The 230,686-nt window shown below is 39.3% G+C and carries 170 protein-coding genes, 8 tRNA genes, 3 rRNA genes and 3 pseudogenes (2 of these 184 cut by a window edge); 153 read left to right on the top strand and 31 right to left on the bottom strand.

Annotated elements, in window-relative coordinates; all coding sequences use genetic code 11:
• The 5 genes from AC3B6D_RS05260 to AC3B6D_RS05280 all read left to right on the top strand — a co-directional run.
• A protein-coding gene (locus AC3B6D_RS05260; RefSeq protein WP_489775092.1) for an ATP-binding cassette domain-containing protein crosses the window boundary here: on the top strand, positions 1–248 show its end. The gene continues 448 nt to the left of window position 1, outside the view; only the last 248 of its 696 coding nucleotides appear in the window; the start codon falls outside the window, past its left edge; it ends in the stop codon at positions 246–248.
• A gap of 168 nt (positions 249–416) precedes the next feature.
• Positions 417–1,172: a MurR/RpiR family transcriptional regulator gene (locus AC3B6D_RS05265; RefSeq protein ID WP_489756709.1), complete on the top strand. Its 756-nt coding sequence runs from the start codon at positions 417–419 to the stop codon at positions 1,170–1,172.
• A gap of 154 nt (positions 1,173–1,326) precedes the next feature.
• Positions 1,327–2,931: a maltose/glucose-specific PTS transporter subunit IIBC gene (malX, locus tag AC3B6D_RS05270; RefSeq protein ID WP_489756708.1), complete on the top strand. Its 1,605-nt coding sequence runs from the start codon at positions 1,327–1,329 to the stop codon at positions 2,929–2,931.
• A complete protein-coding gene (locus tag AC3B6D_RS05275) occupies positions 2,921–4,105 on the top strand; it encodes a MalY/PatB family protein (RefSeq protein ID WP_489775093.1) in 1,185 nt (394 codons plus the stop codon). Before malX ends, AC3B6D_RS05275 begins: the two co-directional genes overlap by 11 nt.
• 1 nt (position 4,106) lies before the next feature.
• Positions 4,107–4,583, top strand: coding sequence for a PTS sugar transporter subunit IIA (locus AC3B6D_RS05280; RefSeq protein ID WP_489775094.1), 477 nt, complete (start codon positions 4,107–4,109; stop codon positions 4,581–4,583).
• Between the two features lie 71 nt (positions 4,584–4,654).
• Here the strand turns inward: AC3B6D_RS05280 and AC3B6D_RS05285 are convergent, their stop codons facing one another.
• The 5 genes from AC3B6D_RS05285 to AC3B6D_RS05305 form a co-directional block, all read right to left on the bottom strand.
• Complete coding sequence (locus tag AC3B6D_RS05285) at positions 4,655–4,981, bottom strand: hypothetical protein (RefSeq protein ID WP_489756705.1); 327 nt, start codon at positions 4,979–4,981, stop codon at positions 4,655–4,657.
• Between the two features lie 61 nt (positions 4,982–5,042).
• Positions 5,043–6,218 (bottom strand): MFS transporter, encoded by a 1,176-nt coding sequence (locus AC3B6D_RS05290; protein ID WP_489775095.1) that lies wholly within the window; start codon positions 6,216–6,218, stop codon positions 5,043–5,045.
• Positions 6,219–6,452: 234 nt separating this feature from the next.
• Entirely contained in the window at positions 6,453–7,337 is an 885-nt protein-coding gene (locus tag AC3B6D_RS05295) for a PfkB family carbohydrate kinase (RefSeq protein WP_489775096.1), read from the bottom strand.
• Positions 7,327–8,694, bottom strand: a complete 1,368-nt coding sequence (locus tag AC3B6D_RS05300) for a purine-cytosine permease family protein (RefSeq protein WP_489775097.1) — start codon at positions 8,692–8,694, stop codon at positions 7,327–7,329. The genes AC3B6D_RS05295 and AC3B6D_RS05300 overlap by 11 nt, the downstream gene beginning before the upstream one ends.
• 10 nt (positions 8,695–8,704) lie before the next feature.
• On the bottom strand, positions 8,705–9,703 hold the full coding sequence (locus tag AC3B6D_RS05305) for an ADP-ribosylglycohydrolase family protein (protein ID WP_489769471.1): 999 nt from the start codon (positions 9,701–9,703) through the stop codon (positions 8,705–8,707).
• A 247-nt stretch (positions 9,704–9,950) separates the two neighbouring features.
• Here AC3B6D_RS05305 and AC3B6D_RS05310 point away from each other — a divergent pair, with 247 nt between their 5' ends.
• Entirely contained in the window at positions 9,951–11,135 is a 1,185-nt protein-coding gene (locus AC3B6D_RS05310; RefSeq protein WP_489756701.1) for a MalY/PatB family protein, read from the top strand.
• Between the two features lie 34 nt (positions 11,136–11,169).
• Here the strand turns inward: AC3B6D_RS05310 and AC3B6D_RS05315 are convergent, their stop codons facing one another.
• The gene (locus AC3B6D_RS05315; protein WP_489756700.1) at positions 11,170–11,601 is read right to left on the bottom strand and encodes a Fur family transcriptional regulator; all 432 of its coding nucleotides are present in this window, start codon (positions 11,599–11,601) and stop codon (positions 11,170–11,172) included.
• 219 nt (positions 11,602–11,820) lie between these two features.
• Positions 11,821–15,279 (bottom strand): hypothetical protein, encoded by a 3,459-nt coding sequence (locus tag AC3B6D_RS05320; RefSeq protein WP_489775098.1) that lies wholly within the window; start codon positions 15,277–15,279, stop codon positions 11,821–11,823.
• A 316-nt stretch (positions 15,280–15,595) separates the two neighbouring features.
• Here AC3B6D_RS05320 and AC3B6D_RS05325 point away from each other — a divergent pair, with 316 nt between their 5' ends.
• The 3 genes from AC3B6D_RS05325 to AC3B6D_RS05335 are packed head-to-tail and all read left to right on the top strand — an operon-like array spanning position 15,596 to position 17,916.
• The gene (locus tag AC3B6D_RS05325; protein ID WP_489775099.1) at positions 15,596–16,498 is read left to right on the top strand and encodes a metal ABC transporter solute-binding protein, Zn/Mn family; all 903 of its coding nucleotides are present in this window, start codon (positions 15,596–15,598) and stop codon (positions 16,496–16,498) included.
• The gene (locus AC3B6D_RS05330) at positions 16,491–17,120 is read left to right on the top strand and encodes a metal ABC transporter ATP-binding protein (RefSeq protein WP_489775100.1); all 630 of its coding nucleotides are present in this window, start codon (positions 16,491–16,493) and stop codon (positions 17,118–17,120) included. The genes AC3B6D_RS05325 and AC3B6D_RS05330 overlap by 8 nt, the downstream gene beginning before the upstream one ends.
• Before the next feature lies 1 nt (position 17,121).
• Complete coding sequence (locus AC3B6D_RS05335) at positions 17,122–17,916, top strand: metal ABC transporter permease (RefSeq protein ID WP_489756697.1); 795 nt, start codon at positions 17,122–17,124, stop codon at positions 17,914–17,916.
• A 107-nt stretch (positions 17,917–18,023) separates the two neighbouring features.
• Here AC3B6D_RS05335 and AC3B6D_RS05340 read toward each other — a convergent pair whose 3' ends face one another.
• A complete protein-coding gene (locus AC3B6D_RS05340) occupies positions 18,024–19,310 on the bottom strand; it encodes an APC family permease (protein ID WP_489769475.1) in 1,287 nt (428 codons plus the stop codon).
• Between the two features lie 234 nt (positions 19,311–19,544).
• On the opposite strand from AC3B6D_RS05340, the gene AC3B6D_RS05345 reads away from it, so the two are divergent.
• Positions 19,545–21,020 (top strand): phage tail tip lysozyme, encoded by a 1,476-nt coding sequence (locus tag AC3B6D_RS05345; protein WP_489769476.1) that lies wholly within the window; start codon positions 19,545–19,547, stop codon positions 21,018–21,020.
• 269 nt (positions 21,021–21,289) lie between these two features.
• Here the strand turns inward: AC3B6D_RS05345 and AC3B6D_RS05350 are convergent, their stop codons facing one another.
• Complete coding sequence (locus AC3B6D_RS05350) at positions 21,290–22,279, bottom strand: D-2-hydroxyacid dehydrogenase (protein ID WP_489756694.1); 990 nt, start codon at positions 22,277–22,279, stop codon at positions 21,290–21,292.
• Positions 22,279–23,460, bottom strand: coding sequence for an aminotransferase class I/II-fold pyridoxal phosphate-dependent enzyme (locus AC3B6D_RS05355; protein WP_489775101.1), 1,182 nt, complete (start codon positions 23,458–23,460; stop codon positions 22,279–22,281). Before AC3B6D_RS05355 ends, AC3B6D_RS05350 begins: the two co-directional genes overlap by 1 nt.
• A 585-nt stretch (positions 23,461–24,045) precedes the next feature.
• On the opposite strand from AC3B6D_RS05355, the gene AC3B6D_RS05360 reads away from it, so the two are divergent.
• Positions 24,046–25,443 (top strand): amino acid permease, encoded by a 1,398-nt coding sequence (locus AC3B6D_RS05360; protein WP_489756692.1) that lies wholly within the window; start codon positions 24,046–24,048, stop codon positions 25,441–25,443.
• Positions 25,444–25,582: 139 nt separating this feature from the next.
• Here AC3B6D_RS05360 and AC3B6D_RS05365 read toward each other — a convergent pair whose 3' ends face one another.
• Positions 25,583–26,497, bottom strand: coding sequence for a magnesium transporter CorA family protein (locus tag AC3B6D_RS05365; protein ID WP_489756691.1), 915 nt, complete (start codon positions 26,495–26,497; stop codon positions 25,583–25,585).
• Positions 26,498–26,704: 207 nt separating this feature from the next.
• On the opposite strand from AC3B6D_RS05365, the gene AC3B6D_RS05370 reads away from it, so the two are divergent.
• Both AC3B6D_RS05370 and AC3B6D_RS05375 read left to right on the top strand, forming a co-directional pair.
• Positions 26,705–27,076 (top strand): cupredoxin domain-containing protein, encoded by a 372-nt coding sequence (locus tag AC3B6D_RS05370; RefSeq protein ID WP_489775102.1) that lies wholly within the window; start codon positions 26,705–26,707, stop codon positions 27,074–27,076.
• Positions 27,077–27,096: 20 nt separating this feature from the next.
• Positions 27,097–29,019, top strand: coding sequence for a copper-translocating P-type ATPase (locus AC3B6D_RS05375; RefSeq protein ID WP_489775312.1), 1,923 nt, complete (start codon positions 27,097–27,099; stop codon positions 29,017–29,019).
• Here AC3B6D_RS05375 and AC3B6D_RS05380 read toward each other — a convergent pair.
• Positions 29,016–31,571, bottom strand: coding sequence for a hypothetical protein (locus AC3B6D_RS05380; protein WP_489775103.1), 2,556 nt, complete (start codon positions 31,569–31,571; stop codon positions 29,016–29,018). The two genes, AC3B6D_RS05375 and AC3B6D_RS05380, sit on opposite strands and share 4 nt — an antisense overlap.
• A gap of 291 nt (positions 31,572–31,862) precedes the next feature.
• Here AC3B6D_RS05380 and AC3B6D_RS05385 point away from each other — a divergent pair, with 291 nt between their 5' ends.
• Together AC3B6D_RS05385 and AC3B6D_RS05390 are read left to right on the top strand one after the other, a co-directional pair.
• Positions 31,863–32,237 (top strand): winged helix-turn-helix transcriptional regulator, encoded by a 375-nt coding sequence (locus tag AC3B6D_RS05385; RefSeq protein ID WP_489756688.1) that lies wholly within the window; start codon positions 31,863–31,865, stop codon positions 32,235–32,237.
• A gap of 85 nt (positions 32,238–32,322) precedes the next feature.
• Positions 32,323–33,501, top strand: a complete 1,179-nt coding sequence (locus AC3B6D_RS05390; protein WP_489775104.1) for an NADH-dependent flavin oxidoreductase — start codon at positions 32,323–32,325, stop codon at positions 33,499–33,501.
• Between the two features lie 109 nt (positions 33,502–33,610).
• Here AC3B6D_RS05390 and AC3B6D_RS05395 read toward each other — a convergent pair whose 3' ends face one another.
• Positions 33,611–34,483 carry a hypothetical protein gene (locus tag AC3B6D_RS05395; protein ID WP_489756686.1) on the bottom strand — a complete coding sequence of 291 codons (873 nt, stop codon included), beginning with the start codon at positions 34,481–34,483 and terminating at the stop codon, positions 33,611–33,613.
• A gap of 341 nt (positions 34,484–34,824) precedes the next feature.
• On the opposite strand from AC3B6D_RS05395, the gene AC3B6D_RS05400 reads away from it, so the two are divergent.
• The 30 genes and pseudogenes from AC3B6D_RS05400 to AC3B6D_RS05545 all read left to right on the top strand — a co-directional run.
• The gene (locus AC3B6D_RS05400) at positions 34,825–35,550 is read left to right on the top strand and encodes a MucBP domain-containing protein (RefSeq protein WP_489775105.1); all 726 of its coding nucleotides are present in this window, start codon (positions 34,825–34,827) and stop codon (positions 35,548–35,550) included.
• Entirely contained in the window at positions 35,550–37,229 is a 1,680-nt protein-coding gene (locus tag AC3B6D_RS05405; protein WP_489775106.1) for a hypothetical protein, read from the top strand. Before AC3B6D_RS05400 ends, AC3B6D_RS05405 begins: the two co-directional genes overlap by 1 nt.
• A gap of 300 nt (positions 37,230–37,529) precedes the next feature.
• A complete protein-coding gene (locus AC3B6D_RS05410; RefSeq protein WP_489756683.1) occupies positions 37,530–37,748 on the top strand; it encodes a DUF1659 domain-containing protein in 219 nt (72 codons plus the stop codon).
• 11 nt (positions 37,749–37,759) lie between these two features.
• Positions 37,760–37,972, top strand: a complete 213-nt coding sequence (locus tag AC3B6D_RS05415; protein WP_489775107.1) for a DUF2922 domain-containing protein — start codon at positions 37,760–37,762, stop codon at positions 37,970–37,972.
• Positions 37,973–38,122: 150 nt separating this feature from the next.
• Positions 38,123–38,830, top strand: coding sequence for an MgtC/SapB family protein (locus AC3B6D_RS05420; protein WP_489756681.1), 708 nt, complete (start codon positions 38,123–38,125; stop codon positions 38,828–38,830).
• A gap of 181 nt (positions 38,831–39,011) precedes the next feature.
• Positions 39,012–39,545 carry a TetR/AcrR family transcriptional regulator gene (locus AC3B6D_RS05425; protein WP_489756680.1) on the top strand — a complete coding sequence of 178 codons (534 nt, stop codon included), beginning with the start codon at positions 39,012–39,014 and terminating at the stop codon, positions 39,543–39,545.
• A 264-nt stretch (positions 39,546–39,809) separates the two neighbouring features.
• Complete coding sequence (locus tag AC3B6D_RS05430; protein WP_489775108.1) at positions 39,810–52,367, top strand: DUF1542 domain-containing protein; 12,558 nt, start codon at positions 39,810–39,812, stop codon at positions 52,365–52,367.
• Positions 52,368–52,559: 192 nt separating this feature from the next.
• Positions 52,560–54,425, top strand: a complete 1,866-nt coding sequence (locus AC3B6D_RS05435; protein ID WP_489775109.1) for a mucin-binding protein — start codon at positions 52,560–52,562, stop codon at positions 54,423–54,425.
• 246 nt (positions 54,426–54,671) lie between these two features.
• Positions 54,672–65,345 carry a DUF1542 domain-containing protein gene (locus tag AC3B6D_RS05440; protein WP_489775110.1) on the top strand — a complete coding sequence of 3,558 codons (10,674 nt, stop codon included), beginning with the start codon at positions 54,672–54,674 and terminating at the stop codon, positions 65,343–65,345.
• Between the two features lie 211 nt (positions 65,346–65,556).
• Complete coding sequence (locus AC3B6D_RS05445; RefSeq protein WP_489775111.1) at positions 65,557–66,093, top strand: TetR-like C-terminal domain-containing protein; 537 nt, start codon at positions 65,557–65,559, stop codon at positions 66,091–66,093.
• A 269-nt stretch (positions 66,094–66,362) separates the two neighbouring features.
• On the top strand, positions 66,363–68,783 hold the full coding sequence (locus tag AC3B6D_RS05450; RefSeq protein WP_489775112.1) for a DUF1542 domain-containing protein: 2,421 nt from the start codon (positions 66,363–66,365) through the stop codon (positions 68,781–68,783).
• 423 nt (positions 68,784–69,206) lie between these two features.
• Entirely contained in the window at positions 69,207–70,736 is a 1,530-nt protein-coding gene (locus AC3B6D_RS05455) for an SLAP domain-containing protein (protein WP_489775113.1), read from the top strand.
• Positions 70,737–70,934: 198 nt separating this feature from the next.
• Complete coding sequence (locus tag AC3B6D_RS05460; protein WP_489775114.1) at positions 70,935–72,011, top strand: glucosaminidase domain-containing protein; 1,077 nt, start codon at positions 70,935–70,937, stop codon at positions 72,009–72,011.
• A 639-nt stretch (positions 72,012–72,650) separates the two neighbouring features.
• Positions 72,651–72,998 carry a hypothetical protein gene (locus tag AC3B6D_RS05465; RefSeq protein ID WP_489775115.1) on the top strand — a complete coding sequence of 116 codons (348 nt, stop codon included), beginning with the start codon at positions 72,651–72,653 and terminating at the stop codon, positions 72,996–72,998.
• 54 nt (positions 72,999–73,052) lie between these two features.
• Entirely contained in the window at positions 73,053–73,397 is a 345-nt protein-coding gene (locus AC3B6D_RS05470) for a hypothetical protein (RefSeq protein ID WP_489769495.1), read from the top strand.
• A gap of 113 nt (positions 73,398–73,510) precedes the next feature.
• Positions 73,511–73,855: a hypothetical protein gene (locus tag AC3B6D_RS05475; RefSeq protein WP_489775116.1), complete on the top strand. Its 345-nt coding sequence runs from the start codon at positions 73,511–73,513 to the stop codon at positions 73,853–73,855.
• A 54-nt stretch (positions 73,856–73,909) separates the two neighbouring features.
• On the top strand, positions 73,910–74,254 hold the full coding sequence (locus tag AC3B6D_RS05480) for a hypothetical protein (RefSeq protein ID WP_489775117.1): 345 nt from the start codon (positions 73,910–73,912) through the stop codon (positions 74,252–74,254).
• Positions 74,255–74,291: 37 nt separating this feature from the next.
• Entirely contained in the window at positions 74,292–74,639 is a 348-nt protein-coding gene (locus AC3B6D_RS05485) for a hypothetical protein (RefSeq protein ID WP_489775118.1), read from the top strand.
• Positions 74,640–75,003: 364 nt separating this feature from the next.
• Entirely contained in the window at positions 75,004–75,198 is a 195-nt protein-coding gene (locus AC3B6D_RS05490; RefSeq protein ID WP_489769853.1) for a DUF1492 domain-containing protein, read from the top strand.
• Between the two features lie 113 nt (positions 75,199–75,311).
• Positions 75,312–75,761, top strand: a complete 450-nt coding sequence (locus AC3B6D_RS05495; protein ID WP_489769499.1) for an ArpU family phage packaging/lysis transcriptional regulator — start codon at positions 75,312–75,314, stop codon at positions 75,759–75,761.
• A 983-nt stretch (positions 75,762–76,744) separates the two neighbouring features.
• Positions 76,745–77,020 (top strand): annotated as a pseudogene (locus tag AC3B6D_RS05500) (hypothetical protein); the annotation flags it as partial.
• 28 nt (positions 77,021–77,048) lie between these two features.
• Positions 77,049–78,323, top strand: a complete 1,275-nt coding sequence (locus AC3B6D_RS05505; protein ID WP_489775119.1) for an NlpC/P60 family protein — start codon at positions 77,049–77,051, stop codon at positions 78,321–78,323.
• 118 nt (positions 78,324–78,441) lie between these two features.
• Positions 78,442–78,783, top strand: coding sequence for a hypothetical protein (locus AC3B6D_RS05510; RefSeq protein WP_489769501.1), 342 nt, complete (start codon positions 78,442–78,444; stop codon positions 78,781–78,783).
• A 2-nt stretch (positions 78,784–78,785) separates the two neighbouring features.
• A complete protein-coding gene (locus AC3B6D_RS05515; protein WP_489769502.1) occupies positions 78,786–79,898 on the top strand; it encodes a GH25 family lysozyme in 1,113 nt (370 codons plus the stop codon).
• A 230-nt stretch (positions 79,899–80,128) separates the two neighbouring features.
• On the top strand, positions 80,129–81,049 hold the full coding sequence (locus AC3B6D_RS05520; RefSeq protein ID WP_489775120.1) for a peptidoglycan recognition protein family protein: 921 nt from the start codon (positions 80,129–80,131) through the stop codon (positions 81,047–81,049).
• A 170-nt stretch (positions 81,050–81,219) separates the two neighbouring features.
• A complete protein-coding gene (locus AC3B6D_RS05525; protein ID WP_489775121.1) occupies positions 81,220–82,014 on the top strand; it encodes a hypothetical protein in 795 nt (264 codons plus the stop codon).
• A 173-nt stretch (positions 82,015–82,187) separates the two neighbouring features.
• Positions 82,188–82,667 (top strand): sigma-70 RNA polymerase sigma factor region 4 domain-containing protein, encoded by a 480-nt coding sequence (locus AC3B6D_RS05530; RefSeq protein WP_489775122.1) that lies wholly within the window; start codon positions 82,188–82,190, stop codon positions 82,665–82,667.
• Positions 82,668–83,129: 462 nt separating this feature from the next.
• Positions 83,130–85,769 (top strand): hypothetical protein, encoded by a 2,640-nt coding sequence (locus tag AC3B6D_RS05535; protein ID WP_489775123.1) that lies wholly within the window; start codon positions 83,130–83,132, stop codon positions 85,767–85,769.
• Between the two features lie 536 nt (positions 85,770–86,305).
• On the top strand, positions 86,306–89,071 hold the full coding sequence (locus tag AC3B6D_RS05540; RefSeq protein WP_489775124.1) for a hypothetical protein: 2,766 nt from the start codon (positions 86,306–86,308) through the stop codon (positions 89,069–89,071).
• A 400-nt stretch (positions 89,072–89,471) separates the two neighbouring features.
• Positions 89,472–89,930, top strand: a pseudogene (locus tag AC3B6D_RS05545) (transposase); the annotation flags it as partial.
• Between the two features lie 234 nt (positions 89,931–90,164).
• On the opposite strand, the gene AC3B6D_RS05550 reads toward AC3B6D_RS05545, so the two are convergent.
• On the bottom strand, positions 90,165–91,535 hold the full coding sequence (locus AC3B6D_RS05550; RefSeq protein ID WP_489769279.1) for an IS3 family transposase: 1,371 nt from the start codon (positions 91,533–91,535) through the stop codon (positions 90,165–90,167).
• Between the two features lie 345 nt (positions 91,536–91,880).
• On the opposite strand from AC3B6D_RS05550, the gene AC3B6D_RS05555 reads away from it, so the two are divergent.
• The 19 genes from AC3B6D_RS05555 (at position 91,881) to AC3B6D_RS05645 (ending at position 109,940) form a co-directional block, all read left to right on the top strand.
• A complete protein-coding gene (locus AC3B6D_RS05555) occupies positions 91,881–93,359 on the top strand; it encodes a hypothetical protein (RefSeq protein WP_489775125.1) in 1,479 nt (492 codons plus the stop codon).
• Between the two features lie 12 nt (positions 93,360–93,371).
• Positions 93,372–94,382 (top strand): AI-2E family transporter, encoded by a 1,011-nt coding sequence (locus AC3B6D_RS05560; RefSeq protein WP_489775126.1) that lies wholly within the window; start codon positions 93,372–93,374, stop codon positions 94,380–94,382.
• A gap of 72 nt (positions 94,383–94,454) precedes the next feature.
• Positions 94,455–96,134: a hypothetical protein gene (locus tag AC3B6D_RS05565; protein ID WP_489775127.1), complete on the top strand. Its 1,680-nt coding sequence runs from the start codon at positions 94,455–94,457 to the stop codon at positions 96,132–96,134.
• 168 nt (positions 96,135–96,302) lie between these two features.
• Positions 96,303–97,289, top strand: a complete 987-nt coding sequence (locus tag AC3B6D_RS05570) for an acyltransferase family protein (RefSeq protein ID WP_489775128.1) — start codon at positions 96,303–96,305, stop codon at positions 97,287–97,289.
• 67 nt (positions 97,290–97,356) lie between these two features.
• Entirely contained in the window at positions 97,357–98,046 is a 690-nt protein-coding gene (locus tag AC3B6D_RS05575) for a 2,3-diphosphoglycerate-dependent phosphoglycerate mutase (protein WP_489758111.1), read from the top strand.
• 127 nt (positions 98,047–98,173) lie between these two features.
• A complete protein-coding gene (locus AC3B6D_RS05580; protein ID WP_489775129.1) occupies positions 98,174–98,755 on the top strand; it encodes a hypothetical protein in 582 nt (193 codons plus the stop codon).
• Positions 98,756–98,759: 4 nt separating this feature from the next.
• Positions 98,760–99,020, top strand: coding sequence for a hypothetical protein (locus AC3B6D_RS05585; protein ID WP_489775130.1), 261 nt, complete (start codon positions 98,760–98,762; stop codon positions 99,018–99,020).
• Positions 99,017–99,448 (top strand): hypothetical protein, encoded by a 432-nt coding sequence (locus AC3B6D_RS05590; RefSeq protein WP_489775131.1) that lies wholly within the window; start codon positions 99,017–99,019, stop codon positions 99,446–99,448. Before AC3B6D_RS05585 ends, AC3B6D_RS05590 begins: the two co-directional genes overlap by 4 nt.
• A 250-nt stretch (positions 99,449–99,698) precedes the next feature.
• A complete protein-coding gene (efp, locus tag AC3B6D_RS05595; protein ID WP_489758115.1) occupies positions 99,699–100,262 on the top strand; it encodes an elongation factor P in 564 nt (187 codons plus the stop codon).
• Positions 100,249–101,067 carry a PfkB family carbohydrate kinase gene (locus tag AC3B6D_RS05600; RefSeq protein WP_489775132.1) on the top strand — a complete coding sequence of 273 codons (819 nt, stop codon included), beginning with the start codon at positions 100,249–100,251 and terminating at the stop codon, positions 101,065–101,067. The genes efp and AC3B6D_RS05600 overlap by 14 nt, the downstream gene beginning before the upstream one ends.
• A complete protein-coding gene (locus AC3B6D_RS05605; RefSeq protein ID WP_489775133.1) occupies positions 101,064–101,615 on the top strand; it encodes an ECF transporter S component in 552 nt (183 codons plus the stop codon). The genes AC3B6D_RS05600 and AC3B6D_RS05605 overlap by 4 nt, the downstream gene beginning before the upstream one ends.
• A gap of 4 nt (positions 101,616–101,619) precedes the next feature.
• Positions 101,620–102,309 (top strand): DUF6198 family protein, encoded by a 690-nt coding sequence (locus AC3B6D_RS05610; RefSeq protein ID WP_489758118.1) that lies wholly within the window; start codon positions 101,620–101,622, stop codon positions 102,307–102,309.
• Between the two features lie 238 nt (positions 102,310–102,547).
• Positions 102,548–103,090 carry a citrate lyase holo-[acyl-carrier protein] synthase gene (gene citX / locus AC3B6D_RS05615; protein ID WP_489769513.1) on the top strand — a complete coding sequence of 181 codons (543 nt, stop codon included), beginning with the start codon at positions 102,548–102,550 and terminating at the stop codon, positions 103,088–103,090.
• 217 nt (positions 103,091–103,307) lie between these two features.
• Positions 103,308–104,096, top strand: coding sequence for an alpha/beta fold hydrolase (locus AC3B6D_RS05620; protein ID WP_489775134.1), 789 nt, complete (start codon positions 103,308–103,310; stop codon positions 104,094–104,096).
• A gap of 140 nt (positions 104,097–104,236) precedes the next feature.
• Entirely contained in the window at positions 104,237–105,418 is a 1,182-nt protein-coding gene (locus AC3B6D_RS05625) for an aminotransferase class I/II-fold pyridoxal phosphate-dependent enzyme (RefSeq protein ID WP_489775135.1), read from the top strand.
• Positions 105,418–106,875, top strand: a complete 1,458-nt coding sequence (locus AC3B6D_RS05630; RefSeq protein ID WP_489775136.1) for a hypothetical protein — start codon at positions 105,418–105,420, stop codon at positions 106,873–106,875. Before AC3B6D_RS05625 ends, AC3B6D_RS05630 begins: the two co-directional genes overlap by 1 nt.
• A complete protein-coding gene (locus AC3B6D_RS05635; RefSeq protein ID WP_489769516.1) occupies positions 106,872–107,855 on the top strand; it encodes a glycosyltransferase family 2 protein in 984 nt (327 codons plus the stop codon). The genes AC3B6D_RS05630 and AC3B6D_RS05635 overlap by 4 nt, the downstream gene beginning before the upstream one ends.
• 64 nt (positions 107,856–107,919) lie before the next feature.
• On the top strand, positions 107,920–109,182 hold the full coding sequence (tyrS, locus tag AC3B6D_RS05640; RefSeq protein WP_489758124.1) for a tyrosine--tRNA ligase: 1,263 nt from the start codon (positions 107,920–107,922) through the stop codon (positions 109,180–109,182).
• A 23-nt stretch (positions 109,183–109,205) separates the two neighbouring features.
• Positions 109,206–109,940: a DUF975 family protein gene (locus tag AC3B6D_RS05645; protein WP_489758125.1), complete on the top strand. Its 735-nt coding sequence runs from the start codon at positions 109,206–109,208 to the stop codon at positions 109,938–109,940.
• A gap of 114 nt (positions 109,941–110,054) precedes the next feature.
• Here the strand turns inward: AC3B6D_RS05645 and AC3B6D_RS05650 are convergent, their stop codons facing one another.
• Entirely contained in the window at positions 110,055–110,714 is a 660-nt protein-coding gene (locus AC3B6D_RS05650; protein ID WP_489758126.1) for a metal-dependent transcriptional regulator, read from the bottom strand.
• Between the two features lie 96 nt (positions 110,715–110,810).
• Between AC3B6D_RS05650 and AC3B6D_RS05655 the strand changes: the two genes are divergently transcribed.
• The 3 genes from AC3B6D_RS05655 (at position 110,811) to AC3B6D_RS05665 (ending at position 113,458) form a co-directional block, all read left to right on the top strand.
• Positions 110,811–111,326: an HdeD family acid-resistance protein gene (locus tag AC3B6D_RS05655; protein WP_489769517.1), complete on the top strand. Its 516-nt coding sequence runs from the start codon at positions 110,811–110,813 to the stop codon at positions 111,324–111,326.
• A 119-nt stretch (positions 111,327–111,445) separates the two neighbouring features.
• Complete coding sequence (locus tag AC3B6D_RS05660; protein ID WP_489775137.1) at positions 111,446–113,296, top strand: cation:proton antiporter domain-containing protein; 1,851 nt, start codon at positions 111,446–111,448, stop codon at positions 113,294–113,296.
• Positions 113,297–113,385: 89 nt separating this feature from the next.
• Positions 113,386–113,458 (top strand) — tRNA-Thr (locus tag AC3B6D_RS05665).
• A 161-nt stretch (positions 113,459–113,619) separates the two neighbouring features.
• On the opposite strand, the gene AC3B6D_RS05670 is transcribed toward AC3B6D_RS05665, so the two are convergent.
• The gene (locus tag AC3B6D_RS05670; RefSeq protein ID WP_489775138.1) at positions 113,620–114,321 is read right to left on the bottom strand and encodes a hypothetical protein; all 702 of its coding nucleotides are present in this window, start codon (positions 114,319–114,321) and stop codon (positions 113,620–113,622) included.
• Between the two features lie 171 nt (positions 114,322–114,492).
• On the opposite strand from AC3B6D_RS05670, the gene AC3B6D_RS05675 reads away from it, so the two are divergent.
• Together AC3B6D_RS05675 and guaA are read left to right on the top strand one after the other, a co-directional pair.
• The gene (locus tag AC3B6D_RS05675) at positions 114,493–115,164 is read left to right on the top strand and encodes a hypothetical protein (protein WP_489769520.1); all 672 of its coding nucleotides are present in this window, start codon (positions 114,493–114,495) and stop codon (positions 115,162–115,164) included.
• Between the two features lie 19 nt (positions 115,165–115,183).
• On the top strand, positions 115,184–116,731 hold the full coding sequence (gene guaA, locus AC3B6D_RS05680; protein WP_489775139.1) for a glutamine-hydrolyzing GMP synthase: 1,548 nt from the start codon (positions 115,184–115,186) through the stop codon (positions 116,729–116,731).
• A 70-nt stretch (positions 116,732–116,801) separates the two neighbouring features.
• Here guaA and AC3B6D_RS05685 read toward each other — a convergent pair whose 3' ends face one another.
• Positions 116,802–117,350 (bottom strand): TetR/AcrR family transcriptional regulator, encoded by a 549-nt coding sequence (locus tag AC3B6D_RS05685; protein ID WP_489775140.1) that lies wholly within the window; start codon positions 117,348–117,350, stop codon positions 116,802–116,804.
• Positions 117,351–117,454: 104 nt separating this feature from the next.
• Between AC3B6D_RS05685 and AC3B6D_RS05690 the strand changes: the two genes are divergently transcribed.
• From AC3B6D_RS05690 to AC3B6D_RS05755, 14 genes and pseudogenes are all read left to right on the top strand, one after another.
• The gene (locus tag AC3B6D_RS05690) at positions 117,455–118,102 is read left to right on the top strand and encodes an HXXEE domain-containing protein (RefSeq protein ID WP_489758133.1); all 648 of its coding nucleotides are present in this window, start codon (positions 117,455–117,457) and stop codon (positions 118,100–118,102) included.
• 5 nt (positions 118,103–118,107) lie between these two features.
• Entirely contained in the window at positions 118,108–118,761 is a 654-nt protein-coding gene (locus AC3B6D_RS05695; protein ID WP_489769524.1) for an HXXEE domain-containing protein, read from the top strand.
• A gap of 95 nt (positions 118,762–118,856) precedes the next feature.
• A complete protein-coding gene (locus AC3B6D_RS05700) occupies positions 118,857–119,210 on the top strand; it encodes an iron-sulfur cluster biosynthesis family protein (RefSeq protein ID WP_489758135.1) in 354 nt (117 codons plus the stop codon).
• Between the two features lie 230 nt (positions 119,211–119,440).
• Entirely contained in the window at positions 119,441–120,373 is a 933-nt protein-coding gene (locus AC3B6D_RS05705; protein ID WP_489775141.1) for an NlpC/P60 family protein, read from the top strand.
• Between the two features lie 258 nt (positions 120,374–120,631).
• Positions 120,632–122,137, top strand: coding sequence for an ABC transporter substrate-binding protein/permease (locus AC3B6D_RS05710; RefSeq protein WP_489758137.1), 1,506 nt, complete (start codon positions 120,632–120,634; stop codon positions 122,135–122,137).
• Positions 122,124–122,882, top strand: a complete 759-nt coding sequence (locus AC3B6D_RS05715; RefSeq protein WP_489758138.1) for an amino acid ABC transporter ATP-binding protein — start codon at positions 122,124–122,126, stop codon at positions 122,880–122,882. The genes AC3B6D_RS05710 and AC3B6D_RS05715 overlap by 14 nt, the downstream gene beginning before the upstream one ends.
• 10 nt (positions 122,883–122,892) lie before the next feature.
• On the top strand, positions 122,893–124,035 hold the full coding sequence (locus AC3B6D_RS05720) for an ArgE/DapE family deacylase (RefSeq protein ID WP_489758139.1): 1,143 nt from the start codon (positions 122,893–122,895) through the stop codon (positions 124,033–124,035).
• Positions 124,036–124,440: 405 nt separating this feature from the next.
• Positions 124,441–125,562 (top strand): 5-methyltetrahydropteroyltriglutamate--homocysteine S-methyltransferase, encoded by a 1,122-nt coding sequence (locus AC3B6D_RS05725; RefSeq protein WP_489775142.1) that lies wholly within the window; start codon positions 124,441–124,443, stop codon positions 125,560–125,562.
• Positions 125,563–125,618: 56 nt separating this feature from the next.
• Complete coding sequence (locus AC3B6D_RS05730) at positions 125,619–125,918, top strand: glycine cleavage system H family protein (protein ID WP_489758141.1); 300 nt, start codon at positions 125,619–125,621, stop codon at positions 125,916–125,918.
• A 138-nt stretch (positions 125,919–126,056) separates the two neighbouring features.
• Positions 126,057–127,418, top strand: coding sequence for a threonine/serine exporter family protein (locus AC3B6D_RS05735; protein ID WP_489758142.1), 1,362 nt, complete (start codon positions 126,057–126,059; stop codon positions 127,416–127,418).
• A 278-nt stretch (positions 127,419–127,696) separates the two neighbouring features.
• Positions 127,697–127,981, top strand: a pseudogene (locus AC3B6D_RS05740) (transporter substrate-binding domain-containing protein); the annotation flags it as partial.
• 423 nt (positions 127,982–128,404) lie between these two features.
• Positions 128,405–129,841, top strand: a complete 1,437-nt coding sequence (locus AC3B6D_RS05745; RefSeq protein ID WP_489775313.1) for an amino acid ABC transporter substrate-binding protein/permease — start codon at positions 128,405–128,407, stop codon at positions 129,839–129,841.
• Positions 129,838–130,575, top strand: coding sequence for an amino acid ABC transporter ATP-binding protein (locus tag AC3B6D_RS05750; protein ID WP_489758143.1), 738 nt, complete (start codon positions 129,838–129,840; stop codon positions 130,573–130,575). The genes AC3B6D_RS05745 and AC3B6D_RS05750 overlap by 4 nt, the downstream gene beginning before the upstream one ends.
• A gap of 174 nt (positions 130,576–130,749) precedes the next feature.
• On the top strand, positions 130,750–140,199 hold the full coding sequence (locus tag AC3B6D_RS05755) for a mucin-binding protein (protein WP_489775143.1): 9,450 nt from the start codon (positions 130,750–130,752) through the stop codon (positions 140,197–140,199).
• 106 nt (positions 140,200–140,305) lie between these two features.
• Here the strand turns inward: AC3B6D_RS05755 and AC3B6D_RS05760 are convergent, their stop codons facing one another.
• Entirely contained in the window at positions 140,306–141,481 is a 1,176-nt protein-coding gene (locus AC3B6D_RS05760) for a hypothetical protein (protein ID WP_489769529.1), read from the bottom strand.
• Positions 141,482–141,656: 175 nt separating this feature from the next.
• Here AC3B6D_RS05760 and AC3B6D_RS05765 point away from each other — a divergent pair, with 175 nt between their 5' ends.
• Complete coding sequence (locus AC3B6D_RS05765; protein ID WP_489775144.1) at positions 141,657–142,859, top strand: metal-dependent hydrolase family protein; 1,203 nt, start codon at positions 141,657–141,659, stop codon at positions 142,857–142,859.
• A 115-nt stretch (positions 142,860–142,974) separates the two neighbouring features.
• Here AC3B6D_RS05765 and AC3B6D_RS05770 read toward each other — a convergent pair whose 3' ends face one another.
• The gene (locus AC3B6D_RS05770) at positions 142,975–144,381 is read right to left on the bottom strand and encodes a basic amino acid/polyamine antiporter (protein ID WP_489775145.1); all 1,407 of its coding nucleotides are present in this window, start codon (positions 144,379–144,381) and stop codon (positions 142,975–142,977) included.
• Between the two features lie 306 nt (positions 144,382–144,687).
• Here AC3B6D_RS05770 and AC3B6D_RS05775 point away from each other — a divergent pair, with 306 nt between their 5' ends.
• The 3 genes from AC3B6D_RS05775 to AC3B6D_RS05785 all read left to right on the top strand — a co-directional run bounded on the left by AC3B6D_RS05775 (position 144,688) and on the right by AC3B6D_RS05785 (position 148,048).
• Positions 144,688–146,067 carry a cytosine permease gene (locus tag AC3B6D_RS05775; RefSeq protein ID WP_489769855.1) on the top strand — a complete coding sequence of 460 codons (1,380 nt, stop codon included), beginning with the start codon at positions 144,688–144,690 and terminating at the stop codon, positions 146,065–146,067.
• 168 nt (positions 146,068–146,235) lie between these two features.
• Entirely contained in the window at positions 146,236–146,667 is a 432-nt protein-coding gene (locus AC3B6D_RS05780; protein WP_489758148.1) for a MarR family winged helix-turn-helix transcriptional regulator, read from the top strand.
• Positions 146,657–148,048, top strand: a complete 1,392-nt coding sequence (locus AC3B6D_RS05785; protein WP_489769532.1) for a DHA2 family efflux MFS transporter permease subunit — start codon at positions 146,657–146,659, stop codon at positions 148,046–148,048. The genes AC3B6D_RS05780 and AC3B6D_RS05785 overlap by 11 nt, the downstream gene beginning before the upstream one ends.
• Before the next feature lie 210 nt (positions 148,049–148,258).
• Here AC3B6D_RS05785 and AC3B6D_RS05790 read toward each other — a convergent pair whose 3' ends face one another.
• The 3 genes from AC3B6D_RS05790 to asnB all read right to left on the bottom strand — a co-directional run bounded on the left by AC3B6D_RS05790 (position 148,259) and on the right by asnB (position 151,172).
• Positions 148,259–148,417 carry a hypothetical protein gene (locus AC3B6D_RS05790; RefSeq protein WP_489758150.1) on the bottom strand — a complete coding sequence of 53 codons (159 nt, stop codon included), beginning with the start codon at positions 148,415–148,417 and terminating at the stop codon, positions 148,259–148,261.
• 213 nt (positions 148,418–148,630) lie between these two features.
• Positions 148,631–148,795, bottom strand: coding sequence for a hypothetical protein (locus AC3B6D_RS05795; protein WP_489775146.1), 165 nt, complete (start codon positions 148,793–148,795; stop codon positions 148,631–148,633).
• A gap of 418 nt (positions 148,796–149,213) precedes the next feature.
• Positions 149,214–151,172 carry an asparagine synthase (glutamine-hydrolyzing) gene (gene asnB, locus AC3B6D_RS05800; RefSeq protein ID WP_489775147.1) on the bottom strand — a complete coding sequence of 653 codons (1,959 nt, stop codon included), beginning with the start codon at positions 151,170–151,172 and terminating at the stop codon, positions 149,214–149,216.
• Positions 151,173–151,801: 629 nt separating this feature from the next.
• Here asnB and AC3B6D_RS05805 point away from each other — a divergent pair.
• The 4 genes from AC3B6D_RS05805 to AC3B6D_RS05820 all read left to right on the top strand — a co-directional run bounded on the left by AC3B6D_RS05805 (position 151,802) and on the right by AC3B6D_RS05820 (position 155,449).
• Positions 151,802–153,847 carry a bacterial Ig-like domain-containing protein gene (locus AC3B6D_RS05805; protein ID WP_489775148.1) on the top strand — a complete coding sequence of 682 codons (2,046 nt, stop codon included), beginning with the start codon at positions 151,802–151,804 and terminating at the stop codon, positions 153,845–153,847.
• Between the two features lie 153 nt (positions 153,848–154,000).
• Positions 154,001–154,555: a TetR/AcrR family transcriptional regulator gene (locus AC3B6D_RS05810; RefSeq protein WP_489758154.1), complete on the top strand. Its 555-nt coding sequence runs from the start codon at positions 154,001–154,003 to the stop codon at positions 154,553–154,555.
• A gap of 238 nt (positions 154,556–154,793) precedes the next feature.
• On the top strand, positions 154,794–154,976 hold the full coding sequence (locus AC3B6D_RS05815; RefSeq protein ID WP_489758155.1) for a type II toxin-antitoxin system HicA family toxin: 183 nt from the start codon (positions 154,794–154,796) through the stop codon (positions 154,974–154,976).
• A gap of 32 nt (positions 154,977–155,008) precedes the next feature.
• Positions 155,009–155,449: a type II toxin-antitoxin system HicB family antitoxin gene (locus AC3B6D_RS05820; protein ID WP_489758156.1), complete on the top strand. Its 441-nt coding sequence runs from the start codon at positions 155,009–155,011 to the stop codon at positions 155,447–155,449.
• A 422-nt stretch (positions 155,450–155,871) separates the two neighbouring features.
• Here the strand turns inward: AC3B6D_RS05820 and AC3B6D_RS05825 are convergent, their stop codons facing one another.
• Positions 155,872–156,342 carry a nucleoside 2-deoxyribosyltransferase gene (locus tag AC3B6D_RS05825; protein ID WP_489758157.1) on the bottom strand — a complete coding sequence of 157 codons (471 nt, stop codon included), beginning with the start codon at positions 156,340–156,342 and terminating at the stop codon, positions 155,872–155,874.
• A 103-nt stretch (positions 156,343–156,445) separates the two neighbouring features.
• On the opposite strand from AC3B6D_RS05825, the gene AC3B6D_RS05830 reads away from it, so the two are divergent.
• The 5 genes from AC3B6D_RS05830 (at position 156,446) to glpO (ending at position 161,650) form a co-directional block, all read left to right on the top strand.
• A complete protein-coding gene (locus tag AC3B6D_RS05830) occupies positions 156,446–157,303 on the top strand; it encodes an RluA family pseudouridine synthase (RefSeq protein ID WP_489775149.1) in 858 nt (285 codons plus the stop codon).
• Positions 157,304–157,372: 69 nt separating this feature from the next.
• Positions 157,373–158,728, top strand: a complete 1,356-nt coding sequence (locus AC3B6D_RS05835; protein ID WP_489758159.1) for a PTS sugar transporter subunit IIC — start codon at positions 157,373–157,375, stop codon at positions 158,726–158,728.
• Positions 158,729–158,733: 5 nt separating this feature from the next.
• On the top strand, positions 158,734–158,907 hold the full coding sequence (locus AC3B6D_RS05840; RefSeq protein WP_489758160.1) for a hypothetical protein: 174 nt from the start codon (positions 158,734–158,736) through the stop codon (positions 158,905–158,907).
• A gap of 213 nt (positions 158,908–159,120) precedes the next feature.
• Positions 159,121–159,546, top strand: coding sequence for a DUF3284 domain-containing protein (locus AC3B6D_RS05845; protein ID WP_489758161.1), 426 nt, complete (start codon positions 159,121–159,123; stop codon positions 159,544–159,546).
• Between the two features lie 247 nt (positions 159,547–159,793).
• The gene (gene glpO / locus AC3B6D_RS05850; RefSeq protein WP_489758162.1) at positions 159,794–161,650 is read left to right on the top strand and encodes a type 1 glycerol-3-phosphate oxidase; all 1,857 of its coding nucleotides are present in this window, start codon (positions 159,794–159,796) and stop codon (positions 161,648–161,650) included.
• Between the two features lie 253 nt (positions 161,651–161,903).
• On the opposite strand, the gene AC3B6D_RS05855 is transcribed toward glpO, so the two are convergent.
• Together AC3B6D_RS05855 and AC3B6D_RS05860 are read right to left on the bottom strand one after the other, a co-directional pair.
• Positions 161,904–163,583 (bottom strand): hypothetical protein, encoded by a 1,680-nt coding sequence (locus tag AC3B6D_RS05855; RefSeq protein ID WP_489775150.1) that lies wholly within the window; start codon positions 163,581–163,583, stop codon positions 161,904–161,906.
• Positions 163,584–163,811: 228 nt separating this feature from the next.
• Positions 163,812–164,918 (bottom strand): SLC13 family permease, encoded by a 1,107-nt coding sequence (locus tag AC3B6D_RS05860; protein WP_489758164.1) that lies wholly within the window; start codon positions 164,916–164,918, stop codon positions 163,812–163,814.
• A 359-nt stretch (positions 164,919–165,277) separates the two neighbouring features.
• Between AC3B6D_RS05860 and alsS the strand changes: the two genes are divergently transcribed.
• The 4 genes from alsS (at position 165,278) to htpX (ending at position 169,412) form a co-directional block, all read left to right on the top strand.
• A complete protein-coding gene (alsS, locus tag AC3B6D_RS05865; RefSeq protein WP_489775151.1) occupies positions 165,278–166,951 on the top strand; it encodes an acetolactate synthase AlsS in 1,674 nt (557 codons plus the stop codon).
• A 184-nt stretch (positions 166,952–167,135) separates the two neighbouring features.
• Positions 167,136–167,846, top strand: coding sequence for an acetolactate decarboxylase (budA, locus tag AC3B6D_RS05870; RefSeq protein WP_489775152.1), 711 nt, complete (start codon positions 167,136–167,138; stop codon positions 167,844–167,846).
• Positions 167,847–167,934: 88 nt separating this feature from the next.
• Entirely contained in the window at positions 167,935–168,486 is a 552-nt protein-coding gene (locus AC3B6D_RS05875; protein ID WP_489758167.1) for a LemA family protein, read from the top strand.
• Between the two features lie 11 nt (positions 168,487–168,497).
• Complete coding sequence (htpX, locus tag AC3B6D_RS05880) at positions 168,498–169,412, top strand: zinc metalloprotease HtpX (RefSeq protein WP_489775153.1); 915 nt, start codon at positions 168,498–168,500, stop codon at positions 169,410–169,412.
• 143 nt (positions 169,413–169,555) lie between these two features.
• Here htpX and AC3B6D_RS05885 read toward each other — a convergent pair whose 3' ends face one another.
• Entirely contained in the window at positions 169,556–170,188 is a 633-nt protein-coding gene (locus AC3B6D_RS05885) for an HAD family hydrolase (protein WP_489758169.1), read from the bottom strand.
• Between the two features lie 85 nt (positions 170,189–170,273).
• Here AC3B6D_RS05885 and AC3B6D_RS05890 point away from each other — a divergent pair, with 85 nt between their 5' ends.
• The 4 genes from AC3B6D_RS05890 (at position 170,274) to AC3B6D_RS05905 (ending at position 175,589) form a co-directional block, all read left to right on the top strand.
• Complete coding sequence (locus tag AC3B6D_RS05890; protein WP_489769545.1) at positions 170,274–171,224, top strand: SGNH/GDSL hydrolase family protein; 951 nt, start codon at positions 170,274–170,276, stop codon at positions 171,222–171,224.
• Positions 171,225–171,383: 159 nt separating this feature from the next.
• Positions 171,384–173,039: a putative polysaccharide biosynthesis protein gene (locus AC3B6D_RS05895; RefSeq protein WP_489775154.1), complete on the top strand. Its 1,656-nt coding sequence runs from the start codon at positions 171,384–171,386 to the stop codon at positions 173,037–173,039.
• Between the two features lie 12 nt (positions 173,040–173,051).
• Positions 173,052–173,846, top strand: a complete 795-nt coding sequence (locus AC3B6D_RS05900) for a hypothetical protein (RefSeq protein ID WP_489775155.1) — start codon at positions 173,052–173,054, stop codon at positions 173,844–173,846.
• A 405-nt stretch (positions 173,847–174,251) separates the two neighbouring features.
• Positions 174,252–175,589, top strand: coding sequence for an NCS2 family permease (locus tag AC3B6D_RS05905; RefSeq protein WP_489758173.1), 1,338 nt, complete (start codon positions 174,252–174,254; stop codon positions 175,587–175,589).
• Between the two features lie 292 nt (positions 175,590–175,881).
• Here AC3B6D_RS05905 and AC3B6D_RS05910 read toward each other — a convergent pair whose 3' ends face one another.
• Both AC3B6D_RS05910 and AC3B6D_RS05915 read right to left on the bottom strand, forming a co-directional pair.
• The gene (locus AC3B6D_RS05910) at positions 175,882–176,826 is read right to left on the bottom strand and encodes a 2-dehydropantoate 2-reductase (protein WP_489758174.1); all 945 of its coding nucleotides are present in this window, start codon (positions 176,824–176,826) and stop codon (positions 175,882–175,884) included.
• Between the two features lie 605 nt (positions 176,827–177,431).
• Positions 177,432–177,794: a hypothetical protein gene (locus AC3B6D_RS05915; protein ID WP_489758175.1), complete on the bottom strand. Its 363-nt coding sequence runs from the start codon at positions 177,792–177,794 to the stop codon at positions 177,432–177,434.
• A gap of 74 nt (positions 177,795–177,868) precedes the next feature.
• Here AC3B6D_RS05915 and AC3B6D_RS05920 point away from each other — a divergent pair, with 74 nt between their 5' ends.
• On the top strand, positions 177,869–179,047 hold the full coding sequence (locus AC3B6D_RS05920) for an MFS transporter (protein ID WP_489775156.1): 1,179 nt from the start codon (positions 177,869–177,871) through the stop codon (positions 179,045–179,047).
• 157 nt (positions 179,048–179,204) lie between these two features.
• Here AC3B6D_RS05920 and tpx read toward each other — a convergent pair whose 3' ends face one another.
• Positions 179,205–179,699 carry a thiol peroxidase gene (tpx, locus tag AC3B6D_RS05925; RefSeq protein WP_489775157.1) on the bottom strand — a complete coding sequence of 165 codons (495 nt, stop codon included), beginning with the start codon at positions 179,697–179,699 and terminating at the stop codon, positions 179,205–179,207.
• 119 nt (positions 179,700–179,818) lie between these two features.
• Here tpx and AC3B6D_RS05930 point away from each other — a divergent pair, with 119 nt between their 5' ends.
• The 23 genes from AC3B6D_RS05930 (at position 179,819) to AC3B6D_RS06040 (ending at position 204,210) form a co-directional block, all read left to right on the top strand.
• Positions 179,819–181,306 carry a glycosyltransferase gene (locus AC3B6D_RS05930; RefSeq protein WP_489769551.1) on the top strand — a complete coding sequence of 496 codons (1,488 nt, stop codon included), beginning with the start codon at positions 179,819–179,821 and terminating at the stop codon, positions 181,304–181,306.
• 102 nt (positions 181,307–181,408) lie between these two features.
• Complete coding sequence (locus AC3B6D_RS05935; RefSeq protein WP_489769552.1) at positions 181,409–181,903, top strand: hypothetical protein; 495 nt, start codon at positions 181,409–181,411, stop codon at positions 181,901–181,903.
• A 104-nt stretch (positions 181,904–182,007) separates the two neighbouring features.
• Entirely contained in the window at positions 182,008–182,757 is a 750-nt protein-coding gene (locus AC3B6D_RS05940; protein WP_489769553.1) for a WxL domain-containing protein, read from the top strand.
• 188 nt (positions 182,758–182,945) lie between these two features.
• Positions 182,946–183,983, top strand: coding sequence for a DUF3324 domain-containing protein (locus tag AC3B6D_RS05945; protein WP_489769554.1), 1,038 nt, complete (start codon positions 182,946–182,948; stop codon positions 183,981–183,983).
• A 93-nt stretch (positions 183,984–184,076) separates the two neighbouring features.
• Positions 184,077–185,147: a WxL protein peptidoglycan domain-containing protein gene (locus AC3B6D_RS05950; RefSeq protein ID WP_489758182.1), complete on the top strand. Its 1,071-nt coding sequence runs from the start codon at positions 184,077–184,079 to the stop codon at positions 185,145–185,147.
• A 29-nt stretch (positions 185,148–185,176) separates the two neighbouring features.
• Positions 185,177–186,217 carry a DUF916 domain-containing protein gene (locus AC3B6D_RS05955; RefSeq protein WP_489775158.1) on the top strand — a complete coding sequence of 347 codons (1,041 nt, stop codon included), beginning with the start codon at positions 185,177–185,179 and terminating at the stop codon, positions 186,215–186,217.
• 35 nt (positions 186,218–186,252) lie between these two features.
• On the top strand, positions 186,253–187,104 hold the full coding sequence (locus tag AC3B6D_RS05960) for a hypothetical protein (protein WP_489758184.1): 852 nt from the start codon (positions 186,253–186,255) through the stop codon (positions 187,102–187,104).
• A gap of 52 nt (positions 187,105–187,156) precedes the next feature.
• Positions 187,157–188,137: a WxL protein peptidoglycan domain-containing protein gene (locus tag AC3B6D_RS05965; RefSeq protein ID WP_489758185.1), complete on the top strand. Its 981-nt coding sequence runs from the start codon at positions 187,157–187,159 to the stop codon at positions 188,135–188,137.
• Positions 188,138–188,158: 21 nt separating this feature from the next.
• Positions 188,159–189,025, top strand: a complete 867-nt coding sequence (locus AC3B6D_RS05970) for a hypothetical protein (protein WP_489775159.1) — start codon at positions 188,159–188,161, stop codon at positions 189,023–189,025.
• Complete coding sequence (locus AC3B6D_RS05975; protein ID WP_489775160.1) at positions 189,022–190,053, top strand: WxL protein host-binding domain-containing protein; 1,032 nt, start codon at positions 189,022–189,024, stop codon at positions 190,051–190,053. The genes AC3B6D_RS05970 and AC3B6D_RS05975 overlap by 4 nt, the downstream gene beginning before the upstream one ends.
• A 203-nt stretch (positions 190,054–190,256) precedes the next feature.
• A complete protein-coding gene (locus AC3B6D_RS05980) occupies positions 190,257–192,332 on the top strand; it encodes a BspA family leucine-rich repeat surface protein (RefSeq protein ID WP_489775161.1) in 2,076 nt (691 codons plus the stop codon).
• A 182-nt stretch (positions 192,333–192,514) separates the two neighbouring features.
• Positions 192,515–193,285: a WxL domain-containing protein gene (locus AC3B6D_RS05985; RefSeq protein ID WP_489775162.1), complete on the top strand. Its 771-nt coding sequence runs from the start codon at positions 192,515–192,517 to the stop codon at positions 193,283–193,285.
• A 39-nt stretch (positions 193,286–193,324) separates the two neighbouring features.
• Positions 193,325–194,359: a DUF3324 domain-containing protein gene (locus tag AC3B6D_RS05990; protein WP_489775163.1), complete on the top strand. Its 1,035-nt coding sequence runs from the start codon at positions 193,325–193,327 to the stop codon at positions 194,357–194,359.
• 16 nt (positions 194,360–194,375) lie between these two features.
• Positions 194,376–195,155 (top strand): WxL domain-containing protein, encoded by a 780-nt coding sequence (locus tag AC3B6D_RS05995; protein ID WP_489775164.1) that lies wholly within the window; start codon positions 194,376–194,378, stop codon positions 195,153–195,155.
• A gap of 259 nt (positions 195,156–195,414) precedes the next feature.
• Entirely contained in the window at positions 195,415–197,007 is a 1,593-nt protein-coding gene (locus AC3B6D_RS06000; protein ID WP_489758192.1) for a helix-turn-helix domain-containing protein, read from the top strand.
• Between the two features lie 270 nt (positions 197,008–197,277).
• On the top strand, positions 197,278–198,555 hold the full coding sequence (gene serS, locus AC3B6D_RS06005) for a serine--tRNA ligase (protein ID WP_489775165.1): 1,278 nt from the start codon (positions 197,278–197,280) through the stop codon (positions 198,553–198,555).
• A 420-nt stretch (positions 198,556–198,975) separates the two neighbouring features.
• Positions 198,976–200,542, top strand: a 16S ribosomal RNA gene (locus AC3B6D_RS06010).
• Between the two features lie 97 nt (positions 200,543–200,639).
• Positions 200,640–200,713, top strand: a tRNA-Ile gene (locus AC3B6D_RS06015).
• A gap of 12 nt (positions 200,714–200,725) precedes the next feature.
• Positions 200,726–200,798, top strand: a tRNA-Ala gene (locus tag AC3B6D_RS06020).
• Positions 200,799–200,900: 102 nt separating this feature from the next.
• Positions 200,901–203,817, top strand: a 23S ribosomal RNA gene (locus tag AC3B6D_RS06025).
• Positions 203,818–203,890: 73 nt separating this feature from the next.
• Positions 203,891–204,007 (top strand): 5S ribosomal RNA (gene rrf / locus AC3B6D_RS06030).
• The 16S, 23S and 5S rRNA genes sit together here with 4 tRNA genes alongside, the layout of an rRNA operon.
• A gap of 9 nt (positions 204,008–204,016) precedes the next feature.
• Positions 204,017–204,089: transfer RNA gene (locus AC3B6D_RS06035), tRNA-Asn, on the top strand.
• Between the two features lie 48 nt (positions 204,090–204,137).
• Positions 204,138–204,210 (top strand) — tRNA-Thr (locus tag AC3B6D_RS06040).
• Between the two features lie 72 nt (positions 204,211–204,282).
• Here AC3B6D_RS06040 and AC3B6D_RS06045 read toward each other — a convergent pair.
• The gene (locus AC3B6D_RS06045; protein ID WP_489775166.1) at positions 204,283–204,720 is read right to left on the bottom strand and encodes a GNAT family N-acetyltransferase; all 438 of its coding nucleotides are present in this window, start codon (positions 204,718–204,720) and stop codon (positions 204,283–204,285) included.
• Between the two features lie 169 nt (positions 204,721–204,889).
• Here AC3B6D_RS06045 and AC3B6D_RS06050 point away from each other — a divergent pair, with 169 nt between their 5' ends.
• From AC3B6D_RS06050 to AC3B6D_RS06075, 6 genes are all read left to right on the top strand, one after another.
• The gene (locus AC3B6D_RS06050) at positions 204,890–205,522 is read left to right on the top strand and encodes a DNA-3-methyladenine glycosylase (RefSeq protein ID WP_489758195.1); all 633 of its coding nucleotides are present in this window, start codon (positions 204,890–204,892) and stop codon (positions 205,520–205,522) included.
• A 79-nt stretch (positions 205,523–205,601) separates the two neighbouring features.
• Entirely contained in the window at positions 205,602–207,062 is a 1,461-nt protein-coding gene (locus AC3B6D_RS06055; RefSeq protein ID WP_489775167.1) for a peptide MFS transporter, read from the top strand.
• A 166-nt stretch (positions 207,063–207,228) separates the two neighbouring features.
• A tRNA-Tyr gene (locus AC3B6D_RS06060) sits at positions 207,229–207,311 on the top strand.
• Positions 207,312–207,316: 5 nt separating this feature from the next.
• A tRNA-Gln gene (locus AC3B6D_RS06065) sits at positions 207,317–207,388 on the top strand.
• 61 nt (positions 207,389–207,449) lie between these two features.
• Entirely contained in the window at positions 207,450–208,151 is a 702-nt protein-coding gene (locus AC3B6D_RS06070; RefSeq protein ID WP_489758197.1) for a GntR family transcriptional regulator, read from the top strand.
• Positions 208,152–208,170: 19 nt separating this feature from the next.
• The gene (locus AC3B6D_RS06075; protein WP_489769568.1) at positions 208,171–209,598 is read left to right on the top strand and encodes an O-antigen ligase family protein; all 1,428 of its coding nucleotides are present in this window, start codon (positions 208,171–208,173) and stop codon (positions 209,596–209,598) included.
• A gap of 169 nt (positions 209,599–209,767) precedes the next feature.
• Here the strand turns inward: AC3B6D_RS06075 and AC3B6D_RS06080 are convergent, their stop codons facing one another.
• The gene (locus tag AC3B6D_RS06080) at positions 209,768–210,481 is read right to left on the bottom strand and encodes a WecB/TagA/CpsF family glycosyltransferase (RefSeq protein WP_489775168.1); all 714 of its coding nucleotides are present in this window, start codon (positions 210,479–210,481) and stop codon (positions 209,768–209,770) included.
• Between the two features lie 79 nt (positions 210,482–210,560).
• Here AC3B6D_RS06080 and AC3B6D_RS06085 point away from each other — a divergent pair, with 79 nt between their 5' ends.
• The 19 genes from AC3B6D_RS06085 to AC3B6D_RS06175 form a co-directional block, all read left to right on the top strand.
• Positions 210,561–211,634, top strand: coding sequence for a glycosyltransferase family 4 protein (locus tag AC3B6D_RS06085; protein ID WP_489775169.1), 1,074 nt, complete (start codon positions 210,561–210,563; stop codon positions 211,632–211,634).
• Between the two features lie 27 nt (positions 211,635–211,661).
• Positions 211,662–212,480, top strand: coding sequence for an NAD(+) synthase (gene nadE, locus AC3B6D_RS06090; protein ID WP_489775170.1), 819 nt, complete (start codon positions 211,662–211,664; stop codon positions 212,478–212,480).
• Positions 212,481–212,492: 12 nt separating this feature from the next.
• Positions 212,493–212,921, top strand: coding sequence for a hypothetical protein (locus tag AC3B6D_RS06095; RefSeq protein ID WP_489775171.1), 429 nt, complete (start codon positions 212,493–212,495; stop codon positions 212,919–212,921).
• A gap of 146 nt (positions 212,922–213,067) precedes the next feature.
• Positions 213,068–213,153: transfer RNA gene (locus AC3B6D_RS06100), tRNA-Leu, on the top strand.
• A gap of 407 nt (positions 213,154–213,560) precedes the next feature.
• A complete protein-coding gene (locus tag AC3B6D_RS06105) occupies positions 213,561–213,761 on the top strand; it encodes a cold-shock protein (RefSeq protein ID WP_489756232.1) in 201 nt (66 codons plus the stop codon).
• Positions 213,762–213,852: 91 nt separating this feature from the next.
• On the top strand, positions 213,853–214,494 hold the full coding sequence (locus tag AC3B6D_RS06110; protein ID WP_489775172.1) for a glycoside hydrolase family 73 protein: 642 nt from the start codon (positions 213,853–213,855) through the stop codon (positions 214,492–214,494).
• Between the two features lie 65 nt (positions 214,495–214,559).
• Positions 214,560–215,135 (top strand): xanthine phosphoribosyltransferase, encoded by a 576-nt coding sequence (locus AC3B6D_RS06115; RefSeq protein ID WP_489775173.1) that lies wholly within the window; start codon positions 214,560–214,562, stop codon positions 215,133–215,135.
• Between the two features lie 13 nt (positions 215,136–215,148).
• Positions 215,149–216,264 carry an ATP-grasp domain-containing protein gene (locus AC3B6D_RS06120; protein WP_489758205.1) on the top strand — a complete coding sequence of 372 codons (1,116 nt, stop codon included), beginning with the start codon at positions 215,149–215,151 and terminating at the stop codon, positions 216,262–216,264.
• Positions 216,265–216,306: 42 nt separating this feature from the next.
• On the top strand, positions 216,307–217,605 hold the full coding sequence (purB, locus tag AC3B6D_RS06125; RefSeq protein WP_489775174.1) for an adenylosuccinate lyase: 1,299 nt from the start codon (positions 216,307–216,309) through the stop codon (positions 217,603–217,605).
• A gap of 335 nt (positions 217,606–217,940) precedes the next feature.
• Entirely contained in the window at positions 217,941–220,187 is a 2,247-nt protein-coding gene (pcrA, locus tag AC3B6D_RS06130) for a DNA helicase PcrA (RefSeq protein WP_489758207.1), read from the top strand.
• A 1-nt stretch (position 220,188) separates the two neighbouring features.
• A complete protein-coding gene (ligA, locus tag AC3B6D_RS06135; RefSeq protein WP_489758208.1) occupies positions 220,189–222,189 on the top strand; it encodes an NAD-dependent DNA ligase LigA in 2,001 nt (666 codons plus the stop codon).
• Between the two features lie 2 nt (positions 222,190–222,191).
• On the top strand, positions 222,192–223,340 hold the full coding sequence (locus tag AC3B6D_RS06140; protein WP_489769577.1) for a CamS family sex pheromone protein: 1,149 nt from the start codon (positions 222,192–222,194) through the stop codon (positions 223,338–223,340).
• A 49-nt stretch (positions 223,341–223,389) separates the two neighbouring features.
• Entirely contained in the window at positions 223,390–223,686 is a 297-nt protein-coding gene (gatC, locus tag AC3B6D_RS06145) for an Asp-tRNA(Asn)/Glu-tRNA(Gln) amidotransferase subunit GatC (RefSeq protein WP_489758210.1), read from the top strand.
• 1 nt (position 223,687) lies between these two features.
• Entirely contained in the window at positions 223,688–225,130 is a 1,443-nt protein-coding gene (gene gatA / locus AC3B6D_RS06150; RefSeq protein WP_489758211.1) for an Asp-tRNA(Asn)/Glu-tRNA(Gln) amidotransferase subunit GatA, read from the top strand.
• On the top strand, positions 225,130–226,560 hold the full coding sequence (gatB, locus tag AC3B6D_RS06155; protein ID WP_489758212.1) for an Asp-tRNA(Asn)/Glu-tRNA(Gln) amidotransferase subunit GatB: 1,431 nt from the start codon (positions 225,130–225,132) through the stop codon (positions 226,558–226,560). Before gatA ends, gatB begins: the two co-directional genes overlap by 1 nt.
• An 11-nt stretch (positions 226,561–226,571) precedes the next feature.
• Positions 226,572–227,561, top strand: coding sequence for a diacylglycerol kinase family lipid kinase (locus tag AC3B6D_RS06160; protein ID WP_489758213.1), 990 nt, complete (start codon positions 226,572–226,574; stop codon positions 227,559–227,561).
• A gap of 97 nt (positions 227,562–227,658) precedes the next feature.
• The gene (gene rlmD / locus AC3B6D_RS06165; protein ID WP_489758214.1) at positions 227,659–229,017 is read left to right on the top strand and encodes a 23S rRNA (uracil(1939)-C(5))-methyltransferase RlmD; all 1,359 of its coding nucleotides are present in this window, start codon (positions 227,659–227,661) and stop codon (positions 229,015–229,017) included.
• Positions 229,018–229,058: 41 nt separating this feature from the next.
• Positions 229,059–229,700 carry an SAP domain-containing protein gene (locus tag AC3B6D_RS06170; RefSeq protein ID WP_489775175.1) on the top strand — a complete coding sequence of 214 codons (642 nt, stop codon included), beginning with the start codon at positions 229,059–229,061 and terminating at the stop codon, positions 229,698–229,700.
• A gap of 384 nt (positions 229,701–230,084) precedes the next feature.
• Positions 230,085–230,686: the beginning of an adenine deaminase C-terminal domain-containing protein gene (locus tag AC3B6D_RS06175; RefSeq protein WP_489775176.1), read on the top strand. 1,084 nt of this gene lie beyond the right edge of the window; only the first 602 of its 1,686 coding nucleotides appear in the window; the start codon lies at positions 230,085–230,087; its stop codon lies off the right edge, out of view.

Below are 230,686 nucleotides of genomic sequence, written 5' to 3' on the forward strand. Positions count from 1 at the left end.
CTACAAGCGGCGTGGATCCAGTAGCTAATAGACAAATCAACGATCAACTTTTAACTTTAGCTCAAGATCCTCAGAAATTAGTAATTGTTACTACGCATGATTTGCAACACTTGGTAGAAGCTGATTGTTATATTCATCTGCTGAGTCATCAAAAAATTCGAACTTTTAATAGCTTTGAAGAGTTTATAGCCGTCGCACAAAACTCTGATCCTGAAGAAGCTTTTGCTGTCTTAACAGGTAATGAGTAGTAATTAATTAATTTTCGTATCATTGTTAAGTCTTCATCATAGTTAGGAACTTACTGATTATGATGAAGACTTTTTTAGTGATAAAATAATTGATTTTGCTGCAGTTAAAGCTCAAAATCTTTATAATAAACAAGTGAATTTTTTTACAATGGCCAAAAGGAGACGGCGATGACATTATTTTTTAAAAATATTGAACGACAAAGTGCAACTTTAAGTACCGCAGAACGGCAAGTGTTTGATTATTTGAAACGCGCAGCACCTGAATTTTTAAAGCAGGATATTGCCCAAATTGCGCGGCAAACTTATGTGTCGACAGCAACAGTTAGTCGGACGATCAAAAAATTAGGTTATCAAAATTTAACGGAATTTAAGTTTTATTTGCGTAAAGCGTTGGAAGGCGAGCAAGCAGAGCAAATCACCAAAAGGGATTTTTTAAAGCATTCGGGTGCAATTCCTCTGATTGGGCGCGAAGACTTAGATTTATTACAGTTAAAGCGGGTGACGCAATTAATTAATCAAGCGCACCATATTGAATTTTTAGGATTGGGACCGTCTTATACGGTGGCAGTGGATGGTGCGCGGCGCTTAATGTTTGCAGGTAAAAATTCTTCGAGTCGTTCCGAATGGGATGAGATTGATCGGGTGGTCTCCACGATTGATCCCAGTGATTTGGTATTTTTGATCTCTTGTTCCGGAGAAACCGCGGTGATGGGGCGTTGTGCGGGAATTTTACAGCAACGGTTGGTTAATACGGTTGGCATTATTGGCAATGTTCAGAGTTCTTTGGCGGGGAAAGTCACTGAAGCTTTTGAGCTGCCAGTTCCGAACATTTATTATCAAGATTTGGATTTGTCGACGCGCATTCCACTTTTACGGTTAGTGGAGTTAATTATTGACGAGTATATTTACCAATATTGTTTGTAGTTACCAGTTTTACTAGGTCGTTCGTTTTTTATTGTTAAAATTGTAACCATTTACAAAAAGTGTAAATTCCGACATTATCCTTGAAAGGGCTATTTTCGCCAGTAAATTTGTTTTATTCTGTAATCGTATTCAAAAAAAGAGAAGGAGTAACGAGATGTCGGAACAAGAAGAACCAAAGAAAAAAGTTACTGCTTGGGAGTTTTTCCAAGGTTTAGGTAAAACTTTCATGTTACCAGTTTCGTTATTGGCATTTATGGGCTTGTTATTAGGAATTGGGAGTGCCTTTTCCAGCCCGAGTATGCTTAAATTATTACCATTTTTAAAGATCACACCAATTCACTTGATCTTTCAGTTTATGTCGACAATTGGTGGTTTTGCCTTTACTTATTTACCAATTATGTTTGCGATGGCGATTCCTTTAGGTTTAGCCCGTGAAGAAAAAGGCATCGCTGCTTTTGCAGGATTTGTGGGCTATTTTGTGATGAATATGTCCATTAACTTTTATTTAAAAGTTACCCATCAACTAGTTCCCGTCAGCAAAATGCAAGCTGCTGGTCAATCGAACACCTTTGGGATTCAAACTATTGAAATGGGTGTTTTAGGTGGAATTATTGTCGGTTTAATTGTGTATGTTATTCATATTCATTTTTATCAAACGCAGTTACCAGATTCGTTTGCATTCTTTAGTGGCACGCGTTTTGTACCGATTATGACAGCCTTGGTTATGGCCTTAGTGGGCTTAGTAATTCCTATGATTTGGCCGATCTTTTCAACAGCTATTAACAGCTTAGGCTGGCTGATTCAAAAAGCCGGTGTCTTTGGACCATTTATCTACGGTACTTGTTTACGGTTATTGATTCCACTAGGTTTGCATCATATTTTGTTAGCGATGATTCGTTTTACGCAAGCTGGTGGGACCGCAGTGGTGGCCGGTCATCACGTTGTCGGAGCGTTAAATATCTTTTATCAGGAATTGCAACACGGCTTGCCGATTAGCCACCATGCGACCGCCTTCTTATCGCAAGGTTATATGCCTACGATGATGTTTGCTTTACCAGCAGTCGCATTAGCGATTTATAAAACGTCCTTCCCTGAAAATCGGAAGAAAGTTAAAGGCTTGTTGATTTCGGGAGTGATTGCTTCGTTTGTAACGGGAATTACGGAACCAATTGAGTTCTTATTCTTATTTATTTCACCAGCTTTGTATATTTTCCATAGTATTATGTCTGGTTTAGGTTATATGGTGATGGCCTTATTAAATGTTGGGATTGGCAATACTGATGGTGGTATTTTAGATTGGTTGATCTTTGGTGTCTTGCAAGGACCCGCTACTCGTTGGTGGATTGTCCCAATTGTCGGAGTGGTTTGGTTTGCCATTTACTACTTTGTTTTCAAATGGGCCATTGAAAAGTATAACTTAAAGACTCCTGGTCGTGAAAAGCACGCTAGTGCAACAGATACAGAGGATTCAGGTGAGCAATTCGATGTGCCACAAATTTTGGCAGGTGTTGGTGGTGCCGCTAATATTGTGAACGTCGATAACTGCGTGACCCGCTTACGTTTGATTGTTCAGGATACGGATTTAGTGAATGAAGAACAATTGAAAGCAGCTGGCGCGTTAGGAGTTATGATTTTAGATAAACAAAATGTGCAAGTGATTATTGGCACCCAAATTGCCACAGTGCGTAAACAATTTGACGCGGTATTAAAAGAGCAATCAATCGGTAAAGGAGAAACTACACAAGCTGATGGAGTATAACTTTGATGAAATTATTGATCGTCATGATGAAAAATGTCGCAAGTGGGATCGGACGATTATTGAACACGAATTTGGTCCTATTCCGGACGATTTTATTCCCATGTGGATTGCTGATATGGACTTTCGTTCCCCCCAAGGAATTTTAGATGCTTTCATGAAAGCTAGTCAGCGGGGAACCTTTGGTTATACGTACACGTATCCGGAATTTTATCAAACCGTAGTACAATGGCAACAACAGCAACACCAAGTCTTTGTCGATCCAGCCTGGATTACGTTAGGCTATGGTAGTGTGGCGACGATGTATAATTTAGTGCAACAATTTTGTGACGCCCAACATGGTGTGATGACTTTGACACCCACTTACGGTCCTTTTGGCCGCTGCGCTCGCGATAATCACGTGCCGGTTGGAATGAGTCCGTTAATTTTAAAAAATAATCGCTATGAAATTGCTTGGGATGACTTAGAGCACCAATTACAGGTTCAACAACCACATTTATTATTTTTCTGTAATCCGCATAATCCTTCCGGACGGATCTGGTCGCCACAAGAAATTGAACGCGTGGCCCAACTGTGCTTGGATCATCAAGTAATTATGGTTAGCGATGAAGTTCATAGTGAACACATTTTAAATAATGGTCACCACACTTCAGCGTTGAGTTTGCCGGATAAGTATTTACAAAATTTAATCTTTTTGACTTCACCAAATAAAGTCTTTAATCTCGGTGGCTTAAAAACATCATATTCAATTATTCTTAATCCACAATTACGTGCACATTTGCGCGCTAACTATCAAAAAAATTCGATTACGTCACCGAATATTTTCGGAATTACAGCTATTGTTGCCGGTTATCAAACGGGGAACGATTGGCGGCGCGCGATGGTCGATTATGTTTCACAGAATTATGAATTAGCCCAACAAATGTTAACAGATCAGCGGCTACAATTGATTCCTATGGAATCATCATATCTCTTGTGGGTCAAAGTTAGCGATTTGGGAATTAGTGGTGCAGAGTTTACGCAAGAGTTGGCTACGCAACAAGGCGTTATCTTAGAAGCGGGGACGGACTTTGTCGGTGACGGTCAAGACTTTACACGGATTAATTTAGCAATGCCGCGCTCTCAAATCAAAACGGCTTTATCGCGGATTAAGCAATTTATCGACGGGAGGTTTTAAGATGTTTGGCTTGAAAAAGAAAAAAAGAGTAGCAGATGAAATAGTCGCACCGGCCAATGGGCAATTAATTACTTTAGCTGCTTTGAAGGACGGAGTCTTCTCAAGTGGCATGATGGGGCAAGGTTATGCAGTGATTCCTAGCGACGGTCAAGTAGTCGCGCCCGTTAATGGTACCATTGTATCCATTTTTCCTACGAAGCACGCGATTACTCTAAAGGATCAGCAAGATCATGAAGTCTTATTACATTTAGGGATTGATACGGTCGAATTAAATGGTGCCCCTTTTGAGATTAAGGTGCAAGCCGGCCAAATTGTGACAGCAGGCACAACTTTAGCACAGATGGATTTGGCCATGATTCAACAGCAGCAGAAAAATCCGAGTGTCATTGTTATCTTTACTAATTTAAAAGAAGAACAACTTCAATTGAATGACTTGCAAACAGTCAATGCAGGAGCTGTCGTGGCAACTTTGGAATAATTCTCATTAAAAAAAACTGTCAGTGAACACTTTTTACGGCGTTCACTGACAGTTTTTTATTTAAGCTATGTTTAACGTTCTGGTTCCTTGATTTTAGCTTTTTCTTCACGATACCAATTTTCCCACAATTGTGGTGTATTGAGTTGTTCCATCTCTAGTCCAGCATTCTTTAACAAGTCTTCCAACAAGGCGTTGATAATATCTGAATGTTGTTTGATTAAAACTGGAACAATATCTTTCATTCGAAAGCTGCGATCATGAGCAATAAAAGCATTTAATTCAGTGACATGATGATCGACATCATATTGAGAAATAACCTCTAAATCATCATCCTGAAAGTGATGTACGTAAAATTGTAAAAATGCAGCAACCGCTTTTTCACTATATGGCTGTGCCAAATATCTCATCCTCCTCTAATTACATACTTTAATCATGACACGAAAACTCTTGATTGTAAAATTAATTTTTTAACCGTTGTTGAAAAAAGGTGCGTAGAAAAATAATGACGCCCATTACTAACGCGATGATAATTTGTAATTGGTAAGTTCCGGTTAGTAAGTTGGGACTAAATTTAGGAACTAAATTGTTGAAAAATAAAGCGGATCCGGAAAATCCAAGACTGGTAATCGCGGAAAAACAGCCCATGACTAGGGGATAATGTTTGGCGGTGGCTAAGCCAGAGAGTAGATAAGGAACTGTCATTAAGGTAAGGGCACTGCCACTCCCAATTAAAAAGGTGGCAATGGCAATGCTAGTGGTGGTGTGCAGTCTTAGTAATAAAAAACCGCCGAGGGCGACTAGAAAGAAATTGGCCACTAAAAGATATTGTTTAAATAATTGGCGCACCCAACGAATAACAAGGCCCATCACAATAGCAGCCAAGCCATCCAACATCATAATCCGGCCCGTTAAAGCGGGTGTTCCCAAATGGAAATGTTGAATATAAACAGCATTTTTATTATAGAGCACGGCTTCTAACGCAATCATGACGCTGGCCACAATCAAATAATAGACAATTGAGCCAAACTTAGTTTGAGTAACTTGAGTGTTTTCGTCGGTGTCTGCTTTTTGATCTGGACGTTTATTAGGTACGACAAAACTAATAATAATTAAAGCAATTGCTGCTAAAAAGAAAAGATAGTAAGCGTGTAGCCAATTGTGACTCGCTAACAGCCCACTAAAGAAGACCATCACCATTGATGAACCATTTTCTAAGGCCACAACGCTGCCGAGCATGGTGGCGAGTTGCTCACCTTGGAAGGTATAAGCTTGTAAACTAGGTAAGATGGTCGTGATCCCGCCGGTTCCTAGTCCTGCTAAAAAGCCCCAAAGCAATAATTGATTGACTGATTGATGAAAAAGAAGTGGTAATAAGCCGCCCAACGTTAAAATGCTAACACTAATTAAAGCAATTTGTTTAAAAGTCCAGTGGTCTAACAATTTACCAAAGACTAAAGCGGAAATCACAGCAGCGGCATCACCAATCGTGGCGATGGACTCTACAGCCGTACTATTGGCATGTGGAAAAGCTTGTCCAATGGCCGCAATAGCGGGCGAGGTTGATGATGATAGGCGCGCAATAATTGCTAGAATGACAATGCCGAGTAGCAGTTTTCTGGTTTTGTGATTGAACATAGAATAATAACCCTCAATATTTAAACATTTTTCATTAATTTTATAATATAAATTTGTGTTTGACTAGTTTCATGAGTTGCAGTTAGTATTCGGTTTTGCTCGTGGTTGGTTATAATTGCGCTCGCAAAACAAAAGCTTGCGTCTAACTACAATTAGACTTTCAAGTTAAAAAGCAAACTTCAAAGTCTAATCTAGGTTAGTACTCAGCTTTTATTCAGTTTTGCTCGCAGCTGGTTAATAAAAATTACTGTTTAGTTTTTGAACAATAGTGCCTGCAACTTGGTTAGCTTGTTGTAAAGTATCAGGCCACGATTTTTGCTGCATTAAACCAGCTAAGAGACCGCCACAATGAGCATCACCAGCGCCGCTGGTATTTTGGATAGTTTTAATTTTTGGAGCAGGAACGCTTTGATAAGTTTGACCATCGTAAATGACGCACCCACGGGCGCCTAACGTTACGATAACGGGCTGTTGGGTGACAGCAAAAACAGTCGCTAATTGTTGCTGGAGATCGGTGGTTTGGGGCGCCAAGGTCTGTAATTCAACTTGATTAGCGTGAACCATAGTTGGTAATTGCCAGAGTTTTTGTAAAGTAACTTGTTCAATGGTGCCAATGCGTGGCGAGGTATCAAATAAAATTGGTGTGTGCGGGGCATGGGTCTGTAATTGGTGCAAAATTAGCTGGGCACAAGATGAATTTTCTAACTCATAGCCACTGAGATAGATATATTGGTAACTGGCCCAATCACAAGCCTGAAACCAATCTGCTTGCCATTGTAATTCAATCCCGGCGAAAGTTAAAAAGCTCCGTTCTCCATTAGGTTCAACTAAACATAAATCCCAGCCGTTGTCTTGGTGACCTTGCGCTAACAAAGGCTCGATGTGCCATTGCTGAAATTGCTGTTGAATAATTTGGGCAAATGGTCCTTGACCAAGCGGCACGAGTAAATCGCTGGCAATTTGTTGCTGTTGTAAAGCACTGTAAACATTGAGTGCACATCCCCCGACCGTGGTCTGAGGCGAACTAGCGCCGATATCGCTGCCGGAAGTCGGTAAACTAGATACTTGGGTCAGCAAATCCACTAAGGCAGCGCCGATAACTAAGACTTTAGGCTGCATTTTGTTTTCCTCCATGGTTGAAGATCTGTTCAATGGCGATTAAGATTAAGGCCACTAAGGCGGCCACAAAGACACCTAAGCTATTATTTTTAAAAATACCGTAAGCAAAGGGTCCCTGCCAAACAGCATTATTAGTAAATAACAATCCGCTTACAGTAGCAATTAACCACGTTAGAATATTAAACCAGCGATATTTGGGAGCAGTTTGAGTTTGAATCAACTTGAGGTCATAGCCGTGTTGGCGTTTAAACAAAAAGTCACTTAAAAAGACGGCCAACCAAGTTACTAAACAAATACCTAAGAAATTTAAGAAAAGTTCGAAGTTACTTAAGAAGCCAGCAGAAAAGAATAAAACATAAATAGCAATTCCAAAAACGAGCAAACTATGAACAATTAAGGAACTCGATTGTTTGAGATTAATGCCAAAGGTTTGCAGATTAATCCGTGCGGAGCGAAAAGAAACCATACACTGGGGCACTAAACCGCCAGCGGCAATCAAGAAGTATAAGACACCCATCCAAGTTGGTAAGACGCTGTACATTACTTGGTAAGGGTCGCTACTATTAGCCAAAGTTGGGGCACTGGTGCTTAAGAAAATCCCGCCAATCATTAACACAAACAATGGCAAAGCACCGCCAAGGGTCGTCGACCAAAAAGTTTTATGCAAATTGGTTTGCGGTTGGACGTAAGCGCCCCAATCAGCAGCAGCCATAGACCAAGAAATGCCCGAACCCGCAGCAATGATGCTGACTGCAGGCAACCAACCTTTGATCCAAGAACCATGATGCATAGACCAGGCAGTTTGCCAATTGGTTTTTAATAAGAAGAAAATAAAAATTACAAAGGTTAAAATTCCAAAAATCCAACTTAGCCACGTTTGAATTTTGGCTAATAGGTCTTCTTTTAAAAAGCCGGATAAGACAATTAAACTGGTGAAAATCAACAGACAAATCAAAATGGTGACGGGATTTTTGGGTAAGTGCAAAGTCTGCAACATGGCAACGAATAATAAAGTTCCGGTAATAATATTAACGGCGAGCCAACCGACCATGTTAATCCACGCTACGATATTAGGAATTTTATTGCCATTAATACCAAACGGTGCGCGGCTCAGTTTAAAAGTCGTGATACCATTTTTTTGCCCAATCATGGCGATAAAACCCGGGAAAATAAAGGACAAAGAACCAATTAAAGCGGCTAAGACGGCTTGAAACATTGACAAATGGTAACTAACAATAATGGCACCATAAACGAATCCCATAATACCAATGTTAGCGGCAAACCAATTATAAAATAAAGCTAGTGGTTTCAAGGTACGTTCTTTTTTTGGAATAATAATTTGTTCTTGTTTAGTCATGATTTACTCCTTATTGGCGAAACTGGTTAATTGCTTGTGCAATGCTCTGCAAATTATGCTGGGGATTTTGTTGATCAATCAGTTGAAGCCAGTTAGGAGGAATTGCCTCAACTCCTTGATAAGCGCCACAAATGGCGGTGGCCATGGCACCAATGGTATCGGTGTCGCCCCCTAAATTAGTGCAGAAGAGTGCACACTTTTGAACATCACGCCAATAATAAGCAATGGCAAACGCTGTGGGTACACTTTCCGAGAGCATTGTGCCGGTCCCCAGCACTTCATAGATTGCTTGGCGAAATTGCTGTGGTTGTTGCCGAAATTTTTGGGCCCAGTGTATGGCTAATTTAACACGCTGGTTGATGTTTGCCGCCCAAGTCGGAGCTCCTTGCTGAAACCCTAGAGCGCTAGTTTGCAACGCAAAATCAACAATTTGTTCCCAATCAGTGTAGACCATGGCCGCACTGACGGCACCAGCAATTAAGCACGCACCACTATAAGCAACATCACTCGAATGGGTAACCTGAGTAACTTGCACAACCAGTTGCACCAAATCATTTTGCTGATCAGGGGTAAATAAAGTACCAATCGGCGCAATTCGCATGGCGGCACCGTTGGTCAAAGCGGTGGCGGTCACAGAAGCTGTAGGTTGATGATGTAGCGCTAAAGTTAAGGCAGCTTTACTACTAGGTCCGAGAATATTATTTTCCCAAGCATTAACATCTTTTGCCCAGGCTAAAAGATGTTGGACTAAATTGTCCGTCTCGGGTTGCCAATTAGTTTGAATCAAAGATTCTAAAATAACTAAGGCTTGGTTAGTGTCATCGGTGTATTGCCCGCGTTGAAAATATTTGGCAATGTCGTTGTTGGCAGGACCGGCAACAAAATCACTAATTCCATTAGGGAAAGTGGCCTGGATTTGTTGTTGCGTCCAGAGTTCAGTGGGCATGCCTAGCGCATCACCGATCGCTTGACCATATAAAGTTCCTAAAATTTTATTATTGGAACGCAATGTTTTCTCCTTTATTGTTAAAAAATAACTAGCAACGTTAATCATTTTTAATGATAGTTTAAAATCGAACAAAAATAAATAGCCATTCAAGCGGACACTTGATTGACTAGGATGAAAAATAGCTATTAAAAATAAAATAATGTAATAATTATTGATGAATGTTGACTTAAGCAATTCATTTTTTTAAAATGGTCTAATCTTTGTAGTAAAATTAATCATATAATGTTGAGAAAAAGGAGTAATTAATATGAACTTTGACCAAGTTAATCAACGTAAAAATACGTATAGTATTAAGTGGGACGGTGCAAAAGATGTCTACGATAATCCCGATGTAATTCCCATGTGGATTGCAGATATGGACTTTCAATCACCCAAGGCCGTGGTTGAAGCAATTCAAAAACAAGCCGCGCAAGGAATTTATGGTTACAATGTGGAACCAAACATGACGGATATTCCCCAGGTAATTGCGCAGTGGTTGCAACAACAAAACAATTGGCAGATTGATCCAGATAATTTAGGCTATAGTGCTGGCGTAGTCAATGGATTGTCGCTGGCCATTCGCGGTTTAACTAACGAAGGTGATGCGATTATTACGCAAACGCCGTTGTACGGTCACTTTAAAATTGCAGTGGAGGAGAGCAAACGCCGATTAATCACTAATCCTTTGAAAAAGACTATGCAGGGTTATCAAATTGACTGGGCGGATTTTGAAGATAAGATCAAAGCTAACCAGGTCAAAATGGCGATTTTATGTAATCCGCATAATCCAACCGGGCGGGTCTGGACAACGGCGGAATTGAAAAATTTTGTCCAAATTTGTCAGAAGTACCACGTGATTATTTTATCTGATGATATTCATAGTGATTTGATTTTACCCGGCAATCATTATGCGCCATTGGCTACAGTTTGTCCTGAATATCAAGATCACATTATTACTTTTAAGTCACCTTCCAAAACGTTTAACTTGGCAGGTTTACAATTTGCCTATTACTACACTACAAATGAAGCTTATCAAACAGCAATGCAACAAGTAGCAGCGTATGCTTCGAATCCGGATTTACCGACAGCGTTTGCTTTGCCCGCTTTAAAAGCTGCTTATACGAACGGTCAAGACTGGTTGAGTGAGTTATTGCGTTATTTAGCAGCCAATTTACAGTTTTTGACGACGCAAATTGAAGAACAAACGCCAGCTAAGGTAACGCGCAGTCAAGCCACTTATTTATCTTGGATTGATGTCAGTTATTTAAAGGTTTCTGAACAAGAATTACAACAAGCTTTAGATCAAGGTGGCGTTGGTGTCCAAACGAACAGTGAGTTTGGTTTAACTGACGCTGATGGGCTGTTTATTCGCTTGAATTTTGCTACTTCCAGAGCCACGTTAGAACAAGGTGTGCAACGCCTGATCAAAGTTCTGCAAGCTTTGGCCAAATAGTTGCGGTTAATTAGTTAGTAATCTGAGTGCAGTACTAAAGTTTTTGGTGCTGACACTTTTCACAAATGCCCAAGACTTCCACATGAAAGGAGTCAATTTGGGCATTTTTTAGTTGCTGTAAAGCTACTTCAAAATCGGGTAAGGGAATTTCATAAGCGCGACCACAAATTTGGCAAATGAAGTGGCTATGTTCCTTGGTAGTGAAGTCACACTGGAATTTCACGCGCAAGCCATTGGTGAACATTTTAGTTTCAACGATCGCCAAGTTTTGCATTTCTTTGACATTACGATAAATGGTTTCATGACTCATTTTTGGAAAAGTTGCTCGTAAGTGTTGATCTAATTGGGCTAAGGAAATGTAGTAATTGCTGTGTTGAACTAAATATTCTAATAAGCTGCGGCGCTGCTTGGTGAGTTTGAGATGATTGTCTTGTAGAATTTGAAAAGCTAGTTGTAATGGTTCCATTGAATTACTCCTAGATAATAATTATGTTGCTCAAAATTATGTAGTGGCTTTCTCAAACGCTTTAATTATAGCATACAGCTAATAGTGAATGGTTTGTTCAAGTTGGCAATAAAAACAGCAGTTGATACCTAACGAGGTAGATAACTAAAGGCAGAGTGGCACTTTAGAAAAGCACATTGCTAGGATTGAACTGCTGAATGAATTTGGTCGCAAATTGGTTTACAAAGAATTGGTTAAAGACCAGGTGATCTTGCCACTGTAGGTGCCAGGATTAGTACCTTTGACTGCATTGAGTTGCCATCTTCCTTCATTAACTAGACTAGTTAAATCAGTTAAATGATCATAATAGCCATGTAAGTCACTATTAGATCCTGAGCTTGGTCCAATGGTTGTGACAGTAGTGCCGCTATTAAGCACGGGTGAATATTGATAGAACAAGATAGAATTTTGGTCGGAATTAATACTGGAGTTATCAGTACTATTTATGAGCCGATTAGCACCAGTATTGTCGTAAGCGACTCGCAATGCGATGCCATTATCAGTACTCTTTTGAAAATAACTGTTCACCAATAACTTACCACTAGTGGATTTATTGGGCATCAATTTGCCAGAAGTTAATACTGTGCCAAAATCCAGGTTTAAAGGAACCTTAGTGAAATAGGCAAAATTTTGGCGTGTAACGGTCACCGTTTGCGGATCAGATGGAATTTGATGTCCGGATGCTAAAGTGCCGGAAACATCTGCCGTATGTTGAACGGATTGGTAACTACTACTGTGCGTACCATCAGGAGAGTTACCAGAGATACCAGTAATTGTTAGGCGCAAGTGATCGCCAGCTTTAAACGGTTCACCATTGCGTTTAGTCACGGTGACTTTGGTGGGCCAATTCGCCGTTGTATGATCAGTTTGAAAAGTTGTTTTTAAATTATCGGAATTGCCGTCAACATCTGCCAACGCATAATTATCAAATGTTAAACCCGAACTACACCTAGTAGTAAAAGTTAATGTCGAAACAGTATCGGTACTATCTGACGAAATTGCATAATCCATATAAAAATCAATTTGATCACCAGGAATGTAATAATTAGGTGGTAAAGTTCGATTAAGTTTTTGGGCAGTTCGGTCTAAAGCGCTGTGTGTTAAAGTTGCAGAAAATTTACTATTAATAACTGGAATGGTCAAAGCTGTTCCTTGACAAGTTGAGCTAGGCTGTTGATCAACTTTTTGATCGATAATGGTTGTCTGAGGGCTCATAGTCAGTGTTTTACCATTAGCGGAATCATTGATTGTTCCTGTAAAAGTGACGGTTGCTATTTGATTATACGCTATCTTCAAAGCATCATTGGCCCCGAATTTCACACTATTAGTAGCAGGATTGTAACTTACTGCTTTAGTTCTGCCATCAGGATTAGTTAGTTGAAAACTTCCTGAAGTCACATCAATACCAGTGGGAACAATATTGGTGATATTGGTTACCTGATATTCACTACCATTACCACTATTACCGAGAGTAACGGTAAATTTTAATTGATTTTGCGTATAATTGTTGCCATCATTTATGGTTTGATTCACCCAGGTTTCTTGTAAAAAGGGTTTTGAAGGAAAATCTTGGGCTACTGTTAAGTTAATTGCTGAACCATAACAATAACTGCTGGGATTATCATCAACTTGCTGTTCGACAATTAACATATTAGGCGTAGTAGACAGTGTTTGCCCATCAGTGGAATTAGCAATTTTGCCAGTGAAAGTTAGTGTGGCAGTTTGATTATACTTCAGATCAATGGCATCACTACTATTTAATACAATACCGCGATTGGCAGCATTGTAACTCACGGTTTTCTTACTGCCGTTAGGCGTGGTTAGTTGGAAACTTCCTGAGTCTACATCAATTCCTGTGGGAACAATATTAGCGATATTGGTAGTTTTGTATTCACTATTGCTCCCTTTATTACCGAGAGTAACGGTAAAGTTAATTTGGTTCTGCGGATAATTTTTGCCATCAGTGCGTGTTTGATTGCTCCAAAGTTCTTGTAAAGATGGAGTTGAATAAATACTTCTCGCAACGGGAATGGTAATTGCATCTGTGGAGAAGTTGTGACTGGTATGGTCACTTAATTGTTGTTCCATATAGTTAGCTTGCGGAGTGGTGGTTAAAGTTGTTCCATTAGCTGAATTAGCAATGGTACCCGTGAATGTTAGCGTCGCAGTTTGATTGTCTTTTAAGTCAATTGCATCAGCAGTGCTTAATACAACGCCATGATTGGCAGCATTATAACTAACAGCTTTGCTACTGCCATTAACACTGAGACGTAAAGAAGATGAATCAACGTTAATACCGGTGGGGACTAAATTAGTTAAATTAGTCGTTTTATATTCACTGTTTTGCCCATCATTACCCAATTGCACGGTAAATTTGATTTGATCATTCGGATTATTTTTACCGGTACTGCGTGTTTGATTACTCCAACTTTCCTTTAGCCAAGGCTTCGAGTAGGAGCTAGCATTAATACCCAGTTCGACAGCGTAGTGCTTAGTTTGACCCACAGGTAGGTTGGATTGATTAGGCCACAGCAAAGCATAGGCCGAATCGGGATATAAGTACTTAGTAGTATAGCTGATCGGAAGCAAGTTGACGCCAGCACCATAATGAGCTGTTTCTTGTCCAGTTGCGTTAGCAAAAGTAGACCCCTTAAAAAGGCGAGTATTAACAGGAGCACCTGTTTCATAATCATTTTTAGAACTAGTTCCAGAGGCATTCACCGTTAAATAATCTTGAAAGTATTCTGCGATCCAACGATTGGGACCATCTTTAATATCAGTGTTGATATTTAAACGATGATAGGGAGATTTGATATACATACCACGATTATTACCTAAGGCATAAATGGGTACGTGATCATTATCATAAGCATTATTATTATTTGAAGAGCTTTCTAATTCGGTATCTTCTTCGTTAGCAACCGTATAACTTTGGGGAGCTGTTGAAATATTTTTGACGTAAAATTCTTGTGCGACGTTACCATTAGAATAACGCGATGGCCGTAAAACTTCTTCAACCTCTAAATTATTGGAATTCAAATAACCCATGATTTTAACAGCTTGGACAGTACCTTGCGCATTTTTGGAAATAAAATAAGTAGCATTTTTCATTGCATAAATAGATCCAGATGGACAATACGAAGAGTTACTATCTAGGACGGTATAGTCTAAACTTGAGCTTGGTCCTATGTCACCACTACCATAGAAGGCTTGAATTTTGCTAGAACCATCTTGTAAAAAAATATTAGCTTCGCGATAATAAGCATTTAGGTTATAAAAGCTCGTATCACTCCAATCACCAAAGGTAAAGCCCATGTTGACGGATTTTCCTTGACTAATAATGGGTGTTGTTTGACCAAGATATCGGTTTTTGTAAGAAGTCAGCCAAGATAAACCATCATTAATGTCGGTAGCTTGGGGGGTATTATCTTGAGTACTTACCTGAATAGCTGGTGCTTGAAAGGCTTGAGCGTTCGGCAAAGTAACCGGTCCTACTATTTTCGTTAAGGATTGAGGACCACTAGTTGGATTGACTTGCGCCTTGACGATAGTTATTTGGATGTTACTTACTACTTCGCCAAAAAGTAGCAGCACAATTATTTTAAATACTTTTAAAAGAAAGTTTTTGCGAATATTCATGATTGGCAGCACCCTTTTACTAATTAAAAACGATTTTTAACAAAATGATATTTAATTATTTTTGGTAACATTATTTTAAATAACTAAAAACTTATTTTAAAATTAGGGCAAAATTTCACAAGGGTATTTTAACATCTTTCTCAGAAAATACCAATTTAAATTTAGTTAGATTCATTGAGGTCTGATTTGTTACATAATTAGGAAGAAGTTAGAGCTTAGTGATTGGTTAGACGACTAAAATAAAGTATGATACAATCTAAAAAGTAATTATTACTATTTAGCTAATACTAATTTATGTAGTGGAGGAATTACTTTGATGAAGGTTCAACAGCGGCGATGGTTGTGGCTGATTTTAGTTTTGACTTTGTTCATCGTTACTGGTTGTCAAAAGCCAGATTCACAGCCGCAAGCGACACAGCAAAAACTGCAGATTGTTACTTCTACGCCGACTTATGCTCAGTTAGCTCGACAAATTGCTGGTTCCCATGCCAAGGTTCAATCGTTAATTACTAATCCCAATGCTGATCCGCACGATTTTGAACCGACAACGCAGGATGCTAAAACTGCCAGTCAAGCAAACATTGCCGTGTATAATGGCTTAGGCTATGACAGTTGGATGGATAAATTATTGGTAGATAACCAGCAAGTGCAAGCCATTAATGTGGGGCAAGTGATGCACAAGTCGCTCGGAGCTAATCCGCACATTTGGTATGACCCGCAGGCTTTAGCACAAACGTCCGTGGTATTAACCAAAAAGTTGAGTCACCAATTACCACAATATCGGCATAATTTTGAGCGCAATCAAACCCGCTATTTAAAAACCTTAGCACCTCTACAAACCCAGTTACACCAAATTAAAGCACAACGCACTAAAAAGTTAGTGGCGGTCAGTGAACCCGTCTTTAATTACTCGTTACACCAAATGGGATATCAAGTAGCTAATAAACAGTTTGCTAAAGCCATTGAAGAAGGTTCTGATCCGACTCCTCAAGCTGTGCAAGAGTTACAGCGGTTAATTACCGAACACAAAATTGCTTTTTTTGTTGTTAATCAACAAACAACCAATACGGTGGTTGATAATTTAGTTCAATTAGCGCAGAAACATCATGTTCCGATTGTCAAAGTAACTGAAACTCAGCCAGCGCATTTAACTTACCAAGAGTGGATGCAGCGGCAATATCGTCAAGTTCAAAAAATTGAGGCGCAAGCACATGAATAAAGTTTTGATTCAAGCAGATCAACTAAGTGTTCAGTTTGAACAAAAAATTGTTTTTCAAAATCTATCTTTTGCGATTACGCAAGGAGATTTTTTTTGTATTACTGGTCCGAATGGTTCGGGCAAAACCACCTTATTACGCGTGATTTTAAAACAATTATTGCCAACTAAAGGACAGTTAATTGAACGTATTAGTTTAAACCAAATTGGTTATGTTCCGCAATTTCGTAATTTGGATGAAGATTACCCTTTAGCAGCTAAGGATTTTGTTACCCTAAAGCTCAGTCATTCTTTGCGTCCGTGGTTGACGACTCAAGAAAAGAGCCAAGTGCAGACTGCTTTAACACGGGTGCATTTACTGAAAAAGCAAACATTACGGATGGGGCAAATGTCCGGTGGTGAGAAGCAACGCGCTTATTTAGCTCAAGCAATTGTGGATCAACCGCAATTACTAATTCTGGATGAACCCACGGCGAGTTTAGATCAACAAGCTAAGTTTGAAGTAATGGATGTAGTTGAAGAGTTGAATCACCAAGGCACGACCGTTATCTTTATTACTCATGATCCGGAATTACTACAGCATTACGGTCAAGCTAAACGCTTAGAATTACAAGGACGTGATTAGAATGTTTCAGTATGAATTTATGCAAAATGCGTTTATCGTCGCCACCATCATTTCATTATTATGTGGGATTATTGGCGTTTTTGTGACTGCCAAAAAATTATCTTTCTTAACGCACACGATGTCTGAAATTGGTTTTTCGGGGGCTAGTTTTGGCTTATGGCTCAATTGGAGTCCTTTAAATGGCATGCTCTGTTTTACAGTTTTGAGTGCACTGATTGCGGGTTGCTTTAATAAAACCAAGGCCTTGAAGGGCACCATTATTAGTTTGATTTCCGCTTTTTTTATGGGTCTAGGAGTTTTGTTTTTGTCGATTTCCAAAGCCAGCTCTTCTTATGCCACCAATATTTTATTTGGTAGTATTGTGGGCATCAGTACGCACGATGTACACCAAATTTTACTCATTGCCATTATCGAATGTGTTGTTTTATTGTTGATTTATCGACGGTTAAAATTTGATGCCTTTGATCCAGTCGGGGCTCAAAATAGTGTGCGACTGAGTTGGTTAATTAATTTAGTTTTTTTGGTGATGATGTCGTTAACGATTAGTATTGTGTCGCAAATTGTCGGCTCACTGTTAGTCTTTGCATTATTAACTTTGCCAGCAGCAACGGCGCAATTCTTTGGCAAGTCGGTACACAGTTTAATCATGATAAGCATTGTTTTAGCCTTAATGGGAACGTGGTTGGGTTTAATGCTCGGTTATTGGACCAATTTACCGGTGACCTTTTTTATTACTACTATTGAAACCATCTTGTATCTGGGCGCCGCTTTGTATCATAAAGTAGTGCGTAATTAAATTGAACGGTCAAGAAAGAGGTAGGGACAATAAAATTAATGTTCAGGGTGAACATTAGTTAATTAAACGATTTGTGTCCCAGCCGCTTTCTTTTTTTATGGTTAAAATTATGATTTAGTTCGTACTTGCCAATGACGGTAAATTTTCATGCCGACATAAAGGGGAACGCCTAAGAGTAATGCACCTAAGCCTAACAATAGTTGGTGATGAGGGACTCGCGTTAGTAACCAGCAACTAACGCCAATAGCCAGTAAGGGAATAAAGGGTCCACCTTTTAATTTAAACTGTTGAGCGGTTAAGGTTTTGGTTTTAGCAAAAACTAAAACGGCCAGACAAGTTGGCAGATATTGAGCAAAACGCGAAACGGCACTAATTTGTGCCAACAAGTTGAAGGATCCTTGCCAAGTAATGATTAAAGTCAAGGCAGTGCCAATTATGATGGCCAACACTGGCGCTTGGTGATGGTTGCGCCAATTTAACCAATGTGGCAGGCTACCATCAGCTGCTAAAGCAACGGCCGCGCGCGGTGTGACAAAACTCGAAGTGATTAGAACCCCGAGCATAGACAGCAGAGTCCCACTAGCCATTACGGCTTGTCCCCACGAACCGGTAACTTGGTGTGCAGCTTGTTGTAGCGGTACGGCAACTTGGGATAATTGAGCTCCCAAAATGCCCGTAGCCACGATTTGAATGAGTAAATAAATACTAGTAACGCAACCGATCACGACGATAATAGCCCGCGGTAAATTCTTTTGGACGTGCTGCATCTCTCCAGCAGCTAAGACCATACTTTCAAAGCCGGTACAGGCATAAAACATGGTCACTGCTGCTGGCGCAAAATTTTGCATGAGCTTTTGTGAAGCGGGCCATTGAGTGTGCAAATTAGTCCCGTGGATAAAAAAGCTACCCACGACAATAAAAAGGATTAAGGGGATTAATTTAGCTAATGAACTACAATTAATCAACATTTTGGAAACTTTCACACCGCCAATGTTTAATAAAGCTAAAGTGATAATCAGGAGGGTAACAATAATCTTTGGGTGCAAAATAGTGGGAAAGATTGCTTGAAGTTCGGTGGCTAAAGCAGCACCCATAGTTGCTTGAGCAATAATGCAAATGGCCCAAGTCATAAAGCCGACTTCAAACCCCACAAAATTGCCAAAGGCACTTTTGGCATACAAATAAGCGCCGCCATCTTCATGAAAGTAAGTCGCCGCTTGGGCGAAACAAAGGGCAAGACTGATGACTAAAAAGGCGTCAAAAATAATGACTAAAAAGCTACCATTGCCGACCAAATGAGCGATTTGTTGTGGCAGTAGAAAAATTCCAGAACCAATGATGCCATTAACGCCAAGTAAAACAATACTGAAAAATCCTAATTTGTGTTGTTGCATGGGGCCACATTCCTCTCAATTATTATTGTCATAAGTTGAGTATAACGAAGTGCATTAGTTTCAGTTAGGATTTTGATTGGTCAAAATAAGTTTAAAACTTGGATTGATGAAATGATTGCTAGTTAGATAATTAATTATTTGTTTTAACTGCACAGCAATTTCTGCTGTTTTGTATTAAAATAAATCTAGAGCTTTCATTATTTTGTAGGAATTTAATTGAAGGAACTTAATTTAATGAAGAAAAAAAATTCATCGCATTTTTCTAAGCGTCATTTTCAAACTTCCATTTTACCTAAATTAACTCCTGAACAAGCAGCGGCTGCCAACGATCACCCTGATACCAGTTCTACTTCTGACAATGCCTCAGAATTGGTAACAGCTCAGAGTATTTACCGCATGTCCAGTTTGGTTTATAGTGCTGATTATCAGCCCTTTCAAATTAAAACTGCACGGACAGTGCGGCAAGAATTATTAGCTAAGGATTGGAGTGAACAGGCGATTGCGGGAGTATTAGGCAATATGTCTGTTGTCAGCCAGTTGCAAGTTAATCTGCAAAATCAAGGTTATGGTTTGTTGCAGTGGACCAAATTAGCGGAACTAGCGGGTTGGTGTCAGCACCAGCACTTGGATTATCAAACGGTTGTAGGGCAGTGTGCCTTTTTAAATTACGAATTACAAATCAGTCAACATTTTCAACCATCAACCATTTATGAAATGACGGGGGTGCAATATATTCAAAGTACTGCCAAACCAGAAGTTTTAGCGGAGGTTTTTGCAAAGAGCTATCGGGGAGTGGCGCCTACTTTGCAACTGCAACGTGGGACACAAGCTCAGTATTGGTATCATTATTTACAACAACCTCAAAACGAAACAGCAGCTGTTCCACGTAATTATACGGTCAATCAAGTTACTCCGATTCGCTTGCAACCTGATGAAGATGGCATGATTGTAGGTGAGTACGCGGCTGGTGAAACAATTAATTATGTTAATACGGAACAAATTGCCGGCCAAACTTGGCTGGTTTATTACAATCCCCGGGGGCAAAAGTGTTATGTATTAATCCCCAGTCAAGCAGCAGCTAATCAAACACCAGTGCAACATGAACCACCACGTCACGCCTATACTTTATTAAAGAAGACGATTGTCTACGATCAGCCCGAAATTACGGCCAAAAAAATTGGAACGCTAGCGGCAGGCAAAGTCATTCATTATGAAAAACAACTCACGAATAGTGCGGGTGATTGGTTAGCTTATCGTTCCGCGTCAAAAGATTTGCGTTACTTATTAATTGCATCGAAACGCATCATTAATACTAGCGGCGAATACCATATTTTAAAAGCGATCCCAGTTTATGATCAACCCAATTCGCAGGCGGATACGATTGGTCAATTGCCGGAACATACGCTGATTAAATATCAACGCAAATTTTATCAAAATGATCATTGGTGGTTAGAATATCGCAGTGCTTCGGGGAATCTCTGCTATTTATTATTACCTGAACCAACGGCAGATACGAATGTTTTGCAAACCTATGTGGTGCAGACTTTATCGAGTATTCATCTAACGCCGAGTTTGCAAAGCAAGATTTTAGGTCATTATAATCCTGGCGAAACGGTGCATTATTTTAAAACCGTCAGTGCTGAAGGCTATACGTGGCTAGTGATTAATGCGGCTGATGGTAGTTGGAATTATGTGCCCAAATTAAATTAAATCTACTATATTAATAGAAGCTGAGACAAAAATTAGTAGATTGTTGACAAAAAATAATTATTAAGTTTAGAAGGACAGGAAGAAAAATCTACAATATCTCTAGCATTTTTTGCGGGGACTGTTGCGAAGTCACTTTCATTTTGCTGGATGTGACTTTTTTTGTACAATAAAAAGGATTAATGAGCAGATAGAAATTTTAAAAAAGGTTCGTCCAAATTTGGATGAACCTTTTTTATGTGACTCAAACTATATCTAATAGGATTGCCTTATCACTTGATGAGGTGTTCACATGTGCCAGTACTAATGAGCTGTAAAGTATCGTCTAGGCTAATATCCACCATGTTTTGGACCGCTACATTAGTGTAAAAACCCACGTGAGGGGTGATAATGACATTATCCATGGCCTGCAAGATTTCTAATTGTTTGCTTGGTAATGGTTTGTTACGTAAATCAAAGTTAAAGAATTTTTCTTCACCAGAAACAGCATCCAAAGCAGCACCTGCTAAGCGCTTTTCTTGTAGAGCAGCAATCAAAGCATCGTTGTCAACGACTGGTCCACGGCATTCATTGATTAAATAGGCCGTCGGTTTCATTAATTTGAGCTCGGGAGCATCAATCAAGTCCTCGGAGGTGGGGTTTAAGTCCACATGTAAGCATAATACATCGGCTTCTTGCAGTACTTCTGTTTTCGTTTTGAAAGTTAAAATCGAATCCAACTCATGATTAGGTTTGGTATCATAAGCAATCACCTGAGCGCCCAGCAAATTAAATAATTTTGCGGACGTGCCACCAATCCGACCGGCACCAATAATTCCGATGGTTAAAGTGTGAATCTCTGTTCCTTGTAGACCGGCCCAGCGGTAATCTTGTTGAGCAACTCGTTGATCAACCAACTCTTGCTTCCGAATTAAACGTAAAGTATGGGCGAGCGTTAGCTCAGCGACGGAGCGGGGCGAATAAGCAGGAACGTTGCTGACTTGAAGGCCATTTTGTTTAGCTAATGCTAAATCAATGACATCAACGCCAGCGGTGCGGGTAGTGATTTGCTGAAGGCCCGCGGCCTTCAAAGCGGGATAAACACTGGATTCAATGGGACTGCGTTGTTGAATAACTAAACCATCATAATCTTTCACTAAGTCAATCGTCTCCGGATGGAGTTCTTGATCAGACATTGTCACTTGGACTTCTGGATGGCGTTCTTGCCAATTGTTAATTGCCTTTTTTTCATCGTCACGAACACTCAATAATAAAATTTTCATTAGTTTTCTCCTTTAGCTTGTCGTTGTTGTTGTACATAGTTAGTTAAGTTTTGCATACCCGCTTTGATGGTGTCTAAGCTTGTTGCATAGCTGAAGCGTAAGTAATGTTCACCACCAGGACCAAAATAAGAGCCGGGTACCGCAGCTACGAGTCCATTTTGAGCCAGATCATAAGCAAAGGCTTCATCGTCTTGATTAAGATCGGGCGCAATCTTGGTAAAGACATAAAATGCTCCATTCGGTTGTGCGCAAGTGAAACCTAATTGTTGTAAGTGCTCAATTAAGTAGTCCCGGCGTTTTTGATACTCAACCTTCATAGCTAAAGCGTCATCCAAACCGTTAGACAAGGCTTCGTAAGCGGCATCTTGTGTGACGGTAGCAGTCGTCGTAATTGTGAACTGATGGATCTTGCTCAATTCATCAGTGATTTTTTGCGGCGCAGCCATGATGCCAATCCGCCAGCCGGTCATGGCATGGGACTTCGAAACCCCCGTAATTAAGATCGCTTGCTGTGGCAATTCATTGACGATCGAAGCGTGCTCGTGATCATAATTTAGTTCGCTGTAAATCTCATCAGACAAGACAAAAATTGGTTGATCTTTCAGAACTTCCGCTAAAGCGTGTAGTTCTTCTTGGCTATAAGTTACACCGGAAGGGTTCGCCGGTGAATTTAAGACGAGCATGCGCACGTTGTGATTTTGTGCTAAAGTTTGGCGTAATAAATCCGGAGTTAACTTAAAGCCAGTTGCAGCAGTATTAACGAGGACTGGTTGTCCGCCAGCAATGGTGACATCGGCAATGTAGAGCGGAAAAGTCGGTGTGGGAATGATCACTTGTTCGCCAGGATTTAGTACAGAAACAATAGCTGTATAAATGGCTTCGGTAGCTCCTTCGGTAATAATAATTTCACCCGGTTCAAAGTGTTGTTGGTATTTAGTAGCTAAGAAGTTAACCGCAGCTTGTTGTAGTTCCTTGGTACCGTTAGACGGGGCATAGTGGCTACGATTAGCGTTGATACTGTCAATGGCCGCTTGCTTAATATGTTCCGGAGTATCAAAATCCGGTTCACCTACCGTAAAATTAGTGATGTTGGGAATTTTTTGTGCAAAGGTGGAAAAAGCTAAAATAGCAGATGGTTTCACCTGGGCCAAATTGTGATTTAAATAGTCTGTCATGTCCATTAGGATTCATTCCTCTCTTAATAATGCCAAATAAAAAGCCTAGCAGTTGTTATCTCACTGCTAGACTCAAAAAATTTCAATTTAATTTTGATATCGGCCTAGCAGTTTCAATTTTACCTGCAAGGCCTGATGGGCTAATCTCAAATAAGCCTTCATTTCTCGCGGGTGCGAACAGTTCAGTGTTTGCACTCGCCAGTATTGGAGATTGCAAACACTACCTAAAGAAACGAAAGTTATAATACCAAGTATTCAACTGTTGATAAGTAAATGACTTCATGGTCAAAACTCCTAACTGTTGGAATAAACTTAATTTAATATATTTTGAACAAACTGTCAAGACTTGCTCTCATTTTATTTTAATTTAAAATAAGCACTAGTAATTTTTAGAATCATAAATTTAGCACCACGCAATTTCAAAATAGTTAATTTTAAAAACTGGTATAATGGGTGCTTAGGTCTGTCGACTAATTAAGCTTTTATTTTGGTGCCTATCAAATTTAGCCGCCAAGCAAAAATGAAATTTGACAGACCAGACAATTTAATTTATTCTAAAAATTAATTTTTGATTAAAGGGAAATGGTGAAAATGTCAATTTGGAAAAAAATGACCCAAAAAGCAGATGTACAGCAATATCTCGAGTCTGATCAACAATTCCAAAAAACCATGACGGCTAAAGATTTAATGGCGTTAGGAATTGGGGCGGTAATTGGCACGGGCATCTTTATTATGCCGGGGACAGTTGCCGCAACGCTGAGCGGTCCGGGAGTAATTTTGAGTTTTTTATTGGCCGCGATTGTTTGTGCGACCGCCGCGATGTGCTATGCGGAGTTTGCTTCATCACTGCCAGTGGCTGGTAGTGCTTATTCATATGGCAATATTGTCTTTGGCCAATTTATCGGTTGGGTAATTGGCTGGGCGTTAATTTTGGAATACATGTTAGCAGTTGCGACGGTTTCAGTTGGTTTTTCAGCGTACTTCAATTCCTTCTTGAGTGGTTTTAATATTCATTTGCCGAAAGCCATTTCGGGTGCTTATAATCCGAGTCAAGGAACTTATTTCAATTTAGTAGCCATGATTGTGGTTGTCCTCATTGCTTTGATGTTATCGCACGGAATGCAAACGTCCATGAAGATTAACGATTGGATGGTGGTTATCAAAATTGCCATTATTATTCTGTTTGTTGTTGTGGGTTGTTTTTATGTTAAGCCTAAGAACTGGACACCATTTTTACCATTTGGCACTAACGGTGTCTTGGCGGGAGCTTCCACTGTCTTCTTTGCTTATCTAGGTTTTGATGCAGTCTCGTCCTCAGCACCAGAAGTGAAAAATCCGCAGCGTAATTTGCCGATTGGGATTATCGGGACTTTGATTGTGGCCACAATTTTATACATGGCCGTCTCGACCGTTCTAACAGGAATGTTACCTTACACCAAGTTAAATGTGGCGGATCCTGTGGCTTTTGCTTTACAATTTTTCCACTTGAACGGGGTAGCTGGCATTATCTCCATTGGCGCGATGGCTGGTATGTTTACGATGATGGTGACCATGATTTATAGTAGCTCCCGGTTAGTTTACGCTATCGGGCGCGATGGTTTATTGCCACGCTTTTTAGGTGATGTGAACGAACATCATTTACCCAATCATAGTTTACTAGTAGTCACGATTATTATTGCGGTAATGGGTGGCGTGGTTGATTTGAACCATTTAGCTGAGTTAGTGAACATTGGAACCTTAATTGCCTTCTCCTTTGTTTCCATTGGTATTATTCCGTTAAGAAAACGCAAGGATATTCATAATGATGGCTTTAAGGTACCTTTGTATCCTATTTTGCCTATTATTTCGTTATTACTGTGCCTGTACTTGATGACCAAACTAAAACTAATTACTTGGATTGCTTCTCTAATCTGGTTTGCGATTGGCGTGATCATTTATTTAGGCTATGGCATTCGTCATGGCACAACAGGCGATAATTTGGACAATTAAAAAATTTTAGTTGAGAGTTACCTATTCACTCAAGAGCAAGATAAAAAAAGGAAATGTTCGTAAATTTGTTCAAAATTTACCAGAACATTTCCTTTTTGCTTGTTATGAAGGGCTTTTAGCCAGCAATTGTGCGCACAGCTTATAATTTTTTGTGTTGTTTTAATAACAGTAACAATAAGAGTGACAACAAGATGATAATGCCAATGATTAGTAACCAAGCACTATGTAATTTGGCAAAAGGTAATTCAACGTTCATCCCGTAAAAGCCGGTAACTACCGTAGGGATCGTTAAGGTCAGTGACCAGACGGTTAATAGTTTCATGGTGCTGTTCAGGTTGTTGTTGGCAATGACATTAAAAGTGCTCGAGATTTGTTCGACAACGCCCAATTCGGTTTCCACCATTTGTTGCACCTGTTGACCTTCAACTAAGGCATCAATTAAAGCGGCATTGACGGCTTTGGTTTCATTGATGTGCTTGACAAATTGGGTCTGAGGCAAGCGTTTAATCACACTGACGTCTAAGGAAATGCCACTATAGAATAAACTTAAGGTTTGTTGCAAGAAAGATAACGCGATTAAGTCACTGTTTTTAATCTTTTGGCGTAAGGTATGTGCCAATTGATTTCTTTTTTGGGTAATTTTATGAATGATCGGCACGAAGCTATCCATCAACTTTAAAATAATATTTAAAATTAATTGTTGGGGTTCTAATTGGGGTCGGTTATTAACAACTTGCTGAATTACCTGATCGAAATAAATACTATTGTCTGGATTAAAAGTAAACAAATTTTCGCGGAATAATAACAAACCAACCGGTTGAGTCGTGTATTGTAAATCTTTGGCTTCTAACAATTTGGGAATTTGGATAATAATTAATTGCGTATGATATAACGGATCATAGTCGTAATTGGGATTTTCATCTAAGTCGGTGACGTAATTAATAATATCCGGTTTGATTTGGTAAAATTCTTGGAGTTGCTTACGGTCATCCAGTGTTAAATTTTTGGTAACAATAATATTTAAATTATCAGTCATCGGCGTTGCTTTAATCATATAATTAACCTCGCATGCTTTGATCTGAGTATCCAACTCATTTTAGCACTAAACGAAAGTTTAATTAAGCCGGAGTATGAATTGTCAGTGAGAAGTGGGGGGAAAATAATAGGATTGAACAATGAGCAAATGACTAGTTTTAAAAATTTACAATTGTAGTTTTTAGTGCTATATTACATTTGTAAATTAAAGTTGGAGGTGCAAGTTATGCTACAAGTAATCATTACAATCATCGTCGTAGGTTTAATTGGTTTAATTAGTTGGTGGTTCTTTGCGCAAAGAACCACGTCTAAAGAAACGGCACAAATTAAGGGACAGACCCAGGTTGCTAAAATTAAGGTCGACGGCGGCTTCCAACCCGAAGTAGTCACTTTGCAAAAAGATTTACCAGCACAGCTGGAATTTGTTCGTAAAGATCCGTCCAGCTGTTTAGAAGAAGTGATTTTTAGTGATTGGGGTATTAAGCAACATTTACCGCAAAATCAAACGGTGACGATTCCCATTAATACTGATCAAGCTGGGGAATTTGAGTACTCCTGTGGGATGCAAATGTTTCACGGCAAGATTGTGGTGAAATAAACTGGGGTGAAAAGATGAAGTTGAATCTAAGACAACGCTTTGTGATAGCCGTAGTTTTTTCAATTCCGTTGTTAATTTTGATGCTTCTCATGCTGGGACACATTATGATTGACAGAGCTGACTGGCTTAGCTTTGGTTGCACGACCATTATTTTATTATTTGCGGCGGGGCCTTTTTACCGAAGTGCTTGGGCGGCATTGAAGTTGCACCATGCCAATATGGATACGTTGGTTGCCATCGGGACAGCGACAGCTTATTTATATAGTGTCTATGCGCTTTTAACGAAGCACGCGGTCTTTTTTGAGAGCGCGGCTTTTATCGTGGTCTTTATTTTGTTAGGCCAAGTCTTAGAAGAGCATATGAAACAAAAAGCCGCTAGTGCTGTGGATCAGTTACTCGACTTGCAAGCACCGACAGCTTTGTTACAGCAAAATGGTCACTGGCAAGAAGTGCCGCTAGCCACCTTACAAGTGGGGGACGTGGTTTTAGTTAAGCCGGGAGCCAAGGTCCCTTTAGATGGTCAAATCATTCAAGGAACTTCAACTATAGATGAATCTTTGGTTACGGGTGAAAGTTTACCGATTACTAAAACTGTCGGTGATCAAGTGATTGGGGCCACGATTAATGGCAATAATAGTCTAGAAGTACAAATCCAAAAAGTGGGAGAGCAAACTTTTTTAGCCCAAATTATTGCTTTAGTGAAACAAGCGCAAACTAGCCGGGCACCGATTCAAAAATTAACGGATCGAATTTCCAATGTCTTTGTCCCTGTCGTCTTAATTGTTGCGTTATTGACGTTTTGGGTTTGGAGTGTTGGACTAAAAGCTAGTGTCACGCAAGCTTTAACTTATGCGGTGAGCGTGATTATCGTTGCTTGTCCTTGTGCGTTAGGTTTGGCGACGCCAACGGCATTAATGGTCGGTACTGGTTTAGGCGCTAAAGTGGGTATTTTAATTAAAAACGGTACTGTTTTGGAAGCTGTCAATCGGGTGCAGACCTTAGTTTTTGACAAAACGGGGACGATCACAGAAGGACGGCCCCGTGTCGTTGACGTTTTAGGCAATAACAAGCAAGTATTGCAGTTAGCGGCGGCTTTAGAGAAGCAGTCAGACCATCCACTAGCGCAAGCTATTGTTACCAAAGCCCATCAAGCGCAAATAGCACCCTTAGAAGCGACGGCTATTAAGACATTACCAGGCTTAGGATTGCAGGGTGATGTACAAGATCAAACGGTGTTAGTCGGCAGTGGAGCCTTATTTACTCAAGCCCAAAATCCGTGGTCACAAGAGATCAATCACTTAAAACAAGAAGCCAAAACTTTGGTGTTAGTCGGCACTTCCCAGCAAGTTCAGGGCGTGATTGCGCTACAAGATCCACCAAAAGCCAATGCCCAAGCAGTCTTTCACTGGTTGAAACAACATCATTACCAAACTGTAATGCTGACAGGAGATAATTCCAGTGTTGCCCAAGCTGTTGGTCAGCAAGTAGGAGTGCAAAAAGTGATTGCACAAGTGTTGCCCAAACAAAAAGCGCAAACTATTGCCCAGTTACAAAAGCACAACGCGGTAGCGTTTATTGGTGATGGTATTAATGATGCTCCGGCTTTAACCCAAGCAGATGTAGGGATTGCCATGGGCTCGGGAACGGACGTTGCGATTGCGGCTGGAGGGATTGTGTTATTAAAAAATGACTTGCAAGACGTGGTACGCGCTTTAGTGTTGAGTCAAAAAATCTTTCGGCGGATTAAGGCTAATTTATTTTGGGCCTTTATTTATAATTTGTTAGGCATTCCGATTGCGGCTGGTTGTTTTAGTTTTTGGGGGCTGAGTTTAAGTCCTGTCTTGGCTGGCTTGGCTATGGCTTTAAGCTCGCTATCAGTTGTCACCAGTTCAGTATTGTTAAATTATACGTCTTTAAAATTGCACTTCACTCCTGAGTCTTAATAGAGGCTATTATTAATAGTATATTGAATCGTCGCTTGATAATGGCCACCTGTTAAAGTAGCGGGAACATATTGCAAGGTAAAACCAGCTTGAGAATCAGCCGTTAAATCCCAAGTGAATTTTTGATTGTGAATAGTTTGCTTGCGGGGATTTAACTCGTATTGTTGATCTGTTGTTAAGCTGTGGTGATTGAGCTGCAATTGTAAGGATTGGGACGAAGGTGTAAAGGCAGTAGCAGTAATGAGCACATTCCAATTTTGACCTTGAATCGAACTGGCGTGTAAATCTGTGACACTCACGTTTTGCTGCGGGTGTTGATTAGGCTTTAATTGCTTGGTTAATAAACTACTGTCAGCGATGATCGGACCAAAAGTTAAATCAGCGGGAATCTGGGTCAAGTATAATAAGTTGCCAACTTGGGGAATATAAGTGGCAGCTTGTTTTGTATGTTGGGGATTGTCACTTTGGTATTGGGCAATGAGTTCGTTAGAATGATACGTTTGCTCACTAGCAAGGTGCAACCATTTCCCGGTTTTACCTTGCAGGCTGCCCGCCTGGTCATCTTGCGGTAATGCAGCTAAGTTAGTTTGTGCGTTAGGTAAAAAGTTGTTGTCTGCTCCTAAAGTCAAACTGGCTAAACCTGTATCATTCGCGAAAAAGTCCACTGTAGTCGCTGCCGGATTCATCTTTAAAGTTGCTAAATTTAAGAGTGTGAGCTGGGGATTATTGGTCAAAAAGTCATCAAAATTAGTCACTTGGATCGCTTGCTGAAAGTTACTAGGCAAAGTTAAAGTATCCAGGCCTGTTTGCGCGAACATCCCTGCCATATTCGTGGCTTGAGTGAAATTTAAATGATCTAGGCCGTTGATTTGTTCCAAATGACGGTCGCCACTAAAAAATTGAGAAAAATTGGTAGCTTGACTAGTATTCAGATCACTAGGCAAAGTAACTGCGGTTAATTGGGGCATCTGGGCTAAAAATTGTTGGGTATTATTTAAAGTGACATTTTGCCCGAAATGAACTTGTGTCACATTATAACTTTGCGGACTCCAAGGTGGCATTCCCGCGTATTGGCCCACAGCATTATCGCGAATATAGAGAGTTTGATCTTTGATATACCACCAATTATTAGGACTCAGAACTTGTGCGGTGGCTTGTGGGGTAGCAGTTGCGTTTTGATTCAGCAACACTTGAGCAGTATTAGGTACACCATAGTAAGTGTTTTGATCAGTGCCGACGCTACTGGGAAAATCATCGAGAGCTTGCTTAGGATCAAGTTGCCCGTAAATTTTGAGTACATACTTGTTATCGTAAAAATAATTGGCTTGGCTGGGGTCGGTGAGATTTTGTAAAGCTGTGGGATCAGCGGTGGCCATAATTTGATTATGAGGACCAAAAGTTAAGTGAAATAGTTTGCCAGCTCCGGAAACGACGTGATCATTTTGGTCCACCACGCGAGTATTTTGTTGATCGATGATTAAATGGGAGTTTAATTGATCTTGAATTTGGAAACTGTTATAAGCTTTGGCGACCGTAGTCGCATTGGGAATATTTTGTTGCACACGATAAAGTGCATTGTTGGGCGCACTAAAGTCACTTGCAGTGAGCCCAGTTTTGGTGGGTTTGGGTGGCGCATAAGAAAATAAATTTTGATTAGTATAATCAATCCCGACTGAAGCCCGTTCTTCATTACCTGTGGGATCAGCAAAACTGTAAGTGAAACTGGTACTGGGGGTGGCGCGGTAGCGCAAAGTTAACGGATTATCCATTTTGCCCGCTTTTTCCTGACTCATGAATTGATAGGCTTGCCCAGCTAGATGGCGGTAGCCGAAAGTGGAGTTAGCCGGATAATAAAGTTGGTCTTGCTGATTATCTAAGGCATCACTATCAATATTTAAAACTTTAGCTTTATTAATGCCTAAAAAGTTCCAATAGCCTTGAACGTTGACCAACTGATTGGTGCCAGTTTTATAAAAACGGATTTGATTAGTAGCTGACCAACCGATTCCGCGGGCTCTGAGATGAACATTCAAAAAATCATTGGCGGCAATTCCAATTGCGCCATAACGTTCGCTGCTAGTACCCGGCAAGTTAAAAGTTGAATGAATTTTCAAATCTAAAGCTTGACCTTGAAAAGTTCCAACGTGACTAAAGGTAGTCGTGGCGCCAATTTTAGTGGCCTGATTTTGAGCAGTTAATTTCAAATATGGCTTGCCATTCATTTGAGGATCATTGAATACTTCAGAAATTTGGGCATCAGTATCGGAATCGGCGGTAAAATCAGTTTGTGTTTGTTGGGTAAAGGTGGGACGAAAAGTATAAGTATCATCAGCAATAGGCGCACTGGTTGGTGAAACTTCGTGTGCGTTGTTGAGCTTAGCTAACGGTTGAAAGTCTGGCGGGAGTTGTGTTAAATCATTATCCGAAAAATCAACTTGATTAGGATCTTCTTCACCAATGCTATCGGCTAAAATGGTGTTGGGATGACTGATGAGACAAAAGCAGGTACTAATAAATTCTAGCCAAAATAACCAATGTTTGAAACGTCGCATAAGAAGATCTCCTTTATCCAAAGCCGTCTGCCAGTTAAACAAGACTGACCGCTAACAAGCCAGCGTCATCGCGGCCAACAGCAATCACTAATAGTTCAAACCTTGATCTCCTTTTCAGACCTTATGCTAGTACAATTAAAACGATAAATATAATTTTTAGCTCAAAAAATAATTAAAAAAGATAGTTATTTGCTATTGTATAGCTAAAATCCAGCATTTTAGACATTTTATTAAAAATAGTTATTATAATTTTGAGATGCATCTTGAAAATTATAGAAAGGAATCGTCAAGATGAAAAAAAGTTACAATTTAGCAGTAGAAGCGACGATTGATGTGATTGGTGGTAAATGGAAACCCGTTATTTTATGTCATTTGGGCATGGGACCACTACGAACGGGTGAACTACGGCGGAAAATTCCGCAAATTTCACAACGAATATTGACGAAACAATTGCGAGAGTTGGAAGCAGATCAGATAATTGAACGCTGTTCTTATGATCAAGTACCCCCTAAGGTGAAGTATTGTTTAACTGCTGAAGGCAAAAGTTTGCGGACCATTTTGTTGGCGATGTCAGATTGGGGAGAAAAGCTAATTCAACGGCAAATTCAGGCAGGACAAGAGATTGAATTACTGCATCCAGAGCCGACCGGGTTTGAAAAAATGTAAAAAATGATAGGAACAAAAAAGTGCCTACTTGTTTTAACTAAAACTGCTTGCATAATGAGAGATGTGAATATGTAGGAGGTTAATGATGACAGAACATTTATTTTTACAACCAATGGACTTGAAGCCTGGGGTAACGATTCAAAATCGCATTGTCATGGCGCCAATGACAACGAAATCTAGTTTTTATGATGGTTCCGTGTCGAATGATGAAATTGAATATTACCGGCAACGTTCAGGAGCAGGAATGGTCATTACCGCAGTTGCAAATGTTAATGACTTGGGTAAAGGTTTTGAAGGTGAATTATCGGTCGCTGATGATCGCTTCATCCCTGGTTTACAACAACTAGCAAGTGCCATTAAAGCCAAAGGTTCGAAAGCAATTTTGCAGATTTTTAGTGCTGGGCGGATGACTAATAGTAAGATTTTGCGGGGTCAACAACCAGTCAGTGCTAGTGCCATCGCTGCCACGCGCAGTGATTCGCAAGTGCCACGGGCTTTAAGTGAAGCAGAAATTGATACGGTGATTAAAGACTTTGGTGCGGCTACACGGCGCGCCATTCAAGCAGGCTTTGATGGTGTGGAATTACACGGTGCGAATACTTATCTACTACAACAATTCTTTTCACCACATTCTAATCGGCGTCAAGATCATTGGGGTGGTTCGTTAGCTAAGCGTATGAATTTTCCTCTAGCAGTGATCCAAGAAGTTCGGCAAGTAATTGAACGTTATGGTAATGAGCAATTTATTTTGGGTTATCGCATTTCGCCGGAAGAAATTGAAAAACCTGGTATTCAAATTGCTGATACATTGCAGTTGATTGATCAACTGGCCCAACAACCAATTGATTATATTCATACTTCGATGGGTAATTATCAACGAACGTCTTTAAATGATACTGCGGATTTAGAGCCATTGAACCAAAAGATTTTGCAGGTGCTTAATGGGCGCAAGCCGTTAATTGAAGTGGGATCGATTGCGACACCGCAAGATGCTGATCAAGCTTTAGCGAGTGGCGCGAGTTTTGCGGCGCTCGGTCGAGAATTAATTCGGGAACCATTATGGCTAGATAAAGTGCAGTTAGGTGAAGAACAGAATATTCGCTATCAACTAGACCCAGCAGAAATGGATGAACTCAAGATTCCGCGCGGTTTGCAACGCTCCTTGTTAACAGAATTTTTACAGGTGATTGATTTTACTGATCAAACGGCGGCTAATGATTATTTACATCATCCAGCTCCGATGGAAGGTTTAGGACGTAAATAAATTAAAGACTAAAAAAGAGATTGGAATAACCAACCGCAGATTTGTCATGAGACAAACTTGCATTTTGGTAATTGCAATCTCTTTTATTTTGACATACGTTTAATTCCATTTAGGAATCAATATCTTTCGGTGTGACTTTACTCCGACCATCCGCGGCAGCTTTTTGAATAGCACGGATAATATCACTATCGCTAGCCGCTTTTTCTTGAATGCCTTGGGAACTTAATTCTTGACGAGCTTTTTGAATATCAGCTGCGGTGATTTGTTTACCGTTAGCTGTTTTATTTTTAACGATATCAGTTTCGCCGGGAGCTGCACTATTATTAGCCTGTTGGTTATTAGCGTTAGAAGAATTGGCATGACTAGCTGAATTGGTATTCTGATTGTTGTTTGTGGTTGTTGCGCCAGTCTTTTGTTGCAGTTTTTGTGAGCTATTTAATAAAATTTCAACAGTTTGCTTATACAGATCACTATAATACTTTTGGTGAAATTCGTTGGTTTTTAACAATTTAACTGCTTGTTGGTAGGCATCATTAAATTGATTGTGATCATTAGCTTGCTCGATTTGTTCGAGTTGTTGATTAAAACTTTGGCGCTTGGCTTGCACATGCTTAATCTTGGTCAATTGCTTTTGAGCGATGGTGTGCAATTTTTGTGAGCCAGCGTCAATTTGTTTGGCCTTGGTTAAGGCGTTTTTGGCGTCTGCAAAATGATAATTAGTTTGGTAGCTTTGGGCCAGCTTGAGATAATGAGCTTGGCGTTGCTTGGTATTAGCTTGTTTATCACCTTTTTTGACAGCACCGGCGGCCTGATAGTAGGCATCAGCTGCAGCGTAATTGTGCTGTTGAACGGCGTGATCAGCTTTAGTCATCAAATTGTGATAGGCTGGCTGACTATTGGTGCTATTATCTTTGGTTTGACAGCCAGTTAAGGTTAAAATACTAGCGCTTAGAATTAAAGCCGACGTTAAATATTTTTTCATGATATGAACCTCCGATAAGCACATTATACCATGTTTTAGTAGACGGCTGAAAAACTAGCTAAGGTTGAAAATTAGCAGTGATGTTGGCGGCAGTCGAGAATCCAATTTTTTGATTATGGGAAAAATTTTCAGATTTCCCACATAATCTTGCACGCAAATAAATTGTGCTTGGTATAATAAAGAGACTAAGGTTAAAAATTCAAAGGATTGGGACACTAAAAAAAGCAAATATTCGTTTCAATTGACGGAAAAGCCTTTTTGTCTCAGTTTCAGTTAGCTGGGGATGGTGTCGTGACTTTGAGCTTTTGCCATAGTGAAAAACTGTAATGGAGGACCAATTAATGACACAAGGTCAAGCAGTCGTGAAGTATTTAGATTTAAAACGTCAAGAATTATTGCCGGCCAAAACTTTGCAAGGTGAAGTCGGAACGGTGATTGAATATGAAATCCCGCAAATTGAAGGCTATTTGTACTTTTCCAAATTAGAGTTAGATGTTGAAGCGGATCAACAACCAGTCTTTATTGCCGATCAAGTGCAAGAAATTGAACTACGCTATCAAACAGTGGAACAGTTTCAAGAGATGGTTCATGTTTCGAAATTACGCACCCGTAAAATGAGCAATAAATTGGAAGTGTTGGGCGAGCTAGGTGATAGTGTCCCGGTGGTCGATGAAAATAACCATCCGTTATTAGGCACCACGGCTTGGTCGAAGATGTATCTAAATTATTTGCGCCAAAAGCAAGTTGGCGATACCACTTTGTATAACATTGGCAGTGACCAATGGTTGCGAGCTAGTGATGTAGAGTTGCGTCCAGAAATTGAAGAAGACTATGGTCCCAGTGAACAGCAAATTAACGCCACTGCCACGGTAAATATTCCAGATAATATGCAAGTGACGTTATGGCAAATTGATGAAAATCAGTCGGTGGCTAATCATTTGCCAGAGCAATTATTGGATAATGGCACGGAGTTGCAAATTGATCGGCAAATCCAAATAGGCCAAGATTTGTTCTATCATATTGTTGATAGCGCCTGGATTAAAGCCAATCGGGTTGTCTTAAAATAATGAATACAACCGTAACGATAACTACCACTAAAAGTAAAGGGTTCATCAACTGGTGGATCGGTTTACTATATCTAGTTTTAGGGCTAGTTTTTAGTTATATTTATTTTCGGTACCGCAAATTTATTTGGGGCGACGATTTTAGTTTTCATATGGCACGCTTGAGTGAATTGTTACAAGTGAAGCTCACGCAATTTCCCTACCTAGCGACTCATACTTTTGGGCAAACCGGTAATTTGGTGAATCTATTTTACCCAGCGCAGTTATTGTATCCGCTAGTGATTTTGATTAAATTAACCCATCATCCGGTCTTGGCGCTTTATGTATACGTGGGACTCTGTAATTTATTGAGCTTAATTTTGTGTGATTTTGCGGCTTATAAGGTCACTAAAAAACGCTTAGTTAGCGTCAGTTTTGCCATTTTGTATACTTTTTCTTTTTACCGCATGCAAGTGTTGTATACGCGCTTTGACTTGGGCGAATTTTTGGCAACGATGTTTGTGCCCCTCGCTTTTGCCAGCTTTTATTGTATCGCTTGGCAACAAGGTGGCAAGAAAGCTCTAATTTTGGCAATGGTGGGTTTAATATTTAGCCATGTCTTGACCACGTTGTTAGTCATCGTGAGTTTGGTTGTTTGGTATGTCGGACTAGTAATCCGGCGTACGCTTGGTTGGGCACAAACCAAAACTTATCTCAAGGCGACGCTATGGACTTTGGGGCTAAGCGTTTGGTATTGGGGACCATTTATCCAGCATTATTTAATGACCCCCAGTGGTTTAAAAGCCACGCAAGTAGCTCCTGCCCAAATGAAGGCTTATTCTTGGGAAACGCAAAAAGTGGCCTTATGGCATAATTTAACCTTTCCGGCTCATACCGCGGGTCCTGTTATTTTCGGCCTGAGTTTGCTACTACTGCTGTATCTAATTGTGCGTTGGCGCCAATTATCCCGCGCTTGGAAAGTGATTTTTGCATTAAGCTTAGTGAGCTTTTGGCTAACGACGCCGAGCTTTCCTTGGTTCTTATTTAAAAATTCGGTGATTAATACGTTGCAATTTCCTTTTCGCTTGAATTTATTTTATACTCTCGGCATTACTTGGTGTACCGCACAAGCATGTGGACAAATCACGGCCCGTAACGGGCGCTTAGTGATGACTGCGTTGGTGTTGCTACTCAGTTGTGGTGCCACTTTAAATTCTATGCAAAAAGTAGTTAATTACCGTTTTAATTGGGATAAAATTAATTTAACGGATGCTAATTTTGCTCAGTACGCTGACAATCCAATTCCGAATGATTATTATCCTAAATCCGCACAAAGGGTCATTAAGATGTTACCTTGGGGGCAAGGATACGTGAATGATCAGAAAAAGTTATTTCACCCAGTTGGTGGGTTAAATCAATTAACGTATCATTTTCAAACGAAACCGAAAACTGCACAAGTACAATTACCGCTAATTTATTATGGACCATTGTATCAAGTGCGACTTAACCAGCATTTGGTGCCTGCGTATGGTTCAACACACGGATTATTGACAGTCCAGACCACTAGACGCACTAATCAAGTGACAGTAACTTATCAACCAACTAAAGTTGACCGGTGGAGCTTTAAAGTCTCATGTTTAGTATTATTGATTTTTGTAATGGTTAATTGTATTCATATTGATGTGACAAGAGATCGCCAGTAACGACAGCTGCGCGAGAAAGCTAGCTAATCCACTATTATAATGGTGGAATCAAACAATAATTTTCATCAATAAAAAAAGTCTACTTATTGAAGTAGGCTTTTTTATTGATGAAAATTTCGAGTTAGAAACCAAAATTATGAAGCTATAAGATAACTACCTTTTACATTATAGAATAAATTTTACAAAAAGGAAATTCTTTTGACTAATTTGGTTCCGTTTTTATTTGGTGAAACGTTATTAATAGTGTAGCAAGTAATTACCGGCCGGTAACCACTGCTATTAATAGGGAGGAGAATTAATATGGCAGAACAACGTAATTGGCAAGATAGTAGTCTCGTTTTTAACTTAAGTAATGGTGATCAACAATTCAAACAAAATTTAACGAATGTGATTGCTGATCCGAGTGATGACCAAATCGCAACCGTCGGTCGGGCGTTAGCGGCCTTAAATCCAGGGGCAAGTTTAATTGATGCCGCTTTAACAGTCCATTCGCAATTAATTTTTGATCAGGCAAATTAGGAGGTTAGCAGATGAAAGCATTAAAAATGAATTTCACTACCCAAGAAGGTAAGATTGTTTCTTTGACTTTGAAGAATGTGGCCCAAGATTTGACTTCACAAGTTGTGTTAAGTCAAATGCAACAGATTGCCCAAGCACAGTTATGTCAAAAAGATGGTGTGGATCTTTACCATCAACCGGCGACGGCTGAATATGTCGAAACAATCGAAACACCGTTGTTTTAAATCAATAAGTTTAAACTGAACGCTTTGCAAAAGAAAAAATTTGCAAAGCGTTTTTTTATGTAATCGATAATAAATATTTTAAATTCACAGTTAAAATGAGTATAATTAAAAGCATTGTACCTAAATTTTATAGAAGAAAGGAAGAATCGTATGGATTTACATTTACCTTTAACCGAAATCATCTTGCGGTTACTGCTAGCAGTGCTTTGTGCGGGGTTAATTGGTTATAATCGCCAGCAAAAAAATCATTCCGCTGGTGTGCGAACGCATATTTTAGTTTGTGTTGGGGCTTGTATAATTGCAATGATGCAAAAAGAGATTGGGTTTAATGCTTTGAACATGGCAGCTAGATATCCGCATTATGCGGGCGTGTTACGCGCTGATGATGCGCGTTTGATTGCGCAGGTAGTTAGTGGGGTTGGTTTTTTAGGTGCTGGGACAATTTTGGTGCATCATCATACAGTACGTGGTTTAACCACTGCAGCTAGTTTGTGGACGGTTGCTGGTTTAGGCTTGGCAATTGGAATGGGGAATTATGATATTGCCATTGCGGGCACGATTGTGGTCTTTATTGTGTTAGGCTTTTTAAAACGTGTTTTGCATATTACACCCGTTAAGAAAATTATGATACAGTATCATCACAAGAAAGAAACCAAAGAGTTTATTCAGGAGTATTTTAATCAGCATAATATTACGGTGCGTGATGTTAATTTTAACGTGCAACAAGCAGATGCTGACGAGCACATTTACACTAATGTATATGAGATTGAAATTCCTAGTAAAATGAATTATTCTGATATCATTGAAGATATTTCAATGAATTCTAATGTAATGTCAATCAAAACAATTAGTGTTTAACAAGTAATAGGAAATTTTGCAAAAAGGTAGTTGAAAAATCAGGAATCTAAGAACAATTTAGCTAATAGTAGTGTTTAGCTAGATACTTGGTGGATTCGACAACTGGATGAAAGTAGTTACTAGTCCAGTTGAATGCTGAATGGGAAGCAATCTGTTGGCAATTAAGGGGATTATAGAGTAAATGAGGACACAAGATCGGCGTGTGGAATATACAAAAAAAGCAATTGAAACGTCGTTAATTGAACTATTACAACATAGTGATTTAATGACAATTACTGTGAAGAAGTTATGTGAAAAAGCGGGCATCAATCGTTCAACTTTTTACATATATTATCGCAATACTAGCGAAGTGTTGGAAGCAATGGAACAAGAGATGATTGCGATCATTGATAACTTTATTCAAACGCAATTAGTGGATAATCATAATCAACCGTTAACAATGTATGACTATTACGTGCGCTTTTTTAATTATATCAAGCGTTACCCGAAGCGCAGTTTGATCTTGATCAATTCTAGCGTTTCAGAAAAATTTGAAAGGGATTTAGCACGCTTGGCGAACCAGATTAGTAGCTTGCAGGGCAATGAGTTAAGCAATTTTCAAGTGACTTATATCATCTTTGGCACATTAGCGGCGGTGAAGATGTGGTTTAAAGAAGATATGCAAACGCCAGTGGAGCAATTAAGTAAAGAATTAGCGCAATTAGGTCATGATTAGTTAGCTGAATGAACGTTTCTTATTTAAATAAAAAATAAATTAAAATTAATTAACAAGATATGTGTTTGTTGCATTTGTCACAATTTTTTGAGTTGGATTTTGAATTTAATTGTGCTAATGTAAAAAGCGCGTATCTTTTTTTGTTTATTTGCCGATAAACAAATGGAATTTTCCAATCGTTAAACAATGAAAAGTCAGTTTTAACGTAATTTATTTTTGTCAATTGTTTGAAATAGTTTTTGCTTAATTGGGGAGAACGTACTAATGAATAAGAAACGAATTTTAGCAACTATGGGTGTGACTTTATTTTCGTCCACTTTGTGGTTGGCTACGAATAAAACAAGCGTGCAAGCTGATGAAACTGCCACGCCAGATAGCGTTAATCAATTAACGCCTACGACGGATAATCAAAATACTGCTGATACTACTGCAACAACAAGTGATTTAGCAGCTGGCAAAATTGCGGCCAAAAATGCAATTAATTTAAGTGTGCAGACGGCAACTAGCCAGATTAACAATTTAACCATTGATGCTACGCAAAAAGCCAACTTGTTACAACAGTTGCAGGGAATCAACGACCAATTTGCCGCTCAAGTGGAACAAGCCCAAACCACCACTGAGCTCACACAAGTTCAAGCTACGGCGCAAGCTCAAGTGCAAACGACTGTGCAACAAGCAACGAGTTTGACCACAACTAATACGACGTCAGATGCTAATAATACATCTACAACAAATACAAATGTGACTACTACGTCCACAACTGACTCTGCGTCTGCACCAGCAACGACTAATACTACGGATACCACTTCAACTACTAATACTGATCAAACGTCAACCAGTGTAGCGAATGTTTCCGGAACGCCAGCAGCGGATGCCGGTCAAAATACATCAGTCACGTCTAGTAATCCAACTGCAGTTACGCCTGCGACGAGTGCGTCCGATTCTACGACAAATACAAAACCGCACATTGCAAATTATTTAGCCGGACCAACGTCTGATCCTGCCTTACAACCGGACGACACCGGAACGGTTTATGTCAGCACGGCACACCAGTTCTTAGTTGCGATGAACTCTTTTAATTCGGGTGGAGATCGGTTAACTAATAGTGATAATATTTCAACCATTGTTTTGTTAAACGATATAACGATTTCTGCGGCTGATAAGTTAAATGGTACTATTCAAGTTGAAGATAATCGCAATGTGACAATTAAATCGCAAGATGGCAAGCGGTTCTTTTTAGATTTACGAGGAAATTATATTAATACCAGTGGTAATATCACATTCCAAAACATTGATACTTATGGCAGTAATTACTTTGGCGTAACTAGTCCTAGTGGTTCTGCTATCGTTACCTTTGATAATATGACATATACCGGGGCCCAGATGATTCATACTAATGGTGCAGAAGATATCCACATTAAAGGAACAGTTGTTTCCACGTCAGTCGCTTCTTATGAGGCACCAGATGGTAGTGGGACTTTAGTTCAAGCTTCAGATTCTAGCTCGGTTTCTCAACAGGTTATGGAAGTTAATGGTAATGGGAAAATCGAATTTGAAGCGGGGTCCCATTTCACAGGTAAAACTCTTCGAGAAGATGTTCTTGTTATGACTGGTGCCGGAAGTATTGTCTTGGATGAAGGAGCAGTAGTTGATCTGGAACCGCATAGTTCGGGAAATTCTGGTACGGAAAAGGGTGGTTATCCGAGTGCAATTAAAATTACCAACTCAGGGACTGTCACAGTAAACAAAAATGCAGTTTTGAACATTAAAGTAGCAGGAACCGATGACTCAGATTTGACACAAGCTATTCGCTTAGAGAGTGGTTCGATTATGAATGTCTTGGCAGGAGCTAAGGTAAATATTATAACCAATAGTTATATTGTTAATAACTCTGGTCTGGTACAAATTGGTGGTAATTTAAATATCGGTAAGGGAGCCGACTTTGAAATTGTCGGCCAAGATATGAAGGACTTCAATGGCCCTATTTTGAATATCACTAACGGTACTATTAACTTAACTGGTGGGACATTTAAAGCTCAAGTTGACGGTACGGGGGCGACGACGCTGTTAAATATTGCGGGTGCCCATGTGAATATTGATAACCCCCAAGACTTTGTCTTAGATGCCACTACAAATAGTAATGCCCATTTAATTAGTGACGGGCAATTTGCTTTAAATGATGTGAAATATATTAGTGCTGATGGTACAGTTTCTGGTCCGCTAGATAAGTTAAACATGAATATCAGTAGCGATACAGTTGGTACGATTAACGATCCTGCAGATGCCAGTGCAGCGAGTGATATCGTCGGTGAGAATTATGCCTCCGAACAACCAGTAGTGAGTGATCTAAGTGGTAAGGATTTAACTGGCTCTAGAATCGAATTTGTGTCGGCAGGACCGTTTGTGGACGTTGACCAAGCAACGATTGATCCAGATAAGACGGTTGTATCAGGTCATACCAATAACACCAATGCATATATTTATGTGGTAGTGAAACATAGTAATGGCACAACGACGCCATTACCGGGGACACTTGACACATCGGATAAGTATTGGCGTGATAGTGCACCTAAGTATGTGGCGCAAAGTGATGCGCAAGGTAATTTCTCCTTTGCCATCCCGGCTAATACATTACAACCAGGTGATCATTTAGAGCTGTCAGCTAATAAGGATTTTGTTGATAGTATTGAACCTTTAGACTTTGATCCAGAGGCCGCCGCCGCCGCGGCCGCTGCTTTACAAAGTACCAAAGATACGGCTATTCAAGCACTGCAAGCCGCCCAAACAGCAGCTAATGACCAAATCGCTAAAGCTAACTTAACTGATGCCCAAAGACAAACTGCTCAACAAGCCGTTGCTGACGCTTATACAACGGCAGCAAAAAATGTTAATTTGGCTACGTCTGCTGATGCGATTAACACTGCTCAAACTAACGGGGTAACAGCCATTAATGCGGCGGCGCAAACCGCCATTGCAACGGGTGCTTTAGATAACGCAAAGTCTGCTGCCCAAAAGATCTTGGATGATGAATTGACGAAAGTTAATAGTCAGATTAATGGTTTTAAGAATTTAACAGATACGCAAAAAACTACTTTAAAAGCCCAAGCCCAACAAGCACATGACACAGCTGTTGCTCAAGTAACAGCTTCTACAAATACAACTGATATAACTAATGCGCAAACAGCTGGTGTGACCGCAATTGATGCCGTGGCTAAGACGGCGCAAGATGATGACACTACCGCTTTGACGAAGGCTAAATCGGATGCCATTACGGCGTTAAAGACTGCGCAAACGGCAGCACATAATCAATTGAGCAAGTCGAAATTAACAGCTGAGCAAAGAGTAGCGGCCATGACTCAAGTCGATAATTTATATACAGCTGCTGAAAAGAAAATTAATGCTGCTACTGATAGCCAGGCAGCCACGACTGCTGAAAAAACTGGTCAAACACAGATGAATCAAGCAGCCATGGACGCAATTAATACTGGTGTGTTGGCTAACGATAAATTAGCTGCTACTCAAGCTTTAGATACTGAGTTGGCAACGGTTAATGATCAAATTGACGGTTTGAAAAACCTGACAACCACTCAAGTCACTGCATTAAAAGCGCAAGTACAAAAAGCTCACGATGACGCTGTAACGAATGTGAACGCCGCTGCTGATCACGCCTCAGTTTCTCTAGCGCAAAAAACAGGGATTACTAATATTGATGCAGTTTTAGATACTGCTAATAATAGTGATGCTTTGAATGCGGCGCAAACAGCCGCTTTAGCAGCTTTAACTCAAGCACAGACGACAGCCAATACCAAAATTGATGGTTCAAGTTTGAGTGCTGCCCAAAAGAAAGCCGCTAAACAAAAGGTACAGACAGCATTTGATTCAGCCAAGACGCAAGTCAATGCTGCGACTGACCCAACTGCTGTACAAACGGCCCAAAAGAATGGTCAAAGTGCTATTGCCAATGCAGCAGATACTGCGATTACTGCGGGTGAATTAGCCAATGCGCAAGCTAGCGCTAAAAAAGCTTTGGACGCTGAATTATCGCAAGTCGATGGTCAGATTGATCAATTACAGAACTTAACGGATACACAAAAAGCTGCTGCTAAAGCCCAAGCGCAAACAGCTCGTGATGCTGCTGTTACGGCCGTTAATAAGTCCACAACGGTAGCTGATGTCACAACTGCTCAAAAAACGGGAATTAGTAAGATTGACGCCGCTTTAACAACGGCTCAGACTGATGACACTAAGGCTTTGAGTCAAAGTCAAACTGCTGCCTTAACTGCTTTAACTACGGCACAAAATGACGCTAATGCCAAGATTGAAGCTTCTAGCTTAAGTGATGAGCAAAAAAAAGCTGCCAAACAACAAGTGCAAGCTGCTTATGATGCAGCAGTAACACAAGTTAATGGTGCTAAGAATCCGACTGATTTAGCAGCAGCACAAACTGCTGGCCAGACAGCCATTACGAACGCCGGTGCTGACGCTATTGCGGCAGGTGAATTAGTGAACGCGCAAACAGCAGCTCAACAAAAATTAGCTGCTGAATTATCTCGGGTAAATGATCAAATTGATCAATTGCAGAACTTAACGGATACACAAAAAGCTGCTGCTAAAGCCCAAGCACAAACAGCGTATGATGCTGCAATCACAGCTGTGAATCAGGCCACAACGGTAGCTGATGTTACTAGTGCCCAAACTGCGGGTATTACGAAGATTGACGCTGCTTTAACAACGGCTCAAACTGATGATAATAAGGCTTTGGGGCAAAGCCAAACTAATGCCTTAACTACTTTAACGACGGCGCAAAACGACGCTAATGCTAAGATTGAGGCTTCTAGCTTAAGTGATGAGCAAAAACAAGCTGCCAAACAACAAGTGCAAGCTGCTTACAACTCGGCTGCAGCACAAGTTAATTTAGCAACGAATCCAACTGATTTAGCAACGGCACAAAGTGCGGGTACAGCTTCGATTACGCAAGCTGGTGAGGATGCTATTGCAGCAGGTGAATTAGCCAATGCGCAAACAGCAGCTCAACAAAAATTAGACGCTGAATTATCACAGGTTAATGATCAGATTGATCAATTACAAAACCTTTCAGCTGATCAAAAGCAGGCTGCTAAGTCTCAAGCAAAAGCGGATCATGATGCTGCGATTAAGGACGTGAATGCAGCAACAACTATTGCTGGCGTAACCAGTGCACAAAATACCGGGATCACTAAGATTGACGCTGCTTTAGAGACAGCTAAGAGTGATGATGCTAGCGTCTTGGATCAAAGCCAAACTAATGCCTTAACTGCCTTAGCTACGGCACAAAACGATGCCAACGCCAAAATTGAGGCTTCCAGTTTAACGGCCGAGCAAAAGACGGCGGCTAAGCAACAAGTCCAGGATGCTTATGATGCAGCAGCACAACAAGTTAAAGCAGCAAAAAATCCCGCAGATTTACAAGCAGCACAAACTGCTGGCACGACGGCGATTACGCAATCCGGTGCTGATGCTATTACCGCGGGTGAATTAGTGAACGCGCAAACGGCAGCTCAACAAAAATTAGCTGCTGAATTATCGCAAGTCAATGATCAAATTGATCAATTACAAAACTTAACCACTGATCAAAAAGACGCCGCTAAAACACAAGCACAAAAGGCCTACGATGCTGCGATTAAAGACGTAAATGCAGCAACAACCATTGCTGACGTAACCAGTGCACAAGATACCGGGATCACTAAGATTGACGCTGCTTTAGAGACAGCTAAGAGTGATGATGCTAGTGCCTTGGGTCAAAGCCAAACTGCGGCCTTGACTGCCTTAGCTACGGCGCAAAATGATGCCAACGCTAAAATTGAGGCTTCTAGTTTAACGACTGAGCAAAAGACGGCGGCTAAGCAAAAAGTCCAGGACGCTTATGATGCAGCAGCACAACAAATTAAAGCAGCGACAAATCCCGCAGATTTACAAGCGGCACAAACTGCTGGCACGACGGCGATTACGCGATCCGGTGCTGATGCTATTACCGCGGGTGAATTAGCGAACGCGCAAACAGCAGCTAAAACGGCTTTGGATTCTGAATTAGATAAAGTTAAAGGTAAAATTGATCAATTACAGAACTTGACCGCTGATCAAAAGGCCGACGCTGAGAATCAAGCACAAACAGCGCATGATAATGCTGTAACGGCAGTTAACACGGCGACAACGGTAGCTGATGTCACTAGTGCACAGAATACGGGGATTGCCAATATTGATGCTACCTTAACAACGGCCCAGACTGATGACAATAATGTCTTGAGTCAAAATCAAACTACCGCTTTAAATGCTTTAGTTACGGCACAAAACGATGCCAACGCTAAGATTGTTGATTCTAGCTTAAGTGATGAGCAAAAGACGGCCGCTAAGCAAAAAGTTCAGGACGCTTATGATGCAGCCGTAGCCCAAGTTAATAGTGCTAATAACCCAACTGCTTTGGATCAAGCACAAACTGATGGTAAGAATGCGATTACCCAAGCTGGCGATAATGCCATTACCGCTGGTGAATTAGCGAATGCGCAAGCGACAGCTCAACAAGAATTAGCTGCTGAATTATCTCAGGTCAAGGATCAGATTGACCAATTACAGAACTTAACAGCTGACCAAAAAGCTGACGCCAAAGCGCAAGCGCAAAAATCCTATAATGATGCGGTTGAGACGGTTAATGCGGCGACAACGGTGGCTGACGTAACAGCTGCCCAAGAGACAGGCAAAACGAATATTGATGCTGCCTTGAAGACCGCCAATGATTCTGATGCAACAACACTCCAAAATAGTAAGAATGATGTTTTGGCTGCTTTGGTTGCTGCTCAACAATCTGCTAATGATGAAATTGCTGCTTCCAGCTTAACAGACGAGCAAAAGACTGCTGCTAAGCAACAAGTTCAAGCAGCTTATAATGCAGCCGTAGCCCAAGTTAATACTGCTACTAATCCAGCCGAGTTAGACCAGGCACAAACTGATGGTAAAAATGCGATTATACAAGCTGGCGCTGCTGCGATTGCCGCTAGTGAATTGATCAATGCTCAGGATGCTGCTAAAACTGCTTTAGACACAGATTTAGCCGATGTCATGAGCCAAATTGATCAATTACAGAACTTGACGGCTGATCAAAAGGCCGACGCTGAGAACCAAGCACAAACGGCGCATGATAATGCTGTAACGGCAGTTAACACGGCGACAACAGTAGCTGATGTCACTAATGCTCAAAAGACGGGAATTGAAAATATTAATGCAGCACTGAATATGGCTAATAATGATGACGCCAGTGATCTTCAAAACAGTCAAAACTCTGCCACTGCTGCTTTAACAACTGCGCAAACTGCGGCTAATAGTCAAATTGATAATTCTACTTTAACAGATGAACAAAAAGCAGCTGCCAAGCAAAAAGTGCAAATTGCTTATAATGTAGCAGTAGATAATGTTAAAGCAGCTACCAGTCCAACTGAGTTAACTTCTGCGCAAAACAACGGCGTTAATGACATCAATACGGCTGCTAATAATGCGATTACTGCTGGTGAATTAGCCAATGCAAAGTCTGCAGCTCACAGCACTTTAGATGCCGAATTACAGAGGGTTAACGATCAAATTGCTCAATTGCAGAACTTAACCACTGATCAAAAAGCCGACGCTAAAGCGCAGGCACAAAAAGCCCATGATGATGCGATGACGGCGGTTAGTGCGGCGACAACGGTAGCTGATGTGACAACTGCACGAGATGCGGGTAAAACGAACATTGATAAAGCTTTGGATACTGCTAGTGCTTCTGATGCTGCAGTCCTTCAAAGTAGTAAGAGTGATGTTGTAGATACCTTGGCTGCTGCGCAAAACGATGCTAATGCCAAAATTGAGGCTTCTAGCTTAAGCGATGAGCAAAAACAAGCTGCTAAACAACAAGTGCAAGCTGCTTATAATGCTGCGGTAGAAAAAGTTAATAGCGCTACTAACCCAACTGATTTGGACCAAGCGCAAACTGACGGTCAGGCTGCGATTACACAAGCGGGTGCTGATGCTATTGCGATGGGTGAATTAGTAAACGCGCAAACAGCAGCTCAACAAAAATTAGCTGCTGAATTATCTCGAGTAAATGATCAAATTGATCAATTGCAGAACTTAACGGATACGCAAAAAGTGGCTGCTAAAGCCCAAGCAAAAACAGCGTATGATGCTGCAATCACAGCTGTGAATCAGGCCACAACGGTAGCTGATGTTACTAGTGCCCAAACTGCGGGCATTACCAAGATTGACGCTGCTTTAACGACAGCTAAGAGTGATGACAATAAGGCTTTGAGTCAAAGTCAAACTAACGCCCTAACAGCTTTAACGACGGCGCAAAACGACGCTAATACCAAGATTGATGCTTCTAGTTTAACGGCTGAGCAAAAGACGGTTGCTAAGCAACAAGTCAAGGATGCTTATGATACAGCAGCACAACAAGTTAAAGCAGCGACGAATCCCGTAGATTTACAAGCAGCACAAGCTGCTGGCACGGCGGCGATTACGCAAGCCGGTGATGCTGCCATTACCGCGGGTGAATTGGAGAATGCCCAAGCAGCAGCCAAGGATACTTTGGATTCTGAATTAGATAAAGTTAATAATGAAATTGATCAACTTAAGAATTTAACGGATACGCAAAAAGCTACTGCTAAGAATCAAGCACGGCAAGCCCATGATAATGCGATTAAGGCCGTGAAGGCGGCAACAACCATTGCTGACGTAACCAGTGCACAAAATACCGGGATTACCAAGATTGACACTGCTTTAGAGACAGCTAAAAGTGATGATGTTAGCGCCTTGGGTCAAAGTCAAACTAATGCCTTAACTGCTTTAACGACGGCACAAAACGATGCTAATACCAAGATTGATGCTTCTAGTTTAACGGCTGAGCAAAAGACGGCGGCTAAACAACAAGTGCAAGCTGCGTATAATAAAGCAGCACAACAAGTTAAGTCGGCGACGAATCCCGCAGATTTACAAGTAGCACAAAGTACTGGCCAAGCAGCGATTACGCAAGCCGGTGCTGATGCCATTGCTGTGGGTGAATTAGCGAATGCGCAGTCTGCGGCTAAGGATGCTTTAGACAATGAATTGGATAAAGTTAATAATGAAATTGATCAACTCAAGAATTTAACGGATACGCAAAAAGCTACTGCTAAAGCGCAAGCGCAACAATCTTATAATGATGCCGTTACAGCAGTTAACACTGCGACAACAGTAGCTGATGTCACCAGTGCACAAGAGACAGGTAAGACAAACATCGACAAAGCCTTAACGACTGCTCAAACTGATGACAACAATGCTTTAGGTCAAAGTAAAACAGCTGCCTTAACAGCATTAAGTGATGCGCAAACAGCTGCTAATGATAAGATTGATGCCTCTAGCTTAAGTGATGAGCAAAAGCAAGCTGCTAAGCAAAAAGTTAAAGTTGCTTATGATGCAGCAGCAGCCCAAGTTAATAGTGCTACTAATCCAACTGATATGAACAAAGCACAGACTGATGGCAAAAATGCGATTATGCAAGCCGGAGATGCTGCCATTACCGCGGGTGAATTAGCGAATGCGCAAACAGCAGCTAAAGCGGCCTTAGATTCTGAACTAGATAAGGTTAAAGGTAAAATTGATCAATTACAGAATCTAACAGCTGACCAAAAAGCCGTGGCTAAATCTCAAGCGCAAAAGGCCCACGATGCTGCGCTCAACGCGGTTAATAGTTCAACCACAGTAGCTGATGTTACTAGTGCACAAACTACGGGTGTTACTAAGATTGCTGCTGCTTTAACAACGGCTCAGAGTGATGACGCTAGCGCCTTGGGTCAAAGCCAAACTAATGCCTTAACTGCATTAAGTGATGCACAAAAAGCTGCTAATGATAAGATTGCTGCTTCCAGATTGACAGATGAGCAAAAGCAAGATGCTAAACAAAAAGTTCAGGACGCTTATGATGCAGCAGCAGCTCAAGTTAATAGTGCTACTAATCCAACTGATATGAACAAAGCACAGACTGATGGCAAAAATTCGATTACTCAAGCCGGTGTTGATGCCATTGCCGCGGGTGAATTAGCGAATGCACAATCTGCAGCCAAAAGTGCTTTAGATTCTGAATTTGATAAAGTTAACGGACAAATTAATCAATTACAGAACTTAACAGCTGATCAAAAGTCTGCTGCTAAAGCGCAAGCACAAAAGGCCCATGATGATGCGATGACGGCAGTTAACGCGGCAACGAGTGTGGGCGATGTGACAAACGCTCAAAATACAGGTAAGACGAACATTGACAAAGTCTTGGATACTGCCAATACTTCTGATGCTACTGCACTCCAAAATAGTAAGACCGGCGTTTTAGCTGCTTTGTCTGCTGCACAAAAAGCTGCTAATAATAAGATTGCTGCTTCCAGCTTAAGTGATGCGCAAAAGCAAGCTGCTAAGCAAAAAGTACAAGCTGCTTATGATGCGGCAGCGGCCCAAGTAAATGCAGCTACTAATCCAGCTGATATGCAGACTGCGCAAACTGACGGTCAGACTGCGATTACCCAAGCCGGTGATAATGCCATTGCCGCTGGTGAATTAGCCAATGCCCAAGCAGCAGCTCGGTCTACTTTAGACACTGAATTGACCAAGGTTACAAATGAAATTGATGATCTCAAGAATTTAACGGATCAACAAAAGAGTGACTTGAAGAACCAAGTACAACAAGCACATTCTGCTGCAATAGCGACAGTTAATGCGGCAAAGACGGTTGCTGATGTGACAAGTGCTCAAAAAAATGGTATGGATCAGATGGATGCAGTCTTTGACACTGCAGAAGGTTCTGATGCCTATGCTTTAAGTCAAGCTCAAGCAGCCGCAGTGACAGCATTAACCAATGCGCAAATGGCGGCCAATGCTAAAATTGCTGCTTCCAGCTTAACAGCCGAGCAAAAAGCCACAGCAAAACAACAAGTGCAAGCTGCTGTTGAGCAAGCAAAAACCAAAGTTAATGACACACATAATCCAACTGATTTGCAGGCCGCCCAAGCTGATGGTACGAAGCAAATTGCTACAACTGCTGATACTGCCATTGCTGCTTTTGAATTGACTAATGCCCAAACTGTTGCCCAACAAGCTTTAGCTGATCAGCTAGCTCAAGTTAATGCGGCCATTGATCAATTATCCAACTTGACGGCTAAGCAAAAAGCAGACTTCAAGAGTCAAGCTCAACAAGCGCATGATGCTGCAATTTCAGCAGTAAATGCGGCTCAAACACCAGCGGCTGTAACGACAGCGCAAACTGACGGTGTAAAACAATTGACGGCGGTTGTGACTAGCGCCCAACAGGCTGACGCTGACGCGTTAGCAACTGCCAAGTTAAATGCTCAACACGATTTGCAAGCTTCGTTGAATGCGGCTAATCAGGCTATTAATGCTATGAACTTAGCACCTAAGCAAAAGACTGCTTTAATACAGCAAGCTCAACAAGCTTATGATCAAGCACTGACGGCAATTAATCAGGCTACACAAACTACTGCCGCAACAACGGCGCAAACTGTAGGCTCTAAAGCGCTCAATGATTTGGTAGCAGCCAATACTAATCACAACTTAGCGCAAGCGCAAACTGATGCCATTGCAGCGTTACAAAATGCTTTGGCTAACGCTAATCAGTTAATCAATGCTATGACAGTAACCGATGATAAAAAGCAAGCTTTACTGGCCAATGCCCAAAGTGCGTTTGATCAAGCCAAATCGCAAGTCAAGCAAGCTCAGTCTTCAGAAGCTGTGCATATCGCTAGTGATCAAGGTATTCAAGCAATTCATGTGGTGACCGTTCAAAATGTTGCTAGTGATGTCAATCAAGCCAAGGCCGATGCCAACCAAGCTTTAGATCAGGCTTTAGCAACGGCTAATAAGCAAATTGATGATTTGCATATTTCTCAAGCTAAGAAGGATCAGTTAAAACAACAGTTAGCTGATAACCATGCTGCAGCGCAACAAGAAGTGAATGATAGTACTACGAATACGGGTGCGGCCTTGAATGGAATTGCTGGTATTGAAAACTTTAATTCTTTATTACGGGATATGGTATTAGATAATCAACCACCAATCATTACGTTGCCAAGCACAGATGATTCGGATGCAGATAAACAACCAACTACGACACCAACGGATACTGCTATTTCGGGGGTAGTGACGGTTAAACCAAACGTTAGTGCGGGCTTTGTGACTTTGTATGATCAAAATGGTCAAGCTATTGATCGTGTAGTCGGAGCAAAGACTAGTTGGAAGACCAATAATCGTACTATGATTAATGGTGAACTTTACTATCACGTGGCACCAAACGAATATCTGAAGGCGAGTGACGTGAACTTTAATACGGCTAAGCAAGCAACGGTAGTTGATGGAGTCTTGACCGTACGCTCAGACTTAGCACAAAAGACCGTTCCTGTCTATGATGCACAAGGACAAATCATTGCTAACCGCAGTTTGACTGCTGGTACTCAGTGGTTGACTAATGGTGCTCAAGAAATGATTAATGGTCAGGCTTATTACCAAGTTGCACCAAATGAATACTTGGCAGCTTCTGATATTAATTGGACACCACAAGCTATGGTTATTAATAAAAAAGTGGGCACATTAGCAGTGAATAATTCTAATGTTGCAGTTTATGTTTATGATGCGGCCAAAAGCTTAATGGTTAAATCGACCACTCAAACCTTAGCGAATACTAATGCATGGCGTTACGATTACCAATTAATTGTTAATGGTCATGTTTATTACCGAGTTGCCGCTAACGAATGGGTTGAACAACAAAATGTTTTAAGTGACTAGAACCAAAGAAAAGCAATTCTTCTAATGTGAAGAATTGCTTTTTTATATGCTTTAAAATGTAATTTTTAATTCATCGGTGTTTAATATGTTTGATTTTTATATTACATTATTTTAAATATTATACTTGATTTTTTAATTAATAGCCTTAATATTTAATTATAATTTAAAAAATATGCAAAGAGGAATCTACGAATGAACTCGAAGAAAAAAATAACAACAGCTGGGGTCTTTTTGGGATTAGTCTGTGGTTTGTTATTGACGCAGCAAAGAATCTATGCCGATACGAATGCCACTGCGGAAACCACAGTTCAAGAAGTTCCAACAAATTCCACTACTAATGTAAATCTTGTGGCAACAACGCCAGACGCGACCACTGAGGTGGCTGCCAATACTTCAGATAGTAATGTACTTTCAGATAGTGCGGCTAATAATAGTTTGCAGCCAAGTGATATTAACTATGCTAATAACAGTCCTGCTTTACAAGCTGATAGTGCAGCTACTGATTCAACTAGTGAACAGGAGGAGTCTACTGCTCCAGCTACTTCTGGCAGTAATTCTATTTCAGATAATTCCCCATCAAATAGTGAGTTAATTACTAGTGGCACTTGGGGAACCAGTAATTGGGATTTTGTTCATCAGGGCGATGATTATACTTTAACTTTTCATGCTGGACAGATAGAAAATCAGGGAGGAGGAATTAATGAATTATTGGATGCATATAATAATTTAGTAACAAAAATAAATTTTGATCAGGGCGTATCAGTAAATAACTCTTTATCATCTTTTTTTGCTGATTTGACTAATCTACAGGAAATTAATGGCTTAAATTATTTAGATACATCCAATGTGACTGATATGAGTTATATGTTTATTGAAGATAGAAGTCTTAAAAAACTGGATCTTAGTACTTTTAATACTGATAAAGTTGATAATATGATAGGAATGTTTTATGATGACAATTCTTTACGAAGTCTCAATTTCAGCAGTTTTAAAATGAATAATTTAGACAATTATAAATTTGAGCATATGTTTGGCTTGGATAATAATCTTTCTCATTTAGTATTGGGAAGTAACTTGCGTTTTTTTAATAATTCTGATATTGATAGAGGTGCACTTAGTAACACTAATTTACCAGATGTTCCTATGCAAGGAACACCAGTAGCAGGTACCAATTTGGTTGTTCAATCACCATATTGGATAGCAACTAGTGGGTCAGATCAAGGCACAAAATACACTTCTCGTGAATTGATGAATATGCCAGGACGGGATCAAGTTACTACTTATGATTGGGATACTGAAAATCCAGTTCCAAGAGATGTTGAAGCTAAGGCAGTAACACGTACTATTAATCTTCATCAACCAGATGGTTTGATTCAAACGCAGACGCAAACAGGCATGATTCAACGGATTGTTACTAAGCATGATGATGGCACCACAACTTATGGTGATTGGTCTAAAGTTCAATGGTCAGAATATGATGTTCCAGAAATTGCGGGTTATCAAGCAACTATCACACAAGTGCCAGCAACTGACATTACAGCTGATTCAACGGATCAAACTGTGGATATTTATTACACACCAGCTAAACAAACTGTTACAATTCAATATGTTTTAGCTGGTCAAGTAGTTGGTACTCAAAAATTAACTGGTTATCTTGGTGATGTATTGAATATCAATTATCATGCCCCTGCTGGTTACGATATTATTGATTTTCCGCAAGCAACAGTAACAGTTGATGCGTCTGGAGATCAAGTGTTGCAAGTTGCAGTCGCTAAACAAACGCAAATGCAAACGAAGACGGTGGTGCGGACTATCAATATTCATTATCCCAGTGGCATTATCAAGACACAAAACCAAGTAGTTGTTCTCAATCGCAGTGTTGATCTTGATGTAAATACTGGACAGACAGTTTACGGTGATTGGAATACCGGCAAATGGGCTGCAGTTACTGTTCCTACAATTAACGGTTATCAAGCCAATCAGTCTAAGGTTGATGCGCAGGATGTTGTAGCTACTGATGCTAATCAAATTGTGGATATTTACTACCTAAAAAACTAATTAATTTAAATTAAAAATATTTAAAAAACGACAATTACTCCAACAATTGTCGTTTTTTTGTTGCTATAAAGTTATATATCAATAAAAATAATGCGAATAATTGGCTATTTTTATATAAAAGTGGTTAAATTTAAGTATTAAATTAGTTAATATTCTTATTTTAACGATAATTTTTGCGATTTTTGGCAACTAATAAAAAGCAATTAGCTGACAATTATTACTTAATCTGAATTGAGGGGACTCATAATGAAGAAAAAGAAATTACTTATGACCTTAGGGGTGACACTATTTTCATCAACCTTATGGTTGAACGTTAATAAGACTAACGCCGCAGCTGACAATGTTGATGATACTAATGCCGCTAGTCAAGCAAATGTCCAAGCAACACCAAAGACCTCTACGTCTACCACGAATCAAACAACTGATTTAGCAGCGGGTAAAGTAGCGGCCAATAGTGCTTTGCAACTGAATGTTCAAACGGCCAAGAATCAAATTACTGATTTGCAATTAGCAGCAGAGCAAACAGCTCCCTTGCAACAAAAATTACAGGAGATTAGTACGCAATTTGCTACTCAAATTGACCAAGCACAAACTAGTGCTGACTTAACTAATATCCAAACGACGGCGAAAGCCCAAATTCAAACCGTTGTACAACAAGCTAATAGCTTACAAACTAAAACTGTCGATAATCAGGCTGAAGCAAACAATACAACAACTACTCCATCACCAACTCAAGATGACACCAATACTGCTCAAACTACGACAGCAAGTGCTACTGACGCGACCCCGACTACTGCTAACGACGAATCAAGTAGTAATACGGACACGTCAACCAATACAGGAACCAATGAGCAACCAGATGAAACTGCAGCTACTAATAGTGAACCACAAGTTAATCCTGCTGCAGTGGCAGCAACGGACACCACAACGAAGCCACAAATTAGTAATTTTGATGACACAGTTGCACATGTCACGAATCAAGTAGAGTTAGCTGCTGCCGCCGCTAATGCCAATGTTAATACGATTATCTTGGACAATGATATGACGTTAACTGGTAATACCGATATGCTTATAGCTGATCGGGATGTCACAATTGAGTCAGCTGGAACTAATCGCTATTATTTGGATATGCGCAATATGCGCTTTAATACAGCCTTTAGTAACAGCACCAATACAATTACTTTTAAAAATATTGATTTTTATGGTACCACTTATTGGGGAATCGTTAACGCTCATGGTCATCAGACGATTGTTTTAGATAATATTTCTTATACTGGCGCGCAAATGATTTACGCTAATACAGGTCAAACCGTACTAATCCAAGATACTGTTAAGGCTACATCAGTTCCTAATTATGAGGCACCTGATGGATCAGGCACAGTAACTGGTAGTCAAATGCAACAGATTATTGAAATTAATGGTGGTGGCACTGTTACCTTTGCAGAAGGCTCCAACTTCACAGGAACTACTTATAAAGATGATGTTATTGATATTCAAGGTGCTGGTACTGTCAATATTCAAAAGAATGCGACTGTTACTTTGAACCCACATAGTCATGGCAATAATGCTTCTAATTCGGGTTTAACTTTAGCAGGTATCTACATTAAAAATTCTGGTACTATTACAGCTGATGATGGTTCTATTTTAAATGTTAATGTCGCGGGTGATGCCGCTAACGATACTGCCCAGGCAATTAATATTGGTACAGGTTCAGCTATTAATCTTAATTCAGGATCTATTGTTAATATTAATGGCGATAGTACAGTTAGAACAGCTTTAGTAACTGTCGGTGGTAGTTTAGGTCTCGATGAGGGCTCTAGTTTTAATATTAACGGCCAAAATATGGGCACTTTTAATGGTTCAATCGTTAATTTGAATAATGGATCTATCAATTTAACTGGTGGAACTTTCAAGGTGGCAGTTGATGGTACTGGTGCCATGACCTTATTGAATATTTCTGGTGCCAAGGTCAATATTGATAACCCGAAAGACTTTGTCTTAGATGCCAGCAATAACGCCAATGCTAAATTGATTAACAATAGTACCTTAACATTAAATGATGTGAAGTTTGTTCATGGCACAGAAACTTCCGGTCCATTAGATAAGTTATCTTTAAAAGTTAATAACAATACTATTGGCACAATTAATGCACCTAGTGATGCTAGTGCGACGAGTGATATTGTGGGTAAAACTTCTGACGCTGAACAACAAGTTGTTGGTTGGTTAAGTGATCAAAGTTTGACAGGTAAGAAGTTAGAGTTTATTTCCGCTGGTCCGTTTATTGATGTGGACAATGTAGCTATTGATACTGATAAGACACACGTTACAGGTCATGTTAGTTCGAAGACTGCTGGTGCTGATCTCAGCAACACTTATGTCTACGTGACTGTGAACCACGGTAGTACGCAGACGCCAATGACAGGTACTGTCGCTGCTGATTATTGGCGCGATACTACTCCTAAATATATGGCGAAGACTGATGCTGCTGGTAACTTTAGTTTTGATATCCCCGCTGATACATTACAACCTGGTGATACTTTAACCTTCAGTGCCAATAAAGATTTTGTTGACGGTTTGACACCATTGAATGTGGATCCTGAAGTGGCCGCTGCTTTACAAACCAGTCGTGATACGGCCTATGACGCCATTGATGCCGCCGCCACGGCTGCCAAAACAGCGATTGAAAGTAATTCGAGCTTAACACCGGAGCAAATTGCTGCTGCCAAAACAGCGGTTGATGATGCTGCAACGGCAGCTAAAAGCAATATTGCCTCTGCTACGACCACCGATGGCATTACCACTGCTCAAACAGACGGTGAATTAGCAATTAGTAAAGTCAAAGCGCAAGCACAATTAGATAACGCCCAAGCAAGCGCCTTGAAGCAATTAAGTGACGCTGGCCTAACGGGAACAGACTTAACTACTGCACAAAATGCCATTAGTCAAGCTTACCAAACGGCTACTGATCATTTAACGAATGCTAATGACCAAGCTGGTGTCGATGCCGTTATTAATAACGATTTACCAAAAATTACCGCTGCGGCCACAACGTCTGTGAACGATCATCAATTACAACAAGCCAAAACTGCTGCTGATGCCGCGATTGATTCCGCCGCCAGTGCCGCAAAAACAGCGATTGAAAGTAATTCCAGCTTAACATCGGAGCAAATTACTGCTGCAAAAACGGCGGTTGACGATGCTGCAGCCAATGCTAAAACCAATATTGCCTCTGCTACAACCACCGATGGCATTAACGCTGCCCAAACAGCCGGTGAATTGGCAATTAGTAAAGCTAAAGCGCAAGCACAATTAGATAACACCCAGGCCAGCGCCTTGAAGCAATTAAATGATGCTGGGCTAACGGGGACAGACTTAGATAATGCAACAGCTGCAATTAGTCAAGCTTACCAAACAGCAAATACGAATTTAACGAATGCTAATGATCAAGCCGGTGTTGATGATGTCATTAGTACTGATTTACCAAAAATTACCGCTGCGGCCACATCTGCTGTGAATGATCATCAATTACAACAAGCTAAAGATGAAGCTAATGCGGCCATTGATGCTGCCGCTAATGCTGCTCAGACGGCAATTGATAATGATACGAGTTTGACATCAGCTCAACGTAATACGGCTAAGAATCAAATTACGACTGCTGCCAATCAAGCTAAGAATAATGTTAATACTGCTACAACTACAACCGCTGTTAATTCTGCGCAAATCGCTGGTAAGTTAGCAATCAATAAACTAGAAGCCCAGGCGCAATTAGATAATGCTCAAGCTAGTGCTTTGCAGCAATTAAGTGACGCTGGCATTACTGAAGATCCAGAATTAAGTACTGCGAAAGCTTCCATCAGTCAAGCGTATCAAACAGCTACTGACAATTTGACGGCAGCAACTAAACAAAGTGCGGTTAATCAAGTAATTAGTACTGATTTGCCCAAAATTACGCAAGCTGCTACGGCTGCTGTCAGTGCGCACCAGTTACAACAAGCTAAGGATAATGCCGATGCCGCGATTGATGCCGCCGCTACGGCTGCCAAAACGGCAATTGAAAGTAATTCGAGCTTAACACCAGAACAAATTACTGCTGCCAAAAACGCGGTTGACAATGCTGCAACCAGTGCTAAATCAAACATTGATTCTGCTACCACCAACGATGATGTTACAACGGCGCAAACTGCTGGTGAATTAGCTATTAATAAATTACAAGATCAAGCCCAATTAGATAACGCAAAAGCTAATGTGGAAGCCCAATTGACGAGTGCTGGCATTACAGGAACTGCTTTGACAACAGCACAACAAGATTTGACAGCTGCTTATAATGAAGCTTCAGCTAATTTAACGGCAGCTAAGACAAAAACAGCTGCTGATCAGGAAACGTCCGCGGGCGTCAAAGCCATCAACCAAGTTTTAGCTACTGCCCAATTAGCTGCTGCTAAAACCAATGCGCAACAAGCGTTAGCTAATAAGTTACAATCGGTCACCACGGCTATTAATGGCTTGACTAATTTAACAAGTGCACAAAAGAAAACCTATCAAGATCAAGCTAAAGCTGCTTATGATCAGGCCTTTGCCCAAATTAGCAAGGAAACTGATCCAGCTCAAATAGCAACTGAACAAACAACTGGCGAAGAGCAAATTGCAGCCGCTTTGACCACGGCGCAAACAGAAAATAAAGCCGCATTAACGACTGCTCAAACTAGTGCCAAACAAGCTTTAGACCAAGAACAAGCAGCTGCTTTAGCTAAAATTGACCAATTAAATTGGAACACACCAGCACAAAAAACGGCGGCTGAACAACAAGTCAACCAAGCCCATGATGCTGCCGTAACGGCTGTTGATAATGCAACCACCACCGCAGCTGTCACGACTCAACAACAAACGGGTATTGACCAAATGCAACAAGCAGCGACGGATGCCCAGAATTTGGTTAATGATCAAGCCAACGCCATTGCTGTTTTACAAGAAACTAAGACGCAGGCTTTAGCTAAGTTAGACCAATTGAATTTAACACCGGATCAAAAAACTGCTGCTACGACTGCTGTGAATACTGCCTTTGACCAAGCGGTGGCTAATGTCAAAGCAGCTGGTAATGTGCAAAGCATTGCCCAAGCGCAAGCAGATGGAGTGACGCAGATTAATAATGCGGTTGCCGATGCCAATAGTACAGCGACGGCCTTGCAGCAAGCTAAAGATTTGGCTAAGGAGCAATTAGAGTCTGCTAAAGATACCGCTGAAAAGCAGGTTAATGCGCATGCTAATTTGACGGATGCACAAAAACAAGATTATATCCAGCAAATTGAATCAGCCTTTAAAGAAGCTAATGATAATTTGGCTAGCCAAACGGCGATTAGTGCGGTGCAAAATGTTGCTAATGCTGGTATTAAGCAAATCAATGATGTCGTGACGACGGCTGCTGACCAAAACGATTTACAAAAAGCACAAGCTGATGCACAAACGCAATTAACGACTGCTAAGCAAAAAGCCGATGCCCAGATTGATGGGAATACGAAATTGACGGCTGCGCAAAAAGCGGCGGCACACCAACAAGTCACATCTGCTTATAAGGCGGCGCAAGCTAATATTGACGATCAAACAACGATTGCTGATGTCAATACTGCCCGCGATGACGGCATTACGGCCATGAACGCTGCCGTAATTGCTGCCAATACAGATGCTGAAAACCTCAAACAATCACGTTTAGATGCGATTCAAGCGTTGGCAGCTGCTCAGGTCAAGGCCGACGATGATATTGATAATAGTTCCTTAACAGCGGCTCAAAAACAAGCTGCTCATCAACAAGTCGCAGCTGACTACACCAGTGGGGTAGCGGCCATTAATGCTGCGAGTGATATTACTGGCGTGACAACGGCACAAAGTACTTGGGTGCAACAAATTCAACAAGATGTTGTGGATGCTAATAATGCGGCTCAAGACTTGGAGAATAAGCAACATGACGCAATTGCCGAATTAGCAACAGCCAAAGACCAAGCAGATCAAGCCATTGATGATAGTTCATTAAGCGATGCCCAAAAGACTGCCGCTCATCAAGCTGTCGCTACCGCTTATCAAGATGGAGTAACCGCAATTAACGGTGCCACATCAACGACGGAAGTGGATCATGTTAAAACGCCAGCTTTAGACCAAATCAATGCAGCACTAACTAATGCCCAACAAGCTGCGGCAGATTTATTAGATGATAAAAGTGCTGCTAAGCATGCTTTGATGACTGCACAAAATCAAGCTTATCAAGCAATTAATGATTCTGATTTAACGCCAGCTCAAAAGCAAGCCGCTAAAGCTGAGGTGGACGATAAATATGACAATGCAATTAATAATGTTGATCAAGCGGCTACGCCGACAGCTGTTCAAACTGCTCAAGGTGATGGTGTCACTGCGATTGACCAAGCAGTCACGGATGCTAAGAAGGCTGCGGCTGATTTAGCAACAGCGAAGACGGACGCCATCAAAGCCTTAGATGATGAACAAACTAAGCAGAATACGGCTATTGACGATGATACTAATTTAAATGCTGACCAAAAAGCGGCGGCGAAACAAGCAGTTAAACAAGCCCATGATCAAGCTGTAGCGCAAGTTGATGCGGCTAGCGATACTGCGGGAGTTACCAGCGCACAATCTGCCGGCATTAGTGCAATTGATCAAGCCTACACGGATGCACAAACTGCGGCCGCTGATTTAGCAAATGCGAAAGCTACTGCCTTATCCGCGTTAGATACGGCGCAAGCGGATGCTAATAATCAAATTGATGCGGATGACAATTTAAATGCTGATCAAAAAGCTGCTGCTAAAGCTAATGTCCAAGTCGCTTATGACGCTGGTAAGCAAGCCATTCAGACCGCAACTACGACGTCTGATATTACAGATGCTAAAGACGGTGCGACATTACAAATTGAGCAAGCCGTGACTGATGCCCAAGGTAAGGCGGATGCTTTACAACAAGCGAAAAATCAGGCCTTATTGGTTATTGCGCAAACACAGGCTGATCAATATAACAAGATTGACCAAGCTGATTGGACACCTGCACAAAAGCAAGCTGCTAGAGCAGCCGTTAAACAAGCTTACGATCAAGGTGTCAGTGGTATTAATGCCGTGAGTGATGTCAATGATGTGCCGCAGACGCAACAAGCTGCCCAAACGGCCATTATTAATGCTTATACGCAAGCTCAACAAGCCGTTAAAGATTTAGCAGCTGCTAAGACTTCGGCCCAACAAGCTTTACAAACGGCCAAAGATAATGCAGATAATGAAATTAATAATTCTAATTTAACTGACGCTCAGAAGCAAGCTGCTTTGGCGGCGGTTGACCAAGCCTTTAAGCAAAGTCAAGCTGAGGTAGAGGACGCTACCACGACGAAGGCAGTTGATACAGCACAAACTGATGGTGTGACCGCTATTGCTGGGGCTGTCATTGCCGCTAATACGAGTGCTAGTGAATTAGCAGCCGATAAAACAGCGGCTTTAGCTGAGTTACAACAGACCTTAGACCAAACGAATTCAGCAATTGCAGCTGATTCTAATCTAGATGACGCTCAAAAAGCTGCCGCTACTCAAGCTGCCCAAGCTGCTTATAATGACGCTATAAGCAATGTACAAAATGCTAATTCTGCCACAGCCGTGATTAATGCCAAGAATATAGGTAAGCAAGCTATTCAAGCAGCTTTAAGCGATGCGCAAACTGCTGCTCAAGCTTTACAAACTGCTAAAAATGATGCTTTACAGGACTTAGATAATGCTCAGCAAGCTGCTGATGCTGCTATTGATGCTGATCCTAGTTTAGATACTGATGCTAAAAAGCAGGCGGCAAAAGCTCAAGTTGCTGCTGCTTATAATCAAGCAGTCACTGCTGTTACCGCCGCTAGTGATGTAGACGGGGTTAATACGCAAAAGACTGCGGGTGTGGCTGCGATTAATCAAGCACAAAGTGATGCACAAGCATTGCAAGCTGCCAAGGATACGGCTTTAGCCGCTTTAGCAGATGAGCGTGATACTGCCCAACAAGCGATTATTGCTGCTAATTTGGATCCGGACGCTGCCGCTGCTGCGCAACAAGCAATTACTGCTGCTTATGGACATGCGGTTGACCAAGTTAATAATGCACAAGATGTGGCGAGTGTTGATACGCAAAAAAATGCCGGAATAACTGCGATTGATCAAGCGGTGACGGATGCGCAAACTGCTGCACAAGCACTACAAACGGCAAAAGACTCAGCTTTAGCTGTTTTACAAACGGCTAAAGAAAATGCGGACAGTCAAGTAGCCAGTTTAGATGCCAGTCAACAAGCTGCTGCTAAAAAAGCTATTCAAGCGGCGTATGATCAGGCCGTTGGCAAGGTTAAGGCTGCTACGACTCCGGCTGATGTCACAACCCAACAAGCTGCGGGCGTAGCTGCGATTAACCAAGCTGTAACAGATGTACAAAATACAGCTCAAGCTTTACAAACGGCAAAAGACTCAGCTTTAGCTGCTTTACAAACGGCCAAGGAGAATGCTGATAGTCAGGTTGCTAGTTTAGATGCCAGTCAACAATCTGCTGCTAAAAAAGCCATTCAAGCGGCGTATGATCAGGCTGTTGGCAAAGTCAAGACTGCTACGACTGCAGCTGATGTCACAACCCAACAGGATGCGGGTGTGGTTGCAATTAATCAAGCTGTAACGGATGCGCAAGATACATCTCAAGCCTTACAAGCTGCTAAAGATACAGCATTAGCGGCTTTGGCAGATGAACGTGATACCGCCCAACAAGCGATTATTGACGCCCATTTGGATCCTGCAGCTGCAACTGTGGCCCAACAAGCCATTCTTTCGGCTTATGGCCATGCTGTAGATAAGATCAGTGCTGCCAATGATGCAGCGGAGATTACTACGCAAAGAGATTCCGGCATTGCTGCCATTGATCAAGCCGTTACAGATGCCCAAAATGCCGCTCAAGAGTTACAATCTGCAAAAGACTCAGCCCTCGCAGCATTACAAACGGCCAAGGAGAATGCTGATAGTCAGGTTGCTAGTTTAGATGCTAGTCAACAAGCGGCAGCTAAACAAGCCATTCAAGCGGCGTATGATCAGGCCGTTGGTAAGGTCAAGGCCACTACAACTCCTGCTGATGTAACAACCCAACAAGATGTGGGCGTAGCAGCAATTAACCAAGCTGTAACTGCGGCTCAAGATAAAGATTTGGCTCAGGCAAAAGCAACCGCCTTAGCAACTCTACAAGCGGCAAAAACAACTGCTGAAAATGCTATTAATAGCATGAACTTATCGGCTACTCAAAAGCAGTCTTTGCGGCAACAAGTGCAAACGGCATATGATACTGCTGCTGCTAATATTACGCAGGCTAATACAATTACTGCTGCTCAACAAGCAGCACAAACTGGGGTAGCAGCGATTGAAGCGGTGATTGATCAAGCAAATGCTGGCATTGATCTAACTAATGCTCAGCAAAATGCTTTAACAGCTTTACAAAATGCACAAGCTAGTGCATTACAATTAATTGAAAACATGACGTTACCAACTGCTGATAAAACTGGTCTTGAACAACAAGTTCAAGATCAATATGCTCAAGCTGCTGCTAATGTTGCACAGGCTAAGACGCCACAATTAGCACAACAAGCTAGCTCTACGGGTGTCACAGCGATTGCAGCAATCGTGCAACAAGCAACGAATGCACAATTAGCACAAGCCAAAACGGATGCAGATGCAGCGTTAACCAGTGCTAGACAACAAGCAGAACAAGATATCCATGCAATGGCCCTAACGCAAGAACAAAAGACTGAGTTGTTAAATCAATTAGAACAAAAGTTTGAAGCTGCAAAGGCCCAGATTGAGAATGCTACGACGCCGGATACAGCTAATGCTGCGGCATTGGCAGGTATCACAGAGATTAATGGAGTCGAAGACGCTGCTATTAATCAAGAGACTGCAGATAAAGCCCAAGCAAGTGCAATGGCAGCCTTGGATCAGGCTCATGAACAGATTTTGCAGGATATTGCAGCAGCAAGTATTTCACCAACAGATAAAGCTACTTTGACAGCGAAGGCTGATGATATTTACTCTGCTGCTCAACAACAAATTATCACGGCACATGATAGTAATAACTTAAGTGCTATCCTAGCAGCACAAAATAATGGTGTAGCTAGACTCAAAGCCTTGCATGATGAACTGGAAAATATGCCAGTCTGGCAGCCAACAGTACCAACTATTCCGACTATTAGTTCTGAACCTACAAAGCCAACACAACCAACAATGGAGCGGCAAAAAGGTGTGGTCACAGTGAAACCTAATGTTACTAATGGTTATGTTGTTTTGTATGATCAAGATGGCAACCAGATTGATAGTCAAGTATTGGGTGCGAATACTGCTTGGAAGATTGATTATAAGCGTATAATTAACGGTCAAACTTATTATCGTGTTGGTGCTGATGAATATGTCAAAGCTAGTGATGTTGATTTGACTCCAGAGCAAGCTGGCAATAACCAAATTGTAGATGGCGTTGTAACAACTAATAAAGCCCAAGTGCCAGTCTATAATGCCCAAGGGCAGGTGATTGCCGAACGGACTTTAGGTCATAATACGCAATGGTTGACGAATAATCAGCAAACAATTAATGGTCAAACTTATTATCAAGTGGCTCCGAATGAATTTGTCTCAGTCAACGATGTTACTTGGACACCACAGGCGATGATTCTGAATCGCAAAGTGGGTGCCTTAGTCATTAATCAAACCAGCGCGCCCGTTTATCATTATGATCCGGCTCGCAGTTTGATGGTGAAGTCCAATAGTCGCACAGTTACCAACCAAAACCCTTGGCGCTATGATCGTCAATTAATCGTTAACGGCCATACTTATTATCGGGTGGCTGCTGATGAATGGGTAGAAGCTGACAAAGTACTTTTGAATTAATTTGAATCTTTAAAATGAAAATAACTCCTGATAGTTTAAGCTGTCAGGAGTTATTTAATTAGAATGAAAATTAAGCTTTTAATCAAATGAAAACATAAAATGAGGTTTCAGAAAAGCTAAAAAAGATTTCATACACTTTTAGACTATTTGTTGGATAAGTTGTATGATAGATCGTAGTATGATCAATAAATAACAATTAAGGAGACATATTATGGCAAAAGAGAATCGGCGCGTCCAACGGACGAAAACTCAGATTCAACACACACTGATTAATTTGATGCAAAAAAATGACTTAGATGATATTACAGTGACGCAACTATGTGATCAGGTTCCGATTAATCGGTCGACGTTTTATGCGCATTATAATTCAACGTATGATGTGTTGTTAGAAGTTGAAGATCACGTCATGCATGCCTTCATAGAATATTTGTTTCAACAAAAGCAGTTATCAATGGCCGAATATCAGTCACAGATGGATCAATTGTATTTAAAAATTCTGACGTTTGTGCAACAAAATAAAGAAGCAATGAAAGTGATGTTTACTTATCCAATTAATGATAAGTTTCATACCGATTTACTGAACTTGTCTCAGGAGAATAATACCTATACGGGGAATGTTTACCAGCAGATTTATACAATCGCTGGGGGCTTAGCCATGGTGCAACTGTGGCTCAAGAATGACTTAGATATTACCCCCGAAGAATTGAGCCAATTGATGATCGAAATGGGACCGTTTGATCATCATTGATTCATTTGGTTAATCATATTAATAATATTAGAAATTTTAAACTTATTTTTGTAATTTAAATTAGAAATATGCAAGAAAATGAATCTTATTATAAATAATTCAAAAGATATTTCTTGTGAAATGATATCGATTATTAACATAATATTTTTCGGTTTTAGAAAATTTACTAAAATAAGCGGTTGCTAAAAATTAATTAGTGGTTATAATTAAATTTGAAACTAATTATTTTATGATGTGTTTAAATTTAAATTGTGAAGGGGTAATTTAACATGAATAAAAATATGTTAAAGCATTCTAGTGTAGTTATTGCTGCTTTATTAGCAGTTGCTCCAGTTGCTACACAAGCAACAAGTATTTTTGCTGATACTAATGCTAGTGACACAGCATCTACAACAACAGGAACTAATGCTAACGGAACTTCGACAGCAACAGGCGCTGATAGTAATGCAACGGCTACAGATACTGCAGCTAGTGATGTAACAACTATTAACAAATTTGTAAGTGATTTTTCTACAGATACGACTACTATTACTACCCAACAAGCAGCTGCTATGGGTCTTAATGAAACATTCTTAGATAGAAGTGGTGCTTTAGGAGTAGCTAATGGTCAAGAGGGCTTAGTTGATCAAGCTGGAACACTAAGTGGAATGTCTCAACGTTTTTATAACGGTGCGACTGTGGACGCAACAAATGTTTGGAAGATTGCTGATAAGTATAGTAAAAAGGTAACAGTTGAATTTAATAACGATTCAGCTAATACTTATGAAGTTACGAATGCTAATTTATCAAAGATGACTAATACCGTAAACGGCATTTTAGCAATTGGTGGTGATGTAGTAGAAAAGATCGCTATTTATCCTAACGATAATCCTAGCGCAACTGTTAATACTATTACTTTAAAACTACATGTTACCGGTGCTCGCGATAATGCTAGTGGTAAATTAGAACAAATCTACAATCAAGCAGACGGTGCAATCAATCGTTTGAATGTTTCCGATAAAATGAAGTCCGCTGCTCATAATGCTGCTAAGGTTGCTTATAACCAATCTTTAAATGATTTGAAGAAGGCTAGAACAGCTGATAACATTACTGATATTAAGAATACTTTACAATCCAACTTAGATAGTATTGATACTCAATCACAAACAGCCGACGACTTTAATAGTTCAAAAGAAATGTCTAAGTCTGAATTAAAAGCTGTCGCTGATGAAACAGATAAAACTATTGATGGTTTACAGGTTTCGGATAGTTTGAAGTCTGCTGCTCATGCTACAGTTAAAGATGCCTACAATATCGGAGTAAAAGATATTGATAAATCTGAAACACAAGCTCAAGTAGATCAAGCTGAAGAAACTGCTATTAATAATATTAAATCTATTGTTTCTCAAACAACAGGTTTAAGTGATGCAAGAGATCAAGCTAAGACTGACTTAAAAGCTGTTGCTGACGAAACAGATAAGGCAATTGATGGCCTACAAGTTTCTGACAGTTATAAGTCTGCTGCCCATAATGCAGTTAAAAAAGCTTATGAAATTGGTGTAAATGACTTTGATCGGGCATCTACTGTTGACCAAGTAAATCAATTTGAAGCAACTGCTATTAGTAACATCAAAGGTATTGTAGATCAAACTAATACTCAAGGTGCTAATAGTCTTTTAAATGATGCTAAAGATCAAGCTAAGACAGAAGCTCAGCAAATTCTTGACAACACTAACAAAGAAATTAACGCTTCTAACTTATCAGATAAGATGAAGAGTGCAGCTTTAAAGACAGCTAAAGAAGCATATCAAATGAGCCTTAACAACATTGATAAAGCTAAGACTTTAGATGATGTTACAAATGCTGAAACTAATTTAATTTCTAATTTAAAGGGTGTTATTAGTCAAGCTTCTTCATTGGAAGATGCTCAAAAGATGGCTAAGACTGAATTGAAAGCTGTTGCCGATGGAACAGATAAATCAATTGATGGTTTGAATGTTTCTGATGCTTTGAAGTCTGCTGCTCATAATGTAGTTAAGAAGGCTTATGAAATTGGTTTAAACGATGTTGATCGTGCAACATCAATTGACCAAGTAAATCAGTTTGAAGCTACTGCTATTGGTAATATCAAGGGTATTGTGGACCAAACTGTTGCTCAAGGTGGCAATAATACAACACCAGCAACACCAGGTAACACTACACCTTCAGCACCTATTGATAGTTCAGCAACAACATCTGAAACAACAAATACTAACGAAAGCACGACAGTTGCTAAGCATGGTGTTGTAACAATTACTAAAGCTGGAGCTGCACAGGTTTATGATAAAGCTGGTAATGCTGTAAGTGCTCGCTTATTGCCAAATAATAGTGCATGGAAGACAAATGCATTAATTACCTTAGCTGACGGACGTCAAATGTATAAAGTTGCTGCTAACGAATATGTTTTAGCAAGTGATGTTAACTTTGAAGCTGCCGGAACTATTACAACAACTAAAGAAAAAGGTGTATTTAACACTGCTACTGATGGTGTTGCCACTGTTCTCTTTAACTTAACAAATGGTAAGTTTGTTTCTAATCCAGCACGTGTAATTCCAAGTGGTACTTCATGGAGTTACGACAAGAAGGCTGTTGTTGGCAATACAACTTATTACAAGGTATCACCAACAGAATGGATTTCTTCTGCATCTAAAGGTACAGCAATTCCTAGATAATAGATTGTGAGATTAGTTAATTAGTTTAACTTGCTTTTAATAAAAGCTTGAGATAATTTTTTGTTAGAAATTGTCTTGAGCTTTTTTTTTGCTTTCCCATTCAAATAAGGCTTTTACAGTGATTTCATTTTTAGACTTATTAAATTGAGATGAGTACGCTTCTTAAATATGTTATTTGTGTAACAAAATATTTACGAATTGATAATATTATGTGTAGATGAAAGAATATCGCTTGCAAAACCCCATAAATGAGTTAAAATAGCATTGTTGGTAAAGATAGATATTGATCATAGATAATTGATAAAATGGTACATCGACGACTACCAATTACTATCATTTAGTGTACATTTTAACAGTTGTTTATTTTATGTTATAATATCAGTATCTTCTATAAATATAATAGTTCGAGGAGGAATACCAATTATGAAGAAAACTTCATTAATGGGCGCTAGTGTTGTAGCAGCTGCTTTGTTAGCTGTTGCTCCAGTTGCTGCCCCAGCAATTAGTTCCGTTTCTGGTACACAAGTTGTTAAAGCTGATGCTACATCAGATGCAACTGCTGCTGCAAACAAGGTTTTTGCAGGAATCCAAAATACAAGTGCTAACTACGATTTGAGCAGTTCTAACACAGATACTACTTCAAATGCTACAGCATTCAAGAATGTTAAGACAGCTTTGTCTACTGCTTATGGTGATACAACTGTTTCTAAGATCATGGATGCTAACAACAAAGCTGAAGGATTTTTACAATATTTCCAATCTGCTACTCCTAATGGTTCAACTTTGACCAATGGTATTGCAGATAACGTAGTTAAGGTTACTTTTAAGTCAGGTGACTTAACATTAAATTCTCAAAATGAGTTGAATAATAAAGTTGCTGAAATTGAAAGCAAGGGTGGTTCATTAACTGCTACTTATGCTATTCAAGATGCTAAGAATACTTCAACAATTGCTTCTAAGACATTCACAATGAATGTTAAAGCTGCTGCTGGTGATGCTAGTCAAGTAACTGCATTATACTTGACAACACCTGCTTCTCTTGATGCTAAATTTGGCGAATCACTTTCTGACTTTAGTTACAGTGACTCTGCTAAAGTAGCTGCTAAAGACCAAAACGGTGCAGCAGTTGCTGCATTTGCTAATGGTGCTAATGTGAAAGCTTCTGTTCAATACAAGGTTAACAACGCCGATGGCACAACAACTGCTTGGACAGATGCAGATACAACTGCTGCTGGCAGTCACTTCGCTAAAGATGGCAAAGATGCCAACGGTAATAAAGTAACTTATAGTTATCGTCAATTAGCTACAGTATCTCTTCCTACAGGAATGACACCATCAACAGTTTATGCTAACGGTGCTAATGTTACTAAAGCAGATACAACAGTTTACACTTTAACAACTCCTATTAATGTTAATGGCTCAGCTGCTGAAGATACAACAGGAACAACTCTTGAAAAAGTTAAGGGTGTTGCTGTAGTTAACTCTGATGTAACTTATGCTCAATTGGTTGACAGACAGGGTAATGCCATTGCTGCTCGTGTACTTCCTGCTAACACAAGCTGGGCAGTTGATGGTAAGTTAACTAAATTAGCTAATAATAAAGTATATTACAAAGTATCTCCTAAGGAATATGTTGCAGCTACTGATGTAACATTTACACCTGCTGGTTCAGATACTGACAATTCTTCAACATCTAATTCTGATAACACTTCATCAGCTATTACAACAACTAAAGAAAAGGGTGTATTTAACACTGCTACTGATGGTGTTGCCACTGTTCTCTTTAACTTAACAAATGGTAAATTTGTTTCTAATCCAGCACGTTTAATTCCAAGTGGTACTTCATGGAGTTATGATAAGAAAGCCGTTGTTGGTGGTACAACTTATTATAAAGTTTCACCTACAGAATGGATTTCTTCTGCATCTAAAGGTACAGCAGTTCCTGCTAAATAATTGAATTAATTTCAATTTTGAAAGTCTCTCTGATTGAGAGGCTTTTTTTGTACAATAAATGAATGTTGATCTCAAAACAACTCTCTATGAAGCGGCCATTAAATATATGTTTTATTTTAGTTACAAATCATCTAATGACTTGCAATCACTTAGTGAAAACTTTAATATCAAAGTGTAATCAATTCTGGAGGGATTTTCTTGAAGAAAACATTCATTACTTCAACTTTAACAGCTGCTTTGTTAACTACTTCCGTTTTACCAAGTGTAGCTAATTTAACGCAAGCAGCTGACAATAACTCATCAACTATTAGTGATGAGCAGGTTAGTTCAAAACAACAAGTAACTAATAATTCACAAGTTACTGATCAAACGGCTGCACAGGCAACGCAAGCAACACAAGATAGCGGTCATGCAATTTCGACACAAAATAGTGATCCAACGGTTAGTCCAGTGTCACCAGCAGCAACCCCGGCTATTAGCCCTAAGATGGTCACTGAAGGGACTTTTGCGACAACTAGTACTCAGCAAGCCTTTATTCAACAAATCGCTCCTTACGCTCAACAAGCTGCTAATTCGCGCAATTTGTATCCATCAGTCATGATGGCTCAAGCTATTTTGGAAAGTGGTTGGGGAACATCAGCTTTGTCCCAAGCCCCCAATTACAATTTATTTGGCATTAAGGGGAGTTATAATGGTGCCTCAGTGGATATGCCGACTTTAGAGTGGATTAACGGTCAGTATGTTTCAGTTGATGCCTATTTCCGTAAATATCCTAGTTATTTGGAATCTTTTAATGATAATGGGGATAAATTACGTTATGGCGTCAGTTGGGATAGCTCCTATTACAGTGGTACTTGGCGTGAGAATACAACTAGCTATCGCGATGCAACAGCTTGGTTGCAAGGACGTTATGCAACGGATCCAACTTATGCTAGCAAGTTAAATGACATTATTGATACGTATAATTTGACGCAATATGATAATACAGCTGCTGCTGATGCCACAGTACCAAGTGGTAGTTCTACAACGACTGACAATACTAGTGATAACTTGCAGCCAGGTCAAGTTCAGACTTTTCGTCACGTAGTACGGACAACGAACGTTGTGTCGTATGCTTGGTTATATGATGAAAATGGTACTAGAATAGAAGCACGGGTTTTGCCTAAGAATACCGATTGGAAAGCTGATAAAGTTAAAAATATTAATGGTTATCGGTATTATCGAGTAGCTGGTGATGAATGGGTTTTAGCTAATGATGTAACTATAATGCAGTAATTTTGTCTTTTAATTTATTTGTTTATATTTATGTATAATTAATGCTTGTAAAAAGGATCTCTGAATTTATTATAATTTCGGAGATCCTTTTTATGTAAGCAAATTTAAAAAAGGATTTTTCCATATTATCCAATCAAGTCTAATCAAGTAGTAGTAACAGTATGACTATATGGAAATTACTACGGTTTTGAATATCAAAATATACAAAATTATTCGAGAGATATTAGTTCAATATTGAAAGATTCTTGATTGTGTTATCTGACATAAAGGATTAACTTTTTTGAATAATGATAATCAAATTTCAACCAAACTGATATTTTTATTTTGGTTTTTTAATTGTTATTTATACCTGAAATATCAGTTATGAAATTGTAGGATCTTAAGCTTATGATTTGAACGTCAAAAAAATGGAATTATATTAATTGACAAATTAAACTAGCTATAATTTATTTTTTCTATTAACCATAAATATTTTCTTTTATTTTTTGATTTAAAATTATTAAACTATAAATTTTTACTAAAAACAAAAACGTTAAGAGATAAAAACATAGCGTTTGATTGGATTTTATTAATTTTTTAATTTTTGGTGTTATAATTTAATCGGTTTCAAAATAAAGGTATTATAAGGAGGAAAAAGTAATGACCTGGAAATCAAAGATAGTAGTGCTAGCTGCAAGTTTAACAATGGCTGCCCCGGTAATAAGTACAGGACTGACTAATGTTAGTGCGGATACAGTCAATGATAACTCTGCACAGATTAGTACTCGTAATATTGTTATTAGTCCAACCCAAGGTGTAGTTACCGTATCTGCATCAAAAGGACGTCTGTTTACGGATAATTTTGAGCTGGTAGCTGAGCGTTATGTAACATACCAATCAGCTTGGAAAACTGATAAAATTGCATACGATTCAGCAACAGGGAAAGAATATTTTCGGATTGCACCGAATGAATGGTTAGTTTCCGACGATGTAGTATTTTCATACTAATTTAGTTATTGACGGTTGGAATATTTCTTTTAAGTTAGAAGGTATTAAAAAATCATGAATCTTAAATCAAATTTAATGATGTTGGCAACAAGTGTATTGATGTTGGCTCCAGTTATTAGTACTAGTTTGACTAGTGTTAGTGCGGACACGGTTAATGATAATTCTGAACAGGTTAGTCCCCGCAATGTTGTTATTAGTCCCACTAAAGGTGTAGTAACTGTTACTGCAGAAAATGGTCGTCTCTATACTGATGATTTTAAACAGATTACATTGCGTTATATTAAGTATCAATCATCATGGAAGACAGATAAAATTGCCTATGATTCAGTCACAGGAAAAGAGTATTTTCGGATTGCTCCCAATATGTGGGTAATTTCTGATGATGTAGTATTTTCTTAATATTTTTATACTATTTTCAGATGAAAAGGCTTTCTGCTATACTTGCAGCTTTGCAGTTAATATTTAGCATTGATATTTTTTAAGTAAAATTAAATTTATGGAGGATGAATATTATGAAAATAAAGTCAGGTTTAATGATGTTAATGACTAGTACTATGATGTTAGCACCTGTTATTAGTACAGGTTTAACTAGTGTGAGTGCTGATACGGTTAATGATAATTCCACGCAAGTTAGTACCCGCAATGTGAATCTTAGTCCTACTAATGGTGTAGTTACCATTACGGCACAATGGGGTAGAATTTACGATGATAATTTACAAGTGGAACCTGGTAGGGTTTTAAAATATCAATCTGCATGGAAGACAGACAAAATTGCTTATGATTCAGCAACAGGAGAAGAATATTTTCGGATTGCTCCTAATATGTGGGTAATTTCCGATGACGTAGTATTTTCTTAATAATTTAGTTGTTATATTTACTAATTTGATTGATAGAGTTAGGGGCTAAAAATTATGAAGTTAAAATCAAATTTAACTATATTGGCAACAAGTATGTTGATGTTAGCACCTGCTATCAGTACTAGTTTAACTAGTGTTAATGCAGCTACTGTTAGCAGCACTTCAGGACAAATTAGCACCCGTAATATGGTTATTAGTCCAACCAAAGGTACGGTAACCATAACTGCAGCAAATGGTCGAGTTTACAATGATAGTTTTGCTCTTGTCCAAGGGTTAACCTTCAAATATCAATCATCTTGGAAAACCGATAAAATTGCCTATGATACGGTTACTGGTAACGAATACTTTCGCGTAGCACCTAATAAATGGGTTAATTCTTATGACGTTGTTTTTTCATAATAATTGGTAAAGTTTTATTTGTAAGGAGGAGCTTATAATGAGATTCAAGTCAAGTTTGATTATGTTAGTAACTAGTGCAGCCATGCTTGCCCCTGTTGTGACGACTGGATTAACTGCTGTTTCAGCAGACACGGTTGCCCCCGATGTAACACAAGTTAGCACTCGAAATATCACGATTAGCCCAACTAAGGGCGTGGTTACTGTAACTTCTAACTTTGCTCATTTTTATAAGGATAATCTAGAAATGGTGCCTGATTGTGGTGTCTATTATCAATCATCTTGGAAAACTGATAAAATCGCTTATAACTCATCCACGGGTGAAGAATTCTTTCGAATTGCTCCTAATAAGTGGTTGTCCGCTTCTGATGTAGTATTCTCTTATTAATTAAAAACTGTAATGTAATTTTGTGATCACAATTTACTTATTAGCTTTAAAGACCTCTTACATAAAAGGGGTCTTTTTTATTCAATTTAATTACTTTAATTACTAATATAAACAGCTTGGTGGTTTTTGTAAGAAAGGTATGAATATAACTATGGTAAATAATAATTCTTTAAATCAGAATTTAACATCAATTAATGTTAATAACTTGTTAATTCAATATCAGACTAAAAGAGCTGCTGTGATTAGGTATAATCTGATTTACTCTTATCTGATTGATGCATCTCGTTCGCAAAAATTATCAGAATACTTGATGTTAAAATATTTTATCAATCAATGCTTTTGCAATATATGTGAAGAGATAATTATGCAAAGAATTTCTAATCAACAACATTCCCAAATACTTCAATATACCTATTTAAAACCCTTAAAGAATGATAGGGCTATCATGACAAAACTTAATTATAGTAATTCTAGTTACTATCGTCACAGAAAGTTAGCCCTATGTGATTTTGCGGAATTTTGGCCCAATCGCTTTGATTCGTTAAAAGTATATGATTAAACATTGATAATAGTTGGGATATTTTTGACACATTAAAGGAACACTCTTGGGATAATATCCATTGCATAATAGTATTGTTGAAAGTTTTGAAAGACATTACAAGGAGGTTAACAATGAGAAGAAGAAGAGAGTCACAATTACTTAATATTGAACAAACAGCTATTAATGCAGATAATATTTTAAGTCAATATCAACATAAGAAGGATTTACTTCAAAGATGGAACTTTGGTATTCAATCGCCTAGTTTTGAAACCGTTACCCAAAATGATCATTCTAAGAATCATGTAGAAGATCGATTAGTGTCACATATTGATGAAAAAACTTTTTGTGGTTGGTGTGAACAGATTATTAACGAGATGATTAATGACAAGCAGCATGCACAAATTTTAAAGTACACTTATTTAACTCCGCTAGATAGTGACCAGGAAATAATGGAGCGTCTACACTATGAACGTTCTAGTTATTATCGTCATCGTAAGTTAGCTTTGTGTGACTTTGCCGAATTTTGGCCACCTGTTGTTCAAGAATTAGTAGTTTACAATGAACAAGTGAAACAAATTTAAGATAAGTTTGAAACACCTATGATATTTAAATCATTGCATAATGATAGCGTAGAAAAGATAGCTAGTTAAAGCACTTCTAATGAAGTGCTTTTTTTGTACCCAGAAAGGGGGTGATTGTTATGGATTAATTATATATTTAAATAATTTGGATGTAGAAAGGAGTTTTATAAATGGATAATTCAGGAATTGTGACTGTCTTAGAAAGTAAAGCCAAAGTTTATTCAGCTGTTGCTGGTAGTTTAACTGGCCAAACATTAGCTTTCAATACGCAATGGAAATACAATCTTACTTCTACTGACAGTCAAGGTAAGAATTGGTTTCATGTTGGTGGCAGTCAATGGGTTTGCGAGACAGAAGTTGGCGTGAAAATTCAAAGCGCCGTTCATACTAGCGGAACTTTAAAATCTAATGGTGCTTTTGTGCGGGTTTCACCGAATGGTTCTGGTGCAGGCTTTAATTTAACTGCTCAAGAGTCATATCGATATGATACCAAGGTAATCGATGCTTGGGGCTACACTTGGTATCATGTTGGTTTTGCTAATTGGGTTGCCGGATTGGATGTCAATTTAAACATTTCGGGGGTTGTAACGGTTACGGAAAGCAAGGCCAAAGTCTATTCGTCTGTTAACGGCAGTGCTACTGGTCAAACTTTAAGTTTTAATACGCAATGGAAGTATAATTTGGTGGCTATTGATGGTCAAGGACGTAATTGGTATCACGTTGGTGGTAGTCAATGGGTCTGTGAAACAGAGGTTGGCAATCAGTTACAAAGTTTAACTCATGTTAGTGGAACTTTGTCCTCCAATGGCGCCGTTGTTTATCATGCGCCTCAGGGTTCGGGAGCTGGTTTTAACCTAACAGCAGGAGAATCTTATAAATACGATACTAAGGCCATTGATGTTAATGGTAATGCTTGGTATCACGTGGGATTTGCTAATTGGGTGTCAGCTAACGATGTCATCTTGGCTAGTTCCAAACCAGGTAATGGAGCGCGTGTGAAAGTTACTTTCTATGATCCAGCAGTTTTGGGATCTTCGATGGGATATGGTGGTGTTGCGGCCAACTTAAATGTTTATCCTAAAGGAACTAATTTGAAGATTGTTTTGGATCAACCAGTTAATGGACAAACAGTACTTTATCGCCAGGTGAATGATACTGGAACTTTTGTTAATCAAAATCCAAATCAAATTGATATTGCTTTGCCTAATTCGCAAATTCCAGCTTATGGCGTCACTTATGCAACGATTTATGTTCTTTAAGTTTATAAAATAATGGAGGAAAGATATTATGGATAGTTCAGGAATTGTAACAGTTTTAGAAAGCAAGGCTCAAGTGTATGCTACTGTTAATGGTAGTAAAACAGGACAAACTCTAGCGTTTGATACGCAATGGAAATATAATAATACTTCTACAGATGACCAAAGTCGCAACTGGTTTCATGTTGGTGGTGGCCAATGGGTTTGTGAAACAGAAGTTGGCGTGAAAATTCAGAGTGCTACACACACGAAAGGAGTACTAAGTTCTAGTGGAGCCTTTGTTCGGATATCTCCTAATGGTTCGGGAGCTGGTTTTAATTTAGGAGCCAATGAACCTTACTCTTATGATACTAAAGTGGTTGACGCTTGGGGGTATACTTGGTATCACGTCGGTTACGCTAATTGGGTTGCCGGCTTGGATATTACCTTAAAAACTTCAGGAGTTGTTACTGTGCTAGAGAGTAAAGCACAAGTCTATGCTACTGTTAATGGGAGTTTAACTGGTCAAACCTTAGCCTTTAATACGCAATGGAAATATAATTCTACCGCCGTGGATAAGCAAGGACGTAATTGGTATCATGTTGGCGGTGGCCAATGGGTTTGTGAAACAGAAGTGGGCGATCAAATCCAAAGTGCTACTCATGTAAAAGGAACCTTAAACTCAAATGGAGCTTTAGTTCGTTTTGCTCCGAATGGTTCTAGTTCAGGACATAATTTGACTGCGGGTTTAACTTATAAATATGATACGAGAGTTGTTGATAACTGGAATTATAGTTGGTACCATGTAGGATACGCTAATTGGGTTGCCGGTTTAGATGTAACGGTGAGTGGTTCTGGTAGTGAGATTGTCAATATTGCTGAAAGCATGTTAGGTTACTTCACTTATAGTCAAGTTCACGGAGTATCATATATTGGCTCGGTTGCTAATCCTAATCGTTATGGTCAAACCGATTGTTCCGGTTTTGTTTGGTTAGTTCTTAAAAAAGCTGGCTGCAGTGTTCCGGACAATATGCAATGGTACACAGGATCTATGGAAAGTGATGCTCGTTATAATCACAATTGGTTAAAGCAGGTCTCAACTAGTGAAGCTCAACCAGGTGATATTATTATTATGAATTCTGGTTCGGGAGCAGGTAACAACGGACATACTGCGATCTTAACTAGCAACTGGAATGGCAATGCCACTTCGATTATTGAAATGGGGGGTAACCCTAATGCCAATGGTGTCAATACTTGGACGGTGGGTAATGCATTTTATAGTTTATTAAATGCTGGAGCATCGCAAGTATTGGCTCGACCTATCTAAATTAGGTAAATCAAGTGACTAGAATTAAATTAGGAGAAAAAGTGATTAAAGAAATAGAATTGCATTTCTATTTGTTTGATCGCTTTTTTTGTTTTAGGAGTTAAAGGAGATGATCTGAATGAGTCTGTGGTCTTGGATTGAAATAATTATCGCCTTATTACCAATTCCAGCAGCCTATTTGGGATGTAAAAAAGCACTAAAATCTATGCATGATAATTCACGTGTCTCTAAAATGGATGCGCGCGTCACCCATACAGAACAAGCTATTCAAGCAATTCTGCATGATTCTTTGTATAAACGATGTACTTTTTTTATTAGTAAAGGTTCAATTTCCTTAACGGAGTTGGATAATATTGAGCACTTGTATAAAGGTTATGCAAGTGTCGGCGGCGATGGAACTGGTAAAACTCTCTACAATAAAGTGCTAGCTTTAAAAATTTTAGATGATGATAAGGAGTGATGATGTTGAAAAAAGTTTATGTGAATTTGTTTTGGGGAGTAGTTATGGAACTACTCTTTTTTACTATGTCAGTTCAAGCTGCTAATACCGATATGGTAGATGTCTCTAATCATAATGGCGATATGACTTATGCTAATTTTGTAGATATGCGCGACCATTATGGCGTTAAATCAGTGGTCACCAAAATTAGTGAGGGAACTGACTATCAAGACCCTACGGCAGCTAATAATATTAAAACTGCCCAGCAAGCAGGTCTATATATTAATGGTTATCATTTTGCCCGCTATCAAACGGTTCAACAAGCTAAAAACGAGGCAGACTATGCTTGTCAAACCGCTAAGGCTGATGGCTTACCTGTTGGGGCTGTTTTGGTAGCAGATGTTGAAGCTTCTGAACAACAAGCACTGAGCTATTCGCAAAATCAAGCCAATAATGAAGCGTTTGAGAATGTTGTTCAGCAATATGGTTATCGTCCGAATATCTATACGATGGCTAGTTGGGTAGGGGTCAAATTTCCCGTATCTAAAGGGTGGATCGCTCAATATCCTGCTAATCCTTGGAACTTAACTTCTTATAGTAATCATCATGCTTGGCAATTTGCGTCAGATATGTCGTTTACTGGTAGTTATGGGCAGTTTGATGTATCTAATTTATATGATGATTTTTACACTGCTGGACAAAAGACTGTTAATACTATTAATAATGTTGTTACCACTCAAACCACGGATAAGAATGCTGCAACTATGTTTCACGGTGATAGTTCTGCTTTTGATACGACGCCGTTATTAAATAATACTAGTTGGGCAGCTTCTAAGATAATACCTGATAACAATAATCGTCCGATGTTTTTAGTCGGCGGTGATAGTTATCTACCACAAAGAAATACTAATCTTAAAGGCTTACTGACGATTAATTATTTAAACGGTTATGGTCCCAATGCTGTCGATAGTACTGGTAAGGAAATTGCCAATTCAAATTTAACTTTTAAAGGGGGAACACAATGGAAAACGAATGATAAACTGTATAATATTGCTGGGGTTGGCTATTGTTATAAAGTGGCAGCAAATGAATATGTCGCAGCGAAGTATCAAGTTGGATCTGGATTTAAAGGATAATTAATTGAAAATAAAGGGCTTAATGTTCCATTAATTATTTTCCTCCGAGTACGAATCAATATTAATGGTATGATGGTTTAGTTCAATGTCAAAATCTAACATCTATATCTCAATGACTATTATCGAGATTATAAGTCTTTTGCGTTTATGTTACACAAATGTTAAAGATATTGTTCTGAAATTTATTTATTGTTAAAATGATTACAAGATTAAAAATGGAGGAAATAAAAATGCTGAAACGAAATTTAAAAATAATTATTTCGTTGATGTTTGGTTTAGTTATTGGCTTTGGCTTCACCAGTCAAAACACAAAAGCTGAAACTGTTAATGAATACATTCAGCGCAATAATATTCAACCAAGTAACATTCAACAGGTCAATGGGACTTTTGACCAAATGTTTGGTTATGAAAATGGTGTTGGTAAGCCTGAAGGGGTTGTTATCCACGAAACAGCTACTAAAAATGCTACTGCTTGGGATGAAGTGACCTACTTCAACCGCGAATGGCAAACCGCCCAAACTTATGTACATGCGTTTGCGGATGCTAACCACATTTTACAAATTCATAATACTGACTATGGGGTTTGGGGAGCTGGTTATTGGGCGAACCAACGCTTTATCCAAATTGAATTATGTGAAGAAAACACTTATGATGGTTTTGCTCGTTCAGTGAATAATCAAGCTTACTTTACTGCTTATATGTTGAAGAAATATGGCTTGAAGCCGTCATTGGCTGATCATACTGGTAGTGGTACGATCTGGTCACATAATGCGGTTAATCAGTATCACCCTTCTGCTGGTGGGCATACTGACCCAATTGGTTGGTTTAGTCAATGGGGTTACTCCATGGATCAATTCTATCAATTGGTTCAAAGCCAATATGATAAGTTGAACGATACTGCCAATAATGCTGCTGCTGGCAACAGTAAAGATGGTATTATTCAAGTAAATTCTGATCAAACTTATTCCAATTTGTATACACGCAATTCTGATGGAACTTTTACTAAGAGTGATGCACGGGTAATTCCTGCTAATACAAAGTGGGTTTACAACAAGTCTGCTGTTGATAAGGGGATTACGTACTACAAAGTTGACCCAACCGAATGGGCTATTAGTACTCAAACAACAATTTTACGTTATTCCACACACTAAAAAGAACTATCATAATTATTTAAAGACTATTAGTGATTTTTTTCTAATAGTCTTTTTTTGTGATCTTTTTTACCAAAAAGAGTAGTCTTTTTAAGTGATTCGCGTTAAATTGTTATTGTTGCAACCGTTAACACACGGCTGCTCCAATCATAAGGAAGAGGTATTGGGATATGAAAGATTACGATTTAACCAAAGTACCAGTGATGAATAAAGAGGTGTTAAAAGCAGCGATTGCGCACCAACAATTACCCATTCGCCAAGAATTTCAATTAACGGCACAAACCATTGCTTTGTTTGATTTACAAGGTCAAGCAGCATATCCAACCGTCATTTTTGACCGACAATTGGGCTATTTTGGGCTTCGCCAAACGACTCGTCAAATTTGGAATAACTATTTTCACCAACATATCTTCGATTTGTATCATACCCGTCGCTTGATTCAATATCATGGGCACTCACGATTATTGGCGCTGTCCTTAGGTTCATTGGTGTATTTTCCATTAGGGGCGATTGGTCATGGCAACAGTGACTGGATTGGTTTGCACGGGCAGATTGATTGTGCACAAGACCTTCAACACCAACAAGCAACTTTTTATGATGAGTCCGGACAACAATTACAATTTACTTATAGCCGCCGGCATGATTTGTGGACGGCAATTCATCAAGCTGGCTTTTACGCGCAATATAATGTGCGGGCATTTGAACTGGCAGCTCAAGAGTTAGGCTTGGAACTTAAACCGATCGTTTGGAGTAGCTTATTGAAGCAGGTGATTAACTGTCACTGCTCCTTACATCGCCAATTACCAACCACATACTTAGAAGTCAAAGACTTTTTACAAAGTTTTCAAACCTGGTCTTTAACTCACTTATTAAAAGATCCCGACTTGGATTTAAATGAGCAATTGCAGCAAGAGCAACTGCGGTTTTGGCAAAGTAATTTACATGCGGCGCACTATTTATGGTAGTAATTGCGCCCGCGGTTGCAGATTAGTTGCGCGCAACCAGTGGTAATTAATTCAAAAAAGGTGTATTCAATCCTTTGGTAGTCGTGTTTAACGCGTGTTTTATGGGAAGTTCAGGCTTGTTATCTTAAAGCTACACAAGCGCTTGTGCAAACTTAAGATGGGAGTTTGAACTAGTGAAACATTCGTTACAGCAAGGTTTTGATTTAGCCTTAACTAATCAACGCTTAATTGGTGGCGCCTTGAAACAAGCTGGGGTTTGGCGCAATAATCTGAATTATGAAGATTATTTTCAGGATGCCTTAGTACTGTATGCCACGACGTGGGTCCAATTTGAGCAATCAGCTGGTCAATTTGCACCGTATATTTTTCAAAAGATTGTCTGGCGCACGCAAGATCAATTGCGCCAAAGTCACCGCCAGCAACATGAGTCGGTGGAAGAACTCTTTTATTTACCAGATCAGACGACCACGGCACTTAGCGACTGGCAGGTAGTGTTACACCAAAAGGCTCGGCAATTAGCACCATTAGAACGGCAAGTCTTGCAAGCCTGTATTCTAGAAGTACCACTAACGCAATTGGCGAAACAAGTTCATAAAAGTTCGCGGTATTTACGTAAAATTCGCGCCCAAGTTCGTCAGAAATTAATATCATAAAGTGATCGATTGAAAAAACACAACTAAAGTTTAAAGACGTTTGAATAACTTTAATTGTGTTTTTTTAATATTTTTCTAATAATTATCCTGCTTAGAATAACATAAATATTATTAAGGATTTTAAGATTAAATGAATTATGGTTTACTGCCAATATATACTCAGTTTGTTTGCCTTAATATCAAATAAAGTGATTTTTTAAAGGGGAAAGTTTCATTGACTTGGTGAATTAATGAGCACTAAAATGGAGTATCAATTGTTACGTAGTAGTTGATGCACAAACAGTTTATTGAACTTTTTTACAAAATAATTAATTATTTTTTGATTAAATGCTATAGCTAAATAAATTCTTTGATATCAAAGACACTGATAATTTGTATTATTTTTCAAGTAAATCTTTACTGGAAAAATTGTTTAATTTTGCATCGAGAACCATGAGAGATGCAGTGAGAATAGGTGTAGTGATGTTAAAAAGGCAAAAAGTTTTCCAAATTTTCATGGGTTTGGTAACTGTTAGTTTAGTGAGCGTTATTTTATTTAATCAGCAAAGTTGTAATCCCACAGTGGTGGCCGCGCAAATTTCGTCATTGTTGCCTTGGACTAGCAAGCAACTCGGCAAAGCGCCAACTACCAGTTTAACTGCAACAGAGCCTTGGATGCGGATGAGTGAACCTGTATATAACTCGCAGGTTTATCAACCAGCAAACTTTCGCTTAACTGGTACGAGTACTTGGAATCCGCAGTCGAAAAGCTGTGATGTGGCGTTAAAGTGGGATGATTTGACAGCACCAGCGGCACCATATCAGCTTAATGGTGGCTATAAAGTTTATTCTTCATCAGCGAGTAATGCGAGCTGGTTGATGGAACCAATCAATTATGGCAAGCACCTCAAAGTTTTGAATGTGTATCCGGATAAAGGAAATTTTTTGAAAAAATGGCTTGCTGGCTATGATAAAGATCCCTCTGACGGTTCGAGTTTGTTAGATATCACTGAAGTGCCACTGACGACTTTTAATAAAAATCCCGATTATTATTTATATCAAAATCATCAAAATGGTGCCTATCAATATGATTCCCTCTTTTTTGGCTCCAAAGATAGCAATGGGAATCAAGATATTAGTGATGTGGCGGGCCAAGCTGTGACCAAGTTCGGGAATACGGGTCGCGCAGTGATTATTGGTCATGATGTTGTCGCAGGCAATCATTCGCTAGCACAACATGCTAACTTCAACAAATATTTAGCCGATAAATTAGGAATTCAAGTCGTGGCAGTGCCCGATGGGCAAGTGCAACCGCGGGTAGGCTCGACCAAAGTTAAATTTGTGAACGCTGGTTTTTTAACTGAGTATCCTAATGAATTACCTACGGATCAAGATTATACGATTTCCAAATCGCATACTTTTGGGCAGTACTATCTCTATGGCGGGCAAGCCCAACGCTGGATGCAATTTGATCAACCTTATTCAGATGCTGAAAATAGTCATTTCTTTGCCTTAAACGCTGCCAGTAATCCTTATGAATTAAGCAGTGGTCAAACACCAGCGGCAAGCGATTTAGGCGATAACAATCATTACTTAATTACCAAAAATAATTATGCGATGATTCAGACCGGTCACACTTTAGGAGCTTGTACCCCTGATGAAGCGCGGATTATCGTGAATACCATTTATTATGTTTCGTCCTTAACGACGACGAATACCGCTAATATTAAAACCGCCAAAGATACAACAGCGCCCAATGAACCCGACGTGAGCCTGGCTAATACTAATCCTGGTAATCCGAACTGCCTCAATATTACTTTAGATAAGCATGTGGCTGCTGGAATGAGTTATAACGCGCAAGACGGCGATAATGGTAATCTCTATAATTTTAAAATTACGGCTAATGTTGCCGGGAGGAATGAAGAACTAGATTCGGATGCCATTCATCAAAAGGTTGAAAGTGGTGTTTGGGGTTATCTCTACCAAATTGATAATCAGCCTACCGCCACTTTGACGCCCAATCATGATAGCTATGGGAATGTTACTTTAACCGACATTGACCGCAGTGATGGGAGTGGTGAACACCTGACACCAGATATTAATAATTTAAAAGTTAGTTTTACCGCCCAACGTTCACTCGGCCATTCGCAATTTTTGCATGTTGCTACCGTCGATCGGGCGGGCAATGTTTCCACAACTAAAACGGTGAATCTGAATAGTTATAATTTGCCGTATCAAGGCACCTTAACGACAACAGGGCAAGTGGATGGACAGGCTGCTTCAACGACACCAACTTTTCGTCCTGGCGCGACTGTCCAGTTGAAGAGTGATTACCAGATGCAAAATCAAGCTTATAGTTATCAAGATTTACAAGCACCCATCCACTTCAGTGATCATTTACCAGTCGGCTTAACGTATGTGCCTAACAGCTTACAGGTAACACTGCGAACAACTAGTGGACAAAGTTATACTTTGACGCCACAGCAATTACAGGCTAATCAGCCACTGGACTTTAGTTTGTCGAGTCCAGATGGAATGGCTATTTTTCCACCGGGGAGTTTAATTGAAGTAACTTTTCAAGCTGCAACGTCAGCGCAAGATAATTTAGTCCAAATCATGAATCATGCCGAAGTGACGGGCAAGAGTAGTGATCAACTATCCCAAAAGGCCACTAGTGATCTAACGATGACGCGGGCTGGTGTGTTAGAAATTACGAGTGTGCCCCAAGAGATTGCCTTTGGGACTGTGAAGAGCGCACCAGTCAACAATGATAATACTAAAACGATTGGTGATCTGAAAGTGCGGCATTTTAGTTCGACTACTGCTGCTAGTCAGCACTTCAATGTGCAAGTGGCGTTTAATCAGCAATTACGTAATTCATTGCTCACGCCGGTAACGGGGTGGAATTTACAGTTGGATACGGACAATGGTTGGCAATCGGTCACTTCTGCGACAAACTTGGGTCAACAAACGCAGTTTAGTGGTAATGTGCAAGGGGGCATCGTCGATTTTGTTAAGCAAATTGGAGTCGGTAAATGGCGGTTAACCATTCCCCGGACACATCCGAAGAGTGATGATTATCAAGGAACCATCACTTGGAGCGTGGTCAATGGAATCAATTAAGTGAACGACATTTTAGCAAAGGCTGGAACAAAATAATTAGAGGTTGAGGTAAAAAGGATTGTTCGTCAATTTCAACGGACATTTTCTTTTGATAGTGCCTTAAACCTCGTTATTGTTCCAACCTTTTTCATTTGCAATTTACATAGTTTTTAAAAACTAAGATCTGACAAGAGGCACTAAGAATCTATTTGGTGAAAGAAAGTAAATTCACGCACGAGAATATGTGGATTCTAAATGATAATTAAATTAAATTTGCTTCGATATCAAAAAAAGTTATTTTTTTCAATCAACGTTTGCGTAGTAATTGGATTTTTATTGACTTTAATGATTGTTTTGCATTAAAATTATTACGTAAATAATTCACGTGTTTTTAATTAAAATTAGGCTTTATTTATTAAATAAATGCTATTTTGAAAATAATTTTCGGAAAATATTTTTAATTATTGTAAAAAATAATCTTGCTGGAATCGAATGTGAGTTCAGAGTTGGTTGGTTTTAGTTGCTAAATGTCAGTTGCGATGAAAAAAGGTGTAATGATGTTTAAATTACAAAAGCTAATTCAAAAAACAATCATAGTGGTGGCGATCGGATTTTTAGGCATTAATGTTGGGGTAGAACCAGTTAGTGCCCAACCAGTTCAAGTTGCAGTTGCCGCTAAAAAGCAAACAGGCACTGATTTAAAATCTATGATTGACCAAGTGCAAAATTTGGGACAACCAGTTGCTCAGTCCACTCCAACAACGCAACAATCGCCTACCAAAGCGATTCGCGTGGCTCAAACACCCGCCAAAACTACTTCTAATTTAGGGGATGCAGCAGTTCCCGAGCCAGTCTATAACTCTACGAAGTATGTTACTCCTGGTGCTCATCCTCGTTTTAGTTTAACTGGACATAGTACTTGGAATTCACAATCGAAAAGTTGTGATGTTACTTTGAATTGGGATGATTTAAGCAATTCTTCAGAATATACGTTAAATAGCGGTTATAAGGTGAATTCGGCATTAATAGGTGCGAAGACTTGGACTATTGAGCCCATTAATTATGGGCGCCGTTTGAAAGTCTTGAACGTTTATCCTGATGACGGTAAACATAACGGACGTTTTTTGAAAAGTTGGTTGACCGGTTATGATAAAAATCCCGATCCTGCTTCAGATCATGAAAGTATGTTAAATGTAACGGAAGTGTCGTTGCCTAACTTTAACAGTAATCCTGATTATTATTTGTATACTAATCATAGTTCGGGTGCGTTCCAATATGATGCCATTTATTTTGGCTCACGAGATAGTAATCTACACCAAGATATTAGTACTACTGCTAGTCAGGCGGTGGCTAAGTTTGGTAATGCTGGTCGGGCGGTCATTATTGGTCATGATGTCGTGGCGGGTAATCACTCAATTGGTCAACATACCAACTTTAACCAATATTTAGCCGATAAATTAGGGATTAAAGTTGTTCAAGTGGCCGATGGGCAAGTGCAACCACGCGTGGGTTCACAACAAGTAAAATTTGTTCATACCGGTTTTTTGACCGAGTACCCTAATGAATTACCAATTGATCGCGATTATACGATTTCTAATTCTCATACTTTTGGCCAATATTATATGTATAGTGGTCAAGCAGAGCGCTGGATGCAATTTGATCAGCCGTATTCTGATGCGGAAAATAGTCATCCGTTTGCGATTAATAGTGCTAATAATTTGTACGAATTAGCAGTGGGACAAGCTCCGGCTAAAACTGACTTGGGTGATAATAATCATTATTTAATTACCAAAAATAACTATGCCATGATTCAAACTGGCCATACTACAGGAGCTTGTACACCGGACGAAGCGAAGATTATTGTCAATACGATTTACTACGTTTCATCTTTGTCAATGACTAATTCAGCGACGATTAAAACTGCTCAAGACAAGGCCGCACCGAACACGCCTACTATCTATGCTACTAAACCAACTGATCCAGACAAAATCCATATTACGCTAGATAAGCATGTAAATGACAATAATTCTTATGCTACTCAAGATGGTGACAATGGGTCGGTCTATTGTTTTAAAATTCAAGCCAATGTTTCTCAATTTTCAGATAGTGAAATTGAATCGAATGGGATTGACCAAAAAGTTGAAAGTGGTGTCTGGGGTTATCTATACAAAATTGATGATCAAGCTTCGGAAACACTCACGCCGCGGCGTGATGCTTATGGTAATGTGACTTTGACAAATGTGGACCGGCCGGACGGAAGTGGTGAACATCTGGTACCAAATATCAATAATTTGAATGTTGGTTTTGACGCTCAACGCTCACTAGGACATTCAAAATTTTTGCATGCTGCCACCGTTGATCGGGCAGGCAATGTTTCCACAACTAAAACGGTGAATCTGAATAGTTATAATGCGCCGTATCAAGGACAATTAACGCAAGCAACTCAAGGAGCAGAACAAACAAGCTATAATACTACAACGACTTTTCAACCAGGTGATCGAATCAATTTTAAAATGGATTATCAAATGGATGATAAGTCATACGCCTGTCAAAACTTGAAGTCACCGATTACTTTTAGTGATCATTTGCCGAAAGGTTTAACTTACTCTTCGGGCAGTCTCAAAATCAGTTTGACTACTCCTAGCGGTACCAAATATAATTTGACGCCCAGTGTTGCTGACGCAACGCAGCCCTTAGATTTTAGTATGAACAGCCCTTCTGGAACGATTTTTCCGCCGGGCAGTTCAATTGAAATTACATTTCAAGCGCAAACTTCCGCACAGGATAATTTTATTAATTTCGTCAATCACAGTGAATTAAGTGGCACTAGTAGTGATGGTACTAAGCAATCATCCGAAGCTAATGTAACTTTGACACGGACGGGCGTGCTGACGATTAAGGAAGTACCGTCGGAAATCAAGTTTGATAAAATTCGTATCCCCAAAGATAGTGGGACAAATGCTTCGACTGTGGGGAATTTAAAAATTCAACATTTTAGTCCTGACAGTACTAATGCGGCCACAGGTTCGCAGAATTTTAACGTTCAAGTTTCGTTTAATCAAGCTTTAGTCGGTAAAAACAAAAAAACTACTAAAAATTGGAGCTTAGATTTGAAAACAGATCAAGACTGGCTGCCAGTGGAGACTGGAACGAAGTTGGGCCAAAAGACTGAATTTACCGGTAATACTACGACGGATGGCATTGTTGATTTAACTAACAAAGTCGGGAAGGGCCAGTGGAAATTGACAGTTCCTAAGGTTCGCCCTCAAAATAGTGATTACAGTGGTACTATCACTTGGACAGCAGTAAATGGACTGAGTTAAGTTTTAGAAAATATTGGCGTAAAAAAATCAGTATTCAATTAGGAGCTAGATTTTTAAAATTCTGGTTCGAGTCATAATAGCATTGTTTTTAGTTTTCACCATAGTAATTGTTTGTTGGTTCAAAATAGTTCACCAAATTAATTTAAGAGATACAATAAAGTGGCTAGATCCTTGTAAATCAAGGATTTAGCCACTTTTGATGGTATACTTAATAAGTAAAGTTAAATGCTAAGGCAGTGGCTATTCCGAAAGGGAGTGGTGCTTATGGTGTAAAAACTGTAAACCCAGATCCTAAAGAAAGGAATAGCAAATTGTTTCATTTGAACGTCCACGATCTTTGCCAAATAATCAATACGATTATTGATGTGGCAAGTTTCGTTTGGATGGTCAAACAAAGCACAAAAAAGCTGAAATTATCCAGAAGATGAGTCAATTAGCGCAAACATTACCTGAATTTGAGATTTTATGTAGTATTCCTGGAATTAATGAATTAAGTGCTAATTTAATAATCGCCGAATTAGGAGATATTAGACGTTTTAAATCACCTAATAAAATCAATGCCTATATTGGCATTGACCTACGGCATTATGAATCAGGCAAATATTTAGCAGATGAACACATTAGTAAACGAGGAAATAGTTATGCCCGCAAGATTCTATATCGAACGATTATGAATATTGTTTCGGCGGGAACATATCCGTCTGGCAAGAATCATATTTGTGATTTTTATCAAAACAAAAAGCAATCCTCAGGGACAAAAAAGACCAAGAAGATTGCCATAGCTGCGATAAACCGCCTTATCAGAACGATATATCACCTTATTTTAACAAATCAAAAATATAATTATCAACTAAAATAAAGAATTAAGCTCTGGTTTTATTAAGCACCTTAAAAATTGTTGTTTAAGGTGTTAGTTAGTTATTGCCAAAAATCATATTACGCAGGTAATTTAACATTTTAAAATAATGAAACTAAGGATAAAGATAAAAATAGATCCTAATTAATTAAGGTTTTACTTGATTAATGGTAGAAAAAATAGCTGTCCTTAGCCACGCCATGATATGAACCCAAAAAGTAAGACAGTTTTTAAATTTTAACTTAGGACTAATTTCCGATACTCAATCGGTGTTAGTCCTTTTAATTTTATCTTGATTCTCTGATGATTATAGTAATGAATATATTCCTTGATTGCTACCTCTAAGTCATCTAAGCTTTCAAATTGTTTCTCAAAGCCATAATACATTTCTCGCTTGAGTATACCAAAGAAGCCCTCCATTAAGCCATCGTCGAGTGAATTTCCTTTACGTGACATGGATTGTTTGATTCCACGTTGTTTTAACCATGATTGAAATCTTTGGTGTTGATACTGCCAGCCTTGATCAGAGTGCATAATGATACCTTTCAAGTTTGGATATTTATGCTCTGCTTTTTCCAACATAGTCATTGTTTGTTGGAGATTAGGACTACGAGAAATGGTGTAGGAAATAATTTCTTGCGTACACCCATCCATGATAGGCGATAGATATGTCTTCTGACCATGAAGATTGAACTCAGTCACGTCACAATACCACTTATGATTAGGTTTATTTGCACTAAAATTGCGTTGAATTAAATTGTCTTTGATATGACCTTGGCGTCCACGATAACTGTTGTACTTACTGTGCTTTTTACTAACTATTCCTGAAATTTTTAGTTTGTTCATTAGGCGTAAGACCTTTTTATGATTGACGATAATACCTCTGCGTCTTAACTCACAAGTAATTCTACGATAACCATAGCGATGACAGTTAGTTTCATAAATCTCTTTAATCTGGATCATTAAAGCTTGGTTTTTGGTATCTTTATCAGTTTTATTGATTGTGTAGTAGTAGTTACTACGGGATAAATTGGGTAAATCAGAACATTCATTAATGATTTTAAGGACATACTCAACGCTGACGCGGAATTCTTTTCTTACCTTGATAATTGCTTGAACTAGTTCCTCTGATCGGACTGGTCGATCAGAGTATTTAACTTTTTTCTTAATTCGATCTCGACATGCATTTTCAAGTTCTGCTGCTCTAAGTCTTGGATTTTTTGTTGGAGAAGCTTGATTTGTTGAGCTTGATCGTTCATGAGTTGGTCTTCCTCTCTTATGATTAATCACATTATACCCGTCTGTTTTGTATTTGCGTATCCAAGATTGTAATATCGATCGATTTTTTAATCCTAAATCAATAGAAACCGAGTAGATGGTTTCGTGATTCAGTAATACACGATTGATTGCTTGTTCTTTAAATTCTACAGAATGGGGCATATATGGGCGATCCAGCAGTTCAATACCGTGTCGATCAAGTAAAGCCACCAAATATATAATAGTAGATCGCTCAATCAAGAACTTTTCGGACAGTTCCTTAATTCCGTATGAATAATTTTTCCATAAATTGTAAATATCAATTTTGTCTTGTTTAGATAATCTGCTCATAAAAAATGCCTCCAAAAATTAAGATTGTTGTCTTAATTTTTGGGGGCATATCACCAGGCTAGATAGCTATTTAAAGTAGATTTAAAATTTTGAATAGTCACCGCTTTGGTAACTTTACGGAAAGGTTAGTGTTACAGCACTGACCTTTTCTTATATACAAATAATAACATAGTTGGAAATAGATTTCATGTCAAAGGATCGTATTGATGAGTTTGAGATTACTTTTCTATTATTAAATTTCGAATATTAATTATCCCTACTTTTCATATTTTGCTATAATGAAGCTTGTTATCTACATATGCATTAAAGCGCAATTCATTGGTCAAATAATGAGGGGATTATTTAATGAAGAAACAGCGAAGTTGGGGAACAGGATTGCTAATAATTTGCAGTTTGTTGGGACTGCTGTTAGTTGGGTGTCACAAGCAGGTAGTTAATCAACAAATTACGCAATCGAAAACAGCTTGGTATTTATACCAAAAGCCCAATCAAAATGTGCAACGCTTGCGTTTTTATCGCAATCAGACAGTAGGGGTGCAACATGTTAGCTTATTGGGCGATCGCCATGGCTCAAGCGTGTTGAATGCTAAGTTTGCGAATCCTACCTATCAGCTCAATCAAGATGGTCAAGAAATCACGATTAATACGACTCATCCGAAAATGATTTTAGCTGTTAAAAAAGCCTACCATGAACAAAAAGCTGGTTACACACTAACCGGCTTTGACGTGACTTATCAGGGTGAAAAGTGGAAGTTGGGCCAGATTACCAAAGTTAATCACGCTAAAAATAAGAAGTATCGTCAGTATCAAAAGCAACAGCGTCAAGCACAGTTAACGACGAAGCAATCAGATCAATTAGGGCCAACTTTATTAAAGCATTTGGTGACACCGTCTTTGAAAAATGCAAGTAGCCAATTAAATAATCAATCAATTGCGGGCGAGTATAATTATCGCGCCCTGTTAGGCATGAGTCGGGTTTATGGGCATTTAAGTATTGATAACAAAGGGCATTTTACGAATACTTTATATGTTCACGCCAAGCAAAGCGTGAAAAATCCTAACCAAGATAATCCAGTGATGTTAGAACAACAGACAATTTCTGGAATTTTAACAAGTTTATATGGTAAATTATATTTTAAGCCGGCTAATGTTTTAAGTGTCAAATACTTTACAGCGGGGCAAAATCCTGAAAATCCGGCGATTAAGTCGTTTAATTTGACGACTAATTCCAAGAGATATGGTCAAAATATTAAATTGGCCAAGTACCGCATTGAAAAAACGGATCAGGGGCTAATGCTTTATAATCAAGACTTAGCAGCATGGACTGATCAAAAGCAGTCCACGACTGACGGTGTTCAGCTCTATGAAAACGCCAAAGCAGGCCCCACTTTAAAGCAGCAGTACGATAGGTTGTATCAGCATTATCAAGATTTAAAGAAAGCGCCAGTTACCTCGAATGCAGATTTAAGGCAATATGTTGCAGTTAATGCTAGTCAACATGATAATACGTTAGCGGGAATTGGTATTAATTTGGCGGGCAAATTTAGCATTACACAAGATGCTAAAAGCTTTACCGGAATTGATCGTCAAGGCCATCAACAACCAACTCGCCAATACGTGGCGTTATTAGAACCGGCTATTTTGCAAGATCAAAAAAGTAAACACACCGTGAATACCCCCGCTGGTCAATTCTTGGTTTTTGGTGTTTATCAACAGCGTTTATATCTATTACAACAACCCGATAGTGATTCCACGACCACTACGTGGACGGGGTTTAAGAATCTAAAATTAAAATTACCAATTGCGAATATTACGTGGAATTAATGAGGTGACCACATGAAATTATATCGAGAGTTTTTACAAAATCAGCAACTGCGCCGGAGTGTGGTGTTGTTGTTATGCATTTTTGTTATTTGGTTAATGCGAGGGATCATGAGTATCGTCTTGTTAACGTTTATTTTTACTTTTTTGTCCATTAATTTTGTCCGGTGGGTGCAAAAACGCCTGCACTGGTCGCCGTTTTGGATTGTCACTCCGTTGTACTTAATTATTATCGGGGTGATTTATCTGTTTGCAACGCACTATATTCCTAATATCATTAATTCCACGGTGCAATTATCCAAAAAATTATTTAGTTTTTATAATAGTAATCAAGTGCAAAATAATTCGGTCTTGGCTTACATCGTCGATAGTCTGAAAAGTTTAAAATTAGATGATCAGCTCAAAAAAGGTGTTGCTCAAGTAGTGAAATATTTGACTAGTGTCGGGGCTTTAGGTGTTACAATCGTTTTATCCTTTTTATTGAGTTATTTTTATAGTTTTGATGCGGATAAAATGAATGATTTTGGGCGTTCTTTTCAAAAGGGACACTTGGCATGGTTCTTTCAAGATATTAATTATTTTGCCCAAAAATTTGTGAACACCTTTGGCGTAGTTTTAGAAGCCCAGTTGGTGATTTCGGTTGTCAATACAATTTTAACGAGTATTGTCATGATTATTTTGAAGTTTCCAGGTATTCCGAGTTTAGCAGTCATGATTTTTGTGTTGTCCATGATTCCGGTAGCGGGTGTAATTATCTCCTTGGTTCCATTGTCAATCGTGGCTTACTCCGTGGGTGGTTGGCAACCAATGATTTATATCTGGATTGCTGTTTTATTAATTCATACGCTAGAAACCTATGTCTTAAATCCCAAGTTAATGTCTAGTCGCACCAACTTGCCGATTTTTGTGACCTTCGTAGTGTTACTCATTGCCCAAAAAATGTGGGGTACTTGGGGGTTAATTGTGGGTATTCCAATTTTTACTTTCTTTTTGGATTTACTAAAAGTTAAAACAATTAAAGTCTGATGAAAGTTAGTGTTCTGTATATTACTTTTATGTTAAACTGATATTAGTTGGTAATAGAGTGAGGTATTTTATATGTCATTATTTAATAAGCAACATTCTAATAAACAATCGGATTCTAATCAGCCGCAAGAACAACAAATGGCTAATAATCAACAACCTAATCCGAATATGATGCCGAATCAGGCGATGAATAATAACAATTATGGTGGTGCTAGTCAGCAAACACAGCAAATGCCGGTCCAAAACCCGAATAACGTAGCTTTGAATCAACAAACGCAGCAGATGCCAGTGCAAGATCCCAACGCGGCGTTGAATCAGCAAACACAACAAATGCCCGTCCAGGACCCGAATGCTTCCATGGGCCAACCGACTCAGCAGATGCCAGTTCAAAATCCGCCGGCCAATGATCAAAACGCGGCTAACGCCAATAATTCGGGTTATTTTCAAGATGTTGCTGAATATCCCGTGCAAAATCCTGCGCCTCAGAATAATGATACCAATTTATATCACTCCAGTAATTTTAATAAGCCCAATGTGACAGTTAATGAAGTCACTGAAAAAACGGCTTCGAAGAATACCGGTTGGGATCAGTGGCGTCAAACTGAAGAACAATTAACCAATCTCAAGTCTGAACAACAAGAATTGAAGCACGTATTGAAGGGGCAATTACTGAGCAGTCGGACTTTTTATCATCAAACGCTTCAAAGAAAGCAAGAGAGTGATGACCCGTACGCCCAAAATGTTAATTACGACTTGCAACAAATTCAACAAATTAATGATTCTTTGAAACGCTGGTTTGGAACCGATGCTATTTCTGGTGAGGTTATGTTTGAAAAAGGACAACAGTATTTAGTTTTAGAAGAACGTTTGGCCCAACCGGATGATGAAAGTACTGATGATTTAGCTAATTTGAATTTTTATTTAGATTCATTTCATGTGTTGCCTAATTTAGTGACGTTAAACTTTGATGAAGAATTAGCGGCCAATTGGCAAGATAACCTGGACGCAGGGGTTGTTAATCCCGAATCACAATTATTAAACTTGTACCAATATTTTCAAACTGAAGCAGACGCCAAAGCCAATGTGAAGCGTTCTGGGATGGGCATTGAAATTAGCCCTCATGCACGTGTAGAAACGGACTCGCAACAAAATATTGATCGCATTTATGAGCGAGATAGTTTAGTGATGAAGGTGGTCAAGGATGAAGACGGGCAACCAGCTAATATCTACCACTACTATAACGGTCAATTGTTAAGCTTAGACTATTTAAATGAAGCAGGAATTAATCTGGTAACAGAGTTTTTTGATAGTCAGGCGAAAGATCAATTGTTGCGTAAGAATTTTTATCGTTTAGATGGCACGTTGGCGGTGATTTTGAATTATCAAGAATCCCAACCGCGGGTTCAGGTCTTCAATCATAATAATTCTTTAGTCCAAGCTTTTGAAACGGAGCAAGATTTTGCAGCTTGGTGGCTGGTCAATAAGGTCTTAAATGATAAGACGACGATTATTGTTCCCCTGAGCTCACCGGTTTGCATGATTCTGCTAGAATATCCGGATGCTAATTATCAAGTAATGCCTTATATTGATGACTTCAAACAGCAACAAACTGAAGTTTCACAGTTATTACCGTTGACGGAACGTTTGAGTGCTGGAATTTTGGTTAAATCAGCTGATGATCAAAAACGTTTAAGTGAATTGACGCAAGGGCAAGTTAATGTTTCCATTGTGAATGCGGATGATGAACAGTAAGAATACTAAATTATAATTTATAAAAGCTGAGACAAGGCGATTAATGAAGCAGCATTAGTTGGTCATTAATTCGAAAGTCGCCAGCTTTTTTTTTGCTGTTGCAATCCATGCTAAAATATAAAGTGATATCTATTTTGTTAAATAAGTTAGGAAAGGATCTTTTGATTAATGCGCAAGCAGCAAATTGATAGTCTGGATGCAATGAAAATCTTAGCTGCTTTAGCAGTAGTTAGTATTCATACGGGCTTTGTTGATGTTTTAGACCGCTTGAGTCACAGTCATTTTTTTACTTTGACAGTTCGGATGGCTGTGCCATTATTTTTTATTGCTGCAAGTTTTTTATTGGCGCGTCATATTAATGTCCATCATGATCGTTTGCCAGCTTTAAAAAATTATACGATGCGGATTGGTAAGCTGTATATTTTTTGGTTGATCTTATACGGGTATTATATTGGGCGCGATGCGTGGGATAGCTTTCGCATATATGGTTGGAATTTGCCACGTTTTTTATATACTTGTGGTCAATGGTTACTGGTGGGTCCTTGGACCATGTTAGTAGGCTGGTATTTAAATGCACTCTTATTTGGAGTTTGGTTTGTTTATTGGTGGGGACGTAAAAGACCTAAATTGGGTTTTAGCATTGCCTTAATTATTTTTTTGACGATTGTGTTCTTTAGTGCCTATGTACCTGTGAACACCGGTATTTTAATCGCTTGCACACTTTTTGTCGGTCCGATTTATGTTTATTTGGGCCAATTTATTGCCCATTTAACGACTTTGCCAAGTTGGAAAACCTTGGGCACGACGTTGGTTGCCGCGCTTATCATAGCTTACTGTGAGTTACATTTTGTCTTACAAGGACATGGTCACAGCGATCAATTAGTGAGCTACTTATTGTTAGCTCCCGTGTTATTTATGATAACTTTGAAAATACCGCTCCATTTGCCACATGCTAAATGGTGGCGCAATTTAAGTACGGTGATGTATTTTAGTCATTACTTATTAATGAAAATTGGTTACAATTTTTTGTATTATCAAATTCATAGTACAACGTTACGTTATGGCTTAGTCGTTATTGCAGCTGTGCTTTGTTACTTGTTGATACTTGGTTTACAGCACACGCGGTTGCGGTTTTTGGTCAAGTGGTCTTATTGACACTAGTTTACTGAAAACATATAATATCTTGTGAGAATGTAAACCTAATAAAAGGGGTATTGCGATTATGGCAAAATTAGTATTTATTCGTCATGGCCAAAGCCAATGGAACTTATCAAATCAATTCACTGGCTGGGTTGATGTGGATTTAAGTGAAGAAGGCGTTGAACAAGCTAAAAATGCGGGTCGGTTATTGAAGGCTGAAGGCATTGAGTTTGATCAAGCTTATACTTCTGTCTTGACACGGGCTATTAAGACGTTGCACTATGCATTGGAAGAAGCCGGTCAATTATGGATTCCGGAAGAAAAATCTTGGCGTTTGAATGAACGTCATTATGGTGCTTTACAAGGATTAAACAAGCAAGAAACAGCTGATAAATATGGTGATGAACAAGTCCATATTTGGCGGCGTTCTTACGATACTTTACCACCATTATTGGATGCTAGTGATGAAGGTTCTGCAGCACAAGATCGGCGTTATGCTGACTTAGATCCACGGGCTATTCCTGGTGGCGAAAACTTAAAGGTTACTTTGGAACGGGTTATTCCATTCTGGCAAGATAAGATTGCGCCGAAGTTGTTAGACAACAAGAATGTGATCATTGCTGCTCATGGTAACTCTTTGCGGGCTTTGACTAAGTATATTGAAGACATTTCTGATGAAGACATCATGGATGTTGAGATGGCTACTGGTCAACCTGTAGTTTATGATTTAGATGATCAATTAAATATCATTAGCAAGACTAAATTAGGCTAGAAATCAGTAATTTTAAGAGAAACTTCCTTAATGGGAGGTTTCTTTTTTTGTTGTGAAATTTAAAGTTAAGTACTATTCTAAATGATAGTACTAGTACTATTTATTTTTGTGAATAAAGGAAAGTCTAATGAGTAAAGTTGTCTTATATCATGCAACCGATAATTTTAGTAAGGATAAAATATTAGTTAATGGTTTTAACATTAAAAAAATTAATTGGAATTATCTTTATGGAAATACATATCGTAAATACTTGAAACAGCCAGGCAGTTTAGGATATGGCGTTTATGGTTTTTATAATGATAAAAATTTAGCAAGAAATTATTGGGATAGCTTACAAGATAGTAAAAATTGCTCAATTTTAAAACTTGAGGTTGATATAGATGAGGATAAATGTTTAAACTTTGTCGATGATTTAAATGATATGAGAGCTTTTAGAGAATTTTTGATGAATCCCAAAACGCAATTAATAATAGGCCAATTGAATAACAAATATAAAAATAAGATTACTCAGCATGAATTAGATGGAGCTTTGTTAGAATACTTTATACAAAGTAATAAAGAGTATATTTGTATTGACTATGTTTGTTGTGCTACAACAACTAACTTATATCAGACGATTCATAGTTATATTCCTAATGGGATAGAGTATTGTATTCGAAATAGAAACAGCATTTATAATGTTGAAGAAATATCATTGGAGGAGGATTGAGAACATGGCTAAATATTTAAAGGGCTATGATGCCTTACTAAAGCATAATGATGAAATAGCGGAACAATTAACAGTTGAAGATTTGACCAATTTCATAGAAATGACGTCGGATCATGGTAAATATGAGTACTCTGCTGAATTATATTTGTCAGATATGGTGGCTAATGAAAATTTTAAGTCTTTATCTTCTGAATTTAATGAATATGATTTATTGAAACATCAAAATGACAGTGATATCAATGATTTGACAAGGGAAGCGGTGTGAATAAATTGTCCAATTCTGAACCGATTATTAGATTTAAAAATTATAAAATTCATAGAATAGATTATCAAGTGATCGATCAACAGCAGTATAAAAAGGAGTTTGGGAAAGCCAACGTTAGGGTTGGGTTAGGTATAGGTAGCAAAATCAAAGAGCATACAGGTGTTGTTCAAATTAAAGTTACTTTTGGTAATCATAGTGATGAAGAACTTTATCGAAAATGTTATTTAGAAGTTGAGGCTTTTTTTGAAGTTAGTGAGGAGCTAAAAGAAATAGAAAAAATAAAAAAATATCTAGCCATTAATGGATCTGCGATGCTTTATCCGTATGTTAGAATGATCGTGTCAATGATTACGGCTTTGGATGATTCTAAGGTTAAGCTGTTGCCAACGCTTAACTTTACGGATGCTTTTAAGGAATGGCATGAGTAGGTTTTTCAATTAATTTAAAAATAACGTTTCTGCAGGAGCTGTTCACAAGTGAAAATTGTGAACATTTTTTGTACTGTTATTTTGGATAAGATTATAGAGGATTATTTTAGTTTTGGGATAATAATTTAAATTTATTATAATTAACTGTTAACGAATAGAAAGAATCCCGCTTAATTAATGGTTCTAGACTTAACTATTTGGCTAGATCTGCTACAATGATAGGTAATTAAGGATTTGGAGGAGAGACATTATGATTGAAGCAGTAAGTTTACGTGCTGGGATGACATTTATTCAAGATGGAAAATTAATCAAGGTAATGAAGGCTGATCATCATAAGCCAGGTAAGGGCAATACTGTAATGCGCTTGAAGCTTAAGGATTTGCGCAGTGGTTCAATTGTCGACACAACCATGCATCCAGATGTTAAATTGGAGCAAGCAGTTATTGATACAAAAGCGGCACAATACTTATACACGCAAGATGATGTAGCGGTGTTTATGGATTTGGAAACATATGATCAATATGAAGTTCCTTTGGCAATTATTTCCCAGGAAATGAAATTTTTAATGGAAAATATGGAAGTAAAAATTGATTTTTATGGTTCTGAGGTGGTTGGAATTAGTTTACCAACAACTGTTGTATTGACGGTGACGGACACGCAACCTTTAATTAAAGGGGCTACGGCAGCGGGTTCGAATAAGCCGGCAACAATGAATACAGGTTTGGTGGTCGCCGTTCCTGATTTTATTAATGTTGGTGAAAAACTGGAAATTAATACGCAAGACGGAAGTTATGTCAAACGTGCCAATAAGTAGACCAGATCAGCACTTCTTAGTAGCTGAAGATTGGTCCAGTTGGGGCAGTATGTCTTTGCAGGTAGCGACCACTGTCTTGCAAAATTTGGGAATACCTAGTGTCAGTTTACCAGTTAACATTTTGGCAACGCATCCAGGACATGATGTGCAGGCGCCTAAATTAGATGTGAGTCAATGGCTCCAGCAAGTGCTAACTTATTGGGATCAAGTCGCGTTTAGTGGTTTGGCACTTGGTTATTTGGGTACGAAGCAATTAGTTACTATTTGGCAAAAATATTTAGCAAGACATCGCTTGCCGTTAGTCGTGCTTGATCCCGCGATGGCTGATCATGGCCAATTGTACGGTTTATTGAATCATGATTATGTGAAAGCGCAACGCCAGTTATTACCATTCGCTGATGTTTTGACCCCCAATTTCACAGAAGCGCAGCTGTTATTAAATACTACAATTACGACTCCAGACCAATTAGTTCAAGCATTGAAGCAATTAGCACAACAAATTAAAGGCAATCAAGTGGTGATTACCGGTGTTGCTAAGCAGGACAAGATTGGCTGCGCTTATCTCATAGCAGGAAAATTACAATATTTAGCGTATCCGAAAGCTTATCATTCTGTGAGCGGTAGTGGTGATTTATTTACCAGTATTTTGGCTGGTTGTTTACTACAGCAAATGGATTGGTTATCAGCAGTGCAAACAGCAACACGATTAACGACGAAGGCAGTAACATTAACACCAATAGAGCAAAGTGATGTCCAAGTAGCGACAATCGCGGCCGATTTAGAACAATTGAGGATGAGAAAATGACATCAAAAACATTACGGAAAACGATTTTTACCGGTTTGTGTGCCGCAATTATTTTTATTGGAATTAGTCTGTTTCGAATTTATTTGCCAGCACCAACGGGGCGGCCCTTTATTCATTTTGGCAATACTTTTGCGGTTATTTCAGTCATGTTGCTAGGCTTTCGAGCAGGTGCGTTAGCTTCGATGATTGGTCTGGGACTATTTGATATTCTCAATGGTTATGCGGCAACATCGTGGTTAACCATTTTGGAAGCTTTGATTTTAGCCTTTGTCACTTCCTGGGTCTTTAAACGAGTACATTATTCAACTGACAAGCGGATCAGTAAGTTGTATGTAGTATCGTTTGCCGCGGGGGCTATTAAGTTGTTAACTTCTTGGTGTACGGGGATTATTGAAGGGTTAATGGTTGGAACGCAATTACACGTAGCGATGATTAATGCGTTTGTTAGTTTGCCAGCGACTTTGATTAATTCGATTGCGACTTTTATCATAGTACCGTTAATTTATGTAGCATTGGAACGAACCTTATTGAAACGGATGAAAATATAATTATATGATTGAATTAGCTGATGGAACTAGAAGACGTCTTAAAAGTTCCGAAATGATTTTTTATTTGGGCTTTTCCATTATTTTAAATTCACTGGCCAATGGCTTAACAGTTGCTACTCATTTAGGTAGTGCTGTTTGGACGGCCTCAGCGGTTAATCTCGAAGGTCAGATTTCTTGGAGCTTAGGTACAATTTTGTTGGTTTACGCATTGCTAGTTCAGTGCTTAAACACCCTGATTAGTCAAAAATTAGATTTGACCATGTTTATCAGTAATATGTTGTTTGCACTGTGCTTTAGTTATCTCGTGCAATTTAGTAATCATTGGTTTACTTTATTGAAAGTTCCCCAACTACCATTAATTTGGCGCTTAATTCTCGATATTTTAGGTGTTTGCTTAATTGCCACGGCAGTGTCCGTGTATCAACGTGTGAATGTGATGTTACATCCTAATGATGAATTTAGTTTTTTATTACGGTTTCATTTTTTTCACGGAAATGCCGCGTGGGGGCAAATTGTTAGTTATATTATTCCAGTATTAATTATGATTTATTGCTGGGTACGTTCAGGGCAATTGCAGTCCGTGGGCATCGGAACTTTGTTCTCACTGTTTTGCCAGGGTTTTGTCATTGGCTGGGCTGATCACCACATTTTTAGCAAATTACAGCACCGTTTTACAACTAAGCCGGCTGAATAAACTAACTGCAAAATGTTAGTGTAGTTGTCTATACCACTAATTTTTGCGTGCTAAAATTAGGACATGATGAGAAGTGAGAGTTTTGGCAATTAATTAGAGTTTTGATAACTTCTGAGACTTTTAGCCTTCCAAATTAATCATTAAAATAACTTGTGTCTTATGAACATTATGTTAAACTTAGCGCGAGTAAATTAAAGCATATCTGTAATTTCAGATAATTGATAAGGTGTAGTAGACGATGACAATACTTGACCACGGGACGCCGATTACATTAGCTGCCATGAAGCAGAATCAAATTTGGCGTACTCAACAACAAGCAACTCTGACAAAAAATTACCGTATGGATGTACTTTTAACAATTCGGTTGATAATTCCTGGCAATGTCAAGAATAATGAAGCTTTACGTAGAGTTTTTATTGCAGGTTTAAAAGAACTAGAATTAATTTGTTCCAAAGAACAACTGCCTATAATTTATTTTGAGAACTATTTACATCGACTGACCGGGCCAGAAGCTTTTTTGATTTTGTCAGAAAGCTCAGTGCTAATTAAACGGCGAATGGTTCGCTTTGAAGATCAATTTACTTTAGGCTGTTTATTTAAAATTGATATTTGGCCGTATGGTTCAGACAAGTGTTTATCACGGACCGATGTTGGTCGTAGACAACGACAGTGCTTAATTTGTTCGCAACCAGCTCAACAATGTTGTCGCGAGCAAAAGCATAGCTTAGAGCAATTAAAATTAGCAGTTGATCAGTGCTATTGGGCATATTTTGGTCAATAATTTTTAGTAAAAGTATAAGACTGAAGCAAGCAAAGTTAGTGTTCAAAAATGAACCATTTCGGCTTGTTGCAGTCTTATTTTAGTGGTGAAAATTATAGTGCTCAGCTTTTGTTCATCCGGTGGTGTAGTCCGTTATTTGGGACTTGAACCCCCTTCCAAAAAAGTGTAGTTTAAAATTAGTTAATTTTAATGCTGAACATTTTAGGAGATGCTTAGGATGTGGCTGACAACAAGTGACGGAATCCAGTTAAATTATCAAGTCCGTGGGCAGGGACCAGTCTTAGTCTTTGTTGCGGGTTATTCTGGAACGCAGTTAGAATGGCAACAAGAAGTCGATTTTTTTGTGCAACAACACTACCAAGTAGTGACGATTGATCAACGCAATCACGGTCAATCACAACGGACGCGGCATAATTTACGAATTGCCCGCTTGGCCGCCGATTTGGCGGAATTATTTGCGGCCTTGGACTTACATAATGCAGTTTTAATTAGTCATTCCATGGGCGCAGCCGTGATGTGGTGTTATGTTAGTTTGTTTGGAACGCAGCGCATAAAAGCGTTAGTTGATGTGGATGAATCCCCTAAAGCTTTGAATACGCCGCATTGGCAATACGGAGCTTTAGATCTAACTTGGGAAACTGTGCGGCAACAGCAACAGCGCATTTTACAAACGAAAATGACTTATCAACAAGTACCCACGTCGATTTGGCAAGCATTGAAAGCACAACAGCAGGCGCATCCATTTGATCCAGAATTAAATGCGCCCTTATTAACTAATCACTTGTTGCAAGATTGGCGCGATGTGATTGCTACCTGTTTGTTACCGCAATTATTTTTAGGTAGTGTACATTCGCCGATTTGGCACCCCGGTTATGTCGACTTATGCTTGCAGTTAGCTCCCAAAGGTTATGCCCAGATTTTTCAAAATTCGGGGCACTTACCGCATTTAGAAGAAGCGTCGCAGTTTAATCAGTGGGTATTAACGTTTTTGCAAACGGTAATTTGAGAGTTATTGGTTCAAAAACGGGTTTAGCTGTATAATGAAAGCTTACAGAGTTTGCTAATAAGTTAGCAAGCAGAGTCTGATGGTAAAGAATTTCAAAAGACAACTAATTGTTCTAGGTAATCCAAGAAGGGAAGATTGACATGAGTGATTTAGAATCCAAAATGAGTACAGCTGCATTGCAGTTAAAACCACAAGATATTTTTTTGTTTAATGCTCAAGCTAATCAAACACCAGGCATTGTGAATATGACAGTCGGGGAACCAGATTTTATTACGCCCCAGCATATTCGTGAAACGGCTAGTCAAGCAATTTTAAATGATAAGATGCACTATACAATTCCGGAAGGCAAACCTGAATTAACACAGGCAATTGCGGACTTTTTAAAGACCAAATATGATCTACAATATGATCCCAAAACACAAATTGTCACTACAATTGGTGTGACGGAAAGTGTTTATACCACTTTAACAGCAATATTAAATCCTGGTGATGAAGTAATTTTACCGACACCTTGTTTTACTATTTATGAACCGGATATCTTATTAAACCAAGCAAAACCAGTTTATTTAGATACTTCACAAACTGATTTTCGGATTGATCCTCAAGTTTTATTAACGTTGTTACAACAACATCCGAAAGCTAAGGCTATTATTTTGAATTATCCGAATAACCCGACAGGGGTAACCTATGATCAACAGCAGCTACAAGCGTTAGCTGATGTGTTACGGCAATTTGAAATTTTTGTTTTGAGTGACGAAATTTATAGTGAACTATCTTATGATGTTCAACACGTTAGTTTAGCGAAGTTTTTACCGGAGCAAACAATTTTAATGAACGGTTTATCTAAATCGCATGCGATGACTGGTTGGCGCGTGGGCTATGTTTGTGGTCCCCAAAAAATTATGGCTCATTTGTTACATGTGCATGAATTAGTTACCACTTCCATTCCAGAAGTTAGTCAGGATGCGGCCATTGCGGCCTTGACAGCTGGTCAAGATGATACAAAAGCTATGAAAGTGGAATATCAAAAACGGCGGGATTACTTGTATCAACATTTAACACAGTTAGGTTTTCAAACTTCTAAACCGCAGGGAGCTTTTTACCTGTTTATTAAATTGCCAGCCAGTTTGCCGCAAGATGACGTCCTAGTGGCGCAAGAGTTAATTGCACAAGAAAAGTTGGCTTTATTACCAGGCAGTTTCTTCGGTTTAGGAGGTGCTGGTTATTTGCGGATTAGTTATGCTGCCAGCATGGAAAAAATCCAAACGACGGTCACGCGTTTAGCTGATTACTTGAAGAAAAAGGAAGGTTCTATTGCTTGATGGGTGCAACTTTCCAATCATGGATGACTAAAGTTTTAAAATTGGTTTTAATTGGCTTTAGTGGCTTGATGGTTGTCGGAGCCATTTTAAATAGTTGGACGCTGTTAAAAGAACAGGTAGGTACAGATCGGTGGCTATTGGTAGTGAGTTGGTGTTTGCTACTAGGCTTAATCACAGTTTGCACCTGGTTATTAGTCAAAATTCCCGATCAACCAATTAACAATTTAGTGGTGGTCACACTTTTATTAATTATTTTTGCGGGGCTTTTTTTAGCTTGGATTTATCAAACACCAACTAAACAATTTAGTGACTATCATAAATTTTGGCAATTGGGCGCTCAAGCAGTTCACGGACACCCGATTTATCATACTGATAACAGTTATTTTTCTAAGTGGGCTTATCAAACCGGTTTTTTAGTTTACGTAATGGGTTTTATTAAATTATTTGGTGTTAATTTGCGACTGTTTCAATGGTTCACGGTCGTACAACAAGTTGTGGTGCTAGCTTTAACTTATGTGTTGGCACAAAAATTATTCCACCAAGTAACAATTAGTCGTCTTAGTGTATTTTTTATTGGGATTAATCTGGAATGGTGGGCACTGAACAATCGGGTGACCAGCCAATATTTGGCGTTAATCTTTTTCTTGTTGACCTTTATTCTGCTAATTGATGCTAGACCGTTTCACTGGTTAGCAGCGGGAATTTGCTTAGCACTCGGCAATGTCTTACGCCCCTTAGGGGTCGTCTTTGTGTCTGGGATTGTCGTATTTTGGCTTATTTATCGGTTGTGGACAGTACCAAGCAACTGGAAATCTTCAATAGCTCAGCTATTGGGTTTAGTCGCAGTTTATTTTTTGCTACTGGCTAGTTTGGGCTCTGCCATTAAATTATCTGGTTTAAACGCGTACGGATTAAGTAATCGAGATAGTGAATGGAAATTTGTCATGGGCTTAAATTATCCGACCGCTGGCGCTTACTCAAATGAAGTACGGCACCAGTTTAATTTACATGATAGCCGGCAAGTGATGTTACACAAAGAAAAAAATGTCACCCAGCAGCATATTCGTTATTTGAACAAGCATCACCTCTGGCTGAAATTATTTGTAAAGAAATTTTTTGTTCTATGGTCTAATCCGTCTAACACGCTGTCTTTTTCCCTTTTTGACCAAAATCATACGCCACGACATACTTGGTGGGTAACGATTATTGCTTACGGGATTAGTGTGATTGAGATGGGATTAGTGTTGCTGGGAGCTGTGGTATTGTGGTTGAAGCAGTCCAGTAATTCAAAGTTTAATCTCTTATTACTGGTGTTATTTGCCTACGTTTGCGCGCAACTAATCATCGAAGTGCAAGGGCGTTATCGCTTAGAGTTCGTGCCGATATTAGCGATCATTGCCAGTGTGGGTGTTAATCAGTTTTGGATGGGGATAAAAGAGTCGAGGTGCGGTCAGTGAGCACAAATAAATTAAGTATTGTGGTGCCCTGTTTTAATGAACAGGCGGTTTTGCCGCAATCCATTCCGGTTTTAAAACAAGTCTTACAAAAGCTGATTGTTCAACACCAAATTGCGACTGATAGTCAAATCGTTTTGGTAGATGATGGTAGTAAAGATCAAACTTGGTCGTTAATTGAACAATATAGTACTGAGGATCAAAATGTCACCGGAGTTAAGCTCAGCCGTAATTTTGGGCACCAAGGTGCGCTACTAGCTGGCTTAAGTACTGTGGTGCATGATTCCGCTATGGTAGTGTCGATTGATTCGGATTTACAAGATGACCCCCAAGCCATCATTGAAATGGTAGGCAAGTATCATCAAGGCTACGAAGTAGTTTATGGTGTACGCAATAATCGCGCTACTGATAGTGCGTTTAAACGTTCAACGGCCGAACTATTTTATCGAGTGATGAGTGTTTTAGGAGTTAAAATGATTCCGGATGCGGCAGATTTTCGATTAATGAGCCAACGAGCTGTTCAAGTACTATTAGATTATCCCGAACGCAATTTGTTTTTACGGGGATTGGTACCATTAGTCGGTTTTCAGAGTGCTAAAGTCTATTACCGACGGGCAGCGCGTGTCGCAGGGGAATCCAAGTATCCGTTAAGTAAAATGTTGAAGTTAGCTATTGATGGCATTACTTCCTTTTCAATTGCGCCGATTAAATTAATCATGGGTCTAGGCTTTTTTATTGTGCTAGTAGCCTTGTTATTATTACTGTATACTATTGTGCAGAAAATACGGGGCGCCGTAGTATCTGGCTGGTCGTCGTTAATGATTTCAATCTGGGCGTTAGGTGGTGTGCAACTGATCTGCATTAGTGTGATTGGTGAATATGTGGGGAAAATTTTTCAAGAAGTAAAACAACGACCGCGTTTTACAATTGAGAAAGATTTGTACCATGCTAAAGAATCAGCTAACACAAAAGTAAAAAATTAGGGTCAATTTTCTAGTTAAAATTAGCTATAATGAAAGATAAATACTTGCTAAAGGAGTGAGGTTCGTGACTAAAAATATTATTGATGAATTAACTTGGCGCGGTGCCATTAATCAACAAACTGATGCAGAAGGTTTAAAGTCTTATGTTCAAGATCATCAGATTGCACTATATTGTGGGGTTGATCCGACCGGTGATTCGTTACATGTGGGTCATTTAGTAACTTTTATGATTTTAAAGAGATTTCAATTATTAGGTCATAAACCAGTGATCGTTATTGGCGGAGCAACGGGTTCAATTGGCGATCCGTCGGGTAAAAAATCTGAACGTGTTCTACAAACAATGGAGCAAGTGCAAAAGAACCAAGCGGCTTTAACTAAGCAGATGGTGGCTTTATTTGGAACTGATAACTTTGAAATTGTTAACAACTATGATTGGTTGTCAAAAATTGATTTACTCACCTTTTTACGAGATTACGGCAAATTATTTAATGTCAATACAATGTTGAATAAAGAGATTGTCTCTTCGCGCTTACAAGTAGGGATTTCTTATACTGAATTTACTTATCAAATTTTACAGGCGATTGACTTCTTAACGCTTTATCGCCAACATCAAGTTCGCTTGCAAATTGGTGGCGGTGATCAATGGGGCAATATTACTGCGGGCATTGATTTGATTCACCGAGTTGAAGGCAATGATACGCAAGTCTTTGGCTTAACTATTCCGCTCTTACTGAAAGCCGATGGGACTAAATTTGGTAAAACGGAAGGGGGCGCAGTCTGGTTAGATCCGAAGAAAACTAGCCCGTACGAATTTTACCAATTTTGGTTTAACACTGATGATCGAGATGTGATTAAGTACTTGAAGTACTTTACTTTCTTAGATCAAGACCAAATTTCGCAATTAGAACAACAAATGCATTCAGCTCCGGAAAAACGGGAAGCCCAACGCGTATTAGCTCAAGAAGTTACCCGCTTTGTGCACGGTCAAGCGGCTGTTGATGAAGCAGAAAAAATTTCAGCTGCCTTGTTTAGTGGAGATTTACTTGCTTTATCTGCGCAAGAAATTGAACAAGGTTTTAGCTCGGTGCCATCAGTGAGTGTTACTGGTCAAATTAGTAACTTGGTGGAATTTTTGGTTGATCAAACCCAAATTGAACCTTCAAGACGTCAAGCTCGTGAAGATATTCAAAACGGAGCAATTTATGTTAATGGTCAACGTCAACAAGACGTTAACTATGAATTAGATCCAACCCAGGCGTTTGATGGGCGATTTGTGATTATTCGTAAAGGTAAAAAGAAGTACACTTTGGTTCGCATCCAAGGGTAGTTAGAAAGAATAGGTAAAAAAGATTGCGACTTCCCCAAAATATTTATGAAATTAAGCGTCAAGCCCGTCTCAATTTAGCGAAACATCCGCGCAGTTGGTTGTATTTAGGATTAGTACCAACTCTAGTATTAATATTGATTATTTATTTAATTTTTTGTTTAGCCGTAAAAATAACTAATCAATTACCTAGTGGGTTAGATTCACAGCAATTATATCGTGTTGTGCAGCAGTTCGTTAGTGCCAGCCCTAAATTATTATGGTATAGCCTTGAAGCACAATTAGCTTACGCTTTAGTAGCGATTGGCACTCAGTTCGCAGCTTTAAATTGGACGCGTGGTCTGAATTATAAAGGCGGCGTATCGCAAAGTTTACAAGTCTTTTCGGGAGTGTATTTCTTTCGCGTTTTGTTTTTATGGTTGATTTGCTATGGCATTTTTGAATTAGGTTTGCAACTATTATGGATTTTCGGGCTTTATTTTAGTTATGGTTTACGTATGGTTTACTTTATCCTGAAAGATCTTTCTCAAGTTCAAAAACTATCTTGGACCCAGACTTTGAAAACTCTTTGGTTTAGTTGGCAAATGATGCGGGGCAATAAATGGCGGTTATTTATGTTGGATCTGAGCTTTTTAGGCTGGGATATACTGAATGGTTTAACTTTCGGGTTGACTAACTTATATGTAGCACCTTATAAAGCAGCTAGTTATGCCGCCTTTTATCAAGATATTTTGGCTGTTCGCATGAAATCTCAATTTTAGCTGAATAATAAGTAACAAAAAACAATACCAGAAAGGACCATTAGTCTGAACTGGTATTGTTTTTTTTGTGTTCATTGTAATTTGAAGAAATACTTAATTGGTAAGCAACCTTACTCATGCTTCATCAACTGGTTCGACAAAAATGTAATTAGCTAATTTTTGACTTAAAGAAATCTTTTGTTGCTCATCAGTAATGATTAAAACTGAGTGATCAAAGCTGGAGTGTTCCGTAACGGTAATGACTTGGTTTAATTTTAAGCCTAAGCTAGCAAAATGTGCCAAAAAGTCGCGGTTATCAAAAATCCGCACGATTTTAACGGGCAGATTAGGTTTCACCTGACTTAAAATGAGATCATCGGCATCGGTTTCGCCTTGACCATTGCCCGGAATGATACCGCCGTGTGGACACTTTTGCGGAAAGTTCAAATAACGATTTAAAGCAGCCGTCATTTGGGCATCAGTCGCATGTTCTAAAGCATCGGCCTCCGGATGAACTTCCACTAATGGATAGTGTAATTTGTCAGCTAAAAAGACTTCCCAAAGTCGATGTTTCTGGACTAACTTTTCTGCTAAAGCTTGACCTTTGGCAGTTAAGGCAATGGAATTATATGGCGTGTGCTCGATAAAACCATTTTGACTGAGGGTCAAGAGCATTTCAGTAACGGATGGGGCACTAACATTCATCATGGCTGCCAAGCGCTTATTCGTAACTTTTTGTGCGCTTTGCTGTAATTCAAAAATGTTTTTTAAATAATTTTCTTGACTGGGTGACAAATTCTTGCTACCCCCTATAATTTAGGATACTATGCTCATTATAAAGTGTTCGTAAAAAACGTGCAATTTAATTTTAAAAATCGAGGCAAATAGTTGATGAAGACCCGGAAGTTTGATTTCTTTAGTCTAATTATTGGAATATTTTCTTTGTATGTTGGCTACTTGATTATGAGCCATCCTCTGACCGGCTTATTGTCCATCATTGTCGTAGTTGGTATTTTTGCGTTCGTGCGTGGCGTTTATCAATTATGGTTAAGCTACCGCTTGAGGAAAGTGACAAAACGGCAGACGGGGTGGTTAATTTTTGCAGCCATTGTAGATATCATTTTGGGCATTATCTTCTTATTCAATTTACCATTGGCAGTTTCTACTTTAATTTATATTTTTGCCATTTGGTTTATTGTTGATGGTCTGGCAGAAATTAGTATTGCGCCTTTATACCATACTATGGGCAAAAGTTATCATTGGCTAATTATTGGGCTGGCAATTTTGAGTATCGTTGCGGGCGTCAGCTTATTATTTCGTCCAATGTTAGCTGCCATATTGATCGTGGCGTTGGCGGCAACTTATTTCTTTGTCGCTGGTATATTAGAAATCGTGGAAGCTTTTTAAATTGTTAATGAGACTACCGACAGTTGACAATTCATAGTATAATTAATGCTGTCAATTTTGCTGTTTCAGCAAATCATTGATGGTACTACATATTAGTCAACAGAGGGGTAGTTATTAGCATGGATCTTTCATTAGTTATTGTGGCGTTGGCGGCTTTTTTGACACCAACGATTTTGGCGCGGTTCAAAGTTTCTTTGATACCGTCTAACATTGCGGAAATTATTGTTGGGGTGATTTTAGGCAAAAGTTGTTTGAATGTGATTCACATTAATTCCGTTTTAGATACGCTCGCTACTTTGGGAACCATCATGTTGTTGTTTTTAAGCGGGATGGAAATTGATTTTTCATTATTTAAAAAACCGGAACCGACCACCACTTTAGAAATTAAGCGGGCCCAAACAGCAGACAATGTCTCACCATTAAAAACGGCAGCCATCGCTTATGTCTCAACGTTAGTGGCTTGTATTGTTTTAGGGATTTTATTTGCCGTGGGTGGCTTGTTTAAGGACGTTTTCTTATCATCAATCCTATTTGCGACAGTTTCTCTAGGCGTCATGATTGGAATTTTAAAGGAAAACAATTTATTGGGTAATACTTATGGTCAAACGTTATTATTGTTTGGTGTATTAGGAGAAATTATTCCCTTAATGGGGTTGACGATTTTCTCAGCCATTAAAGGTGGCCATGGTACGACTTTGTGGTTATTGTCCTTAGTTTTTCTAGCAGCAGCCTTTTTGTTAGCACGTTTTCGGAATTTCTTTAAAAGTGTCATTAAGCTCAATAAATCGACGACACAACTAGATATGCGCTTTGCCTTTTTGGTAATTATTATTTTGGTAGTGCTTGCCATGTCAGTAGGGGCCGAAAATATCTTGGGGGCCTTTTTAGCAGGAATTGTGATCAAACTTTTGGAGCCACAGAAGGCCACGGAAGTGAAGTTGAATGCCATTGGTTATGGCTTTTTAATTCCCTTTTTCTTTATCTTAACGGGAGTTAAGCTGAATTTGATAACATTATTAAGTTCGAAAAAGACTTTAATTTTGATTCCACTATTATTAGTGGCCTTCTTAGTAGCTAAATTACCAGCTTATTGGAGCTTCAAACGTCTATTTTCTAAGTCGAATGCGATCGCGGGAACGTGGTTAGTGGAAACGACGATGACCCTAGTGATTTCCGGCGTAGCCATTGCCCAAGATATTCATGCTTTGACCAGTCAGCAAAGTGGCGCTTTTACTTTGGCGGCAATTATCACTTGTTTACTGGGACCGTTATTGTTTAAGAAATATTATCAACCCCAAGAACAAAAAGTGACGAAGACGAATGTGCATATTATTGGCACAACTGCGTTGGCAGTAGCCGCCGCTCAACAATTGCCGAAAGAATGGTATGAAGTGGCGCTTTATACCAACCATCAGGATAGTTATGACACATTTAAAGCTAGTTATGACATTACTTTACTGCCAGACTTAGATGTTTCCAAATTAATTGCCGCCAGCATTTTTGATACTGATATTTTGGTGATTTCACACATTCATTCAAATATTAATTTTCAATTAGCGTTAGCGGCTAAAAAATATGGTGTCCCGCGAGTCTTGGTTCGATTAGATAATCCAGATCCTGATAAATCTGGCACGATGGCCCAAGAATTGACGCAAGCGCATGTTGAGTTCTTCAATACCTTTGATGTGGGCGCAGGCGTTTTGCGTTCAGCCATTGAATCTTCACGAATTTTACCGTTAATTACTTCGAAGCATTCACGCATCTTTGAATTTAAATTGGTTAACCCTAATTTTGCTGGAACAACAGTGGCGCAATTGCCGAAAGATGTGGTGGTCAGTCGCATTATTCGCAACGGCAAGCCGTTAATTCCACATGGCGAAACGTTGTTGCAGCAAAATGATCACTTAATTTTGACGGGACCATGGGAGTCGATTGTAAAATTACGGACGACTTTAGGTGAACAGAATTAAGGACACGGAGATAAAAATAAATTTGCGATAAATACAAATTGGGCTTGGCAAATAGGTAATTGTTTGCTAATATAAATAAGTGCTCAATTGCCATCTTAGCTCAGTAGGTAGAGCGCCACCGTGGTAAGGTGGAGGTCGTCGGTTCAAACCCGATAGATGGCTTAAGGTAATAGGATGAGATTTTTGATCTCATCCTATTTTTGTGTTTAAAAAATGCAACTCCTAACTTAGTTGAGCGGGGCTGGATTATACAAAAAAAGATTGCAACCAAAGTTGTTTCAAACTTGGTCACAATCTTTTTTAAACGGCATCAATTTAACTAATTATTTAAGTACACCGATACTTAACTTCTTGCCTTGAACAACAGCGGTTACTTGGTAATGATTCAACTTCTGATTTTGTTGTTGTCCTTTATTACTTTTAGCTTTTTTAACGAGGTTATTCAAGTCAGCCCGTTTGATCTTCAACCCACTGGCAAAAGCATTGACGTTAGCTTTGACTTCGTTACTCTTATAATCGTTGAAAGTTAAAGCAACCCGATAGAGGTTCGTTCCATTACTGAGCATTTTATAAGTCGTTGTTGGACTAAATAAAAGTTCCATTGGTTGATTTAATTTTGGCAATTTAGCAGCCATCTTAGCTTGTAGTTGCTTTGAATTATTAAAGTTATTAGCAAAATCTTGCAAGGATAAAATCTTCTTCGGCTTTTGCACCGTTACTTTAATTGGCTTTTTCAAAGCTTTGCTTTGACTAACTTTCACTTGACGCTTTTTAGTTGCTGCTGGTAAAGAAATCGTATACTTATCGTTTTTGACAGTCACACTTTGCTTAGGATTATCTGCAACTTGATAATAAACTTTGCTACCTTTGTTGGAATTACCTGTAATTTCTTGTTTAAAAACTTTAGTGCCCGTAGTATTGTGTGCGCTAAAGGGCTTATTATCTGCGCTATTATTTGAATTTGAGCAGCCTGCTAATAAGAATGCAAAACCTGCCACAGCAACAGTTAATTTTTTATTAAACATTGTTGTTCTAACCACACTTTCATTTTATTTGTTAACAATCACATTATAGCAGTTTTTCACGTTTAGTCCTATGATGAGTCACAAAACTTTTGACTTTGATAATTAAGTTGTAGTCGCGACTTTGATAATGGTATAATTCGCTAAGGATAACTGTTACAAATGGAGAATAATATGAATGTTTTAAAATCACCAACTTTACGTGGAATTTGGTATGTCATCTGGTTAATAATGGTTGTAATTTCGCAGCATTTGGAACAATTAAGTATTGGTAGTAAGTCGATCCGTTGGGCTTATGCCGTGCTTTTTTTGATTGTTTCAGCATTTTTTTTGTTAATGATGGTCGGGCGCTATCGCCATGAGCAGCTATCGTTTGAAGGCTCAGCCCCCAACTTATTCGAAGGATTGGGGTTGTTTTTTGGCTTTGTGACTTTTATAGCGCTCATTATTGGTATTTTCTTATTCCTGATTAGTTATTTAAAAGCGCAAGGGCGGTTACCATCATTAAGGGTCTCCTCAGACTATCTGGATCGGGGACTGTTAGTTTTTTGGTTTGATTTGTTGGCCTCTGCTTTTATAGTGGCTGTGGAACAACAATTTGTTGTCACGGGCTTTTTCTTTAATTATTTCTTTCGAGAAAATACTTTAACCAATGCTTTATTAGGCATTATTATTAGTGGTATTTTGTATGGACTACTGAATATGGAAGTCTTTCATTTTATTAATTTCTTTATTTACTGTGCAATTGGTTGTTTATTAGCCGTGGTTTACTTAGCGACACAAAATTTTCAGATTAGTTTGTTATTAGGAATTTTTGTAGCTATTTTACGAGTGATTTTGATTTAAAAAAGGGAGACGTGATTGCATGACAGAGTCGAAACAAGTTGATAGTATTTTAGTTTTAGATTACGGTAGTCAATACAATCAATTAATTACCCGGCGGATTCGTGATATGGGGGTTTATTCCGAGTTATTACCACACACCATCAGTGCGCAGGAAATCCAGGCAAAACAACCGCAAGGTATTATCTTATCTGGGGGTCCCAATAGCGTTTATGATCATGATGCTTTAACGATTGATCCGCAAATTTGGCAATTAGGAATTCCCATTTTGGGAATTTGTTACGGGATGCAATTGATGATGCATGATTTGGGGGGGCAAGTGCAAGCCGCAGGCAAACCAGAATATGGTCGGGCGCAAATTAAAGTGTCAGATACCACGAATTTATTATTTGCTGACTTGCCCCAACAGCAATTTGTTTGGATGAGCCATGGCGATCGGGTGACCCAAATCCCGGCAGAGTTTACGGCAGTAGCCGTGAGCGATAGTACCCCGTTTGCCGTAGTTGCTGATACCCAACGTCAATTTTATGGTGTCCAGTTTCATCCGGAAGTGCGTAATAGTGAGTATGGCTTGGATATTTTACGCAACTTCACATTTCAAATTTGCCAAGCTACGGCTAATTGGAGCATGCAAGATTTTATCACTGAACAAATTGCTAAAATTCGTGCCACAGTGGGTAAGCGCCGAGTATTATTAGGCTTGTCTGGCGGCGTTGATTCTTCAGTGACTGGTGTCCTGCTACATAAGGCCATTGGTTCACAATTAACTAGTATCTTTGTCGATCATGGTTTGTTACGCAAAGGTGAAGCGCAGGAAGTAATGGCGAGCTTAGAGGGTAAGTTCGGTCTGAATATTATTAAGGTTGATGCCCAACAACGGTTTATGGACAAATTAAAAGGTGTTACTGATCCAGAGCAAAAACGGAAAATTATTGGTAATGAATTTATTCAAGTTTTTAATGATGAAGCACGTAAGTTAGATGGCATTGATTTCTTAGCGCAAGGTACTTTGTATACTGATGTAATTGAAAGTGGCACTAATACGGCGCAAACAATTAAGTCCCACCATAATGTCGGTGGTTTACCTGAGGATTTGCAATTTACCTTGATTGAGCCCTTGCGGACGTTATTTAAAGATGAAGTGCGTGAACTCGGCGAAAGATTAGAGATGCCCCACGATTTAGTTTGGCGGCAACCGTTTCCCGGCCCCGGACTGGGAATTCGAGTTTTGGGAGAAGTCACAGCGGATAAACTCCAAATTGTGCGGGACAGTGATTGGATTTTACGCGATGAAATTAAAAAAGCGGGCTTGCAGGAATCGATCTGGCAATACTTTACCGTGTTACCAGGTATGCGCAGTGTTGGTGTGATGGGTGATGGGCGCACATATGATTATACTGTTGGTATTCGCGCAGTAACTTCCATTGATGGCATGACAGCCGACTTTGCCCAAATTCCGTGGGCCGTGTTAGCCAAAATTTCTACGCGCATTACGAACGAAGTCGCCCACGTTAACCGCGTCGTGTATGACATTACTTCTAAGCCACCAGCAACGATTGAGTGGGAATAAAATTTGTTAATCTGTTGAATAGAAAAGGCAATGTAATCAGTTATTTTTGATGACATTGCTTTTTTGATTATTAAGTCAGATGTTGTTTAATATCTAAGGCAATTTGCACCATTTCAGTGGGCGACTTGGTAGCACCGCGGTTTAACCAATTAATTAACATCGCAAACATACCCCCAATGGCAAAATTTTGTAAATAACTGGCGTTGTCCGTGGGAAGGTTAGCTAAGGCACTCTGTTGTAAATTATCTAACCAAGAACGTTCTAACAAATGAAGTAATTTATTTTTTTGTAAGAGTAACAAAATTTGGCGATGTTGTTGCCAAAAGTTAAAAAAGTAAAAAACAATCTCAGTAAATTGTTGGTGATCTTCTTGGGCTAATTGACTGAATAAGGTACAAGTTAGCTGATTCAAATAGGTCATTAAAACATCTTCTAAAGATTGAAAATAATGGTAAAAAGTCCGGCGGGCATAACCGGCTTTGTTGACCACATCAATGACTCTTAAAGAGCTAAAAGAATGATCTGTTAATAAAGCTAATAATGCGCTGATAAAATCGGCCTGCGTTTGGCGGGCCTTAGTAGTTTGTTTAGCAAGATAAATTGGCTCATTATTTGACAATTGTGCAATTCTCACTCTCATTGGATTAAGTTACTATGCAAAATTATTTGCAGTTATTATAATCTAAAGTGACTAGCTAAACAATAACGAGTGAGGCATCAGAAATGAAGCGATTAGTTCAACATTGGTACCAATGGGCAGTTTATGTGGCAGGTTTGTTGACTGTCATTTTGGTTTGTGGCGACTGGACATTGCTGCAACAAACGTTATTGGCTTCTTTAGTAGTTTTACATCTACATTTTTATGAAGAAATGGGTTTTCCCGGTGGTTTTCCCTGGATCGGGATGAAAATTGAATTGCATTTAACTGATGATGATTCTCGTCAGTGGGATTTAAATCAAGCTTCATCATTTTTTGGCAATGAATGGTTCGCTGTGGTCGTGTACCTTTTGCCATTATTTGTACCACAAGTTCACTTTTTAGCATTGGCAGCAGTGATTTTTGCTTTTGCAGAAATTGCGATGCACTTGTTTTATTTCAATTGGGCCATGAAAGTTTGGTATAATCCGGGCTTATTAACTGCGTTATTGGGACTATTACCTATTTCGGTTAATTATTTATGGCGTGCGATCTCACAGGGGCAATATTCATGGCTCGATTTAGTAATGGCTGTGATTTGGATTGCCTTTAATTATTGGGTCGCTTTTCGTTCGCCAATCTATAAAAAGTTAGGATCGCTGAAACAATATTCTTTTACTACTGAAGAAGTGAACCGTGCGCAGTATTATATGAAGAAAATGAATAAGGAGTAATAGCAATGAAATTTTTATGTCGACACTGGCAGCACTTAGCTGCAATAATGTTTGTGGGATTGGCGTTTTATATGGGTTTTTGGGGTGGCCGTCAATTAAACACTCTGCAAGTTTTTATGATTATGAGTCTGATGGCTTTATTAGCGCACCAATCTGAAGAATACATTTTGCCTGGTGGCGCAGCCTTAGTGATTAATTTAGGAATTTATCATGAGCCGCAGAATTATCGCAATTTCCCGGGAAATACTTTATCCTCCATGTTAGTTAATGTCATTTCATGGTTGTTTTACTTGTTAGGAATAATTTTTCCCCACTGGATTTGGTTAGGACTAGGGATTATGTTCTTTAATTTGATTCAATTACCCGGGCATGCTTTGATGATGAATAAAGCGTTAAAGACGTGGTACAATCCGGGCATGGCTACCGCGATTTGTTTGTTAATGCCAGTCAGTGTGGGCTATTTCATTTATATTGTAGAAAATAACTTGGTGGTGCCATTAGACTGGTTGTTAGGCGTTGGAGTATTGATTGTGGCAATGGTTGCAATTATTGTTTTACCAGTGCAGTTACTCAAAAATCCTAACTCACCATACAAAGTCGCAGATTGGCAAGTGCAACAATATCGTAAAGTTAAAGCTTTTGCTAGCTGGCAAAAGTAACTCTGCTTAACAGATTATAATTCTAATTGCTTGGCAATTCTCCGCTTTTTAACTATCATAATCAATGAGGCTCAAAGGAAAGGGAGTTAAGTAGAATGTTTTTACAAGTTGATTCAGCTGCACAAACTAAATTGCAACCGTATTTGGATGATCCAAATGCTTTGATACTATTAAACTTTGATGACGGGGTAAGTGATTATTCGCATACGCAAGCTAGTTGTACCTTAAATGTGAACTTTAACTTGACTGTGATTCAAAAGAGTGCTGATCATCATGATTTTCAACAGATGTTAACAACCTCGGTCGGCGACTTTTTAATCAAATCTTATTCACAGGACTTTTTAGACGAACAAATGCAATTAAAAGCTACCGCCGGTGGTGTTTTACAGTTGACCGGGGCGCATGCGGGGATGATTGCTAGTCGCGTACCAGTTGTCGATGAACGTTAACATTTAGGAGTACCACTTACTTAATCTTAAACAAAGTACGTGTGATTTTTTAATTACGCGTATTTTATTTTTTAAATAATGGCGACTATTGCAACACTGATGGAAATTGACAAATTGCTTTGTAGCATCTTAAGAAATTCTTAAACATTTTGCTTCACATTTGGCACAATTCGTTGTAAATTAGTATTAGTAAATTACAACAGGAATTGAGTGGAGATAAGGGATGATTTATGGTGAAACAATTAAATAAAGTTTTAGCAGCTGGTACTTTGATGGCGGCTGGTGTAGCGGCGGTAACGACTCAAACTTCACCGACTAAAGCTGATACTTACAATGCCAAGATTGCCACAACTAATGCGCAAACGAGTACGGTTAATTTATATAATAATCAAGGGCAAGTAATCCCTAATCGACAACTACCGGCCAATACGCAATGGCGCGTTGGTAAAGTTGCTTATTTTCAAGGTGGAAGTCAAAACTTACAAAATGTTTTGATGTATCAGGTTGCACCTAACGAGTGGTTACGCGCTCAAGATAGTTCTTTAAACGTCACGCCCACTAACGTAGTGACTAAGAATTTGGATACCGGCGTGACAACACCAGTCAGCCCAACACCAGTTACTAATGCTGCCAGTGTGACCAATACTCCTGCCACCACTGCTACGCCAGTTAATAATGGTGATGTAGTGACAACGGCTAAGAGTATGCTGGGTTACTTTAATTATGGTGCGACTCATGGTATTGGTAACATCGGTTCCGTGGCCAATCCTAATCCTAATGGTGTTACCGATTGTTCTGGTTTTGTTTGGCTAGCTTTAGCCAAAGCCGGTTATCGTGTTCCGGCTAATATGGGTTGGTACACACAAACCATGGAAAACGATGCTAAGGGTGCTCACCAATATTTACAAGCGATTGATCCTAGTCAAGCTCAGGCAGGGGATATTGTTATTGTTAATACCAATGATGGCTTTGGACAAAATGGACATACTGCGATCTTAGAAGGACCGTGGCAGAATGTGACACCTGGTAGTAACATGACACCAGTGATTCAGATGGGTGGTCGCACTACTGCTAAGGGTGTTAATGAAGATGGCTTTGCTACGTCATTTTTGAGTTTATTACAAGGTAATTATACGTTAACGTTTGCGCGGCCAATTCGTTAAAATTGCTAAAATATTGGAAATTAATCAACCGAATAGTAATAATCTTCACTACGTTGGTGAGCCAAGGTAATTGAGACTTTTCTCATCAATTAATTACGTTTAAAAAATGTAATAGGTGATTGATTGTTACTGCGGTCTAATGATAACTTTGGAACAATAGTTTCAAAGTTATTTTTTTAATTTTAATTTTAATTAAAATCTTGCAATTTTTGCTTATTATTTTATAATGTGAGTTATTAAATAAAGGAGGTATTATTTATGAACAAGCATAAGTCTTGGTTACAAGTATTAATTGTAATTTTGACGGTCATTTGGGGAGGATTGACGGCGACCACACAAGCGCAAGCCGCGGGAACAAATGGTCAAGTGCAAGATGACTATTTGCAAAAAGTGCAAGCTAAAAAAGAGCTAGTGATGGGAACTAGTCCTGATTTTCCACCATATGAATTCGTTAAAAATATTCATGGCAAATCAACAGTTGTCGGAATGGATGTCGAAGTCGGTCAAAAAATTGCGTCGGACTTGGGTGTGAAATTAGTTATTGAGCGGATGGATTTTGATTCGTTGTTGGTGGCTTTAGAGACTGGCAAGGTTGATATGGTCATTTCAGGTATGAATAACACGCCACAACGGGCGAAGAGTGTGGCTTTTAGCAAGGATTATTATCAAACAGGGCAAGATTTATTAATTCGGCAAGCTGATGTACATAGGTATCATAATTACCGATCATTTTCAGGCAAAACTATTGGCGCACAAACAGGTTCTATTCAGTATTCATTGATTAAACAACAAGCTAAAGCTTCGAAACTCAAAGGCATGGATAAAGACAATGATTTAGTTTTGGCGTTGCAAACACATAAGATTGACGCAGTGGCAGTTGATACGGCAACCGCTAAAGCCTTTGTCAAAAATACTAATGGTTTGGTTCGGATTCCTTCGGGTTTTAAGATTTCGTCAGCGGGTTCTGCAATTGCTTTTCCTAAAGGGGCCAATTCTTTAGTACAAGCAGCCAATAAATCCATTGATACGATTCACAAGGATAATTTAATTAATAAAGTCTATTTACCCAAAGTTGGTAAATATATGACCAATAATAAATCTAAGAAAGCCAAGCAAAAAGCTAACTCCATGTGGGCTTATAAAGATTTCTTTGTTGCTGGTGTGGGTTATACCTTAATGATTTCCGCAATTTCGGTCTTCTTTGGGTTCTTATTAGGAATCATCTTAGGTTTAATGCGGTTAAGTCAGAGTTCTTGGGCGCAAAAGTTAGCAGGAGCTTATATTGAATTTGTGCGGGGCACACCGTTGATGGTGCAATTACTGTTTATTTATTTTGGTTTAGGTGTGGTTGTTAATATTCCCGCTTTATTATCGGGAATTATTGCGGTTTCGCTAAATTCGGCAGCTTATGTGGCTGAAGTGATTCGTTCCGGTATTAATTCGGTTAATGTTGGGCAAAGAGAAGCTGCCCGTTCGTTAGGAATGTCACGGGTTTTAACCATGCGGTATGTCGTCTTTCCACAAGCAATGAAAAACATTTGGCCCGCTTTAGGTAATGAATTTATTTCTTTGATTAAGGAAAGTTCGATTGTGTCTGTAATTGGAGTTAAAGATTTAATTTATCAATCGCGTTTAGTGCAGGCGGATACGTATCGTGGCGTAATGCCTTTAGTCATCACCATGATTTTGTACTTTATCATTACGTTCAGTTTGTCGCGTTTAATGAAATATTTTGAAAGGAAAATGGGCCATGGAAACGACTAAACAACAGCCAGTTTTGTTAGCAACGAAACAATTAACAAAAGCATTTGGCACCAATACAGTGCTCAAAAATATTGATTCACAAGTACACGAAGGTCAAGTAATTTGTTTAATTGGACCTTCAGGAGCCGGGAAAAGTACCTTTTTAAGATGTTTAAATTTATTGGATCAACCAACTTCGGGGGCGGTCCTTTTCAAAGAGCAAGACTTAACACAGTTAGCGGATAAACAGCTGGATCAGTTGCGTCAGCAAATGGGGATGGTTTTTCAGCAATTCAATTTGTTCCCTCACATGACAGTTTTGGATAACTTGACCTTAGCACCGCTGAAAGTTAAGCAAATTTCAGAAACGGCAGCGACTGCGAAAGCACAAGAACTGTTAGAACAAGTAGGTTTGAGTGATAAACAAACGGCCTATCCGGCTAATTTATCAGGGGGCCAACAACAAAGAGTGGCCATTGCGCGGGCCTTAATGATGGATCCGCAAGTGCTACTTTTTGACGAACCTACGTCGGCCTTAGATCCCGAAATGGTGGGCGAAGTTTTGAAAGTAATGCAGGATCTGGCTCAAAAAGGAATGACGATGATTGTCGTTACTCACGAAATGGGTTTTGCCCGTAACGTTGCTGATCAGGTTTGGTTTATGGCCGATGGTGGCATTCAAGAGTCTGCTACACCAGCACAATTCTTTCAACATCCTCAAACTCAGCGGGCACAGGACTTTTTAGATAAGATTTTAGAGTCTTAGGGGTTATTTTATGGAACAACAACAAGCGTTAAAAATTTTAACTGATTTAATTGCAATCGAGACCGTTGATCAAAACGAAAGCCAGGTCGCCGACTATATTGCACAGTTGTTTCAGCCGTATGCCGATCAAGTAGCAATTCAACGCGTTAATTTTGCTCCGGGACGCGATAACTTATTAGTTACAATTGGACAAACCGGACCGATTTTGGGTTTTAGTGGTCATGAAGATGTCGTTGCAGCTGATGCTCATGCTTGGCAAACGCCGCCTTTTGCAGGAACTGTTCGTAATGATAAAGTTTATGGTCGCGGTGCGAGTGATATGAAATCCGGCTTAGCAGCAATGATTGTGGCCATGCTTGATTTATTAGCGGCCAAACAGCCGTTGGCAGGACGAGTCCGACTATTAGCCACAGTTGGTGAAGAGACGGGCGAATATGGTGCAGCTCAATTAGTCAAGTTGGGTTTAGTCGATGATTTATCCGGACTAGTTATTGGTGAGCCATCCAATTTGCAGCTGGAAGTTACGCATAAGGGCGTCATTGATTACTGTGTCACTTCACGGGGAAAGGCGGCTCATGCTTCGACACCAGCGGCGGGCAAAAATGCGATTTGGCCATTAATAGACTTTGCCCAAAAAGTGCAAGCCTATTTTGCACAAGCTGAGCTAGCGGATCCTATTTTAGGTAAAATGACGCATGTTCTGAGCCAAATCCAGGGCGGTGAACAGATTAACTCCGTCCCCGCACAAGCAAGTTTAACGGGAAATATTCGGACAACGCCGGCTTACACTCATGAACAAATTTATCAATTTTTAAATGAGCAAATTCAACAATTAAATGCTCAAGGGGCCGATTTAACCATTGAGTATCGTTATCCGGAGTTACCGTTACCGGATCAATCGCAAAGTAAATTAGTGACTATAGCCCAGTCTGTTTTACAAAAGCAACTGCATTTGCCAGGCGAAATCATCGCCGGTCAAGGAGCAACTGAAGCTTCAGAATATATTCAAGTTGGTAAATTTCCGATTGTCATTTGTGGTCCAGGTGAAGGAGTGAGTGATCACCAAGCTAATGAATGGGTCAGTGTCCAAAATTATTTGTTAGGCTGCCAATTTTATCAAGCTTTGGCACAAAATTTTTGGCAAATGAATTAAAAATAGCACTTCACAATAGTTGTTGTGTTAAGTTTCATTACTCAGAAATTTGGTTTCTGCTTTTTAAGAAAAAGGTTGACAAAAAGTTGTTGCTGTTTTAAAGTTGCAATAATTAAAAATTGCTGAGAAAAGATGAGTAAATATCACGCTAATTTAGAGAGTCACGGTGGCTGAAAAGTGATTTAAAACGGATATTGAAGATGGTCTGGGAGCAATCTCAAGTTTAACTTGCGGTTAACAACTGATAACTTGTTTCAGTATGAAAGGTACTGATTAAGAGTAGTATTGTGAGATACTGCTAAAAAAAGGTGGTAACACGCTAAGTGCGTCCTGCATGAATTCATGTAGGACGCTTTTTTTGATTTTCGCCAAGGCCGATTTCGCAGTAATCTAAGGAGGATAATTATGGAACAACAGGTTAATCCATTAGCAGCATTACATTATGATATCGTCGGTAGTTTTTTGCGCCCAGCAAATTTAAAACAGGCGCGCCAGGCTTTTACTGAACACAAAATAAGTGCCCAGGATTTAAAACAAGTTGAGAATCAAGCGATTATTGACTTATTAAAGCAAGAGGCGAATTCGGGCTTAAAAGTCGTGACAGATGGCGAATTTCGCCGCAGTTGGTGGCACTTAGACTTTTTCTGGGGATTAAATGGTTTACAAAAGGCTCAAGCGCAAACGGGTTACCAATTTCATGGTGAACAAACTCGAAATGAGACCGTTAATCTGAACGGTCCGATTAGTGGAGAACAACATCCGTTTGTGGAGCACTTTAAATTTACGCAGGCGCACACGCCGGATAATTTATTAGTTAAGCAAACCATTCCAGCACCGAGTCAATTATTAGCGGAGTTAAGTCGACCAGAAAATCAGGATAGTGTGCGGCAGTTTTATCCTCATGAGGACAAATTACTGCAAGCTATTACAACTGCCTATCAACAGGTTTTAATAGATTTAGCCGCAGCAGGTTGTCAGTTAGTTCAGTTTGATGATTGTTCTTGGGGGCAGATCATTGACTGGACGCTGCATCAAACACAAACTCCAGCTCGTATTGCCCAAATTAAGCAACAATTTGTCGATTTAAATAATGCAGTGATTGTTTGTGCCCCGTCAGAGTTAACTATTAATACGCATATTTGTCGTGGTAATTATCATTCCACTTGGTTTGTGGCCGGAGGTTATGAGAGCGTGGCAGATTTTTTATTTAAAAAAGAGCAGGTTCAAAGTTTTTATTTGGAATATGATACAAAGCGAGCTGGCAGCTTAGAAGTAATTCAAGCTATTCCAGCGGATACGCGCGTGGTTTTGGGCTTAGTGACGAGCAAGTCGGGGCAATTAGAAGACAAAGCCCAATTAATTCAACGGCTGCAGGTGGCTAGTCAGTATCATCCATTAGAAAACTTGGCTTTGAGTCCTCAATGTGGTTTTGCTTCAACTGAGGAAGGAAATATTTTAACCGAACAACAACAATGGGCTAAAATTCAGCTGCTTCAAGACGTGGCGCATGAAGTTTGGGATGCGTAGTTTAAAAAGAGCAGTATAATTAAAATATGTTTAATAAAGATGATGGAGGTAAGCAAATGGATAATGAAGAAGCGGATTATTTTTGGCAGCAAAAGCTAACTAATGGGCATACACGCGTTGGTTTGGCGCCTAAAGGACAAGAGGAAGTAGGAAGTGTCGGGTTTGTTGATTTGCCGCAAGTTAGCGAATTAAACGTCGGCGATTTCTTACTATCAGTGGAGAGTGATAAAGCAGTGACGGAATTGCATACGCCCTGCGCTGGCCGAGTTGTTCAGTTTAATCAAGCTTTGGTAGAGCATCCAGAATTGTTAAATGAAACTGATCAGCAACATAATTGGATTGTAGAATTAGCTTAAATTAAAATATTAATGGTTGATCAATTTTGCTACTTAAAAGTCTCACGACTGGTAGAAGCATTTTACTGAAAACAGGTATGCTATAATGAAAAGCAGTTGATTAAATTTTAAATTGTACAAAAAAGGTTGGCGAATTTAGTGCCTAATGATAAAAAATTACAACCCCATTTTCATTTAGCTGCGAAAAATCATATGGATATTCCCTGGTCCCGAGTTGTGGCCCAGCATTTAAAGCAAACTGCAGTCAATGCTTCCTTGATGGAAAAAGCTACGATTATTGGACGAGTGGGCATGATTATGTTAGCTTCCGGTACGGGAGCGTGGCGCGTGCGCGACTCAATGAATACGATTGCGCGGATTTTAAAAGTGACGTGTTCAGCGGATATCGGTTTGGTTTCGATTTCGTACAGTTGTTTTGATGGGCAAGATGAGTACCGCAGTGTGACAGAAGCTTTATCGTTAGCTAGCAGTGGGGTAGATACGACTAAATTAGCAGCCATGGAAAATTTTGTAGCGCTTTTTGAAGAAGAAGGCGCTTTTTTAAGTGTTGGCAAAATTCATCATTTACTGGATAAAATTCAACAGCGACCCAAAAATTATTCTCCTTTGATATTGGGGCTAGCCGCGGCAGTAGCTTGTAGTGCCTTCGTCTTTTTGTTGGGCGGTGGTCCAGTCGAAATGTTTTGTACTTTTGTCGGGGCTGGTTTAGGTAATTATGTCCGGTCGTTAATGAATAGTAAGCATTTAACACTCTTTGCAGGTCTAGCAGCAGGAGTGGCGGTGGCTTGTTTAACTTATTTAGTCATTTCCAGAACCTTAGAATTTAGTTTGCATATCAATGTGGCGCATGAAGCGGGTTACATTGGTTCGATGTTATTCGCTATTCCGGGATTTCCGTTTATTACCAGTGGTTTAGATATTGCTAAATTGGATATGCGCTCGGGCATTGAACGCTTTGTTCATGCTGTCACGATTATCATGGTCGCGACCTTAGTCGGCTGGATGGTCGCCTTAGCCAGTGACTTACGGCCCGATAATTTTGTGCCCTTAGGGTTGAATCCGTGGTTGTTAGCAGTGCTTCGGTTTCCAGCGAGTTTTTGTGGAGTATTCGGTTTTTCTGTGATGTTTAACAGTTCCAAAAAAATGGCGACTCTGGCCGCTTTTAATGGTGCCATTGCTAATACTTTACGCTTAGAATTAGTTGATTTAACTACTTTGCCGCCCGCTGCGGCCGCTTTTGTCGGGGCCTTAGTGGCCGGTTTATTAGCATCAATTATCCATAAAAAGTTTCATTATCCGCGGATTAGTTTAACCGTACCTGCTATTGTAATTATGGTTCCCGGTTTATATATGTATCGAGCAATGTATTATTTAGGCGTCGGTGCGATTTCACAAGGTTCTCAATGGCTATTGAATGCGATGATGATTGTCATCTTTTTACCACTAGGTTTAATCTTAGCGCGAGTCTTGATGGATTCTGATTGGCGACGGGCGAGTTAAACTCAAAAGTGCAATTTTTTCAAGAATGGGGTTAATTGGTCTAGACTAGCTCGGCGCGTTTGCCTATTCTTGAGCGGATTTGCGGGTAAATAAATGACAACTTAATTATTTTAGAGTAAAATTATGACTTAATATTTATTATGCTGAAGAAGCGTTAATGGTGTATCATTAAACTTTAATTTAGAATAATTTAGCAAAGGAGATGTTGAAGTAGTTACCACTGAGTCTTTAGGAATTAATGGAGGGTTTAAATTTATTTAATAAATGGAGTGATATTGATGAAAAGTCATTTAAAAACACTAAGTAGTTGGTTAGTGTTGATATTTAGCTTCTGGACATGCTTTAGTCTTACTAGTCATCATGTCCAGGCTAAGACCTACCAAATTGGAACCGACGTTACTTATCCGCCGTTTGAATTTGCAAACGATCAAAATAAATATATCGGCATTGACATTGATATTATTAATGCCGTCGCTAAAGAAGAGGGCTTTAAAGTCAATACCAAACAAGTTGGTTTTAATTCTGCTGTGCAGTCCGCACAAGCAGGACAGTTGGATGGTGTCATGGCCGGAATGACAATTACTCCGGAACGACAGGCCAAGTTTGATTTTGGAACCCCCTATTTTAAAACTGGGGTTGTCATGGCTGTTGGTAAAGATAGCTCCATCAAAGATTTTAAACAGTTAAAAGGCAAACGAGTAGCGATTAAAACAGGAACAGCGGCTGCTCAATACGCTACGAAGCTGAAGAAGCGTTACGGCTTTAAAACAGTCACGTTTGATGATTCTAACAACATGTACCAAGACGTTGTAACGGGCAATTCGGTGGCCTGTTTTGAAGATCAACCAGTGATGCAATATGCGATTAATCAAGGTATGAAATTAAAAATTGTTACCAAACCAGCACAAGGTGGTTGGTACGGTTTCGGTGTGAAAAAGGGTACGCATCAGGAATTGCTCCGGCAGTTTAATGCCGGCTTTAAAAAGATTAAGGCTAATGGAACCTATGACAAAATTGTGGCCAAGTATTTGGGCGGTAAGACGCACTCCGCAGTTAAAGGTCAGACTTTTACCATTGGGACTGATGTGACTTTTCCACCGTTTGAATTTGCCAATAAAAATAATCAATACGTCGGTATTGATATTGATGTTGTCAAGAAGATTGCTAAGGATCAAGGCTTTAAGGTAAAGATCAAACCGCTGGGCTTTAATGCTGCTGTGCAAGCCGTTGAATCTGGCCAAATTGACGGGGTCATGGCCGGCATGTCAATTACACCAGAACGTCAAGCCAAATTAGATTTTTCCGATCCGTATTATCATTCTGGGGTCGTCATGGCTACTTCGGATAAGGGTCGAGTAACTAGTTTGAGCCAGTTACGTGGTAAAAAAGTAGCAGTTAAGACGGGGACGGCTGGTGCGCAATACGCTAATAGTATTAAACACAAATATGGTTTTAAGACAGTCACGTTTGATGATTCCAATAACATGTACCAAGATGTGTTAACTGGTAATTCGGCGGCTTGTTTTGAAGATCAGCCAGTCATGCAATATGCGATTAAAAAAGGCACTAATCTGAAAATTGTTACCAAGCCGGCATTAAAAGCACCGTATGGTTTTGCTGTTAAAAAAGGCCAAAATCAAGAATTACTGAAAGCTTTCAATCAAGGCCTAACCAATATTAAGGCTAGTGGTACCTATGATGATATTAAAGCTAAATATCTTGGTGGTAAGGCAGATAAAGGCGTTGCTAAAGCAGGAGCTGATCATGAAGATCGGAGCTTTATCGGTTTGTTGAAACAAAATAAAGGTGCGCTGTGGTCCGGTTTTGTTGAAACCATGTGGTTAACCGTAGTTGCCATTATTTTTGCAACAATCTTTGGCGTCATTATCGGTTTATTAGGTGTTGTGCCAATGAAATTCTGTCATTGGATTTCTAGTACAGTGATTTATCTGTTCCGGGGCATGCCGCTATTAGTCTTGGCATTATTTATCTATACTGGAATTCCTAGCTTAACTGGCCAAAAAATTCCCGCCTTTTTAGCTGGAACGATTACATTAACCTTAAACGAAGGCGCGTATATTGCCGCTTTTGTTAAAGGCGGAATTGAAGCAGTCGATGTGGGACAGATGGAAGCGGCTCGTAGTTTAGGTTTGCCATTTGGTAAAGCAATGCGTAAAGTTATTTTGCCGCAAGGAATTAAGATTATGATTCCGTCATTTATTAATCAGTTTATTATTACGTTAAAAGATACGTCCATTTTATCTATTATTGGAATTTTGGAATTAACCCAAACCGGAAAAATTATTATTGCTAGAAACTTAGAAGGCTTTAAAGTTTGGACCATTATTGCGATTATTTACGTCGTTGTAATTACTCTATTAACTTGGTTATCTAATTGGGTGCAAAGGAGGACACAAGGATGAGTACCAAAGTCGAAGTGAAAAATTTAGTTAAAACCTACGGCACTAATGAAGTGCTGAAAGGAATTGACTTAACGGTTCAAGATAATGAAGTTGTGGTCATCATTGGTCCTTCTGGTTCTGGTAAGAGTACGCTTTTACGGACACTCAATAAGTTAGAAGAACCAACTTCAGGTAGTGTTTTAGTTGATGGTATTAATATTGCTGATCCCAAGACGAATATGAATCAAGTGCGGGAAAATATTGGGATGGTTTTTCAGCATTTTAACTTGTTTCATAACTTAACTGTGGGCCAGAACATTATGTTGGCGCCAGTCGAATTAAAAAAGCAAACCAAAGAACAGGCGCAAAAGAGTGCCCAACAATTGTTAGAAACGGTCGGTTTGTCCGATAAATTTGATGCGACTGTGCAGTCTTTGTCAGGTGGACAACAACAGCGAGTGGCGATTGCCCGCGCTTTGGCGATGGATCCGAATGTCATGTTATTTGATGAACCAACCTCAGCACTAGATCCGGAAATGGTTGGGGACGTTTTGGCAGTTATGAAAGATTTAGCCAAAAGAGGAATGACCATGATTGTGGTGACGCACGAAATGGGTTTTGCCAAAGAAGTTGCCGATCGGGTAGTCTTTGTGGATTCGGGTAAGATTCAGGAACAAGGCGAACCCCAACAAATTTTTGAGCATCCACAAAATCAACGTTTGCAGGACTTTTTAGATAAAGTTTTGAATGTTTAAAAATAAGATTTAAAAAATTAATACTGTATTATTAGCCAACTTGGTCTAAAAAAGATCAAGTTGGCTTTTTGTTCACAAGCGTTTTAATTTTATTTTGGGTGGAAACGCTATATTATGAATGCGTATTAAGAATGTTCTTATTTTTTGAACAATAGACATAATGGAGGCTGGATGATGTCGAAATATACAAAATATACGCAAGACCAAAAAGTTCATTATAAAATGTACAAAGCTAAGAAGCACTGGGTGTTTGCAGCAATTACGACGTCAACTATTTTCTTGTTTGGCGCTAATTTAAATAATATGACAACGCAAGCGGCAACCGTAAGTGGTGATGATGCCAAAAGCGTCGATCAAGTACTGGCTAGCAGCAATTCTGATAGTTCTACTTCATCTGTTACACCATCGGTGCCAACCGAGCAAGAAAAGCCTGCTCCAGTGGCGCAAACGCCAGCATCTGCCACTCCTATTGCTGAATCTGCTGCGACAGTTAATTCGAATACAACAACTACTAATCAAATTCCGGCAGCAACAGCAGTTCAGTCGAATAATACAGTTCAGTCAACTACTAATTCTACAACTAATAATCAAACTGCTATTCATGAGCCAGTAACTACTACTCCAGCAAGTTCAACCGCTGTACAGTCGAACGCCACTAATTCTTTATTACGTAGCACTACTGCAACAGCACCCCAACAAGTTTCCTATCAAGATGTTTTACGAGATTCGGGGATTGACCAGAATGGGATTGCCACCGTTACCAAAGATAATTTTTTAGATTATTTTGATTACAGTGGTAGTGGTTCCTATGATCCAAGTACCGGTTTATTTACTTTTACACCAGATGATCGTTCTCATGTCGGCAGTTTTAGCTTAAAGAAAAAGATTGACTTAAGTAATGATTTTTCGTTAAGTGGCAAAGTTCGTTTGGGCGATAAGCCCAGTTATTATGGTGGTGCTGATGGTGTCAGCTTTGCCATTCATACTGGTAATACCGATGATATTGGAGCCTTTGGTGGTAACCTCGGGATTGGTGGTTTACAAAATGCTTTTGGCTTTAAGCTAGATACTTATCCAAATGAAGATTATCAAGCCCCCGATCCAAGTAATTCTGATAATGAGTTTGGTTGGGATGCTGATCAGCCAAATGGTTATTACGCTTATGGTGCCTTTGTCACGACTTCTTTTAAAAATGTCAAAGGAACTGATGGTAAAGATTATCCACGTTGGTGGGCTACTGTTGACCAAAAGTCTGTTCAAGGTTTGGCCGATAATAATTTAAATAATTCGCTACATGATTTTACGGTAACTTATACCGCCAGCACTCGTGAATTAAAAATTACGTTCAAGACCACTAATGGTGTCACCATGGTTTGGACGAAAGACATTCCAGATACCGATATGTATCGTTCAGTATCCTTAATGATGGCGGCTTCGACAGGTTGGAATACGAACTTACAAGAATTCCAAATTGATCAATTTAAATTCAAACCTGCCCAATTTGTCAATTTGAATTATGTTGATCTGAACGGTAATCCTATTGGCAAAGGAACAGTTTCTCAAACAGTTACGATCAGTGCAGATGGTAAGACTTATACTGCCCAAGAACCGCCAGAGATTGCGGGTTATCAATACGTAGCTGTAGATTCCACGGGACTGCCAAAAACCGGAACTTTAGACAGTAGTACGAGTGGTAAGACGGTTACTTATGTTTATAAACCCGTAGCACAATCCGGCCAACAAGTCATTACTGATCAAGATAATTTAGTAGAAGGTAGTAATTTACCAGGAACCAGTGTTGCGGCCCCCGCAGAAGCTTATAAATCCAACTTAGTTGTCCCAATTACGCGGACGATTAATTATTTAAATGGTGCAACTAATCAATCAATTGCGCCTACTGTGACGCAAACTGTTAATTATTATCTCTCAGCAGTTGTGAGTGATGATGGAACTTTTTTAGGCTACGATACTAATGGTGATGGCCAAGCGGATACGAAAGATAAAAACCAAGCATTGCAGACCATTGGGGCAGCAGGCTCGACAACGAATCCTAATGCTAAGAGCTTTGCGGCAGTAACTTCACCGAATGTTGATGGGTACAATGCGCCCAGTCAAGCGGTGGTAGAACAAGCCATTGCGCGCCAAGAAGATGAACCATATGATGTTGATGTTTATTATGTTCAATCTAAGCTTCCCGATACTGGTTTAGCAATGGTGACGACCGGCGATGATTTACCCGATACAGTAAAAGCTGATGATTTAGTAGATACCGTTCATCGTACCATTCATTATCAAGATCAAGCTAAACCGGGGATTCCGATTAGTCCGGATGTTGTCCAACAGGCTGATTACCAATTAACGGGGGTCATTGATAAAGGGAATAATGATCAATTCTTAGGTTATGATACCGATAACGATGGCAAAGCTGACGTCTTGTTAAGTGATTTTGCTTCTACTGCTGACGCGAAAGACGCGGCGGTGACGAAAGTCGCTAAAAACTTCCAACAACAAGAATCTCCAAGTGTATCAGGTTATTCCACTCCAGATCAACCATTTGTGACTGCTAGTTCGGCTGTGCCTGGAACAAAAGATGTGACAGTTTATTATTCTAAATTACCAGTTTTGAGTGAAGATACAATTCAAGCAAACGCTGCAATGGATTTACAACCGGGGTATATTGTTGATCAAGATGACTCTGATAGTCCTCAATGGCCACAAGAAGCCATGGCAAGCAATTTAAGAAAGAAAATTACGCGCACGATTAATTATGTTGATAAAGATACAGGAGCTCAAGTCTCTAAGCCAGTCACGCAAATTATTGATTACCAGGTGATTGCACAATTTACCGAAGAGAAGACTGACGGTAAAGTTACCGGCATTCACTTTGATGGTTACGTTTTACCAGATGGTTCTTTAACCACTGATAAGCAGACAGCTATCAATCAGAACTATCCACAATCATTAACGGCAGCAGCTGTTGTTTCGCCGAACTTAAGTGCTCAAGATTATGGAACTCCCGATGTGGGCACTGTAGCAGCTGTAGCAATTCCTTATGATAGTAGCGATCAAACTGTAACAGTTAACTATACGAAAAATCGCTTTATCCCAGTGAAGGATTCTGCTAATGCGAAGGGTGATACACCAGTAGAAACTGACAGTTCGGTGAAGATGCCCGAAGAAGCTTGGAAAATTAACTTAACGGGTAATGTGCAACGGACAATCAATTATGTAGTACCAGCTGATGATCCAGCTGCTTTGAGTGAGATCAAGGAGGCTTTAGGTAAGCAAGAAGAACCTGATGGTAGTGTCGGTGTGCCATATCTAATATTAACTGATGATGATGGTAATACGGTCGTTTCAGTGCCGCAGTTGGTGGATTATCATTTAACAGCCGTGGTAAATGCGAATACTGGTGCTTTTGTTGGCTATGATACCGATGGCGATGGTAGTACCGCCGAAACTAAAGATAAAAAAGCTGCTGTCACTTCCTATATTAATCAAAATCAGCGTTCATTTTATGCTCAACCAACACCAACGGTTGCAGGTTATACACCTGATCAAGCAACTGTCGCTGCTACTGACGCAAATATGGATAATTTGACCGTAACCGTCAAATATGCAAAGAATCGTACGATTGCCATTACTGGTGGTGATCAAACTACTGATGATTTAATTGAACCTGGTAGTCAGTATAAGGTTCCAGAAGAAGCTACAGGGGCTAACTTAAATGGTACAGTATCTCGGAATATTATTTATGTTACACCAAATAAGGACGTGGCTAATGAAGTTGCAAGTGGCTTAAATGTCGATCCAGATCCTAATAATTCAAATAATGTGATAGTTAAGCAGACAGTTAATTATCAATTGACTGGTATTGTGGATGCCACTACCGGCAAATTCCTTGGCTATGATACCACGGGTGATAAAATGGCAGATACTCAGGATAAAGATACGGCGGTTGCGGCTGCGTTAAAAGATCGGACCTTTTATGACCAACCGTCTCCAACCGTAACTGGTTATACTCCAAGTACGAAAGAAGTAGCTGCGAGCCGTGATACAAAAGATATTAAAGTTTATTACACCGCGAATGATTTGATTCCGGTTAAGGGTGAAGAGTTAGCTAGTGATGCTACGACCATTGATCATGAAGGCACAACGATTACTTTACCAGATGAAGCTAAGCCAGCAGCATTAAATGGAACTGTTCAGCGTACTATTCATTATAAATCCAAAGACGGCTCCAGCTTACCTGACTCAACAGCTGCTGAAGATCACGTTCAGAGTATTGAGTATCATTTAACAGCAGTTGTGGATTCCACTGGTGCCTTCATGGGCTACGATACGACTGGTGATGGGCAAGCTGATACGCAAGATAAAGATTATGCGATTGATGAATATTTAACAAAAAACAAGAGTGAGTTTGCAGCGGTAACCTCACCAACACAATTAGGCTATTCAGTAGATACACCAACTGTAGAAGCAAGTTCAGCAGCTAATGCTACTCCAGATGTGATAGTCACTTACACTAAGAATCGGACTTTACCGATTTCTGGCGGGGCAGCTCATAGCGTAGGGCAACCAGTGGAACCAGGTAGTAAAGCAACTACGCCAATAGAAGCTACGAAGGATAACTTAACAGGGAACGTGACGCGGACGATCAAGTATGTCATGGCTGATGGTAGCCCTGCAGCAACGCCAGTGGTTCAAGTGGTACCGTACAGTTTGACGGCTATTGTGGACTTTACCGGGGCTTTCTTGGGCTATGATACCGACGGTGATGGTAACGTTGATATTGCAGCTAATGCTACTGATGCTAAGAACGAGGCTATTAAAAAGGCAATTAGTGGTCGAACTTTCTATGAAGCTCAATCGCCAGAAATTGCTAATTATACACCTGATCAATCAGTTGTTGATTCAAAAGCTGCCAATTTGGATGCTGAAACCGTAACAGTCACTTATACACCGCAAGCAACTGTTACGATTAAAGATAGCGATAATCATGATAAAAATACGCCATTGCAAACCGGCAGTAACTTACCGACACCGGCGGCTGCTTGGAAGGAAAACTTGACTGGTTCTGCCAAATTGGTAATTAAGTATGTTAAAGCTGATGGTACGGAGGTTGCTGCAGAAAGTTCGCAGGAAATTCCTTATCATTTGACGGCGATTGTCAATGCTGTTACGGGAAAATTTATTGGTTACGATACTGATACTGATGGTAAAGTTGATACCACGAACCAGCAAGATGCTATTCGGCAATCATTTGGAGATAAGACTTTTACTTCTGTAACTTCGCCAACCGTTACTGGCTATAAACCTGATAAAGCAGTGATTGAAAATGTTGCACCGGTCTTAAATGGTAATGCTGATAAAAATGCTGCCGGTGACGCTGCTGCTAATCAGAATACTTTAACAGTGACCGTCACTTATACGCCTGATAACATGGCAACTGGTACAATCCCAGTAACTGCTGGTGATAACGCTAATGGTAATACCCCAGTAGGTGATAGCACTACGTTGAAAATGCCACAAGAAGCATGGGCAAGTAATTTAACAGGTGAAACCACGAGAACTATCAATTATGTCAAGAGTGATGGTTCTCAAGTAGCTACTCCTGTTACTCAAAGTAAGACTTATCAGTTAACAGCAATTGTGAATAAAGCTGACGGGACTTTCTTAGGTTATGATACAACTGGTGATGGAGTGGCTGATACGAAAGATAAGACAACAGCGATTGCTGCTGCCATTACTCAAGATCAATTTGCTGCAGTAACTTCACCAACAGTTTCAGGCTATACACCAGATCAAGCTACAGTGGCAGCAGGCACGCAAGCCGGAACAGTGACGGTAACTTACACTGCTGATGGTACAACTCCACCTGAAGAAAATGATACGATTCCAGTGACGGCTGCTGATAATGCCAATGCTCAAACCCCAGTCGGTGATAGCACTACATTGAAGATGCCACAAGAAGCTTGGGCAAGTAACTTAACAGGTGAAACCACGAGAACTATCAATTATGTCAAGAGTGATGGTTCTCAAGCAGCTACCCCTGTTACTCAAAGTAAGACTTATCAGTTAACAGCAATTGTGAATAAAGCTGACGGGACTTTCTTAGGTTATGATACAACTGGTGATGGAGTGGCTGATACGAAAGATAAGACAACAGCGATTGCTGCTGCCATTACTCAAGATCAATTTGCTGCAGTAACTTCACCAACAGTTTCAGGCTATACACCAGATCAAGCTACAGTGGCAGCAGGCACGCAAGCCGGAACAGTGACGGTAACTTACACTGCTGATGGTACAACTCCACCTGAAGAAAATGATACGATTCCAGTGACGGCTGCTGATAATGCCAATGCTCAAACCCCAGTCGGTGATAGCACTACATTGAAGATGCCACAAGAAGCTTGGGCAAGTAACTTAACAGGTGAAACCACGAGAACTATCAATTATGTCAAGAGTGATGGTTCTCAAGCAGCTACCCCTGTTACTCAAAGTAAGACTTATCAGTTAACAGCAATTGTGAATAAAGCTGACGGGACTTTCTTAGGTTATGATACAACTGGTGATGGAGTGGCTGATACGAAAGATAAGACAACAGCGATTGCTGCTGCCATTACTCAAGATCAATTTGCTGCAGTAACTTCACCAACAGTTTCAGGCTATACACCAGATCAAGCTACAGTGGCAGCAGGCACGCAAGCCGGAACAGTGACGGTAACTTACACTGCTGATGGTACAACTCCACCTGAAGAAAATGATACGATTCCAGTGACAGCTGCTGATAATGCCAATGATCAAACACCAGTAGGTGATAGCACTACGTTGAAAATGCCACAAGAAGCATGGGCAAGTAATTTAACAGGTGAAACCACGAGAACTATCAATTATGTCAAGAGTGATGGTTCTCAAGTAGCTACTCCTGTTACTCAAAGTAAGACTTATCAGTTAACAGCAATTGTGAATAAAGCAGATGGTAGTTTCTTAGGCTATGATACTGATGGTAATGGTAAGGCTGACACGAAAGATAAGACAGCTGCGATTGCTGCTGCCATTACTCAAGATCAATTTGCTGCAGTAACTTCACCAACAGTTTCAGGTTATACACCAGATCAAACCACAGTAGCCGCAGGCACGCAAGCCGGAACAGTGACGGTAACTTATACTGCTGATGGTACAACTCCACCTGAAGAAAATGATACGATTCCAGTGACGGCTGCTGATAATGCCAATGCTCAAACCCCAGTCGGTGATAGCACTACATTGAAGATGCCACAAGAAGCTTGGGCAAGTAACTTAACAGGTGAAACCACGAGAACTATCAATTATGTCAAGAGTGATGGTTCTCAAGCAGCTACCCCTGTTACTCAAAGTAAGACTTATCAGTTAACAGCAATTGTGAATAAAGCAGATGGTAGTTTCTTAGGTTATGATACTGATGGTAATGGTAAGGCTGATACGAAAGATAAGACAACAGCGATTGCTGCCGCCATTACTCAAGACCCATTTGCTGCAGTAACTTCACCAACAGTTTCAGGTTATACACCAGATCAAACCACAGTAGCCGCAAGCACACAAGCCGGAACAGTGACGGTAACTTACACTGCCGCTGATAATGGTGGCGGAACTACACCGCCAGTAACGGATACGACTTCAGTCAAAATTAACGGTACGGCCACCAGATCTGTTTATTATGTCATGAATGATGGTAGTTTAGCTCCGGATTCACAATTACAAACGAAAGATTATAGTTTAACCGCGATTGTTGATAAAGCGGGTCAATTGTTGGGTTATGATACCAACGGTGACGGCTCAGCTGATACGACTGATAAAGATGAAGCTATCAAAATTGCTTTATTTATGGTACCGTTTGATGCGATAGATTCGCCAAGTGTTTCTGGTTATGATCCAAGTCAAACTACGGTTGCCGCAAGTAATGACCCTAATGATATAGTTGTTGTTTATACAAAGCCGGGCACCGCCCCAGCAACAGGAATTACTACTGTAACTATGCACGGTACTGCAACAAAGACTATTAGTTATGTCATGAGTGATGGAACTACTGCTCCAGTTGCTAAGCAAGAAAGCCAAGATTATAGTTTAACGGCAATTGTTGATAAAGCAACGGGTCAAATTAAGGGCTATGATACTGATGGTAATGGGTCAACTGATACCACTGATAAGAATGTGGCAATCAAAACAGCTTTGGCAAAGACCCCATTTGCTGCAATAACATCGACACCAGTTTCAGGTTATACTCCAAATCAACAAGTTGTGGATGCAACTAGTGATCCTAGTGATGTTATTGTTCTTTACACTAACGATGGCGGTTCAGTTACTCCACCCGAAGAAACTGGTACGATTCCAGTAACGGTTGCTGACAATGCCAATGCACAAACACCAGTCGGTGATAGCACTACACTGAAGATGCCACAAGAAGCTTGGGCAAATAATTTAACGGGTGAAACTACAAGAATCATTAATTATGTCAAGAGTGACGGTACTCAAGCAGCTACTCCTATTACCCAAAATAAGACTTATCAGTTAACGGCAATTGTGAATAAAGCAGATGGTAGTTTCTTAGGCTACGATACTGATGGTAATGGTACAGCTGATACCAAGGATAAGACAGCTGCGATTGCTGCTGCACTTGCTAAGGCTCCATTTGCTGCAGTAACTTCACCAACAGTTTCAGGCTATAAGCCAGATCAAGCTACCGTAGCGGCAAGCACACAAGCTGGCACCGTGACCGTCACTTATAAAGCTGATAATAATGGTGGTGGAACTACGCCAACTGTACCTGATAATAACCAGCCAAGTGACAATAATTCTGATAATAATAGCAATGACATTATTGTTGTTAAACCAAGCGATAATGTTAAACCAGGTCAATCAATTGACAGCAATAATCCAAGCGTTGTTTGGCCGACAGGAACTGCGCAAGAAGATCTGCAAAAGACAGTTACGAGAATTATTAAGTATCAAGATCAATATGGTAATACTTTGAGCTCACCAACGATGCAGCAAGTTGTTTATCAAATTGCTGCTGTGGTCAATAAAACAACCGGTCAGCTGTTAGGTTACGATACTGATGGTGATGGTCAAGTTGATACCCAAGATTTAACTGCAGCGTTTGCCAAAATCAATCGCACGCAAAACTTTGCTACACAAGTAGTGCCAGATTTAAGTAATCAAGGTTATGTTCCAGATACTCAAGTTGTTGCCAGTGCAGTGGCTGATACTAACGATCCGGATGTGATTGTGGTTGCTAACTATCAAAAGACTGCTTCAGGTAATGATTCAACTGGAAATACTCCAGGTAATAACACTACAGGTGCCAATAGTAATGGACAAACTTCAAATTCTGCGGCAACTAATCCTAATGGAACGATAACTGGCAACCAGCCTGCAGCGCATAATCTACAATTTGATCCGAATGCATTATCCGGACAGAATTTAAAGAAAGCACAATCTGCTGCTCAAAATAAATTACCACAAATGTCTGATGATCAACAAAAAGACCGCACCGTGTCATTATTGGGATTCGGATTGTTAGGAACATTATTAAGCTTCTTTGGTTTAGCAAATAAGAAGCGAAAAGATGAAAGGGATGAATAGTTAAAAGGATTATTAATAAAGGTTAACTGAAAAATGCTTCATAGCTAGTTGGAAATTTAATCAACTGCTATGAAGCATTTTTTAACTTTTTAATTGTGAATTGTAGTTATAACATCTTTAAGAACACAGAAGCGATAATGACTGAAGCCACCGAAACAGTGGCAAAACCGCCCACTAACATTTTGGGGAGCATTTGGTCATTTAAAACTGCTTCTTCCTTAGGATTGGTAGCTAATTGACTACAAATTTCAGTAGTTAAAATATAATCAGCGGGAAAACCGAATAAGGCAGTTAGAGAACAAGCAAAGGCCATCGCAGGACTCATCTTAAATGGTTTGGCTAAAATCCAAGATGCTAAAAACATTCCTAAAAGACCTAAAGCAATTAACACAATGATTTGTACTAAAACGCCAGCGATAATTTTGGGTGTGGTAATACTTAATTGGGAGAAAATATAAGCTAATAATCCATACATTAACCATTGAAAGACGCCGGCTTTGTTTAAAGCATTGTCTTCCAAAAAGCCTAATTGATGAGCAATTACGCCAAAAATTAAGCAAATAACATTCGCATTAATCGCGTTATGAATTAACATGCTACAGCCATTGGCTAATAGGGCGACAATGAGCACCCGCACAATAATAAAAGCTGAAGTTTGATAATCACTTGGAATGCCGAGCACATTTTTGGGAGTTGTTGAAGTATTCGCATTTTGCGTTTGCTGTGGATCAGCAATATTGCCGGCCCGGTACTCTTTTAAAACGCGCCGACCTTCTTTTTTGAGCATGACAGAAGTTAATGGATAGCCCACAACTGAATGTAAGACAAACATGGCTACTGGTAAAGTGACTAAAGTACTAATGCCCGCAGCTTTTAAGCCATTCGTCATTAATAAAGCGGCAACTAAACCACCAGTTAACGGTGGAATAGCAGCAACCACGGTGCGCCAATCAAAAATAGCAGTGCCGACAGTTAAGGTTAAAGCAATAACACCGATGGTTCCTAATAAAGCAATACAAACCGCGCGCCATTGTTGTAATAGTTCTTTTAAATCCATTAAAGTTCCTAAATGTACTAGTAATAATGAGATGCAGATATTGGCAAAATTAGTGTTGAAAGAAGCTTTAGCAACAATATCTTTAGGCAAAATTGTCCAAAATCCAATCACAAATAAAATGGCGGTAATAAAGACGGATGGTAAATAAGACTTGGTAAATTTGGAAGCCCATTCTCCAACTAGTAAAAATAACATCACAATGCCTAAAGCAACTAAAGAATTCATTGATAAAGCCCCCTTGTATTTTTGCTTTAAAATTAATAAAAGCAAATCTAATTAATTTATTTTTAATCATAAAACGACAATATAAAAAATTCAAGCGTGACTTTATGCGATTAACGTGGTAAATTACAATGTATAAATATTTAATTGTATTTTAATTAAAAGGGAGGGTTCTTTAATGACAACAGTCTATAAAAATTGTAACTTGTTTGTGGGTACTAAAGATGAAGTATTGGCGAATGCCTGGTTTGAAGTGGATGACCAAGGTAAAATTACACAAACTGGAACGGGTACGGCACCTCAAGCTCAACAAACGGTTGATTTAGCGGGTCAATATGTAATGCCGGGAATTATTGATGTGCATACCCATATTATGATGGATCCAAATGACGGCGATATCTCATTCGTCAATGAAACAGATGCAACTGTGGCGGCTTTGCAGAATTTACAAGCATTGTTAAGAACAGGTGTCACTTATATTCGTGATTGTGGTTGTGTCTTTGATGTTGATATTAAATTAAATAAAATTGCACAAGCTGGCGTCTATCAGATTAAGGGCCCGAAGATTTGCCCATCAGGACGACCAATGTCGATGACTGGTGGTCACGGAGATTTTCAAGAAGGAACTTATGGTGAAAAGAACTGGGGTTATTTAACTGATTCGCAAGATGAAATGCGTAAAGCTGTGCGCACTGCGTTTAAACATGGTGCTAAAAATATTAAAGTGATGGCGACCGGTGGGGTAATGTCACCGACGGATCAAATTGATGATACAGAGTTGAGTTTGGCAGAAATTCAAACTGCGGTTGAAGAAGCCCATTCTAAACACATGACTGTCGCAGCCCATGCCGAGGGACGTCAAGGCATCCATAACGCGATTGTTGCGGGAGTTGATTCCGTGGAACATGGTTCTTATGTGAGTGATGAAGACATTGAGTTAATGTTAGAAAAGGGAACTTTCTTAACGCCAACCTTGATTGCTGGTTATACGATTCCAACCTATGGTCAAGGCAAGTTGCCCCAATATATGCTTGATAAAGCGAGTGCTTTTTTAGATGATTATTTTGCTAATATCGGTAAAGCTATCAAAGCTGGTGTGAAGATTTCTTTTGGAACCGACTCAGGAACGCCATTTAATGATTTTACGGATGTCCCAGTAGAATTTCAATTAATGACGCAAGTCGGTGCCACGAATTTTCAAGCATTGCAGGCAGCTGGTCAATCCGCGGCCCAATTGTTGAAGATTGACGCAGAGTATGGAACTTTGGAAGTTGGTAAATATGCGGACTTTCTCGTTTTGAAGCAAAATCCCTTAGCTGATATTCAAGCTGTTGCCCAAAAAGACAAGCAGGTCTATCAACAAGGGATCCGCCAATATTAAATTTAATGAAAAATAGGCTAAAGCATTGTGTAGTCGGATTAATAAGAAGTGAATCAAAGTTCAACTACTTGTTAAAACTAACTGCAGATGCCATAGCCTATTTTTGTCTAATTAATTACAAAATTAATCGGTGAAAACTCACCAAGACTAATGCCAGTAAACCAATGATAGCTAAACTGGTGGTGCCTACGCGTTCGCTCGGAGATAAGGAAGTATTTAATTCGTGATGGTTAACATGATAGTATAAATAAATTCCGGGCAAATAAATAATGGTGCAGACTAGTAAATATTGTAGTCCGGATAAAGTAATCCCGATAATTTCAAAACTGATGGTTCCTAAGCCCAAACAGCAGGTCCGCCAATTTTTTTGTTGCCATGAAAACTTAATTTCAAAAGCGGCGACTATGATGTAACAAACAATTACTGCCGCGGTACTTAAACTATAAGCTAATTCGTAAGCTTGGTCAGTAAAGAGCAGGGTTAATAAAAAGATTTGAACCATTAAGCCGGTGACAATTAACGCTAAAGTCGGTGCTTGATGCCGATTCTTTTTACCTAAAATTTGGGGCAAGAGATGATGCTGTGCCATGGTGCTGAGAGTTTCAGCCGGCAACATGGTCCACGAAATCCAGGCGCCAAAAATGGAAATTAAAAGACCAATACTAATGAAAGTTCCACCCCAAGGGCCCACAATTTTTTGAAATAAGTAAGCCATCACCGGTTGCTGCGCATGAATTAATTGAGCTCGACTAAAGTAACCATAAGGTAAGATAGAGGCTAGAATATAAATCAGCAACAAACAGCTAACACCAATAATTGTTGCTTTACCAGCAGTTTTTTGACTCTTAGCGCGTGAAGACAATACGGTCGCGCCTTCAATACCGACAAACAACCACATCATAATCATAAAACAGCTTTTAACCTGGGGAGCAACACTACTCCAGACCAAATTGTTGTGCAGATTACCCCAAAACTGAGAACTAAAGACATGGGTATTAAAAACGAGTAAACATGCCACAATAAAGGCGAAAATAGGGATGAGTTTACACAGGGTAATTAAGGAATTAATCAAGGCAGCATTTTCCACGCCTTGATTCACTAATAACGTCAGTAACCATGAACACAGGCTGGCTACTAAAATTGCTGGCCAACCGTTGGCCTTTTGAAAAATGGGAAAAAAATAGCCCAAGGTACTCATAAAAACGGTTGAAAAAGCTACATTACCAAGCCAACCGGACATCCAATAGCCCCAACCACTGATAAACCCCCAAAAATTGCCAAAGCCAGATTGACCATAACTAAAGATTCCCTGTAAATCGGGCCGCTTTTGTAAGAGATCGTTGAGAGTCATAGCTAATAATAAAATACCACCGCTAATAATTAACCAAGCAATTAATGCTGGACCGGGGGCGGCCGCTTTGGCTAAATCACTACTTAAGGCAAAGATTCCCGAACCAATCGCAGTAGTGACAACCAGCGTTGTTAAGGTAAAACCGTTAATTTTTTTTGCTTTATTTTCCATGAAAGCAATTTCTCCTTAATACTATTTCAAATGGTGAAAAGTTGATTGATCAATAGCTTCAGTTTTTCCAGAACGTTTGAACTTTGAGATGATTTGTAATTGAGGTTGAAAACTAAGCCTTACTATCATAGCAAATTTCAGCAGTTAACTAAAATCTTTTTGAAAAATCCATTGACTTTTACATTTTAAATCAGTAACCTAGGTCATAAGTTTAGTCCTTTTAACCTAATCCTGTGAGATTAAGAAAGGAGCACGGTTTCAGTTCTGCTCGGAGGTTTGAACTTGCGAGCTTTTTTTGTACCTAAAATGACAAAGGAGAATTTAAAATTGGGATTTAAACAGCAAAACGTCATCAGCAGTTCTGAACAAAATATGTCTAATTGGGATATGTTTGCCACTTGGATTGGGGCAAACGCCAATAACGGTACTTGGTATGTAGGCGGGGTCATTGCCGCTTGTGGTTTTTTGACTTCGTCAACGTTACTCATTATTGTGGGGATTATTTCCTATTTGTTATTGGCTTTGGTTTCATTAGCCGGATATCAAAGTCGCTTAAACACGATGACGTTAATGCGCGGTTCCTTTGGAGTTAAGGGGTCGATTCTACCGTCATTGATTAATATTGTTCAGTTTATCGGTTGGGCTGCGGTTAATACTTACATTGCGGCAGTGTCTGTAAGTTATATTTTGCGGGAAATTTTTGGTTGGTCCTCGCACAATCAAACGTTAAATCGGTGGGGCTTATTTGCTGGCATTCTGATTATGTCCTTACTACATTTAGGTAGTATTTCGTTAGGCGAAAAGTCAGTTAAATGGATTGAACGCATTGGCATTATTTTGGTCACCATTTTTGTTCTTTGGGAATCAATTATTGTTTTAAGAATGGTGCCCTTGAGCCAAATTTTATCTTGGCAACCACCGGTTAAATTACATTTAGCTAATGGTGTAGCGATTGATACGATTGCTGCCTTTAACTTGGCTTGGGTCACCGCCGCTGCGGACTTTAGTCGCTTTGCCAAGAAAAGATCGGGCGCCACTTGGTGGTCATTTATTGGCGCCAACTTGGGTTTAGTTTGGTTTGCTTTAATGGGCATTGTTGCGACCATTGCGACCGCGATTAGTCTGAATAAATTTGATCCCAATAACTCCGATCCAAGTACGATTGCTACCAAATTGGGCTTGGGTGCATTGGCCTTAATTGTGATCATGCTGACTAGTACGACGGCGAATGCGGTGAACTTGATGGCCGCTGGTTCAGCGGCTACGAATATTTTCCCAAAATTAAAATTAAAGGTTGCACTGTGGATTGTGACCTTAGTTGCGACAGTAGTAACATTTATTCCGGCTTATGTGACAACTTTCTTAGAAACTTTTGAACTCTTTTTAGATGGAGTGGGTATGTTCTTAGGACCCGAAATTGCAATTTTCTTGGTTGATTATTTCATTTTAAATCACCGGCAATATCAAATTGATGACTTTGATCGGCCCAACGGTCGTTATTGGTATCATCACGGTATCAATATCAATGCTTTTGGAACTTGGATTGTAGGAGTGATTTTGTATTTTGTTTTGCGGCGCTGGGCAATCATTAATGACAGTGTTGGTGCAACATTTATTGCCATGTTAGTGAGTGCCATAATTTATTGGGCTTTAATGAAAAGCAAGGTAGTCAGGAAAAAAGCTTAATCTCTTAGTAGGTAAAGTTGGGATCATCAGGTATTAATAACGGGTCTGCGGACCGATTATTAAGCTGATTGTCCCAACTTTTTTAATTCTTGACAATCGTTTAGTTAAGTGTAGAATATATTTTTTGAAAGGTTAGCTAGCTAACGTTTGAAATGTGAGGTGAATCTAGTGCGCAACACTGGTCGGTTATTACAAAAAGCTGCGCGGCAAATGACGAATGATTTTGACCAATTTGCTAAAAAATATGATTTAACTAGTATGCAGATGTCATTTATTGATTACTTAAGTGATCATTCGCAGATTGAGGTTTTACAACGGGATTTGGAGCAAGAGTTCAATATTCGGCGTTCTACGGCGACTTTAATTTTACAGCGTATGGAAAAAAAGCAATTAGTGGTGCGCCAAACTAGTCAAGTCGATGCGCGCCAACGGGCAGTATTTTTGACTGAACATAGTCAAGCAATTGTGCAAGTGATTAAGCGTTATATGAAACAGGAGCAAGCACGATTAGAACAACATTTTTCCACCCAACAGGTGCAAATATTTGAAGAGATTTTAACTTATTATCAACAAGGAGGACGCAAAAAAAATGAAAACTGATAAAGCCATTACGCCGAAAGTCATCGGCGCTATTGTAGCTGCAGGGTTGATGTCATTTTGTGGAGTGGTCGTAGAAACGGCCATGAATATTACTTTTCCCACTTTGATGCGCGAATTTCACATTTCTACAGCTACTGTTCAATGGATGACGACGATTTATTTATTAGTGGTGGCAATCGTAGTACCGCTATCGGCTTTGTTAAAACGAAACTTTAAAACTAAAAAGCTCTTTTTAACAGCTAATTTTTTATTTATTGTTGGATTAATCATTGATGCCTGTGCACCAATTTTTCCAGTGATGCTTTTGGGACGGATGGTTCAAGGACTAGGAACAGGGATTGCCTTACCATTAATGTTTAACATTATTTTAGAAGAAGTTCCGCCGGCAAAAATTGGATTTATGATGGGAATTGGTTCCTTAATTACCGCAGTAGCACCAGCCGTTGGGCCAACTTTTGGCGGAGTGGTCGTTAATCTGTGGGGTTGGCGCTTTATTTTTGTTTTGTTACTGCCAATTCTAGTAATTTCTTTAATTTTGGGTTTAAGTTGTATCCAGCAAGTCAGTCAATTGGTCAAAACTAAATTTGATTGGTCGGGGATCATTAGTTTACTAATCTTTTTTGTGGGCTTAATTTTTGGCTTTAGTAATTTAGGAACCAAAAAACTGTGGAGTTGGTCAGTTAGCGGTGCTTGGCTATTAGGAATTATTGGTCTCATCTTATTTATTATTAGCTATCAACACACCCAAGAACCGGTCTTAAACTTAGGTTTATTTAAGCAAGCTAGTTTTAGCGGACATCTAATTAGTTTTTTCTGTTTTCAAATTATTAGTTTGGGAACTTCGTTTTTATTACCTAATTATATTCAATTGGTGAATCATCAAAGTACCACGATTGCCGGTTTATTAGTTTTGCCAGGCGCAGCTTTAGGAGCTATTTTGGCACCGTTTGGCGGCCAATTGTTAGATAACTTTGGTGCCAGGAAACCAATTTTGAGTGGTGTTTTGTTAGCAATTGTGAGCTTGTTGATCTTTACTCTAGCAACCGCTCATCTGAACTCAGGATTATTAATCTGTTTGTATGTTCTGTATATGGGTGGCGTTGGCATTGCTTATGGCAACATTATGACTAGTGCTTTACAACAGTTAAATAATCAACAACAGGCGGATGGTAATGCTTGGCTGAATACTTTGCAGCAATTAGCGGGTGCTGTGGGCACTTCTTTAGTCGCTGCGATTGTGGCTCAGAGTCAATTACAGCAGAATCTATCTTTGACTCAAAAAACGATTCAAGGAACACAGCATGCCTTTATTTTGTTGTTAATTTTAGCTATTGTAGTCTTCGTTATTTTGTGGAAATTCTTACCTAAAAAGCAGCGTTAATTCGTTTTTTGAGCACTATAACGGGAAAATATGTATAAAGTTATGAAACTGTTTTTTCTTGGCATAGTATCATCTTGATGTTTAAAATCATATTCAAAAAATAAGTTATGTGTTAAGATAGTAATGAAAAAGGGACTGGTGCTCGAACACCAATCCCTGAACGCCCCGCTTTAAAGGCGGTGACTAGTTACATGACATCTTTAAATCGTCCTATAACCGGTCAAAGTTATTAGTAGGACGATTTTTTGTTACTTTTTGTTGTTCATGATTGTGGCAACTAGTGTGCCAAAAGCAATCATTAACATTAATACCTGATAGGTATTCAAGTAAGACTGGATATCCTTTCCGTTGATTCTTCCGTATTCTCATACGCAAGCACCTCCTTGAGAACAAACAGTCACCGCCCATAAAACTTATCGCACTAACTATTGTAGCATATTACTGAGATTAAATTATTTATCAATTGAAAAATGATTTTTGCCAAAAAATATGTTATATTGGTAATGAAAAAGGGATAGGCGTTCAAGCACCAATCCCTCAGCGATCCGCTTTAAAGGCGGTGACTAAGTTATTACAACAATATTAAATCGTCCTATAACTTGCCAAAGTTGTGATAGGACGATTTTTTATTACTTTTTGTTCATGATTGTGGCAACTAATGTGCCAAAAGCAATCATCAACACCAATACCTGATAGGTATTCAAGTAAGACTGGATATCCTTTCTGTTGATTCTTCCGTATTCTCATACGCAAGCACCTCCTTGAGAACAAACAGTCATCGCCCATAAAACTTATCGCACTAACTATTGTAGCATATTTTGTTTCTGCTTTGATTAAGCATAAAAAATTTAATCTCAAATTTTTATATAGAATGTCCGTTAATTAAGGCGGTTCGGATAAACTATTCTTCAGCTTTTTATCAGTTTGCTACTAAAAGCTTTATTTTAGATAAATCAATAAAAAATAAGCAATTAAGTCGTTTTTTGACTTAACTGCTTATTTTTTTAGTATTCAATTTCTAAGTGTTTCTTGTTGCAGTGCGTTAGAATTGCGCTCCAAAGAGCAAAAGACTGCGTCTAACTACGCCATATAAAAAGTCAAAAACCGACTTTTAAATTGGGCTAGGTTGGTTTTCGCTTTTTAATCGTTCTTTGTCACAGCTTAATTAAACTAGCGTTCCGTTATCCATAAAGGCTTGCACATCCGGTTGCATGTGTGCATATTTCTCAACGGTACCGTCAAAGTCAATAAAGTACAATTGATACCAAGTTAAGAAAGTATAGATGTTCCAAATTTGCCGCCGAGCGTCAATTTTTTCATCGTAATTATCTTGCAATAATTGTAAAATTTTATCTTGATCAAAGAACTCACTGACCCAGTCTTGGCTAAATAAGTCTTGAACTTTATCAAAGTACTTATCTTCCCGGAGCCAGGTTTTAACCGGAACAGGGAAGCCTAATTTAGGACGTTTGGCCCAGTCTTCTGGTAAGTGACGATTGGCAGCCTTACGGAAAATATATTTAGTATCATGCCGATTAATTAATTTTTTCGAAGGAATGGAGTTAGCTAATTCGGCTACTTTTTTATCCAAGAAAGGCACTCTTAATTCTAAAGAATGAGCCATGGAAATCTTATCGGCTTTTTGCAAAATATCATTGAGCATAAAGTGATGTAAATCAATATATTGCATTTGTTTAACTTCTTCAGCATCTTGGACCTTGGCAAAGTCTTCTTGATAGATACCATTGACTGTTAAATCATTTTGATACGGTTTTTGTAAAATAGCATTGGCTTGCTGTGAGGTGAAAATAGTCGGTTGTTGTAAATCAAAAATTAAGGATTCACCAACGTAATAATCTGATGGTTGGGCGCTTTGGCAATATAAATGAACTTTTCCCGGGAAATTAGGCGCATGCTTGATGTCCTTAGCCAAGTGCTGACGGATGCCTTTGGGCAATTTGTGTAAGCCACTGCCAAAGACTTTAATAGTCATATTATGCGAATGCATTCCGTAATTAACATAGCCAGCAAATAATTCATCAGCCCCTTCACCTGATAAGGCGACGGTTACTTTTTTGCGGGCTAAGCGGCACAAATACCAAAGGGGAATCACCGAAGGGTTACTATCCGGTTCATCTAAGTGGTATTGCATTTCGGCAAAGTCATTAAAAGCTTCGTCACCATTAACGGTGACTTGATTAAAGTGAAGTCCTTCTTCATCCGCTAATTGCTTAGCAACACTAGCTTCATCGTAAGGACCGTTATCGAAGTTGACGCTGAAAACTTCTTGTGGATGTAAAACGGAAGTGACATAACTGGAGTCCACTCCCTCAGATAAGAAGCTCCCCACGGGCACATCAGCGATATTGTGCAATTTAATAGAATCTTTGATTGTTTTGTCGATTTCAGCGACTGTTTCTTGATCTGAACGTTGGTGGTTAATTTGATATTGCGCATCCCAATATTCATGAATTTGCAAGTCTTGATCATGTAACTCAAACCAATGCCCTGCTGGGAAGCGATAAACATTTTTGAAGAAAGTTTCTTTCAAATCATTATATTGATTCATCAAAAAAGGTTTGATCGCTTCTTGGTTTAATTCCTTCTTAAAATTAGGGTGCTTCAAGAAAGATTTAATTTCAGAACCGACAATAAAGGTTTCACCATTTTGATAATAATATAGCGGCTTAATACCGAAGAAATCTCGCGCACCGTATAAAGTCTGTTTATTATTATCCCAAATCAAATAAGCAAACATGCCGCGCACGCGTTCTAGCGTGCCAGCCATACCCCATTCTTCATAGCCATGTAGCAATACTTCAGTATCTGTTTCAGTAGTAAAAGTATGACCAGCTTTGAGTAATTCGCTACGTAAATCTTGATAATTGTAAATTTCACCATTAAATGTCACTAAAATTGAATTGTCTTCATTATAGATTGGTTGCTTGCCACCTTGAAGGTCAATAATACTTAGTCGGCGAAAGCCAAGGGCTACTTGGTCGTTGGTATAAAAACCGCTGCCTTTGATATTAGGACCACGGTGTTCAATCATTTTCATCATGGACTGGATCGTTGTTTCTTTGTCGTCAACAGTCGGGTCGCTAAAAGCGATAATGCCGCACATTAAATATTCCTCCTATATACTGATATCATCAGTTTAATTAATGATAGTCAGAGTGTCAATTTATCAAAATTAATTTTAAGCTGTTCCGCCAAGCTTTTAAAGGGTTTTAAAAAATAAAATATTGATAATCAGCTAAGGATTGATTCGTTGAAAAAATTTTAGTGAGCGAGAAGTGTCATAGTTCAATTTAATTGAAACTAGTATTTAACTGAGCACGTCCGGAAAAAAAGCTTATCAAAAAATATGAAAAATGCTGATTAACTATGACAGTCAATATACTGAGGAAACGTTTGAGAAGTTAAAATTCAACCGCTAAATATCTTTTACATCAATTGCGCTGGAACAATCAAATTAATTAGTGAAAAATAGTGCAAGATTTTTTGTAATAAATTGATTAAATAAATATGTCACAAAATATTACTTTTGTAGCACTTGTTTGCGAACTATTCATTTTTACAAAACCTAGGTTAATAATAAGCAATATTGCGAATTGTTATGTGATGATGAGAAAATTATTAATTTAGGTTGGAAGATAAGTAATGATGAATAAAAAGCGGTTAATCTGGTTTTTTAGTATAATTTTCAGTTATTTGGTTCTGTTAATAGTTGTTACACCAGTCCAAGGCAGGGTGCTTTTCAAAAGTAATCCAATACTGCAATCTCAGGCTAGTAGTTTATCGGTTCATAACTTTTTATCGCGTACAGCATTACCTAATTATGAAGTGAACGACTACGATCCAACTACTTTAAATGGTGCCAAAATTAGTTTAATTGAATCTCCGCAAGGAACGTTGAGTAATCCCGCGGGGAGTAACTCCGCTGTCACCATCGATATGATCATCACGCACAAAAATCGAGCACAAGTAATTCCCGCTAATACCAAGTTTAAGATGAGCATCACAGCTGGCAATAGTACTTATCCAGTGAGTAGTGATAACTTCTTGCGGATTTTGTCAGTCAGTTTACCGAGTGATCAAACTGGTAATAGCTATTTTAGTTATGATAAGCAGAGTGATGGTTCGATGATTGTTACAACTATTAAGGACGTGCCCCCGGGAGTGGATGAAATTCATTTTAATTACCAAAGTGGTACCAATGTTTACAATTGGGATGGTCAAAACAAAGGAACTCCCATCCCGGGAAAAATTCAGACGCAAGTGCAGACTGCTGATAGTCTCGTTAATTTACCCGACTTAGATTATTATATTAAAACCATTCCCAAAAGTAATGGTAGTAGCAGTGTCCCCGGTTATCTGTCAGCCATTGATCATTCCGCTGCGTTTATTGATCCTTATTATCCTAATAAAAATTTAGGTAGTCATACTACCAATATCAATACAAGTGGTGTCAGTGTTGGTGGTTCGATTTGGTCGTCTTATACATTCAATGGTCAAGATAAAAATGGTGCCGGTCAGTATTATTTTGGTTATGAAGTTAATTACCAAGCATCAATTGGCAAGCCTGATGGTGCTAAGTTAGGTCTCAAATCACAAGACCCGATCGATTTACAACACGTTCACTTATTAAAGCAAGCGGATTCTGGCTTAGTAGATATTACGCAAGATCCCACTTTGAAATGGACCATGACGGCTAATTCAGTCCAAGTCGATGCCAGCAAATATCGTGATGCTAATGGTCAAGTTAATTGGAAACCATTATATTTACAAGTTTATGTACCTGAAGCCTCTTTAAAGAATATCAATTATGTCAACGCGACAGTAGGCTTTTTTAAAGAATTTTCGCTGGCGACTTATTTTAGTTCGGTTACGGATAAACGAACGGTTTATTTTATTAATCCAGATAAGACTATTTATGAGAATCAAACTTATGATCCTTATACAGATATTACAGCCATCAAAGGCAACAGTGCATTAGCTAAAAAACAGCTTACGATTACCGATTATGATGGCTACCCAACAGATGGTACTAATCTAGTGCCTGGCAACTATTCTTTACAGTATCATGCCGTAGATCCAAGCGATGCTACGAATGTTGCTGATACAACTCGGAAAATTACAGTTTTGAAGAATCAAACTAGCTTAAAAGCTCAAGATAGTCAAATTATGCAAGGTAATTCGTGGCAAAAGTACGATAATTTATTGGCTGTGACTGACCAAGATGGTAAAGTTTTGAATGCTACAGATTATCCCAGTCAAGTGCAAGTTAATGCTAATGTTAATACCCAAGTTCCAGGTGATTATAATGTTTTTTACACCTATATCGACTCCACGGGCAAACAAGTTTCTAAGTCAGTAACGGTGACCGTCTTGGCTGCTCCTAGAATCAAGACTTGTCCCAGCTCTCTTGATTTTGGAACCCATTATAGAGGAGCAAAGACCACATTCTTAAATCCACAGTTGAATGCTAATTTGACAGTGGAAATTGGTATTAAGTTAAATTCTAATTATCAATTTTTAGTTCAGGCACAGAGCAATTCACAATTAGCTGGTAGTTTACTTTTAAAAGATCAAACCAATCAATGGCAGAATTTGTCAACACCCACTTTGCTACCTGTACCAGTGCCAACGCAAACAGCTAGCGATAACTATCCGTATACTTATGATTTTTCCACCTTAATCAAGTCCGATAAATGGAAATTAATGGTCCCAGTTACCGCTCAAAAATCAGGACTGGCTAATCGAACTGTTACGTGGACTATTTCGAACTCGTTATGAGTTCGTAAAATTGAGCAGTAATTCAATGGCAATATTCAAGACGTCATGGTCTGCTATTTTTAAGCTGGATGTCATGAGGAAAAAGCAATTAGCTGCGGCGCAGGATTAAAACAAAAACTACTACTTTGAATTAGTAACGAGCAGGAGTAAACGATGAATGGCAAAGAACAAACTAAAGAACAATCACGTCAATGGTTATGGCAATCATTTCTCCAACTGTTGACTGAGGAGGATTATTCACAAATCACAGTCAAAGAAATTGCCGCTAATGCTTTGTTGGATAGACGGACATTTTACCGCTCTTTTGCTAATAAGGGGGATTTAATCGACTGGTATTGTCAGACAACCTTTTGTGAATATCGCCAAATTATTTTAGCAGAAGACTTTCAAAAATTGACTGTGGAAGAATCTCTGGGTAATTTGTTTAATTTTTGGTGGGATAAACGCCAAACAATTAGAATTTTGATTCAACAAAACTTGGCAGATCATTTTTTAAAAATTTGGAATGATAAGTTTATCGACATATACGATGATTTGAAACTACCAACTCATATACAAGGTACACGAACAGAAATTGAATATTTACAAACTTTTACTTCGGGGGGATTTTACTTTGTCATTATTACTTGGTTAGCTAAAGAAAATCCAGAGCCACCGAGTTATCTGGTGCAATGTTTTGCGCAGGCATATAAACAGATTTGTGAGTAAGAGAACTAAGTGAATTTTGATTACTAACAATTAGCTATAGTAGCAAAATAAGCAATTAAGTCAAAAATCGACTTAATTGCTTATTTTTGTGTATTACATTGTTATCCATCATTTTTAATTTTATTTTGAGATATTTTTATAGGTACTGACTTTAAAGTTTTTGGTAAAATCATTCCATATTTATTTACTATACGTATTATACGTACTAAAATAATCTTTGTCAGGAGGTAAAGTGCACATGCCTATGACACAAAAGGAAATGGTTAATTTGCTTCAAGCCCATGGTTGGAAAAAGACCAAGGGTGGTAAAAGTTCGCACATTAAAATGAGTAAACCCGGCAAAAGACCTATTACTGTTCCACACGGAGAATTAAATAAATTTACCGAACGTGGAATCAGAAAAGAAGCCGGTCTCATGTAGTCGGCTTTTTCCTTTCGGAAAGAGGAAAAATTATGTTATCAAGTTATCCAGCGTTATTTTATTATGACGATTCAGACTTAGAATCAGTTCCATTTTTCATTACTTTTCCTGACTTTGAAAATTCAGGTACACAAGGTGAGAATATTTCTGATGCATTATTCATGGCTTCTGATTGGCTAGGAATAGTTGTTGCAGATTATATAGATAATTCAAAAAAGCTTCCTAAACCATCAAGAATTCAGGATTTATCCTTATCTAAAAATAATCCTTTTCCTGAAGAATTAAATTATGATAAAGGTCAATCATTTATTTCAATGGTGTATGTAGACGTTACTAAGTATGTAGAAAATAATAAGTTGGTCAAAAAGACCTTATCCATTCCGAAATGGGCAGATAATTTAGGCAAGCAAATGAACATTAATTATTCGCAGACTTTAACTAATGCTATAGCAAATATGAATATCAACAAATAGACAAGTATAAGAGCACTCTATAGGGTGCTTTACATAGCGATATTAAGATTGAATTAGCTTATTTTTGCATGACTCTCGCAAAGTTTTTAACTACAATAAAATTAATATGCTTAAATATAGTTTTAAGAATTTTATTATAGTTATGTCCAAGTGTTAAGCAAATTTGCTGCGGATTTTTTAATTGCGTTCCAAGAAGCAGAAGTTTGTGCCTAGCATAAAACAAATAGCCAAGCCAGAATTAGCTTAGCTATTTGTTTTAGGTTAATGCTCAATTTCTAAGAGCTTCTTGGCGCAGCTTGATAATTGCACTCACAAAACTAAAAGCTTGTGCCTAACTTAGATCAAGCTTTCAAGTTAAAAACCAACTTAAAAGTTTAATCTAAGTTAGTTCTCAGCTTTTGCCCAGTTTTGTTCGCAGCTTGTTAAATAACTTCACCCTCGTATAATTTAGTAGGTAATAGATTGAAGTCATAAGATTTTAATTCATCAACGTTAGTCAAGTATGCTTTAATCCCTTTGACTAACATCAAATTGAGACCTTCTTTTTGCACATCATCTTCGCATACTAGGATGACGGGCTTATGAATAGCTTTCATATAACCCATTTCCCAAGCGGTTCCCGTATCTGGATCACTGTTATCCCAAGAAACGACGGCAATATCCGCTAAGTTCATAGCTGTGATATCATTTTGATAGGTCTCATTAGCCCATTCGTAACTACCAAAAATGCCTTCTGGATCGTGGTCGACACTGGCACCTTTGTATTGATGGTCGCGGGGACTATGCAAATAGCCCACGGTTGCATTTTGTTTTAAGGCTGCTTCGACGCGATCTAACAAGGCAATTTGTTTGGGGGTAAAAAAGCCACCAGCAAGATAAATGTGTTTTTGCATGAGAAGATCTCCTTTATTATTAATTGTCTTTGTTATAATTTTAATCTAAAGACCAACTAATTCCTAGTCTTTTCAGGATGAATTTTAAATATCGGGTGAAAGAATGTACATTAAATTTACTAATCAGCAACAGCAGTTAACTTTAAAAAAATTTTTACAGCAGCAAGGCATTAGTCATCGTCTTTACCAAAAGTTGAAACAACAACCAGACAGTTTCTTGGTTAATCAGCAAAGGGTGTTAGGCAACTACCTGGTGCAACCCCAAGAGCAAGTGCAAATTAAGCTACCGACGGAAGTTGACGATCCCCAAGTAGCAACGAGCTACCGACCGCTAACTATTATCTATGAAGATGATAATTTTATGGTGGTTAATAAGCCCCAGAATTTGAGTTCGGTCCCAGGTCCCAGTAATCGGGAAGATACTTTAGTTAATCGCATTAAAGGACACCTGAAACAAGAACATTCTGCTTATTTAGTACCGCACTTAATTACGCGTTTAGATTTTGACACCCAAGGTTTAGTCTTGGTGGCTAAGCATTTGCTGGCTAATAGCTTGGCTAATCAATTAGTGGCCCAACATCAAATTACTAAGTATTATTACGCGTTGGTTGCTGGCAATTTAGAGCAAGATCATGCGGTGATCAATCAACCAATTGGGCAAGTTCCGGGCCAAATTGCTCGGCAAGTGCTACCTGATGGTAAAGCAGCCGTGACAGAATATTGGGTTTTGCAGCGTTTTTTGGACAAGACTTTAGTTAAAGTGCAATTGCATACGGGACGCACCCATCAGATTCGCGTGCATTTTGCCAGCTTGCAGCATCCACTACTAGGCGACCATTTATATCAGGGCCCCTTAGATCAAGGTTTTCAACATCAGGCCTTACAGGCGTATTATTTACAATTTTTTGATCCGCTTGCGCAATTACAGCGCACCTTTGAATTGGAAAATTGTTTAATTTAAGTTATCAGTTGGTGAATACTAAGTAATCAAGTATACTAGTAAGTAAAAGTGTTTGATGGAGGATTTTTGATGGATGCGTTAGTGAAATGGCTTAATAAATATTTAGTACCAATTGCTGCCAAAATTGGTTCCATTCGCTGGTTAGTGGCGTTACGTGATGCTTTTATTGCAATTATGCCCGCCACGATGGCTGGGGCAATTGCCACAATTTTGAATGTTTTTGTGCGGGATATTCCCCAACAAATGCATCTCAATAGTTTTGTCAAAGCAATGGAGCCCATTATTGGGATTAATACACAGGTGTGGACTGGTTCCTTAGCCATTCTTGGTTTGATTTTTGCGTTTACCTTTGGTTATCAAATGGCAATTCAGTATAAGGTTGAACCGATTACTGGAGGTATTGTGACGCTGGGAACCTTTTTAATGACGTTGCCGCAAACCTTTACTTTACCGCTCAAAAAAGCGTTAAGTGCTGCTGATGTGCATACAATTACTCAAGCAGGAGCAACTGTCAGCAAAAACACGATCAGTGGTCCAGGGTATTTTAATTTTAATTCTTACTTTGGGGCGACCGGCTTCTTTACCGTGATGATCATGGGGGGCGTCGCCATTGCCGTTTATATTTGGCTCATGAAAAAAAATATTACGATTAAGTTACCGGACTCTGTCCCGCCCGCTATTGCGTCTGCTTTTACGGGTATTATTCCGGCAGCGGCCGCTTTATATGTTTCGGGAATTGTCACATATTTAGTCACTAAATTAAGCTCACTGACTTTAATTGAAATTATTTCGAAAACCATTCAAGAACCGTTATTGAACTTGTCGCAAGGTTACGGAGCCGTTTTATTAATGACTATTTTGGTTCAAGTCTTTTGGTTCTTTGGCTTGCACGGAACGAATGTTTTAGGACCGGTGTTAGATTCTATTTGGTTTACTGCGCAGGTCGCTAATATCAACGCTTTTGCCCAGCACAAAGCTTTGCCATATTTTTGGACACGAAATTCCTTTGATTTGTATGCGTGGATTGGTGGTGCTGGTTCGACATTACTATTATTGATTGCCATTTTGATTTTTAGTAAGCGAGATGATCAGCGTGCAGTTGCAAAAATGGCGATTGCGCCTGGCTTTTTCAATGTGAATGAACCAGTGATGTTTGGCTTACCTGTGGTCTTAGATCCAATTTACTTTATTCCATTTGTTTTAGCACCAGTGGTCATGGTCAGCACTTCTTATTTTGCATTATCTCAAGGTTGGGTTTCGCCCGTTAAATCACAGATTGTCTGGTCAATGCCGCCGATTATTAATTCGTTAATTGCCACATTAGATTGGCGAGCACCAATTTTACAGATTATCAATGCTTTCATTGCCTTTATTATTTATGTACCATTTGTGAAAGCTGCTAATAAGATTAAACCGCAGGATTAAAAATAATGAAGCATAAACAAAATCGAACGTTGTTTGCTATCAGTGGTGGTTTGCTGATTATTGTTGTGAGTCCACTTTTGCGTTCTTATTCAGAATTTTTTTATTACATGTTTTTATTAGCCGGGGTCGTTTTAGTCTTTTCCAATACGTATCTCTGGTGGAAAAATCGGAAGCATTAACACTACGGCTAAAGGGGCAATGATTGTTTGTACTGTTGAATTGTGAAGCGTCATTGTTCGCAGCTTATGAAATTGCACTCCCAAAGTCAGCAAATTGCGTTTAGCTACAACTAAGAACTTAAGTTAAGAACCAACTTAATCACTTAGTCTAGGTTAGCTTCCAGCTTTGAAGCGGCATTGTTCGCAGCTTGTATCTTTAAAAGGGGTTTTATTATGAAAATGACACTGGACTTTGCTGTTCCGGCACAATATTTATTTGAACAGCTAACTAATTCGGTTTTATATGATATTAAACAGCAAACTGGCAAGAATGTTAAACCACGACAATTGCCTAACTTTAAGTTTGACAAAACCTTTAATAATCAAGTTACAGGACACTTTCAAATAACAAAATATCAACCTGATCAAGATTATGCCTATCAATTAAAAACGAGTAAGAACACTTATCAAGTTAGTTATCATTTGACACCGTTAGATGCAGACAATGTTAAGTTTGAATATCAAGAAATCATTCAAGCAAAGACTAAGACTGGTGATGCTAATAACAACTTATTACAGTTTTTAATTGGCTGGCAACGTAAAAAACGCTTTAAAAAAATGCGCCAACAGATTGTTCAACAGTACCAAGCTAGTCATTAATTAATGGAGAACGATAGCTTTCGCAAATAATCGTCAAACTTTTTAGTAAAGTTGGATGATTATTTTTTTATGAACACTAATTTATGAATTTAACTTAAAGAAGTGTAAAAATCTGTTGCAATTATGCGAATTGTTGCTTAAATTAATTGATGATAATTGTTATTTTTACTAAATTTGAGTAAGATTAAATTATACTGATTGTCGATTGTAATAACAAAGATAATTAAATATTATGGGGGATATTGGGGTGGATTTTTCATATAAAACACGAACAAATATTATCCAAAATTTACAAACTTCGGAATTAGACTTGTTAATTGTTGGTGGCGGTATCATTGGTGCGGGTGTGGCTTTGCAAGCAGCGGCTAGTGGTGCAAAAGTTGGCCTGATTGATATGCAAGATTTTGCAGCAGGAACGAGTTCCCGTTCTACCAAATTGGTTCACGGTGGCATTCGTTACTTAAAGAATTTTGAAATTGGTGTTGTGTCAGATATTGTCTCAGAACGACAAATTGTGCAACATATTGCGCCACATATTCCACGGCCATTTCCAATGTTGATGCCGATTTATGACTCTAAAGAATCAACTTTTAATATGCAAAATATTAAAGTTGCGATGAATCTTTATGATCAATTTGCGGGAATTATTGGGGGACAATATGCTAATAAGTTGTTAACGCGCGATGAAGTATTACAACGCGATCCCTATCTCAAAGCTGAAGGTCTTCAAGGTGGCGGTATTTATTTAGACTTTGTGAATAATGACTCACGCTTAGTAATTGAAAATATTAAAGGGGCCGTCGAACTGGGGGCACTAGCTGCTAGTAATGTCAAAGTAGAACAAATTACGCATAATGACTTAGGTGTGGTTAATGGCGTTATTGCCAAAGATTTATTGACAGATGAGACCGTTAAGATTCGCTCTAAGTTACTGTTAAATGCTACAGGTCCGTGGTCGTCTAAATTTATTGGCCTTGATGACAAAAATGGTTTAGGCCAGATTATTCGTCCCACTAAGGGCGTCCATTTAGTTGTGGATCATCATCGCTTACCGGTGTCCCAACCCACTTACTCAGATTCGGGTGAAGGTGACGGGCGCATGTTATTTGTAGTACCGCGTGAAGGCAAGACTTATTTTGGGACTACAGATACCGATTATTATGGCGATTACCAGCACCCCAAAGTTGAGCAAGAAGATGTTGATTATTTATTGCGCGCCATTAATAATCGCTTTCCAACTCTGCACATTACGTTAAATGATATTGAAGCTAGTTGGGTGGGGTTACGGCCACTGTTGGAGTCCAATGGGAGCTCTGATTATAATGGTGGAACTTCCAATATGGGTAAAATTACGGACGAAAGTTTCAATTTATTAGTTGAGATTATTGATGATTATAATCGAGGGTTTGCCAAACGGCGTGATGTGGAAAAAGTTATCAGTAGTTTGGAAACTACGAATGCGGAATCTCAGCTCAATAACGATCAAATTTCACGCGGTTCTTCGTTAGATGTGGGTGATGATGGTTTAATTAGCTTGGCCGGTGGTAAAATTACCGATTATCGAAAAATGGCAGCGGGCGCCATGGCAAAAATTCGGCAAGGTTTAGCCAATAATTTTAATGTTCAACTAAAAGATATTGATTCAACCAAATTACAGGTTTCTGGGGGGCACTTTGATCCCAATCGTGTACAGCAAGCGTTGGATTACTATCAACAATTATTTATTCGAAAAGGCATTAATCAAACTGAAGCCAAAGAATTAGCCAATTTATATGGTTCTAATTCGAATCAAGTGGCCGCTTATATTGGCAAGATTTCGCCAGCTCCGGGTTTAACCTTAGCAGATACGATTAGCTTACATTACGCCATTGATCATGAAATGGTGCTGACCCCTGTTGATTATTTGGCTCGGCGCACGACTTACTTATTATTCCATCAAGATCGTTTAGCACCGAAAAAGCAAGCCTTTGTTGACGAAATGGCGCATGTTTTACACTGGTCGACCACGCAAAAGAAACATCAAGAACAAACCTTAGAACGATTAATTTCCCAAACGCGTTTAGATTATTTAAAAACAGATTCAGCAATGAATAATATAAATTAAATATTTTTATATATTATGATATTTAATGGCTTGAAATAGTTAAAGCAAGCAATTGACTACACATTAAGCAAAAATTATTATATAATTCTGTTATGCTAAGTAAAATTAGCACAACAAAACAGCAGGCAGTAGAAAAACTCCTTGATTTTCTCCCTTTCTTAAAAAAGATTGTCAAACCTCAATTGTCTGCTGAGTTGTTTTGAAAAAGGACTAGTGCAATACTAGTCCTTTTTTGCTTAGTTGAAATTGTCGGTTAGTTCAGAAGTTCATGCTGGTTGTGCTTCTTTTTGTAGGTAGCGGCCCACCAACCAGCCATGATTAATCCTAAGCTACCCATAAAGGCTAAGATATTAGCCCACCGCTCTAACCAAGTTGGTTGGTAAATAATTTGGAGTTGGTTGTGACGCGTGGTGGTGTGAATTAAAAACGTTCCACGGCGTGAAATACGATACTTGATAGCATGTCCATTATTCAAGACTTGATAATTAGGACCGTTGACTAAGAAGGGAAGGTCAAACGTATTAGTAGTTTGCTTGGTATTTAATTGATACGTCATTTGGTTAAGCCCCGGTTGTCCTTGAAAATAACACTTTTGGTGATTGATATAGCCAGTTGCCTCTGACAATTCATTAATATAAGGGCGGGCTTGTTTGGGATAGTAGTCGACTTTCGCATTTTGAACTCCAACGGTGATGGGGTGCGCAAAAGTGGTTTGTGTTAAGTTGAGCTCATGCCAATCTTTGCGATAATTAACGACTTCAACTAAAGCTAGGAAAGTCAGCATTACACTTAAAATAACTGTCCAACTCATGAATAGTTTTTGCAGTAGCAGGGGCTTAATTAAAGTTAAAAATTGGCCCAATAAGAAGCTCGCTAATAACGTATAAAATGGTCCAAAGCGAAAGGCAAACTGGATTACTGTGACGGGCGTGTGGTTGAACCAAGACCAGGGAAATGCTGGTGTTTGTAACCATAAAGTAACGAAGAGCATAATTGCTAGAATGGTAGTGGTGGCGGAATACTTGCGGTAGTGAATGAGAAAATAGCCGCTCGCTAGGAGTCCGCCGAGTAATAACATTAAGCCCACAGTATGTGGGGTAAAAGTGCGATTTTTTAATAAAGTCGTCAGTTGCTCTGACCAACTGGACACCAAAACGTGGTTGAGTTGATAGTTAGTCGGCTGAAGTTTGGAAGGCATCAAATATGTGTGTTGCAGCACGGGCGCCCAGTAACCAAAACTCACGACGAGTGTCGCGGCACTAATTTGCAACCAATGCCAGATCAGTTGCCGCCGGTGTTGATCCAAAATTAATTGGACTATTAAGACCAAGCCCACTAATACACTAGCTAAAACAGCTGTTAATAAGTGCGTGTACAATAAGCCACTGAAGGCAATAATGGTTTGAGTGCGGCCCCCTTTTTTGTGTGCCACTTTGATGACGCCGACTAATAAAAGCGGTAAAAAAGTCATTGCTAAGAATTCACCAATACCAAAATGAGCATAAATGGCTGCCATGCGGTAAAACGAAAAAGTATACAGTAAAGCAGTGGTGATACTTTGGGACCGCTTTTTAGTTAATGAATAAACAGCGTAGTCAGTGATTATTAACGTGAGCAAGTTGACTAAACCTAAATAAAGATATAGGGCCAGAAGATCGTTATGAATTAACTTCATTAAGATAATGAGTGGGTATAAAAATTGTGTTGGATAAAATAAATTAACCAAAGAACCAATGCCAGCAAAAGTATGGGTGGTGATGTAAGGAAAAGCACCAAGTTTAGTTTGGGCTAATTCACTGATGCGCTCAATGTGAAATTGTAAGTCACTACTCCAAATAAAATTATGATAACAATACATATATTCAAATAAACCAGAAAGTATTAAATAGAGGAGCCCCAGACTGCAGTTTTTCCAGAAGTTATTGGTTTTCATGATTGTTTAATTCCTATCCCTTTATGATAGCTTCATCATAATATATTTATTTACGAATGATAAACCAATTAGATAGAAAAATTAATATTTTTGGAGCATTGTAAAATAATAGGTTGTGACTAAAGTTGCTTGAAGGCTGAGTACAGTTAAACACAAACGGCTGACTTGGAAAACACTATAAAAAAATGTTCGTATCAAATACGAACATTTTTAAGAAGAATTTTTATATCATTGAATTTTGACTAAAAGCCAACCGACGAATCCTAAAATAACTAATAAGAGCACATTAATTTTTAAAGAGACACCCAAAAAGTGTGTGGCTTCTGTTTTGTGGGTGAAAAAGGAATATTGTTTGTACGATAATAAATTAGCCATGGAAGCAATAATCGTTCCTAGCCCCCCAATATTCGATCCTAAAAAGAGCGCGTGAATATGGTGTGTAAATTTAGCTACTAGAATAGTCGTAGGAACATTACTGATTGCTTGACTTAAACCCAATGAAGTCCAATAAGTGGAGGTTGGACTGGCTACTAAATTGTTAATTACTTTAGCGACAATCGGGAAGCGACTGATGTTGCCGACAGCGATAAAGAAACAAACGAAAACTAAGATAGTAGCGTAGTCAACTCTTTTTAAAGTTTGCGGGCTGACGATTAAAGCAAAAATAACAGCGGCAATTGTCGTCCACCAAACCGGAATCACTTTAAAGATTCCCAAAAAAATAAACGCAGTTAAGACTAAAGTTGCCGTTAATTTACCTAGTTGAATTTCAAAGGGCGTAATTTGAACGTCCATCGGTTCCGGTTTAGTTAAAAGATAAGCAACAATGACTAAGATGATTAATTCAATCAGCATGAGGGGTGTGGAAACGCGAAAGAAATGACCCGCTGTCAAATTGAAATGGGAAAGTAAAAAGAGATTGTGGGTGTTACCAAACGGAGTAAACGAACTACCCAGATTGGCAGCCACGGTAATCATTGTCATAGTTAGCGCCCGACTTAGAGGAACGTCGGAAGCAATTTTAAAGAATAGCGGTGCTAGAATTAAGATGGTGACATCGTTAGTAATGAACATGGCGCCAAAAAAAGCCAGCAAGACTAATGCTTCCATTAGCTGCCGGGAGTTTTTGGCTTTGACAGTTAAGTGCGTTGACAAGAACTGCAATAACCCGATATGTTCTAAAATTTGGACGAGAATCATCATTGATAATAGTGAAAAGATTGTATGAAAATTAATGTCCGCTAATTGTGGTTTACTAACTAAAGTGGATAAAACAGCTACCGTGGCTGCTATCCATAACATCTTATCCATAAAAATATTTTTGAGAACGGCCATGTATAAACCTTCTTATCTACGGATTGGATCATTAACTTGAAACCATTAATATTGTACTTTAATTAGCAAGCAGAATAAAGAGAAAACTTTATGGTAGCGCTTGTAATTGGAAGAAATTCAACTAATACGTAATTAAAAGGGGAATTTGCTGAATTATTTGACTCTTTAGTTAGGTTATTGTACCAAGGTGATTTGATTTTTGCCGTGCTAGCCAGAAGAAAAGTTTAAGCAATCGGCTGTAATAATTCTACGTCAGTTCAAAGCTCATGCAAAATTATCATGGCTTTTCATCATTCGTTTCATAATAATTAAGAAAACGGTATAATATGCTTATTCTTTTATTGGAGGATTATGATTTTATGACGGAAAAGTCCGCAGCAACAGCCATTGTTGAAACAATGATTGAGTATCAGATTGAATATGTGTTTGGAATTCCCGGTGCCAAAATTGATCGGCTCTTCGAAGAACTAGAACACAATGAAAATGTTCATAAGCCTAAATTAATCGTGGCGCGTCATGAACAAAATGCTGCCTTTATGGCGGCAGCAATTGGGCGCTTAACAGGCAAACCCGGGGTGGTATTAGTAACATCAGGCCCCGGAGTTGCCAATTTAGCCACAGGTTTAGTTACCGCTACGGCGGAAGGTGATCCGGTAATTGCTTTAGGTGGTCAAGTTCCGCGGGATGATTTAGCGCGGTTAACACATCAGAGTATTCCTAATCAATCTATTTTGGCACCTGTGACCAAGAATAGCGTTGAAGTTCAAGATCCTAATAATCTGTCTGAAGCTTTTGCAAACGCTTATCAAGAAGCGACCGATACCAAAAACGGTGCGGTATTTATTTCAATTCCCCAAGATGTGATTAATGAAAATGTGACGCGGCCAATTATGAAGCGCCATCCGACAGTAGAGCAAGGGGTTTTAACTGCCGATAAATTACAGGCAGTAGTTCTGGCCATCAAACAAGCTAAAATGCCCGTGATTTTGGCCGGCATGCGCGCTTCGCAACAAAAAGTCACGCAAGCTTTACGTAATCTTTTACGACATACCCCGTTACCTGTTGTTGAAACTTTTCAAGGTGCAGGAATTATTTCCCGCGACTTAGAGAATTTATATTTTGGCCGGGTGGGGCTCTTTCGCAATCAAACTGGCGATATTTTATTAAAGCAAGCAGATTTGGTGATTGCCATTGGCTATGACCCGATTGAATATGAAGCTCGTAATTGGAATCAAGATCGCCAAGGTCAAGTCATTAATTTAGATAATGTCGTCCCTGAATTGACCCAAGATTACCAACCTGATTTAATTTTGCAAGGCAACTTAGCTGCTACGCTTCAAGAATTGACTACGTTGTTAGCAGATTATCAATTGTCAGCAGCGACTAAAGAACATTTGCAAGCTATCAAGCAAGAATATGATCAAAAAGATGTTCCTAACGTTTCAGCTCAAACTACGGGAGTTCAAGATCCGTTGGCCATTGTGCAAGAATTACAAAAACACGTTGATGATTCAATGGTTGTGACAGTCGATGTTGGTAGTCATTATATCTGGATGGCCCGGCATTTTCGTAGTTATGAACCACGGCATTTATTATTTAGTAATGGGATGCAAACCTTAGGTGTAGCCTTACCTTGGGCCATTAGCGCCGCGTTATTAGATCCAAAGCGTAAAGTGGTGTCTGTAGCTGGCGATGGTGGGTTCTTGTTTTCTAGTCAAGAATTGGAAACGGCGGTGCGCTTACACGCTAATATTGTGCAATTAGTGTGGGTTGATGGTTATTATGATATGGTGCGTTTTCAAGAGCAGTCTAAATATGGCCACGATGCGGGGGTGCAATTTGGTCCTGTTGATTTTGTCCAATATGCGCAAAGTTTCGGGGCTGCTGGTTTACGTGTTGATCAAGACCATAGTTTGGCAGCTGTCTTAGATCAAGCATTTAAAATGTCTGGGCCAGTCGTCGTTGAGATTCCAGTTGATTATAGTCGTAATTCTAGTTTGAACCAGGCATTGTTACCTGATCAATTCCATTAATAAAACAATTACTGCTACAAATGCTGGTTAAAAGTCGAGGACTAACCTAGGATAAACAATTAAGTCGGTTTGAGACTTAATTGTTTATTCATAGCTAGACGCAAACTACTGCTTTTGGAACGCTAAATAAAATACTGCGACCAATAGCTTAAAAATTGAGCGATTAAATTAATAGGAGGTAAAAATGATGGATGATGTTTTATATCAACATGGCACATTAGCTTTATTAGTACCAGGTTTGTTAAAAGGAACTTTAACAATCAAAGAATTGCTGCAACACGGTGATACTGGGATTGGTACTGGTGAAGGTTTAGATGGTGAATTAGTCATCTTAGACGGGACTCCTTACCAAGTCGATGGGCAAGGACAAGTTAATATTGTGTCAGGCGATTTTACGGTGCCATTTGCGACAGTGCATCAAGCTGATTTTCAGCCATTAGTAAATTTAGAACAGTTACCAGCTACCGCAGTTTATCAACAAATTGCCCAACAAACGCAATCCGCCAATATCTTTTATGCGGTGAAATTAACCGGTGTGTTTCAACAAATGAAGACTCGCACAGTTGTGAAAGCACAAGAGCCTTATCATACTTTAGTGGAAGCATCGCAAAAGCAAAGTGTCTTTGAAGCACAAAATATTGCTGGCACTTTAATTAGCTATTATTCACCCCAAGTCTTTGATGGAGCCAGCGTAGCTGGTTTTCATAGTCATTTTTTGGCGGCTGATCATTCGCTGGGAGGGCATGTTTTGGACTTTACCTTGCAACAAGGCCAGGCTTTATGGCAACCATTTGCGACTTTACAACAACATTTGCCAGTTACTGATTCAGCTTACATGCAGCATGATTTCACTAAAGATCGAGTTACCGAAGCTATTGATCAAGCTGAACGCTAGGCTATAATTTTGTTGATTAGCATGAGCGGACTTGAGTGTTGTAGTTATTCACGGTAAAATTAAGTCAAAATAATAAGGGAGTAAATTTATGTCAACCACGTTAATTATTATCTTAATTGTTATAGTTTTAGTTGTGGTCTATGCCTTGCTATATAACGGCTTAGTGCAAAAAAGAAACCAAGCCCAAGAGTTTCAAAGTCAAATTGCCGTGCAATTAAAGCGACGCACAGACTTAATTCCTAATTTAATCGAAACTGTTAAAGGCTATGCACAACATGAAAAGCAAACTTTGACCGAGATTGTTAATTTGCGAAACTCGGTAATGAATGCAGAATCATTACAAGAAAAAGTAGACGCTGACAGCAAGTTAACGACTGCCCTGGGACCGATTATGGCCTTAGCTGAAAATTATCCGGATTTAAAAGCTAATCAAGAATTTGGAAAATTAATGGAAGAGTTAACTAATACTGAAAACAAAGTTGCTTATGCCCGCCAAGCTTATAATAGTTCAGTCCAATATTACAATACGGCAACGCAGACTTTTCCACGGAATTTAGTAGCGAAGTTACATCACTTCTTGCCGATGGAATATTTACAAATTCCCGAAGCTGAGCAAGCAGTTCCTCAAGTCAAATTTTAAGAGGTTAAGCCATGCTATATCAACAAATAACACAAAACAAGCGTCGTACTTATTTAGTTTTGGCGCTTTTTTTCTTAATTCTTGGTTTAATTGGTGGAGTAGTCGGGCAACTTTTTTGGCATAGTTATCAAGTCGGAATAATCGGTGCGTTAATAATTGCCTTGTTTTATGCTTTAGGCACTTACTTTCAGTCAACTGAGCTAGTGATGAAAATGAACCACGCTCAGCCGATTACCAGTAGTGACCAGGCTCCTGATTTATGGCATATTGTGGAAGATTTAGCGTTGGTCGCACACATTCCACAACCAGATTTATACTTCATTGATGATCCCAGTCCCAATGCTTTTGCCACGGGGCGCGATCCCAATCATTCGGCCGTGGCAGTAACGAGTGGCTTATACCAAATGATGGATCGTGAAGAACTAGAAGGGGTCTTGGCCCACGAATTGTCGCATATTCGTAATTATGATATTCGCGTTTCCACTGTTGCTTTAGCGTTATCTTCTGCTGTCGTTTTTTTGTCCTCTATGTTATCGAATATGTATCGGTGGGGCTGGCTTTTTGGCAGTGATCGCGATGACCGTGAAGACTCTAATAGTAATAACTTAATTCAGTTGGTGTTATGGTTAGTCGGATTAATATTTTCGATTGTGGGTCCTCTAGTAGCTTCATTGATTCAATTAGCCATTTCGCGTAACCGTGAGTATTTGGCGGATGCGTCAGGCGTGGAGTTAACACGTAATCCGGCGGGGTTAATCAGTGCGTTACGTAAATTGCAGCAAAATGAACAACCCATGCATCAAGTTGATGAAGCTAGTGCTGCTTTGTATATTACTAATCCGCTAAACAAGAAACATTCTTTGGAACATCTCTTTGATACGCATCCTCCATTAAGTGAGCGGATTGCGCGTTTGGAAAGGATCTAATGTAATGCGTAATGCTAGTTAAAAATAGCAGTTTAGATCGTGAGAAATGTTTATGCACGTGTTTGGTGTTTAACTTATAAATAAAAAAGTAGCCCTTTGAGCATATCAGAACTCAAACGGGCTATTTTAGTGTTGGCTTAGAATTAATGGGCAATTAATTTTAAAATATCTTGTGGTTGTTCAAAGATATAATCGGCATCACTAAAGTCATCTTGATCGTTAGCGCCCCATTTAGCGAGCCCAAATTTTAAACCAGCATGATGCGCACAACCAATATCATTGCGGGAGTCTCCAATTAAGAGCGTGGTTTGGACCTGGGCATGCAACAATTCTAAGGCCTTTTGTGCCGGTTCGGCGGCCGGTTTAGGATTTTGGACGATGTCGGCAGTCACAAAATGTTTAAAATAAGGTTGCAAGGCAGTTTTCTTGAAGATGGCGGTCACTTCGCGTGAATCTTCCGAAGTAACAATGGCTAAACCAATGTGCTGATGAGCTAGTTGTTGCACTGTCGAGACGATTCCAGGAAAAGGTTGCACTTCGTCAATAAAGCCAAAGGCATTTTTAAACACACTTTGGGCCGCTTTGAGATGCTCTTCTTTAGGAATCTGAAAATAATTGAGAGTATTTTCCGCTGTACCAGAAAAAGCAAACTCCAAATCAGCCAGTTCAGTTTGAATGTGATAATCCTCTGCTAAAGTCTTTTGTAAAGCTAGTAAACTAGCCTCTTTTGTGTCTAATAATGTACCGTCAACGTCAAAAATAATATTCGTAAACATTTCAGTTCTCCTTTTATGAAAGGTAGCTATGAGTGCTATTATAGTATTGTGTCAGAGTTTTGGGCAATAGAAAGGGAGAGATTTTATGAATTTTCAACAGACAACGGCTAATTATGAAGCACAAGGACTTTATTTTAGTGGTCGTTGGGCACAAACGAGTCATGGGATGTATACAACTAATTTAGGTGCACGAATTATTACGCAAGTGCAGGGTACAACCACTGTGCAATGGTCATTTTCAACTAAAGCCAATGCGGGGGATACTTGGTTAGCTTACCAGATTGATGATCAGCCTTTTGAACGTTTGGCATTGACGAGTGAACCATTTACCGTGACACTGCCTGATGAACAAAGCCATGTTTTACAAGTCGTTTATAGTGGTAATTCAACTGAAGATAACGTTTGGAAAAGACATCAAGGCTTGTACTTCGACCAAGTACAAACAACGGGGCAATTACAAGCAGTGAAACCTACAGGCACACCTTTAGTGTTTGTGGGCGATTCGATTACGGCGGGTTCTTGGGTTGCTGGAACGACTCCTGGTCAAGATTATCGTGCTGAAAGTAATTATGCAGCTTTAGTGGCTGAGCATTTTAACCGTGAAGATATTCGAATTTGCTATCCGGGTACTGGTGTGGTTAAGCCCGGTACTGGTGGTGTTCCTAATGCCCAAACATTCGTTGATCATTTAGCTGATCAAATTGATTGGCAACCGGATTTTCAGGCTGATGATGTGATTGTTAATTTAGGGACACCTGATAAAAAGATTAACGATAATGATTTTCGGGTTGGTTTTGAAGTTGTGATGCAAAAGTTGAAATTGCAATATCCCAAGAGTCGTTTGTGGGTCATGATTCCGTTCAGCCAAAATCATGCTGCTGTTATTCGTGAAGAAACTCCTGAATATGAAAATACACGGTTGATTGAAACTAAAGATTGGGACTTGACCTTTACTGATGGCATGCACCCAGATTTAGCTGGTAGTCAAAAAGCAGCTGACTATTTAATTCAAGTTTTAAAACCAACTTTAGGTTAAGCAATTTGTAGTTAAGTGGCGGTCTTTTGTTGCACCTGAAAAGTTACGAGCTTGACTTTGAATTTGTTCTAAATGCGAAGTTCTCCTAATTGATTTTTGTCAGTTAGGAGAATTTTTTGTATAATAAAGTTTCATTGTTAGTAGATCGAGGAAAATCAAATGGATCAATCAAAGACAACAGCAACTAAAACGCTGAAACAAGATTCATTATTGTCTGGCTCAGCTTGGATCACGGCCAGTGGGATCGTTTCGCGCGCCTTATCAGCTTTATATATTATTCCGTGGAACATTTGGATGGGTTCGGCGGCGACGGTGGCTGCAGCTAATGCGCTATATGGCAAAGTATACAATATTTACGATTTTTTCTTACTTGTGTCGACGGCCGGCTTGCCGAGTGCCATCTCGAAACAAATTGCGCATTATAATGCGTTAGGTGAGTATGAAGCCAGCAATCAATTATTCAAGCAAGCTTTGAAAGTAACGGCAATTATCGGTGTGATTTTTGCCGGAATTATGTATTTTGGCGCTAATTTGGTAGCAGATGTCTTTACCAATGGTGATCCACGGAGTATTCCGGCGCTGAAAGCTTTAGCTATTGCTGTGTTATTGTTACCAACGTTAAGTATTATGCGGGGTTATTTTCAAGGCCACGGTCAAATGGGGCCATCGGCAATTTCCATGATGCTAGAACAATTAGCGCGTGTTAGTTATATGTTATTAATTACGTATATTATCATGCAAATTAAACATGGTGATTACGTTGACGCCGTCACCAAATCAACGTTTGCTTCCTTTATTGGAGCGGGAATTTCGATGTTGTTTTTGTTGTGGGGCTTTTGGCGGCAGCGCAAGCCGCTAACCCAATTGGCAGCTACTGGCAGTCACGAGATTAGTTTTACGGCCAAAGATTTTACCAAAGAAATCTTGTTACAGGCGATTCCGTTTATCATTATTGATTCCGCCATTACAATTTTTAAGTTATTCGATCAGTCGACTTTTAATCCGATGATGCAGAGCTTTATGCACATTTCGCGGCAACAATTGGACTATTATTACTCACTCTTTGGTTTTCAAGCTAATAAATTAATCATGGTCGTGGTTTCTTTGGCGACAGGGGTCGTATCCTCAGCTATTCCGATTGTTTCCTCTTTATATACCACTAAAGATACGGCCAAGATTCAGGCGCAAATTGTGAATATCATCAAAATGTTTGCTTTCTTTATGTTGCCGGCAGCGTTGGGGATGTTAGCCGTTTCGCGTCCGTTATGGAGTGCCTTTTACGGTTTTGACGCCTTAGGAATTAAAATCATGCAATTATCTTGTGTGATGGCGTTGCTATTAGGCTTTTTCATGGTCTTGGCAGCTATTTTGCAAGCACTATATCGTAATGTATTAGCCATTAAATATTTAGTAATTGGCTTTCTATTTAAAATAGTAATTCAGTGGCCCTTAGTTTATGTTTTTCACGAATATGGTCCGATTGTGGCGACGATTTTGGCCATGGTTTTAATCTGTTATTTAATGTTGAAAAAAATTCATGCCTTATATCCGTTTAATTTGGCAACTTTATTTAAACAGGATCTTGGCAAAATCTTACTAGGAGCTGTAGTGATGATGATTGTGGTTCTTCTAGTGGATAGTGGCTTTTACGGCTTTGATCACCATATTGGGCGCATTAAAGCAACTAGTTACATGTTAGTTGAAGTAGTCGTGGGCGCTGTGATTTACGGCTTCTACGTGTTAAAAACGCGGTTGATGGATCAAGTTTTAGCAAAAGATTTGACACGTTTACGTCAAATTTTGCATATTAAATAAGTTGGTGAAAAAATGATTGCAGTTAAAACTGTTAATTTAAGTAATGGAAAAATTGTGTATTTGACAGAGGACCTAGGGGCAACTGCAAATACAATATTCTTGCCAGATTTAACGCAAAGTGTGAATAGTTGTCTTCAGATCATGACGTTTAATGGCCTAACGAATAGTTATGCGCTGGATTGGCGCTACCATGGTCAGTCAGTAGCTCAAGGTCCAGTTGATGTCATGAGCTTTGCTCAAGATTTACAAGAATTTGTGACGACTCTTCAGTTAAAAAATTACCAAATTGTCGCAGCTGGTTTAAGCTTGTTTGTGGTATTACAAGCAATGCAAACTGGTCTCAAACCGCGTCAAGTGGTGGTTCTAGATCCTCAGTGGCAGCCCGCGTTGCCATATAGAACTACACCTCAGATTGCGACTTATCAAGATTTAATAGCTTTTGGCCAACAACAGGTGCAAACTTTACAGCAAAAACAGGACTTAGATGATTATCAACGCCAAATGCTCTTAAATGCTGTCATGGCCAATTTTCATCAAAGACCGGGCGGCTTTGGCTTGTATGTTGATCTAGAGTTGCAAGCGGAATTTGTCCAAAGTTTACCTAAGAAATTGTTACTAAATACGAAAGTGCCAATGACGTTATTGATTGCCCAATCAACGCAAGATCAATTACCTAAACAATTAGCGCAACATCCACAATTGCGTACGATTTATCAGCACTTTAGCCAAAGCTATGTTTTACAAACGATTTATAGTAAGCAGTTGTTACAGGTAGCACCGTTAGAAATTCTCAATTTTTTGGCATAATAAAAACCTCCAACAAAATGTTGGAGGTTTTTTAATTTAAATTATTGAGGGGGATTCAAAATTTAAATATTGAGGGGGAGAAGTGAGATTTTTTCTATCTCATCAACTTACAAACTATATATTACACAGAACATATGAAGAAGAAACTTTTAAAATGTGAAGAAATTGTGAATATTTGTTAAGTTTAAGTAAAAGTTAGCAAGGGCAAGGCTTGGAGGCTTTCAAAAGATAAAAAATCCCAAAATGACGGCAATGCAGCTCAATTAAGACCTGCTTTTTAGTAAAAGGCGAACATTATTATTGATAAAGTTTAAAATATATCGTAAAATACTAGATTTTTAGCATCTTAATCCGTATAATAAAAGACGTTGTTTCTGAAAAAAGAAACTATTGGGAGGAATTAAGATGAGCAAACAGCCGCAGGGACTGTTAGAAAAAGTTTTTGATTTGAAAGCCAACCGAACCAATCCGCGCCAAGAAATGATTGCGGGTACAACGACGTTTATGGCGATGTCTTATATTTTATTTGTTAATCCCAATGTTTTAGGCGATGCAGGGTTGAATCAGGGAGCGGTCTTTGTAGCCACGGCGTTGGCGGCCATTGTTGGTTGCTTAGCGACCGCCTTGATTGCTAATTATCCGGTGGCGATTGCACCTTCATTAGGGAGTAATGCTTTTTTTGCTTATACAGTGGTTTTGGGCATGAAAATTCCGTGGCCGACGGCTTTGGCTGGGATTTTTGTAGCTTCTATCTTATTCATGTTAGTCACAGTGTTTAAAATTCGAGAAAAAATCATCAATAATATTCCCGCTGATTTGAAATCGGCGATTGCGGCCGGGATTGGTTTATTTGTGGCCTTTGTCGGCTTACAAAATGGTGGCTTGGTCAAAGCTAGTTCGTCAACCTTGTTGACGATTACGGATTTTCATAATCCGACTGTTTGGTTAACCGTTTTTGGCTTAGTATTTACATTAATCTTGGTAGCTTTAAAAGTGCCAGCTAATTTTTTGTTGGGCATGGCGGCAACTTCGATTGTGGGCATTTTAACCGGTTTGATCAAGATGCCGACGGCAATTGTCGCCGGCGTGCCAAGTTTAAAACCCACCTTTGGTCAAGCAATTTTTCACGTGCAAAATGTTTTTACACCGCAAATGATCACCGTGATTTTAATTTTCTTCTTAGTGGCCTTCTTTGATACAACGGGAACTGTAGTGGGCTTAGCGGAGCAAGCCGGTTTTATTAAGCGCGGTGAAAAAGTACCGCCGCGTTTAAGCAAGACACTATTAAGCGATGCTTTGGCGATGACGAGTTCTTCCATTTTTGGTAGTTCACCAACTGCAGCTTACGTTGAATCGTCAACAGGGATTGCTGTTGGTGGCCGAACAGGGTTAACTTCTTTAACAGTAGCCTTTTGGTTTGCGTTAAGTTTATTCTTCTCCCCATTATTAGGAGTCGTGACTTCCCAGGTCACAGCCCCGATCATGATTATTGTGGGTTCATATATGGTCACTTCATTGGGTAGAATTGACTGGAGTAAATTAGAAAGTTCTTTCCCAGCATTTATGACAATTATTGGAATGCCATTTTTCTATGATATTGCTTACGGTTTTGCTTTTGGGGTCATGTCTTACGTTTTGATTATGGTCTTTGAAAAAAAGGGTAAACAAGTTCATCCAATTATGTATGGTGCTTTTTTCGTATTCCTGTTCTTATTAATTGCCATGAACCAAGCACATTATTGACCAAATAGATTAAATTAAAAAAAGCTATATCTTAATAGGTATACAATTAGGATAAACTTAAAGGACTAACTGACGATATTTAATCGGAGCTAGTCCTTTTTGCCTGCTAGCTTGTTACTTTGATTCAACAAAATAGATAAATATCTACGACTGAAATAATCGCAGATATAAAAATGACCGCCAAAGTTATTCGAACTTTGAGGGTCATATCATTAATATGGACATTTTTTATAGTATTCAACTGTTAAGTGTTTTTAATCTTGTAGCTTCATTTTTGGTTTTGTGGAAATTATTAATCTAATTTGGCACCAATTAATTGTTCTTTACTGTGAATTAATTGGGTTAATAAACGACATTCAGGAGTCGGAATGCCATATTTTTCACCCTTACGCCAGACGGCACCATTAATAAAATCAATTTCGGTTAAACGATGATGGTTGACTAAGTCTTGGTACATAGAGGGATAGTGATTAGCAATGTTGCCATAGAAAGTTTCATCAATATGGTGGAACACTTCATCTTCGTCAAGATCGGTACCTTCATGGCGGGCAACGGCAGCAAATTCAGCGATAATATCCTTCAAGTAAGTTGTAGCTTCTTTAGTTTTACCGAGTTCGCCCATGTTACATTCCAAAAGTGAACATAATGAATTTAAAGTTCCATTCACACAGGCTTTACGCCAAATTGAGTAACGAGCACTATTACTATAAACGGACTTAAGACCGGCATCATTGAAGACAGCAATTACTTTTTTCGCAAATGATTCGCCTTGAGGGCCTAAGTTTTGAATTTCAACGTTGCCATCACCAAATAACTGTGCATGTCCCGGTTTGTCATAACCAGCAGTAAACATCGTGACCCCAATTAATAACAAGTTTTGATCAACATACCGTTCAAGAATTTTTTCGTGACCCATTCCGTTCATCAAGCACAAAACGTAAGTTTTGGGGGTCAACAAAGATTTAATTTGGTCAAAATACTCTTCTAGTTGATAGGACTTAGTAAAGACAATAATTAAATCGGCAGGATCTTTGATTTGGTCGCTTTCATTAGGATAGTAAATCGGCAATTTAGCACTGACTTCAACGCCATCTAAATTGGCAGAAATCCCATTTTGGCGAATAGCTTCAACGTTCGGTTTCCAGCCGTCAATTAATGTCACATCATTACCCGCCTTTTGCAATGCGTAACCAAAACGGGTACCCATACCGCCGACACCAAGCATTGTGATTTTCATAAATGATGCTCCCTTCGTAATTTGTAATTACTATCTTAGCACCACGATTAATTATTTACCATCTATTTTTAATAAAAAATTAATTAAAGTGAATATCAGCCAGCAATTTAGCTGATTTGAAAAAGATCTATTATTAATTTTAATTTAATAAAAAAGTTTGATACAGTGATAATTATTTGCCATTTGGCCTATGAAATTTTATATGCTCTTGTTCACATGTTTAATATAATTACGTTCGCAAAACTAAAAGCTTACGTCTAACTACGATTAAGCTTTCAAGTTAAGGATCAAACTTAAAAGTTTAATCCAGGTTAGTCCTCAGCTTTTGCCCAGTTTTGCTCACAGCTTGGCGAAATTGCGTTCCCAGAAGCAGAAGTTTGTGTCTAACTACGGAAAAGTTCTCAAGTTTAAAAGTCAAAACTTAAGAACTTTACCTAGGTTATACTCAACTTCTTAACGCTTCTGCTCACAGGTTTAATATAATTGCGTTCGCAAAACTAAAAGCTTACATCTAACTACGATTAAGCTTTCAAGTTAAGGATCAAACTTAAAAGTTTAATCTAGGTTAGTCCTCAGCTTTTGCCCAGTTTTGCTCACAGCTTGATTTAATGATGACTAGTTCGGTAATGTGGCTGGCTCTGATGTTTGCCGGGTAAGTGTTGATACTTAGGGGTGGCAGTTTGGGTTAATTGGTAATTTTTGATCTTACCAGTGACAATTTTGCCCTGCAATTTTTGTTGTTGCCAGAATTGTAAAGTTTGAATTAAAGTTTGCGCTTGTTGCACTCTGGTTAAATTCTGTTCTTGCTGTTGAGCCACTGGAATGACTTGTTGCTGAAGATATTGAATTTGTTTTTGATTGTACTCTAAGAGTTCTTTGGTTAAAGGAGCATGTAAGTATTGGTTGGCCAGTTGCTGAATCATGCGCAAGGCATCTTTGGTATTTTGTGGTTGATAAGAATTTGACATAAACTTATCCTTTCTGCTAATAATGTCATTATATTATAATAGAATTAAATTAGTAGGAAGAAAAGGAGTTTAATATGCGCCAAGTTCGTTTGGTTCCATTGTTAGGGGTGGCCTTCTTTAATGAAACGGCCTATAGCATGATGTGGCCGTTAGCAACCATTTATATTAATACTATTTTGCATAAATCATTGACGGTGGCAGGCATTGCGTTGATGTTTTTTTCGGCTGCTAACGTGTTAGGTGCGATGGTTGCCGGCAAAATGTATGACCGGTTTAATCAATTTTACCTAACAGTGGGGGCCATGTTAGCCTGTTTAGCAATCTGCATTATTGGCATTTGGTTCACTGGTTGGCCCAATTATGCCTTGGTGTTGACGGCTTTTGGCGTGACAACGGGGTGGCTAACCACGGCAGTGAACGTCTACGGCACATTATTGCCCCATATCTCAACCACTAAAGCTTTTAACCTGATTTATTTAGTCTTAAATGTCGGCTTGGTCTTGGGCACAATGCTGATCAGTGAAATGTTTAAACGATCAGTTGCTCCGATTTTTATTTTGGCAGCAGTTTTATACTTATTGTCTTTAATCATTCAAATCGTTTGTTTTCCTAAGCAACGCTTGGAATACCAAGTTGCTGCAGCAAAGCACGCTAACAGAACTCCTAAAAAACATCCGCAAGCGCGTGTGCGCCAATTATTTGTGGTTAGCTTTTTAACATTAGTAGTCATGTGGACGATGTATTCGCAATGGGAATCGAACTTTTCCGTTTACTTAATTGATAGTGGTTTTGCCTTACGCGTTTATAGTTTATTATGGGCATTAAATGGAGTAATCATTATTATAGTGCAATGGCTATTGACGTGGCGACCACAAATTATCAAAAACTTGGATCACCGAATTGTGATTGGCTTATTCTTTTTGACAATTTCTTATTTTGTCACGATTGCTAGCAAACAAGTCGCCTTAATTTATTTAGGGATGATTTTGTTGACGATTGGCGAAGCCATCTATGTCCCAACGGTTCCAGTCATTATTGATCAATGGACGCAACCGGAAGATAAAGGGCGCAGTCAGGGCTGGGTTAGTGGCTTTTCTTCGCTGGGCCGCGCCATTGGTCCGGTCTTTGGGGGACTAGTGATTGATCATTCTTCTTTTAAGATGCTCTTTATTATTGCGGGAATCTCGATGATTGTGATTACTCTGTTAAATACGTGGAATATTCAACATTACCGAAAGAATAAGACTAACTAAAAAAGCAAGTTCTGAAGTCTGAATTAGGCTTAAGAAATTGCTTTTTAAGTGCCAAACTAGTGCTGATTAGGCATTAATTTTAAAAATTTCTTCATTATAATAGCTTACACTATGTTCGGATGAAAAAATCAGCACTAAATTGTGTATTGAACACTACTTATTCGTTTTGATCTAATTGAGCCAAAACTTGGTCATAATTAGGTTCATTGGTCATCTCGGGCACCACTTCTTGGTAGCTAATCGTTTGATCGGGTTCAACAATCCAGACGGACCGGGCTAATAAACCACTGTCGGCCATTAACAAATGAGTTTGTTGACCGAAATCCTGTTTGACGTCAGAAAGCAATTGCATTTTTTTAACGCCTTGAGCTGCACACCAACTAGCTTGTTGCTCAGCGGTGTTCGTTGAAATAGTGACAAAATTGATGTTAGGATATTGATCCATTGTTTGATTAAAATGTTTCGTCTGTAAACTGCAGACACTGGTATTAATATCGGGTACTACACTAATGAGCAAGGGTTTGTTCAATAATGATGTTAAAGTAACGGAGTTTTGATCTTGATCAAGAACCGTAAAGTTGGGCATCTGGCTGCCAACTTGGGGAATGTCAGTGAGCGTACAAAAGTCTTCACCATGACGAGTTATTTTCATTTTTCTTCACCTCTATCTTAGTATACTATGTTTGAAATCTTCCCGTAAAAGAAAAGGTTTTGTTTGCTATAATAAACTTCAGATCAAAGGGGGCATAGTAGCATGAATTTTTTTTAACGATGGATTTATCTAATATTTCGGCTGGCATTGAGCATTCTGAACTGAATCGCTTGCGCTTATTTCAACAACATCAAGTTCCAGCCAAGATTGTGACGACTTATTATCGCAATGATTGGGCCGCTGGTCCGGGCAAGTTTGGTTTAGACTTAGATGACGTTATTAATGTCTTTGACTACTTTGGGGAAAATCATGTGGATTTTTATCAAACGAATACTGTCCAAGATTATTGTCGCACGCATAATTATCAATTAGTGCAGGAGTTAGGCTCTGATGGTGCAGAACTGGGTTTTAAAATTCAAACACACGACGGTCGGCAAGGTCTGATTCGGGCTGATGAAAAATCGCAACAATTGACTTCGGTGGTCTTTGCTCCCTTGGGTAGTCAAGTTCCGAGTGTTGCGGAAGGCTATGATACCCGCGGCTTTTTGTCTAGCAAGTATTACTACGATCGCCATGGGCAGGTCACCAAGCAAGAAGTGCTTAATCAACAAGGCCAAGTTACTTGTACGCAAGTTTATAAGGCTGATCAAAAGAGTGTGGCTTTATATAAGCTAAAGTATCACGGCAAGAAGTATCGGTTTACGGATTTGCGTGATTTCCAGGCCTTTTTTTATGATTGTTTAAATCAAGACTATGGTTTGAATAATTTATTTATTGCCGACCGTGTGGAATGCGTCGAGAGTTTGCCACGAATGCAAACCGCAGCTCAAAAAGCATTTTATATTCATAATCAATTCTTAAATGGTTGGCAGGCTGATGTCATGACGGGGGGATTAAACTATAACTATGAGTATGGTTTAACCCATAATGAAGAGTTCGATTATATTATCTGTCCGTCCAATTGGGAGAAGCAAGAGATTAATCAACGCTTTCACATTGGAGAGAAAGTGGTGGCTATTCCGGGTAAACCCAGCCAAATTGATGTTCCTCAAGTTGAATTCTCCCAACGCGATCCGCACTTGATTATCATGGTGGCCCGAATTTCACCCGAAAAACAAGTTGATCAAGCCTTAAAAGTTTTACAGCGCGTGCGCCGTGAAGATCCGCTAGCGCGCTTAGAGGTTTATGGGGGCATTACTTATCAGCAAGAAGCAAAAAAAATTAATCAGACCGTATTGAATTTAAAATTACAAGATGCTGTGCAATTTAAGGGTGTCGTGGCCAATATGGCAGAAGTTTATGATCGAGCTCGCGTTTTAATTTTGACTTCTTTTGCGGAAGGCTTTCCTTTGACGTTATTAGAAGCAAGTAGTCATGGGGTACCCATGGTGAGCTATGATTGCCGTTACGGCCCTCGAGAAATTGTGCATGATAATGAAAATGGTTATTTAGTTCCACAAGACGCAGTATCCACTGCAGCCCACAAAGTGATTGCAATTTTGCAAAATGATCAATTAGCTCAAAAATTAAGTCAAGGTGCTTATCAAAGTGCACACCAATTTGAGCCGGAAGCAGTATGGCAATTGTGGCAACCATTAATAAGCTGAAAGTTGTTCAGTTATAATTAATTGTGTTTGAACTTCACAAAATTAAGTGCTATATTAACAGTGTGTCTAGAGCTTCTAGTCTTACGAAAGGAGTCGTGATTTTTGGAAAAGCAAACTCACAAAGTATCAAAACGACTCCCTTGGCGTAAGGTAACTGGTTTAATTGTTGCGGTAATTGCTACTGTGGCAATTGTTGTTGGCGCTTATTCGACAGCCATGTGGGCGGGAACCGATTACGATTATCAAGGTAATGAAGTTGCCCAGGCCCTACCAGTTACTCAAGGCGCTACTCGAGGGGGAGGTAGTTCTAACTCACAATCTAAGTCATCAACTGCTTCAGTAATTATTCCACAGTCTAACACGGGCGCTAATAGTCAACAGGCGAAAACTCCTAAGTTAGATCAGTTGAATTACCCACAAACTGGCGGTGCGGATCAAAACGGACCAGTGCAAGTTGTGGGTACGCCATCATATCCACAAACGGGAAATGATGTCAGCTATGGAGCAATTGCGTTAGGTGTTGGTTTACTGTTTGGGTTAGGATTATGTTATCGTAAGCAGTTCATAACATTTTTTGATAATTTTAAGCGAATTTAGTTATTCTTTGAAAATAAACTATTGCAAGATTAAAAAAAAGTGTTATTGTATTTATGTACTGAGAATACCATTCGGTATTTGAAATTTTTTGGGGGGATTTACTAATGAAAATGAATAAATTATTTGCTTCTGTAGCAACTGCTGTTGTTGCTTTAGGTGCAGTTGCACCTGTCGCTACTGTTAGTGCGGCTTCAAGTAAGTTGCCAGCTACTACAATGTCAACTGACAATCCAGCTAATAAGAACTCAAGAAGTGGTTCAGCACAAGGAACATCTACAGCTAGTGTTAACGTTATCGATGGGTTCTTAAGCTTAGATAAAGTTCCTGATTTAGCTTTTGGCTCTGCCGTTAGTGGTAGTACAGCATACCTTAAGGATAATAGTAGTTTAGCAAGTCAAACTAATAACAATAACTATGGTACTGATGGCAACAATGCCGGTTTATTGGAAATTACTGATTCTCGTCATTCAGATGGTGCTTCCGGTAATATGGGTATGGGTTATGTCGTTAAGGCTTCATTAGGTCAATTTGCTGGCGATGAGTTAGCTACGACTGATTCTGCTGCTAGCCAATTTACATTAAGCGCTAATACTATTCAAGCAACTGACAGTAAAATTTATACTGCTGATTTGACTGGTGCGAATGCTATAACATCTAATGGTGGCGCTGGTAAAACTGTTGTTAGTGTTAAGAGTGGTGTTCAACAACGTGGTTCTGACCAATTTGTATTTGGCTTAAATCATGGCATTAAAATGAGTATTCCAGAAGGTGTTAAAGCTGGCGCTTACACAGCTCCTATTACTTGGACTTTAACTTCTCAACCAGATCCATCAACGGGTGCTCCACAAGCTTAATTGATTGTTTTGTAAATAATTAAATAAGTTTTAACTTTAGAAGTATTGATAACTTTTGCTATCAATACTTCTTTTATGTTTCTGAAACTGAAATTAAGTTTAACTTTTATTGTTACATTGACTTTTAATTATAAAAGATTAAGATTATAAATGTAATTTCTATAATTAAATTATTTGGGGTGTAAAAAATGAATCATTTAAAGCAATGGTTAATTGCAATGCTATCTGTTTTAGCATTAGTAATTGTTTCGACAGTGCCTGCTCAAGCATCAGTGGGCAATTATGGTATTAAACCAAATTATGGTAAGAATCAATCAGCACAAAATGGTCAGGTTGATATTTTTGGCAATCCTGGCAGTCAACAAGATATTTCAATTGCAGTAGCTAATAAGGATACTAAGAGTCATCGTTATACCGTTACAGTTAATACTGCAGGAACTGGTACTGATGGCACTTATTCTTACAACAAAGACTATACAGATCCATCAATGAATATTAAATTGTCTAAGTATGTAAAACCACGAGTACAGACTATTACTGTTCCTGCAGGACAAGTTGTGGATGTACATTTTCAAGTTCATGTTCCTAAGCAAAAGTTTCCTGGATATTTGATGGGCGGTATTCTTGTTCGCCCAGCTAAAGGTGAAAAAGCCGTTAAAACAGTTGCTAAAAATGGTTCATTACTGACTAATAAATTTGCTCAAGGTGTTCCTTTACGTGTACGTCAAAAAGAAGATGCAGTTATGCATCCTAAATTTAGAGCTCTGAAAGTAACACCATATGCTTTAAGTGCCGGTAAAGGACAGCGTGGTGTTAATGCTGATATTCAAAATTATGTCAAGGGTTTTGATACGGGCATCAAAGCTAAAGCAACAGTTACCAAAAAGCCTAATGATCATAAGTTTAAGAAAACCTCTACTTTAACCGCTATGTCACCAGCTCCTAATTCTAATTTTAATTACGCTATTGACTGGGGAGATACACCTTTACAAGCAGGTAACTATCACCTACATGTTAAATTAGTTTCTAGTGATAAGACTAAATCATGGATTGTTGACAAAGACTTTACCATCACTTCTGCTGATGCTGGTAAATACAACAAGTTATCTGGTATTAAGCCAAACTACATGTGGCTATGGATCTTAATTGCTGTCTTAGTCATCTTGTTAGTCTTAGGTTTAGGTATTTACTTCGGTCGTCGGAACAATAACAAGAATAATAATTAAACTTAAAAGTGTTTAATAAAATTGTGTGGATACTTAACAGTATCCACATTTTTTTGTATAATTATGCTATCATTAATCCGTTATGGGGGATCTATGAAAAAATTTAGCCTATTTATCATTAGCGTCTGTACTTTGCTTTTGGCGCTCACACAAATACAATCTGTTAAAGCGGATGTCAATAATATTTCGGTTACACCAATTGTCGATAATTCGAACGTCACGGACCGTTTTCAAATTGTAGCTAAGCCTAATCGCGTGTACCAAGTTAAATTATCAATTACTAACTTTGGCGCAGTGAATACCAAGGTGCGGATTCGTCCTACCAATGCTTCCACGACGTCGCAAGGTGGGATTACTTACCAAAAAGTTGTTCATTCGGGCGATAGCGATTTGCGTTATGCTTTTAAAGATATGACGCAAGCTAAGATTATTAAATTAAAAGCTAACCAAACTAAAGAAGTAGCGTTCAACATTCAAATGCCACCCAAGGCCTTTAAAGGTTTGATGCTCGCCGGTTTTTATATTTATGATATTAATGATTCAGCTAGCCAAGGCTTGAAAGTTCCTGTGTGGCTCACGGAAGATAATCACCCAGTGGGTGGGGTTTTGGTATTGAATAATGTGACTCCTCAAGCAGTCGAACATAAGCCGTTTATCAATGTTAATCTATCCAATAATCAACCAGGATTGATGAAAGATGTCGTGGTGCATATGACCTTGAAACGCAAGGGACTGCTCGAATTGTTTGGCATGGGGTTCAAGCCCGTGAATGTGGATCAAGTTTATAAGAAGATTGCCCCTAATTCTAACGTTCCGATTGCGTTTGATCAGCAATCACTGCCAATTAAACCAGGCATTTATCAAGCCGTGGGAACTGCTAAGAGTGGTAAGACGCACTGGAAGTTTTCCGGAACGTACCACATCACTAAGAAACAAACTGATAAGGTTAATAATGATTGCAAAGGTTTAACGCCTGATAAGACAGTTTTGTATTTGATGATTGTGTTAGGTCTCATCATCTTAATCATGTTTGTGGTTGGTGGTTTATGGAGCCAATCTAACAAACAAAAGAAAGCACAACAACAGCGTCAAAACCAGCAGCAACAGAATCAATCACAACCCAATAATCAAAATAATAATTTTAATCAATATCCGAGACAGTAAGCTTTAGATTTAAATGGGGGAATTTATTCATGAAGCAACGACGGATTTCAATGATAGTGATCCTGACGTTACTATTGGGGTTTTGGACGCTTTCCACCAATTCAGTGGCAGCAGCCAAAAAATTACCGACGCAGGAACGTTCATTTACTGTAAAGGCGATTTTACCCAAGAATCAAACGACGGATCAGGAGACGTTTTTTGATTTACAAACTAAGCCACAACAAAAGCAACACTTACGCTTATTAGTGTCGAACATCGGCAAGAAGCCTTTGAATATTAAGGTTCAGATCAATGATGCTTATACTTCCGGCAATGGGATTATTAGTTATGATCGCCCAAAAGTGAAGTTATATAAGCCACAAAATCCTGCTTTATCTAGCTTAATTAGTAGTAAACGCACTTATCACGTGCATGTTAAACCGCAGTATTCCAAGATTGTGACCTTTACCTATCAAGCACCTAAGACGGAGTTTCAAGGAATTATCTTGGGGGCGATTGTCGCAACTGCGGGAGTCAGTTCCTCAAAGAAAAGTGAGTTTGCTATTCAAAACCAAGTTCAATATGTCACAGGTGTGGTGTTGCGTTCCAAAAAAGATACTGTTAAGCCAGCAATTACCATGGATAAGCACGTAATTGCCACAACTCGCGCACAACAGACGGGGTTAGGCTTTACTTTGTATAATGCTGCGCCGATTAATGTTAGTCAGCTGAAGATGACTAGTTCAGTCAAACGCAAGGGTCATAGCAAAGTCATCACGAAAAAATTGCATAATTTGCAGATGGCACCAAGCTCGACGTGGAATGTGTTATTACCACAAAGTAAGATTCATCCTGGTTCTTATACATTGACTTTGCATTTGCAAGCTAAGAATCATTATCAAAAAACTTTTGTACGGCACTTTACAGTTACTAAAGCCAACGTCAATGCAATTAAGAAAGCTACACAGCCAAAGCACTATAATCGCTTGTTGCCGTGGATCTTTATTGGATTAGTATTAATAATTGTCTTAGGATTATTATATTTACTGTGGATTTATTTAAAAGGTCAAAACAAAAATGGACGTTCTTAGTTCAAGTTGCTATAATGACTTCGAGGGGTGAGATCTTGAAAAACATGGGGAAAATGATCATCTCAACTGTTTGTCTCTTAATTTTTGGTTGGGGAGTTAATGAACAATCTTTAATGGTACAAGCTGATAGTGATGTGACGCGGAGTGATACTGATCCAACTTTACAAGCGGGTGATGTTTCCACGCGCGACGGTGATAATAGTACTGATGGTACGACGGGCAGTACAAATGTAACGGTCACTTTTATCAACGGCAGTATTTACATTGTCCAGATGCCCAACTTTGATTTTGGTACGGGGCATGATTACCGGGATACGAGTTTTAATTTGAACAGTCCTAGTAGCAATAAAAAAATTGATCGTTCTTTAATCGTTAACTCACCAGATAGTGCAGTTGGCTTTTATGTGTCAGTTGCTAATTACGGTAGTACATTGATTGATTCTAGTTCAAAAGCAGATGTAACTAGTTCTGCTGGCTTGTCAAATACTAAACTCGGTAGTTTAGATTTGGATAGTGGTGTTAATGATAATCCAGTTTCAACACAAACTGGTTTGCCAGGAACTGATAGGGCTCCTGTAACAGCAGGTTATACTTATGGAAATAATAGTACTAAAAATCCATTCGGTGAAATTCCTCTTACCAGTGACCCATCTAAGTCAGTGACTCCTATCACAGTTTTAAATGCTGATAGTGGCTTTCAAGGCTATATTCGTTTATCATTTGTTGCTCCAACTAGTGCTACTTTGAATTTAAATAGTACTGTTTTAGGGAATGTACAAACTTATATTCATGATAATAAAATAGATAATGCTACATTCATTTTTCCATTGCATTGGACGGCTAATTTGAATAATGTAACTAAAACAATTGCCAATGAACAAATGTAAGTTTTTAAAAAATTGGGCTTGGTTGGTTATCTTGTTGGTAGCATGTTGTGGTTTGGGTAAAAGTCAAATCGTTCACGCGGCGGGGGGCACATTCAGTGTCGAACCCGAGCAGTTAACAAATCAAATTGGTTCAGTTAAGGGTGGTTGGTACTTACATGTTCAGCCAAATCAAACGTATCAATTGAAGTTTAAAATTCTCAATTTAACTAACCAGTCCAACGTTATTACGGTCAAGCCAATTCCTGCTCAGACTAATTCAGATTTACAGTTGATGATTGATAATCCCTATGCTAAGCCGGGACCCAAGGCCCAGTTTGATTTACGTAAACTAGTTACTCCTTTGAGTGTGGAAGTTCCAGCTAAAAAAGAAGTCGAAACGTCCGTAACATTAAAAATGCCACGGCAACGGTTAATCGGACTTATTATGGGAGGGCTGTTGTTTCAGTCACAGACTGACTTCCAGCAACAGGAACAACAGGCTGTTAAGAGTAAACAAGGTTCGGCAACGATCTCAACAGCCAATATTAGTTATGGTTTGAATTTGCGCCAAGATGATGCCATCTTATTACCTCATTTTCAAGTGGGGACACCAATTTTAACTTCACAGGCTAATCGGGTGGTGATACAGACACCAATTAAAAATACCGCGCCGTATCCTTTTTTAAAGGGGCACTTGCGAGTTAAGATTAGTAAAAAGAATTATTCACGGGCGAACTGTACCATGGTTTTAAAAAACGTTAATTTTGCACCTAACTCGCAGACTAAGTTATTATTACCTTGGCGTAAGGGTCGCTTGATGCCGGGAACATACAATGTTACTTATATATTGGATCATCATAAGCAACATTATGTATTTCACCGCCATATTATTTTGAGCCCACAGCAGTCTAAAAAGTTAAATTACTTTTTGCCACGAGCACAACGCAAGTATCGAAATGTGATCATTATTTTAGTACTGTTTTTGGTGATTTTGATGGGCTTAATTTCTTGGTGGGTTTATGCTTATGGGCAGAATTTATCGAAGAAAAAGTAGCGCCGATTTTGGGGGATTAAAATGAAGAATACTTATAAGACAGTAATGTTCACCAGCTTAGTTTTAGCAGCAGTAGCCGGTTCTAGTGTTAATGAGTTGAATGTTCAAGCAGCAGGTAATGCGCTGGATGGCGTGTCAGGAGTAGATCCTGGACAAGCTTTAGGAGCTAATAGTGGCATTGATTTTAATAGCGCTGCTGCAAATCCGTCTGATGCAGCGACTGATAGTGCTAATAATCATGACTTTCAATCTTTCGGTGGCATTGATTTTGCAGAAGATCGGATTTCACGGCCAATTTTCTTAATGGAAGTTCCTAATTTTGATTTTAATATGAAAGTCGGTGCTACTACTGCTGAAATGACGGCCTCTTCTGGTAATCGGTATTTAGTGGTCAATGATACTAATGCTGGCTCTGGCGTGCATAATCTATGGGAGGTGGATGTAAAAGTGGGTTCTTTTTATAAAACTTCCGGTTCTGCTCAGATTAAATTATCTAAGATTACGCCGACAATACCGTCAATTAATTTACCATCTACTAATGTAGGCAAGCGAACGAGTTATGGAAATTGGAGTGGTAGTGGTTATACTCCGTCTAAAATATCTGGTGCTTTACAGGGTCCACCAACTCCGGCAGACAATTCAAAGCCTGATGGTTTGATTTTGTTAGCTAAGGATGGTAGCGACGCCGATCCTAATCCTTCGCAAAGGGTCATGCATATAACCGGTAGTAATTATGATTCTCATTATTATGGCTTAGATTTTAACGATCCTAGTTATGCTAAATTAAATGATTTTCCCACCACTAAGATAGAAAATTTAAAAGATAAGTACGTTGCTCCAATTACTTGGACTTTGCAGTTTACACCAACTGGTCAGGCTTCCAAATGAAAAATAAATTACGTTTTAAACAATTAATTTGTGCACTAGTCATGGTCTGTGGTTGGTGCCTTTTTTTTCAAAAGCAACTGGTACAAGCTGATCCCGGTTCACCCGTACAGGTGCAATTACAAGTTCCCAAAGAAAATCAAGTTCCGGCTAGTAGTGGCGTTGTGCAAGTTGATTTAAAGCCTAAGAAGTCCGCAAAATTTGCATTATACTTAAAAAATTTGACTAATCAACCAGTGCAATTAAAGATTTTTGGCGGAACGGCACAAACCACGGAACAGGGGGGCTTGAGTTTAGCATCAAATAAACATTTATTGATGGATCGGTCGTGGCACTATAGTTTGGCAGACCTGGGTTTAAAAACGCAATACTTAGTGCTCAATGCCAATCAGGAACAGGCTGTACCTTTAAAAATTAAAGCACCAGCTCATTTTAAAGGTTCAATTGCGGGTTCAGCGGTTGTGCAAACTTTGTTGACTAAACAATATAACAATCAAGTAAATAATTTTCAAATGGCCTTTGGCGTGTTAGCTAATGTGGGGGCTGTGGATAAATTACAACCCAAATTACGCCTGGGTAAGGTGCGTGTCCGTTCTTATGCGGGACAGCCACAAGTAGTAGGGCAAATCCATAATCAATGTCCGATCTACTATGGCAATGGAGCGGTCAATTATGACATTCGCGTTCGCGGTTTAACCAATAACTTTGACAAGCATTTGAACATTCCTCAAGGCGCCTTAGCGGCCAATTCGATTGCGCCAATTACTATTACGTTAGGTAATAATCCTATTAAAGCGGGCAATTATCAGTATAGCGCACAGGTTAATGTGGGCAATCGTAATTTTCATTTTCAACATAACTTTACGATTAGTCCCAAGCAAGCTTGGCAATTGAATCGCCAAAATCCTAATATTAAGCGCACCAAATGGCCATTGATTGTTGCTATTATCATTTTTGGTTGCTTATTGTTTGGGTTATTTTTGTGGTTGTTGTTTAAGTTTGCCAAGAATCGTGGACGAAAACAGAAGTAAATAATAAGAACTAAATACAAGGTCACTCCTAACCAAACTAGGAGTGGCCTTTTTCGTGTAGTAGTTTAAGTTATTTGTAATTGTCTTGCGCTATATATAAATATTGTGACTTTTTTCACCTTGAATTCTTCCAAAATGAGATTTAAAATTAGCATGAAATTGTTTTGAAACGATTTCAAAAAATGATATGGGGGGAATGAAGAGTGAATATAAAGCAAAAAAGTTTTACGACTGCTGGAGCATTGTTAGGACTGGTCTGTGGTTTAACTTTAATTCAACAAAATGTGCAAGCTGCTGATAATGAGCAAGTAGCGAATGTTTCAGATCAGGTAGAACCAGTAGCTACTGAACAAGCTCCAACGAGTTCAGCATCGGCAAGTACAACAGTAAGCCCTGCTACCAATGCGACTCCTGTGACTGAGCAAATACCACAAACTAACGTCTCAGTTGATGGAACGACAGCAGTTAATAACGATGTACCTATTACGGAAAACCAAGCTACCACTACAACGGACGTTAATTTAGCAACGGATGCAGCTGCGAACAATCCAGCTACACCTGCTAATAATTCTAATGCAACGGTATCAGCAACTAATAATGACACGCAACCGGCGAATGCTGGTGCTACGGCAGATAGTAACGTTATTACTAGTGGTGTTTGGGGAACTAGTAAGTGGGATTTTGTTCATGAAGGTGACGATTATACCCTGCATTTTCACGCAGGAATTTTAGGAAATGATTCTGGTGGATATTTTATTAATGGTCATAATTATGGTGGAATAGGTACAAAAGTTTTGAACGGTAATTTCACATATAGTAATGAATTAACAAAAGTTATATTTGATCCAGGCGTAGTTGCGGACATTAACTTATCTTATTTATTTGCATATTTAAAAAATTTAAAGATTATTGAAGGGTTAAACAATCTTGATACATCAAAAGTAACAAATATGGATGGTATGTTTGATGGATGTTCAGGATTGACAAGTTTGGATGTAGGCAAATTTGATACATCAAAAGTAACAAATATGGATGGTATGTTTGATGGATGTTCAGGATTGACAAGTTTGGATGTAGGCAAATTTGATACATCAAAAGTAACGAATATGTATGGTATGTTTGGTGGATGTTCAGGATTGACAAGTTTGGATGTAGGCAAATTTGATACATCAAAGGTAACAAGTATGGGTTTTATGTTTGATGGTTGTTCAAAATTAACAAGCTTGGATTTAAGCAAGTTTGATACATCAAAGGTAACAAGTATGAGTTTTATGTTTGATGGTGATTATAAACTATATCAACTAACGTTAGGATTAAAAACAATTCTGAACAAAAACGCTTATCTTCCAGCTGTTCCAGCAAAGGGTACTAAAGTATCAGGTACTAATAAAGTTATTACTTCACCATATTGGGTTGCAATGAATGGTACTAACACGGGAACAAAGTATACTTCTTATGAATTAATGGCAATGCCTGGTCGTTCTGAGGTAACGACTTATGAGTGGGATACTCAACCAGCTATGGCCAATCGAACTCAAAGAAAATCCGTTACTCGAGTCATCAATGTTCATCAACCAGATGGACAAGTTAATACAGAATTACAAACTGTTACCATTCAACGTAATATTAAGGATAATGAAGATGGAACGGTGACTTACGGTGATTGGTCCAAAGCTAATTGGACATTGTACACTGTGCCAGAAATTGCGGGTTATCAGGCAAGTCAAACTGCGGTATCTGAACAAGCTGTGGCTGGTGACACTAAAGATCAAACAATCGATATATACTACACGCCAATTGAACAAACAGTAACAATTGAATACTTGTATGACGGTGACGCAGTTGACACGCAGCAGTTAACTGGTTATGTCGGCGATATCTTAAATATTAATTATCATACTCCAGCTGGTTATGAAGTTATCGATCAACCACAAACAACGGTAACGGTTGATGCTTCAAAACAGCAGATTATTCAATTTGCTGTTGATCATCAGATTATACCTAGCTTGGAAACTAAGACCCTTACGCGAACAATTAACTTCCATTATCCAGATGGACAAGTTAAGAGTCAAAACCAAGTGGCAATTTTAAAACGTAACATCTATCAAGATGCAGTCACGGGCGACAAGGTTTATGGTACTTGGCATGGTGATACTTGGGATGCTGTACTAGTACCAAAGGTCAGTGGCTATACTGCCAGCCAAGATACAGTAGTTGAACAGGCAGTGACTACAGATACTACTGATCAAGTGATTGATATTTTCTATCAAAAAGCGTAGTGCTTGCGAAACTTTATCAAGTGATTTTTGCGACATGAGTCCATGGTAAATGGGCTCTTTTCATTTGGCACGCTGAAAAAATTGATTTATTTTTAAGAATTTAAGTGCTTTGTTGAAAAATCTATTGTATAATTAGTTCGATGTAAATAAGTAAAGATTTTTTTAAGGTGGGGGACTTCTTTATGAAATTAAATAAATTATTGAGTATGGGAATTTGTGCTACTTCTTTGTTAGCTATTGCCGCTCCAATGTTGGCACAAACTGTTAGTGCTGATGATGCTACTTTGGTAAGCGGTGCTGGTAATACTGTTACTGCTGCTTCATCTGCTTCAGGATCTTCTCAAGCTTCAGTTGGCTTTAAACCAGGTGATTTGACTTTATATCAAGTACCAAACTTCAATTTTGGTACAGGTAAAGTTGCAAAAGCTGGTGCAATTGATATGGCTGGTTCAGCTGCTAATCGATTGGCTGTTGTTGTTGATAATCGTTCTACTGCTAATGCATCTGGTAATGGTAATGTTAATCCGTGGACTTTGAATGTATCTGTAGATAAATTTAAAACTTCTTCTACTGATACTGGCGTTGAAATTCCTTTGGGAATTAATGATAAATCCGATACGTCTGCATTTAAAATGTTGAATTTAGATCAGTCCACTTATAGTTATTCTAATAATGATGTTTATAGTATTGATAGTAACAATCCAGCTAAACCACTTGGTTCTATGGCTAATGGAGATATTTCTGGAGATACTACGCTTGCTCTGGTTTCTGGTTCAAAACGATTTGGCGTAACTGGATTTGATTTTAGAGATCCAGCTTCTGTAAGATTGCTATTAGATGCAAATAACGTATCTAAAGTTGATCCTAATAGTAATTATACTGCCACGGTTAATTGGAATCTGTCTATTGATCCGACGACAACACCAGCTCCAGCAGGCGGTGCCGGCGCATAGTATTAATAACCAAAAACTTCTAGTTTAGAGGATACGATTTTGCGAAAATTATTACGTCCATTGATTTTTTTAATGGCTTTAATAGGCAGTTTCTTTATTATTCATCCCGTGTCAGCGGCAATTACTGGTGCAGCTGGTTTTTCTGTTGAGCCTGAGGGCAGTCAAGGTGCTGCACAATCGGATTACTTTTTGTTAAATGTGGAATCTGGTAAAAGTTATCCACTAAACTTAAAGATTACTAACAGTAAAAAATATCCCATTGACGTGGTAGTTAAACCGACGGTTGCTGGAACGACTAATCAAGGTCAGATCAATTATGCTAATTTAACTAGCGTTCGTGACTCCAGTTTGAAGTATGACTGGACGAAAATGGGACCAGTTAAGCAAAAAGTTACGATTCCAGCTAAGGGCTCTCAGACGGTTTCAGAAACCATCAATGTGCACGCACCCAAGTTTAATGGTGTACTGTTGGGTAGTTTTTATATCTATTCACCAACCATTAACCATAAGATGCATCATAAGAAGTCTAAAGGCATGAGTTTAACTAATAACTATTCTTATTCAGTTAGTACCTTGTTTAAAGTTGGTAATGTTGATAAAGTGCAACCAGATCTACGCTTAGTTCGGGTTCGGCCGACTTTATTAGGCATTCAACCTGCTGTGAATATTAATTTGCAAAACTTTGAACCTAAGTACATTACTAATAATGATATGCGGGTCAAGGCAAAGATTTATCCGGCTAAGAGTAACAAACTACTCTTCCAGAATAGTCAAAAGCAAATGAACTTCGCGCCGAATTCTAACTTTAACTTTCCAGTTAGCTGGGGGAATAAGCCGATGAAAGCTGGTAATTACCAAGCTCGCGTGCGGATTAATACTTCAGGTAAGAGTTGGTATTTCAAGAAGAACTTTACGATTTCGCCAGCGGATGCTAACCGGTTGAATCGCAATAATCCGAATACAAAACGTAATTATTGGCCATTAATTATTACGATTATTGTCATTGTTTTACTATTGATTGGCGTATTATTCTATTGGTTCTATAAGCGAGGACAAAATCAAGCAACTAAATAGTTATGGGGGGGATAACTTGAAAGTAGCAAGATTTAATGTTTTATTAATAAGTTTAATTGCTGCCATCTTCATCTTTAGTACTCCCACTATGGCTGCGGATGATGCGAATGTCGTTAATCGACCGGCGGATGCTACTTCAGGCACAGTAGAAGCCAACAGCTCAGCCAATGTTGGTTTTGCGCCAGGTAAGCTGGATTTACGAGTTCCTAATCCCGAGAATGTCGGTTTTCCAAATTTTGGTACGCAATATGTATTTACCAAAAGTATCTGGAAATATCGACCAGTAATCCAAGCCGGACAAACCGAAGCTAAACCGATGCTAGATAATACGATTATTGTGACTGATACTCGGGGGGCTGAGAGTGGCGGTTGGAATTTGAGTGTTTCTTGCTCTAAATTTCATAATACCGACACGAGTGTTGCTCCTGATGAACAAGTGCAGCCCATTTCGTCGCTAGATTTTACTAGTGCTAAAGTTGTACAAGCCAATGTAGATAGTGCCGATAATTTTTCCTTAGCGCAAGATTTTGATTCGAGCTCATCGGGAATTACTGGTTTGAATACTTTAACGGGTTCGCAGAATTATCCTTGGGTTTATCCGAGTGATGATATCAATGATCCTAATACGACAACCACTTTATTTACGGCACAAAAGGGGACCGGTTTAGGTTATTGGGGCTTATTCTTAACAGGAGCGCAGTTAGTAACTCCAAGTCAGAATGGGCAAGTTGCTGGTAATTTTAAGGCAACGTTAACTTGGACACTCAATGGTGGTAATCCTACGACACAAGCGTAAACTTCTCGTGTTAATTTAACTTAATAAATGAAAAAGGACATGTTTCATGTCCCTTTTTTGTATAGAACATTTTTTATAAAAATCTGTTTTAAATTATTTTTTATTGATTGTTTTTAGTAATAATAGTTGAAATCTGTGTTATCTTGGATTACATTAAAATTGGTTGTACATTATAATATTTATTATATAATGATTATTATTTGTTAATTTTAAATGCTTAAATCTTAAGTAATGAAATTAATTAATGGGGGGTATCACATTGGAAAAAGAACAAGACTTATTTTTGTCAGTTTCTGATATGGAGAAGTTACGCTTGTTTGAGCGGGTCAGACAATTAAAGATTATGGAGATTTCTTATCGCGATGATCTTAAAGCTCATCAAAGTCTAGATTTTGATATTAAAGATATTAATTTTCGCCAAGCAGCTGCACAAATGAATAAAAGTTACGGCAGTATCTATAATACTTACGATGGTATTATTCAAGATATGAAGGAATTATTGGGGAAAGATGATCCAACAATCGAAGAAATTTTTTCTGTTGACAATGATCAGTATCACTTTTTTTTAGTTTCCCATTCGGATGCTTACAACTTCATGATGGCAATTTTGGAAGATACTTGTCAGTCATTTGATGATTTTTATCAAGAGTGTGGCAATAGTAAAGCAACTGCTTTGCGCCATTTAAAACCGATGCGTTTATTTTTGAAAACTTTTAACGTACGAATTACTTATGAAAAGATGCGCTTTGTCGGGGAAGAAACAGATGTTAGATTAGCAATATCCGCGATGTTTTGGGAAGCAACGCGGGGATTTGCTTGGCCTTTTAAGACTATTTCTGAGGAAGAAAGCGAGTGGCTCGTCAATCAAGGCTTAGAGGCCTTTCAAGTAGTAGCGCAACCGAATCCGATGACTTTTCGGGTTTATCAAATTTATGCCACTGTCAATTGCTTACGGATTTATCATGGTCATTTTGTGGAACGCAATGCGAAAATCGACTGGGTTCGCTATCCAAATCTGAATGTCTATGAAAGCTTCATGACTGAGGATAGTTATGAACGATTTGCGGACAGTGACTTTGCTAAAATCATTCAGTACTATCGAGATTTGACGCCCGCCCGTTTAATGAATGAATCTTATAATATGTATAATTTGGTTAACTGTTCATTATCCATTGTTCCTTGTGGCAATGAAAAAGCCGATGAAATTCTTGACCATATTCAAGAGTATGATACTAAGATTTACGACTTTGTGGGGGCATTCTTACAATCGATGCCTTATAATATTCAGCGACAATTTAATTTATCCGATGAAATTGTTAAGCTCTATCGCATTGCCTTGATGCGGGTCTTAATCGGGGGCTTGGCATTTGGTAATAGCTATTACCAAATGGTAGAAGTCTACACGGGAGAAAAATCAGGGCTATCCAGTATTGATTTGCCAGAGTTTAAGAAGACCATTCGGAATATTTTACAGCATTTATTTGAACAAAATGAATTTCAAGATTTTCAAGATAAAGTTAATTTGCTGACCAATGCGGTTTACAAGATTTTGCTTCGAGTCGTGGTCATGTTTTCTGATCATTTTGCAGTTCAAGTCTACCTCAGTATTGAAGAAAATCAGTTATACCGTTTTGATATGGTAGAAACAATTGATAGTTTGCCTTACGTGCAACTAGTTCAAGATCCTAATGATGCAGATTTGATTGTGACGACTTCGAGTCATTATACGTTAGATCCTACACAACATGACATTTATATCTTTAAGTGGGAACATGATGCTAATAGTGCCCAATATGGCCAGTTGATAAGTTTAATTCGGGATATTTGGACGGAGAAAAAGATTTCCAAATAAAACTTGCCTTTTAATGTTAGTTATATTACTATCAACCTAGATAACGTAGATATCTTACCGACTTTACAGAGAGCTAGTGCAGTGCTGAGAGTTAGCAGTTGGTGTTCCAATATCGTTTCAAACGGATAATGAATAAATTATACGGTCAGCCCCGTTATAGCTGTTAGAGCGTAGTGTGAAACACTAAAATTGGGTGGTACCGCGATGAAGAGTTGATTCGTCCCTTTAATGGGGATGAAGACAACTCTTTTTTATTTAAAGGAGGAAATTATGTTAGATTTAAAAGTGATTCGCAATAACCCTGATTGGGCGAAAAAAAAGTTAGCTGAGAGAAATATTGCAGGGGAAGAGATTGATCATTTACTAGACTTAGATGTTAAGCGCCGCCAAGTGATGGCGCAAACTGAAGATTTGAAAGCTAAGCGCAACGAAGTTTCGAAGCAAATTGCTCAAACTAAGCGACAAAAACAAGATGCTACTGCCGCGATTGCTGCCATGAAAGAAGTTGGCGCGCAAATTAAAGATTTGGATGAGCAATTAGCAAAGCTTAATGACCAAACGGATTATATTTTAGTCCGCTTGCCCAACTTTCCCGATGATTCAGTGCCTGTTGGCAAAGATGAGTCTGCCAATGTGGAAGTTCGTAAGTGGGGCGAAATTCCGCACTTTGACTTTGAAGCCCAAGCTCATTGGGATATTGGCGAACAATTGGGAATTTTGGATTTTGAACGGGCTGCGAAAGTTTCGGGTAGCCGCTTTGTTTATTATTTAGGTGCCGGTGCGCAATTAGAACGGGCTTTATACAACTTTATGTTAGATGAGCATCAAAAAGATGGTTATACAGAAGTTATTCCACCTTATTTGGTCAATAGTGATTCCATGTTTGGTACTAGTCAGTTCCCTAAGTTTAAAGAAGACGTTTATACCATTGTTGATGAAGAACGGCCATTGACTTTAATTCCTACTGCCGAAGTTCCCCTAACTAACTATTATCGTGGCGAGATTTTGAGTGAAGATCAATTACCAACTTATCTTACGGCTTTGACACCATGTTTTCGTTCTGAAGCCGGTTCTGCTGGCCGTGACACCCGCGGTTTGATTCGTATGCACCAATTTAACAAGGTGGAAATGGTTAAATATGTTAAACCAGAAGATTCCTGGAATGAATTAGAAAAATTAACCGCAAATGCGGAAAATATTTTACAGAAGTTGGAATTACCATATCATGTCATTACTTTGTCCAGTGGTGATGCTAGTTTTAGTTCTGCAAAGACGTATGACTTAGAAGTTTGGATGCCCCAGCAAAATATGTATCGGGAAATTTCGAGTTGTTCTAATTGTACAGATTTTCAAGCACGGCGCTCACAAATTCGTTATCGTGATGAAAATGGTAAGTTACAATTTGTCCACACCTTAAATGGTTCCGGGCTCGCAGTTGGTCGGGCAGTGGCGGCTATTTTAGAAAATTATCAAAATGCTGACGGTAGTGTCGATATTCCTAAAGTTTTAGTTCCATATATGAATGGTAAAACTAAAATTACTAAGTAATATGTAGGCAATTGAATCCTAAGAGAAGATGAAATATCTTTTTTTAGGATTTTTTTATATCGTAAAAAAGCAGTCATACCAAGGGATAGAGCAATAAGTAGCAAAAAAGAATAAAAAAAGATGGGCAAAGGGGTTGCAAAAGGGTAAAAAAGTTGATAATATATTTTCTGTTGTCAATGAGTCATGCGCGTCACTGTTAAGCAAATAAAAAAAACAGTTGACAAGCTCATGATAAGATGATAAACTAAATGAGCCACTTAATCAAGTGGTAATCAACAAAAAGTTAAGTAGATCTTTGAAAACTGAACAAAGTTTCTTTAAAAGCCAAGTGCTGGGTTCTTGAAAAAGAACCTGTCAATTTAAAAGTAATAAAGAAGACAAAGAACGTTAGAGTTCTAAGTCTGAGTCAACAAACTAACAAAAAATGAGAGTTTGATCCTGGCTCAGGACGAACGCTGGCGGCGTGCCTAATACATGCAAGTCGAGCGAGCAGAAGTAACGGAATACCTTCGGGTAGGAAGATATGGATGCGAGCGGCGGATGGGTGAGTAACACGTAGGTAACCTGCCCTTTAGCGGGGGATAACAATTGGAAACAGTTGCTAATACCGCATAAAGTGCTTAATCACATGATTAAGGAATGAAAGACGGTTTCGGCTGTCACTAAAGGATGGACCTGCGGCGTATTAGCTAGTTGGTGAGGTAAAGGCCCACCAAGGCGATGATACGTAGCCGACCTGAGAGGGTAATCGGCCACATTGGGACTGAGACACGGCCCAAACTCCTACGGGAGGCAGCAGTAGGGAATCTTCCACAATGGACGAAAGTCTGATGGAGCAACGCCGCGTGGATGAAGAAGGTTTTCGGATCGTAAAATCCTGTTGTTGAAGAAGAACGTGCTTGAGAGTAACTGCTCAAGTAGTGACGGTATTCAACCAGAAAGTCACGGCTAACTACGTGCCAGCAGCCGCGGTAATACGTAGGTGGCAAGCGTTGTCCGGATTTATTGGGCGTAAAGGGAGCGCAGGCGGTTTGAAAAGTCTGAATGTGAAAGCCCTCAGCTTAACTGAGGAAGTGCATCGGAAACTGTCAAACTTGAGTGCAGAAGAGGAGAGTGGAACTCCATGTGTAGCGGTGAAATGCGTAGATATATGGAAGAACACCAGTGGCGAAGGCGGCTCTCTGGTCTGTAACTGACGCTGAGGCTCGAAAGCATGGGTAGCGAACAGGATTAGATACCCTGGTAGTCCATGCCGTAAACGATGAGTGCTAAGTGTTGGGAGGTTTCCGCCTCTCAGTGCTGCAGCTAACGCATTAAGCACTCCGCCTGGGGAGTACGACCGCAAGGTTGAAACTCAAAGGAATTGACGGGGGCCCGCACAAGCGGTGGAGCATGTGGTTTAATTCGAAGCAACGCGAAGAACCTTACCAGGTCTTGACATCTCCTGAAAGCTGTAGAGATACAGGGTTCCCTTCGGGGACAGGAAGACAGGTGGTGCATGGTTGTCGTCAGCTCGTGTCGTGAGATGTTGGGTTAAGTCCCGCAACGAGCGCAACCCTTGTTACTAGTTGCCAGCATTAAGTTGGGCACTCTAGTGAGACTGCCGGTGACAAACCGGAGGAAGGTGGGGACGACGTCAAATCATCATGCCCCTTATGACCTGGGCTACACACGTGCTACAATGGATGGTACAACGAGAAGCGAACTCGTGAGGGCAAGCAGAACTCTAAAAACCATTCTCAGTTCGGATTGCAGGCTGCAACTCGCCTGTATGAAGTTGGAATCGCTAGTAATCGTGGATCAGCATGCCACGGTGAATACGTTCTCGGGCCTTGTACACACCGCCCGTCACACCATGAGAGTTTGTAATACCCAAAGCCGGTGGGGTAACCCTTCGGGGAGCTAGCCGTCTAAGGTAGGACAAATGATTAGGGTGAAGTCGTAACAAGGTAGCCGTAGGAGAACCTGCGGCTGGATCACCTCCTTTCTAAGGAAAAATAAACGGAAAGCAGTTGGCAAGAAACTTTGTTTAGTTTTGAGAGGTCTACTCTCAGGGCACCAAGAGACAAGCGCGAAAGAAAATCGGGCCTATAGCTCAGCTGGTTAGAGCGCACGCCTGATAAGCGTGAGGTCGATGGTTCAAGTCCATTTAGGCCCATAGAAATAGTACGGGGGTTTAGCTCAGCTGGGAGAGCACCTGCTTTGCAAGCAGGAGGTCATCGGTTCGATCCCGTTAACCTCCATTGACAGGAAACTGTCAAGGACATTAGTACTTTGAAAACTGAATATTATGAGAAGAAAGACACCGAGAATCGAGAGATTCGAAAGTAAGAAGTAATAAGTAAGGTTAAGATAATAAGGGCGCACGGTGGATGCCTAGGTACTAGGAGCCGAAGAAGGACGCAACGAACAGCGAAATGCTCCGGGGAGTTGTAAGTAAACGAAGATCCGGAGATATCCGAATGGGGGAACCCGGCTAAGGTAAAGCTTAGTCACACTGCGACGAAAGTTGTAAGTGAGGAAGACGTGGTGAACTGAAACATCTAAGTAGCCATAGGAAGAGAAAGAAAAATCGATTTCCTGAGTAGCGGCGAGCGAAACGGAAAGAGCCCAAACCAGAGAGCATGCTCTTTGGGGTTGTAGGACTGGGACGTGAGATAGTCGAAGATAGCTGAATCAGTTGGGAAGCTGAACCAGAGATAGTGATAGTCTAGTAGGCGAAATCAGAGACACTCTACCAGTATCCTGAGTACGGCGGGGCACGTGAAACCCCGTCGGAAGCAGGGAGGACCATCTCCCAAGGCTAAATACTCCCTAGTGACCGATAGAGAACAAGTACCGTGAGGGAAAGGTGAAAAGCACCCCGGAAGGGGAGTGAAATAGATCCTGAAACCGTGTGCCTACAAGTAGTCAGAGCTCGTTAAAGAGTGATGGCGTGCCTTTTGTAGAATGAACCGGCGAGTTACGATTGCGTGCGAGGTTAAGTTGAGAAGACGGAGCCGAAGCGAAAGCGAGTCTGAATAGGGCGAAAGAGAGTACGTAGTCGTAGACCCGAAACCAAGTGACCTACCCATGTCCAGGTTGAAGGTGCGGTAAAACGCACTGGAGGACCGAACCCACGTAAGTTGAAAATTGCGGGGATGAGGTGTGGGTAGCGGTGAAATTCCAAACGAACTTGGAGATAGCTGGTTCTCTCCGAAATAGCTTTAGGGCTAGCCTCGGAGAAGAGGATCTTGGAGGTAGAGCACTGTTTGGACTAGGGGCCCAACATGGGTTACTGAATTCAGATAAACTCCGAATGCCAAAGATCTTTCTCCGGGAGTCAGACGGTGAGTGATAAGATCCATCGTCGAAAGGGGAACAGCCCAGATCACCAGTTAAGGTCCCAAAATCCATACTAAGTGGAAAAGGAAGTGGAACTGCACAGACAACTAGGATGTTGGCTTAGAAGCAGCAACTCATTTAAAGAGTGCGTAATAGCTCACTAGTCGAGTGGTTCTGCGCCGAAAATGTACCGGGGCTAAGTATGGTACCGAAACTGTGGATGTGCATCGAAAGATGTACGTGGTAGGAGAGCGTTGTAAGCACGAAGAAGCCAGATCGAGAGGACTGGTGGAGAGCTTAGAAGTGAGAATGCCGGTATGAGTAGCGAAAGACCAGTGAGAATCTGGTCCACCGGATGACTAAGGTTTCCTGGGGAAGGCTCGTCCGCCCAGGGTTAGTCGGGACCTAAGATGAGGCCGAGAGGCGTAATCGATGGAAAACAGGTTGAGATTCCTGTACTGTTCAGTGTTGTTTGAACGATGGAGGGACGCAGGAGATGAATTGTGAGCATGCAGCTGGAAAAGCATGTCTAAGCAGCGAGTCTGGATATGAGTCAAATGCTTATAACCGCGAAGGATGAGTTGTGATAGGGAGCGAAATTAAAGTAGCGAAGCACAATAGTCACACTGCCGAGAAAAGCTTCTAGTGAGACACTGAATACCCGTACCGCAAACCGACACAGGTAGTCAAGGAGAGAATCCTAAGGTGAGCGAGAGAACTATCGTTAAGGAACTCGGCAAAATAGCCCCGTAACTTTGGAAGAAGGGGTGCTGGTGTAAGAGCCAGCCGCAGTGAAAAGGCCCAAACAACTGTTTATCAAAAACACAGGTCTCTGCAAAATCGTAAGATGACGTATAGGGGCTGACGCCTGCCCGGTGCTGGAAGGTTAAGAGGATGAGTTAGACTTCGGTCGAAGCCCAGAATTGAAGCCCCAGTAAACGGCGGCCGTAACTATAACGGTCCTAAGGTAGCGAAATTCCTTGTCGGGTAAGTTCCGACCCGCACGAAAGGCGTAATGATTTGGGCACTGTCTCAACGATAGACTCGGTGAAATTATAATACCCGTGAAGATGCAGGTTACCCGCGACAGGACGGAAAGACCCCATGGAGCTTTACTGTAGCTTGATATTGAGTTTTTGTGTAACATGTACAGGATAGGTAGGAGCCGTAGAGATCGGTACGCTAGTATCGAAGGAGGCGCTGGTGGGATACTACCCTTGTTATATGAAAGCTCTAACCCGCGCCGTTGAAGCACGGCGGGAGACAGTGTCAGGTGGGCAGTTTGACTGGGGCGGTCGCCTCCTAAACAGTAACGGAGGCGCCCAAAGGTTCCCTCAGAATGGTTGGAAATCATTCGTAGAGTGTAAAGGTAGAAGGGAGCTTGACTGCGAGACAGACAAGTCGAGCAGGGACGAAAGTCGGGCTTAATGATCCGGTGGCACCGTATGGAAGGGCCATCGCTCAACGGACAAAAGCTACCCTGGGGATAACAGGCTTATCTCCCCCAAGAGTTCACATCGACGGGGAGGTTTGGCACCTCGATGTCGGCTCATCGCATCCTGGGGCTGTAGTCGGTCCCAAGGGTTGGGCTGTTCGCCCATTAAAGCGGTACGCGAGCTGGGTTCAGAACGTCGTGAGACAGTTCGGTCCCTATCCGTCGCGGGCGTAGGAAATTTGAGAGGATCTGTCCTTAGTACGAGAGGACCGGGATGGACATACCACTGGTGTACCAGTTGTCTTGCCAAAGGCATAGCTGGGTAGCTAAGTATGGAAGGGATAAACGCTGAAAGCATCTAAGTGTGAAACCCACCTCAAGATGAGATTTCCCATTCAGTAATGAAGTAAGACCCCTCAAAGAAGATGAGGTAGATAGGTTGCGAGTGGAAGTGTAGTGATACATGGAGCTGAGCAATACTAATCGGTCGAGGGCTTAACCAAGGGTGTCGAGTAAGAACATAATATTCAGTTTTGAGAGGACTAAGGTTCTTTCAGAAGGTAAGAAGAGAGTAAGTGTGGTGGCGATAGCGAGGAGGAAACACCTGGAATCATGCCGAACACAGAAGTTAAGCTTCTCAGCGCCGAAAGTAGTTGGTGGGAAACTACCTGCGAGGATAGGTCGTTGCCATGCTGCTCTTATTCCGGTTTAGCTCAGTTGGTAGAGCATCTGACTGTTAATCAGGGTGTCGTCAGTTCGAGTCTGACAACCGGAGTTATAGTCGGATGTTTAACCGGCTTTTTTTATTAGTTTCGAATTGTTCGCCAGCTTAGCTCAGTTGGTAGAGCATCGGTATCGTAAACCGAGGGTCACAGGTTCGAATCCTGCAGCTGGCAGTATTATTATAAACAAAATAAAAAACGTTATATTAAGTTATAGCGTTTTTTATTTTGTCCATATTTATTTGATTAAACAGCTTTAACCATTTTATGGTGTTTGATACCAGCATCTAAAAATTGATTTCCTTCGACCTGATATCCTAAATTAGTATAAAAATTTTGAGCTTGATCTTGCGCATTTAAGACGAGAGTTTTAATTCCTTGCGTTTGAGCGTGTTGTTCAATCATCTGCATTATTTGACTGGCAAATCCTTGATGCCGAAAATTTTGGCGAACAGCAACTCGTTGAATATGCCATTGGGTTGGCGTTTCTTTTAAAACGCGCGCTGTGGCAATTGGCTGGTCGTTATGTTCATCGTAACCTACATAATATTGACAATTTGCTTCATCCTGATCAATTTCTAGATCAGCCGGAACATGTTGTTCTTGAATAAAAACTGCTTTTCTTAAAACTAAACTATCTTGATAAATTTGATCATTTAAATCGTCCGTGAATTTGATAATCATTTTTTCTTCCTTTCTTAACGCAAATTAGTTGACGAATTTGTTTTTTTAGCTCAATAATTTAATTGGATATTAAATTGCAAGACTTAATAATATTAGTTCTGTTTAACCATTGTGAAAATAGAGCTAATGTTTTTAATTTTACCATAAAGTATTTAGAAAGGAGGTTCTTATGAGTTCAATTACAGCATTTTTAACCAGTCAATCAACGATTCAATTAGCTCAAGATTTGTTAGGACATGAATTACAGTATCACTCTGCCTATGGTTTAACTGCTGGTTTGATTGTTGAGACAGAAGCATATTTAGGTACGCCGGATTCTGCTTCACATGCATATCGTGGTCATCATTCTCGCGCTAATCAAGCACTTTATCAAGATCCAGGGACCATTTATATTCATTCACAGCGCGGACATTACTTATTGGACATTGTTGTTCAAATGTCAGGACAACCAGAAAGTATTTTGATTCGGGCTCTGCAACCGACTAAGGGGTTAACTATTATGCGAGAACTACGGCAACAGACAACGACGACTAATTTAACGAATGGACCTGCTAAGTTGACTCAAGCGTTAGGAATTACGTCGCGTGATTTAAACCAAACCCCCTTGAGTTTCAAGACGCTGAGTTTAAGTGATCAACGAATTAAAACGCCCAAAATTATTAAAACTTCTGCGCGGATTAATGTTAGTCAACGTGGTAATTGGGCACAAAAACCTTTACGTTTTTTTGTTGCGGGTAATCCTTATGTTTCTAATTGTCGCAAAAAAGATTGTTTATTTACTAGTTTGGGCTGGAATCGCTAAATTGGGCATTGTTTTTTGACATTATCTATTAGAAAGATTAAAATGTTAGGGCATTGTTTAATATTTAGGGAGAATATTTATGGATACAAAAAAGGAAAAGACGTTCTTTGGTCAGCCTATGGGGTTAAAGACCCTATTTATGACTGAATTTTGGGAACGATTTAGTTATTATGGCATGCGGGCAATTCTGTTGTACTACATGTACTATGCGATCAAGCTCGGTGGCTTAGGCTTTAAGCAAGAAACTGCTGCGTCCATTATGTCTATTTACGGATCATTGGTTTATATGACCAGTGTTTTAGGAGGTTATATTAGTGATCGTATTTTAGGTAGTCGGCGAACCGTCTTTTGGGGCGGGGTTTTGATCATGTTTGGTCATATCTTCTTGTCGTTGCCGCTAGGTTCTACCACGTTATACTTGTCGATTTTGTTCATTACAATTGGTACTGGTTTGTTAAAACCCAATGTTTCGGACATGGTCGGTGATTTATATAGTGCTGAGGATAACCGCCGTGATGCTGGATTTAGTATTTTTGTCATGGGAATTAACTTAGGTTCCTTAATTGCGCCCGCAGTAGTTAGTCAAGCTTGGAAGAGTTTTAACTTCCATGTTGGCTTTTCACTAGCGGCGATCGGGATGTTCTTTGGTTTAATCACGTATTATATTCAAGGAAAGAAATATTTACCAGCAGAAACTTTGAAACCCACTGATCCTATTACTGATGCTGAAAAAAGTAAACTTTATAAAAAGGTCATTGTCTTTGTCTTAGCAATTGTCGTTATTGTTTTATTAATGATGGTCATGAAGTTAGCTAGTTTACAGAACTTTATTAGTTTAATCAGTATTTTTGGCATTATTTTACCAATTGCATACTTTATTATTATTTTAAGTAGTAAAAAGGTGACTAAGATTGAAAAATCGCGCGTTTATGCTTATATTGGCTTATTTATCGCTGCGGTAATCTTCTGGGCCATTGAAGAGCAAGGTTCTTCTATTTTGGGCTTATTTGTTGCTAATAATACGCAATTGCATTTGGGGAGCTTTGAATTGAATCCAAGCTGGTTCCAAATGTTAAATCCATTCTTTATTATTATTTATACACCATTATTTGCTTCTCTTTGGACTAAGCTAGGTAAAAAGCAGCCTTCGTCACCGACTAAGTTCTGGTTAGGCTTAGTCTTTACCGGTATTTCCTATTTAGTTTTGGTTTTACCGTTAATGGGCGGTTCACACGGCAAAGTTAACCCATTATGGTTAGTTTTGAGCTGGGGCATTGTAGAAATTGGTGAAATGTTAATCTCACCAATTGGTCTTTCAGTTACGACTAAATTGGCGCCCAAAGCTTTCTCATCCGAAATGATGAGTATGTGGTTCTTAGCAGATGCTGCGGGACAAGCTATTAATTCCCAATTAGTTAGATTTTATCCACACCACGAAATGGCTTACTTTGGTGTAACGGGGTTAGTAGCAATTGCCTTTGCTATTCTCTTGATTTTCTTTACACCAAAAATCAAAAAATTAATGTCCGGAATCAATTAATAAAAGTTCACCTTTTGGTGAACTTTTTTCGTTTTTTAAAAGAATTATTGGTATAATATTCGTGGAATGTTTCGGAAGTTATCAATAGAAAAATAAAAAATTTGTTATAACCTCTTGCAAAATGGAACAAAATTGGTTATTATATTTAATGTCCTATTGATATGTTGGAAGGGTAGCGAAGTCTGGCTAAACGCGGCGGACTGTAAATCCGCTCCTTCGGGTTCGGTGGTTCGAATCCACTCCCTTCCATTGATTGGGTTATAGCCAAGTGGTAAGGCAATGGACTTTGACTCCATTATGCGCTGGTTCGAATCCAGCTAACCCAATAATTGACTGAAACGTTGGTTTCAGTCTTTTTTTATTTTTAATTTGAGGGGGGTAATCTCCGTGTCCGAAGTACCAATTTATGTTCAGATTCATAACCAAATGAAATCCGAGATTGCCCAAGGAAAGTGGCAAGTAGGCCAAAGAATTCCGTCAGAGCGCTGGTTAGCACAGCATTTTGCTGTGAGTCGCATGACCGCACGGCAAGCTATTCAGACCTTGGTTGATGAAGGAATCTTGTCACGTAAGGTTGGTTCTGGGACTTATGTTGCTAGTCAAAAAGTTCAGGAAAAAATGTCCGGAACGACTAGTTTTACAGATATTATGAAATCACAGGGCAAAAAGCCGGCTAGTCGCGTTGTTTCCTATCATCTTGCCGAACCGACGCTCAGTGAGAAAGAGCATTTACAATTAGCCGATAAAATTGATGTTTTGCGAATGGAACGCATTCGCTTAGCCGATGGCGTGCCCATTTGTTTTGAAATCACTACTGTACCGTGGAATCTTGTTCGGGATTTAAGTCAACAGCAAATTACACAATCGCTGTATCACGCTTTAGAGCAAAAGGGCTTAAAGCTCGGACATGCTCAACAGAATGTGTCAGCAATGTTAGCCTCAGAAAAAGTAGCTGAGCTTTTAAAGGTCAAGCGGGGTGCTCCTGTGCTAAGATTACGGCAGGTTACCTTCTTAGATGATGAGCAACCGTTTGAATATGTTCGTTCACAGTATGTGGGTGAGCGCTTTGAGTTTTATTTAGAAAGATAAAAGATAATGGAGAATTATTGTGAAATCTAGTTCAATTCAACGTTTTAGTTGGTATTTAATGATTTATTTTTTAATACAACCAATTTTGGATGTGATTACCGGTTGGCAAATGAAAGTATTGCCTAACTTTAGTTTGACACTGGGCGTAGCGATTCGTGCAATTATGCTAGTTTTAATTGTTGGCTTTATTTTAAAAGTTGCGCACCAGCGTGATGATTGGCTGGATCGTTATGTGCCGTGGTTCTTAGGACTATTATTAGTATTAGTTGTGATTAATTTGGTGGTTAATTATTTCAATAAGCCCGCTTTTTCGTGGTTTACAGAAATTTCGGCGTGTTTTAAAAGTCTGCATTACTTAATTATTATTTTGGGCATGTACTACGCGTTTAAGAATTTATCAGCACAGCAATTAAAGCGTTCGGTGCCGGTTTTTGTTTATTGGGCACAAATGATGATTAACGTGGTCATGATTGTAGCAGTTATGACCAAGACGGCTTTTCATACCTATCCCCAGGGAAAATTAGGAACAAGTGGTTGGTTTAATGCTGGCAATGAGTTAAGTGCAATTTTGGCAATTGCCTTTCCAATTGTTTTGCTATATGCGCTAGAAAAGTCTCAGCAGCAACATAATTATTGGTACTTTGGCGGCGTGATTCTATCCGTCAATTCTATTACAATGCTCGGAACGAAAAGCTGTTTCTATGGGATGATTTTAGCGCTCATTTCGGCCTTCTGTTTGCAGTTAATACGAATCTTTGTGACGCATGAAAAAAAAGCTGCCAATATCATTAATACGGTTCTAATTGCCGTTTTATTGGGGGGAGTTTTAGCAATTTATCCGCATTCACCAGTTCATGATAATAGTGTGATTCAAAATCGAATTATTCGCGAAAATCAACAAAATAAAAAGAAAATGTTGTCTGATAAAAAGCACAGAAAGCATATGGATCATTACGAGCGTTTCTTATTGCAAAATAAGGAATTAAGTAATCCGCTACTAGCGAAGTTATTAAGCGGCCGGACCAATTATTATCGCCTAAATAGTTATGAATATAAAAAATCTGCCTTGGCCCAAAAATTATTTGGGATGGGCTACGGGGGTAATTATCGTAAGCATCCACGAACTGTGGAGATGGATTGGTTAGACTTCTTCTTCCAATTTGGAATTATTGGTTTCGTGATTACAATTTTGCCGTTAGTCGGCATTATCTTCTATTTATTGTTTGAATTCTGCCGTTACTTTTTCCAACCAAAAATTCAAACCAATTTATTGTATTTTGTGGCCTTTGGCTTGGGAATTTTTATGTCAATCTTTTCAGGGCATGTTCTCAATGCGCCCGGAGTTAGCATGTATTTTGGTTGGGTCACAGCATACTTGTTGTTTGTCTTACAAAAACCCAAACCACAACATCTAGCCTCTAGAAAAACTAAAGTTATGTTTCCTTAAAGCTGAACTTTTTTCTAAGTAATCAAAAATTCCGTTCTTAAAAATTAATTTAGGAACGGAATTTTTTTGCGTCGTTGGCGTAATTTGAAAGGTAATGATGCTGTTACAAAAATTAAAAAGATATTATTAGGACACTATTAAGTGCGGAACTACTCAAAGATTTTCAGGGTTAATGTTGCTGATTAACTAATTTTAAAAAGCGCGGTAAAGCTAAGAAACGTTTAAAACGACTAGGATGGCTTAATAAGCGATAGAGCCATTCTAAGTGCCAGTTTTGAATTAATTGCGGGGCGCGTTTGACCGTTCCAGATAAGACGTCAAAACTGCCTCCCACGCCAATCCAAATTGCAGGCGTCAGTTGGCGGTGGCGATAAATAAATTCTTCCTGTTTGGGAAACCCTAAAGCGACAGCCACGATATCAGGCTTAGTTTGTTTTATTTCTTGGACAATGGGTTGTTCATCTTGAAAATACCCGTCATGTGATCCGACAAGTTTTAGTTGGGGATATTTTTGGTGAATATTTTGGACGGTTTTAGTAATAATTTCGGGTTTAGCACCTAATAAATATACTTTTAGGCTACACTTATTGGCAATTTCTAGTAAACTAGTAAGTGTATCAAAGCCAGTAATTCGTTCGGAGAGTGGTTGATGCATCATTTGTCCTGCTTTAATAATCCCGATACCATCAGGAGTGATGTAGTCGGCTGTTTGAATTAATTTGCGATATTCTGGATGATCGTAAGCATAAACTGCAATCTCAGGGTTAGCAGTAACAATAAAGGTATTTTGATGATTAGTGATACGTTGCTGGAGTAACTTTATAAAATTTTGATTAGTAGTACTAATAAAAGGCAAATCTAAGATTTTAATTTGTTTTGGCAATTTTTCTAAACTCCTTTTTTAATACCTTTAGTTTACGATAACTAGATTTGTTTAACAATTTATTGTGAGGATTTAATTTATGAAAACTTTACACGTGAACGCCGGGAATGAAAATGGCGGCGGACGAACGATTATTATTAATATTTTACGGGGCTTGAATCAACGAGATATTGATTCGCAGCTCTTAGTTTTTGAACGGGGGCCAGTTTCTGATCTAGCAAATGAATGGCAAATTCCCACTACTATTATGAACCAAGATGGGCAGTTGGATTTGCGGGTGCTCGGGCGTCTCAAGAAGTTCATTAATGATAATCAAATTGATATTGTGAATACGCATGGTCCCCGGGCTAATTTTTTAATGAGTTTGATTTATAGGCATGTGCATGCAAAGTGGATCATTACGGTTCATAGTGATCCTTATGTGGATTTTGCTGACAATTTCAAAGGAAAGTTAATGACTTCTTTAAATTTACGGGCCTTGAAAAAAGCTGAGCTATTGATGCCAGTAACTGCTAAATTTAAGCCAATTTTAGAACAAGTGGGGATTGCCGCAGACAAAATCAAGCCGGTCTTTAATACAATGTACTTTCGCGAAAAAGCGCCCCAAACGACGCGACAAGATCCGTTTACGCTATTGAATGTTGCTCGTTTAGTGCCTGTGAAAAACCAACAATTACTCTTAAAAGTTTTAGCAGAGCTAGATTTTGACTGGCGCTTAAAGCTAGTGGGTGATGGAACTTCGCGGCCCCAATTGGAACACTTAGTACAAGAACTAGATTTGGCACAAAAAGTCGAATTTATCGGCTTTCAAGACAAAACAGAGCAGTATTACCAAAACGCGGACTTATTTGTCCTACCATCATTATCGGAAGGCTTTCCACTAGTTTTACTAGAAGCAGCTAATAATGGTTTACCCGTGGTCGCTAGTGATGCTGGTTCGGATGCGCAAGCCGTTCAACCGGGGCTGGGGTGGATTACCCCTATTAATGATTTTGAAAGCCTAAAACAGGCGTTAATTCAAGCTCATGACTTGTGGCAAAAAGATGAATTACGCGCTTTGGGCCAGAAATATTATGAATATTGTGCTGCCAATTTTTCTAACGAACGTTTGGCTCAAACAATCAGTGAAATTTATCAAACTGTGTTAAAGTAATTGTATTTGAGAAATGAGGTTTTAAGATTGCGTCCATTACAAAAAGAAATTATTGCTTTTGAAAAAGTTGCGCCCCAGATTGATCCCGAACAAGAAGTACAGCGGAGTGTGGACTTTTTAAAGCATTTTTTACAAAAAAATCAATTAAAAACATTAGTGTTAGGAATTTCTGGTGGTCAAGATTCGACTTTAACAGGTCGCTTGGCCCAGTTAGCTGTTAGTGAATTACGAGCAGAACAACCCCAATCTAGTTACCAATTTATTGCCGTTCGTTTGCCTTATGGGCAACAAGCTGATGAATCAGATGCTTTACAGGCTTTAGACTTTATTCAACCGGACAAGACTTATCGGGTGGATATTAAGCCAGCGGTAGATGCAGTCGTGGCTAGTATCACACCTAATGGCTTAACCATTAGTGATTTTAATAAAGGCAATATTAAAGCGCGTCAACGCATGATTGTACAGTATGCGATTGCTGGTGAAACTAAGGGCGTTGTAGTGGGAACCGATCACGCCGCGGAAAATATTACGGGTTTTTATACTAAATACGGTGATGGTGCCGCCGATGTTACGCCTTTATTTAGGTTAAATAAGCGCCAAGGCCGTCAATTATTGCAATACTTGCAAGCCCCGGCCAATTTATATACTAAAACCCCGACGGCTGATTTAGAGGATGGTCGGCCAGGCTTAGCTGATGAAGTTGCTTTGGGGGTAACGTATCAAGAGATTGATGATTATTTGGAAGGCAAAGAAGTCACAGCATCAGCAGCCCAAAAGATTGAAAATTGGTATTTGAAGACTGCTCATAAGCGGCAGTTGCCGTATACAGTTTTTGATCAATTTTAAGGAGGCAAAGACATGGTTAATAAAGCACAACAGCGGGCAATCAAGTACGCACAAATATTAAATGATGTTTTACAACGGACGCAGGAAATTCAAGAAGAGTTGAATCCTAAGTTTCAAGAAATTAAAACGGCTTTGCAAAAAAACGAATTAGAGCAAATGCAATCCGCTCATTACTTGGCAATTCAGGGTGATTTTCAGCATGGGACTGATGAATATGCTCAATTAACCCAACAATTAGCCGATTTAAGAGCTCCAGCACGTTTTATGGGCATTCATATGAATTTAGTTCAAGCCTATCAAGCTTATGTTCAAGCTTGCCAGCAAATGATTGATAGTATGAAAGATAATCGTACGGTGGACTTGGATCAATTTCAGCAGTCTGAACAAGATCAAGACCAAGCAACGGCTGAGATTGCTAAGTGTTTACAGCGCTTAGGTTAAAATTTTTTGTTCCAGCTCCCAATTGGAGTTAGATGCCAGTTGCCTCATAAAAATAAAAGATTTGTGTTAATTGATGCTAATTTATTTTTGCCGCAGTTGCTTGCAAAATTTGCCCATTCATATTATGATGAATGAGTATTGTTTTTGCGGGCATGGCGGAATTGGCAGACGCGCAAGACTAAGGATCTTGTGGAGAATTATCTCCGTGGAAGTTCGAGTCTTCTTACCCGCATCTTAATTAAAGTAGCTACGGCTACTTTTTTTGTTGTCATATATGAAAATGATTGAACAAAAATCGCTTAATACTTAATTTTTGGCGAATATTTAAACAAGTGGCACTACGACAATTTGGATAAGAATATTATTCACTTTACTAGATTTTTTAATTTTTTGATTGCTGGTTTCTTAATGTGAAGAAGTGGTTCTTGTTAGGCTCTAGGAGCGCAAAGAGCTGTTTAAAGTGTGCTTTCCATATTAAAATAAATTTAATAAATTTAGCAAAACTTGATTGATTATCTTTTGTGAGCATGTTAATATAAAGACGTGTTTTTGAATGGTTATGGTTCGATGGTTCATGTGTAACTAACTTCCATATCGGCCACAAAGAAATGCAAAAAGTGTTTTGAGGAGGATGTTCACATGGAACATGGAACAGTAAAATGGTTTAACGCTGAAAAAGGTTATGGTTTTATTACTCGCGAAGATGGTAGTGATGTATTCGTACATTTCTCCGCTATCAACGGTGAAGGCTATAAGACTCTTGAAGAAGGTCAATCAGTTACTTTCGATATCGAAGAAAGTGATCGTGGACCACAAGCAGTTAACGTTAACAAAGACTAAGCTTAAACTCTTAGTGCTGACCAGCCCACGGGCTGGTTTTTTTTTACATAAATCTTGGGTGCATGTTATCATAATTATGAGAAAGATATCGGTGAAAAATTTGGCAAAAAGGCGTAGCCGGGCAACTCAGCAAAATAATTTTGCGAATGGCTTGGTGGCAATTTTAATCTTAGGTTGTGGATTTGTTTTAGCGGTCATAATGATTAATCATTGGCGACAAGAAGTTGTGAACTCGCAGCCGAATATTCAAGTACAGAATCAATTTCGGCAAAAACAGCAATTTATTAAAAAGTTAGCACCAGCGGCTGTGAAATACGGGCAACAGTATCATGTATTACCAAGTGTGACGTTGGCCCAAGCTATTTTGGAAAGTAATTGGGGGCAAAGTAGTTTGGCTAGTGATTATCATAATTTGTTTGGCGTGAAAGATGACAATCCCCAGGAGTCGCAAGAATTGCAAACTCAAGAGTACCAAAATGGACAGTGGGTCACGGTGACCGCCCGTTTTAAGGTTTATACTAATTTTGAAGCATCCATTGCCGATCATGATGCATTGTTGGCAAACGGTACTACTTGGAATAAGCAGCAATACCAGCACGTACTAGCGGCTGACAACTATGTCGAGGCGGCACAAAGTTTGCAAAAAGATGGTTATGCTACAGATCCAGATTATGCTAAAAAACTAATCAAAATTATTCAGACTTATAATTTAGATGAATATGATACCAAATAAATTAAAGTATTTCACTAATGCAGTGATAATGGTAATCTTAAAGTAAAGCTTAGGGAGGCACCACAATGCGTGAACTAGAAGAACGAATCAAGCAGGATGGTCGAGTTTTAGGCCGAGATGTGCTCAAAGTTGACAGTTTCTTAAATCATCAAATTGATCCGCTGTTAATGCAAAAAATGGGTCAGGCTTTTTATCAGCATTTTCAAAAATTGCCGATTACCAAAATTTTAACTGTTGAATCTTCGGGAATTGCGCCCGCCGTTTTAACGGGCGTTGCTTTTCAAAAGCCAGTGGTTTTTGCTCGGAAGCATCGTTCTATTACAATGAGTTCGGATTTATATGTTGCGGATGTTTACTCCTTTACTAAAAAAGAAACTAATCAAATTAGTATTGCTAAAAAGTTTTTGACTGCTCAAGATCACGTTTTAATTGTGGATGATTTTTTGGCTAATGGACAAGCAGTTTCCGGCTTGACCACGATTATTCAACAATCAGGGGCGACGTTAGAAGGAATTGGAATTGTCATTGAAAAGACTTTCCAAAAAGGGCGGCAGCTGATTGATGAACAGCAGATTCCGATTCTGTCCTTAGCTAGAATCAGTGGTTTTGAGAACGGAAAGGTAATTTTTGCAGAAGAATGAGGCAGAATTAAGCATGGAATTTATGGAACCGAACAGTAAATTAGGAATTATTCATGGTGGTAGTAGTGATCAGCAATTGGCCATTCAAGCGCAAAATATGGGCTTTCAGGTGACAGTTTTGACTGACCAGCCGAAGCAATGGACTAATGTTGTTAGTAAATTAATCGTGGGTGATTACCACAACTTAGAATTGTTAGAACGCTTGTTTCAAGCTGTGGATTTAGTTTTATATAATGATAGTCAGATCGAATTACCTGATCCGCAACAATTAGCCCAGCCGGAAAAATTAGTTCAAGGTACTGAAATTCTTGATTTGATGCAAGATCGTTATTTAGAACGGTGCTTTTTGAACGAACATAATTTGAATATTACTCCGTATGTCACGGTTGTGAATAAAGCTGACTTACAAATGGCTGTTTCAGAAATTGGGTTTCCATGTCTTTTAAAACCGATTCAACGCGCGGTGGATCCTGATTTTCAAGAAACATTTTATAATCAAGCACAAATTGACAATTATCAATTGCCACAAGGCTCCTTTATTTTGGAATCATTGGTCGATATTCATCAAGAAGTCTTTGCCATGGTTACGAAAGATTACACGGGCGACATTAAAACTTATCCGTTGATCAAGGTTACACGCCCGCAAGGCTTGAAAACGGCTTTAGTTACGAAAACTGATGAAGTCGCTTTGAAACAAGAAGTACAAGAAATTGCCCAAACCATTGGCAGTCATTTGCATTATCAAGGCTTGTTTGCGATTAAATTGTGTACTACCCAATCTGGAATGCTCTATGTTGAACGGTTATATCCGGGAACCGTGTTTTCCGCGCAAATTTTTGCAGCGGTGACGCAAACCTCTCAGGAAGAATTGTTAATCCGCAGTTTGTGTAATTGGCCCCTGCCTAACTTAACCCCCTGGATGAATGGCTGTGAGTTACAGGTGACTAAACAGCATTTGTCCACAGCGGTGGCTTTGATTCAGCAACATCCACAATGGCAATTAAAATTTAATCATCGTGACTATTCGTCTGCCACAGACCAAACAGAAGTTGGAACTTTAGTGGTTTTTGCGGAAAATGAACAACAATTACTCAATTATGTGAACGCCACAGAGTTGTGGCAGATTTAAAAATAGCGGTAGCTTTACAGTTAAGGGATAAAGGAGAAGTTCATGGTTATCAAACGGTATCAGAATCCAGCAATGGCCCAAATTTGGAGTGAGCAAAATAAATATCAGGCGTGGTTAGAAGTGGAGATTGCCGTTGACCGAGCTTGGAATCGTCTCGGAAAAATTCCGGATGCTGATTTAGCTGCCATTGAACACAACGCTAGCTTTCAAGTAGCAGATATTATCGCAATGGAAAAAATTACGAAGCATGATGTGGTAGCTTTCACACGGACTGTTTCCAAAAGCTTAGGTCCAGAAAAAAAGTGGATTCATTTTGGAGTTACTTCGACAGATGTCGTCGATACAGCGTATGGCTATTTGTTAAAACAAGCTAATACTTTGTTGCGCCAAGACTTAGTGGAGTTGTTACACGTAGTGGCTCAAAAGGCGCAACAATATAAAACGGCGGTGATGATGGGCCGGACTCATGGTGTTCATGCTGAACCCACCACCTTTGGCTTAGTATTGGCCAATTGGTATTCAGAATTAAAACGCGATTTACAACGGTTTGATCATGCTGCTCAAGGCGTTCAAGCCGGGAAGATCAGTGGTGCGGTAGGGACTTTTGCTAACGTGCCTCCCGAAGTCGAACAAATGGTGTGTGCCCAATTAGGTTTGACAGCGCAGGAAATTTCTACACAAGTGTTACCGCGTGATTTGCATGCTGAATATATCATGACGTTGGCTTTGATTGGGGCTTCCTTAGAACGTTTTGCCTTAGAAATTAGACATTTACAACGCACTGAAGTGCGCGAAGTCGAGGAACATTTTGCGCCAGGACAAAAAGGTTCCTCAGCGATGCCTCATAAGCGTAATCCGATTGGTTCAGAAAATATTACGGGTTTAGCACGTGTTTTAAAAGGACATGTTTTTACCGCACTAGAAGATATTGAATTGTGGCATGAGCGGGATATCTCGCACAGCTCAGCGGAACGGATTATTTTGCCAGATTCCACGGAAATTTTGGACTATATGTTACAACGTTTTACTAAAATTTTAAGCAATTTAACCGTTTTTGAAGATAAAATGGCTGCTGATTTAAATGTTACGCATGGCTTGATTTATTCACAACGCGTGTTGTTGAAGTTAATTGATGCGGGGTTAAGTCGAGAGCAAGCCTATGATTTGGTGCAACCCAAGACGGCTCAAGTTTGGGAAGAGCACGTGGACTTTCGGCCGTTACTAGAAGCTGATGAGCAAATTATGCAGTATTTGAGTCCCGCTGATTTAGATGAAGCCTTTGATTATCACTGGCATTTAAAACATATTGATGAAATTTTTACCCGGGTGGGCTTAAATTAGAGTGCTGTGTGACAAAACTGACTTGTTTGAAAATAAAAAATAATAAATCAAGGTTGGGGTCAATCAGCTTAATGATTGTATGTGATCATTAAGCTGATTGAATTGAAAAAGCCAGCAGTTCAGTTCAGCTTGAACTGTCAGCTGACTTTTAGCCCAACCTCTTTGTTTGGCATTAACAGCTGCAGAAGATGCTAAATATTGGGAGTTAGACGCACTGAAAAATTGGTGGATAATTTTTGCGATTGTATGATAGATATTCTTTTCGTGTGGCTGGATTGTCCGCGGGAGTTTGCTATAATTGAGACTGTAATTTAGAAAAGAAAAGGAAGAATTTAATGTCAGAAACAGCTATTTTACAGGGACTAAACGATAAACAAAAACAGGCAACAACGACAACAAATGGTCCCTTGTTGGTTTTGGCTGGAGCTGGTAGTGGTAAAACGCGAGTTTTGACACACCGGATTGCTTATTTAATCGAAGAACAAGAGGTTTTGCCGTGGCACATTTTGGCGATTACGTTTACCAATAAAGCTGCGCGTGAAATGCAAGAACGGGTTCAAAAATTGTTAGGTGAACATGCACAGGGAGTTTGGGTCTCGACCTTTCATTCGATGTGTGTGCGAATTTTGCGCCGTGAGGCAGAAGCAATTGGCTATAGTCGCGCTTTTACAATTACGGGTTCATCAGAGCAATTAACTTTGGTGAAGCAAATTTTAAAGCAGTTAAATCTTGATCCCAAAAAATATGATCCGCGGGCTTTATTGAGTGTGATTAGTGGTGCCAAAAATGAGTTACTAACGCCTAAAGCTTATGCTCAACAAGCTAATAGTCCGTTTGAAAAAGTCGCTGCCCAAGTTTATGAACAATATCAGGCGCGCTTACAAGATAATCAAAGTATGGATTTTGATGACTTGATTATGCAGACGACGATTTTATTTGAGCAAAATCCGCAAATTTTAGATTCTTATCAAGAAAAGTTTCATTACATTCACGTGGATGAATATCAGGATACGAATGATGCTCAGTATCGCTTAGTTAGTTTGTTAGCAGCCAAATACCAAAACATTTGTGTCGTGGGTGATGGCGATCAGAGTATCTATGGTTGGCGCGGTGCTAACATGGATAATATTTTGAATTTTGAACAGGATTATCCTCAAGCACAAACAATTTTATTGGAACAGAATTACCGCTCGACCAAAGTGATACTACAAGCAGCTAATGATGTGATTGCCAATAATAATAATCGGCAACCGAAGAAATTATGGACAGATAATCCGCAGGGTGAAAAAATTGCTTATTATCGTGCTGCTTCCGAACGGGATGAAGCGTTGTATGTAATTGACCAAATTGTCAAATTACGCCAGGCGGGAGATTATCAGTTAAAGCAAATGGCCATTTTGTACCGGACTAATGCACAATCGCGAATTTTTGAAGATCAATTGTTAAAGGCGAACCTACCGTACAAAATTATTGGTGGGCACAAATTCTATGATCGCAAAGAAATTCGGGATGTTTTAGCCTACCTACAATTGGTTGCCAATCCTAAAGATTCTTTAAGTTTTCAACGAGTAATTAATGAACCTAAACGCGGGATAGGACAGGGCTCTTTGGCGAAGTTGCAGCAAGCTGCCGATCAAAAACAAATTAGTTTGTTAGAAGCAGCTTTCAATGCCGATACCATTACAGGCTTATCAGGTAAAGTTAAACTCAACCTGCAAAATTTTGCGCAGATGATTCACAAGTTGCAACAACCCAAGGCTTATGCCAATATGACTGATTTAATGCAAGCGGTGCTTGAACAAAGTGGCTATGTGGCTAACTTAGAGCGGCAAGATAGCCTTGAGGCTCAAACACGTTTAGAAAATATTCAAGAATTATTAACGGTGACACAAGATTTTGATCAAAATTATGAGCCAGAGGATGAAGCAGCTGATTTTCTGGTCGATTTTTTAGCAGAATTAGCGTTAGTGAGCAGTGAAGATACGGAAGCTGACCAAAGTGATCAGCTGACGTTGTTAACATTACACGCGGCAAAAGGTTTGGAATTTCCAGTAGTCTTTTTAGTGGGCATGGAAGAAGGAATTTTTCCTTTAAGTCGCTCACTGAATGATGCTGAGCAACTGGAAGAAGAACGGCGGTTGGCTTATGTCGGCATTACCCGGGCACAGGAACGGCTATATTTGACCAGTGCCTGGTCCAGAATGTTATATGGTCGTACCCAGAGTAATCCTCAATCGCGATTCGTTGACGAAATTACCCCTGATTTATTAGAACAAAAAGCTGTGCAACCGCAAGCTAATACGACGCAATACCCGTTTGATCAACGTCGCTCTATTCGTCGGCCACGTAAACCCCAACAACACCCACAAGCTCCGAGTGTGGCGAATCAAAGTGCTGCTGGTCAAGTTCATTGGCAAATTGGTCAACAGGTACAGCATAAAGCTTGGGGCATTGGGACGATTGTAAAAGTTACGGGACAAGGCGAAAGCGCCGAGTTAGATATTGCCTTTGAACAACCGACCGGCATTAAACGCCTATTAGCTGAGTTTGCCCCGATTAAAAAAGTTGAGTCAGGAGAATGATATGGATCAATCCACAGCTCAAGAGCAATTAACCAAATTACGCACACAACTGAATCAGGAGCGGGCAGCTTACTATACTAAAGATGCCCCCTTAGTTGAAGATTATGTTTATGATCAACAATATGAACAATTATTACAATTAGAACAGCAGTTTCCCCAATTAGTAACGCCAGATTCTCCTAGTCAATTGGTGGGTGATGTTGTTTTACCAGAATTTTCAAAAGTTAATCATGCCATTCCGATGTTATCAATGGGTGATGTTTTTTCGTTTGAAGAGCTGCAAACTTTTAATAATCGTTTAAAAATGGCTTTGGGTCATCCTGTAGATTATTGTGTGGAGTTAAAGATTGATGGCTTGGCGTTATCACTGCGCTATGAACAAGGAAAATTAGTCCAAGCTTCCACCCGTGGTGATGGTCAAGTAGGTGAAGACGTGACAGCTAACGTGCGAACAATTAGTGATATTCCACAGACTTTAGCCCAGCCTTTGGATCTGGAAGTTCGTGGTGAATGCTACATGTCCAAGGCTGCTTTTCAACAATTAAATCAAAAGCGTGATCAAAACGGCGCTAGTGCTTTTGCCAATCCGCGCAATGCTGCTGCGGGTAGCTTACGGCAATTGGATGCACAAGTCACGAAACAACGGCAATTAAGCACTTTTATCTACACTTTGATGCAACCGCAAGCTTTAGCTGTGAATAATCAAGCCCAAGCTTTGACGACAATGCAAGATTTGGGCTTTCAAACGAATCCTGACCATTTTGTCAGTCATGACTTAGAAGGCGTGCAAGATTTTATTGCTAAATACCAAGAATTACGGACTGATTTACCCTATGGCATTGACGGAGTAGTTTTAAAAGTCAATGATCTCCAAGCCCAAGCAACTCTGGGTAATACGGTCAAAGTTCCACGGTGGGAAATTGCTTATAAATTCCCCCCCGAGCAAGCTAAAACGCGGATTAATGAGATTGTCTGGACTGTGGGGCGGACAGGTGTGGTGACACCGACTGCTGTGATGGATCCTGTACAATTGGCGGGCACGACAGTGGCGCGGGCCACGTTGCATAATCCAGATTTAATTAAACAAAAAGATATTCGCTTGCATGACGTGGTATTGCTTCATAAAGCGGGGGATATTATTCCCGAAGTTTCGCAAGTTTTGGTTGATCAGCGTTCTCGTGATAGTCAACCATACGTCATTCCACAACAATGTCCTTCTTGTCAATCGCAACTGGTACATCTGGAAGAAGAAGTAGCTTTACGTTGTATTAATCCAATGTGTCCGGCGCAGGTGCAAGAGGGCTTAACTCATTTTGCATCACGGAATGCCATGGACATTACAGGTTTAGGCCCGAAAATTATCCAACAGCTGTGGCAAAAACACTTAGTACGCGATGTCGCTGATTTGTACCGGCTAACAGCCAGTGACTTGACGGAAATTCCGGGTTTTAAAGATAAATCCATTCATAATTTGTTAACAGCTATTGACCGCTCGAAAGCTAATTCCTTAGAACGCTTATTATATGGTTTAGGGATTCGCCATGTTGGTGCGAAAGCGGCGTTATTATTAGCACAAAATTTTCAAACTTTAACCGCGCTGATGGCTGCTTCCAAAGAGCAAATTGCGCAGATTGCAACTTTAGGGGAGATTATTGCGGACAGTGTGACTGTTTATTTTCAGAATCCGAAAGTGCAACAACTAGTTACAGAATTAGCCAAGTTACAAGTCAATTTAACTTATCAAACTGCTGGTGCTTCAAGTGATAATACTATTTTTAATGGTAAAACAATTGTCTTGACGGGCTCTTTGCAACACTATACGCGGGCGCAATTGACGACACAACTAGAACATTTGGGAGCGCATGTTACTAGTTCCGTTTCCAAAAAAACCGATATTTTAATTGCTGGTGCAAAAGCGGGTAGTAAATTAACAAAGGCTCGGCAATTAGGAGTAGCTATTTGGGATGAAAGCCAATTACAACAACAACTTGAGGAAGTGTAAATATGCCAAAAAATAAGATTGCGGGGATTATTACTGTCGTTTTGACAACGTTATTATTAGCTGGTTGTGGTAACTTAAATAATTCCACCTTGTCTTCACATAGTAATGAAAAAAGCAGTAAGATGACGACTACTGGGGCTTCGAAAACCGGACAATATAGTACCTTACTGAACAATGGCAAGTATCATACCAGTCCGATTGCCGGTTTAACGGCTGATAGCGATAGTGATAATGATGGTAATCAAGCAGCCTTTGAAAGTGGCCTACTGGATATTTCGAAGAAAGAATTTTCTACTGATCGTTACTCTTTTCAGGAAGGTAAAATTATTTCGGCCAAAACGGCCCAAAATTGGTTAGATCGTAAATCAGCCAAAAATCCGATGGGGTTAAATCCGGAAGATAATGGTTCACTAGAGCCCGATAAGCGCAATCCTATTTACCTGCAGCAATTATTGGAACAGGATTTTTATACACAGAATGATAAAAGTTATACTTTATCCGGTGTGACAATTGGCTTGGCAATGAATGACGTCGATTATTATACTAAGGAAAAGTATGGTGCTCAGTTTGAAACGAAAATTACCCCGGAACAGCGCTTAGCGCAGGGGAAGAAAATGGCCGATGAGATTGTTACGCGCTTACGCCAAAAAGCCAGTTTAAAAAATGTGCCTATTACAGTTGGTTTGTATAAACAAAATGTGAATGACTCGCTAGTCGGAGGGACTTTCTTTAGTTATGGTGTAAGTCAGCCGAAGCAAAAGCAAGTTGCTGACTGGAAAGCTATTAAACAACAAAATCAAGTTTGGCCGGTGGTTAATGATGAATCACCGATTAATAGTAGCGATGCCGATAGCTTCTCTAACTTTAAGAACCATGTGCAAAGTTATTTCCCTAATTTAAGTGGGGTAACTGCGCAGGCTCATTATCAGGATGGTTCCTTACAAGGACTAGCTATTACAATTACGACTCAATTCTACGGTGTGGCACAGATCAATAGTTTCACGCAATTTGTCCAAGATTCAGCTAATCGATATTTACCACAACAACCAGCCGTAGAAATTAAAATTCAAACCGTTCAGGATTTGCAGTCGTTGTTAACAAAAGATTATAATAGTAAACAGTATAGCAGTCATGTTTTGACTTCTTATTAAAGTTAGAGAGCTCATTTATTAAATATTGTGTTTATGAAGGGATGATTTAATGCTTGATAAAGAATTAGTGCGCCATGTGGCTGACTTATCAAAGTTAGAATTTGATGATGCCAGTTTAGAACATTTTACGGTGCAGTTAGACGACATTATTCGAATGGAAGATGAATTAAGTCAAGTGGACACGGCAGGAGTTGCGCCAACGACGCATATTGCACGGCAAGAGAGTACTTTTCGACTTGATGAGCCCCAAGAAGGTCCGGGTCGCGACACACTTTTAAAAAATGTTCCAGAACAAGAGAGTGGCTTTATTAAAGTGCCATCAATGTTAAATCAGGGGGACAAGTAACGTGAATTATTTTGATGAAACAATTGCGACGCTCCATCAAAAACTGGCTACGAAACAAATTAGTAGTCAAGAGTTAGTACAAGCAACTTTAGAAAATATCCAGGCACTGAATCCACAGTTGAATTCCTTTATTACTGTCAATGACGCTGCAGCTCAATTGGCACCAGTAGCGGTGGGTCCTGATGAAACCTTAAAGGGAATTCCGTTGGCCATTAAGGATAATATTTTAACTAAGGGCATGACCACGACTGCTGCTAGTAAAATTTTAAATAATTTTGTGCCAACTTATGATGCCACGGTGACGCAAAAAGCGTTTGAGGCTGGTTTAATTAATATTGGTAAAACCAATATGGATGAATTTGCGATGGGTTCTTCCAGTGAAACATCTTATTTTGGACCCGTTAAAAATGCTTGGAATACGCAAAAGGTTCCCGGCGGTTCTTCTGGTGGTTCGGCCTCGGCAGTGGCTTCAGGTCAAGTTATTGCTGCTTTAGGAACTGATACTGGTGGTTCCGTGCGCCAGCCGGCTTCCTTTAATGGTGTTTTTGGAATTAAACCGACTTATGGTCGCGTTTCGCGTTGGGGCGTGATTGCCTTTAGTTCAAGTTTGGATCAAGTGGGCGTTTTGTCACGCCACGTGGCTGACTCAGCTCAAGTTTTACAAGCGATCAGTGGTTTTGATCAACATGATAATACAAGTACCCAACAACCAGTGCCTGATTGGAACATTCAAGCTGATGTGCGTGGCTTAAAAGTTGCCGTTCCCGAAGAGTTTATGGGTGAAGGTGTCGATGAACAAGTCAAAGCGCAAGTTGAACGGGGCATTCGCATTTTAGAACAAAATGGTGCCACGATTGATACCGTCCAATTACCACATGCGCAATATGCGGTGCAAGTTTATTATATTATTGCATCAAGTGAAGCTTCTTCTAACTTACAACGCTATGATGGCATTCGGTATGGTTATCGAGCACAAGATGTTCATAACCTGGATGATGTTTACGTTAAGTCACGTAGTGAAGGTTTTGGTGATGAAGTTAAGCGCCGGATTATGTTAGGTAGTTTTGCTTTATCAGCTGGGTACTATGATGCTTACTTTAATAAGGCGGCACAGGTGCGGACATTAATTATGGATGATTTTAATAAAGTCTTTCAAGATTATGATTTAATCGTGGGACCGACCGCACCAACAACAGCCTTTGATTTAGGGAGTCGGATTGAAGATCCAGTAGTTATGTACATGAACGATATTTTGACTATTCCGGCCAACTTAGCTGGTTTACCAGCAGCTTCAGTGCCAGTGGGCTTAGCTGAAGGAATGCCAGTGGGCTTACAGATGATTGCCAAGCCTTTTGCAGAACAAACTATTTTTAATGCTGCCCAAGTTGTCGAAGATGAATCAGCATTTTTACAGCAACGTCCACAGTTAGGAGGCAATAATTAATGAATTTTGAAACGACAATTGGCCTAGAAGTGCACGTGGAACTCAAAACAAAATCCAAGATGTTTAGTCCCGCCCCTGTTTCCTATGGTGCTAGTCCCAATACGATGACTAATGTGATTGATTTTGGGATGCCGGGAACCTTGCCGACCGTTAATCAAAATGCTTACCGTCTAGGAGTTATGGTTGCTCTAGCTTTGAATGCGGAAGTTGAACACCATACGCATTTTGATCGGAAGAATTACTTTTATCCAGATAATCCCAAAGCTTATCAAATTACGCAAAAAGAAAAACCGTTGGCTCATGATGGCTGGATTGAAATTGAAGTTAATGGACACAAGAAAAAAATTGGTATTGAAGAAATGCATGTTGAAGAAGATGCTGGTAAAAATACCCATGCGGATGATGGTTACTCGTATGTTGACTTGAATCGGCAAGGTACACCATTAATTGAAATTGTGTCCAAGCCTGATATTGCTTCACCAGAAGAGGCTTATGCTTATTTAGAAAAATTGCGGCAAATTGTCCAATTTACTGGTGCTTCAGATGTCAAAATGGAAGAAGGCTCCATGCGGGTGGATACTAATATTTCTATTCGCCCCATTGGCTCAGATAAATTAGGCCAAAAAGTTGAATTAAAGAACTTAAACTCGTTTAGACATGTGTTAAATGGTTTAGCTTTTGAAACCAAGCGGCAATCCGAGATTTTAATGGCGGGGGGCTCAGTGGCGCAGGAAACGCGGCGTTACGATGAGGCCACAGCTTCAACGATTTTGATGCGGGTCAAGGAAGGCTCCGATGATTATCGTTATTTCCCAGAGCCAGATTTGCCAGATTATCATATTACTAGTGAATGGATTGAACAAATTAAACAAGCCATTCCAGAAATGCCTGATAAAAGACGGCAACGCTATATTGACGAATTGGGAATTCCAGAATACGATGCGGGTGTTCTAACAGATACCAAAGAAATGTCAGATTTCTTTGATCAAACCGTCGCTTTAGGTGCTGATGCCAAGCAAGTTTCTAATTGGTTGATGGTCAATGTCAATGCTTATTTGAACGAAAACGATTTGGATCTGGTGCAAACGAAATTGACGCCGCAAAACTTAGCGACAATGATTAATTTAGTTAAAGATGGCACGATTTCTTCGAAAATTGCGAAGAAAGTTTTTGCAGAAACGATTGCTAACGGAACCGAACCGAAGGCATTCGTTGAGGCTAAAGGAATGGTTCAAGAATCTGATCCTAACGTGTTGACACCAATTATTAATCAAATTTTGGATGATAATGAACAATCAATTATTGATTTTAAAAATGGTAAAGATCGGGCTATCGGCTTTTTAGTTGGTCAGATTATGAAACAAACGCGAGGTAAGGCTAACCCTAAGATGGTGAACCAAATTTTAAATGCAGAAATCAAAAAACGCTAAGAGGTTAATGAATGAAAGCTCGGTTGATTTATAATCCAACCTCGGGAAATGAAACAATTTTAAAAAGTGTTGCGGGCATTTTAAATGTGTTGGAAGAAGCGGGGTATGAAGCGAGTGCTTTTCAAACGACGCCAGAACCGTTATCTGCCCAAAAAGAAGCCCAGCGGGCAGCTTTAGCAGGGTTTGATTTAATTGTGGCTGCTGGGGGCGATGGAACCTTAAACGAAGTGGTGAACGGCATTTCACCATTAGATAAGCGCCCGCCCATGGCAGTGATTCCTGGTGGGACAACGAATGATTATGCGCGGGCTTTGAAAATTCCCCGCAATGATCCCGTAGCTGCGGCCCGCGTCATTTTAAAAAAGCAATTATTGCCAATGGATATTGGCAAAGCAGGCGACCACTATTTTATGAATATTGCTGGTGGAGGCTCCATCTCGGAAGTGACTTATGAAGTACCGTCAGAATATAAGTCCATTTTGGGGTATTTAGCTTACTTAGTTAAAGGCGCTGAGATGTTGCCCCGAATCAAACCAATTAACATGCATATTGAGTATGACGATGGCGTCTATGATGGTGATGTAACACTGTTCTTATCGGGATTGACGAATTCCGTTGGTGGCTTTGAGCAAGTTGCTCCCGATGCAGAATTGGGTGATGGTAAGGCATCTTTGTTAATTGTTAAAGGCGCCAATATTGCCGAAATTCTAGTGTTAATTGCCAAAGCTTTGAATGGCGGTAAGCATATTGATGATCCAAAGATTATTTATACTAAAACCAAAAAGCTTTTTGTTCGCCCCAATGATGATCAGCGGATTATGATTAATTTGGATGGCGAATATGGTGGTGACGCACCGATGGAGATCAAGGTTTTACGGCACCATATTCAAATTTTTGCCGATATTGATGCCATCCCGGATCACTCGTTAAATACAGAAACGCCTGATGAAAAGCAAGCTGAAGAACAGTTTGTTCAAGGTGTTAATTCATTAAAAGAATAACTATTAAAGTTGTCTCGAAGTTGTTAGACTTCAACTCAGCAAATGTTTTTGTTGGGGGAGACAACTTTTTTAGTCAAATTAGGTAAAAGGAAAAATTATGCAAACAACCAATTTAAAAAAGAATCAAGTCGTGACGTTGGAGATTTTAGATTTATCCTATGAAGGCTTAGGCGTGGCTAAAGTTGACGGTTACTCGTTATTTGTGGAAAATGCTTTGCCACAAGAGCAGGTTAAAGCAGTAGTCACGAAGGTAGGTCGCAAGTTTGGTTTTGCTAAAACTTTAGAAGTGTTACAAGCTTCACCAGATCGGGTGAGCCAATATGATCCCAAATATATCCAAACGGGTATTGCACCGCTCATTCATTGGCGTTACGAGCGGCAGTTAGAATTTAAACGGCAACAAGTGGTGAATAATTTTCAAAAGCATCATTTAGACATCGCCGTTCAACCGACCGTGGGGGCGACGCAGCCGCTAGGTTATCGCAATAAGGCACAGATTCCAGTACGGACGCTTCAGGGTCAAGCCACGACCGGTTTCTTTCGCAGTCGCTCCCATGATTTAGTGCCATTAGATGATTATTTGATTCAAGCGCCAGCAATTGATGCGGAAATTAATCAAATTCGGGACTTATTACGACAATTTGGTTTACAAGGCTACGATGAGATACACAATCGTGGTCAAGTGCGCCATATCATGGTGCGGCGCTCTGCAACAACTGGTGAGCTGTTGGTAGTGTTGGTCGTTATGTCTGATGAAATTAAACAGTTGCCACAGTTATGTAAAGCAATTATGCAAAATGCTACTGTTAAGTCTCTGTATTTAAATATCAATGCGAAGAAAACGAACGTGATTTTGGGTTCGAAGTTTGAATTAGTAGCAGGTCAAAGTTATATTACGGATCAAATTTTAGGAAAAGAATTTCGCATTTCGCCGCAATCTTTTTACCAAGTTAATCCGGAGCAAACGCAAAAATTATATCAATTAGCGATTGACGCAGCAGCTTTAACGGGACAAGAAATCGTTGTGGATGCTTATTCTGGGATTGGAACGATTGGTTTGAGTTTAGCCGACAAGGCGCAGCAAGTGATTGGCATTGAAGTAGTCAAACAAGCCGTGCACGATGCGCAAGTTAATGCCGCGATTAATCAAATTGATAATGCCCAATTTATTGTTGGTAAGACAGAAGATGTCTTACAAAAATGGGCACAGGAACAACGCCCAATTGACGTGTTAGTGGTGGACCCACCACGCAAAGGCTTAGATGCTAGCTTAATTGAGAGTATTCACAGCTTAAAACCCCAGCGTATCGTTTATATCAGTTGTAACCCAGCTACGCTGGCTCGCGATGTTGATTTATTACGTACGGATTATCAAGCCAAAACTAGCACTCCAGTCGACATGTTTCCAATGACTAAGCACGTGGAAAGTGTTACCCGGTTAGAGCGAATTAATTAATTGGGTTAGGTTCAAAAGTTCTGTATGAGGAGGAACAATGAATGGATCAACGACCAGAATTTAGTTCCCAGTTAACTAGTACAACTTTTTTGCAATATTATTGGTATAAGCAAGAATTACAATCTTTTTGTCGTCAATATCACTTACCGACTTATGGGACTAAGGCCGAATTAACCCAATATTTAGTCCAATTTTTAGATGGAATACCAGTAGCACTGATTAAACCGCGACGTAAAGTTCAATCTAATAATTTAAAATGGCAAGATTTGCAGCCGACGACTAAATTGTTAGATAGTGGTTTTACCTTGAATAATGAAGCCCGAAAATTTTTTGCGCAGTATTTTGGAGTGGCAAAGTTTTCGTTTAAAAAGGCGATGGCTATTAAGCTGCGTTCTGTTCAGCTTGAGCAGGATCATGAGGCAACGGTTCAAGATTTAATTGATGCTTATCAATCTCCGTCTTGTACGGTTGCTACGGCTGAAGAGCAGACCTATCAATGGAATAACTTTGTAAAAGATTTTTGCCAAGATCCATTAACAAAAGATTACCAGCCTAAAATGAAAGTAGCCGCCATTTTGTGGCAACACGTTAAACAACGGCGGGGTTCTAAAAAATATCGGTCAAAATTATTGGCAGAATTTGCGGCGGAAATTAAGAATTATCAAAAGGCTGGAACAGCATAAAAGAGAAAAAATTGCGCCCTCAAAAATCTTTAACTAGGGTGTAACAGTTACTACGTCGATAAAAAATGTAAAGCAATGACACAAAATTTTGGCGTAAAAACTCTGGATTTATCAAAATAGAACTAATTAATTAAATTTAACAAGTAAATTTAAAGACCAAAGTCAGATAAATAAAGTTTGAGATGGTAGTTAATCTATTTCAAAGTTCATATTTATTTTGATTTGAGGTCTTTTTTGCTTTTATTAGATAAATACGTACTATATAATAGATAATACAATTTATAGTTCTGTATATACGAATTATATTCTGATTTTATACTGATATAGTTCTTGAATTAGTAGTATAATAAGATTGAATTATAAAAAATAAAGGAGATTGTTATCATGACAGTTGTTGATCAGCTTTTTATCAATGCACAGGTTTTTAATGTTTACTTAAAAAAATTTCAAAAAGTCAATATTGCCGTGAAGGACGGGCAAATTTATTGGGTAACGAAGGAACAGCCACAAGCCCAGCAAGTGATTGATTTAAACGATAAATTTGTGATTCCCGGCTTAGTTGATGCACATATGCACATTGAAAGTTCAATGACCACCCCCACGGCTTTTGGCGCCCAAGCCGCCAAATTTGGCACCACGACGATTGTGGCGGACGACCATGAAATTGCTAACGTGGCTGGATTGAGTGGACTGAAAGAGTTTATGGATCAACCGAGCTTAATTGATATCTTTTTTGCTATTCCGTCCTCGGTGCCGTCAACTAATTCCCAGATGGAAACGACGGGAGGAGTCATTGACGAACAAGCAGCCAGTCAATTATTAGATGATCCGCGGGTGGTAGTTCTGGGCGAAGTTATGAACTTTAAAGGCGTAGTGGCGCAACCGGATTCTCTGATTAATAAGTTAATTGCCGTGTGTCGCAAAAAACGACCGACGATGCCGCTGGAAGGACATTGCCCCAAGTACTTAGACGAAGATTTAGCCCG

This window comes from Bombilactobacillus sp. ESL1097 (genome assembly GCF_058107205.1).

Coding starts and splice junctions, on each gene's coding strand:
- AC3B6D_RS05265 (WP_489756709.1), top strand. CDS start 417: ATGACATTATTTTTTAAAAATATTGAACGACAAAGTGCAACTTTAAGT.
- malX (WP_489756708.1), top strand. CDS start 1,327: ATGTCGGAACAAGAAGAACCAAAGAAAAAAGTTACTGCTTGGGAGTTT.
- AC3B6D_RS05275 (WP_489775093.1), top strand. CDS start 2,921: ATGGAGTATAACTTTGATGAAATTATTGATCGTCATGATGAAAAATGT.
- AC3B6D_RS05280 (WP_489775094.1), top strand. CDS start 4,107: ATGTTTGGCTTGAAAAAGAAAAAAAGAGTAGCAGATGAAATAGTCGCA.
- AC3B6D_RS05290 (WP_489775095.1), bottom strand. CDS start 6,218: ATGTTCAATCACAAAACCAGAAAACTGCTACTCGGCATTGTCATTCTA.
- AC3B6D_RS05295 (WP_489775096.1), bottom strand. CDS start 7,337: ATGCAGCCTAAAGTCTTAGTTATCGGCGCTGCCTTAGTGGATTTGCTG.
- AC3B6D_RS05300 (WP_489775097.1), bottom strand. CDS start 8,694: ATGACTAAACAAGAACAAATTATTATTCCAAAAAAAGAACGTACCTTG.
- AC3B6D_RS05310 (WP_489756701.1), top strand. CDS start 9,951: ATGAACTTTGACCAAGTTAATCAACGTAAAAATACGTATAGTATTAAG.
- AC3B6D_RS05315 (WP_489756700.1), bottom strand. CDS start 11,601: ATGGAACCATTACAACTAGCTTTTCAAATTCTACAAGACAATCATCTC.
- AC3B6D_RS05320 (WP_489775098.1), bottom strand. CDS start 15,279: ATGAATATTCGCAAAAACTTTCTTTTAAAAGTATTTAAAATAATTGTG.
- AC3B6D_RS05325 (WP_489775099.1), top strand. CDS start 15,596: ATGAAGGTTCAACAGCGGCGATGGTTGTGGCTGATTTTAGTTTTGACT.
- AC3B6D_RS05330 (WP_489775100.1), top strand. CDS start 16,491: ATGAATAAAGTTTTGATTCAAGCAGATCAACTAAGTGTTCAGTTTGAA.
- AC3B6D_RS05335 (WP_489756697.1), top strand. CDS start 17,122: ATGTTTCAGTATGAATTTATGCAAAATGCGTTTATCGTCGCCACCATC.
- AC3B6D_RS05340 (WP_489769475.1), bottom strand. CDS start 19,310: ATGCAACAACACAAATTAGGATTTTTCAGTATTGTTTTACTTGGCGTT.
- AC3B6D_RS05345 (WP_489769476.1), top strand. CDS start 19,545: ATGAAGAAAAAAAATTCATCGCATTTTTCTAAGCGTCATTTTCAAACT.
- AC3B6D_RS05350 (WP_489756694.1), bottom strand. CDS start 22,279: ATGAAAATTTTATTATTGAGTGTTCGTGACGATGAAAAAAAGGCAATT.
- AC3B6D_RS05355 (WP_489775101.1), bottom strand. CDS start 23,460: ATGGACATGACAGACTATTTAAATCACAATTTGGCCCAGGTGAAACCA.
- AC3B6D_RS05360 (WP_489756692.1), top strand. CDS start 24,046: ATGTCAATTTGGAAAAAAATGACCCAAAAAGCAGATGTACAGCAATAT.
- AC3B6D_RS05365 (WP_489756691.1), bottom strand. CDS start 26,497: ATGATTAAAGCAACGCCGATGACTGATAATTTAAATATTATTGTTACC.
- AC3B6D_RS05370 (WP_489775102.1), top strand. CDS start 26,705: ATGCTACAAGTAATCATTACAATCATCGTCGTAGGTTTAATTGGTTTA.
- AC3B6D_RS05380 (WP_489775103.1), bottom strand. CDS start 31,571: ATGCGACGTTTCAAACATTGGTTATTTTGGCTAGAATTTATTAGTACC.
- AC3B6D_RS05385 (WP_489756688.1), top strand. CDS start 31,863: ATGAAAAAAAGTTACAATTTAGCAGTAGAAGCGACGATTGATGTGATT.
- AC3B6D_RS05390 (WP_489775104.1), top strand. CDS start 32,323: ATGACAGAACATTTATTTTTACAACCAATGGACTTGAAGCCTGGGGTA.
- AC3B6D_RS05395 (WP_489756686.1), bottom strand. CDS start 34,483: ATGAAAAAATATTTAACGTCGGCTTTAATTCTAAGCGCTAGTATTTTA.
- AC3B6D_RS05400 (WP_489775105.1), top strand. CDS start 34,825: ATGACACAAGGTCAAGCAGTCGTGAAGTATTTAGATTTAAAACGTCAA.
- AC3B6D_RS05405 (WP_489775106.1), top strand. CDS start 35,550: ATGAATACAACCGTAACGATAACTACCACTAAAAGTAAAGGGTTCATC.
- AC3B6D_RS05410 (WP_489756683.1), top strand. CDS start 37,530: ATGGCAGAACAACGTAATTGGCAAGATAGTAGTCTCGTTTTTAACTTA.
- AC3B6D_RS05415 (WP_489775107.1), top strand. CDS start 37,760: ATGAAAGCATTAAAAATGAATTTCACTACCCAAGAAGGTAAGATTGTT.
- AC3B6D_RS05420 (WP_489756681.1), top strand. CDS start 38,123: ATGGATTTACATTTACCTTTAACCGAAATCATCTTGCGGTTACTGCTA.
- AC3B6D_RS05425 (WP_489756680.1), top strand. CDS start 39,012: ATGAGGACACAAGATCGGCGTGTGGAATATACAAAAAAAGCAATTGAA.
- AC3B6D_RS05430 (WP_489775108.1), top strand. CDS start 39,810: ATGAATAAGAAACGAATTTTAGCAACTATGGGTGTGACTTTATTTTCG.
- AC3B6D_RS05435 (WP_489775109.1), top strand. CDS start 52,560: ATGAACTCGAAGAAAAAAATAACAACAGCTGGGGTCTTTTTGGGATTA.
- AC3B6D_RS05440 (WP_489775110.1), top strand. CDS start 54,672: ATGAAGAAAAAGAAATTACTTATGACCTTAGGGGTGACACTATTTTCA.
- AC3B6D_RS05445 (WP_489775111.1), top strand. CDS start 65,557: ATGGCAAAAGAGAATCGGCGCGTCCAACGGACGAAAACTCAGATTCAA.
- AC3B6D_RS05450 (WP_489775112.1), top strand. CDS start 66,363: ATGAATAAAAATATGTTAAAGCATTCTAGTGTAGTTATTGCTGCTTTA.
- AC3B6D_RS05455 (WP_489775113.1), top strand. CDS start 69,207: ATGAAGAAAACTTCATTAATGGGCGCTAGTGTTGTAGCAGCTGCTTTG.
- AC3B6D_RS05465 (WP_489775115.1), top strand. CDS start 72,651: ATGACCTGGAAATCAAAGATAGTAGTGCTAGCTGCAAGTTTAACAATG.
- AC3B6D_RS05470 (WP_489769495.1), top strand. CDS start 73,053: ATGAATCTTAAATCAAATTTAATGATGTTGGCAACAAGTGTATTGATG.
- AC3B6D_RS05475 (WP_489775116.1), top strand. CDS start 73,511: ATGAAAATAAAGTCAGGTTTAATGATGTTAATGACTAGTACTATGATG.
- AC3B6D_RS05480 (WP_489775117.1), top strand. CDS start 73,910: ATGAAGTTAAAATCAAATTTAACTATATTGGCAACAAGTATGTTGATG.
- AC3B6D_RS05485 (WP_489775118.1), top strand. CDS start 74,292: ATGAGATTCAAGTCAAGTTTGATTATGTTAGTAACTAGTGCAGCCATG.
- AC3B6D_RS05490 (WP_489769853.1), top strand. CDS start 75,004: ATGCAAAGAATTTCTAATCAACAACATTCCCAAATACTTCAATATACC.
- AC3B6D_RS05495 (WP_489769499.1), top strand. CDS start 75,312: ATGAGAAGAAGAAGAGAGTCACAATTACTTAATATTGAACAAACAGCT.
- AC3B6D_RS05505 (WP_489775119.1), top strand. CDS start 77,049: ATGGATAGTTCAGGAATTGTAACAGTTTTAGAAAGCAAGGCTCAAGTG.
- AC3B6D_RS05510 (WP_489769501.1), top strand. CDS start 78,442: ATGAGTCTGTGGTCTTGGATTGAAATAATTATCGCCTTATTACCAATT.
- AC3B6D_RS05515 (WP_489769502.1), top strand. CDS start 78,786: ATGTTGAAAAAAGTTTATGTGAATTTGTTTTGGGGAGTAGTTATGGAA.
- AC3B6D_RS05520 (WP_489775120.1), top strand. CDS start 80,129: ATGCTGAAACGAAATTTAAAAATAATTATTTCGTTGATGTTTGGTTTA.
- AC3B6D_RS05525 (WP_489775121.1), top strand. CDS start 81,220: ATGAAAGATTACGATTTAACCAAAGTACCAGTGATGAATAAAGAGGTG.
- AC3B6D_RS05535 (WP_489775123.1), top strand. CDS start 83,130: ATGTTAAAAAGGCAAAAAGTTTTCCAAATTTTCATGGGTTTGGTAACT.
- AC3B6D_RS05540 (WP_489775124.1), top strand. CDS start 86,306: ATGTTTAAATTACAAAAGCTAATTCAAAAAACAATCATAGTGGTGGCG.
- AC3B6D_RS05550 (WP_489769279.1), bottom strand. CDS start 91,535: ATGAGCAGATTATCTAAACAAGACAAAATTGATATTTACAATTTATGG.
- AC3B6D_RS05555 (WP_489775125.1), top strand. CDS start 91,881: ATGAAGAAACAGCGAAGTTGGGGAACAGGATTGCTAATAATTTGCAGT.
- AC3B6D_RS05560 (WP_489775126.1), top strand. CDS start 93,372: ATGAAATTATATCGAGAGTTTTTACAAAATCAGCAACTGCGCCGGAGT.
- AC3B6D_RS05565 (WP_489775127.1), top strand. CDS start 94,455: ATGTCATTATTTAATAAGCAACATTCTAATAAACAATCGGATTCTAAT.
- AC3B6D_RS05570 (WP_489775128.1), top strand. CDS start 96,303: ATGCGCAAGCAGCAAATTGATAGTCTGGATGCAATGAAAATCTTAGCT.
- AC3B6D_RS05575 (WP_489758111.1), top strand. CDS start 97,357: ATGGCAAAATTAGTATTTATTCGTCATGGCCAAAGCCAATGGAACTTA.
- AC3B6D_RS05580 (WP_489775129.1), top strand. CDS start 98,174: ATGAGTAAAGTTGTCTTATATCATGCAACCGATAATTTTAGTAAGGAT.
- AC3B6D_RS05585 (WP_489775130.1), top strand. CDS start 98,760: ATGGCTAAATATTTAAAGGGCTATGATGCCTTACTAAAGCATAATGAT.
- efp (WP_489758115.1), top strand. CDS start 99,699: ATGATTGAAGCAGTAAGTTTACGTGCTGGGATGACATTTATTCAAGAT.
- AC3B6D_RS05605 (WP_489775133.1), top strand. CDS start 101,064: ATGACATCAAAAACATTACGGAAAACGATTTTTACCGGTTTGTGTGCC.
- AC3B6D_RS05610 (WP_489758118.1), top strand. CDS start 101,620: ATGATTGAATTAGCTGATGGAACTAGAAGACGTCTTAAAAGTTCCGAA.
- citX (WP_489769513.1), top strand. CDS start 102,548: ATGACAATACTTGACCACGGGACGCCGATTACATTAGCTGCCATGAAG.
- AC3B6D_RS05620 (WP_489775134.1), top strand. CDS start 103,308: ATGTGGCTGACAACAAGTGACGGAATCCAGTTAAATTATCAAGTCCGT.
- AC3B6D_RS05625 (WP_489775135.1), top strand. CDS start 104,237: ATGAGTGATTTAGAATCCAAAATGAGTACAGCTGCATTGCAGTTAAAA.
- AC3B6D_RS05630 (WP_489775136.1), top strand. CDS start 105,418: ATGGGTGCAACTTTCCAATCATGGATGACTAAAGTTTTAAAATTGGTT.
- AC3B6D_RS05655 (WP_489769517.1), top strand. CDS start 110,811: ATGAAGACCCGGAAGTTTGATTTCTTTAGTCTAATTATTGGAATATTT.
- AC3B6D_RS05660 (WP_489775137.1), top strand. CDS start 111,446: ATGGATCTTTCATTAGTTATTGTGGCGTTGGCGGCTTTTTTGACACCA.
- AC3B6D_RS05670 (WP_489775138.1), bottom strand. CDS start 114,321: ATGTTTAATAAAAAATTAACTGTTGCTGTGGCAGGTTTTGCATTCTTA.
- AC3B6D_RS05675 (WP_489769520.1), top strand. CDS start 114,493: ATGAATGTTTTAAAATCACCAACTTTACGTGGAATTTGGTATGTCATC.
- guaA (WP_489775139.1), top strand. CDS start 115,184: ATGACAGAGTCGAAACAAGTTGATAGTATTTTAGTTTTAGATTACGGT.
- AC3B6D_RS05690 (WP_489758133.1), top strand. CDS start 117,455: ATGAAGCGATTAGTTCAACATTGGTACCAATGGGCAGTTTATGTGGCA.
- AC3B6D_RS05695 (WP_489769524.1), top strand. CDS start 118,108: ATGAAATTTTTATGTCGACACTGGCAGCACTTAGCTGCAATAATGTTT.
- AC3B6D_RS05700 (WP_489758135.1), top strand. CDS start 118,857: ATGTTTTTACAAGTTGATTCAGCTGCACAAACTAAATTGCAACCGTAT.
- AC3B6D_RS05705 (WP_489775141.1), top strand. CDS start 119,441: ATGGTGAAACAATTAAATAAAGTTTTAGCAGCTGGTACTTTGATGGCG.
- AC3B6D_RS05710 (WP_489758137.1), top strand. CDS start 120,632: ATGAACAAGCATAAGTCTTGGTTACAAGTATTAATTGTAATTTTGACG.
- AC3B6D_RS05715 (WP_489758138.1), top strand. CDS start 122,124: ATGGAAACGACTAAACAACAGCCAGTTTTGTTAGCAACGAAACAATTA.
- AC3B6D_RS05720 (WP_489758139.1), top strand. CDS start 122,893: ATGGAACAACAACAAGCGTTAAAAATTTTAACTGATTTAATTGCAATC.
- AC3B6D_RS05725 (WP_489775142.1), top strand. CDS start 124,441: ATGGAACAACAGGTTAATCCATTAGCAGCATTACATTATGATATCGTC.
- AC3B6D_RS05730 (WP_489758141.1), top strand. CDS start 125,619: ATGGATAATGAAGAAGCGGATTATTTTTGGCAGCAAAAGCTAACTAAT.
- AC3B6D_RS05750 (WP_489758143.1), top strand. CDS start 129,838: ATGAGTACCAAAGTCGAAGTGAAAAATTTAGTTAAAACCTACGGCACT.
- AC3B6D_RS05755 (WP_489775143.1), top strand. CDS start 130,750: ATGTCGAAATATACAAAATATACGCAAGACCAAAAAGTTCATTATAAA.
- AC3B6D_RS05760 (WP_489769529.1), bottom strand. CDS start 141,481: ATGAATTCTTTAGTTGCTTTAGGCATTGTGATGTTATTTTTACTAGTT.
- AC3B6D_RS05765 (WP_489775144.1), top strand. CDS start 141,657: ATGACAACAGTCTATAAAAATTGTAACTTGTTTGTGGGTACTAAAGAT.
- AC3B6D_RS05770 (WP_489775145.1), bottom strand. CDS start 144,381: ATGGAAAATAAAGCAAAAAAAATTAACGGTTTTACCTTAACAACGCTG.
- AC3B6D_RS05775 (WP_489769855.1), top strand. CDS start 144,688: ATGACAAAGGAGAATTTAAAATTGGGATTTAAACAGCAAAACGTCATC.
- AC3B6D_RS05785 (WP_489769532.1), top strand. CDS start 146,657: ATGAAAACTGATAAAGCCATTACGCCGAAAGTCATCGGCGCTATTGTA.
- AC3B6D_RS05790 (WP_489758150.1), bottom strand. CDS start 148,417: ATGAGAATACGGAAGAATCAACGGAAAGGATATCCAGTCTTACTTGAA.
- AC3B6D_RS05795 (WP_489775146.1), bottom strand. CDS start 148,795: ATGAGAATACGGAAGAATCAACAGAAAGGATATCCAGTCTTACTTGAA.
- asnB (WP_489775147.1), bottom strand. CDS start 151,172: ATGTGCGGCATTATCGCTTTTAGCGACCCGACTGTTGACGACAAAGAA.
- AC3B6D_RS05810 (WP_489758154.1), top strand. CDS start 154,001: ATGAATGGCAAAGAACAAACTAAAGAACAATCACGTCAATGGTTATGG.
- AC3B6D_RS05815 (WP_489758155.1), top strand. CDS start 154,794: ATGCCTATGACACAAAAGGAAATGGTTAATTTGCTTCAAGCCCATGGT.
- AC3B6D_RS05820 (WP_489758156.1), top strand. CDS start 155,009: ATGTTATCAAGTTATCCAGCGTTATTTTATTATGACGATTCAGACTTA.
- AC3B6D_RS05825 (WP_489758157.1), bottom strand. CDS start 156,342: ATGCAAAAACACATTTATCTTGCTGGTGGCTTTTTTACCCCCAAACAA.
- AC3B6D_RS05830 (WP_489775149.1), top strand. CDS start 156,446: ATGTACATTAAATTTACTAATCAGCAACAGCAGTTAACTTTAAAAAAA.
- AC3B6D_RS05835 (WP_489758159.1), top strand. CDS start 157,373: ATGGATGCGTTAGTGAAATGGCTTAATAAATATTTAGTACCAATTGCT.
- AC3B6D_RS05840 (WP_489758160.1), top strand. CDS start 158,734: ATGAAGCATAAACAAAATCGAACGTTGTTTGCTATCAGTGGTGGTTTG.
- AC3B6D_RS05845 (WP_489758161.1), top strand. CDS start 159,121: ATGAAAATGACACTGGACTTTGCTGTTCCGGCACAATATTTATTTGAA.
- AC3B6D_RS05855 (WP_489775150.1), bottom strand. CDS start 163,583: ATGAAAACCAATAACTTCTGGAAAAACTGCAGTCTGGGGCTCCTCTAT.
- AC3B6D_RS05860 (WP_489758164.1), bottom strand. CDS start 164,918: ATGGCCGTTCTCAAAAATATTTTTATGGATAAGATGTTATGGATAGCA.
- alsS (WP_489775151.1), top strand. CDS start 165,278: ATGACGGAAAAGTCCGCAGCAACAGCCATTGTTGAAACAATGATTGAG.
- budA (WP_489775152.1), top strand. CDS start 167,136: ATGATGGATGATGTTTTATATCAACATGGCACATTAGCTTTATTAGTA.
- AC3B6D_RS05875 (WP_489758167.1), top strand. CDS start 167,935: ATGTCAACCACGTTAATTATTATCTTAATTGTTATAGTTTTAGTTGTG.
- htpX (WP_489775153.1), top strand. CDS start 168,498: ATGCTATATCAACAAATAACACAAAACAAGCGTCGTACTTATTTAGTT.
- AC3B6D_RS05885 (WP_489758169.1), bottom strand. CDS start 170,188: ATGTTTACGAATATTATTTTTGACGTTGACGGTACATTATTAGACACA.
- AC3B6D_RS05890 (WP_489769545.1), top strand. CDS start 170,274: ATGAATTTTCAACAGACAACGGCTAATTATGAAGCACAAGGACTTTAT.
- AC3B6D_RS05895 (WP_489775154.1), top strand. CDS start 171,384: ATGGATCAATCAAAGACAACAGCAACTAAAACGCTGAAACAAGATTCA.
- AC3B6D_RS05900 (WP_489775155.1), top strand. CDS start 173,052: ATGATTGCAGTTAAAACTGTTAATTTAAGTAATGGAAAAATTGTGTAT.
- AC3B6D_RS05905 (WP_489758173.1), top strand. CDS start 174,252: ATGAGCAAACAGCCGCAGGGACTGTTAGAAAAAGTTTTTGATTTGAAA.
- AC3B6D_RS05910 (WP_489758174.1), bottom strand. CDS start 176,826: ATGAAAATCACAATGCTTGGTGTCGGCGGTATGGGTACCCGTTTTGGT.
- AC3B6D_RS05915 (WP_489758175.1), bottom strand. CDS start 177,794: ATGTCAAATTCTTATCAACCACAAAATACCAAAGATGCCTTGCGCATG.
- AC3B6D_RS05920 (WP_489775156.1), top strand. CDS start 177,869: ATGCGCCAAGTTCGTTTGGTTCCATTGTTAGGGGTGGCCTTCTTTAAT.
- tpx (WP_489775157.1), bottom strand. CDS start 179,699: ATGAAAATAACTCGTCATGGTGAAGACTTTTGTACGCTCACTGACATT.
- AC3B6D_RS05930 (WP_489769551.1), top strand. CDS start 179,819: ATGGATTTATCTAATATTTCGGCTGGCATTGAGCATTCTGAACTGAAT.
- AC3B6D_RS05940 (WP_489769553.1), top strand. CDS start 182,008: ATGAAAATGAATAAATTATTTGCTTCTGTAGCAACTGCTGTTGTTGCT.
- AC3B6D_RS05945 (WP_489769554.1), top strand. CDS start 182,946: ATGAATCATTTAAAGCAATGGTTAATTGCAATGCTATCTGTTTTAGCA.
- AC3B6D_RS05950 (WP_489758182.1), top strand. CDS start 184,077: ATGAAAAAATTTAGCCTATTTATCATTAGCGTCTGTACTTTGCTTTTG.
- AC3B6D_RS05955 (WP_489775158.1), top strand. CDS start 185,177: ATGAAGCAACGACGGATTTCAATGATAGTGATCCTGACGTTACTATTG.
- AC3B6D_RS05970 (WP_489775159.1), top strand. CDS start 188,159: ATGAAGAATACTTATAAGACAGTAATGTTCACCAGCTTAGTTTTAGCA.
- AC3B6D_RS05975 (WP_489775160.1), top strand. CDS start 189,022: ATGAAAAATAAATTACGTTTTAAACAATTAATTTGTGCACTAGTCATG.
- AC3B6D_RS05985 (WP_489775162.1), top strand. CDS start 192,515: ATGAAATTAAATAAATTATTGAGTATGGGAATTTGTGCTACTTCTTTG.
- serS (WP_489775165.1), top strand. CDS start 197,278: ATGTTAGATTTAAAAGTGATTCGCAATAACCCTGATTGGGCGAAAAAA.
- AC3B6D_RS06045 (WP_489775166.1), bottom strand. CDS start 204,720: ATGATTATCAAATTCACGGACGATTTAAATGATCAAATTTATCAAGAT.
- AC3B6D_RS06050 (WP_489758195.1), top strand. CDS start 204,890: ATGAGTTCAATTACAGCATTTTTAACCAGTCAATCAACGATTCAATTA.
- AC3B6D_RS06055 (WP_489775167.1), top strand. CDS start 205,602: ATGGATACAAAAAAGGAAAAGACGTTCTTTGGTCAGCCTATGGGGTTA.
- AC3B6D_RS06085 (WP_489775169.1), top strand. CDS start 210,561: ATGAAAACTTTACACGTGAACGCCGGGAATGAAAATGGCGGCGGACGA.
- AC3B6D_RS06095 (WP_489775171.1), top strand. CDS start 212,493: ATGGTTAATAAAGCACAACAGCGGGCAATCAAGTACGCACAAATATTA.
- AC3B6D_RS06105 (WP_489756232.1), top strand. CDS start 213,561: ATGGAACATGGAACAGTAAAATGGTTTAACGCTGAAAAAGGTTATGGT.
- AC3B6D_RS06115 (WP_489775173.1), top strand. CDS start 214,560: ATGCGTGAACTAGAAGAACGAATCAAGCAGGATGGTCGAGTTTTAGGC.
- AC3B6D_RS06120 (WP_489758205.1), top strand. CDS start 215,149: ATGGAATTTATGGAACCGAACAGTAAATTAGGAATTATTCATGGTGGT.
- purB (WP_489775174.1), top strand. CDS start 216,307: ATGGTTATCAAACGGTATCAGAATCCAGCAATGGCCCAAATTTGGAGT.
- pcrA (WP_489758207.1), top strand. CDS start 217,941: ATGTCAGAAACAGCTATTTTACAGGGACTAAACGATAAACAAAAACAG.
- ligA (WP_489758208.1), top strand. CDS start 220,189: ATGGATCAATCCACAGCTCAAGAGCAATTAACCAAATTACGCACACAA.
- AC3B6D_RS06140 (WP_489769577.1), top strand. CDS start 222,192: ATGCCAAAAAATAAGATTGCGGGGATTATTACTGTCGTTTTGACAACG.
- gatC (WP_489758210.1), top strand. CDS start 223,390: ATGCTTGATAAAGAATTAGTGCGCCATGTGGCTGACTTATCAAAGTTA.
- gatB (WP_489758212.1), top strand. CDS start 225,130: ATGAATTTTGAAACGACAATTGGCCTAGAAGTGCACGTGGAACTCAAA.
- AC3B6D_RS06160 (WP_489758213.1), top strand. CDS start 226,572: ATGAAAGCTCGGTTGATTTATAATCCAACCTCGGGAAATGAAACAATT.
- rlmD (WP_489758214.1), top strand. CDS start 227,659: ATGCAAACAACCAATTTAAAAAAGAATCAAGTCGTGACGTTGGAGATT.
- AC3B6D_RS06170 (WP_489775175.1), top strand. CDS start 229,059: ATGGATCAACGACCAGAATTTAGTTCCCAGTTAACTAGTACAACTTTT.